The organism is Arthrobacter sp. UYNi723, from assembly GCF_054057635.1.
Genome location: NZ_JBSRZM010000002.1, coordinates 1 through 228,681, shown reverse-complemented (window position 1 = coordinate 228,681; position 228,681 = coordinate 1). Strand labels below are relative to the sequence as shown.

General features: G+C 64.5%; 220 protein-coding genes and 4 tRNA genes. 143 read left to right on the top strand and 81 right to left on the bottom strand.

Annotated elements, in window-relative coordinates:
* Positions 1-100: 100 nt before the first annotated feature.
* The 7 genes from ACVWY0_RS02980 to ACVWY0_RS02950 all read left to right on the top strand — a co-directional run bounded on the left by ACVWY0_RS02980 (position 101) and on the right by ACVWY0_RS02950 (position 6,142).
* Complete coding sequence (locus ACVWY0_RS02980; protein WP_485835347.1) at positions 101-757, top strand: MOSC domain-containing protein; 657 nt, start codon at positions 101-103, stop codon at positions 755-757.
* Between the two features lie 404 nt (positions 758-1,161).
* A complete protein-coding gene (locus ACVWY0_RS02975) occupies positions 1,162-3,423 on the top strand; it encodes a DEAD/DEAH box helicase (protein WP_485835346.1) in 2,262 nt (753 codons plus the stop codon).
* 235 nt (positions 3,424-3,658) lie between these two features.
* A tRNA-Thr gene (locus ACVWY0_RS02970) sits at positions 3,659-3,730 on the top strand.
* A gap of 62 nt (positions 3,731-3,792) precedes the next feature.
* Positions 3,793-3,866 (top strand) — tRNA-Met (locus ACVWY0_RS02965).
* A gap of 138 nt (positions 3,867-4,004) precedes the next feature.
* Entirely contained in the window at positions 4,005-4,787 is a 783-nt protein-coding gene (gene yidC, locus ACVWY0_RS02960; protein WP_485835345.1) for a membrane protein insertase YidC, read from the top strand.
* Positions 4,788-4,911: 124 nt separating this feature from the next.
* Positions 4,912-5,469: a dihydrofolate reductase family protein gene (locus ACVWY0_RS02955; RefSeq protein ID WP_485835344.1), complete on the top strand. Its 558-nt coding sequence runs from the start codon at positions 4,912-4,914 to the stop codon at positions 5,467-5,469.
* A gap of 16 nt (positions 5,470-5,485) precedes the next feature.
* Entirely contained in the window at positions 5,486-6,142 is a 657-nt protein-coding gene (locus ACVWY0_RS02950; RefSeq protein ID WP_485835343.1) for an SDR family oxidoreductase, read from the top strand.
* Positions 6,143-6,176: 34 nt separating this feature from the next.
* Here the strand turns inward: ACVWY0_RS02950 and ACVWY0_RS02945 are convergent, their stop codons facing one another.
* Positions 6,177-7,379, bottom strand: a complete 1,203-nt coding sequence (locus tag ACVWY0_RS02945) for an ROK family transcriptional regulator (RefSeq protein WP_485835342.1) — start codon at positions 7,377-7,379, stop codon at positions 6,177-6,179.
* 237 nt (positions 7,380-7,616) lie between these two features.
* On the opposite strand from ACVWY0_RS02945, the gene ACVWY0_RS02940 reads away from it, so the two are divergent.
* From ACVWY0_RS02940 to ACVWY0_RS02920, 5 genes are read left to right on the top strand one after another with little or no spacing between them, the layout of a single operon-like run.
* Positions 7,617-8,903 (top strand): ABC transporter substrate-binding protein, encoded by a 1,287-nt coding sequence (locus ACVWY0_RS02940; RefSeq protein ID WP_485835341.1) that lies wholly within the window; start codon positions 7,617-7,619, stop codon positions 8,901-8,903.
* 26 nt (positions 8,904-8,929) lie between these two features.
* Positions 8,930-9,868 (top strand): carbohydrate ABC transporter permease, encoded by a 939-nt coding sequence (locus tag ACVWY0_RS02935; RefSeq protein WP_485835340.1) that lies wholly within the window; start codon positions 8,930-8,932, stop codon positions 9,866-9,868.
* Positions 9,868-10,752, top strand: a complete 885-nt coding sequence (locus ACVWY0_RS02930) for a carbohydrate ABC transporter permease (RefSeq protein WP_485835339.1) — start codon at positions 9,868-9,870, stop codon at positions 10,750-10,752. The genes ACVWY0_RS02935 and ACVWY0_RS02930 overlap by 1 nt, the downstream gene beginning before the upstream one ends.
* 52 nt (positions 10,753-10,804) lie before the next feature.
* Positions 10,805-12,517, top strand: coding sequence for a glycoside hydrolase family 13 protein (locus tag ACVWY0_RS02925; RefSeq protein WP_485835338.1), 1,713 nt, complete (start codon positions 10,805-10,807; stop codon positions 12,515-12,517).
* Positions 12,517-13,458 carry an aldo/keto reductase gene (locus ACVWY0_RS02920; protein WP_485835337.1) on the top strand — a complete coding sequence of 314 codons (942 nt, stop codon included), beginning with the start codon at positions 12,517-12,519 and terminating at the stop codon, positions 13,456-13,458. The genes ACVWY0_RS02925 and ACVWY0_RS02920 overlap by 1 nt, the downstream gene beginning before the upstream one ends.
* A 6-nt stretch (positions 13,459-13,464) precedes the next feature.
* Here ACVWY0_RS02920 and ACVWY0_RS02915 read toward each other — a convergent pair whose 3' ends face one another.
* The gene (locus tag ACVWY0_RS02915; RefSeq protein ID WP_485835336.1) at positions 13,465-13,815 is read right to left on the bottom strand and encodes an ArsR/SmtB family transcription factor; all 351 of its coding nucleotides are present in this window, start codon (positions 13,813-13,815) and stop codon (positions 13,465-13,467) included.
* 98 nt (positions 13,816-13,913) lie between these two features.
* Positions 13,914-14,654 carry an aquaporin gene (locus ACVWY0_RS02910; RefSeq protein ID WP_485835335.1) on the bottom strand — a complete coding sequence of 247 codons (741 nt, stop codon included), beginning with the start codon at positions 14,652-14,654 and terminating at the stop codon, positions 13,914-13,916.
* A 45-nt stretch (positions 14,655-14,699) separates the two neighbouring features.
* On the opposite strand from ACVWY0_RS02910, the gene ACVWY0_RS02905 reads away from it, so the two are divergent.
* The 9 genes from ACVWY0_RS02905 to ACVWY0_RS02865 all read left to right on the top strand — a co-directional run bounded on the left by ACVWY0_RS02905 (position 14,700) and on the right by ACVWY0_RS02865 (position 21,661).
* Positions 14,700-15,374, top strand: a complete 675-nt coding sequence (locus tag ACVWY0_RS02905; protein WP_485835334.1) for an arsenate reductase/protein-tyrosine-phosphatase family protein — start codon at positions 14,700-14,702, stop codon at positions 15,372-15,374.
* A 94-nt stretch (positions 15,375-15,468) separates the two neighbouring features.
* On the top strand, positions 15,469-15,891 hold the full coding sequence (locus ACVWY0_RS02900; protein WP_485835333.1) for an arsenate reductase ArsC: 423 nt from the start codon (positions 15,469-15,471) through the stop codon (positions 15,889-15,891).
* 39 nt (positions 15,892-15,930) lie between these two features.
* On the top strand, positions 15,931-16,908 hold the full coding sequence (gene trxB, locus ACVWY0_RS02895) for a thioredoxin-disulfide reductase (protein WP_485835332.1): 978 nt from the start codon (positions 15,931-15,933) through the stop codon (positions 16,906-16,908).
* Between the two features lie 49 nt (positions 16,909-16,957).
* Positions 16,958-18,343, top strand: a complete 1,386-nt coding sequence (locus tag ACVWY0_RS02890) for an FAD-dependent oxidoreductase (protein ID WP_485835331.1) — start codon at positions 16,958-16,960, stop codon at positions 18,341-18,343.
* 52 nt (positions 18,344-18,395) lie between these two features.
* The gene (locus ACVWY0_RS02885; RefSeq protein WP_485835330.1) at positions 18,396-19,067 is read left to right on the top strand and encodes an arsenate reductase ArsC; all 672 of its coding nucleotides are present in this window, start codon (positions 18,396-18,398) and stop codon (positions 19,065-19,067) included.
* Positions 19,064-19,486: an arsenate-mycothiol transferase ArsC gene (locus ACVWY0_RS02880; protein ID WP_485835329.1), complete on the top strand. Its 423-nt coding sequence runs from the start codon at positions 19,064-19,066 to the stop codon at positions 19,484-19,486. The genes ACVWY0_RS02885 and ACVWY0_RS02880 overlap by 4 nt, the downstream gene beginning before the upstream one ends.
* A 90-nt stretch (positions 19,487-19,576) precedes the next feature.
* Positions 19,577-20,440 (top strand): HpcH/HpaI aldolase/citrate lyase family protein, encoded by an 864-nt coding sequence (locus tag ACVWY0_RS02875; RefSeq protein WP_254746946.1) that lies wholly within the window; start codon positions 19,577-19,579, stop codon positions 20,438-20,440.
* 32 nt (positions 20,441-20,472) lie between these two features.
* Positions 20,473-21,414: a DUF2797 domain-containing protein gene (locus ACVWY0_RS02870; RefSeq protein ID WP_485835328.1), complete on the top strand. Its 942-nt coding sequence runs from the start codon at positions 20,473-20,475 to the stop codon at positions 21,412-21,414.
* Between the two features lie 22 nt (positions 21,415-21,436).
* Positions 21,437-21,661, top strand: coding sequence for a DUF3188 domain-containing protein (locus tag ACVWY0_RS02865; RefSeq protein WP_111906679.1), 225 nt, complete (start codon positions 21,437-21,439; stop codon positions 21,659-21,661).
* On the opposite strand, the gene ACVWY0_RS02860 is transcribed toward ACVWY0_RS02865, so the two are convergent.
* Positions 21,651-23,312 (bottom strand): SulP family inorganic anion transporter, encoded by a 1,662-nt coding sequence (locus ACVWY0_RS02860; RefSeq protein ID WP_485835327.1) that lies wholly within the window; start codon positions 23,310-23,312, stop codon positions 21,651-21,653. The genes ACVWY0_RS02865 and ACVWY0_RS02860 overlap by 11 nt on opposite strands.
* Positions 23,309-23,686, bottom strand: a complete 378-nt coding sequence (locus ACVWY0_RS02855) for an ArsR/SmtB family transcription factor (protein ID WP_485835326.1) — start codon at positions 23,684-23,686, stop codon at positions 23,309-23,311. The genes ACVWY0_RS02860 and ACVWY0_RS02855 overlap by 4 nt, the downstream gene beginning before the upstream one ends.
* Positions 23,687-23,818: 132 nt before the next feature.
* Between ACVWY0_RS02855 and ACVWY0_RS02850 the strand changes: the two genes are divergently transcribed.
* From ACVWY0_RS02850 to ACVWY0_RS02835, 4 genes are read left to right on the top strand one after another with little or no spacing between them, the layout of a single operon-like run.
* Positions 23,819-24,286: an FAS1-like dehydratase domain-containing protein gene (locus ACVWY0_RS02850; RefSeq protein WP_485835325.1), complete on the top strand. Its 468-nt coding sequence runs from the start codon at positions 23,819-23,821 to the stop codon at positions 24,284-24,286.
* A 2-nt stretch (positions 24,287-24,288) separates the two neighbouring features.
* Positions 24,289-24,726: a MaoC family dehydratase gene (locus ACVWY0_RS02845; RefSeq protein WP_254746956.1), complete on the top strand. Its 438-nt coding sequence runs from the start codon at positions 24,289-24,291 to the stop codon at positions 24,724-24,726.
* Positions 24,727-24,730: 4 nt separating this feature from the next.
* The gene (locus ACVWY0_RS02840; protein ID WP_485835324.1) at positions 24,731-26,005 is read left to right on the top strand and encodes an MFS transporter; all 1,275 of its coding nucleotides are present in this window, start codon (positions 24,731-24,733) and stop codon (positions 26,003-26,005) included.
* 25 nt (positions 26,006-26,030) lie between these two features.
* On the top strand, positions 26,031-27,098 hold the full coding sequence (locus ACVWY0_RS02835) for a UDP-N-acetylmuramate dehydrogenase (RefSeq protein ID WP_485835323.1): 1,068 nt from the start codon (positions 26,031-26,033) through the stop codon (positions 27,096-27,098).
* 18 nt (positions 27,099-27,116) lie between these two features.
* Here ACVWY0_RS02835 and ACVWY0_RS02830 read toward each other — a convergent pair whose 3' ends face one another.
* A complete protein-coding gene (locus ACVWY0_RS02830; RefSeq protein ID WP_485835322.1) occupies positions 27,117-27,626 on the bottom strand; it encodes a hypothetical protein in 510 nt (169 codons plus the stop codon).
* Positions 27,627-27,663: 37 nt separating this feature from the next.
* Between ACVWY0_RS02830 and ACVWY0_RS02825 the strand changes: the two genes are divergently transcribed.
* Entirely contained in the window at positions 27,664-28,761 is a 1,098-nt protein-coding gene (locus ACVWY0_RS02825) for a winged helix DNA-binding domain-containing protein (protein WP_485835392.1), read from the top strand.
* A gap of 285 nt (positions 28,762-29,046) precedes the next feature.
* The gene (locus ACVWY0_RS02820) at positions 29,047-30,024 is read left to right on the top strand and encodes a type IV toxin-antitoxin system AbiEi family antitoxin domain-containing protein (RefSeq protein ID WP_485835321.1); all 978 of its coding nucleotides are present in this window, start codon (positions 29,047-29,049) and stop codon (positions 30,022-30,024) included.
* A gap of 92 nt (positions 30,025-30,116) precedes the next feature.
* On the opposite strand, the gene asd is transcribed toward ACVWY0_RS02820, so the two are convergent.
* The 10 genes from asd to ACVWY0_RS02770 form a co-directional block, all read right to left on the bottom strand.
* Positions 30,117-31,259 (bottom strand): aspartate-semialdehyde dehydrogenase, encoded by a 1,143-nt coding sequence (gene asd / locus ACVWY0_RS02815; protein WP_485835320.1) that lies wholly within the window; start codon positions 31,257-31,259, stop codon positions 30,117-30,119.
* Positions 31,260-31,352: 93 nt separating this feature from the next.
* Positions 31,353-31,571 (bottom strand): NF038396 family protein, encoded by a 219-nt coding sequence (locus ACVWY0_RS02810; protein ID WP_056344500.1) that lies wholly within the window; start codon positions 31,569-31,571, stop codon positions 31,353-31,355.
* A 1-nt stretch (position 31,572) separates the two neighbouring features.
* The gene (locus ACVWY0_RS02805) at positions 31,573-32,157 is read right to left on the bottom strand and encodes a dihydrofolate reductase (RefSeq protein ID WP_252598430.1); all 585 of its coding nucleotides are present in this window, start codon (positions 32,155-32,157) and stop codon (positions 31,573-31,575) included.
* The gene (locus tag ACVWY0_RS02800; RefSeq protein WP_485835319.1) at positions 32,154-32,957 is read right to left on the bottom strand and encodes a thymidylate synthase; all 804 of its coding nucleotides are present in this window, start codon (positions 32,955-32,957) and stop codon (positions 32,154-32,156) included. Before ACVWY0_RS02800 ends, ACVWY0_RS02805 begins: the two co-directional genes overlap by 4 nt.
* A gap of 85 nt (positions 32,958-33,042) precedes the next feature.
* On the bottom strand, positions 33,043-33,432 hold the full coding sequence (locus ACVWY0_RS02795; protein ID WP_485835318.1) for a GntR family transcriptional regulator: 390 nt from the start codon (positions 33,430-33,432) through the stop codon (positions 33,043-33,045).
* Positions 33,429-35,093, bottom strand: a complete 1,665-nt coding sequence (locus tag ACVWY0_RS02790; RefSeq protein ID WP_485835317.1) for a hypothetical protein — start codon at positions 35,091-35,093, stop codon at positions 33,429-33,431. Before ACVWY0_RS02790 ends, ACVWY0_RS02795 begins: the two co-directional genes overlap by 4 nt.
* 145 nt (positions 35,094-35,238) lie before the next feature.
* The gene (locus ACVWY0_RS02785; RefSeq protein WP_485835316.1) at positions 35,239-36,207 is read right to left on the bottom strand and encodes an NUDIX hydrolase; all 969 of its coding nucleotides are present in this window, start codon (positions 36,205-36,207) and stop codon (positions 35,239-35,241) included.
* Between the two features lie 10 nt (positions 36,208-36,217).
* Positions 36,218-38,467, bottom strand: coding sequence for an RNA degradosome polyphosphate kinase (locus ACVWY0_RS02780; RefSeq protein ID WP_485835315.1), 2,250 nt, complete (start codon positions 38,465-38,467; stop codon positions 36,218-36,220).
* A gap of 148 nt (positions 38,468-38,615) precedes the next feature.
* Positions 38,616-39,587, bottom strand: coding sequence for a mycothiol synthase (gene mshD / locus ACVWY0_RS02775; protein ID WP_485835314.1), 972 nt, complete (start codon positions 39,585-39,587; stop codon positions 38,616-38,618).
* 224 nt (positions 39,588-39,811) lie between these two features.
* Positions 39,812-40,510 (bottom strand): winged helix-turn-helix transcriptional regulator, encoded by a 699-nt coding sequence (locus tag ACVWY0_RS02770; protein ID WP_485835313.1) that lies wholly within the window; start codon positions 40,508-40,510, stop codon positions 39,812-39,814.
* A gap of 348 nt (positions 40,511-40,858) precedes the next feature.
* On the opposite strand from ACVWY0_RS02770, the gene ACVWY0_RS02765 reads away from it, so the two are divergent.
* From ACVWY0_RS02765 to ACVWY0_RS02740, 6 genes are all read left to right on the top strand, one after another.
* Complete coding sequence (locus tag ACVWY0_RS02765) at positions 40,859-41,626, top strand: hypothetical protein (RefSeq protein WP_058931689.1); 768 nt, start codon at positions 40,859-40,861, stop codon at positions 41,624-41,626.
* Positions 41,627-41,796: 170 nt separating this feature from the next.
* Positions 41,797-42,411 (top strand): nitrobindin family protein, encoded by a 615-nt coding sequence (locus ACVWY0_RS02760; RefSeq protein ID WP_056344475.1) that lies wholly within the window; start codon positions 41,797-41,799, stop codon positions 42,409-42,411.
* 73 nt (positions 42,412-42,484) lie between these two features.
* Positions 42,485-43,207: a flavodoxin family protein gene (locus tag ACVWY0_RS02755; protein ID WP_485835312.1), complete on the top strand. Its 723-nt coding sequence runs from the start codon at positions 42,485-42,487 to the stop codon at positions 43,205-43,207.
* Positions 43,208-43,302: 95 nt separating this feature from the next.
* Complete coding sequence (gene ygfZ, locus ACVWY0_RS02750; RefSeq protein ID WP_485835311.1) at positions 43,303-44,388, top strand: CAF17-like 4Fe-4S cluster assembly/insertion protein YgfZ; 1,086 nt, start codon at positions 43,303-43,305, stop codon at positions 44,386-44,388.
* On the top strand, positions 44,385-44,837 hold the full coding sequence (locus ACVWY0_RS02745) for an ankyrin repeat domain-containing protein (RefSeq protein WP_485835310.1): 453 nt from the start codon (positions 44,385-44,387) through the stop codon (positions 44,835-44,837). The genes ygfZ and ACVWY0_RS02745 overlap by 4 nt, the downstream gene beginning before the upstream one ends.
* Before the next feature lie 3 nt (positions 44,838-44,840).
* Positions 44,841-46,343, top strand: coding sequence for a DHA2 family efflux MFS transporter permease subunit (locus ACVWY0_RS02740; RefSeq protein WP_485835309.1), 1,503 nt, complete (start codon positions 44,841-44,843; stop codon positions 46,341-46,343).
* Between the two features lie 38 nt (positions 46,344-46,381).
* Here ACVWY0_RS02740 and ACVWY0_RS02735 read toward each other — a convergent pair whose 3' ends face one another.
* From ACVWY0_RS02735 to ACVWY0_RS02700, 8 genes are all read right to left on the bottom strand, one after another.
* A complete protein-coding gene (locus tag ACVWY0_RS02735; protein ID WP_485835308.1) occupies positions 46,382-47,098 on the bottom strand; it encodes a GNAT family N-acetyltransferase in 717 nt (238 codons plus the stop codon).
* A 90-nt stretch (positions 47,099-47,188) separates the two neighbouring features.
* Positions 47,189-48,214: an ATP-dependent 6-phosphofructokinase gene (locus tag ACVWY0_RS02730; protein ID WP_058931694.1), complete on the bottom strand. Its 1,026-nt coding sequence runs from the start codon at positions 48,212-48,214 to the stop codon at positions 47,189-47,191.
* A gap of 97 nt (positions 48,215-48,311) precedes the next feature.
* Positions 48,312-48,944, bottom strand: a complete 633-nt coding sequence (locus tag ACVWY0_RS02725; protein ID WP_485835307.1) for a response regulator — start codon at positions 48,942-48,944, stop codon at positions 48,312-48,314.
* Positions 48,941-50,227, bottom strand: coding sequence for a sensor histidine kinase (locus tag ACVWY0_RS02720; RefSeq protein WP_485835306.1), 1,287 nt, complete (start codon positions 50,225-50,227; stop codon positions 48,941-48,943). Before ACVWY0_RS02720 ends, ACVWY0_RS02725 begins: the two co-directional genes overlap by 4 nt.
* 9 nt (positions 50,228-50,236) lie before the next feature.
* Entirely contained in the window at positions 50,237-50,383 is a 147-nt protein-coding gene (locus tag ACVWY0_RS02715; protein ID WP_485835305.1) for a hypothetical protein, read from the bottom strand.
* Positions 50,384-50,533: 150 nt separating this feature from the next.
* Complete coding sequence (locus ACVWY0_RS02710) at positions 50,534-50,785, bottom strand: PspC domain-containing protein (RefSeq protein ID WP_056344450.1); 252 nt, start codon at positions 50,783-50,785, stop codon at positions 50,534-50,536.
* 3 nt (positions 50,786-50,788) lie between these two features.
* Positions 50,789-51,067 carry a hypothetical protein gene (locus ACVWY0_RS02705; protein ID WP_485835304.1) on the bottom strand — a complete coding sequence of 93 codons (279 nt, stop codon included), beginning with the start codon at positions 51,065-51,067 and terminating at the stop codon, positions 50,789-50,791.
* A gap of 1 nt (position 51,068) precedes the next feature.
* A complete protein-coding gene (locus ACVWY0_RS02700; RefSeq protein WP_485835303.1) occupies positions 51,069-52,658 on the bottom strand; it encodes a PspC domain-containing protein in 1,590 nt (529 codons plus the stop codon).
* Positions 52,659-52,782: 124 nt separating this feature from the next.
* On the opposite strand from ACVWY0_RS02700, the gene ACVWY0_RS02695 reads away from it, so the two are divergent.
* Together ACVWY0_RS02695 and ACVWY0_RS02690 are read left to right on the top strand one after the other, a co-directional pair.
* Positions 52,783-54,201, top strand: a complete 1,419-nt coding sequence (locus ACVWY0_RS02695) for an ATP-binding protein (protein WP_485835302.1) — start codon at positions 52,783-52,785, stop codon at positions 54,199-54,201.
* Positions 54,198-54,881 carry a LuxR C-terminal-related transcriptional regulator gene (locus ACVWY0_RS02690; RefSeq protein WP_485835301.1) on the top strand — a complete coding sequence of 228 codons (684 nt, stop codon included), beginning with the start codon at positions 54,198-54,200 and terminating at the stop codon, positions 54,879-54,881. Before ACVWY0_RS02695 ends, ACVWY0_RS02690 begins: the two co-directional genes overlap by 4 nt.
* Positions 54,882-55,032: 151 nt before the next feature.
* Here the strand turns inward: ACVWY0_RS02690 and ACVWY0_RS02685 are convergent, their stop codons facing one another.
* Entirely contained in the window at positions 55,033-56,250 is a 1,218-nt protein-coding gene (locus ACVWY0_RS02685; RefSeq protein WP_485835300.1) for a pyridoxal phosphate-dependent aminotransferase, read from the bottom strand.
* Between the two features lie 274 nt (positions 56,251-56,524).
* Here ACVWY0_RS02685 and ACVWY0_RS02680 point away from each other — a divergent pair.
* From ACVWY0_RS02680 to rplL, 9 genes are all read left to right on the top strand, one after another.
* Positions 56,525-56,597, top strand: a tRNA-Trp gene (locus ACVWY0_RS02680).
* A gap of 81 nt (positions 56,598-56,678) precedes the next feature.
* Positions 56,679-56,963, top strand: a complete 285-nt coding sequence (secE, locus tag ACVWY0_RS02675) for a preprotein translocase subunit SecE (protein WP_111906645.1) — start codon at positions 56,679-56,681, stop codon at positions 56,961-56,963.
* A gap of 116 nt (positions 56,964-57,079) precedes the next feature.
* Entirely contained in the window at positions 57,080-57,946 is an 867-nt protein-coding gene (nusG, locus tag ACVWY0_RS02670; RefSeq protein ID WP_058931707.1) for a transcription termination/antitermination protein NusG, read from the top strand.
* Between the two features lie 130 nt (positions 57,947-58,076).
* On the top strand, positions 58,077-58,508 hold the full coding sequence (gene rplK, locus ACVWY0_RS02665) for a 50S ribosomal protein L11 (protein ID WP_024365990.1): 432 nt from the start codon (positions 58,077-58,079) through the stop codon (positions 58,506-58,508).
* A 142-nt stretch (positions 58,509-58,650) separates the two neighbouring features.
* Positions 58,651-59,358, top strand: coding sequence for a 50S ribosomal protein L1 (gene rplA / locus ACVWY0_RS02660; RefSeq protein WP_058931708.1), 708 nt, complete (start codon positions 58,651-58,653; stop codon positions 59,356-59,358).
* 151 nt (positions 59,359-59,509) lie between these two features.
* The gene (locus ACVWY0_RS02655; protein WP_485835299.1) at positions 59,510-60,658 is read left to right on the top strand and encodes a GNAT family N-acetyltransferase; all 1,149 of its coding nucleotides are present in this window, start codon (positions 59,510-59,512) and stop codon (positions 60,656-60,658) included.
* Complete coding sequence (locus ACVWY0_RS02650) at positions 60,637-61,755, top strand: GNAT family N-acetyltransferase (protein WP_485835298.1); 1,119 nt, start codon at positions 60,637-60,639, stop codon at positions 61,753-61,755. The genes ACVWY0_RS02655 and ACVWY0_RS02650 overlap by 22 nt, the downstream gene beginning before the upstream one ends.
* Before the next feature lie 297 nt (positions 61,756-62,052).
* The gene (rplJ, locus tag ACVWY0_RS02645) at positions 62,053-62,652 is read left to right on the top strand and encodes a 50S ribosomal protein L10 (RefSeq protein ID WP_160673150.1); all 600 of its coding nucleotides are present in this window, start codon (positions 62,053-62,055) and stop codon (positions 62,650-62,652) included.
* A gap of 80 nt (positions 62,653-62,732) precedes the next feature.
* Positions 62,733-63,110 carry a 50S ribosomal protein L7/L12 gene (rplL, locus tag ACVWY0_RS02640; RefSeq protein WP_056344416.1) on the top strand — a complete coding sequence of 126 codons (378 nt, stop codon included), beginning with the start codon at positions 62,733-62,735 and terminating at the stop codon, positions 63,108-63,110.
* 134 nt (positions 63,111-63,244) lie between these two features.
* Here rplL and ACVWY0_RS02635 read toward each other — a convergent pair whose 3' ends face one another.
* Positions 63,245-63,742 carry an aminoacyl-tRNA deacylase gene (locus tag ACVWY0_RS02635; protein ID WP_485835297.1) on the bottom strand — a complete coding sequence of 166 codons (498 nt, stop codon included), beginning with the start codon at positions 63,740-63,742 and terminating at the stop codon, positions 63,245-63,247.
* 33 nt (positions 63,743-63,775) lie between these two features.
* On the bottom strand, positions 63,776-64,975 hold the full coding sequence (locus ACVWY0_RS02630; protein ID WP_485835296.1) for an acetyl-CoA C-acetyltransferase: 1,200 nt from the start codon (positions 64,973-64,975) through the stop codon (positions 63,776-63,778).
* Positions 64,976-65,199: 224 nt separating this feature from the next.
* On the opposite strand from ACVWY0_RS02630, the gene ACVWY0_RS02625 reads away from it, so the two are divergent.
* The 9 genes from ACVWY0_RS02625 to ACVWY0_RS02585 all read left to right on the top strand — a co-directional run bounded on the left by ACVWY0_RS02625 (position 65,200) and on the right by ACVWY0_RS02585 (position 82,892).
* On the top strand, positions 65,200-65,670 hold the full coding sequence (locus ACVWY0_RS02625) for a hypothetical protein (RefSeq protein WP_485835295.1): 471 nt from the start codon (positions 65,200-65,202) through the stop codon (positions 65,668-65,670).
* Between the two features lie 297 nt (positions 65,671-65,967).
* A complete protein-coding gene (rpoB, locus tag ACVWY0_RS02620; protein WP_058931713.1) occupies positions 65,968-69,477 on the top strand; it encodes a DNA-directed RNA polymerase subunit beta in 3,510 nt (1,169 codons plus the stop codon).
* Positions 69,478-69,582: 105 nt separating this feature from the next.
* Positions 69,583-73,482, top strand: coding sequence for a DNA-directed RNA polymerase subunit beta' (locus tag ACVWY0_RS02615; RefSeq protein ID WP_485835294.1), 3,900 nt, complete (start codon positions 69,583-69,585; stop codon positions 73,480-73,482).
* 334 nt (positions 73,483-73,816) lie between these two features.
* Entirely contained in the window at positions 73,817-74,191 is a 375-nt protein-coding gene (gene rpsL, locus ACVWY0_RS02610; RefSeq protein WP_011692814.1) for a 30S ribosomal protein S12, read from the top strand.
* Between the two features lies 1 nt (position 74,192).
* A complete protein-coding gene (gene rpsG, locus ACVWY0_RS02605) occupies positions 74,193-74,663 on the top strand; it encodes a 30S ribosomal protein S7 (protein WP_011692813.1) in 471 nt (156 codons plus the stop codon).
* A 69-nt stretch (positions 74,664-74,732) separates the two neighbouring features.
* Positions 74,733-76,847 carry an elongation factor G gene (fusA, locus tag ACVWY0_RS02600; protein WP_485835293.1) on the top strand — a complete coding sequence of 705 codons (2,115 nt, stop codon included), beginning with the start codon at positions 74,733-74,735 and terminating at the stop codon, positions 76,845-76,847.
* A gap of 261 nt (positions 76,848-77,108) precedes the next feature.
* On the top strand, positions 77,109-78,299 hold the full coding sequence (gene tuf / locus ACVWY0_RS02595) for an elongation factor Tu (protein ID WP_485835292.1): 1,191 nt from the start codon (positions 77,109-77,111) through the stop codon (positions 78,297-78,299).
* Positions 78,300-78,455: 156 nt separating this feature from the next.
* Entirely contained in the window at positions 78,456-82,736 is a 4,281-nt protein-coding gene (locus ACVWY0_RS02590; protein WP_485835291.1) for a hypothetical protein, read from the top strand.
* Between the two features lie 30 nt (positions 82,737-82,766).
* On the top strand, positions 82,767-82,892 hold the full coding sequence (locus tag ACVWY0_RS02585; RefSeq protein WP_256468624.1) for a hypothetical protein: 126 nt from the start codon (positions 82,767-82,769) through the stop codon (positions 82,890-82,892).
* A gap of 6 nt (positions 82,893-82,898) precedes the next feature.
* On the opposite strand, the gene ACVWY0_RS02580 is transcribed toward ACVWY0_RS02585, so the two are convergent.
* A complete protein-coding gene (locus ACVWY0_RS02580) occupies positions 82,899-84,350 on the bottom strand; it encodes a GH1 family beta-glucosidase (RefSeq protein ID WP_485835290.1) in 1,452 nt (483 codons plus the stop codon).
* A gap of 476 nt (positions 84,351-84,826) precedes the next feature.
* Between ACVWY0_RS02580 and rpsJ the strand changes: the two genes are divergently transcribed.
* The 23 genes from rpsJ (at position 84,827) to map (ending at position 97,897) form a co-directional block, all read left to right on the top strand.
* The gene (gene rpsJ / locus ACVWY0_RS02575; RefSeq protein ID WP_038464699.1) at positions 84,827-85,135 is read left to right on the top strand and encodes a 30S ribosomal protein S10; all 309 of its coding nucleotides are present in this window, start codon (positions 84,827-84,829) and stop codon (positions 85,133-85,135) included.
* Between the two features lie 17 nt (positions 85,136-85,152).
* Positions 85,153-85,803: a 50S ribosomal protein L3 gene (gene rplC, locus ACVWY0_RS02570; protein WP_056344391.1), complete on the top strand. Its 651-nt coding sequence runs from the start codon at positions 85,153-85,155 to the stop codon at positions 85,801-85,803.
* Positions 85,804-85,807: 4 nt separating this feature from the next.
* A complete protein-coding gene (rplD, locus tag ACVWY0_RS02565) occupies positions 85,808-86,431 on the top strand; it encodes a 50S ribosomal protein L4 (protein WP_056344389.1) in 624 nt (207 codons plus the stop codon).
* Positions 86,428-86,733: a 50S ribosomal protein L23 gene (rplW, locus tag ACVWY0_RS02560; RefSeq protein WP_018773664.1), complete on the top strand. Its 306-nt coding sequence runs from the start codon at positions 86,428-86,430 to the stop codon at positions 86,731-86,733. The genes rplD and rplW overlap by 4 nt, the downstream gene beginning before the upstream one ends.
* 29 nt (positions 86,734-86,762) lie before the next feature.
* The gene (gene rplB, locus ACVWY0_RS02555) at positions 86,763-87,602 is read left to right on the top strand and encodes a 50S ribosomal protein L2 (protein ID WP_056344386.1); all 840 of its coding nucleotides are present in this window, start codon (positions 86,763-86,765) and stop codon (positions 87,600-87,602) included.
* A 12-nt stretch (positions 87,603-87,614) separates the two neighbouring features.
* Positions 87,615-87,896, top strand: a complete 282-nt coding sequence (gene rpsS / locus ACVWY0_RS02550) for a 30S ribosomal protein S19 (RefSeq protein ID WP_056344384.1) — start codon at positions 87,615-87,617, stop codon at positions 87,894-87,896.
* 38 nt (positions 87,897-87,934) lie between these two features.
* Positions 87,935-88,300: a 50S ribosomal protein L22 gene (rplV, locus tag ACVWY0_RS02545; protein ID WP_056344381.1), complete on the top strand. Its 366-nt coding sequence runs from the start codon at positions 87,935-87,937 to the stop codon at positions 88,298-88,300.
* Positions 88,301-89,143, top strand: a complete 843-nt coding sequence (gene rpsC, locus ACVWY0_RS02540; protein ID WP_056344378.1) for a 30S ribosomal protein S3 — start codon at positions 88,301-88,303, stop codon at positions 89,141-89,143. It abuts the gene before it with no gap.
* Positions 89,144-89,560 (top strand): 50S ribosomal protein L16, encoded by a 417-nt coding sequence (gene rplP / locus ACVWY0_RS02535; protein ID WP_056344375.1) that lies wholly within the window; start codon positions 89,144-89,146, stop codon positions 89,558-89,560.
* 2 nt (positions 89,561-89,562) lie between these two features.
* Positions 89,563-89,892: a 50S ribosomal protein L29 gene (rpmC, locus tag ACVWY0_RS02530; RefSeq protein ID WP_252569497.1), complete on the top strand. Its 330-nt coding sequence runs from the start codon at positions 89,563-89,565 to the stop codon at positions 89,890-89,892.
* Positions 89,889-90,197 carry a 30S ribosomal protein S17 gene (gene rpsQ / locus ACVWY0_RS02525; RefSeq protein WP_056344371.1) on the top strand — a complete coding sequence of 103 codons (309 nt, stop codon included), beginning with the start codon at positions 89,889-89,891 and terminating at the stop codon, positions 90,195-90,197. Before rpmC ends, rpsQ begins: the two co-directional genes overlap by 4 nt.
* 537 nt (positions 90,198-90,734) lie before the next feature.
* Positions 90,735-91,103, top strand: a complete 369-nt coding sequence (gene rplN, locus ACVWY0_RS02520) for a 50S ribosomal protein L14 (RefSeq protein WP_024366126.1) — start codon at positions 90,735-90,737, stop codon at positions 91,101-91,103.
* Between the two features lie 3 nt (positions 91,104-91,106).
* A complete protein-coding gene (rplX, locus tag ACVWY0_RS02515; protein WP_056344369.1) occupies positions 91,107-91,466 on the top strand; it encodes a 50S ribosomal protein L24 in 360 nt (119 codons plus the stop codon).
* The gene (gene rplE / locus ACVWY0_RS02510) at positions 91,466-92,047 is read left to right on the top strand and encodes a 50S ribosomal protein L5 (RefSeq protein ID WP_056344366.1); all 582 of its coding nucleotides are present in this window, start codon (positions 91,466-91,468) and stop codon (positions 92,045-92,047) included. Before rplX ends, rplE begins: the two co-directional genes overlap by 1 nt.
* A gap of 78 nt (positions 92,048-92,125) precedes the next feature.
* Entirely contained in the window at positions 92,126-92,524 is a 399-nt protein-coding gene (rpsH, locus tag ACVWY0_RS02505) for a 30S ribosomal protein S8 (RefSeq protein WP_056344363.1), read from the top strand.
* Positions 92,525-92,542: 18 nt separating this feature from the next.
* Positions 92,543-93,079, top strand: a complete 537-nt coding sequence (gene rplF, locus ACVWY0_RS02500) for a 50S ribosomal protein L6 (protein WP_056344361.1) — start codon at positions 92,543-92,545, stop codon at positions 93,077-93,079.
* A 2-nt stretch (positions 93,080-93,081) separates the two neighbouring features.
* Complete coding sequence (gene rplR / locus ACVWY0_RS02495) at positions 93,082-93,465, top strand: 50S ribosomal protein L18 (RefSeq protein WP_056344358.1); 384 nt, start codon at positions 93,082-93,084, stop codon at positions 93,463-93,465.
* On the top strand, positions 93,462-94,199 hold the full coding sequence (rpsE, locus tag ACVWY0_RS02490; RefSeq protein WP_160673099.1) for a 30S ribosomal protein S5: 738 nt from the start codon (positions 93,462-93,464) through the stop codon (positions 94,197-94,199). The genes rplR and rpsE overlap by 4 nt, the downstream gene beginning before the upstream one ends.
* A gap of 3 nt (positions 94,200-94,202) precedes the next feature.
* Complete coding sequence (gene rpmD / locus ACVWY0_RS02485; RefSeq protein WP_056344352.1) at positions 94,203-94,409, top strand: 50S ribosomal protein L30; 207 nt, start codon at positions 94,203-94,205, stop codon at positions 94,407-94,409.
* Positions 94,410-94,892: a 50S ribosomal protein L15 gene (gene rplO, locus ACVWY0_RS02480; protein WP_426987228.1), complete on the top strand. Its 483-nt coding sequence runs from the start codon at positions 94,410-94,412 to the stop codon at positions 94,890-94,892.
* 219 nt (positions 94,893-95,111) lie between these two features.
* A complete protein-coding gene (secY, locus tag ACVWY0_RS02475) occupies positions 95,112-96,422 on the top strand; it encodes a preprotein translocase subunit SecY (protein ID WP_485835289.1) in 1,311 nt (436 codons plus the stop codon).
* Positions 96,423-96,427: 5 nt separating this feature from the next.
* Positions 96,428-96,997, top strand: coding sequence for an adenylate kinase (locus tag ACVWY0_RS02470; RefSeq protein WP_485835391.1), 570 nt, complete (start codon positions 96,428-96,430; stop codon positions 96,995-96,997).
* A gap of 72 nt (positions 96,998-97,069) precedes the next feature.
* Entirely contained in the window at positions 97,070-97,897 is an 828-nt protein-coding gene (map, locus tag ACVWY0_RS02465) for a type I methionyl aminopeptidase (protein WP_485835390.1), read from the top strand.
* Positions 97,898-98,015: 118 nt separating this feature from the next.
* On the opposite strand, the gene ACVWY0_RS02460 is transcribed toward map, so the two are convergent.
* From ACVWY0_RS02460 to ACVWY0_RS02450, 3 genes are all read right to left on the bottom strand, one after another.
* Positions 98,016-99,362 (bottom strand): ABC transporter substrate-binding protein, encoded by a 1,347-nt coding sequence (locus tag ACVWY0_RS02460; RefSeq protein WP_485835288.1) that lies wholly within the window; start codon positions 99,360-99,362, stop codon positions 98,016-98,018.
* A 122-nt stretch (positions 99,363-99,484) separates the two neighbouring features.
* A complete protein-coding gene (locus ACVWY0_RS02455; protein ID WP_485835287.1) occupies positions 99,485-100,390 on the bottom strand; it encodes a carbohydrate ABC transporter permease in 906 nt (301 codons plus the stop codon).
* Positions 100,387-101,367, bottom strand: a complete 981-nt coding sequence (locus ACVWY0_RS02450; protein WP_485835286.1) for a carbohydrate ABC transporter permease — start codon at positions 101,365-101,367, stop codon at positions 100,387-100,389. Before ACVWY0_RS02450 ends, ACVWY0_RS02455 begins: the two co-directional genes overlap by 4 nt.
* A 201-nt stretch (positions 101,368-101,568) precedes the next feature.
* Here ACVWY0_RS02450 and ACVWY0_RS02445 point away from each other — a divergent pair, with 201 nt between their 5' ends.
* The 9 genes from ACVWY0_RS02445 (at position 101,569) to ACVWY0_RS02405 (ending at position 107,498) form a co-directional block, all read left to right on the top strand.
* Entirely contained in the window at positions 101,569-102,588 is a 1,020-nt protein-coding gene (locus tag ACVWY0_RS02445) for a P1 family peptidase (protein ID WP_485835285.1), read from the top strand.
* Positions 102,589-102,767: 179 nt separating this feature from the next.
* Positions 102,768-102,989 carry a translation initiation factor IF-1 gene (gene infA, locus ACVWY0_RS02440; protein ID WP_009358723.1) on the top strand — a complete coding sequence of 74 codons (222 nt, stop codon included), beginning with the start codon at positions 102,768-102,770 and terminating at the stop codon, positions 102,987-102,989.
* A gap of 69 nt (positions 102,990-103,058) precedes the next feature.
* Positions 103,059-103,172, top strand: coding sequence for a 50S ribosomal protein L36 (gene rpmJ / locus ACVWY0_RS02435; RefSeq protein ID WP_009358722.1), 114 nt, complete (start codon positions 103,059-103,061; stop codon positions 103,170-103,172).
* A 175-nt stretch (positions 103,173-103,347) separates the two neighbouring features.
* A complete protein-coding gene (rpsM, locus tag ACVWY0_RS02430) occupies positions 103,348-103,722 on the top strand; it encodes a 30S ribosomal protein S13 (protein WP_028275004.1) in 375 nt (124 codons plus the stop codon).
* A 51-nt stretch (positions 103,723-103,773) separates the two neighbouring features.
* The gene (gene rpsK, locus ACVWY0_RS02425; protein ID WP_018769149.1) at positions 103,774-104,175 is read left to right on the top strand and encodes a 30S ribosomal protein S11; all 402 of its coding nucleotides are present in this window, start codon (positions 103,774-103,776) and stop codon (positions 104,173-104,175) included.
* A 132-nt stretch (positions 104,176-104,307) separates the two neighbouring features.
* On the top strand, positions 104,308-105,318 hold the full coding sequence (locus ACVWY0_RS02420) for a DNA-directed RNA polymerase subunit alpha (protein ID WP_056344331.1): 1,011 nt from the start codon (positions 104,308-104,310) through the stop codon (positions 105,316-105,318).
* 77 nt (positions 105,319-105,395) lie between these two features.
* Entirely contained in the window at positions 105,396-106,094 is a 699-nt protein-coding gene (gene rplQ, locus ACVWY0_RS02415) for a 50S ribosomal protein L17, sunset domain variant (protein WP_485835284.1), read from the top strand.
* A gap of 32 nt (positions 106,095-106,126) precedes the next feature.
* Positions 106,127-107,020: a tRNA pseudouridine synthase A gene (locus tag ACVWY0_RS02410; protein WP_354153323.1), complete on the top strand. Its 894-nt coding sequence runs from the start codon at positions 106,127-106,129 to the stop codon at positions 107,018-107,020.
* A gap of 184 nt (positions 107,021-107,204) precedes the next feature.
* Positions 107,205-107,498, top strand: coding sequence for a GIY-YIG nuclease family protein (locus ACVWY0_RS02405; protein ID WP_485835389.1), 294 nt, complete (start codon positions 107,205-107,207; stop codon positions 107,496-107,498).
* A gap of 70 nt (positions 107,499-107,568) precedes the next feature.
* Here the strand turns inward: ACVWY0_RS02405 and ACVWY0_RS02400 are convergent, their stop codons facing one another.
* A complete protein-coding gene (locus ACVWY0_RS02400) occupies positions 107,569-109,230 on the bottom strand; it encodes a sensor histidine kinase (protein WP_485835283.1) in 1,662 nt (553 codons plus the stop codon).
* 254 nt (positions 109,231-109,484) lie between these two features.
* Here ACVWY0_RS02400 and ACVWY0_RS02395 point away from each other — a divergent pair, with 254 nt between their 5' ends.
* On the top strand, positions 109,485-110,288 hold the full coding sequence (locus ACVWY0_RS02395) for a response regulator transcription factor (RefSeq protein ID WP_485835282.1): 804 nt from the start codon (positions 109,485-109,487) through the stop codon (positions 110,286-110,288).
* Here ACVWY0_RS02395 and ACVWY0_RS02390 read toward each other — a convergent pair.
* From ACVWY0_RS02390 to ACVWY0_RS02300, 19 genes are all read right to left on the bottom strand, one after another.
* Entirely contained in the window at positions 110,285-110,749 is a 465-nt protein-coding gene (locus ACVWY0_RS02390) for an Hpt domain-containing protein (RefSeq protein ID WP_485835281.1), read from the bottom strand. The genes ACVWY0_RS02395 and ACVWY0_RS02390 overlap by 4 nt on opposite strands.
* 92 nt (positions 110,750-110,841) lie before the next feature.
* Positions 110,842-111,726: a type II secretion system F family protein gene (locus tag ACVWY0_RS02385; protein WP_485835280.1), complete on the bottom strand. Its 885-nt coding sequence runs from the start codon at positions 111,724-111,726 to the stop codon at positions 110,842-110,844.
* 7 nt (positions 111,727-111,733) lie between these two features.
* Entirely contained in the window at positions 111,734-112,666 is a 933-nt protein-coding gene (locus tag ACVWY0_RS02380; protein ID WP_485835279.1) for a type II secretion system F family protein, read from the bottom strand.
* Between the two features lie 3 nt (positions 112,667-112,669).
* Entirely contained in the window at positions 112,670-114,079 is a 1,410-nt protein-coding gene (locus ACVWY0_RS02375; RefSeq protein ID WP_485835388.1) for a TadA family conjugal transfer-associated ATPase, read from the bottom strand.
* A gap of 123 nt (positions 114,080-114,202) precedes the next feature.
* Complete coding sequence (locus ACVWY0_RS02370) at positions 114,203-115,405, bottom strand: CpaE/TadZ family protein (RefSeq protein ID WP_485835278.1); 1,203 nt, start codon at positions 115,403-115,405, stop codon at positions 114,203-114,205.
* The gene (gene cpaB, locus ACVWY0_RS02365) at positions 115,402-116,172 is read right to left on the bottom strand and encodes a Flp pilus assembly protein CpaB (protein ID WP_485835277.1); all 771 of its coding nucleotides are present in this window, start codon (positions 116,170-116,172) and stop codon (positions 115,402-115,404) included. Before cpaB (ACVWY0_RS02365) ends, ACVWY0_RS02370 begins: the two co-directional genes overlap by 4 nt.
* Before the next feature lie 42 nt (positions 116,173-116,214).
* On the bottom strand, positions 116,215-117,240 hold the full coding sequence (locus tag ACVWY0_RS02360; protein ID WP_485835276.1) for a pilus assembly protein TadG-related protein: 1,026 nt from the start codon (positions 117,238-117,240) through the stop codon (positions 116,215-116,217).
* Complete coding sequence (locus tag ACVWY0_RS02355) at positions 117,228-117,602, bottom strand: TadE/TadG family type IV pilus assembly protein (protein WP_354157915.1); 375 nt, start codon at positions 117,600-117,602, stop codon at positions 117,228-117,230. The genes ACVWY0_RS02360 and ACVWY0_RS02355 overlap by 13 nt, the downstream gene beginning before the upstream one ends.
* Before the next feature lie 117 nt (positions 117,603-117,719).
* The gene (locus ACVWY0_RS02350) at positions 117,720-117,950 is read right to left on the bottom strand and encodes a Flp family type IVb pilin (RefSeq protein ID WP_485835275.1); all 231 of its coding nucleotides are present in this window, start codon (positions 117,948-117,950) and stop codon (positions 117,720-117,722) included.
* A gap of 483 nt (positions 117,951-118,433) precedes the next feature.
* Entirely contained in the window at positions 118,434-119,309 is an 876-nt protein-coding gene (locus ACVWY0_RS02345) for a type II secretion system F family protein (RefSeq protein ID WP_485835274.1), read from the bottom strand.
* Between the two features lie 12 nt (positions 119,310-119,321).
* A complete protein-coding gene (locus ACVWY0_RS02340) occupies positions 119,322-120,272 on the bottom strand; it encodes a type II secretion system F family protein (protein WP_485835273.1) in 951 nt (316 codons plus the stop codon).
* A 2-nt stretch (positions 120,273-120,274) separates the two neighbouring features.
* The gene (locus tag ACVWY0_RS02335) at positions 120,275-121,759 is read right to left on the bottom strand and encodes a TadA family conjugal transfer-associated ATPase (protein WP_463915358.1); all 1,485 of its coding nucleotides are present in this window, start codon (positions 121,757-121,759) and stop codon (positions 120,275-120,277) included.
* Positions 121,756-122,961: a CpaE/TadZ family protein gene (locus ACVWY0_RS02330; RefSeq protein ID WP_485835272.1), complete on the bottom strand. Its 1,206-nt coding sequence runs from the start codon at positions 122,959-122,961 to the stop codon at positions 121,756-121,758. The genes ACVWY0_RS02335 and ACVWY0_RS02330 overlap by 4 nt, the downstream gene beginning before the upstream one ends.
* Positions 122,958-123,743 carry a Flp pilus assembly protein CpaB gene (gene cpaB, locus ACVWY0_RS02325; protein WP_485835271.1) on the bottom strand — a complete coding sequence of 262 codons (786 nt, stop codon included), beginning with the start codon at positions 123,741-123,743 and terminating at the stop codon, positions 122,958-122,960. Before cpaB (ACVWY0_RS02325) ends, ACVWY0_RS02330 begins: the two co-directional genes overlap by 4 nt.
* A gap of 20 nt (positions 123,744-123,763) precedes the next feature.
* The gene (locus tag ACVWY0_RS02320; RefSeq protein WP_485835270.1) at positions 123,764-124,780 is read right to left on the bottom strand and encodes a pilus assembly protein TadG-related protein; all 1,017 of its coding nucleotides are present in this window, start codon (positions 124,778-124,780) and stop codon (positions 123,764-123,766) included.
* On the bottom strand, positions 124,768-125,157 hold the full coding sequence (locus ACVWY0_RS02315; RefSeq protein ID WP_485835269.1) for a TadE family protein: 390 nt from the start codon (positions 125,155-125,157) through the stop codon (positions 124,768-124,770). Before ACVWY0_RS02315 ends, ACVWY0_RS02320 begins: the two co-directional genes overlap by 13 nt.
* Positions 125,158-125,234: 77 nt before the next feature.
* Positions 125,235-125,435, bottom strand: coding sequence for a Flp family type IVb pilin (locus ACVWY0_RS02310; protein WP_485835268.1), 201 nt, complete (start codon positions 125,433-125,435; stop codon positions 125,235-125,237).
* Between the two features lie 167 nt (positions 125,436-125,602).
* Positions 125,603-125,803, bottom strand: a complete 201-nt coding sequence (locus ACVWY0_RS02305) for a Flp family type IVb pilin (protein ID WP_252614161.1) — start codon at positions 125,801-125,803, stop codon at positions 125,603-125,605.
* Positions 125,804-126,070: 267 nt separating this feature from the next.
* Positions 126,071-126,736: a prepilin peptidase gene (locus ACVWY0_RS02300; protein WP_485835267.1), complete on the bottom strand. Its 666-nt coding sequence runs from the start codon at positions 126,734-126,736 to the stop codon at positions 126,071-126,073.
* A gap of 297 nt (positions 126,737-127,033) precedes the next feature.
* Between ACVWY0_RS02300 and rplM the strand changes: the two genes are divergently transcribed.
* Both rplM and rpsI read left to right on the top strand, forming a co-directional pair.
* The gene (rplM, locus tag ACVWY0_RS02295; protein ID WP_058931751.1) at positions 127,034-127,477 is read left to right on the top strand and encodes a 50S ribosomal protein L13; all 444 of its coding nucleotides are present in this window, start codon (positions 127,034-127,036) and stop codon (positions 127,475-127,477) included.
* Positions 127,478-127,515: 38 nt separating this feature from the next.
* Positions 127,516-128,022, top strand: a complete 507-nt coding sequence (rpsI, locus tag ACVWY0_RS02290; RefSeq protein WP_056344277.1) for a 30S ribosomal protein S9 — start codon at positions 127,516-127,518, stop codon at positions 128,020-128,022.
* 61 nt (positions 128,023-128,083) lie between these two features.
* Here rpsI and ACVWY0_RS02285 read toward each other — a convergent pair whose 3' ends face one another.
* The 3 genes from ACVWY0_RS02285 to ACVWY0_RS02275 all read right to left on the bottom strand — a co-directional run bounded on the left by ACVWY0_RS02285 (position 128,084) and on the right by ACVWY0_RS02275 (position 133,102).
* Complete coding sequence (locus ACVWY0_RS02285; protein ID WP_485835266.1) at positions 128,084-129,883, bottom strand: glycosyltransferase family 39 protein; 1,800 nt, start codon at positions 129,881-129,883, stop codon at positions 128,084-128,086.
* Positions 129,884-129,983: 100 nt separating this feature from the next.
* Complete coding sequence (locus ACVWY0_RS02280; protein ID WP_485835265.1) at positions 129,984-131,867, bottom strand: ArnT family glycosyltransferase; 1,884 nt, start codon at positions 131,865-131,867, stop codon at positions 129,984-129,986.
* Positions 131,864-133,102: a bifunctional glycosyltransferase family 2/GtrA family protein gene (locus ACVWY0_RS02275; RefSeq protein WP_485835264.1), complete on the bottom strand. Its 1,239-nt coding sequence runs from the start codon at positions 133,100-133,102 to the stop codon at positions 131,864-131,866. Before ACVWY0_RS02275 ends, ACVWY0_RS02280 begins: the two co-directional genes overlap by 4 nt.
* A 194-nt stretch (positions 133,103-133,296) precedes the next feature.
* Between ACVWY0_RS02275 and glmM the strand changes: the two genes are divergently transcribed.
* Complete coding sequence (gene glmM, locus ACVWY0_RS02270; RefSeq protein ID WP_485835263.1) at positions 133,297-134,658, top strand: phosphoglucosamine mutase; 1,362 nt, start codon at positions 133,297-133,299, stop codon at positions 134,656-134,658.
* 60 nt (positions 134,659-134,718) lie between these two features.
* Here glmM and mscL read toward each other — a convergent pair whose 3' ends face one another.
* From mscL to coaA, 3 genes are all read right to left on the bottom strand, one after another.
* Positions 134,719-135,108 (bottom strand): large conductance mechanosensitive channel protein MscL, encoded by a 390-nt coding sequence (gene mscL, locus ACVWY0_RS02265; RefSeq protein WP_104062597.1) that lies wholly within the window; start codon positions 135,106-135,108, stop codon positions 134,719-134,721.
* 65 nt (positions 135,109-135,173) lie between these two features.
* On the bottom strand, positions 135,174-136,031 hold the full coding sequence (locus ACVWY0_RS02260; protein WP_485835262.1) for a M15 family metallopeptidase: 858 nt from the start codon (positions 136,029-136,031) through the stop codon (positions 135,174-135,176).
* 20 nt (positions 136,032-136,051) lie between these two features.
* Positions 136,052-137,017, bottom strand: a complete 966-nt coding sequence (gene coaA, locus ACVWY0_RS02255) for a type I pantothenate kinase (RefSeq protein ID WP_485835261.1) — start codon at positions 137,015-137,017, stop codon at positions 136,052-136,054.
* A 36-nt stretch (positions 137,018-137,053) separates the two neighbouring features.
* Here coaA and ACVWY0_RS02250 point away from each other — a divergent pair, with 36 nt between their 5' ends.
* From ACVWY0_RS02250 to ACVWY0_RS02240, 3 genes are read left to right on the top strand one after another with little or no spacing between them, the layout of a single operon-like run.
* Entirely contained in the window at positions 137,054-138,409 is a 1,356-nt protein-coding gene (locus tag ACVWY0_RS02250; protein WP_485835260.1) for an ATP-binding protein, read from the top strand.
* Between the two features lie 32 nt (positions 138,410-138,441).
* A complete protein-coding gene (gene glmS / locus ACVWY0_RS02245) occupies positions 138,442-140,331 on the top strand; it encodes a glutamine--fructose-6-phosphate transaminase (isomerizing) (RefSeq protein ID WP_485835259.1) in 1,890 nt (629 codons plus the stop codon).
* 10 nt (positions 140,332-140,341) lie between these two features.
* On the top strand, positions 140,342-141,496 hold the full coding sequence (locus ACVWY0_RS02240; protein WP_282329433.1) for a hypothetical protein: 1,155 nt from the start codon (positions 140,342-140,344) through the stop codon (positions 141,494-141,496).
* On the opposite strand, the gene ACVWY0_RS02235 is transcribed toward ACVWY0_RS02240, so the two are convergent.
* Together ACVWY0_RS02235 and ACVWY0_RS02230 are read right to left on the bottom strand one after the other, a co-directional pair.
* Positions 141,489-142,784: a type II toxin-antitoxin system HipA family toxin gene (locus tag ACVWY0_RS02235; RefSeq protein ID WP_485835258.1), complete on the bottom strand. Its 1,296-nt coding sequence runs from the start codon at positions 142,782-142,784 to the stop codon at positions 141,489-141,491. The two genes, ACVWY0_RS02240 and ACVWY0_RS02235, sit on opposite strands and share 8 nt — an antisense overlap.
* Positions 142,777-143,004 (bottom strand): helix-turn-helix domain-containing protein, encoded by a 228-nt coding sequence (locus ACVWY0_RS02230; RefSeq protein ID WP_485835257.1) that lies wholly within the window; start codon positions 143,002-143,004, stop codon positions 142,777-142,779. The genes ACVWY0_RS02235 and ACVWY0_RS02230 overlap by 8 nt, the downstream gene beginning before the upstream one ends.
* Before the next feature lie 136 nt (positions 143,005-143,140).
* Here ACVWY0_RS02230 and ACVWY0_RS02225 point away from each other — a divergent pair, with 136 nt between their 5' ends.
* The 5 genes from ACVWY0_RS02225 to treZ all read left to right on the top strand — a co-directional run bounded on the left by ACVWY0_RS02225 (position 143,141) and on the right by treZ (position 151,614).
* On the top strand, positions 143,141-143,488 hold the full coding sequence (locus ACVWY0_RS02225) for a holo-ACP synthase (RefSeq protein ID WP_056344245.1): 348 nt from the start codon (positions 143,141-143,143) through the stop codon (positions 143,486-143,488).
* A 37-nt stretch (positions 143,489-143,525) separates the two neighbouring features.
* Positions 143,526-145,145: an NAD(P)H-hydrate epimerase gene (locus tag ACVWY0_RS02220; protein WP_485835256.1), complete on the top strand. Its 1,620-nt coding sequence runs from the start codon at positions 143,526-143,528 to the stop codon at positions 145,143-145,145.
* Positions 145,146-145,211: 66 nt separating this feature from the next.
* Positions 145,212-147,467 carry a glycogen debranching protein GlgX gene (glgX, locus tag ACVWY0_RS02215; RefSeq protein ID WP_485835255.1) on the top strand — a complete coding sequence of 752 codons (2,256 nt, stop codon included), beginning with the start codon at positions 145,212-145,214 and terminating at the stop codon, positions 147,465-147,467.
* Positions 147,464-149,803, top strand: a complete 2,340-nt coding sequence (gene treY, locus ACVWY0_RS02210; protein WP_485835254.1) for a malto-oligosyltrehalose synthase — start codon at positions 147,464-147,466, stop codon at positions 149,801-149,803. Before glgX ends, treY begins: the two co-directional genes overlap by 4 nt.
* The gene (treZ, locus tag ACVWY0_RS02205; RefSeq protein WP_485835253.1) at positions 149,800-151,614 is read left to right on the top strand and encodes a malto-oligosyltrehalose trehalohydrolase; all 1,815 of its coding nucleotides are present in this window, start codon (positions 149,800-149,802) and stop codon (positions 151,612-151,614) included. Before treY ends, treZ begins: the two co-directional genes overlap by 4 nt.
* A gap of 128 nt (positions 151,615-151,742) precedes the next feature.
* On the opposite strand, the gene ACVWY0_RS02200 is transcribed toward treZ, so the two are convergent.
* Both ACVWY0_RS02200 and ACVWY0_RS02195 read right to left on the bottom strand, forming a co-directional pair.
* Positions 151,743-152,156 carry a hypothetical protein gene (locus ACVWY0_RS02200; RefSeq protein ID WP_485835252.1) on the bottom strand — a complete coding sequence of 138 codons (414 nt, stop codon included), beginning with the start codon at positions 152,154-152,156 and terminating at the stop codon, positions 151,743-151,745.
* Positions 152,157-152,347: 191 nt separating this feature from the next.
* Entirely contained in the window at positions 152,348-152,524 is a 177-nt protein-coding gene (locus ACVWY0_RS02195) for a CsbD family protein (protein ID WP_485835251.1), read from the bottom strand.
* A 280-nt stretch (positions 152,525-152,804) separates the two neighbouring features.
* On the opposite strand from ACVWY0_RS02195, the gene ACVWY0_RS02190 reads away from it, so the two are divergent.
* The 3 genes from ACVWY0_RS02190 to ACVWY0_RS02180 all read left to right on the top strand — a co-directional run bounded on the left by ACVWY0_RS02190 (position 152,805) and on the right by ACVWY0_RS02180 (position 156,841).
* Positions 152,805-154,295, top strand: coding sequence for an NCS1 family nucleobase:cation symporter-1 (locus ACVWY0_RS02190; protein WP_485835250.1), 1,491 nt, complete (start codon positions 152,805-152,807; stop codon positions 154,293-154,295).
* Positions 154,296-154,559: 264 nt separating this feature from the next.
* Complete coding sequence (mgrA, locus tag ACVWY0_RS02185) at positions 154,560-155,597, top strand: L-glyceraldehyde 3-phosphate reductase (RefSeq protein WP_485835249.1); 1,038 nt, start codon at positions 154,560-154,562, stop codon at positions 155,595-155,597.
* A 158-nt stretch (positions 155,598-155,755) separates the two neighbouring features.
* Complete coding sequence (locus ACVWY0_RS02180) at positions 155,756-156,841, top strand: inositol-3-phosphate synthase (RefSeq protein WP_056344223.1); 1,086 nt, start codon at positions 155,756-155,758, stop codon at positions 156,839-156,841.
* Positions 156,842-156,925: 84 nt separating this feature from the next.
* Here the strand turns inward: ACVWY0_RS02180 and ACVWY0_RS02175 are convergent, their stop codons facing one another.
* From ACVWY0_RS02175 to mshA, 3 genes are all read right to left on the bottom strand, one after another.
* Complete coding sequence (locus tag ACVWY0_RS02175) at positions 156,926-157,564, bottom strand: endonuclease domain-containing protein (protein ID WP_485835248.1); 639 nt, start codon at positions 157,562-157,564, stop codon at positions 156,926-156,928.
* Positions 157,565-157,963: 399 nt separating this feature from the next.
* Entirely contained in the window at positions 157,964-159,652 is a 1,689-nt protein-coding gene (locus ACVWY0_RS02170; protein ID WP_485835247.1) for a formate--tetrahydrofolate ligase, read from the bottom strand.
* Between the two features lie 118 nt (positions 159,653-159,770).
* Positions 159,771-161,045 (bottom strand): D-inositol-3-phosphate glycosyltransferase, encoded by a 1,275-nt coding sequence (mshA, locus tag ACVWY0_RS02165; RefSeq protein ID WP_485835246.1) that lies wholly within the window; start codon positions 161,043-161,045, stop codon positions 159,771-159,773.
* Positions 161,046-161,239: 194 nt separating this feature from the next.
* Between mshA and ACVWY0_RS02160 the strand changes: the two genes are divergently transcribed.
* Positions 161,240-161,689: a GNAT family N-acetyltransferase gene (locus tag ACVWY0_RS02160; protein WP_485835387.1), complete on the top strand. Its 450-nt coding sequence runs from the start codon at positions 161,240-161,242 to the stop codon at positions 161,687-161,689.
* Here the strand turns inward: ACVWY0_RS02160 and ACVWY0_RS02155 are convergent.
* A complete protein-coding gene (locus ACVWY0_RS02155) occupies positions 161,686-163,116 on the bottom strand; it encodes a family 4 glycosyl hydrolase (protein WP_485835245.1) in 1,431 nt (476 codons plus the stop codon). The two genes, ACVWY0_RS02160 and ACVWY0_RS02155, sit on opposite strands and share 4 nt — an antisense overlap.
* Positions 163,117-163,186: 70 nt before the next feature.
* Here ACVWY0_RS02155 and ACVWY0_RS02150 point away from each other — a divergent pair, with 70 nt between their 5' ends.
* The 6 genes from ACVWY0_RS02150 (at position 163,187) to tsaD (ending at position 168,580) form a co-directional block, all read left to right on the top strand.
* Positions 163,187-164,278 carry a carbohydrate kinase family protein gene (locus tag ACVWY0_RS02150; protein ID WP_485835244.1) on the top strand — a complete coding sequence of 364 codons (1,092 nt, stop codon included), beginning with the start codon at positions 163,187-163,189 and terminating at the stop codon, positions 164,276-164,278.
* Positions 164,279-164,360: 82 nt separating this feature from the next.
* Positions 164,361-165,641 (top strand): alanine racemase, encoded by a 1,281-nt coding sequence (gene alr / locus ACVWY0_RS02145; protein WP_485835243.1) that lies wholly within the window; start codon positions 164,361-164,363, stop codon positions 165,639-165,641.
* A 17-nt stretch (positions 165,642-165,658) separates the two neighbouring features.
* The gene (gene tsaE / locus ACVWY0_RS02140; RefSeq protein ID WP_485835386.1) at positions 165,659-166,237 is read left to right on the top strand and encodes a tRNA (adenosine(37)-N6)-threonylcarbamoyltransferase complex ATPase subunit type 1 TsaE; all 579 of its coding nucleotides are present in this window, start codon (positions 165,659-165,661) and stop codon (positions 166,235-166,237) included.
* Positions 166,237-166,908, top strand: a complete 672-nt coding sequence (tsaB, locus tag ACVWY0_RS02135) for a tRNA (adenosine(37)-N6)-threonylcarbamoyltransferase complex dimerization subunit type 1 TsaB (RefSeq protein WP_485835242.1) — start codon at positions 166,237-166,239, stop codon at positions 166,906-166,908. Before tsaE ends, tsaB begins: the two co-directional genes overlap by 1 nt.
* Before the next feature lie 2 nt (positions 166,909-166,910).
* Entirely contained in the window at positions 166,911-167,441 is a 531-nt protein-coding gene (gene rimI, locus ACVWY0_RS02130; RefSeq protein ID WP_485835385.1) for a ribosomal protein S18-alanine N-acetyltransferase, read from the top strand.
* Positions 167,438-168,580, top strand: coding sequence for a tRNA (adenosine(37)-N6)-threonylcarbamoyltransferase complex transferase subunit TsaD (tsaD, locus tag ACVWY0_RS02125; RefSeq protein ID WP_485835241.1), 1,143 nt, complete (start codon positions 167,438-167,440; stop codon positions 168,578-168,580). The genes rimI and tsaD overlap by 4 nt, the downstream gene beginning before the upstream one ends.
* A 100-nt stretch (positions 168,581-168,680) precedes the next feature.
* Here the strand turns inward: tsaD and ACVWY0_RS02120 are convergent, their stop codons facing one another.
* The gene (locus ACVWY0_RS02120) at positions 168,681-169,832 is read right to left on the bottom strand and encodes a glutamate--cysteine ligase (RefSeq protein WP_485835240.1); all 1,152 of its coding nucleotides are present in this window, start codon (positions 169,830-169,832) and stop codon (positions 168,681-168,683) included.
* Between the two features lie 341 nt (positions 169,833-170,173).
* Here ACVWY0_RS02120 and ACVWY0_RS02115 point away from each other — a divergent pair, with 341 nt between their 5' ends.
* Together ACVWY0_RS02115 and ACVWY0_RS02110 are read left to right on the top strand one after the other, a co-directional pair.
* Complete coding sequence (locus ACVWY0_RS02115) at positions 170,174-171,625, top strand: glycoside hydrolase family 3 N-terminal domain-containing protein (RefSeq protein WP_485835384.1); 1,452 nt, start codon at positions 170,174-170,176, stop codon at positions 171,623-171,625.
* 100 nt (positions 171,626-171,725) lie between these two features.
* Positions 171,726-172,544 (top strand): shikimate 5-dehydrogenase, encoded by an 819-nt coding sequence (locus ACVWY0_RS02110; protein ID WP_485835239.1) that lies wholly within the window; start codon positions 171,726-171,728, stop codon positions 172,542-172,544.
* A 21-nt stretch (positions 172,545-172,565) separates the two neighbouring features.
* Here the strand turns inward: ACVWY0_RS02110 and ACVWY0_RS02105 are convergent, their stop codons facing one another.
* Positions 172,566-173,795: a class I SAM-dependent methyltransferase gene (locus tag ACVWY0_RS02105; protein WP_485835238.1), complete on the bottom strand. Its 1,230-nt coding sequence runs from the start codon at positions 173,793-173,795 to the stop codon at positions 172,566-172,568.
* Between the two features lie 55 nt (positions 173,796-173,850).
* On the opposite strand from ACVWY0_RS02105, the gene ACVWY0_RS02100 reads away from it, so the two are divergent.
* From ACVWY0_RS02100 to ACVWY0_RS02070, 7 genes are all read left to right on the top strand, one after another.
* On the top strand, positions 173,851-174,234 hold the full coding sequence (locus ACVWY0_RS02100; protein ID WP_485835237.1) for a hypothetical protein: 384 nt from the start codon (positions 173,851-173,853) through the stop codon (positions 174,232-174,234).
* Between the two features lie 209 nt (positions 174,235-174,443).
* Positions 174,444-174,740 carry a co-chaperone GroES gene (gene groES / locus ACVWY0_RS02095; protein WP_018773735.1) on the top strand — a complete coding sequence of 99 codons (297 nt, stop codon included), beginning with the start codon at positions 174,444-174,446 and terminating at the stop codon, positions 174,738-174,740.
* A 77-nt stretch (positions 174,741-174,817) separates the two neighbouring features.
* Complete coding sequence (gene groL, locus ACVWY0_RS02090; RefSeq protein ID WP_485835236.1) at positions 174,818-176,428, top strand: chaperonin GroEL; 1,611 nt, start codon at positions 174,818-174,820, stop codon at positions 176,426-176,428.
* 194 nt (positions 176,429-176,622) lie between these two features.
* Positions 176,623-178,146, top strand: coding sequence for an ATP-dependent DNA ligase (locus ACVWY0_RS02085; protein WP_485835235.1), 1,524 nt, complete (start codon positions 176,623-176,625; stop codon positions 178,144-178,146).
* Between the two features lie 102 nt (positions 178,147-178,248).
* Positions 178,249-179,901, top strand: a complete 1,653-nt coding sequence (locus ACVWY0_RS02080) for a helix-turn-helix transcriptional regulator (protein ID WP_485835234.1) — start codon at positions 178,249-178,251, stop codon at positions 179,899-179,901.
* Between the two features lie 111 nt (positions 179,902-180,012).
* Positions 180,013-180,351 carry a hypothetical protein gene (locus tag ACVWY0_RS02075; protein WP_485835233.1) on the top strand — a complete coding sequence of 113 codons (339 nt, stop codon included), beginning with the start codon at positions 180,013-180,015 and terminating at the stop codon, positions 180,349-180,351.
* Complete coding sequence (locus ACVWY0_RS02070; protein ID WP_485835232.1) at positions 180,348-181,466, top strand: flavin-containing monooxygenase; 1,119 nt, start codon at positions 180,348-180,350, stop codon at positions 181,464-181,466. Before ACVWY0_RS02075 ends, ACVWY0_RS02070 begins: the two co-directional genes overlap by 4 nt.
* On the opposite strand, the gene ACVWY0_RS02065 is transcribed toward ACVWY0_RS02070, so the two are convergent.
* Entirely contained in the window at positions 181,435-182,403 is a 969-nt protein-coding gene (locus ACVWY0_RS02065) for a DUF389 domain-containing protein (RefSeq protein ID WP_485835231.1), read from the bottom strand. The two genes, ACVWY0_RS02070 and ACVWY0_RS02065, sit on opposite strands and share 32 nt — an antisense overlap.
* 171 nt (positions 182,404-182,574) lie before the next feature.
* Here ACVWY0_RS02065 and ACVWY0_RS02060 point away from each other — a divergent pair, with 171 nt between their 5' ends.
* The 3 genes from ACVWY0_RS02060 to ACVWY0_RS02050 all read left to right on the top strand — a co-directional run bounded on the left by ACVWY0_RS02060 (position 182,575) and on the right by ACVWY0_RS02050 (position 188,233).
* Positions 182,575-184,623 carry an acyltransferase family protein gene (locus ACVWY0_RS02060; RefSeq protein ID WP_485835383.1) on the top strand — a complete coding sequence of 683 codons (2,049 nt, stop codon included), beginning with the start codon at positions 182,575-182,577 and terminating at the stop codon, positions 184,621-184,623.
* Between the two features lie 220 nt (positions 184,624-184,843).
* Positions 184,844-186,355: an IMP dehydrogenase gene (gene guaB, locus ACVWY0_RS02055; protein WP_252576141.1), complete on the top strand. Its 1,512-nt coding sequence runs from the start codon at positions 184,844-184,846 to the stop codon at positions 186,353-186,355.
* Between the two features lie 18 nt (positions 186,356-186,373).
* Positions 186,374-188,233: an ABC transporter ATP-binding protein gene (locus ACVWY0_RS02050; RefSeq protein ID WP_485835230.1), complete on the top strand. Its 1,860-nt coding sequence runs from the start codon at positions 186,374-186,376 to the stop codon at positions 188,231-188,233.
* 94 nt (positions 188,234-188,327) lie between these two features.
* Here ACVWY0_RS02050 and ACVWY0_RS02045 read toward each other — a convergent pair whose 3' ends face one another.
* On the bottom strand, positions 188,328-190,247 hold the full coding sequence (locus tag ACVWY0_RS02045; protein ID WP_485835229.1) for a S8 family peptidase: 1,920 nt from the start codon (positions 190,245-190,247) through the stop codon (positions 188,328-188,330).
* A 223-nt stretch (positions 190,248-190,470) separates the two neighbouring features.
* On the opposite strand from ACVWY0_RS02045, the gene ACVWY0_RS02040 reads away from it, so the two are divergent.
* The 7 genes from ACVWY0_RS02040 (at position 190,471) to ACVWY0_RS02010 (ending at position 201,421) form a co-directional block, all read left to right on the top strand.
* Positions 190,471-191,607, top strand: a complete 1,137-nt coding sequence (locus ACVWY0_RS02040) for a GuaB3 family IMP dehydrogenase-related protein (RefSeq protein WP_111908417.1) — start codon at positions 190,471-190,473, stop codon at positions 191,605-191,607.
* Positions 191,608-191,743: 136 nt separating this feature from the next.
* Complete coding sequence (locus ACVWY0_RS02035) at positions 191,744-193,483, top strand: glycerol-3-phosphate dehydrogenase/oxidase (RefSeq protein ID WP_485835228.1); 1,740 nt, start codon at positions 191,744-191,746, stop codon at positions 193,481-193,483.
* 45 nt (positions 193,484-193,528) lie between these two features.
* Complete coding sequence (locus tag ACVWY0_RS02030; RefSeq protein WP_058931803.1) at positions 193,529-194,017, top strand: PTS sugar transporter subunit IIA; 489 nt, start codon at positions 193,529-193,531, stop codon at positions 194,015-194,017.
* Between the two features lie 120 nt (positions 194,018-194,137).
* Entirely contained in the window at positions 194,138-194,992 is an 855-nt protein-coding gene (locus tag ACVWY0_RS02025) for an SURF1 family protein (RefSeq protein ID WP_485835227.1), read from the top strand.
* Entirely contained in the window at positions 194,989-195,495 is a 507-nt protein-coding gene (locus ACVWY0_RS02020; protein ID WP_485835226.1) for a DUF3817 domain-containing protein, read from the top strand. The genes ACVWY0_RS02025 and ACVWY0_RS02020 overlap by 4 nt, the downstream gene beginning before the upstream one ends.
* Positions 195,496-195,595: 100 nt before the next feature.
* Positions 195,596-197,185, top strand: coding sequence for a glutamine-hydrolyzing GMP synthase (gene guaA, locus ACVWY0_RS02015; RefSeq protein ID WP_056344133.1), 1,590 nt, complete (start codon positions 195,596-195,598; stop codon positions 197,183-197,185).
* 129 nt (positions 197,186-197,314) lie between these two features.
* Positions 197,315-201,421 carry an AAA family ATPase gene (locus tag ACVWY0_RS02010; RefSeq protein ID WP_485835225.1) on the top strand — a complete coding sequence of 1,369 codons (4,107 nt, stop codon included), beginning with the start codon at positions 197,315-197,317 and terminating at the stop codon, positions 201,419-201,421.
* A 19-nt stretch (positions 201,422-201,440) separates the two neighbouring features.
* On the opposite strand, the gene cpaB (ACVWY0_RS02005) is transcribed toward ACVWY0_RS02010, so the two are convergent.
* From cpaB (ACVWY0_RS02005) to ACVWY0_RS01995, 3 genes are all read right to left on the bottom strand, one after another.
* Complete coding sequence (cpaB, locus tag ACVWY0_RS02005) at positions 201,441-202,187, bottom strand: Flp pilus assembly protein CpaB (protein WP_485835224.1); 747 nt, start codon at positions 202,185-202,187, stop codon at positions 201,441-201,443.
* A 99-nt stretch (positions 202,188-202,286) separates the two neighbouring features.
* A complete protein-coding gene (locus ACVWY0_RS02000; protein WP_485835223.1) occupies positions 202,287-202,550 on the bottom strand; it encodes an FmdB family zinc ribbon protein in 264 nt (87 codons plus the stop codon).
* Positions 202,551-202,666: 116 nt separating this feature from the next.
* Positions 202,667-203,287 carry a 5-formyltetrahydrofolate cyclo-ligase gene (locus ACVWY0_RS01995; protein ID WP_485835222.1) on the bottom strand — a complete coding sequence of 207 codons (621 nt, stop codon included), beginning with the start codon at positions 203,285-203,287 and terminating at the stop codon, positions 202,667-202,669.
* 107 nt (positions 203,288-203,394) lie between these two features.
* On the opposite strand from ACVWY0_RS01995, the gene galU reads away from it, so the two are divergent.
* From galU to ACVWY0_RS01970, 5 genes are all read left to right on the top strand, one after another.
* Positions 203,395-204,300: a UTP--glucose-1-phosphate uridylyltransferase GalU gene (gene galU / locus ACVWY0_RS01990; RefSeq protein WP_485835221.1), complete on the top strand. Its 906-nt coding sequence runs from the start codon at positions 203,395-203,397 to the stop codon at positions 204,298-204,300.
* 5 nt (positions 204,301-204,305) lie between these two features.
* A complete protein-coding gene (locus ACVWY0_RS01985) occupies positions 204,306-204,923 on the top strand; it encodes a GNAT family N-acetyltransferase (RefSeq protein WP_485835220.1) in 618 nt (205 codons plus the stop codon).
* A 148-nt stretch (positions 204,924-205,071) separates the two neighbouring features.
* On the top strand, positions 205,072-205,977 hold the full coding sequence (locus ACVWY0_RS01980; protein WP_485835382.1) for a hypothetical protein: 906 nt from the start codon (positions 205,072-205,074) through the stop codon (positions 205,975-205,977).
* Positions 205,978-206,110: 133 nt separating this feature from the next.
* A tRNA-Ala gene (locus tag ACVWY0_RS01975) sits at positions 206,111-206,183 on the top strand.
* A gap of 40 nt (positions 206,184-206,223) precedes the next feature.
* Entirely contained in the window at positions 206,224-207,819 is a 1,596-nt protein-coding gene (locus ACVWY0_RS01970; protein ID WP_485835219.1) for an ABC-F family ATP-binding cassette domain-containing protein, read from the top strand.
* Positions 207,820-207,866: 47 nt separating this feature from the next.
* Here the strand turns inward: ACVWY0_RS01970 and corA are convergent, their stop codons facing one another.
* The 3 genes from corA to ACVWY0_RS01955 are packed head-to-tail and all read right to left on the bottom strand — an operon-like array spanning position 207,867 to position 209,835.
* On the bottom strand, positions 207,867-208,862 hold the full coding sequence (corA, locus tag ACVWY0_RS01965; RefSeq protein WP_485835218.1) for a magnesium/cobalt transporter CorA: 996 nt from the start codon (positions 208,860-208,862) through the stop codon (positions 207,867-207,869).
* Between the two features lies 1 nt (position 208,863).
* Positions 208,864-209,289, bottom strand: coding sequence for a DUF1761 domain-containing protein (locus ACVWY0_RS01960; RefSeq protein ID WP_485835217.1), 426 nt, complete (start codon positions 209,287-209,289; stop codon positions 208,864-208,866).
* Positions 209,290-209,298: 9 nt separating this feature from the next.
* Entirely contained in the window at positions 209,299-209,835 is a 537-nt protein-coding gene (locus ACVWY0_RS01955) for an Lrp/AsnC family transcriptional regulator (protein ID WP_485835216.1), read from the bottom strand.
* A 168-nt stretch (positions 209,836-210,003) separates the two neighbouring features.
* Here ACVWY0_RS01955 and ACVWY0_RS01950 point away from each other — a divergent pair, with 168 nt between their 5' ends.
* Complete coding sequence (locus ACVWY0_RS01950; RefSeq protein WP_485835215.1) at positions 210,004-211,245, top strand: MFS transporter; 1,242 nt, start codon at positions 210,004-210,006, stop codon at positions 211,243-211,245.
* Here the strand turns inward: ACVWY0_RS01950 and ACVWY0_RS01945 are convergent.
* Together ACVWY0_RS01945 and ACVWY0_RS01940 are read right to left on the bottom strand one after the other, a co-directional pair.
* Positions 211,242-211,745: an Lrp/AsnC family transcriptional regulator gene (locus tag ACVWY0_RS01945; protein WP_056344094.1), complete on the bottom strand. Its 504-nt coding sequence runs from the start codon at positions 211,743-211,745 to the stop codon at positions 211,242-211,244. The two genes, ACVWY0_RS01950 and ACVWY0_RS01945, sit on opposite strands and share 4 nt — an antisense overlap.
* A gap of 121 nt (positions 211,746-211,866) precedes the next feature.
* On the bottom strand, positions 211,867-213,153 hold the full coding sequence (locus ACVWY0_RS01940) for an MFS transporter (RefSeq protein WP_485835214.1): 1,287 nt from the start codon (positions 213,151-213,153) through the stop codon (positions 211,867-211,869).
* A gap of 92 nt (positions 213,154-213,245) precedes the next feature.
* Between ACVWY0_RS01940 and ACVWY0_RS01935 the strand changes: the two genes are divergently transcribed.
* Both ACVWY0_RS01935 and ACVWY0_RS01930 read left to right on the top strand, forming a co-directional pair.
* Positions 213,246-214,232 carry a LysR substrate-binding domain-containing protein gene (locus ACVWY0_RS01935; RefSeq protein WP_485835213.1) on the top strand — a complete coding sequence of 329 codons (987 nt, stop codon included), beginning with the start codon at positions 213,246-213,248 and terminating at the stop codon, positions 214,230-214,232.
* Between the two features lie 127 nt (positions 214,233-214,359).
* Positions 214,360-215,289: an N-acetylglucosamine kinase gene (locus ACVWY0_RS01930; RefSeq protein ID WP_485835381.1), complete on the top strand. Its 930-nt coding sequence runs from the start codon at positions 214,360-214,362 to the stop codon at positions 215,287-215,289.
* Here the strand turns inward: ACVWY0_RS01930 and ACVWY0_RS01925 are convergent.
* Positions 215,275-216,303, bottom strand: coding sequence for a pirin family protein (locus tag ACVWY0_RS01925; protein ID WP_485835212.1), 1,029 nt, complete (start codon positions 216,301-216,303; stop codon positions 215,275-215,277). The genes ACVWY0_RS01930 and ACVWY0_RS01925 overlap by 15 nt on opposite strands.
* A 230-nt stretch (positions 216,304-216,533) precedes the next feature.
* Here ACVWY0_RS01925 and ACVWY0_RS01920 point away from each other — a divergent pair, with 230 nt between their 5' ends.
* The 6 genes from ACVWY0_RS01920 (at position 216,534) to ACVWY0_RS01895 (ending at position 222,289) form a co-directional block, all read left to right on the top strand.
* The gene (locus ACVWY0_RS01920; protein WP_485835211.1) at positions 216,534-217,634 is read left to right on the top strand and encodes an ABC transporter ATP-binding protein; all 1,101 of its coding nucleotides are present in this window, start codon (positions 216,534-216,536) and stop codon (positions 217,632-217,634) included.
* A complete protein-coding gene (locus ACVWY0_RS01915) occupies positions 217,634-218,344 on the top strand; it encodes an ABC transporter permease (protein ID WP_485835210.1) in 711 nt (236 codons plus the stop codon). The genes ACVWY0_RS01920 and ACVWY0_RS01915 overlap by 1 nt, the downstream gene beginning before the upstream one ends.
* A complete protein-coding gene (locus ACVWY0_RS01910) occupies positions 218,341-219,087 on the top strand; it encodes an ABC transporter permease (RefSeq protein ID WP_485835209.1) in 747 nt (248 codons plus the stop codon). The genes ACVWY0_RS01915 and ACVWY0_RS01910 overlap by 4 nt, the downstream gene beginning before the upstream one ends.
* A complete protein-coding gene (locus tag ACVWY0_RS01905; RefSeq protein ID WP_485835208.1) occupies positions 219,084-220,043 on the top strand; it encodes an ABC transporter substrate-binding protein in 960 nt (319 codons plus the stop codon). The genes ACVWY0_RS01910 and ACVWY0_RS01905 overlap by 4 nt, the downstream gene beginning before the upstream one ends.
* A 122-nt stretch (positions 220,044-220,165) precedes the next feature.
* Entirely contained in the window at positions 220,166-221,386 is a 1,221-nt protein-coding gene (locus ACVWY0_RS01900) for a pyridoxal phosphate-dependent aminotransferase (protein ID WP_058931824.1), read from the top strand.
* A gap of 48 nt (positions 221,387-221,434) precedes the next feature.
* Complete coding sequence (locus ACVWY0_RS01895; RefSeq protein WP_485835207.1) at positions 221,435-222,289, top strand: polyphosphate kinase 2 family protein; 855 nt, start codon at positions 221,435-221,437, stop codon at positions 222,287-222,289.
* A 58-nt stretch (positions 222,290-222,347) separates the two neighbouring features.
* Here the strand turns inward: ACVWY0_RS01895 and ACVWY0_RS01890 are convergent, their stop codons facing one another.
* Together ACVWY0_RS01890 and xseA are read right to left on the bottom strand one after the other, a co-directional pair.
* Positions 222,348-222,566, bottom strand: a complete 219-nt coding sequence (locus tag ACVWY0_RS01890; protein ID WP_058931826.1) for an exodeoxyribonuclease VII small subunit — start codon at positions 222,564-222,566, stop codon at positions 222,348-222,350.
* Positions 222,547-223,872: an exodeoxyribonuclease VII large subunit gene (gene xseA / locus ACVWY0_RS01885; protein WP_485835206.1), complete on the bottom strand. Its 1,326-nt coding sequence runs from the start codon at positions 223,870-223,872 to the stop codon at positions 222,547-222,549. The genes ACVWY0_RS01890 and xseA overlap by 20 nt, the downstream gene beginning before the upstream one ends.
* A 221-nt stretch (positions 223,873-224,093) precedes the next feature.
* Here xseA and ACVWY0_RS01880 point away from each other — a divergent pair, with 221 nt between their 5' ends.
* Together ACVWY0_RS01880 and ACVWY0_RS01875 are read left to right on the top strand one after the other, a co-directional pair.
* Positions 224,094-224,957, top strand: coding sequence for a hypothetical protein (locus ACVWY0_RS01880; protein WP_485835205.1), 864 nt, complete (start codon positions 224,094-224,096; stop codon positions 224,955-224,957).
* Complete coding sequence (locus tag ACVWY0_RS01875) at positions 224,954-226,033, top strand: 4-hydroxy-3-methylbut-2-enyl diphosphate reductase (protein WP_485835204.1); 1,080 nt, start codon at positions 224,954-224,956, stop codon at positions 226,031-226,033. The genes ACVWY0_RS01880 and ACVWY0_RS01875 overlap by 4 nt, the downstream gene beginning before the upstream one ends.
* Before the next feature lie 21 nt (positions 226,034-226,054).
* Here ACVWY0_RS01875 and ACVWY0_RS01870 read toward each other — a convergent pair whose 3' ends face one another.
* Positions 226,055-227,263 (bottom strand): DNA recombination protein RmuC, encoded by a 1,209-nt coding sequence (locus ACVWY0_RS01870; RefSeq protein WP_485835203.1) that lies wholly within the window; start codon positions 227,261-227,263, stop codon positions 226,055-226,057.
* A 131-nt stretch (positions 227,264-227,394) separates the two neighbouring features.
* Here ACVWY0_RS01870 and ychF point away from each other — a divergent pair, with 131 nt between their 5' ends.
* The gene (ychF, locus tag ACVWY0_RS01865) at positions 227,395-228,480 is read left to right on the top strand and encodes a redox-regulated ATPase YchF (protein ID WP_485835202.1); all 1,086 of its coding nucleotides are present in this window, start codon (positions 227,395-227,397) and stop codon (positions 228,478-228,480) included.
* Positions 228,481-228,681: the final 201 nt, after the last annotated feature.

Sequence of the window (228,681 nt, the reverse complement as noted above, 5' to 3'; positions counted from 1 at the left end):
GTAGTCTCTGCCCGGTCCGGCTGCGAGCACGAAACGGGTGAGAACTGCCCATCTCCGGTTCCAACGGTGGCTGTAACGCCGGGAACCCTACACTGGAGCCATGGAAACCGCATCAGTGCTAGCCGTCTGCCGTGTCCACCAGCTCCTTCCCGATGAAGGCAGCGTGGGAGTGACCGCCATCGATAAGCGGCCGGTGGAAGGTCCCGTCAAAGTCCACAAACTCGGCCTCCACGGTGACGTCCAGGCGGACCGGATCAACCATGGCGGGGAGGACCAAGCGATCTACGCCTACTCCCAGGAGGACGCGGACTATTGGGCCGGCGAGCTCCAGCGTGACCTTCCGCCGGGCATCTTTGGCGAAAACCTTCGCGTGGCCGGTATCGAAACCACCGGCGCCATCATCGGGGAGCGCTGGAAGATCGGGCTGGACGTGGAGCTGGAAGTCACGTCCCCGCGCACGCCCTGCGCTGCCTTCCAGCGGCGCATGGGCGAGCCCCGCTTCGTCAAGCGATTTACGGAGGCAGGGCGCGTGGGCGCCTACCTCAGGGTGATCCACACCGGCAGCATCCAGGCCGGCGACCACATCCACCGCATTTTTGTGCCCAAGCATGGAATCACCGTGGGCAAGTGGTTCACCGAGCCTGACCTGGAGTCCATGGAGGCATTGCGGGATGCCGACGCCGACCGCGAGATCCGCCTGCAGCAGCCCGAATTCAACCAAAAGTTCGAAGCCCTGATACGGCAATCAGGCCGATAACGGCCCGCTGGAGTGGCTGGCAGGGGAGCCATGTGCGCAAGCTCACCGCCGTCGTCGTCCGTTCAATTAGCCGCAAAGCGGATCTGTACCTTACACTTGAAATATCCCCCACTCCGGAAATCCCTTATTCCTGCCCAATTTTTGAGGCAGGACTGGCAAGTGTTGGGGCCCGCTATTGTGATGCGGGCATTTTCATAGGGAGAGCCGGCTAAAGAAAACGCTGTACAGACTGCTGGGATAGCAGCCAAGAGATGCAGCGGGAAGTCCTGCCACGGGATTGCGAAAGCGCCGGACTTCTAAGTGACCGGCCGGTCAATGTATGCCCGGCACCCACGGCACACGTACTGCGGCTCCGCTCACCTCGGGTTGTGCCGCCTGGCCCCCTATGGATGAGGAAATTTCCTATGCCTGAAAATCAGACCAACGACGAGACAGCTTTCACCGCCGAAGCAGTAACTGCCGAAACCGTCGCCGTCGAATTCACCGAGGCCGTTGCCCCCGCAGCAGAGCCCGCCGCCACTGAAGCTGAAGCCCCTGCCGCTCCCGCTGAAGAAGCCCCCGCCAAGGTCGAAGAAGCGCCTGCCGCTCAGACCGAGGCTCCTGCTGCCAAGGTCGAAGAAGCGCCCGTAGCGAAGACCGAAGACGCACCCGCCAAGGCTGAGGAAGCCGAAGAAGAAGACGAGGGCGTCAAGTTCGCCGATCTCGGCATCGACGGCCGCGTCCTCGCCGCCCTGATGGACGTCGGCTACGAAAAGCCTTCCCCCATCCAGGCAGCAACCATCCCGCTGCTGCTTGAAGGCCGCGACGTTGTGGGCCTCGCCCAGACCGGTACCGGTAAGACTGCAGCATTCGCAGTACCGGCACTGTCCCGCCTGGCCGAGCTCCACGACCTCAACGGCCCGTCCCGCAAGACGCAGGCCCTGGTCCTGGCCCCCACCCGCGAGCTCGCGCTCCAGGTTGCCGAGGCCTTCACCTCGTACGCCAAGCACATCGATGACTTCACCGTCCTCCCCGTCTACGGCGGCTCCGCTTACGGCCCCCAGCTCGCCGGCCTGCGCCGCGGTGCCCAGGTTGTTGTCGGTACTCCCGGCCGTGTGATCGACCACATCTCCAAGGGTTCCCTGGACCTGTCCGAGCTCCAGTACCTGGTGCTGGACGAGGCTGACGAAATGCTGCGCATGGGCTTCGCCGAAGACGTGGAGCAGATCTTCCAGCAGACCCCGTCGGACCGCCAGGTTGCACTGTTCTCGGCCACCATGCCGAGCCAGATCCGCCGCATGTCCAAGCAGTACCTGAACAACCCGGCCGAGATCTCGGTCAAGTCCAAGACCACCACCGGCGCCAACACCCGCCAGCGGTACCTGCAGGTTATGGGCCCGCACAAGCTTGACGCCCTGACCCGCATCCTCGAGGTTGAAGAGTTCGACGGCGTTATCGCCTTCGTGCGCACCAAGATGGCTACCGAGGACCTTGCTGACAAGCTGAAATCCCGCGGCTTCCAGGCTGCCGCCATCAACGGCGACATTCCGCAGCAGCAGCGCGAACGCACTGTCGAGGCGCTGAAGGAAGGCCGCATCGATATTCTGGTGGCCACCGACGTCGCGGCCCGTGGCCTTGACGTTGAGCGAATCAGCCACGTGGTCAACTACGACATCCCGCACGACACCGAGTCCTACGTCCACCGCATCGGCCGCACCGGCCGTGCTGGCCGTTCCGGCGACGCCATCCTGTTCATGACGCCGCGGGAGAAGTACCTGCTGCGTTCCATCGAAAAGGCAACCCGCCAGCCGGTGGAGCAGATGCACCTGCCCACGGCCGAGACCGTGAACACGCTCCGCCTGGGCAAGTTCGCCGAGCGCATCACGGAGACCCTCGAGTCCGAGGACGTTGCCGCGTTCCGCGACCTCATCTCCTCCTACGAGGAAGAGCACAACGTGCCGGCCTCGGAGATCGCTGCTGCTCTGGCCGTGATGGCCCAGGGCGGTCAGCCTCTGCTCGTCAAGGAACTGGCCGCAGCTCCCGATTTCCAGAAGCGCGAGCGCTCCAAGGACGGCTTCGGCTCACGTGGCCCGACCCGTACGCTCACCGAGGGCAACGCCACCTACCGGATCGCCGTCGGACGCCGCCAGCGCGTTATGCCGGGTTCCATCGTGGGCGCCATTGCCAACGAAGGCGGCATTTCCTCGGCCAACATCGGCGGCATCGACATCCGCGCCGACCACTCCCTCGTGGAGCTCCCGGCGGACCTCAGCGCCGACCAGCTGAAGGCACTGTCCCGCACCCGGATCGGCGGCGAGCTGATCCACCTCGAGCTGGACAACGGCCGCAAGCCCTCCGGCGACGGCGAGCGTGGCGGCTACCAGGGCAATCGTGGCGGTGGCGATCGCGGCGGCTACCAGGGCAACCGCGGCGGCGACCGTGGTGGTTACTCCGGCGGTGGCGACCGTGGTGGTTACTCCGGCGGCGGCGCCGGTGGCGGCGACCGTGGCGGCAACTTCAAGGGCAACGGCGGGTTCAAGAAGGAATTCCGCAAGACCGACGGCGAGCGTAGCTCCGCTGACCGCGGCGGCCGCTCCTTCAGCGACCGCAACGAGCGCAGCGTGGGCACCGACGCGGCACGCAAGCCGCGCACCGAAGGCGGCTTCAAGCCCCGCAACAAGTGGTAACCACCGCTTATTAAAGTGAACTGAGAACGGGCCGGCTTTCTGCCGGCCCGTTCTGCTTTAACTTTGCTGCTTAAGTTGGCTTCGTCACATCCCCGCCGGGATCCGTCCCCGAGCCGATTTATGGGCCGTCCAGAGGGCCTCGGAAGCCCGAATTTCCGGCACTTTTGGCGCCGCGGGCGTCGTTCTGGAGCCGATTTGTTGGTGACCAAATCTTCCGGTAGAGTATTTACTCGTTGCCCCCCTAGCTCAGTGGTAGAGCGCGTTCTTGGTAAGAACGAGGTCACCGGATCGATTCCGGTGGGGGGCTCTGGATGAGGGCCTGTGTCAAGGCGGTTTTTGACCGGCTTGGCGCAGGTTTTTCTCATTCGTGGCGGTGTAGCTCAGTTGGTTAGAGCGCACGACTCATAATCGTGAGGTCGGGAGATCGAGCCTCCCCACCGCTACAGGCTAAGCCCCCGGAATCCACGGATTCCGGGGGCTTTTCTGTTCCCCCGCACGACGGTGTGTTTGCGGCGGTGCGAGGCCGTGACAAGCGCTCCTTTTCGCCGTAGCTTTGCTGCACATGGCGATGGGGGATATCAGTGGACTTCTTCGGAACAATCATGGGTCCGTTCAATTGGATTGTGTCCGCCATCATGGTCGGAATCCATGACGTCCTGAGCACCATGGGCATGCCTGCGGCAAGCGGCTGGACGTGGACTTTGTCCATCATCGGCCTCGTGCTGATCATCCGTGCCGCCCTGATTCCGGTGTTCCTGCAGCAGGTCAAGGCCCAACGCCGGATGCGGCTCCTGCAGCCGGACCTGAAGAGGCTGCAGGAAAAGTACAAGGGCAAAAACGATCAGCTGTCCCGGCAGGCCATGGCCCAGGAACAGATGGCCCTCTACAAGGAACACGGGACCAACCCTCTGTCCGCCTGCCTGCCGATGCTCATCCAGGTGCCGTTCTTCTTCGCGCTCTTCCAAGTACTCTCCGGCATCCCAGCCGCAGCCAGGGAAGCCCACGGGATCGGAGCGATGACCCACGAACAGGCTGTGCAGTTCGACGAATCAAGTATTTTCCGCGCCCCGCTGTCAGCGTCCGTGCTGCACGGCAGTGGTGGCGACCCCGTGGCGGTCACATTGCTGACCATCCTGATGATCCTAGCCATGACGGCCGCACAGTTCATCACGCAACGACGGATTGTGGCCCGGACCGTGCCTGACGAAGCCGCAGACAATCCCCTCGCGCGCCAGCAGAAGGTGATCATGTATATCCTGCCGCTCGTCTTCGGTGTGGGCGGCGTCCTCTTCCCGATCGGCGTCCTGATCTACTGGACCACCACCAACCTCTGGACCATGGCGCAGCAGTTCACCATCAAATGAAAGGTGAGGTTTCGACGCTAACGGCCGCCCGAAGCACTGAAACCTCACCCCTCACCGCAGGGCAGGCACCGCGCGGCCGCTACAGCCTACCCATCCGGCCCCGCCCAGGGGCACAATGGGCCGCATGGGCCAGCTCATCTACTCAGCAATCGCGTCACTGGACGGATACGTCGCGGACCGCAACGGAAACTTCAGCTGGAGCGAGCCGGACGCGGAAGTCCATACGTTCGTCAATGATCTCGAACGCGATGTGGGCACCTACCTTTTCGGCCGCCGCATGTACCAGGTCATGTCTGCGTGGGAAACCTTCGATACGCCCGATCAGCCGGACTACATCCGGGACTTCGCGCGGATCTGGCAAGAGGCAGACAAAGTTGTCTACTCCACCACTCTCAACGCCGTATCCACGGCCAAGACCAGGATCGAGCGGACCTTTGTTCCCGACGCCGTCCGGGACCTCAAGAACGCCACGGACGCGCACATCAGCATCAGTGGCCCCACGCTGGCCGCTGCCGCGCTCCGGGCCGGGCTGGTGGAGGAATGCCGCGTGTTCCTCAATCCGGTGGCCGTGGGAGGAGGCCTGCGCTTCCTGCCGGACGGGCTGGGCCTGCGGCTGGAACTCCTCGAAGAGCACACCTTTGGAAACGGCGTGGCCTACCTCCGCTACCGCACACGGGCATAAGGAGCAGAATGGGGGCATGACCAGCATCGTTATCATTGGCGGCCACGGCAAAGTGGCCCTCCACCTGTCCACGCTTCTTACAACCGAAGGTCACAGTGTCACGTCGATCATCCGCAACCCGGACCATGCCGCTGACGTCGCGGCTACCGGTGCTACGCCGTCGGTCCTGGACGTTGAGAATTCGACGACGGCGGCAATTGCCGACGCACTCAGGGGCCATGACGCCGTGGTCTGGTCCGCCGGGGCCGGGGGAGGAAGCCCGGAACGCACTTATGCGGTGGACCGGGACGCGGCCATCCGGTCGATGGACGCGGCGGCGGAGGCCGGCGTCGGGCGTTATGTGATGGTGTCCTACTTGGGCGCGGGGCCGGACCATGGCGTCCCGGCGGAGAACAGCTTCTTTGCCTATGCGGACGCAAAAGCGGCGGCGGATGAGTACCTGCGCGGCACTTCACTGGCCTGGTCCATCCTGGGTCCGGGGACGCTGACGGATCAGCCGGGGACAGGGCTGATCGAAGTGGACCCCGGAACGGACGGCAGCGGGGCAACCTCCCGCAGCAACACGGCTAGTGTGGCCGCCGCGGTGCTTGACCTGCCCGAAACGGCGGGGAGGACCATCGAATTCCGTGACGGCACACTCCCGATTGCCGCCGCCCTGGAGCCGCAGCCGTAGCCGAGGGGCAGGCCGCGCCGTTGGAGCACGCAGCTTAGTCCGGAACCGCGAGCTCCAGGTCCAGGGTGTTCTTTTCCACGTAGTCGAGGGCGCACCGCACGGCTCCCACGGTCACGATTGAATCGCCCAAGGGCGAGACCGCCACCCGCGGGGGAGTGACGGTGTACTTGGTCAGGTGCCTGGCGATCGGCTCGAGCAGCACGCCGGCGGAGTTCGCTACGGCCCCGCCAATGACCACGAGTTCGGGGTTGATGATGGTGGCCACGGCCCCGATCACCCGGGCCATCCTGTCGGCCAGCCGTTCCAGGATCTTCAGCGCCACTGCATCGCCGTCCGCGGCGGCCGCGAAGACGTGCTCTGCTTCCGCGCCGCTGGCGGCGTAGTCCCGGAGCGACGTCTTGGCCTTGCCCGCGAGCGCCTCTGCGGCCCATCTCCTGGCCAGTGCGGCGATACCGTACGTATCTCCCACGCCCTCCAGCATGTCGAGGAAGGCAAGCTCGCCGGCGCCTCCGCCGCCGCCGTGCAGCAGGCGTCCGCCGTCGATCACGCCCGACCCGAGGCGCTCACTCGCGAGGATGACCACGACGTCGTCCACGCCGGCAGCGGCGCCGCGCCAGCGGTCGCCCAGGGCGGCCAGGTTCGCATCGTTTTCCAGCAGCACGGTCCAGCCCCGCCGGTCCCGCAGCGCGGCCTTCAGGCCGACGTCGAACAGTCCCCAGAAGTGCTGCGTCACCAGCACCTCGCCGTTACGGTCCACTGGCGCCGCAATGCCGGCGCAGACCGCCAGAACGGAATCGGGGGAGGCTCCCACGCTGTGGAGGGCCATCATGGCGGTGCGGTCAATGACGGCGATGCGTTCCTCGGCCGGGATGTCTGCTTCCGAGAAGGGCTGGCTGGACCTGCCGAGGGCCTTTCCGCGAAGGTCGGACACCACCACGGTGGCCTTCGAGACACCCACGTCCATGCCCAGAACGTAGCCTGCGCGCTCGTTGAGTTCGAACCGACGTGCCGGCCGGCCTTTCTGGTAGCCGCCGAAGGCCCGCTGGTTTTCCAGCTCCCGGATCCAGCCTCGGTGCATGAGGTCCTCGCACACGGATATGGCCGTGGCCCGGGTCAGTCCGGTGGCTTCCATAACGTCGGTGACCGTTACGGCCTGCGACGCGCGCATAAAATCCAGGACGGCTCCGGCACTCACGCGCCTGAGTAGCTGGGGCGTTGCGACGGAAATTTCGGACATGGTGTTGACCCCCTGTGTTCTACACCACATAATACTTGAGAAACTAAATTTAGATTCCAAATAAACAATGCTTAGCCAGGTGGGCCGGACGGCCGCCGACCACCGGCCTTCTCCAAGTCCTTCATTCAGCCTTTGCAAAGGAGCAACCATGAACCGCATCCCGAAGCACTGCCCGCCTTCACCACAGACCCCTCCCCGCCACTCCCGTACGTCGGCCCAGGCGCTGTGAACGGCGTCATGGCCGCAACACTGCCCAGCAGGCGCTCGCTGTTCCGGGCGGCCGGCCTGGCCGGCGCAGCCGCCTTCCTTCCCCTCACCGGCTGCGCCGCCGGCACAGGGCAACAGTCCGGCGTCACCACCCTGCGGTTTATGCAGAACAAGCCCGAGGTGGTGGACTACTTCAACCAGGTGATCAAGGACTTCGAAGCACTGAACCCGGATCTCCGGGTCATCCAGGACTTCAACGAGGGCAACTTCGTCCCCGGCCTGGTCCGCAACGATCCGCCCGACGTCGTGACCCGGGGATTCGCGACCGAAACGGCTGAGTTCGTCCGGAAGGGAATCTTCGCCGACCTGTCCGGCCTTCCCGTGGCCGAGACCATCGATCCGAAGTTCCAGGACCTGATCAATTCCTGGGGTCAGTACGGGAACGAAACCAGCGCCCTGCCGTTCTCCATTGCCGCGGCCGGGGTCATCTACAACCGGGACATCTTCACAGCCCACGGTGTGGCTGTTCCAACCACATGGGACGCCTTCATAGCCGCCTGCGAGACCTTCAAGGCAGCAGGAATCACGCCGATCTACGGGACGTTCAAGGACGCCTGGACCCTCCGCCAGGGTGCCTTCGACTACGTCACCGGCGGAATGCTGGACGTCGGCGGGTTCTTCAAGGACCTGATGGCCAAGGGGGCCAACATCCCGCAGTCCGCCCCCGAGTCATTCGGCAATCACTACCGCTCCTCGCTGCCAAAAATCCTGCAGCTTGCGTCCTACTCACAGAACGGGGCGGCCAGCAAGAACTACTCTGACGGAAATGCCGCCTTCGGCAAGGGCCAGGCCGCCATGTATCTGCAGGGGCCGTGGGCGCTCTCCCAGCTGGTTCAGGCCAACAAGGACATCAAGCTGGGCACCTTTCCGCTGCCGGTCACCAACGACCCGGACCAGACCAAGGTGCGCGTCAACGTGGACATGGCGCTCTCCATCACGCGCAACACGCGTAAGCGGGCCGCTGCGGAGAGATTCCTCAACTACCTGCTGGAACCGTCCGTGGTGAACACGTACAACGGGAAGAACGCAGCCTTCTCGCCACTGATAGGCGCCCCTGCCGTGAGCAATCCCCATCTCAGCGGAGTTGCCACCCACGTGGGCGAAGGCCGCTACTACCAAGGCGCCGGAACGTATTTCCCGCCGTCGGTCCCCATGAACAACTACATTCAGTCCTTCGTCTTCAACAAGAACGGTGAACAGTTCCTGACCACCGTCGACGCCGAATGGCGCCGCGTCGCAGAGCGGACCGCGGTCTGATGCCCACCACGATTCCAGGAGCCCCCATGTCCGCAACGTCCCTGGCGGCCGAGACAGCCCCGTCCCCGAGAAAGGACCCGTCCCCCGCGCCAGCTGTCCCGTCCAAGCGCCGGATCGACCCCACCTACTACTGGATGGTGGTGCCGGTCCTGGCACTCTTCGCCTTCTTCATCACCCTGCCAGCGCTGGTTGGTGTGTTCTTCAGCCTCACCAACTACGCAGGCTACGGTGACTGGAAGTTCATCGGCCTGTCCAACTACGTCAACATCTTCAAGGACCCGGCAATCCTGCAGTCCTACATCTTCACGTTCGTCTTTGCCCTGACCACCACCGCGGTGGTAAATATCGTGGCACTGGCCATCGCCCTTGGACTGAATGCGAAAATCAAGTGGCGCACCGGTATCCGTACCGTGTTCTTCATCCCCATGGTGCTCTCAGCCCTGGTGGTGTCGTTTGTCTTCAACTACCTGTTCTCCAACACCCTGCCGGTGCTCGCTGAACGGTTCGGCTTAACGCCGTTTGCCACCAGCATCCTGGCCAACGAAAACCTCGCCTGGCTGGCCATTGTCCTGGTCACGGTGTGGCAGGCCGCGCCCGGGGCGACCATCATTTACCTCGCGGGTCTCCAGAGCGTGCCCGCCGAAGTCTACGAAGCCGCGGACCTGGACGGAGCAAGCAGTTTCCGGCAGTTCCTCAGCCTCACCCTGCCCCTCATCCTCGGTTATCTCGTCATCAATGTGATCCTCGGCTTCAAGGGATTCCTGGGGACCTACGAGATCATCGTGGGCCTCACAGGCGGCGGACCCGGCATGGCGACGCAGTCAGTGGCGATGCGTATCTTCTCCGGCTTCACCGGCGGGGACTACTCCTACCAGATGGCCAACGCGGTCATCTACTTCCTGATCACCTTGCTGATCTCCGTCATCCAGCTCCGCCTCATCCAGCGCCGGGGGGTATCCCTGTAATGACCTCATCACTACTTCCGCAGCGCGGAGTCCGAGTTCTCACAAAGCGAGTCTCCAGCCGCGAAGGCTTCAGGATTAACTGGTGGCTCACCGCCCTGATGCTGGTGGCCTCGCTGACTGTCCTGCTGCCGCTGTACTTCACCGTGGCCATGGCGCTGAAAACGCCGGACCAGATCGGCACCGGGACCGGTCTTGCCTGGCCGAACCCGCTGAACTGGGAGAACTTCGCAGACGCATATGTTGCCACGAACTTCCCCCGGGCCTTTATGTCCACGGCATTCGTCACCGTCTTCAGCGTCCTGGGCTCGTTGGCCTGCAGCTCGCTGGTGGCCTACGCCATCGCGCGGAACTGGAACCACCGCTTCTTCCGCGGTTCCTTTGTGTACCTCCTGTCCGCCATGTTCATCCCGTTTCCGGTGATCATCCTTCCCCTGATCAAGCAGACAGCACTCCTTGGCCTGGACAACCCGGCCGGCGTCGTTTTCCTGCACGTGCTGGGCGGAATCTCGTTCAACGCGCTGCTGTACATCGCCTTCGTCCGCTCCATTCCAGTGGAACTGGAGGAATCGGCCCGGATGGACGGTGCCACCACCTGGCAGGTGTTCCGCAAGATCATCTTTCCGCTGCTGGCTCCGATGAACGCCACAGTAGGCATCTTCGCGTTCCTGGGTTCGTGGAACGACTTCCTGCTGCCGCAGATGATGATCGCCGACCCGGCCCTGCAGACCCTCCCCGTGGTCCAAATGCTGTTCCAGGGCGAGTTCAACACCAACTACAGCCTCGCGTTCGCGTCCTACCTGATGGCCATGGCACCCACATTGGTGGTTTACATCCTGGCCCAACGTTGGGTACTGTCCGGAGTCATGCGCGGGGCCGTTAAATAGCCAACCTGTCCACCCAGCAAGAACAACCCAAACAAGAGAAAAGGATCATCCTTTGCCCACCACTGCCACGCTGGCAACCCTGTCCGATTCCGACCGTCTGGCCGATCCCAACTGGTGGCGCCAGGCCGCGGTCTACCAGATCTATCCGCGCAGCTTCGCCGATTCAAACGGTGACGGCATGGGTGACATCAAAGGCATTACGGCCAAGGTCCCGTACCTCACGGAACTGGGGATCGACGCCGTATGGCTCAGCCCGTTCTACCCGTCGGCCCTGGCCGACGGCGGCTACGATGTGGACGACTACCGCGACGTGGACCCCAAGCTGGGCACGCTGGCGGACTTCGACGAGATGGCCAAGGCGCTGCACGCCGCCGGCATCAAGCTGATCGCCGACATCGTCCCCAACCACTCCTCGAACCGGCACGAATGGTTCAAGGAGGCGCTCGCCTCGCCGAAGGGTTCCGCCGCGCGTGAGCGCTACATCTTCCGTGACGGCAAAGGACTCAACGGCGAATTCCCGCCGTCGGACTGGGACTCCGTCTTCGGCGGACCGGCCTGGGAACGCATCACCGAGCCGGACGGCACCCCCGGCCAGTGGTACATGCACATCTTCGCCAAGGAGCAGCCGGACCTGAACTGGTCCAGCCGGGAGGTCCGCGATGACTTCCTCAAGACCCTGCGCTTCTGGTCCGACCGCGGCGTGGATGGCTTTCGTGTGGACGTGGCCCATGCCCTCACCAAGGATCTCACCGAGCCGCTGCTCTCCAAGCTGGAGCTGACCGAGGCCAACTCGGGGACGGACGGGTTCGACGACGGTTCGCACCCCTTCTGGGACCGGGACGACGTCCACGACATCTACCTCGAATGGCGCGAAGTCTTCAACGAGTACAACCCGCCCCGCACCGCCGTCGCCGAAGCATGGGTGCACGCTACCCGCCGTGCCCGCTACGCCAGCCCGGAGGGCCTGGGCCAGGCCTTCAACTTCGACCTGCTGCAGGCCGACTTCGGTGCCGAGGATTTCCGCGAAATCATCACCCGCAACCTCGCCGAAGCAGCCGCGACCGGCGCGTCCTCCACCTGGGTTTTCTCCAACCACGACGTCGTCCGGCATGCCACGCGCTATGGCCTGCCCAAGGCGTCCAAGGGCAAGAAGCACGCCAAGGGCCAGGACGGGAAGGGCTGGCTGCTGGCCGGCGGCCCCAAGGAGGAACTCGACGTGGACCTTGGCGAGCGCCGTGCCCGCGCCGCCACCCTGCTGATGCTCGCTGTGCCCGGCTCGGCCTACCTGTACCAGGGCGAGGAACTGGGCCTGCAGGAAGTGGCGGAGATTCCGGACTCCGAGCGCCAGGATCCCGCGTTCTTCCGGAACAGGGGCGTTGAGGTGGGCCGTGATGGCTGCCGGGTGCCCCTGCCCTGGAAGGTTGAAGGGACCTCCTTCGGCTTTGGCGACGGCGGCGCGCACCTGCCGCAGCCGGACTGGTTCAGCAAGTACGCGGTGGAGGCGCAGGACGGCGCCGAAAACTCGACCCTGGAGCTGTACCGCACGGCCCTGAAGCTGCGCCGCGAACTGCAGGCCGGCGAGGAGCTGGAGTGGGTGGAGACCGGCAACCCGGAGGTCCTGCACTTCCGCCGCCCCGGTAGCTGGCAGTCCGTTACCAACTTCGGGGACGCCGCCGTCGAACTGCCGGCAGGAACGCTGCTGGTGAGCAGCTCTCCGCTGGAGGAGGGCAAGCTGCCGGCGAACAGTACCGCCTGGCTGCGCTGATGCAGGAACTCATTTACGGCTGCATGGGCCTGGGCGGCAGCTGGTCCGACGAGCCGCACGGAACCGACCATGTGGACGAGGCCGCCGCCGCCGTCGAGGCCGCGCTGGACGCAGGCATCACGCTGTTCGATCACGCGGACATTTACCGCAGCGGCAAGTCAGAAGCGGTGTTCGGCGAAGTCCTCTCGGCAACGCCCGGGCTGCGTGACCGGGTCCGGCTGCAGACCAAGTGCGGGATCCGGCTCAACGAACGCGGGCTGGCCACGCACTATGACCTCAGCCGGGAATCCATCCTGGAACGGGTCGACGGCAGCCTGAAGAGGCTGCAGACGGACTTCGTGGACGTGCTCCTGTTGCACCGCCCCGATCCGCTGACGGACGTTGCGGAGGTGGCGGCTGCCGTCGGGCAGTTGCTGGCCGAAGGCAAGGTGCGGCAGATTGGCGTGTCCAACATGTCCGGCGCGCAGATCGAGGCGTTGCAGGAGCGGCTTGAGGTGACGGTGGTGGCGAACCAGCTGGAGATGAGCTTGCTGAAGCGGGCCTGGCTGGAGAGCCAGGTCCTGGTGAACCATCCGGAGTCGCTGGACTACAGCTTCCCGCACGGGACCTTGGAGTACTGCAGCAGCAATGGCGTTACCGTCCAGGCTTACGGTGCGCTCGCGCAGGGGCTGTACACCGGGGCAGTTCCGGAAAGTCCGACGGCGGCGGAGACTGCCGCGGCCGCGATGGTTGCGGAGCTTGCCAGTGAGTACGGCACCACGGGGGAGGCCGTCCTCCTGGGGTGGCTGATGAAGCATCCGGCTGGCATTGCGCCCGTGATCGGCACCGTGAATCCGGCGAGAATCGCGGCCTGCGCGGACGCCGCCCGCGTGGCGGAGGCCATGACCCGGGCCGACTGGTACGGGCTGTGGATTGCGGCACGGGGCAGCAACCTCCCCTGAGGGAGGTCAGAGGGTTGCCAGAAGCCCGGCCACGTAATCAAGTGCACCCGGAACCAGGGAGTAATAGGCCCAGGTTCCGCGTTTTTCGCGGTGCAGGAGCCCGGCGTCCACCAGGATTTTTAGGTGGTGGGAGACTGTGGGCTGGCCCAGGTCCAGGGGATCGGTCAGGTCGCATACGCAGGATTCGCCGGAGGACTCGGCCTTAACGATGGACAGCAGCCGCAGCCGGTTCGGGTCGGCCAGGGCTTTGAAGACCAGGGACTTCTGCTTGGCCTCATCCGCGCCCAAGGAGGGTTGTCCTGCCGGTGTACAGCAGGCTTCTTCCGTACTCGGCTCAAGGGTGGGGAGCGCGTTCATGTACCCATTATGCCTGAATATTGACCAGCATCAATGTATAAATCCTGCCGTTCGACCCGGAAGTGGCCACACTCCGGAGACTGACCTGCCGGCCTGGTCTAGGCGCTGGTCTTTTCCGACGGGCGCGGAAGAACGACGTCGTCCGCGTTGCGCGCCGCGGAGGGGAACAGGATGACGAGGAGCCCCAGGCCTACTGCCGCTCCCGTCAGCTGCGCCAGGAAGAATCCGGGAACGGAGCCTGGTGCGATGCCGGCGAAGGTGTCGCTGAAGATGCGGCCGACCGTCACGGCGGGGTTCGCAAACGACGTCGAGGACGTGAACCAGTACGCGGCGCCAATGTAGGCGCCCACGGCCGGAGCCGCGAGGACGCCCCGTTTCGTGGCGGCCAGGGCGAAGATCAGCAGGACGAGTCCTGCGGTGGCGACGACTTCACCCAGCAGGTGCCCGGTGGTGGCACGGTCCTTGACCGAGATGGAGGTTCCCACCTCAAACATGGCGTTCGCGAGCACACTGCCGCCGATTGCACCAACGGTTTGGGCAACCACGTATGTGCCGAGGTCCGGCAGGGGCAGTCCGGTTCCGCTGCGCCTGCCCAGGGCCCAGTCCACGAGCGAGACCACAGGATTGAAGTGCGCGCCGCTGACGGGTCCGAGTATGAGGATCAGTACGGTCAAACCCAGGACGGTGGCGGTGCTGTTCTGGAGCAACTGCAGGCCGACGTCGTTCGGAGAGAGTTGCTGTGCCGCGATCCCGGAGCCGACGACGATGGATACGAGCAGGCCGGTGCCGAGGAGTTCGGCGACGGCGCGGCGCCACAGCGGCGGCTGATGTGAAGTCATACCAACAGCTTGACGCAAGAAATTAACTCAGTCAAAATTGAACCAATGAATACTGACCCAGTTGAGGACTTTCAGGCGCGGGTCGCAAAACATGCCGCCCTCGCAGATCCCGCGCGGCTACGCATTGTGGACTTGCTGACGCTGGGGGATCTTGCCCCTATAGAGCTTCAAGCTGAGCTCGGGATGCCCTCTAATCTGCTGTCCCACCACCTGCGCGCGTTGGAGGGTGCCGGCCTGACGACCCGTCACCGCTCAGAAGCGGACAGGCGGCGCAGCTACTTCCGGCTTGCCGCCGGGGCGCTCGAAGGGCTGGTGCCGGGAGCTGAGTATGGGGCCAGTCGTGTCCTCTTCGTGTGCACACGGAACAGCGCCCGGTCGCAACTGGCCGCCGCGCTCTGGAACCAGATCAGCGGAATCCCCTCGATCTCGGCCGGAACTCATCCCGCGGACAGTATTGCCCGGGGGGCCATTGATGTAGCCCGCCGCCACGGCGTCGCTCTCGCGGATGTTTCCCCGCGCCGGCTGGATGAAGTGGGGCGCGATGAAGACTTCGTCGTGACTGTGTGCGACAACGCCCACGAGGAACTCCCCGGCCTTCGGGGTATCCACTGGTCTGTCCCGGATCCGCTGCGACTGAACACCAGGGACGCCTTTGAGGGCGCCTTTACTGACATCTTCCATCGCGTCCAAGACCTCGCGCCCCGCCTGCGCGCTGCCTGATATTCCACCGGATCCAAATATTGACAATCATCAATATACTGCCTGATACTGCATACATCGACACATATCAATGTTCTGATTCCAGGAGAAACACGTGAGCACCGAAACCGCCAAGAAGCCCTCCGTCCTTTTTGTCTGCGTCCACAATGCCGGCCGTTCCCAGATGGCCGCTGCCTTCCTCACCACGCTGTCCAAGGGCGGGATCGAGGTCCGTTCCGCCGGTTCCCAGCCTGCGGATAAGGTCAACCCGGCCGCCGTCGAGGCCATGGCCGAGCTCGGCATTGACATGTCTGCCGAGATCCCCAAGGTCCTCACCACCGAGGCCGTCAAAGAGTCCGACGTCGTGATCACGATGGGTTGCGGCGACGAATGCCCTTACTTCCCCGGCAAGCGCTACGAGGACTGGGTCCTGGAGGATCCGGCTGGCCAGGGCGTCGACTCCGTCCGCCCTATCCGTGACGAGATCAAGACCCGCATCGAAGGACTCATCGAGTCCCTGATCCCGGCCGCCAAGTAACCCCCAAATCCGCATTTTCGAATCCCAGGAGAGACCTTCGTGAGCACCGAACAGTTGATCATCATCGGCTCCGGCCCTGCCGGCTACACGGCCGCCATTTACGCCGCCCGCGCCGGACTCACTCCGCTGGTCCTGGCCGGCTCGGTCACCGCCGGCGGTGCTTTGATGAACACCACCGAGGTGGAGAACTTCCCGGGCTTCCCGGGCGGTATCCAGGGCCCCGAGCTGATGGACGGGCTGCAGGAACAGGCCGAAAAGTTCGGCGCCCGCATAGTGTTCGACGACGTCACAGAAGTCACGCTGGCAGGCCACCTCAAGCGCGTGGTCACCGGATCCGGCGGAACCCATGAAGCACCCGCCGTCATCCTGGCCACCGGCTCCGCGTACAAGGAGCTGGGCCTGCCCGAGGAGAAGAAGTTCAGCGGCCACGGCGTGTCGTGGTGCGCCACCTGCGACGGCTTCTTCTTCCGCGAACAGGACATCATCGTGGTCGGCGGCGGCGACTCCGCGATGGAGGAAGCGACCTTCCTGACGCGGTTCGGGAAGTCCGTGACCGTCGTCGTCCGCAAAGGCGAACTCCGGGCCTCCCGCATCATGGCCCAGCGAGCCAAGGACAACCCCAAGATCAGCTTCGCGTGGAACTCCGCCATCACGGCAATCCACGGTGATGCCAAAGTCACCGGCGTCACCCTCACCGATACCCGCACCGGGGAGACCCGCGAACAGTCCGCCACCGGGATCTTCGTGGCCATCGGTCACCTGCCGCGAACCGAACTCGTCGCCGGACAGGTTGACCTGGATGCCGAGGGCTACATCAAGGTCGACTCGCCCACCACCGTCACCAACCTCACCGGCGTCTTCGCCTGCGGGGACGCCGTGGACCACCGCTACCGCCAGGCGATCACGGCAGCCGGCACCGGCTGCGCCGCGGCCCTCGACGCCGAACGCTACCTCGCCGCACTGGACGACGCGGACAGTATCGCCACAGCACTGGTCGAAGAGCCGATCCACGCCTGACCACCGGGAAACCCGGACCGCCACCCCAACGGATGAAACAGAGGCCAGCATGGATCCAGTGAAGAACTTTCCCGTCGCAGTCATCGGCGCAGGCCCCATTGGACTCGCCACCGCGGCCCACCTGCTCGAACGTGGCCTCGAACCGCTGATCTTCGAAGCAGGCCCGACGGCGGGATCCGCCATCGAACAGTGGCGCCACATCCGGCTGTTCTCACCCTGGCGGTTCAACCTCGACGCCGCGGCCGTGCGTTTGCTGGACGACACCGGCTGGGAAACCCCTCGACTGACAGCACTGCCGTACGGCGGGGAACTGATCGACAATTACCTCGCCCCGCTGGCTGCGATCCCCGCGGTCGCCTCCCGGCTCCTGACCGGCGCCCGTGTCCTGTCAGTGACCCGGCAGGGCATGGACAAGACCCACACGCGTAACCGCGAGACCACACCCTTTACGGTCCGGGTCGAACACGAGCACGGCGAGGTCCGCGACCACACGGTGGCCGCCGTCATTGACGCTTCCGGCACCTGGTCCACCCGCAACCCGCTTGGAACCTCCGGTCTGCCCGCCATCGGCGAAAATACGGCCGACGACCGGATCTCGTCTCCGCTGCCGGACGTCACAGGGCGGGACCGTGCCACCTTCGCGAATCGTCGCGTCCTGGTCGTGGGGGCCGGGCACTCGGCCGCGAACACACTGATCAATCTGGCAGACCTCGCCAAGGAAGAGCCCGGAACCACCATCCTGTGGGCCGTGCGCGGAGGATCCGCCGAAAGGGTCTACGGCGGCGGAGACGCTGACGGCCTGCCCGCCCGCGGCCAACTGGGATCCCGGCTCCGCCGACTCGTTGAGGCGGGAACCATCGAACTGCGCACAGGCTTCGGGATCGCCTCCCTCAAAACACTGGATTCCGGGGTCACCGTCGAAGCCGTCGACGGACGCACCCTGGACGCCGACGTCATCATCCCTTGCACAGGCTTCCGGCCGGACTTGGACATCCTGCGCGAGCTCCGGCTCAACCTTGATGCCGCCGTCGAGGCCCCGGTCGAGCTCGGTCCGCTGATCGACCCCGAATTCCATTCCTGCGGCACGGTCCAGCCGCATGGCGCCAAGCTTCTCGCCCACCCGGAAAAGGACTTCTACATCGTCGGCATGAAGTCCTATGGCCGTGCCCCGACCTTCCTGCTGGCTACCGGCTACGAACAGGTCCGATCCGTCGCCGCAGCGCTCGCCGGCGACCAGGCCTCAGCGGATACTGTCCACCTGGAACTGCCCGAAACCGGGGTCTGCTCCACCGACGGCGGCACCAGCTGCGACGTCCCCGCGGCTTCAACAGCAGACACTGACGGATCGGCGGAGGGCGGCTGTTGCGCCGCCCCGGAGCCGGTCCTCGTTGGATTCCCCACCGGGCTGGCTCACGGCCGCTCCGGGGAACACTGACCACAACCAACCACGACGCACCGTTCCGGACGCACGCCAAGGGAGTATTGCCATGACCGAATACCAGAAAACGACGCTGGGATTGCAGGACAATACTGAAATTCTGCACCGGATCAGCGAACGCCTCGCCGAGCGTTTCACCGGGGTCTTCGCCGTCGAGACGGTCGAACGATACGTCTTCGAGTCCTACACAGCCTTGGCCCGGACAGCGAAAATCAGCGCTTACCTGCCTGCCACCACGGAACACTTCGCCAACGACCGGCTGGCCGCCCTGGCCAAATCCAAAGGATCGGTGGTCTCCGAGGTCCCGGAGGTCCTGTTCGTTTGCGTGCAGAACGCCGGCAGGTCACAGATGGCTGCCGCGCTGCTCAACGTTGAAGCCAAGGGCAGGATCCGCGTCCGGTCGGCAGGCTCCATGCCGGCAGCTGAGCTGGATCCAACCGTTGTGACTGTAATGTCCGAAATGGGCTTGGACCAGGGCAAGGACTATCCGAAGCCGCTCACGGACGACGTCGTGCGGGCATCTGACGTCGTCATCACCATGGGCTGCGGGGATTCCTGCCCGATCTACCCCGGGAAACGCTACGAAGACTGGGACCTCACCGACCCCGCCGGTCAGTCCCTGGAGACGGTCCGGGTCATTCGCGACGAAATCCAGGCGCGCATCGAAACCCTCGTCGGCTCACTCCTGGCCGCAGAACAGAAAGAAGACACCAACTCATGACCGAAAGCACCAAGACTCCGCGCATCCTGTTCGTTTGCAGCAAGAACGGCGGCAAATCCCAACTGGCGGCCGGTCTCATGCGGGATCTCGCCGGGGACGACGTCACCGTTTACTCGGCAGGCACCAAGCCGGGCAGCACGCTGAACAACGAGGCCGTGGAATCCCTGAACGAACTCGGCATCAACATCACGGGGGAGTACCCCAAGGCCGTCACTGATGAGGTGCTTGACGCCGTCGACGTCGTTATTGTGCTGGGCACCGAAGCCAAGCTCGAAGCCCGCGAAGGCACCCGCTTCGAAACCTGGGAAACCGACGAACCTTCCACCCGGGGCATCGAAGGCACCGAACGCATGCGTCTCGTCCGCGACGACATCAACACCCGCGTCCGGAAGCTGTACGCGGAACTCACAGGCAACTGAGCCTGCCGGATCCCGGTCGTATCTGTATTGTTCGGCACGTCCGGCGCCATGGCTTAGCGCTGGCGGTGCCCGGACAGATACGGTAGTAGCATGACGTCACCCACCGCCACCGAGACATTACGCCCCAAGCGCAACATCCCAGCAGAAATCGCCCGTTCGTGGCTTCTGGTCAACGCGATGAAAACCGACCTGTTTGACCAGTCGGCTGTTTCGCGCGCTGACTCGATCATCCTGGACATCGAGGACGCCGTGGACCCGTCGCAAAAGGACGAGGCGCGCGGACACGTGATTGACTGGCTCAGCGGCGGCGGCCAGGCCTGGGTCCGCATCAACGATGCCACCAGCCCGTTCTGGGCCGATGACCTTGCAGGGCTGCGCGGTACGCCCGGCCTGCTCGGCGTAATGCTCGCCAAGACCGAATCAGCTGACCAGGTGACCGAAAGTTTCCACCGGATGGACGGCAAAACGCCCGTCATCCCGCTCGTGGAATCCGCTCTGGGCATCGAGGAAGCCAACAACATCGCCAAGGCCCAAGGTGCTTTCCGCCTGGCCTTCGGCTCCGGCGACTTCCGCCGCGACACCGGCATGGCGGCCACTCCCGAGGCCATGGCCTATCCGCGCGCGAAACTGGTGGTTGCCAGCCGCGTCGGCAACCTGCCCGGCCCCATCGACGGCCCCACCGTCGGCACCAACCACCCCATCCTGCGCGAGCAGACCGGCATCACCGTGATGATGGGGATGACCGGCAAGCTGTGCCTGGCCATCGACCAGACGAACGTCATCAACGAGGTCATCAGCCCCACCCCGTCGGACGTCGCCTGGGCCACGGACTTTATGTCCGACTTCGAGGCCAACGGCCGCGTCATCCGTGACGGCTCGGACCTGCCCCGCTTGGGCCGCGCCGAAAAGATCATGAAGCTCGCGGTAGCGTTCGGCGTGCAGCCGGCGCTGTAGCGCCACCCGTACACACAAGCACAGGAGACCCCGTGACCGATACCCGCTATCTGGTTCACGGGGTCTTTTGGGATGGCGCCCCGGCGCAGACGGTAAGGCACGACGGCGGCAGCCCGGTTCTGCGCCTCCAGTCACCGTCCGGGGATCTCCGTGAGGTCAGCCTCGGGGCGGGCGCCAGGCTCGGTTTCGCGGTGGCCGATCACGGCAGGTTCTGCCTAGGGCATTACAAGGTCCACTCAGCCAGCAGCCGAGACCTCATCCTGTGCCCGGCCAGCGCCCCCGCCGTGAAGGGCAAGCAGTGCGAACGCTGCTTTGTGCTGGACGATTCCCGCCTCATCCACGATTTCCACCGGGGCGGCCGTGTTCCGGACGGGCTGCGCACGTACCTCCTGCAGGATCACTGGCTCTACGTGGCCACGTTCGCCGGCGGCGCCAGCAAGGTGGGCACGGCGTCCCACCTGAGGAAATGGAACCGGCTCGCGGAACAGGGAGCGGTGGTGGCACGGTACGTTGCCAGGGCGGAGGACGGCCGGGTGGTTCGGCTCCTCGAGGACATGGTGACGCGCGAGGCCGGCCTGGCGCAGCAGGTCCGCTCCGCCGCCAAAGCCGAGGCCCTGGCGGGGCCATTGCCTGCGGCCGCCCTGGACGGCATCAATGAACGGCACGCGGCGGCGGTCCGCACGCTGCTGGGCCAGGCCGCCGTCGAAGGTTTCAGCACTGTGGACGAACTGTGGGTGCGGCCGGCGCAGGCTGCAGGGCTCTGTGCCCCAACGGCGCGCCACGCCTACCCGCATCCGTTGGAGCAGGGAAAGCACGGCTTCGGCATCACCGCGCTGAGCGGGACCAACGCCCTCGCCAGCGTGGCCGGAACGGACGCGGCATTTGTGGTGAACCTTGGCCGGCTGGCTGCCCGGACCATCGTCCTGGGGGACTTCGCCTCGGAGGTGCCGGCCGTGCAGGAATCGCTGTTCTGAACGTGCTCGGTAGACTGTCACGGTGCTCAAAGAATTCTGGGAGTCAGCGCCCACCTCGTACAAAGTCCTGGTCTTCGGCGCCATGGGCCTCATCGCCGTCGGGATCATCCTGAACCTGGTGGGCAACAACACCAACAACCGTGACCTCGCCATGGCGTCCCTTGCGGTCATCGGCCTAGGCCTGGTCCTGCACATTGCCGGGATTGTGGTCCGCGGCCAGACGATCCGGAAGAACCTCAAGCGTTAGCGGCAGCGTGCCGGAGCACGTGGCTGCGGGCGTGCTCCACAGCCTCGGGCAGGGACGTGAACAGGTGCTTGTGATGCCGCAGCGAGCGGATTACCCCGACGTTGGTCACGAGCTCGAGGTGTTGCGGCTGGACGCCCTTCAGCAGGACTGTCACGCCGCGCAGCTCCAGCGCCGAGATGACCTCCACCAGCGTGTGGGCCCCGGTGGCGTCGAGCATCCGCACCTGTGACAGCCGGATGATTGCCACCTGGATGTCCCGGACCTGGCTGATTTCCTGCAGGACGCGTTCCGCGGCGCCGAAGAACATGGCCCCGTCCAGCCTGAAGACCGCGATGTGCTCGTCCCCCTCCTCGCGCGGTCCCGGAATCTCCTCACGCTTCACGCCGCTGAGCGAGGCGAACTTCCGCAGCGTGAAGAGGGCCGCGGCGACAAGCCCGATCTCGATGGCCACGATCAGGTCGAAGGCCACGGTGATGAGCGCCGTCAGGACGAACACGAAGGCGTCGGCGCGGGTGGAACGCATGATGGCGGTGACCGTGTGCCTTGAAACCATGCGGGTTGCCGTGACCATCAGGATCCCGGCCAGGACCGCCAGCGGGATCTTCCCGACCAGACCGGCCGCCAGGTAGATGATGGCCAGCAGCACGAGCGCGTGAACAATCGCGGAGAGCCTGGTCTTGGCGCCGGAGCGTACGTTGACCGCGGTCCGGGCGATGGCACCCGTGGCCGGCATGCCGCCGAAGAACCCCGCCGCAACGGAGGCCAGTCCCTGCCCCATGAGCTCCCGGTCCGGGCTGTAAGCCCCGGAGGGCCTCCCGTCAGGGCCAACCATGCCGGCTGCCACCCGAGCGGACAGCAGGGACTCGATAGCGGCCAGCATCGCGATGGACACCGCGGGTATCAGCAGCCCGCTCAGCGCTGCCGGATCAAGGGACGGCATCGACGGTGCGGACAGGGAATGCGGCAGGGCGCCGATCCGTGGAATGTCCAGCTGCAGCAGCTCGGCCGCCACGGTGGCCAGCAGCACTGCGATCAGGCTCGCGGGCAGGGCTTTGCTCAGCTTCGGGAGCAGGAGCATCACGGCGGCCACACCCACCACGACGCCGAGCGTCTGAAGTACGGCGGGCAAGGTGGCCTGGGAGGCGCTCTCGAAGGCGGCCAGCAGGGTGTTGTGGCCCGGTATCGCCGCGGTGCCGGTGGCCATGGGGACCTGCTGCAGGAAGATGATCGCGGCGATGCCGAGCGTGAAGCCCTCCACCACCGGCCACGGGATGAAGGCCACCGCCCGGCCCAGCCCGCTGATGCCCAGGATGGCCACGAGCAGCCCTGCGATCAGGGAGACCAACGCGATGCTGCCGACGCCGTGCGTGGCGACGACCGGGGCCAGTACCACGACCATCGCGCCGGTGGGGCCGGAGACCTGGACGTGCGAGCCGCCCATGACCGCAGCCACCAGGCCGGCCACGACGGCGGTGATGAGTCCGGCTTCGGCGCCGACGCCGGAACTCACTCCGAAGGCCAGGGCCAGCGGCAGGGCCACAATCCCCACGGTGATGCCGGCCAGCAGATCCGTCTTCCAGGACGAGCGTAGCCCGTCATAGTCGCGGCGGGACGGCAGGAACCGGCTGAGATGCGCCAGGCCGGCACTCATGAATCGGAACCCTTCAGATGCTCGCTGGGCAGTCCCTGCGCGAGTTTGAGCTGTTCGTTGGAATCGGCCAGGCTGTCGAGGAGGAAGGTCCGGGCGATGGCCAGCAATTCGGCGATCTTCGGATGGGCCAGCCGGTAAGTCACGGTGTTTGCGGAACGGACCGAGGTCACCACCCCGTGCCGGCGCAGGGTGGCGAGATGCTGGGAAAGGTGGGAGGCCTCAAGTCCGGTTTCGGCAAGCAGGTAGCTCACAGCAGCCGTTTTCTCCGGAGCGGCAGCCAACAGTTCCAGGATCCGGATCCGTGCCGGGTGGGCAAGGGCTTTGAACAGGTTGGCTTTGATCTCGTAGAGCGGAGCCTGGGCGGAAGACAACATGGGCGGCGCTCCTGTGTGGAATAGCGGACCAGGCAAGCACCGCTAAACGGGCGACTTGATGGAATGATAAATTCATCATATCAAGATGTGGCAAGACTCTCCCGGTCGCCTGGCAACGATAGGCTTGAGGCCATGACTATCAATCCGGACCTGCAGGGCCGCAGCTACCCTGCCGCAGAGGTTTACGACGTCGGCCGCGAGAAGATCCGCGAGTTCGCCCGCGCGGTCAAGGCCACGCACCCAGCCCATTTTGACGTCGAGGCCGCGAAGGCCCTCGGACACAAGGATTTGGTGGCACCACCCACGTTCGCCATCATCATCGCCCAGCGCGCCGATGCCCAGCTGATCGAGGATCCGGACGCCGGCATCGACTTCTCCCGCGTGGTCCACGCCGACCAGCGCTTTATCCACCACCGCCCCATCTTTGCCGGCGACCGACTGGTTGCCGAACTGCACGTTGACGGTGTCCGGGCCATGGGCGGCGGGGCCATGATCACCACCCGCCAGGAAATTTTCGCCCTGGCCGACGGCGGCAACGGGTCGCGCGAGGCAGTCGCCACCACCACGTCATCCATCCTCGTCCGCGGAGAGGGACAGTAACCATGAGCCCCAGCTTCCACGAACTCAGCGCCGGCCAGGACATCGGCAGCCGCACCATCGAGGTCACCCGCACCGACCTGGTCAAGTACGCCGGCGCCTCCGGCGACTTCAACCCCATCCACTGGAACGAAGCCTTCGCCACCGGCGTGGAATTGCCCGGCGTCATTGCCCACGGCATGTTCACCATGGGTGCCGCCGTGCAGCTGGTGACCGACTGGGCAGGCGACCCCGCCGCCGTCGTCGACTTCCAGACCCGCTTCACCAAGCCGGTCCTGGTTACTGACACCACCGGAACCACGGACGCCGGGGCCACCATCGAGGTCAGCGGCGCCATTGGAAAGCTCGACGCCGAGGCGGGCACCGCCCGCGTTGACCTCACCGTGGTTGCTGCCGGCCAGAAAGTGCTGATGAAGGCCCAGGCCGTCGTCAGGCTTTCATGATCCTTTGACCGTCAACACAACTGCCGCTGCCGAGGTCACTGCCTGGCGCAATGCCGTGGTGGTTGCCTATGCCGGCAGTGGGCTGGCCTTCGCGTCCTGGGTTTCCCGGCTTCCGGCGATCCGCGACGGGCTGGACCTGACCCCCGGCACTGTCGGTTTACTGTTGCTGTGCATGACCCTGGGATCGTTCGTCTCGGTGTCCGCATCGGGGCTGATTGTGCTCCGCCTGGGCTCCAAGCGGACCATCCGCACCGGCGCCATCATGGTGGCCTGCGGCATGGCCATCGCCGGATTTGGAACGTCGGTCCTGGCCACGCCGGTCGCGGTGGCCGTGGGACTTGCCGTCATCGGACTCGGCTCCGCCAGCTGGAGTACGGCCTCCAACGTCGAGGGCGCCTCGGTGGAACGGGCGGTGGGCCGGCACATCATGCCCAGGCTCCACGGCGCGTTCAGCCTCGGCACCGTGGCAGGTGCAGGCCTTGGCGCGTGGGCCGCAGCTGCCTCCGTCCCGGTGTTTTGGCACCTGGCCGCGGCCGGCGTCGTGGTTGCCGTCTCGGTGACGACGGCGGCAGCCTGGTTCCGTGCAGATGTCACCCCGGTCGCGGGGGAGCGGAAGTATGTACCGGACAACTTCGAGGACCCGTTCACGGGCCCGATCCCCATTGTCACCGCCGGGGCGCCGGCTGACGGCTCCGGTGCACCACTGGACAACAAGCGCAAAATCGCGGAGGCCTGGCGCGACCGGCGCACCTTGCTGCTCGGAGTCATGGTCCTTGGGCTTGCTTTGGCCGAAGGTGCAGCAGGGGACTGGGTGGCCCTGGCCCTCGCCGACGGGCACGGCCAGACCGACGCCGCCGGAGCCGCCGGCTACGGGCTCTTCGTGACCTTTATGACCATCGGACGCTTCGCCGGCACAGTGGTCCTGGACCGCTTCGGCCGGATCCCCGTAATGCGCTGCTGCGCCGCGCTGGCGGTCTTCGGGCTCGGTCTTTTTGTCTTTGCCCCCGTTCCCTGGCTCGCCTTTGTTGCCCTGGCCATCTGGGGACTCGGCGCCTCGCTGGGCTTCCCGGTGGGCATGTCCGCCGCCGCGGATGATCCCGCCAAGGCTGCGGCCCGCGTCTCAGTGGTCTCTACCATCGGCTACGGCGCGTTCCTGTGCGGGCCGCCGCTGTTGGGACTGTTGGCTGAACACGTGGGCATCCTGCACTCGCTGCTGGCCGTGATGGTCATGCTGGTGGCCACCTTCCTGCTCTCGCCGGTGGCCGGGAAAGTTACCTAGTGTTGGTCTAAGTTAGTGTGGTCTGGTGACTTCCACTTTGCTTTCTGCCCTGACCACGGCCGCCGTCGGGGGCCCCGCCGGCAAATATGTTGAGGCCAGCACCGAGGCGGAGATCATCGACGCCGTCCGCACAGCTGACGCCGCGGGGGAGCAGGTCCTCATCATCGGCGGCGGCTCCAACCTCCTGATTTCCGACGACGGGTTCCCCGGCACCGTGATCAGGATCGCCTCGGAAGGGTTCACCGTCAACGCCGAGGATTCCTGCGGCGGCGTGGCGGTGGTGGTCCAGGCGGGCCACAACTGGGACGCCTTGGTGGAGCACGCCGTGTTGCACGCGTGGTCCGGCATTGAAGCACTCTCAGGCATCCCGGGCGCCACCGGCGCCACGCCGGTGCAGAACGTCGGGGCCTACGGCTCTGACGTATCCCAGACCATCGCGGCGGTGCGCACCTGGGACCGGACCAGAAACGCGGTCCAGAGCTTCACCAACTCCGAGCTGAAGTTCGGCTACCGCGATTCCATCCTCAAGCAGACCACGGTAGACGGCTCACCCCGCTACGTGGTGCTGACCGTGGAATTCCAGCTGCCGCTGGGCCGGATGAGTGCGCCCATCCGCTACGCCGAACTGGCCCGCTCACTGGGCGTTGAGCCAGGCAAACGGGCGTACTCCAACGATGTCCGCCGGGAAGTTCTGCGGTTGCGGGCTTCCAAGGGCATGGTCCTCGACCCGGACGATCGGGACACGTATTCCACCGGGTCCTTCTTCACCAACCCGATAGTCCCCGTGGACGTGGCGGCAACGCTGCCGGAGTCCGCACCGCAGTACCCCGCGGGGGCGGACGGTCTGGTGAAGTTGTCCGCCGCGTGGCTCATAGACCAGGCAGGGTTCGGCAAAGGCTATGGCCTGGAGGAGGGCAGCGCCTCCGGCGGGCGGGCGTCACTGTCCACAAAACACACGCTGGCCATCACCAACCGCGGCTCGGCCAGCGCCAAGGACATGCTGGCCATCGCGCGCGCGGTGCGTGCCGGCGTCGTAGAACGTTTTGGCATTGAACTCCACCCGGAACCGTTGCTCATCGGCCTGGCGCTCTAGGTCAGCTCGTTGAAGGCATCAGCCTGCTTGCATGACCGGCGCCAGGCGCCCGTCAACGGCGCCGATCAGCCGGACGTTCGTGGCCATGCCCAGCAGGGCGGCGGCCCAACCGGTCAGCGCCAAATATGGCCCCATAAACAGCCAGACCATAAGTCCCGGAACCGCCGGGTGGGTCGCGGCTGCAAGAATGCAAACCACCAAACCGATCAGGGCGGTGGCATGGGCGAGGATCCAGAGCAGCCGGCCGCTGACGGGATAGAGCTTCCAGTCACGGACAATGCGGACCTTGCCGCGGCCCACCCGGATACCGGGAAAAAGCACGGCGTACCCTCCGCCGAGCGACAGGAACAGGGAAGGCAATAAGAGTTCCAGGGGTGCCTCGCCGCCGCCTCCCGGGAATCCCAGGGGCTGGAAACCAATGGCCGGGGCCAGCCCGGTGGCCACGCCGGCCAGGACCGATACGGTCCCTGCCACCAGCCATGCCTGTGTTCCGCGCGCGAACAATTGCCACAAACTCCCCAAAGTCATGCTTACACCCTATCGGGCCAGGTCCTACGATGAGGACATGGCAGTGAACCGTGTAAGCCCCAAGATGATGGGCAGGTTACGCCTTGCCTCTCAAGGACTCCTCGGTCCCGGACTCGGCTCCGTAGAAGGCGCGGTCCGCTGGATGACGGCCACGCAGGCTCAGGACCTGCAGGCCGCGCTCTGGGCCATCGGCCTCCGCGTTCCGGGCGCAGGGTTGACTGACGTGCGCGCCGCGTTGGACAGCGGAAGGGTGGTCCGGTCCTGGCCGATGCGCGGCACCCTGCACCTGGTGGCTCCAGAGGATCTGCGCTGGATGCTGGACCTCACCACCGAGCGTCTTAGCCTCATCATTGCCGGCCGGCATCGGGAACTGGACATCACATGGGCGGACATCGAGAAGTGCCGCGACGTTGCCCTGGAGCGGATTGCGGCCGGCGGTCCCGTGAGCCGGACCGAACTCTTCGAGGTGTTTGAGGCGGCCGGGCAGCCCACCACCGGACAGCGGGGGATCCATATCCTGGGGACCCTCTGCCGGCACGCCTGGTTGGTTCAAGGGCCGTTGGCCGGGAACCAGCAGCTGCTGGTGGCCTTCGATGACTGGATTCCGGTGTCGCGCGAGCTGGAGCGGCAGGAAGCGATCGCCGAGTTCATGCTGCGCTATTTCCGCAGCCACGGCCCTGCCACCGTCCGCGACTTCGCCTGGTGGACGCAGATTCCCCTGACCGACGTTCGGGCAGCGTTTGAGCTGGTCAGTGGGCAACTGGTGGAGCTGGAATTCGGGGGCGTCCACTACTGGATGTCACCGGAGACTGCATCAATGCTCGACGACGGCGTGCCCGGGCAGCGGTCCGTCCTCCTCTTGCCGGGCTTCGACGAGTTTGTGCTGGGCTACATGGACCGGAGCCTTGTGCTGGCCCCTGAGCACGCCAACAAGATCGTCCCGGGCGGTAACGGAGTGTTCAAGAAGTCCGTCGTGGCCCGGGGAGAGGTGATCGGCACGTGGGCGCGGGCCGGCACGACACGGAGCGCCGCCGTCGTGCCTGAGCTGTTTGACGACTTGAAGCCACTCGGACCCGCTGCGCAGGCGGCGTTCAACAGGGCCGCCGAACAGTATCTCGCATTCCTGGCCAGCTAGCCGGGCCAACCCGCGCGGCCCAGGACGCCGACGCAAGCGGCCTTGCCAAGCACGCGCTGCCCTGCCAAGCACGCGCTGCCCTGCCCAGCACTCGCTGCCCTGCCCCGCAAAAGCGGTGCGGGGCAGCACCGTTCCTGCGGGGCACGGCCGTTCAAGCGGCGGGTGGCAAGCGGGGAAGCAGCGCAGGATACCGGAAGAATCGGATGCGGGTATTCCTGCCGAGGGTTGTCCACATAACGTGGCCGCCACCTACCCGGGCCATTCATGGTCCGAGAACCTTGGACCATGAATGGCGACAAAGTCCGTGTGCTCCTGGATGGGCGCTGGCCAGCCTTCCCCGTTGACTCCACGCAACAGTTGGACGCGGCAGGGCTGGACGAGCGGGTCCTGACGGCGGCGGTCCGCAGCGGAATCCTCCTGCGCCTTCGACGCGGAGCTTACGTCCGGAGTGCTGACTGGAAGGGAGCGGAGCCGTGGACCAGGGACGCCCTGCGGATCCAGGCGCACTTCCTGTCCACCGCCGGGGCCTGCCGCTACAGCCATATCAGTGCCGCCAGACTGCACGAGTGTCACGTCTGGGATGCCGGGGCCATGGTCCACGTCACCACGGACTACGCCAACTCGACGAAAAGTGCCGGCACGGACGTCCGCACCCACCGGATGGACCTGCAACCCGTAGATATGACAACGCTGTGGAGCATGGATGGCAAAGAGATTCTGACTACCGGCATTGAACGGACCGTCCTGGACTGCGCCCGTATCCTGCCACTGGAGCAGGCAGCCGTGATCGGCGACCACGCGCTGCGCAAGGGAGCCGGGATCGACAGTATGCGGCAACTTCTGGACGTGGGACCGGTCAAACGCGGGAACCGGCGGGCGCTGGATCTGCTGGCGGCCCTGGATGGGCGATCGGAATCGGTGGGGGAGACGCGCACCAGGCTGCTGCTGCGATCATTCGATCTGCACATGTTCATTCCGCAGTTCGAGATTCAGGCGCCAAGTGGTCAATTCAGGGCAGACTTCGCGGATCCGATAACCCGCATAGTGATTGAGTTTGATGGCAGCGGCAAATACACCGACTACAGGCCCACGGAGGAGGTGCTGCTCGCAGAGCGTCGCCGGGAGAACGCACTGATCGAAGAAGGCTGGCTGGTCCTTCGACTTGAGTGGAAGCACTTGGCGTATCCCGCAGAAGTGCGGCGCCGGCTGTTGGCCATGATGGACCGGTCCAGGATCTTGCGTGCGTCAGGCTTGGCGTGCTGAACGCAAAGACGGCCCTGCCCCGCACGAGCGGTGCAGGGCAGCACCGTTCCTGCGGGGCAGGGCCGTTCAAGTGGCAGGGGATCCGCGCGAGGTTACAGGTTCCCGGTGGCGATGTTGAGCATGCGGCGCAGCGGCTCGGCGGCGCCCCAGAGCAGCTGGTCACCCACGGTGAAGGCGCTGATGTATTCCGGGCCCATTTCCATCTTGCGTATGCGGCCCACGGGGATGTCCAGCGTGCCGGACGCGGCAACGGGGGTCAGCCCGGCCATGGAGTCTTCCTTGGTATTCGGGATGACCTTGGCCCACTTGTTGTCCTCGGCCAGGAGCTTTTCGATCTCGGCCACGGAGAGGTCCTCGCGGAGCTTGAGCGTCAGCGCCTGCGAGTGCGAACGCATCGCGCCGATCCGGATGCACAGGCCGTCCATGATGATCCGGTTTTCGTCCGAGGTGCCCAGGATCTTGTTGGTTTCAACGCCGGCCTTCCACTCTTCCTTGGACTGTCCGTTGCCGAGGTCCGCGTCGATCCACGGGATGAGGGAACCGGCCAGCGGCACGCCGAACTGGGTGGCGTCGATGTCGGAGCGCTGATGGGCCAGGACCTTGCGGTCAATTTCGAGGATGGCCGACGCCGGGTCGTCCAGTTCCGAGCTGACCTCGGCATTCAGCGTGCCGAACTGGCTGAGCAGTTCGCGCATGTGCCGGGCGCCGCCGCCGGAGGCCGCCTGGTAGGTCATGGATGTGCCCCACTCGACCAGGCCGTTCTTGAACAGCCCGCCGAGGCCCATGAGCATGCAGGAAACGGTGCAGTTGCCGCCGATGAAGTCCTTCGTGCCGTTGACCAGGCCCTTGTCGATGACGTCGCGGTTGATCGGGTCCAGCACGATGATCGAGTCGTCGTTCATGCGCAGCGTGGAGGCGGCGTCGATCCAGAGGCCGTCCCAGCCGCGGCCACGCAGCTCGGTGTGCACGCGCTTGGTGTAGTCCCCGCCCTGGGCGGTGACAATAATGGGCAGCTTAGCCAGCGTGTCGACGTCAAACGCGTCCTCAAGCTTGCCGGCGGCGCCAGCGGCAGCGCCGGCAATCGACGGGGCGGCACCTCCCGCGTTTGACGTGGAGAAGAACACCGGGTTGATGTTGGCGAAGTCGCCCTCGTCCTGCATGCGCTGCATCAGGACGGAGCCGACCATGCCGCGCCATCCGACCAGGCCGACGGAGGGGGTAGCTGCTGTAGTCATTCGTCCAGTTTAGACGCCGGATCGCGCAGGGCGCAGTCGGTTACGTCACTCCCGTAGGGATGGGGTACGTCGGCGTGCAGGGAAAAATTGGCGTCAGCTGCGGTTGGTTTCCTCCAGCACCGCGGCTTTGCGGAGTCGCAACGCGTAGAAGGCGCCGAAGGCAAACACCTGCGTTACCACCACTAGCACGATGGCTCCGGCGATCTTGTTGCCGCCCAGGATCATGGTCAGGCCAACGATCGCAGACAGCAGCGCGAGCAGCGGCAGCAGCATGTAGCCCAGCACAAACAGTGTTTCCGGTTTTTTCAACATCTCAGCCCTGCGTCCTAATCCATTTGGTAAACCTGTAGCGCGTTCCGTTGGCTGCCGTCAGCCATCCGTCTGGCGGGACGGACGCCGCCGCCTCCCAGGTCTCATCGAGCTCGGGAGCGAACGTGTCGCCGTCGGCCTCCACATCGATGGTGGTGACTACCGCGACGTTGGCGAGTTCGGTGGACTGGCGGAAGACTTCGCCGCCGCCCAGGATCCACACGGTCCCGCCGCCGTCGACGAACTGCGACTCAAGGAGGGCATCATCCAGGGAGGGGACCACGACGGCGCCCTCCGCCTCGGGCGATTCGCCCCAGTTTTTCTGCCGGGTGATCACAATGTTCGTCCGGCCGGGCAGGGGACGGTACTTGTCCGCGAAGGACAGCCACGTCTTGCGCCCCATGATCACGGGGTGCCCCATGGTGAGCCGGTTGAAGTGCTTCAGATCCTCAGGGAGGTGCCAGGGCATATCGCCGTCCTTGCCGATCACACCGCCGGACGTCTGCGCCCAGACAAGGCCGACGCCGGTCACGGAACCGGCGAGTTCCTGCGTAAAGTCCTGGGGGTCTGCTGCGTTCTCGGTGCTCATACGGCGATCGGGGCCTTGATCGTGGGGTGGTGCTGGTAGCCCACCACTTCGAAATCCTCGAGCGTGTAGTCGAAGATCGACGCCGGCTTCCGGGTGATCAACAGCAGCGGGTATTCATACGGTTCCCGGTCCAGCTGCTTCAGGACCTGGTCCATGTGGTTCTCGTAGATGTGGACGTCGCCGCCCGTCCATACAAACTCGCCAGGCTCCAGCCCCACCTGCTGCGCGATCATGCACGTGAGCAGGGCGTAGGAGGCGATGTTGAAGGGCACGCCCAGGAACATGTCCGCCGAGCGCTGGTATAGCTGGCAGGACAGTTTGCCATCAGCCACATAGAACTGGAAGAACGCGTGGCACGGGGGCAGCGCCATGTCCTTGAGCTCGGAGACGTTCCAGGCAGAGACGATGTGCCGGCGCGAGTCCGGGTTGGTCTTGAGGTTCTCCACCAGCTCGGCGATCTGGTCAACATGGCCGCCGTCAGGGGTGGGCCAGCTGCGCCACTGGACGCCATAGACCGGGCCGAGTTCGCCTTCCGCGTCGGCCCACTCGTTCCAGATGCTGACGCCCTGGTCCTGCATCCATTTGACGTTCGATTCGCCGCGCAGGAACCACAGCAGCTCCACCGCTACGGACTTGAAATGCACGCGTTTGGTGGTGATCAGCGGGAAGCTCCGGCCAAGGTCAAAGCGCAGTTGACGGCCGAAAACGCTGGTGGTTCCGGTGCCCGTGCGGTCGGATTTGTGCGTGCCATGGGCCAGGACATCGCGCAGGAGGTCTTCATAAGGCGTCGGGATGCTCACGGCTAAAGTCTACCGGGCCAAGTCCTGCCGACCCCGCAAGGGTCCCGCGGCCGGCCTCAGCGTTGGCCGCCGGCCGCGCATCGGATCAGCCCTTCCTCAGCTTGCCGCGGACCAGATCCAACAGGAGTTCATCGGTGAGCCGGGCGTCGCGCCCGGCATTGACCAGAAGGTCGACGGCGGCAGTCACCGCTTCCGGAACCGGCCCGCCTGCCTGCTGGGCGCCGCCCGGTGCCGGCTGCGCGACGACGGTGCCGTTCCGCCGTCGGGATTCAATGAATCCGGCAGCCTCAAGTTCTTTGTATGCCCGCGCGACCGTTCCGGCGGCGATGCCCAGATCGGCGGCCAGGCTGCGGACAGTGGGCAGCCTGCTTCCGGCGGTGAGTGTTCCGGTGGCGATCAGGGAGCTGATCTGCGAGCGGATCTGTTCATACGGTGGGGTTGCCGAGCGCAGGTCCACGGAGATGCCGGCGTTCACGGCACCACTTCCCGGACAGGCTTCACCGATGTGGCCGGAGTCCGGGCGAAACCCTTGACCGGGATGACGGCGATCACCACGCCGGCGGCCACGAGCAGCACCCTGGCAATGATGGCCGGTTGCCACGGGGCTGCCCAGGTTGTTGCCGGCAGGCCTAGCAACGGCGGCCAGGCCTGGCTTGCCGTCATCAGCAGCACGCCTGCTTGGGCTGTGCAGTACGCGGCAAAGGTCCGCACCACACGATGGACCGTGATGGCCCGCAGCGCGGCGTCCAGGCCGTGGATGTCGGTGGATATGCTGCGACGCCTCCGGGCCGCAACAACCGGCAGGCTGGCGATGGCCGCGACGGCCGCCGTCGCCACCGCGGCGATCACCCAGCCGGGAGAACCATCGGGGGGCGTGCCGCCCGGGCGCAGGAAACCGTCCAGCCCGGCCTCACGCAGTTCCCATTCCCCCGCAGCAGTCAGCACCGTGATCGCGACGAAGAGTGCGAAGGCGACGATCGCCGTGGTGAGCAAGGCCGGGCTCACCACCTGCCGCGGCCATGTCCGCGGTATCCCGTGGGTGCCATAGTTGCGCTGGAGCAGCAGTTCGCCGGCCCCAGCCACCAGCAGAACCGCTGCCGCCATCAGCGCGACAAATGGCACCGGCAGCCCCGGAACGCCGGCGCCGGGGAAATAGAGACCGGGCACGAACAACCCCAGTACGGCGGCTGCTACCGGAGTGAACCCCATGGCTGCCCCAAGGGACACTACAAGACGGGTTGCCGGATGCGCGGCGGCCGAAGTTTGTGGGAACGCCTGCCTGCTGCCGTTGCCGTTGACCTGGACGCTGGGCAGCTTGGGTGGCGCCCACCCCCACATGACCAGCAGCACCACGAACGCCGCGAATCCGGCCGGGTTGGTCCAGCTGGTTACATTGGCGGCCGGATCGGGCCGGGCAGCAAAGTTGCCCGCCACCGCGGCAAGCCCGGCGGCGATGGTTGCGACGGTCCTCAAGAGCCTGTTCATGGCGATGGTCCGCAGCAGGTCGTTTTCCGGTGCATCCAGGGCCTCGAGCTGCCTCCGGTGGCTGGTGAGTTTGAGCACCAGCGCGGTTCCCAACGCCAGGGTCAGCCAGGCGGTGCCCAGGCAGGCGGCCAAAACGTAGCCCTGGATCCGGCCGTCCCCACCGGTGCGCCTGAAACTGCTGGGGCCTTCCTGCAAAGCGCCATACGGGATGGCGTCGTAGGCGGGAAGGCCAGCCATAAACCCGATCTGCAGCGCCGAACCGACAAAGATCGCAGCGACAGTCCAGGCGAGGGTACGGGGCAGGTAGTCCCGGACGCGGCGGATCTCCAACGAGGCCAGCCGGCGGGGGAGCCGGGGTCCGGGGTAGCTCAGCTGCCCGACGGCATGGACCGCGAGGCAGCCCAGGACCGGCCACGCCAAAGCTCCAAGGATGCTTGTTGGCGTGGCCAGGGTGGGCGATGTGTTGCCCGCCGGAAGGATGCCCGCAGTCCCCGCGTCCTGCAGGGAGCTAGCCAACCATCCGATCACGCCGATCCACAGCGCATGCTGGGAAACCGTCACGGCGGTGGTCCCGCCGCCCGGGGCCCTGATCACCCACCGCAGCAGCAGGTACAGGCCGGCGGCCAACAGGAACGGCCACAACAGGACCATGGGGGGCACGTTGTGAACCGCTATTTCGAGACCGTCGACGCCCGGCACATCATCCCCCAGATTTTGCGCATCAATGTACTAAGTATTTGATACAAACATCTCGGGGTCAACAGGCTGTGGCGTCGCGGCCGGGCGTGCCGAAAACCTAGTCGTCGAAGGGCTTGAACTGCTCCACTGCCACGATGCGGCGCCTGTTGTCGATGGCCACGTGGCACACCACCAGCTCACCAGGGGACAGGTACGGGTCAGCGTCCGGCAGGAGCGCGCGCACGCGGCCTGGCATGTGCTTGCCCAGCTGGCCCAGGATGGTGGGCAGTGCGGGACGGTGCGTGCAGACGGCGACGGGCCGTGCCTTCTCCAGGAGCGACTCAACGGCGGCAGCGGTTTTTTTGGGGGTCCTGGCGTGCCGGTGTTCCGTCAGCGCTTCCACCAGTTTGACCTTGGCCCCTGTTGCCCTCAGGTATGGCGACACGGTTGAAACGCAGCGCTGCCAGGGACTCGTCACCACGCGCGGTGGCTTCCAGACCTGCAGCAGCCGGCCCACGGCCTGCGCCTGCCTGATTCCCGTCGCGGCCAGGGGCCGTTCACCCTCGGCTTTGGACCAGGACGAGCGGGGCTTGGCCTTTGCATGCCGCACCACAATCAGCGGCCACGTGTTGAGGTCACCCCTGCCATGGGCTGCCCGCAGATACTCCAAGGGAACGACGTCGGTCGGATTGGACAGCAGCCCCGCGGCCGTTTCAGGGGCGCACCACACCACGCGGTCCACCTCCTTGCCGTCGGGAACGAGGTGGGCGCCGTTGACGTGGACCGCCCAATAGTGGACCACTTTCAGTCCGGTCGCCACCCGGTAGTGGATGGGTGGCAGCGGAATGCCCAGGGGCGCATCAAGTCCGATCTCCTCCTGCACCTCACGGGCCGCGCATTCGGGAAGGGTCTCGCCGGCGTCGATCTTGCCTTTGGGCCAGGACCAGTCGTCATATCGCGGACGATGGATCAGCAGGACTTCGAGACCTTCGGAGTTGATACGCCAGGGCAGCGCCCCCGCGGCGACGACGGCGACTGCCTCGCCGGGATGGTCTGTTTGGTCTGCTACGAGGATGTCGCTCGCCAACGCCGTAGCCCTACCGCCGGCTCAGGCTGCGCTGGCGGGTGCGCGACGCCAGCAGCCAGGACTGGATGTCGTCGAGGTGGCTGCCGTCGTCGGCAATGTGCTGCCGGTTCCACAGGCCCTGGCTATCCAGATGCCAGCTGGCTGTCTCCGGATCCATGTAGCGGCGCAGCAGGTTAAGGACGTAGCTGATGTCGTCGGGATTGGACAGCTGGACCAGGGCCTCGACCCTGCGGTCCAGGTTCCGGTGCATCATGTCGGCGGAGCCGATGTAAACCACAGGATCGCCGCCGTTTGCGAAGGCGAACACCCGGGAGTGTTCCAGGAATCGGCCCAGCACGGAGCGCACGGTGATGTTGTCGCTGAGGCCCGGAACGCCGGGACGCAGCGAGCAGATGCCGCGCACAATGACGTCCACCATCACGCCGGCCTGGGACGCGCGGTAGAGGGAGTCGATGATGGCTTCGTCCACCATGGAGTTGACCTTGATCTGCACCCTGGCGGCCAGTCCGGCCCGGGCGTTGCGGATCTCGGTCTCGATGCGGTCGATCAGCCCGGAGCGGACGGAGCGGGGAGCAACCAGGAGCCGCTTGAACGTGGACTTCGGCGCATAGCCGGAGAGCTGGTTGAACAGTTTGGAAAGGTCCTCGCCCACCTGGTCGTTGGCGGTCAGCAGGCCAAGGTCCTCGTAGTAGCGGGCCGTGCGGGGGTGGTAGTTGCCGGTGCCGATGTGGCAGTAGCGGCGCAGTCCGTCCACTTCCTGGCGGACCACCAGCGACAGCTTGCAGTGGGTTTTCAGGCCCACGATGCCGTAGACCACATGCACGCCGGCCTGTTCCAGCTTGCGGGCCCAGGAGATGTTGGCCTGCTCGTCGAACCGGGCCTTGATCTCCACGAGGGCCAGCACCTGCTTGCCGGCCTCGGCGGCATCGATCAGGGCGTCAACGATGGGGGAGTCGCCGGAGGTCCGGTACAGGGTCTGCTTGATGGCCTGGACCTTGGGGTCCGCGGCCGCCTGTTCCAGGAACGCCTGCACGGAGGTGGAGAAGGAGTCGTACGGGTGGTGGAGCAGGATGTCGCGGCGGCGCATGGCCGAGAAAACGTTGGCGGCCTTGGACGTCTCGGACTCGTTGAGGAACCGGGACGTGTGCGGCATGTGCTTGGGGTAGTGAAGGTCGGCACGGTCAATTCCGGCAATGACGGACAGGCCGCGGAGGTCCAACGGAGCCGGGAGCGAGTACACCTCGGACTCTTCCACTCCGAGCTCACGGATGAGCAGGGCCCGGATGTTCGGGTTGATGTCGTGGGTGACCTCGAGACGGACGGGCGGGCCGAACCGGCGGCGCAGCAGTTCCTTCTCCAGCGCCTGCAGGAGGTTCTCGGCGTCGTCCTCTTCCACCTCGAGGTCCTCGTTGCGGGTGACGCGGAAGATGTGGTGTTCCAGGACTTCCATGCCGGCGAAGAGCTTGTCCAGGTGGACGGCGATGACTTCCTCAAGCGCGATGAAACGCGCCACGCGTCCCGCCACGGCCCCGGCCCGCGGACCGTCGATGGAGATCAGGCGGGGAAGCTGGTCCGGAACCTTGAGGCGGGCGAAAAGTTCCTTGTCACTCACGGGGTTGCGGACCACCACGGCCAGGTTGAGGGAGAGGCCCGAAATGTAGGGGAACGGGTGTGCCGGGTCCACGGCCAGCGGTGTCAGGATCGGGAAGACCTTTTCGGCGAACATGGCGCTGAGCTGCTGCTTGGCGGTGTCGTCCAGTTCGTCCCAGTGCATCAGGTGGATGTGCTCATAGGCCAGGGCGGGGCGGATCTGTTCGGCGTAGACCTGGGCATGGCGCTGCTGGAGTCGGTGGGCTTCGTCCCCGATCTTCTCCAGCACCTCCACCGGGCTAAGGCCGGCAGGGGAGGGCACGGCGAGGTTGGTGGCGATGCGCCGCTTCAGGCCCGCCACCCGGACCATAAAGAACTCGTCCAGGTTGGACGCGAAGATGGACAGGAAGGCCACGCGTTCCAGGAGGTGGAGCGTAGGATCTTCGGCGAGCTCGAGGACACGGGAGTTGAAAGCCAGCCAGCTGAGCTCGCGGTCCAGGAAACGGTCCGGCCGGATGTCCCCTTCGGGCACAAGGTTGGGTGCAAACTCGGGGATGTCGATCCGGTCCTGCGTTGCGCGCGAGGCAGGGACTTCAGATGAGCCGAAGCGCGCGCGCACCGGCGCTGAAGCGCCCTCGGACGTGACTGTTCCGGCGGGTTCCGGTTTCATGGTCTCTCCTCTTACCTGGCGCTTGATGTTGGCCTTCGGCCGGCGCGGTTCTTTACCAACCTTACAATCAATCAGCGTCCACAAGCCCTAGATTTCGGGCCACCCGAAGTCGTTAGTCACACGAGTGGGATAACTCACCCGGGCGCCACTAAACGGAGGCCAGCGGTCCGTACATCACGTCCATATCCCAGCGTGTGAAGCCCAGGCCCCGGTAGAGGGAAACGGCAGCGGTGTTGTCGGCATCCGTGTAGAGCATGACGGCGTGAAGCCCCAGGCCCTGCAGATGCCTGATGCCAGCCACTGTGAGTGCTTTGCCCAGGCCAATACCTTGCGCGGCCGGTGTGACGCCCACCGCGTAGACCTCGCCAATCGCCGGGTGGGCGCCGTGGCGCGGATGCACCTTGGTCCAGTGGAATCCCAGCAACCGGTCCTCGGCGTCCACGGCCAACAGGAAGCCGGCGGGATCAAACCAGTCCTCGGCCATGCGGGCATCCAGGTCCGCGCGGGACATCGAGCCCTGCTCGGGGTGGTGGGCAAATGCGGCGCGGTTCGCAGCCAGCCAGCGGTCCTCGTCCTTGCCCGGCACAAAGGCGCGGAGTGTGACGCCATCCGGCAGGCCGACGTCGGGCAGTTCTGCCGTGGCGGTGGTCAGCCTCATCTTCCAGAGTTCGCGCACCGGACCGTAGCCGTAGCGGGCGGCGAGGTCCGCGGCTGCCTCGTGGTTGCCGTGGGACCAGGCCTTCAGTCCATCCAGGCCTCGCCCCGACTGGAGTGCGCCGACAAGCCGGTCCGCCACGCCCTGGTTGCGGTAGCTGGGGTGGACGGCAATTTCCAGCACTCCGCTGCCGTCCGGCTCCTCCACAACAACGGCAAACCCGGCCAGGTCCTGGCCGGAGGAGGGATCGGAGTCCTCGTCCGGCGCGTAGAGCGCCAGGGTCAGGAGGGAGTGCTCGGCAGAGTCCCCGGCGCGGAGCGTCACCACCGTTTGCTCGGAAAGCGAGGGGTTGCCGTCAGACTCCTCGGCAGCTGCGAGGAGCGCCACGCAGTCCTTCAGCAGCTGTTGTTCCAGACCGCCGTGGACAATAAGGACGGGCCATTTTTCCGGGTGCGCAGGACTCATGAGGCTAGGCTATACGCCCCGGCCGGACGGCGCTCCGATTTGATGGCCTCGGGGCAGGCACGTATAGTCAATATCTCACCCGCCGGTAACGGTGGGAAACGAGGGGGATCCACCAGTGGGGTGGCCTCGATACGTTCGACCCGTATGTCCTCCACAAATACAGCCTGACTAAGACAGCAACAGCCCCGGACCACTGGTCCGGGGCTGTTGCTGTCTGAACGGTGTCAGGCTTCCGTCAGTTCGTCTTCCTGCTGCCGCACCAGGGTCAGGCGGTAGCCGACGTTCCGGACCGTGCTGATCAGGTTTTCGTGGTCCGCGCCGAGTTTGGCACGCAGCCGCCGGACGTGGACATCCACGGTGCGCGTGCCGCCGTAGTAGTCATAGCCCCACACTTCGGTGAGCAGTTGCTGGCGGGTGAAGACGCGGCCGGGGTGCTGGGCCAGGTATTTGAGGAGTTCGAATTCCTTGAACGTCAGGTTCAGCGGGGCGCCGTTGACGCGGGCAGTGTAGCTCGCTTCATCGATGACCACGCCTGCCGCCCGGATCTCCGTGGGGGCGTCATCCTTGTCCGGAACTGCCCGCGCCACGGAGAGCCTGATTCGGGCTTCCACTTCGGCGGGACCGGCTGAATCGAGCACGATGTCATCCACGGCCCAGGCCGAAGAAACAGCGGCCATACCGCCCTCGGTCAGGATCAGGACCAGAGGTGCGCTCAAACCTGTGGCCTTGAGCAGCTGGGTGAGGGAGCGGGCGCCCACCAGGTCCTTGCGGGCGTCGAGGAGCACAATATCGCAGGGATCGGTGTCCAGCAGGGCTGTGGGTTCCGCGGCGAGGATGTGCACGCGGTGGTTCAGCAATTCCAGGGCAGGCAGAATGTCTACCGAAGAACCGGTGCTGTTCGTCAATAGCAGGATGTGCGACATTGTTCCTCCAAGGGGCGTCCGCGCATCTTCGGGCGACTGAACCGGGTTTTCACCGGCCGGTACTATCTCACTGCAGCGGACTTGGCCGACTAAGAATCTATCCGGCCGGCATCCGTAGCAGGAAGCGTAGCTGAACTCTGAGTATACCCACCGGCCTGCACGACAGCACGGATTCCGCCCCCTCAAACGTTCGTTTTGCGACATATCCGGGTCACATAAGGCAGGATTGAACCGTCGGGCAGAACGCCCTGACACCGAAGGCCGAGCCGCCGGGTCCACAGCCAGAATGGGATGCCACGAATTGAGTGCAGAGTCGAAGCCGAAGCGAACCGGCCGGCCGGGTTCCCGATGACCGCCGAGGTGCAGGCTCCGGCAAAGTCACTGGGCTCGTGGGTCATCGGTGTTGTCGGGGTGGCGGGGCTCGTAGCGATCATCGCCGGCGTCTACATCTCACGCGAGGCACTCATCGGCGTCGCCGCGGTGATTGCTGTGGCGGTAGGCATCGGCTGGCCCCACTTTCTCCGCATCCCCGCGAAAAAGACCCTTGCAGCCGTCATTGCGCTGCCCGGCGTCGGATCGGCGCTCGCTGCCGGTTTTGTCCCCGCCCCGGGTTTCCTGGACTGGACGCCTGCATTTATGGCGTTGGGAATGATGGCCGTGTTTGTGGTGCAGCTCATCCGAGGCACGGGCCAGGCCCAGCGGCTTGAATCCACCCTGGGCTGCTGCGCCGGTGTGCTCCTCTCGTGCCTGGGGGCAGGCTGGGTAGCCGGCGCGCGCTTCAACGGCGTGCGGGAGATGCTCCTGGTGGCAGCCATCAGCGCTGCCGTGGCTCTGCTGGCCGGCCTGATCCGCTGGCCGGACAGCATCGTGGCCCCCCTCGGCATCGTGATGGCAGGACTTGCCGGGCCGCTCGCCGGCCTGGTCTTCTCCGATATTGCCGTTCTGCCGGCGGCGATCTTCGGTGTTGTGGTGGGCGCCGTACTGGTCAGCTTCCGCCGACTCGTAACACTCCGCGGCGGTCCGCTGAATCTTTTGGCTGCGGTTAGCATGGGCCTTGCGCCGGTTTCGGCCGTGGGCTCCCTGGCTTACTTCATAGACAAACTACTCATCTACTAACCGGTTAGGATGGCATCATGTCCGTACTTGCATTTGAAATCTTCTTCCTCGTCCTGCTCGGCATCGCCAGCCTGTCCATGGCCTGGTTCGCCGGCTTTGTGGTTTACCGCCTCTTCAAAGGCCAGAAGTAAACCCGTTCAACGAGCTAGCATTTTCCTGAGGTAATTGCCGTGCCGATAGAAATTCCTACAGACCTGACACCGGAACTTGTTCCGCTTTCCTGGCTCATTGGTGAGTGGGAAGGCAGCGGCCGTCTCGGCAGCGGGGACGAGGACTCGGAGCACTTCCTCCAGCATGTCTCCTTCACGCACAACGGCCTGCCGTATCTTCAGTACCGCGCGGAGAGCTGGTTAACCGACGACGACGGCACGCGCCTGCGGCCGCTGACAGTTGAGACCGGTTTTTGGGCGCTGGAGCGCAAACAGCTTGATGCCGACGGCGGACCGGGCCTGATTCCGGCCGATATTGTTCCCGCGCTCAAGAGCGCCGATGAGGTCGAAGCGCTGCGCAATAAAGACGGCGGCTTCGATATCTCGGTGTCCATCTCACATCCCGGCGGGATCTCCGAGCTCTACTACGGGCAGATCAAGGGCCCGCAGATCCAGCTCACCACCGACATGGTGATGCGCGGCAGCCATTCCAAGGACTACAGCGCGGCCACCCGGATCTTCGGCCTGGTGGACGGCAACCTGCTCTGGCGCTGGGACGTGGCTACAGGCGGAACATCGCAGCCCGGCAAGGGTCTCGAAGCGCACGCCTCGGCTTTCCTGAAAAAGGTTTCCTGACTCCCTGCCGCGTCACCGATTCTCAGTAGACTTGGCATCCTGGGCTTCACCCACGAGTGAATCGAGGAGCGTCATGGCTGCACCGCAGGACTCCACTGATTACAGCGACCTGAAGGCTGTGTTCTTCAACGGCACCCTGAAACGGTCGCCGGAGACCAGCAACACCGAGGGCCTGATCAACGTCAGCCGCCTCATCATGGAGAAGCAGGGCGTCAGCACCCGCGTGATCAGGACTGTCGATCACGACATCGCCAGCGGTGTTTACCCGGACATGACCGAGCACGGCTGGCCGTCCGATGAGTGGCCGGAACTGTACCCTGCTGTTGAAGAGGCCGACATTGTGGTGGTGGCCGGTCCCATCTGGCTGGGTGACAACTCCTCCCAGACCAAGAAGCTGATCGAACGGCTCTACGCCCACTCGGGGGAACTCAACCCCAAGGGCCAGTGGGTGTTCTACCCCAAGGTTGGCGGCTGCCTGATCACGGGCAACGAAGACGGCATCAAGCACTGTTCCATGAACGTCCTGTACAGCCTGCAGCACGTCGGCTTCACCATCCCGCCGCAGGCCGACGCCGGGTGGATCGGCCCGGTGGGCCCCGGCCCGAGCTATCTCGACGAAGGCTCCGGCGGCCCCGAATCCGATTTCACCAACCGCAACACCACATTTATGACCTGGAACCTGCTGCATTTCGCCCGGATGCTCAAGGACGCCGGCGGGATTCCCGCCTACGGCAATCTTCCTGAAGAATGGAAAGCCGGAACACGCTTCGACTTCGAGAACCCGGAATACCGCTAACGCCGGCCACGGTGGTTGACCCACCGGTGGTCGAGCTTGTCAGGACCCGCTGCCCGAGACCGGAATACCCACAGACCTAAGGACGTTCCCCCAGTATGACTACTCCCAGCCCCCTACTGTCGCGCCCCGGCGCCGTCGAGGCCACCGGCGCGGACGCCGGCGTCGCATCCCACTACGGTGAGCCGCTGCGTGAGCAGCGCGCCCTCGCGGCCGGTACCGCCGTCGTCGACCTCTCCCACCGCGGCGTGGTGACGGTCAGCGGTCCGGACCGGCTGACCTGGCTGAACACCCTGTCTTCCCAGCAGGTCACCGGCCTGCAGCCGGGGGAGTCAAGTGAGTTGCTGCTGTTGAGTGTCCAGGGCCGGATCGAGTTTGACGCCCGTGTAGTGGACGACGGCGGGACCACCTGGCTGATTGTTGAGGCCGCCGAGGCTGCACCGCTGGCTGAGTGGCTGAACAAAATGAAGTTCATGCTGCGCGTCGAGGTCACCGACGTCTCCGCCGAGTGGGCAGTTCTCGGGTCCACCAAGACTGTGGAGGAATGGTCCGGACTGCTGGCCTGGCGGGACCCCTGGCCGCACGTCGGCGCCGGCGGCTACTCCTACGCTGTGGTTCCGGAGGAAGGGCACCCGGGGCTGGAGCGGCCCTGGATCGAGTATCTCGTGCATGCCGCTGAACTTGAGGACACTTTGGCGGACCGCCCGCTCGCCGGTGTTATGGCGGCCGAAGCCCTCCGCATTGCCGCGTGGCGCCCCAGGCTGGGCGCCGAAACCGACGACAAAACCATTCCGCACGAACTGGACCTCCTCCGCACCGCTGTGCACTTGTCGAAGGGCTGCTACAAAGGCCAGGAGACCATCGCCCGGGTGCACAACCTGGGCCATCCGCCGCGGCGCCTGGTGTTCCTGCAGCTGGACGGATCGCAGCACACCATGCCCGCGCCCGGCAGCCAGGTCATGCTGGGCGAGCGGAAGGTCGGAACGGTGACCTCCGTTGCCCAGCACTATGAAATGGGCCCGGTGGCGCTGGCCGTTATCAAACGGTCCGTCGCACCGGACGAAATGCTGACCGTGCTGGACGGCGAGGAGCCTTACATCGCTGCCCAGGAAGTAATTGTTGCTCCCGACGCCGGCCAGGTAGTGGGACGCCAGACTGGATTCCTGAGGGGGACCCGCCCATGACCGAGAACACCGCACCCGACGCCGCTACGCCCGACGCCGCTACGCCCGGCGCCGCCAAACCCGAGGCCACCACCAACGACGAAGCGGTGGCGTTGGCGCACCGGCTCTTCCAGGCTGCCCGGGAGGGGGACACCGGTCTGCTGCGGACCTATCTCGAGGCCGGGGCGCCCGCCACCATGACCAACACCGCGGGCGATTCGCTGCTGATGCTGGCCGCCTACCACGGCCACGCTGAGACGGTACAGCTGATCCTTGAGCACGGCGGAGAGGCCAACACGGCCAACGACCGCGGCCAGACCCCCTTGGCCGGTGCAGCATTCAAGGGGTATACGGACGTGTCCCGCGTGTTGCTGGACGCCGGTGCAGATCCCGACGCCGGCAGCCCCTCCGCCCGGGCTGCCGCGCAGATGTTCGCCCGCACGGACATCCTCGATCTGCTGGGCAACTGAGGCTTGGAAAATGTAGCGCGGCCTTGGCCAGCCCTCTGGTCCCTGGTCATCGGGTTCTTTATGATCCTGATCGACACCACCATCGTTTCGGTGGCCAACCCCAGCATCATGGAGGGACTGGGAACGGACATCAACGCCGTGATTTGGGTGACCAGCGCCTACCTGCTGGCCTACGCCGTGCCGCTGCTGATCACTGGCCGGCTCGGCGACCGCTTCGGACCCAAGAAGCTCTACCTCTCCGGCCTCGTGGTCTTCACGCTCGCCTCCCTCTGGTGCGGGCTGGCCGGTGACGTCCAGACGCTGATCACGGCACGGATCTTCCAGGGTCTGGGCGCCGCCATCATGACGCCGCAGACCATGGCGGTGATCACCAGGATCTTCCCGCCGGACCGCAGGGGCGCCGCCATGGGCCTGTGGGGCGCCACCGCGGGCCTGGCAACGCTGGTGGGACCAATCCTGGGCGGCCTGCTCGTGGACAGCCTCGGCTGGGAATGGATCTTCTTCATCAACGTGCCGGTCGGCATCGTTGGATTTATCCTCGCCTGGCGGTTCGTCCCCACCCTCAGCACGCACCCCCATAAGTTCGACATCCCGGGCGTGCTGCTCAGCGCCGTCGGGCTGTTCCTCCTGGTGTTCGGCATCCAGGAAGGCGAGACGTACAACTGGGGGACCATCGTGGGCCCCGTCAGCGTCTGGGGTCTCATCATCACGGGCATGGTGGTGCTTGGGGCGTTCATTCTCTGGCAGCGCTTCAACAAGGGCGAGCCGCTCCTGCCGCTGGGCCTGTTCCGGGACCGCAATTTCTCCTTGGCAAACATCGGGATCACCACCGTTGGCTTCACCGTGACCGCCTTCGCGCTGCCGCTCATTTTCTACTACCAGCTGGTGCGGGGCATGACGCCCACCGAATCGGCGCTCATGATGGTTCCCATGGCCCTCATATCCGGTGGCCTGGCGCCTGTGGTGGGCAAAATCATCGACCGGGTCGATCCGAAGTACATCACTGCCGGCGGGCTGGTCCTGATGGCTGTGGCGCTGTTCTGGAACTCGGCTCTGATGCACCCGGATACCCCCATCCTGCTCTTCCTCCTGCCCAGTGCTGTCCTGGGGTTCGCGAATGCCGGCATCTGGGCGCCCCTGAGTTCCACGGCCACGCGCAATCTGCCCCCACGTCAGGCCGGGGCAGGTTCCGGGGTCTACAACACCACCCGCCAGATCGGCGCGGTACTGGGCAGCGCGGCCATCGCCGTGCTCATCCAGGCGCGCCTGGCCGCGGAGCTTCCCGCCCAAGGTCCCGGGGCGGGCGGAATGGAATTCTCCGGGCTGTTGCCTGAGGCGCTCCATGAGGGATTCTCGACGGCGATGGGACAGTCCATCCTGCTTCCTGCCGGTGTGATCCTGGTGGGCGCAGCCGTGGCACTGTTCTTCGCCAAGCCTAATTTAGTAGCGGGCTGGGGCGGTCAGCCGGCGGCTCCGGCCGTAGAGGACGCCACCCGGGCGTCCTAGGCGGCGTCGTCCCAAGTAGGCAGGCGTTCTAAGCGGCGTCAGCCCAGGTGCACGCTGGTCTGGATGCCGCCGGCGGACAGGCCCAGCTGACGTGCCAGGGCCACGGCGCCGGTGTTGCTGACTTCGGCACGCCACTGGACGGTGAGGCCCGCCGCGAGGGCCTCGTGGGCGGCGATCGATGCGGCCACGGATCCCAGTCCGCGGCGCCGCCACTCGGGGTCCACCAAGACCCCCATCTGCGCGAGAAGTCCTTCCCATTCCCCGTAGGCGCCGCAGGCCACCGGAACACGCCGTCCGTCCATTTCGTGGAGGATCGTGTAGCGGTTCTCAAGTTCTGACAGGTGCACTTCGTTGACGTCGTCCGGCGGGCACAGGCCTTCGAGCTCGATCGCTTCCGGATTTCCATGGGACACGGTGAGCTCTTCGGAGGGCTGGCGCAGGGGCATGTCGTCGGCGAAGAACAACGCCGCCGAGCCCAGGCCGTGGCCTCCGTGGGACCGGGTAAGGGTCAGGAGGGTCACATGATGCGCCATCTCCTCGTCCGGAATTCCTGCCGCGGCGTCAATGACCCATTGCGGCCCCACCAGTGCCGAGCTGCCGAACAGCCTGACGAACTCAACAGTCTCTGCAGCGTCGTCGGCCCTGACCATCCGCTCGCTGGAAGTCAGCGACGCAGCGAAAGCGCCGTCGTCGAGCCCCAAATGCCGGGCCCAAGCGAGCTGGATGATGGCGGCGGAACCGGGGTCAAGAGTCATATCCCCAGCCTACCCAGCACAGGGAAGCGCGAACGGACACTTGAGGCCCCACAGGTGAGGGCCTCAAGTGTCCGTTCGCGCAGATCGGGCTTAGCCGAACAGGACCGCAGCCTCGTCGTAGCGGTTCTGCGGTACGGTCTTCAGCTGGCCCAGGGCCTTGTCGAAGCTCACGTGTTCAATGTCGGTACCCTTGAGCGCCACCATGGTGCCCCAGTAGCCCTCCACCACGGAGTCGATGGCGGCCATGCCCAGGCGGGTGGCGAGCACGCGGTCGAACGCGGACGGGACGCCGCCGCGCTGGATGTGGCCCAGGATGGTGGCACGGGTCTCGATGCCGGTGCGGGCTTCGATCTCGGGGGCGAGCCGGTCCGCGATGCCGCCCAGCCGGGGCCGGCCGAACGTGTCCAGGCCGCGCTCGGAGTGCGGGGATTCCATGTGGTCCGGAACAAAGCCCTCGGCCACAACAATCAGCGGCGCGCGGCCACGGTCGTGGGCTTCCTGGACCCATTCGGTGATCTGCTCGATGCTGACCTTCTGCTCCGGGATCAGGATGGCGTGCGCACCGGCGGCCATGCCGGCATGCAGGGCGATCCAGCCCACGTGGCGGCCCATGACCTCGGCGATCATGCAGCGGTGGTGGGACTCGCCCGTGGTCCGGAGCCGGTCGATGGCCTCGGTGGCGATCTGTACGGCCGTGTCGAAACCGAAGGTGTAGTCGGTGGCGTCAAGATCGTTGTCCACGGTCTTGGGGACACCCACGATCTTGAGACCGACGTCGGTAAGGCGTTTCGCGGCCGCGAGGGTCCCTTCGCCGCCGATCGCGATGATGGCGTCAATGCCCAGACGGTCCATGTGGGCCTTGATGACCTCCGGCCCGCCGCCGTTTTCAAAAGGGTTGGTGCGGGAGGTGCCAAGGATGGTGCCACCTTGCTTGGCGATGCCGCGGACCATGCTGCGGGGGATGTCGATGATGTCGCCTTCGACGACGCCGCGCCAGCCGTCCAGGAACCCCACGAATTCGTGGCCGTGGATGGCGATGCCCTTGAGGACGGCTCCGCGGATGACAGCGTTCAGTCCGGGGCAGTCGCCGCCGCTGGTAAGAATTCCAATTTTCATGTCTCGGCTCAAATCCTGGTGTGAAGGTGTACAGGCAGAGCGCCACGCTGAGCTCATCTAGATTGTAGTCGGCGGTGTGCGTTACGACACAAACTGGTTACAAAAGCCCCCGTTCCATGGCAAGGACCACTGCGCGGGTCCTGTCGTCCACGTCCAGCTTGTTGAAGACCCGCAGCAGGTGCGTCTTGACCGTCGCCTCGGCGATGTGGAGCGCCGTGGCCACCTCGGGATTGCTCAATCCCTGCGCCACGCAGCGAAGGACCTCCACCTCCCGGGCCGTCAGCCGCGGCAGTTCAGGCGCGCGCATCCGCGAGACCAGGCGTGCCGCCACCGGCGGAGCGAGAACCGTCTCACCGCGCGCTGCAGCGCGCACGGCCTCGATGATGCGGTCCCCGGCCGTGTCCTTCAGGAGATAGCCCACCGCCCCTGACTCCACGGCGCGCATGATGTCGGAGTCGTCGTCGTAGGTGGTCAGCACCAGCACCTTGGTGTCAGGAAACCGGTCCCGGATCTGCGCGGTGGCGCTGGCGCCGTCAAGGACGGGCATCCGCAGGTCCATCAGGACGACGGCGGGGTGCAGCCGGCTGACAGCGTCCACCGCCTCCTCGCCGTTGGCCGCGGCGGCCACCACATCGATGCCGTCCGCGGTGTCCAGCAGCGCAGCCAGGCCGCTCCGGACCACGGGGTGGTCATCGGCGAGGACAACTGTCACAGTTTCCGGGAGGCTCATGTCACGGCTCCGGGCAGGGGTGCGTCCGTACCGCGGGTCCCTGGCTCGGCGTCCGTGCCGCCGGGCCCGAGGGCCTCGGTGGGGACCACCGCCACCAGCCGGGTGGCGCCCGGCGCGGAAGTGACCTGGAGCCGGCCACCGATTTCGTCCAGCCGGGCAGCCATCGACTTCAGGCCGAATCCCTGGTGATCCGCCGAGACGTCAAAGCCCTGCCCGTTGTCCGTGACGGTCAGCCGGAGCAGCGGCGGGCCGCCGGCAGGGATATCCATCAGTACCTCCGCGGCCGTGGCTCCGGAATGCCTGCGGACGTTGTTGAGTGCCTCCTGGGCCGTCCGGAGCAGTGCCACCTGCTGTGTGGACGGCAGCGGGGGCAGGTTGTCGGGTAGCTCCACGGTCAGCCGGATGCTGTCCAGGTGCAGGGTATCCGGCAGCCGCTTCAGTGCCGCCAGGAGGTCGCCGCCCTGGACATCGGACGGGACGCCGGAGGCCACCAGGGCACGGGCTTCGGCCAGGTTCTCCCGGGCGGTCCGCGTGATGGCGGTGAGGCTGCGCACCAGCCCGGAGGGGGCCTCGGGTTGCGCCCTGAGTTGGGCCTGCGCCGCTTCGGAGAGCATGGCGATGGAGGTGAACCCCTGGGCCAGGGTGTCGTGGATTTCCCGTGCCATCCGCTCACGCTCAGCCAATGCACCGCGGGCCTGTTCCGCATTGTTCAGTTCGTGGCGGGTGGCCTCGAGCTCGGCCAGCAGTTCGGCACGCTGTTCGCTCTGCTCAATGACTTTCGAGATCCAGAGCCCGATCATGCAGCTGGCCACGAACGACGTCACCAGCTGGGCCGTGATGCCGTAGACCTCCGTGCCGGCAAGTCCCCAGCGGCTGATCTGGCCAACGGCCACGCCGACGCACAGCACGGCGGTGGCTGCTACGCCCTGGCGCTGTGAGGATGTGAACATCCAGACCTGCGGGAAGGCCACAAACAGCAGGACCCCGGCGCCGTCGTACACAAAGGACAGGAACACCACCACCGCCACCAGCAGTGCTACGTAGATGGTGGGCCGCAGTGTCCGGAGATCCTTGGTCCGGGTCAGGAACGGATACGCGGTCCCGAGGAGCACTAGCGCCCCAACGACCAGGGGCGTCCCGGCCTCGCGCTCGTGGCCGAAGAGGGCGAAATAGGAGACACTGGCCAACGCAGCGTAGAAACCGGCGTGCCACCAGACCATGGAGGTGGCCCACACGGACCGTGCCGGCAGCAGCCGCTCGGTCCGTCCGCTCATATAGCTCATGGGTGCACCCTAGGTTTCGCCGGCATGGATGGTGAGGTCCAGCTGGTCCACGGCCGTGAGGGTCCCGCCTTTGGGCAGGCCATACGTTTTGTTGAGGCCGCGCACGATGATGGCATCAGGGGATTGCCGCTGCCCGGGGATGAGGGAAGTGTTCATGCTTCCAGCGTTGCAGTCCCGGGGTGCCGGTCAACAGGCCCGGCCGGTTGAATCTGTTGTCCACCGGCCGGTGGACAAGGACAGCAGAAAGGCCCCCGCTCCTGGAAGGAATTCTCCGGGGAGCGGGGGCCTTGCGGTTCTGACCTGTGGTCAGCTGATGGAGCGGCGGTCCAGGAATTTCTGCAGCGGGATGGAGTTCTGCTGGTCAGGAAGGACCAGCCACGCTGCGATGTAGAGGACGACCGCGGGGCCGGGGAGGAGGCAGAAGACCAGGAAAGCGATCCGGACGAATGCCACATCCACGTTGAGCTTTGCTGCAATGCCGCCGCACACACCTCCCAGCCAGCGTTGGGGTCCACGTTTCAGGCCGAAGCCCCTGACGATGCTGAAGAACTTGTCCATGGTTCAAGACTTCCCTGTTGTGGGTTCGTTGTCACGTTTCCGGGCCGAGAGCAGCCCGCCGATCACCAGCGCGGCGCCGGCGCCGATCATCAGGCCGATCAGCACGTAGGTGCCGTTCAGGGTCACCACATGGGCGATGATGATCAGGGCGGCCAGCGCCATCACGATGAGGCCCCAGACTACCGTTCCCACCCGTGTGGGTGTGGGTCCGGCCGCGTCGGTGTGCACCGTCGTCGGGGTTTGCGGGGTAGACGAATCCGGTGCCGGATCGAAGCTGCTCATGTCAGTTTCCTTCCTGGATGGTGACGTTGCTGAGGGTGCCGTCGATCCGGATGATCAGGTGGCCGCCTGGCTTGTCGGTGTTGTAGCTGGTTTCCTGGGAGGTAATGCCGCCCCGGTGGTTGGTGCCTTCGTTGAGGTTCCCCAGCGTCATGTCTGCCCTCACGTCCACGGGAATGTTGCTGGGGAGGATCACGGTGACGTTGCTTGCCGTGATGTCCAGGGGAACCACGACGTCTGAGTCCAGCGGGGCTTGCGCGGCCAATTGGGTGAGGTCAACGGTTCCCCGGCCTCCGGTGACGCTGAAGCCATCGGCCGCCTGCTGCTGGCTCGCCGGTGCCCAGTCGACCTGGGTGAAGCGGACCCTGTCGCCGTTGCCCACAACGTTGAAGATGCCGCCAATCACCAGGGCAACAACGGCGAAGAAACCGAGGATTCCGGACGTCCTGCCGCGCAGGCCCGCGATCAGGATGCCCAGGCCCAGGACGGCTGCACCGCTGGCCCAGACGATCGCGTTGGCGGCGTCACCGAGGTTGATCACGTTGCCGGCGTCCAGGGCTTTGAGCCCGCCACCCACCAGGAGTGCTGTTCCGGCTGTAATGGCTACTGCCGGGGCGCCGGGGCCGGAGGGGCGGACCCTGGGTGCGCGTGCCGGGCCCTGCGGTGGCTGGTAGCCGCCGTAGGCACCGCCGTCGCTGCCGCCCCCGCCGTAGCTGCCGCCGCCGTAGCTGCCCCCACCATAGGGCGGGCTGACGCTCGACGGCGGGACCGGAAGGTAAGGTGCGCTGCCGGTCGCGCCGGTCGCGCCGGACGTGCTCGACGTGCGGGTAGAGGCGGAATCCGTGGCCGCAAACGGCGAGGCATAGGGGGTTGTGGGATAGGCGGTTGTGGGGTGGTCGGCCGAGTAACCGGAGTTTGCGCCGGCCGGCTGCGGTGTCGCGTTCATGGGAGCTCCGTTCCGGGCCTTGTTGCGTTGGGTCAGGTAATAGATGAAGTAGATGGCGCCGCCCACCCAGAAGACGGTCCAGAGTAATCCGCCGAAGCCGTTGCGGCTCCAGCCCCAGAATCCGCCGCCCAGCCCGGTGAGCCCCACCACGGTGGTGATCAGGGCGCCTGTCATGCCGCTGGACCAGCGGCCGGCGCCGGCTTCCTGGACGTGGATGCGCCCGTCGGGTTCGGGAAGGAATGCCCAGGCCAGGCCGTAGAGCAGGACGCCGATTCCGGCGAAGAGGGTGAGGACAATGAAGATGCCGCGGACAATCAGCGGATCGATGCCCATCCGGTGCGCGATGCCGCTGGAGACACCGCCGATCCACCGGTCGCGTCCGCGCTGGATGCCGTGGCTCCGGACCCAGGTGAAGAAGTCACCGGACTGCCCCGGCGCTTTGGCGCTGGAGTACGGGCCTGCGGACGGGCCGGAATACGGGCTTGCGTACGGGCCCGAATAAGGGCCGGCATAGGGACCGGCGGCCGGGGGTGTGTCCTGCGAAGCAGCCGGGGGTGGCAGCAGGGGTTCGGTTGGCTGGTCCGGGTCGCGTGGGGGGAGCGGTTCCGTGGGCTGGCCGTCATCGGGGGTGGGGGTCTGGGAGTTCATACTTCGATCCTGCCGTCCGGGGCGGCGCAGCTCTACTGGGGAACACCCTGACTCGCCCCTGAGTTACCCCCGGTTCAGGCCGGAATCGGGTCCGGGGAACCCTGATCCGTGCTTGGATTGACACATGACCACCGCCCTCACCCGCCCACCGCTGGTCCGCAGCAGCGACCGCGTCATCGCGGGCGTATGTGCCGGCCTCGCGGCGCATCTGGGCTGGCCGGTGAAAAGCGTGCGGATCGGAATGGCGCTCGCAACCCTCGCCGGTGGTGCCGGGCTGGCCTTCTATGCGTGGCTGTGGATCATGGTCCCCACCGCCGACGAAAGTGCCCGGCGCAATGCCAGGCGTCCGGCGTCGCCCATTGCCCCGGCCGTCAGCCTTGACCCGGCATTCAGCGCTGGGCCGCCCTCGGCGGCGCCGTCGCAGGGTCTGCCCGCGGCCGCTCCCTGGTGGGGAAATCCCGACGCCGGCACTAACGTCCCAGGGGTTTCCCCCGGCGGGCCCGCTGGGGGAAACGGGTCGAACTACGGGGCCGCCGTGCGGCCGCCGTGGTTCCGGGTCCGCAGCATGCGCTATGGCAAGGAGATTCTGCTGGGCACCGGCCTCCTCCTCGTGGCGGGCATCATGATTGCCCGGCTCCTGGGCGTGGACGTGCCCCTGGAGACCCTTATCCCCGCGGCTGCCGTGCTGGGCGGTGCAGCCATCGCCTGGATGCAGCTCGACGAAACCCGCCGCGCGGGGCTCGTGGACAAAACCAAGGCCGGTCAGGCAGGCGGCTGGGCGCGCCTGGCCGCCGGATTGGCGCTGGTGGTTGCCGGCGTGCTGGTGATGGTGTCCGGTTCCGGATCCTGGGAACAGACCTGGCTGGCGCTGCTGGCATCGGTGGCGGTGCTGGGCGGCGTGGTGCTGGTACTCCTTCCGTGGGCCCTCAAATTCTGGCGGGACCTGGAAACTGAGCGGGCGGGCCGTATCCGTGAAACGGAGCGCGCCGAGATCGCTGCCCACCTGCACGATTCCGTCCTCCAGACCCTCGCCCTGATCCAGCGGCGGGCGGGAAACGAGCACGACGTTGTCCGGCTCGCCCGGGCGCAGGAACGTGAGCTCAGGAGCTGGCTGTTCCAGGACCCGGGTAAGGAGGCGGGCCAGCTTTCGGACCGCATCAAGGCCGTGGGTGCCGAGGTGGAAGACTCGCTCGGCAACGCCGTGGAGGTGGTGAGCGTCGGGGACACGGCCATGACCGAATCCCATGAAGCCCTGGTCCAGGCCAGCCGTGAGGCGATGCTCAATGCCTCCCGGCACGGCGGCGGGACCGTCTCTGTCTACCTCGAAGTTTCCGATGGTCGGACGGAAATCTTCATCAAGGACAGGGGGCCGGGCTTCGACCTGCAGGATGTGCCCGAAGACCGTCTCGGTGTCCGCGAATCGATCATCGGACGCATGAAACGCCACGGCGGGTCCGCCTCCATCACCAGCACGCCGGACGGCACTGAGGTGCGGCTGGGAATGCCGGCACTCCAAACGGAAAACGCGGAAGGGAAATCATGAACAACGTACAGGGGACCGGGCCCATCCGCCCCGCAACGCCGGTCAGGGTGGTCATCGTGGACGACCACGCCATCTTCCGCTCGGGACTCAAGGCCGACCTCTCTGAGAGCATCCAGGTAGTGGGGGAAGCGGCAACGGTTGAGCAGGCCATCGCCGTGATCGCGCAGGAGCGTCCGGAAGTGGTGCTCCTGGACGTGCACCTGCCCGGTGGTCTGGGTGGTGGCGGCCGGGAAGTCATCGCGGGTTCCGCGTCGCTGCTGGCCACCACCAAGTTCCTGGCCCTGAGCGTCTCCGACGCCGCCGAGGACGTGGTGTCAGTCATCCGCGCCGGTGCCCGGGGATATGTCACCAAGACGATTTCCGGGGCCGAGATCACCGACGCCGTGTTCCGAGTCGCCGGCGGCGACGCTGTGTTCTCACCCCGGCTGGCCGGCTTCGTGCTGGATGCCTTCGGCACCGCTCCGGCCGATATTGCCGACGACGAGCTGGACAGGCTTTCCGCGCGCGAGCTTAAAGTGATGCGTCTGATCGCCCGGGGCTACAGCTACAAGGAGGTGGCCAAGGAGTTGTTCATCAGCATCAAAACCGTGGAAACCCACGTGTCGGCTGTGCTGCGCAAGCTCCAGCTCTCCAGCCGGCACGAGCTGACCAAGTGGGCCGCCGAACGCCGCCTCCTCTAGCTAACCGGCCCCACCCGGACGCTCTCTCACATAATGTGCCCTTTTCCCCAACGCTCTCCCACTTGATGCGGCTTAAGCGCAAACGCTCTATCACTCTCCTAAAGAAAGTGATAGAGCGTTTGAGTTTTTCCTGCAGGAAGTGAGAGCGTGCCTACTTGGCCTGGCCAAGGAAGTCCTGGAGCCGGGCGACGCCGGTGGCCAGGTCCTCGTCGCCCAGGGCGTAAGAGAGCCGCAGGTAGCCTGAGGGGCCGAACGCCTCACCCGGCACCACGGCTACTTCAACCTCATCCAGGATCAAAGCAGCCAGTTCGGCTGAGGTCGACGGCGTTGCGGTGCCTGCCGCCGTCGGGAATTCCTTCCCCAGCAGCGCACGGACGTCCGCGTAGACGTAGAACGCACCCTTCGGCGTCGGGCATTCAACACCGTCGATCGCGTTCAGGCCGGCAACGATCGCCTTGCGGCGGCGGTCAAACGCCACCTTCATTTCGTCGACGGCGGTCAGCGGTCCGGAGACAGCGGCGAGGGCTGCGATCTGCATGATGTTCGAAACGTTGGAGGTGGCGTGTGACTGCAGGTTGGTGGCCGCCTTGATGACGTCGGCCGGGCCGATCATCCAGCCGACCCGCCAGCCGGTCATCGCATAGGTCTTGGCGACACCGTTGAGGATGACCACTTTGTCGCCGAGTTCCGGGGCTGCCGTGGCGATGGAGGTGAACGGGACGCCGTCGTACGTCAGGTGCTCGTAGATCTCGTCGGTGACCACCCAGAGCCCCTTGGCGGCGGCCCACTTGCCGATCTCGGCCACCTGCTCCGGGCTGTACACGGAGCCCGTGGGGTTGGACGGCGAAACAAACAGCAGGATCTTGCTCTTGTCCGTCAACGCGGCCTCAAGCTGCTCAACGGTGACCAGGTAGTCCTGCTCAGGACCGGCGAACACCTCAACAGGGACACCGCCGGCGAGCCTGATGGCCTCCGGGTAGGTGGTCCAGAACGGCGTGGGAACAATCACTTCGTCGCCCGGATCCACCAGCGTGGCGAAGGTGTTGTACACGGCCTGCTTGCCGCCGTTCGTCACCAGGACTTGGGCAGGATCCACGGCGTAGCCGGAGTCGCGCAGGGTCTTCTCCGCGATGGCTTTTTTGAGCTCCGGCAGGCCGGCGGCGGGGGAGTAGCGGTGGTACTTGGGCTGGCTGGCGGCCTCAATGGATGCCTTGACGATGTAGTCCGGAGTGGGGAAATCCGGTTCCCCCGCCCCGAAGCCAATAACCGGCCGGCCAGCTGCCTTCAGCGCCTTGGCCTTGGCATCAACAGCCAGGGTTGCGGATTCGGCAATTGCGGAAATGCGCTGGGAAACGCGGGCGGCAGACATGGCAGGGTCCGTTCTTCGCTTGCAGCCAGGAGGCTGAATGGTGGAATTCGACGTGATCTACTCTATGCTGTTCAGCGGATCGTTCGGGCTGCCGGCGTGGATGTGACTGCAGGTCAACTCACCCACGAGGGCGGATTGGACGGTCCGGAATGAGGCTGGTTCGACGTAGACGAAGTTGTTGCGTAGACTGGTTCTCCGGTGTTGAAAACACGGATGATGACGTGCGCCCCAGTGCAAACTGCGGAAGTTTGTCAGGATGCTGTTTTCGATCCATAGGGTAGTGGCGCAATTGGTAGCGCAGCGGTCTCCAAAACCGCAGGTTGCAGGTTCGAGTCCTGTCTGCCCTGCGCAAGCTGTTCCGGCGGAATGCCGGAGCAAGCGCAGCAACCATGGTTCTGATCAGAACCGGGTAATCCAACATTGCAAAGATGAGCGAGGACCAGGTGACCGAAACAGCTGCCAGCAGCTCCAAGGGCCGCCCAGCTAAGAAGGACGCCAAGGCAAACTTCTTCGCTCGTATTGCACTCTTCATTCGCCAGGTCATCGGCGAACTGAAGAAGGTTGTTGCACCAACCCGCAAGGAACTGATCAATTACACGCTCGTGGTGCTGGTGTTCGTGGCCATCATGATGGTGATCGTCAGCCTGCTGGACATCGGTTTTGGAACCGCGGTCAGCTGGGTCTTTGGCGGGATCGCTCCCACGGACCGCTAAGGCATATCGTCCGCAGGCCGCGTGGCCTTGTCCGGGTAAACCGGAAGAATCCACGCGGTGTGCGGAATTGAGCCATTTAAATAGGCATGTTAGGCAATGAGGAAGCAGGAGACCAAGTGTCTGAGCAGGAGCTCGAGGTAACCGAGACTGAGCTGGAAGAGTCCACGGACAACACGGCGGCCCCCACGGCTGAAGCCGGTGAAGAGTCCGAGGTTGAGTCCGCTGCGCCCGAATCCGCCGACGCCGATTCCGCCGACGATTCAGACGATTCAGAGGATGCCGATTCAGAGGATGACGCCGTAGAAGGCGAACCTGCTGAAGGCGACTCAGAGGGCGACGACGCTGATGCAGACGCCCTGGCAGCCGCGGCCGCCAAGGCCGAGGTTGACCCCGCCGACGAATTCAAAGCCAAGCTGCGCCGCCAGGAGGGTGACTGGTACGTCATCCACTCCTACGCCGGCTACGAAAACCGCGTCAAGGCCAACCTTGAGACCCGCATCCAGACCCTGGACATGGAAGATTACATCTTCGAAATCCAGGTGCCCATGGAAGAGGTCGTTGAGATCAAGAACGCTCAGCGCAAGGTCATCAACCGCGTCCGGATCCCCGGCTACGTCCTGGTCCGCATGGACCTGACAGATGCCTCCTGGGGCGCCGTCCGCCACACTCCCGGTGTTACCGGCTTCGTGGGCAACGCCCACAACCCGGTGCCGCTGCGCCTCGACGAAGTCTTCTCCATGCTCGCGCCGGTCTTCGAAGAAGAGCAGGCCGAAAAGGGCAAGCCCGTCAAGCACGCTGCCGCCCAGATCGACGTCGACTTCGAGGTCGGCGAATCGGTCATCGTCAAGGAAGGTCCGTTCGAGACCCTCCCCGCCACGATCTCCGAGATCAAGGTGGAATCCCAGACCCTCGTGGTGCTCGTATCGATCTTCGAACGCGAAACCCCGGTCACGCTGGCATTCAACCAGGTCAGCAAGATCTAGTTACCCGCACAGAATTCGTTCCGGACTGCCCGCTTAGCAGCCCCGGAACGGCCGGTCGCCTCGCCATGGCGGCCAAAAACCTGAGGCACGCTCCTGTGTCCCAGGAAGATATTGAGAGAAGGACCTTACATTGGCTCCCAAGAAGAAGGTCACCGGCCTCATCAAGCTGCAGATCCAGGCAGGCGCCGCTAACCCGGCCCCGCCGATCGGTCCTGCGCTTGGCCAGCACGGTGTCAACATCATGGAATTCTGCAAGGCGTACAACGCTGCCACAGAAGCCCAGCGCGGAAACGTTATCCCCGTGGAAATCACGGTCTACGAAGACCGTTCCTTCACGTTCATCACCAAGACCCCGCCGGCTGCAGAGCTCATCAAGAAGGCTGCAGGCGTTGCCAAGGGTTCACCCACGCCGCACACCGTCAAGGTTGCCAAGCTGACTCAGGCCCAGGTCAACGAGATCGCCACCACCAAGATGGAAGATCTCAACGCCACCAGCCTCGAAGGCGCAGCGAAGATCATCGCCGGTACCGCCCGCTCCATGGGTATCACCGTAGAAGGCTAATAGCCTTCACCGTCGGGAAACCGGCACCACTGCCGGACAACCGGCACAAACCGTAATGCCGCAGGGTCCTTGCAGGATCCTCGGCTGTGGCAGGGCCCAGCGCGGTCCGCAGACCACAACTGCACAAGGAGAAATAAGCAGCATGGCAAAGCGCAGCAAAGCATATGAGGCAGCAGCCGCCAAGATCGACGCGGAGAACTTCTACGCGCCGTTCGAGGCAGTAACGCTCGCCAAGGACACCAACCCGTCCAAGTTCGACGCCACCGTTGAGGTTGCCTTCCGCCTGGGCGTTGACCCTCGCAAGGCTGACCAGATGGTCCGCGGCACCGTTATCCTGCCCCACGGCACCGGTAAGGTCTCCCGCGTCCTGGTCTTCGCAACGGGAGACAAGGCTGAGGCAGCAATCGCTGCCGGCGCCGACTTCGTTGGTTCCGATGACCTGATCGAAAAGATCGCAGCCGGCTGGACCGACTTCGATGCAGCCGTAGCCACCCCTGACCTCATGGGCAAGGTTGGCCGTCTTGGTAAGGTCCTGGGTCCCCGTAACCTGATGCCGAACCCGAAGACGGGCACCGTGACCGCAGACGTGGCCAAGGCTGTCAACGACATCAAGGGTGGCAAGATCGACTTCCGCGTCGACAAGCACTCGAACCTGCACTTCATCATCGGCAAGGTTTCCTTCGACGCCATCAAGCTGGCCGAGAACTACGCAGCAGCACTGGAAGAGGTGCTTCGTTTGAAGCCGTCCGCTTCCAAGGGCCGCTACATTCAGAAGGCCACCGTGGCCACCACGTTCGGTCCCGGCATCTCCGTCGACCCCAACGTCACGAAGGTCCTGACCGAGGTCTAGTCCTCAACAGCGCTTCGGCCGGGTTATTCCGGCACACCAATGGACCGTCCGGCACTGCGCCGGGCGGTCCTTTGGTTTAACCCCAACAGCCCTGGACCAAACGGCCTCCGCCCTACCCTCGACCAAATCGAACGGATGGTTAGGATGGGGCATGGCCGGTCAGCAGCTGATGATCACCGCAGTCGCCATTCCTTCAGCGCTCGACGCCGGGACAGACCACAGTGCCGGCGGCACCGGCGGCGTGATGGACTTCCACGAGTGCCACGCCTTGCGCGAGAAGCATGAACTGGAGAAATGGGGCGACCTGGACCGCTGCCCCACGGCCATGGAGAGCCTGGAATACTGGCGCGGCAATGAGTATGAGGAACGCCGGCTGTTCATAGCACGGCTGGGCCAGCACACCGTGGGAACCTGCTCCGTAACCATGCCCCTGCGTGAGAACACGTCCGCGGCAGGGATCATGGTGGACGTGGCGGCAGCCTTCCGGCGCCAGGGTTGGGGCCACCGGCTGCTGGAGCACGCCGAGGCTGTGGCCGCGGAAAGCGGACGCACTTCCTTGGATGCCTACTGTGAGCTGCCCGCCGGGCCGGTGGAGAACGCGGCCCGGTTGATTCCCGCCAAATCCGGCGCGGGCGGGCTCCCTGCAGATGACCCTGCCGTGGCCTTTGCAGCACGCGCGGGCTACGAACTCGAGCAGGTGGAGAGGGCCAGCCGGCTCACGCTGCCGGTACCGGCGAATCAACTCGACGCCCTGGAGATGGAGGCGTCTGCACGGGCAACCGGCTACGTCCTGGTGGGCTGGTCTGATACGTGTCCTGACGAACTCGTGGCTGAATACGCAGTCCTCAAGAACCGGATGAGCAAGGATGTCCCCATTGCCGGACTGGACTGGGAAGCCGAGGACTGGGACCCTGCCAGGGTCCGGCAGGAGGAGCAGTCGAACAGCCGCAGCGGCGTGCAGTGCCAGGTCGCGGCGGCGCTGCACAGGTCTACCGGCAAGCTCGTCGCCTACACGGTCCTGAACTGGCGGCCGGGCATTCCTGCAAGCATTGCCCAGCAGGACACCCTGGTTTCTTCCGGGCACCGCGGGAAGAGGCTGGGATTGCTGATCAAGGCAGCGAACCTCCGAGCCGCCCAGCATCGATGGCCGGCGGCGCGGTCGGTGCTGACATGGAACGCCGTGGAAAACCGGCATATGCTGGCGATAAATAATTTGCTTGGATTCAAACCTGCTGGTTATGAGGGCGAATGGCAGAAACGGCTGGGAAGACGCACCTTATGGCAGAAGACGTACGGATAGAGCAGCTGTGGATCCCGGACACCCTGGACGCACCTGACGCGGTGGATTTCCTGGCTGCCGTAGAGGTGGGCCGCAAAGTCCGGATGCAGACCTGGGGCAGCGACGACCTCGCGTACACGCCGCTGGAGAAGCTCCTGGAGCTGGCCGATCCCTATGAGCGCCAGGTCATCCTGGTGGCCAAGGCCGGGGAGCAGATCATCGGTACGGTTGACATTGCCTTGCCGCTGACCGACAACCTGGACATGGCGGAGTTCACCCTGGACATCCTGCCGGAATTCCAGCGCCAGGGAGTTGGCCGCAAGCTGCTCCTCGCGGCTGAACACCTGGCACGCAGCGAGGGCCGCACGCTGATCCTCGTTGACACCAACCATCCCGGCGCGTCCCTGCACGAGTTCGAGACGGCCCAGCTGGTGCCGGGTTCAGGCCAGGGCTTTGTGCCGTTGGACAGCCGGGAAGTCGAATTCGCGCGCCGGACCGGCTACACCCTTCAGCACATCGAGCAGTTCAGTTCCTGTGCACTGCCGCTGGACACCAAACTCGTGGCGGATCTGCAGGCCGAGGCGCATGAAGCCAATAGCGGGCGGTACCGGCTCCATCACTGGACGGACCGCTGCCCGGATGAGTGGCTGGAAGCCGTGGCCGTCCTCGAGAACCAGGCGGGCGCCGACGTCGATCCTTCCCTTGAGACTCCCGTTGAGCAGGACATGGTGTTCGACGGCGGCATCCTCCGCGAGGCCGAAGAGGTCACCATCGCGCAGGGGCGGCGGACGGTGGTCACCGCCGTCGAGCATCTGGCCACCGGGGCCCTGGTGGGCCTGACCACCATCAGCGTCCTGGCCCACCGGCCCGATGTGGTGTTCCAGGACGACACCCTGGTCCTGCAGGAGCACCGGGGGAACAAGCTGGGGCTGCTGATCAAGGTGGCCAACATGGAGCGGCTTACCGAGCAGTTCCCCGATGCCCGGGTCATCTACACTTGGAACGCGCCCGAGAACAGGTACTTGCTGACGGTCAACCAGCAGCTCGGCTTCACCACCGCCGGCGTGACTGGCATCTGGCAGAAGGAACTCCCGTACCTAGGGACCAGCAAGAGCTAAGGCCGATTTGGTGGTCCGGCGGCCGGTCCCGTAAGCTTGAAGTACCAAAGACCGTCGGTTGTTGGAAATCCATTCTCCTGAACGCAGCTCAACTCTGCAGTTGCGTGCGGGAGGCCAAAATGTATTTCTGGACGAAGGACCCTGAACATAGGGCGGCCGGCGCAGGTGAACGAAGCAACGCTCCACAGTGAAAGCCGTGTTGAGCCAAGCCCCGTGCATCTGCGCGGGGCGTTTTTTAGTTTTAGCTCATCTGAGCGGGGACCGTCGCATACCGGCACTATCCCCGGAAGGAGGGTTATGGCAACGCCTACAAAGGTTTCAGCAGTAGCTGAGATCACTAACGATTTCAAGGAATCGAACGCCGCTGTCCTGACCGAATACCGCGGGCTCACCGTTGCACAGCTCAAGCAGCTGCGTGTTTCTCTCGGCCAGGACACCAAGTTCTCGGTCGTCAAGAACACCCTGACCGCTATTGCAGCCAAGGAAGCTGGTGTCGAAGCATTCAACGACCAGCTCTCCGGCCCTACTGCGATCGCGTTCATCAAGGGTGACGCAGTTGCTGCTGCCAAGAGCCTGACGGATTTTGCCAAGGCCAACAAGCAGCTGGTCATCAAGACCGGTTACTTCGAGGGCAAGGCACTGAACGCGAGCGAAGTCGCTGCCCTGGCAGCACTCGAGTCCCGCGAGCTGCAGCTCGCCAAGGTTGCAGGCATCCTCAAGGCTCCTGCTGCCGCCGCTGCACGCACCATTGACGCACTGCGCCTCAAGCTCGAAGAAGCGAACGGTTCACCGGCAGCTGCCGAGGCTCCTGCCGCGGAAGAAGCTCCGGCCGCAGACGAAGCCCCCGAAGCAGCTGCAGAGGCTCCCGCCGAAGCACCCGCTGCCGAAGAGAACTAGTTTCTCTTCACCCACCAGACTCCGGTGTGAAGGCAATGGCCCAGGCCGCCAAGCACCACCTATAGGAAGGACGCCACACCATGGCGAAGCTCACCAACGAAGAGCTCATTGAAGCTTTCAAGGAACTGACCATCATCGAGCTCTCCGAGTTCGTCAAGCTCTTCGAAGAGACCTTCGAAGTTACTGCAGCTGCAGTTGCTGTTGCTGGCCCCGCCGGTGGCGGCGCCGCTGAAGAAGCTGAAGAGCAGACTGAATTCGACGTTATCCTCGAATCAGCTGGCGAAAAGAAGATCGCAGTGATCAAGGAAGTTCGCGCAATCACTTCCCTGGGTCTGAAGGAAGCTAAGGACGTTGTTGACAGCGCCCCCAAGGCTGTCCTCGAAGGCGTCACCAAGGAAGCTGCCGAAAAGGCAGTGGAGCAGCTCCAGGCTGCCGGCGCAACCGTTACCCTCAAGTAACTCACGCCGCTTCACGGAAAACCCCGTCCACTTCGGTGGGCGGGGTTTTCCTGCATTTAACCCAAGTAGGTCGAACTAACTGTCGTTTTGAGCGCTCATAACGACAGTTAGTGCGACCTACTTGGGTGTGGTGCCTAGTTCGGTTCGGAGATATCGGCGACGAGGGCGCCCAGTGCTGCGGTGAGCGCATCGGCGTCCACAAACGCGCTGTAGCCGTGTTCGCCGGCGCCCATGGAGATCCGGCGGCCGGCAATGGTGGCGTCCGCGTACACCGGCCAGGCGGTGGTGCTGCCGAGTGGGGTGATGGTCCCGCGTTCGTAGCCGGTCGCACCAAGCGCCACGTCCGCGGGCGGCAACGAGAGTTTGTTGACGCCCACCAGGGTCCGCAGTTTTGGCCAGGAGATCTGCCGGTCGCCCGGAATCAGCGCGAACAGGAACGTCCCGTCCTTGTGCTTGACCACCAGGGACTTCACGATGTCCGCGGGCGTGATGCCCAGGATCCCGGCAGCCTCCTCGAGGCTCCGCGCGGCCAGCCGCTCCACCAGCTGCACGTCCAGCCCGCGCGCGGCGGCGTCGGCAAGGAAACGCTGACGTCCGACGGCGGCGCTCGTGTTGTGGACCTGCCCCACCATCAGTTCCTGCCCACCATTATTCCGTGCCCACTATCAGTCCCGGTACAGCAGGAGCGCTTCGCCCTGGCCGCCGCCGCCACACAGGGAGACCGCGGCCTTACCGCTGCCGCGCCGTTTGAGTTCATGGGCCGCGTGCAGCGCCAAGCGCGCACCGGATGCACCGATCGGGTGGCCGAGGGCAATGGCGCCGCCGTGGATGTTGCACTTCTCCAGCGGGTAGTCCAGGTCCTTCAGCGACTGCACCGCGACCGAACCGAACGCTTCGTTGATTTCGATGAAGTCCAGGTCCGCGGTGCTCCATTCCGCCCGCTGCAGTGCGTTCATGATCGCGTGGGACGGCTGCGAATGCAGGGAATTGTCCGGACCGGCAACCTGTCCGGGCTTCCCCACCACAGCCAGGTATTCCAGACCGTTCTCCTCCGCGAACCGGCGCGATGCCAGCACCAGTGCGGAGGCGCCGTCGGACAGGGGGGAGGAGTTGCCTGCGGTGATGGTTCCGTCGCTGACAAAGGCTGCCCGCAGCCCGGCCAGGGACTGGATGGACGTGTTGGGCCGTACGCCTTCATCGGTGGCGACAACGACGGGATCGCCCTTGCGCTGCTTGACGCTGATGGGTGCGATCTCGTCGTCGAAGACGCCGTTCTTCGCCGCCAGCGCCGCACGTTGGTGCGAGTGGGCGGCCACGTTGTCCTGCGAGGTCCGGTCGATGCCCAGCGTCAGGTTCTTGGCTTCGGTGGACAGGCCCATGGACTGGCCGTCGAACGCATCCGTGAGGCCGTCGTGCGCCGCGACATCCAGCGCCTGGATGGCGCCATAGGTCCAGCCCTGGCGGGAACCCGGCAGCAGGTGGGGCGCACGGGTCATTGATTCCTGGCCGCCGGCCACCACCACCGTGGCGTCGCCGCTGCGGATCATCCTGGCGGCGTCGATCACCGCGGTCAGCCCGGACAGGCACACCTTGTTGATAGTGACCGTGGGAACGTTCCAGCCGATTCCAGCTCCGATGGCGCTCTGGCGCGCGGGGTTCTGCCCGGCACCGGCCTGCAGTACCTGGCCCATGATGACGGCGTCCACCTGGCCGGCCTCCACGCCGCTCGCGGCAATCGCGGACCTGATCGCGTGGGCTCCGAGTTCGACGGCGGTGAAGCTCGCCAGTTGCCCGTTGAGCCGGCCCTGCGGTGTACGCGCACCGGCCAGGATGACCACGTCATTGTTGTCGTTGGAGTTGCCCATTGTGATCTCTTCCGCTCTGAATCGATGTACTTCCAAGGCTACCGTGAGGCCTGTCACCTATTTATCCAAACGCCTCAGAGGCGCCGATGATTCCATTCGTGCGGGCCGTGGCCACTAGGGGAGAACTACCCATCCGCCGGATGTGCGCGTGCTCGCGGCAGTGCGTAGGGTGGACGGCGAAGACGAAAGCAACAGAGCAACGCAAAACAGGGAGCAGCAGCATCTTGAAGAAAATCCTCGCCGCGGCAGCCATGGGCAGCCTCGCCGGACTCACCGCCTGCAGCGTTGCCACTCCTGCGCCGGACAGCACTTCATCAGCAGCAGCCCCTACTGCGTCCACCTCCGCACCTTCCACCGCGTCGCCGTCGCGCTCTTCCAGTCCGTCAGCAGCGCCCCAGGCCGGTGGTGTTAAGGGAGCCTGCGAGACGTTCAACTCGCTCTACGCCGACTACAAGGCCATCCAGGATGATTCCAACGCCTACGAGGACATCTACTTTGCCGCGCAGGACGCCAAGGACACGGTGTCGGGGAACCTGGTGGGACTGTTTACCTCGCTCAGCGTCCTCGCTCTTGACCACTCCACGGCCGCGAAAAGCGGCGGCGATCCCGAGCAGGCTTCCAAGGATGGTGTGCGTGATGCTGTCTTCGCCAACGCCCAGGCCTGCACGGCTGAGGACGTTACGCTCCGGCTCTGATGCCGCTTCCGGTACCAAAAAAATCAGTGCTTGCAATAAGTCCGGTTGTGGGGTAGACACGTAATTGGTTTTGCCGTATCGTAGATATTTGCGTCTTCCCTGTTTACCTTCAGCCTTCATATAGCGGTGGGCTTTGCCTGGCAGCTGACCATCAACGTGCCGTCAACAACGTCATTGGATGGAAAGCCCCGGCCCGGGTCATATAGCGGAACCGGATGGTAGCACTGCGGAGTCATTCCGCAGGGTGCACAGCGGGGGAGATCTGAAAACGCCTGAAGGTCTGTGGAAGGATCCCTCTTGGTCGCCTCGAGCACCTCTAATAACGAAACCGCTAACACCGCCGACAGCACTGATGGTGCCACTCGCCGGCTCTCATTCGCAAAGATTCACGAACCGCTGGACGTTCCGAATCTCCTTGCCCTGCAGACGGACAGCTTCGACTGGCTGGTCGGAAACGAACGCTGGCAGGCGCGCGTAGCGAAGGCCGTCGAAGAAAACGATCTCAGCGTCGCCACCTCGTCCGGACTGTCGGACATCTTTGAAGAGATCTCCCCGATCGAGGACTTCCAGGGCACCATGTCCCTGAGCTTCTCCGATCCGGAGTTCGCTGACCCGAAGTACACCATGGCCGAGTGCAAGGACCGGGACGCAACGTACTCGGCACCGCTGTACGTCAAGGCCGAGTTCATGAACAACAACACGGGCGAAATCAAGCAGCAGACCGTGTTCATGGGCGACTTCCCCCTCATGACGGAGAAGGGCACCTTCGTCGTCAACGGCACCGAGCGTGTGGTCGTCTCCCAGCTGGTCCGTTCACCGGGCGCCTACTTTGAGCGCACCGCCGACAAGACCAGTGACAAGGACATCTTCACTGCCAAGATCATCCCGTCCCGCGGTGCATGGTTTGAACTCGAGATCGACAAGCGCGACCAGGTCGGCGTTCGCCTCGACCGCAAGCGCAAGCAGTCCGTCACCGTTCTGCTGAAGGCCCTCGGCTGGACCGAAGGCCAGATCCTCGAAGAGTTCGGCCAGTACGACTCCATGCGCGCAACGCTGGAGAAGGACGCCACCGAGACCCGCGAAGACGCGTTGCTGGACATCTACCGGAAGCTGCGACCGGGCGAGCCGCCCACAGTCGAGGCTGCCCAGTCCCTCCTGGACAACCTGTACTTCAACTCCAAGCGCTACGATCTGGCCAAGGTTGGCCGTTACAAGATCAACCGCAAGCTTGGCATTGACCGCTCCCTTGGCGACAAGGAAGCTTCGGTCCTGCACGTTGAAGACATCGTGGCCATGATCAAGTTCCTGGTTGCCCTGCACGCCGGCGAGAAGACCCTCACGGGCAAGCGCGACGGCCAGGACCACGAGCTGCGCGTTGAGATCGATGACATCGACCACTTCGGCAACCGTCGTATCCGCGCCGTCGGCGAGCTCATCGAGAACCAGGTCCGCACCGGCCTGTCCCGTATGGAGCGCGTTGTCCGCGAGCGGATGACCACCCAGGACGTCGAGGCCATCACGCCGCAGACACTGATCAACATCCGCCCTGTCGTTGCAGCCATCAAGGAGTTCTTCGGAACTTCCCAGCTGTCACAGTTCATGGACCAGAACAACCCGCTGTCGGGTCTGACCCACAAGCGCCGTCTGTCCGCGCTTGGCCCGGGTGGTCTGTCCCGTGACCGCGCAGGCATGGAAGTTCGAGACGTTCACCCGTCCCACTACGGACGTATGTGCCCCATCGAAACCCCTGAAGGCCCGAACATTGGTCTGATCGGTTCGCTGGCATCCTACGGCCGCATCAACCCGTTCGGCTTCATCGAGACCCCTTACCGTCTCGTCGCTGAAGGCGTTGTCTCCGATGAGGTCCAGTACCTCACGGCCGACGACGAGGCAGAGGTCCTGATCGCACAGGCCAACGCTCCGCTGGATGAGAACAAGAAGTTCGCCGAAGAGACCGTCCTGGTCCGCGCCCGTGGTGGTGGAGGCGAGCCTGTGCTCGTTCCCGCCGGCGAGGTCGAGTTCATGGACGTTTCCCCGCGCCAGATGGTGTCCGTGGCTACGGCCCTGATCCCGTTCCTCGAGCATGACGATGCTAACCGCGCACTCATGGGTGCCAACATGCAGCGCCAGGCCGTGCCGCTGGTCCGTTCCGAGGCCCCGTTCGTGGGCACCGGCATGGAGCGCGCCGCCGCCGTCGACGCCGGTGATGTCACCATCGCGAAGAAGGCCGGTGTGGTTACCGAGGTCTCCGCTGAGCTCGTCATCATGCTCAACGACGACGGTACGGAAACCAACTACCGCATCAACAAGTTCGCACGCTCCAACCAGGGCAACTGCTACAACAACCGTGTCCTGGTGAACGAAGGCCAGCGCCTCGAGGTCGGCGGCATCATCGCCGACGGTCCGGCAACGGACCAGGGCGAACTCGCCCTCGGTAAGAACCTGCTCGTGGCATTCATGTCATGGGAAGGCCACAACTTCGAGGACGCCATCATCCTCTCGCAGCGCATTGTTGCCGAGGACGTTCTTTCCTCCATCCACATCGAGGAGCACGAGATCGATGCCCGCGACACCAAGCTTGGCGCCGAGGAAATCACCCGTGACATCCCCAACGTGTCCGAGGAAGTCCTGGCAGGTCTGGACGAGCGCGGCATCATCCACATCGGTGCCGAAGTTGAAGCCGGCGACATCCTGGTCGGAAAGGTCACCCCGAAGGGTGAAACCGAACTGACCCCGGAAGAGCGCCTGCTGCGCGCCATCTTCGGTGAGAAGTCCCGCGAAGTGCGCGACACCTCCCTGAAGGTTCCGCACGGCGAGTCCGGCACCGTCATCGGCGTCCGCGTCTTCGACCGCGACAATGACGACGAACTGCCCCCGGGCGTGAACCAGCTGGTGCGTGTCTACGTGGCCGCCAAGCGCAAGATCACCGACGGCGACAAGCTCGCCGGCCGTCACGGCAACAAGGGCGTTATTTCCAAGATCCTCCCGATCGAGGACATGCCCTTCCTTGCCGACGGTACCCCCGTTGATATCGTCCTGAACCCGCTGGGTGTTCCGGGCCGTATGAACGTCGGCCAGGTGCTCGAAACGCACCTCGGCTGGGTTGCCAAGACCGGTTGGAAGATCGAAGGCGAGCCCGAGTGGATGAAGCAGCTGCCGAACCTGCCGCGCGAGAGTGGCCAGACCACTGTTGCAACGCCGGTGTTCGATGGCGCCCGTGAAGAGGAAATCACGGGTCTGCTGGACTCCACCAACGTCACCCGCGACGGCGACCGCCTGATCAACTCCTCAGGCAAGACCCGCCTCTTCGACGGCCGCTCCGGCGAGCCGTTCCCGGATCCGATCTCGGTCGGCTACATGTACATCCTGAAGCTCCACCACCTGGTGGACGACAAGATCCACGCCCGTTCCACTGGCCCGTACTCCATGATCACGCAGCAGCCGCTGGGTGGTAAGGCACAGTTCGGTGGCCAGCGCTTCGGTGAGATGGAAGTGTGGGCGCTGGAAGCTTATGGCGCCGCGTACACGCTCCAGGAACTCCTCACCATCAAGTCGGATGATATCCACGGTCGTGTCAAGGTCTACGAAGCAATCGTCAAGGGCGAGAACATCCCCGAGCCGGGCGTTCCTGAGTCCTTCAAGGTCTTGATCAAGGAAATGCAGTCGCTGTGCCTGAACGTGGAAGTACTCTCCACGGACGGAACCACAATTGAAATGCGTGACTCTGATGACGCAGTCTTCACGGCTGCGGAAGAACTGGGCATCGATCTGTCTCGTGCAGAGCCCAGTTCCGTAGAAGAGGTTTAGCAGGTTGATGTCCGACGGCGGGTGACCACCCGCCGTCGGACATCACCTCCCTCTTCCCGTAACCAAGACTTCAGAATTTAGAGAACAAGAGAGAACAGGGACCATATGTCCAGCGAATCCTCCTTCGGCCTCATGCAGATCGGCCTCGCCACCGCGGATGACATCCGTGGCTGGTCTTACGGCGAGGTTAAGAAGCCGGAAACCATCAACTACCGCACGCTCAAGCCCGAGAAGGACGGCCTCTTCTGCGAGAAGATCTTCGGCCCTTCCCGCGACTGGGAATGCTACTGCGGTAAGTACAAGCGCGTGCGCTTCAAGGGCATCATCTGCGAGCGGTGTGGCGTTGAAGTCACCCGTGCAAAGGTGCGCCGTGAGCGCATGGGCCACATCGAGCTGGCCGCCCCCGTCACGCACATCTGGTACTTCAAGGGTGTTCCGTCACGTCTGGGCTACCTCCTTGACCTGGCACCGAAGGACCTCGAAAAGGTCATCTACTTCGCTGCCTACATGATCACCAGCGTCGACGCCGACAGCCGCCACGAGGAACTGCCCAACCTGCAGGTTGAGCACGACATCGAGAAGAAGCAGCTGATCGACAACCGTGACTCCGACATCGCCACGATCGCCCGTGACCTCGAAAACGAGATCGCGCGCCTCGAAGGTGAAGGTGCCAAGGCTGCCGATAAGAAGAAGGCCCGCGACTCCGCGGACCGTCAGATGGCCAACGTGCGTAAGCGTGCCGACGCCGAGATCGAGCGCCTCGAGCAGGTCTGGGACCGTTTCAAGAACCTGAAGGTCGCAGACCTCGAAGGCGACGAAGGCCTCTACCGCGAGCTGCGCGACCGCTACGGCATGTACTTCGAAGGCTCCATGGGTGCCGAAGCCATCAAGAAGCGTCTTGAGAACTTCGACATGCAGGCCGAGTCTGACCTCCTGCGCGACATCATTGCCAACGGCAAGGGCCAGCGCAAGACCCGTGCCCTGAAGCGCCTGAAGGTGGTCAACGCGTTCCTGACCACCAACAACAGCCCGCTCGGCATGGTGCTGGACGCTGTCCCGGTGATCCCGCCGGAACTGCGCCCGATGGTCCAGCTGGACGGTGGCCGCTTCGCGACCTCCGACCTCAACGACCTCTACCGTCGTGTGATCAACCGCAACAACCGCCTCAAGCGCCTGCTTGACCTCGGTGCCCCGGAGATCATCGTCAACAACGAGAAGCGCATGCTTCAGGAAGCTGTTGACAGCCTCTTCGACAACGGCCGTCGCGGCCGTCCGGTCACCGGTCCTGGCAACCGTCCGCTGAAGTCCCTGAGCGACATGCTCAAGGGCAAGCAGGGTCGTTTCCGCCAGAACCTCCTCGGCAAGCGCGTTGACTACTCCGGCCGTTCGGTCATCGTCGTCGGCCCGCAGCTGAAGCTGCACCAGTGTGGTCTGCCCAAGCAGATGGCGCTGGAGCTCTTCAAGCCGTTCGTGATGAAGCGCCTGGTTGACCTCAACCACGCCCAGAACATCAAGTCGGCCAAGCGTATGGTTGAGCGTTACCGTCCGCAGGTCTGGGACGTGCTGGAAGAGATCATCACCGAACACCCGGTGCTGCTCAACCGTGCACCTACCCTGCACCGTCTTGGCATCCAGGCGTTCGAACCGCAGCTTGTTGAAGGTAAGGCAATCCAGCTCCACCCGCTGGTTTGTGGCGCCTTCAACGCTGACTTCGACGGCGACCAGATGGCAGTCCACCTGCCGCTGAGCCCCGAGGCCCAGGCTGAGGCACGCATCCTGATGCTGTCCTCGAACAACATCCTGAAGCCGTCCGACGGCCGTCCGGTCACCCTGCCTTCGCAGGATATGATCATCGGTCTTTACCACCTGACCACCAAGCGTGTCGGTTCAGCTGGCGAAGGACGCGTCTTCTCCTCGGTTGCCGAAGCCATCATGGCCTACGACCTCCGCGAGCTGCACTTGAACTCGCAGGTCAGGATCCGTCTCGAAGGCTTCGTTCCGTACGCGGGCTGGGAAGCTCCGGAAGGCTGGGAAGCCGGCCAGCCGGTGATCGTCCAGACCTCCCTGGGACAGGTCATCTTCAACCAGACGCTGCCGGCGGATTACCCGTGGGTTGAGAACGTTGCGGACAAGGGCGAACTGTCCACGATCGTCAACGATCTCGCCGAGCGCTACCCGAAGGTGGTCACGGCGGCAACGCTGGACAACCTGAAGGATGCCGGTTTCTACTGGGCCACCCGCTCGGGCGTTACCGTCGCCATCTCGGACATCGAGGTACCCAAGGACAAGCCGAAGATCCTCGCCGGTTACGAAATCATGGCTGCCAAGATCCAGGGCCAGTACGACAAGGGCCTGATCGACGACGACGAGCGTCGCCAGGAACTGATCGAGATCTGGAACAAGGCAACGAACGAGATTGCCCAGGTGATGCGTGACAACCTGTCGCCGATGAACACCATCAACCGTATGGTGTCCTCCGGTGCACGTGGTAACTGGATGCAGGTTCGTCAGATCGCGGGTATCCGTGGCCTGGTGGCCAACCCCAAGGGTGAAATCATCCCGCGTCCCATCAAGTCCTCCTACCGCGAGGGCCTGTCGGTGCTGGAATACTTCATCGCCACGCACGGTGCCCGTAAGGGTCTGGCTGACACCGCGCTGCGTACCGCCAACTCGGGTTACCTGACCCGTCGGCTGGTGGACGTGTCGCAGGACGTCATCGTCCGCGAAGAGGACTGCGGCACCGAGCGCGGCCTGGTTACGCCAATCGCCGTGCCGGACGCCAACGGCGAGCTGGTCCTGGACGAGAACGTCGAGAACAGCGCCTACGCTCGTACGCTCGCTGTTGACGTTGTGGACTCCAAGGGCAATGTCCTTGCAGCCGGCGGCACCGACTGCGGCGACGTCGTTATAGCTGAGCTGTTCGCAGCCGGCATCACCGAGGTCAAGGTCCGCTCTGTACTCACCTGTGAGTCCAGCGTCGGCACCTGCGCCCTGTGCTACGGCCGTTCGCTGGCAACCGGCAAGACCGTGGACATCGGCGAGGCTGTCGGCATCATCGCCGCACAGTCCATCGGTGAGCCCGGTACCCAGCTGACCATGCGTACGTTCCACACCGGTGGTGCTGTTTCCGCTACCGGTGGAGAAGACATCACCCAGGGTCTGCCGCGTATCCAGGAGCTCTTCGAAGCCCGTACTCCGAAGGGTGTCGCACCGATTGCTGAAGCAGCCGGCCGCATCGCCATCGAAGAGTCCGAGCGTCAGATGCGCCTGGTCATCACCCCGGATGACGGCTCTGAAGAGATCGCCTACCCGGTACTGCGCCGTTCACGCCTCCTCATCGAGGATGGCGAGCACGTCACAGTAGGCCAGAAGCTCATCAACGGTCCGGTGGACCCCAAGCAGGTTCTGCGCATCATGGGTCCCCGTGCCGCGCAGAAGTTCCTGGTGGACGAGGTTCAGGGTGTGTACCGCAGCCAGGGCATCGGTATCCACGACAAGCACGTCGAGGTTATCGTCCGCCAGATGCTGCGCCGCGTCACGGTCATCGAATCCGGCGAATCGGATCTGCTCCCCGGCGAGCTCGCCGAGCGCAGCCGCTTCGAGGAGGCCAACCGCCGCGTTGTGTCCGAGGGCAAGACTCCGGCTTCCGGACGTCCTGAGCTCATGGGCATCACCAAGGCGTCCCTGGCCACCGAGTCCTGGCTGTCCGCAGCTTCCTTCCAGGAGACCACCCGCGTCCTGACGCAGGCGGCCATGGAAGGCAAGAGCGACCCGCTGCTCGGCCTCAAGGAGAACGTCATCATCGGTAAGCTGATCCCGGCCGGCACGGGTCTCCCGCGCTATACCGAGGTCACCGTGGAGCCCACTGAGGAAGCAAAGGCCAACCTGTTCACCGGCCCCAGCGCATTCAGTGACTTCTCGTACGACTCCCTGGGCGGCGACGGAGCTCCTGAGTTCCACGCCATCCCGCTGGATGACTACGATCTCGGCAACGATTTCCGCTAGTCGATTGCGTTGAAGGGCCCCGTTTCCACTTGGTGGAGGCGGGGCCCTTCGTCTACACCCGATTAAGGGCCCGGGTCCAGCCGTGCTAAACTTTGTCTAATTGTTCTGTGTGGCAGTGGATGAAGGCCGCCGCAGCATCATTTTGGTTTTGTTCTCATGATGCTGGGTGGAGCTTGTTTCCGGGTTGCGGGTAAGGTGCGCAACGAATGCCACGCTTTTGCACGCCTACGCAAGTTTCCAGAGGCCGCAGCTGCAAGGAACAACGCCAAAACCATTGTGTTCAGGCTGGCGCCTGAGCGTGAAGGTAGAGATCAAACCAACGGAGAACACGAGAGTGCCTACGATTAACCAGCTGGTCCGCAAGGGCCGCACGCCTAAGGTCAAAAAGACCAAGGCTCCCGCGCTTAACGGCAGCCCGATGCGCCGCGGTGTCTGCACCCGCGTTTACACCACCACCCCCAAGAAGCCGAACTCGGCTCTTCGTAAGGTTGCACGTGTGCGCCTCAACGGTGGCGTTGAAGTTACCGCTTACATCCCCGGTGTCGGCCACAACCTGCAGGAGCACTCCATTGTGCTCGTTCGCGGCGGTCGCGTGAAGGACCTCCCCGGTGTCCGTTACAAGATCGTCCGTGGCGCCCTCGATACCCAGGGTGTGAAGAACCGTAAGCAGGCACGCAGCCGTTACGGCGCAAAGATGGAGAAGAAGTAATATGCCTCGCAAGGGTCCGGCCCCCAAGCGGCCGCTCGTACTAGATCCCGTTTACGGCTCCCCGCTGGTTACCCAGCTGATCAACAAGGTGCTGGTTGACGGTAAGAAGTCCACCGCAGAGCGCATTGTTTACGGTGCCCTCGAAGGCGCCCGCGCCAAGTCCGGCGGCGACCCCGTAGCAGCCCTCAAGAAGGCCATGGAGAACGTCAAGCCTTCCCTCGAGGTCCGCTCACGCCGCGTTGGTGGCGCTACCTACCAGGTTCCGGTTGAGGTCAAGCCGGGCCGCTCCACCGCCCTCGCCCTGCGTTGGCTGGTTGGCTACTCCAAGGCCCGCCGTGAAAAGACCATGACCGAGCGCCTCCAGAACGAAATCCTGGATGCCTCCAACGGTCTCGGTGCCGCTGTGAAGCGTCGCGAAGACACCCACAAGATGGCCGAGTCCAACAAGGCCTTCGCACACTACCGCTGGTAATACTTCCCGGACGCCGCCGGCTCGACTGAGCCGGCGGCGAACGCGTAGTCCATCCGAAAGGGAGACACCGTGGCACAGGACGTGCTTACAGACCTTAGTAAGGTCCGCAACATCGGCATCATGGCTCACATCGATGCTGGCAAGACCACCACCACCGAGCGCATTCTGTTCTACACAGGTGTGAACCACAAGATCGGCGAAACGCACGACGGCGCTTCGACGACTGACTGGATGGAACAGGAAAAGGAACGCGGCATCACCATCACGTCTGCCGCCGTGACCTGCTTCTGGGACAACAACCAGATCAACATCATTGACACCCCCGGCCACGTTGACTTCACCGTCGAGGTTGAGCGCTCACTGCGCGTCCTCGACGGCGCCGTTGCCGTGTTCGATGGTAAAGAAGGTGTCGAGCCCCAGTCTGAGACCGTTTGGCGCCAGGCTGACAAGTACAACGTTCCGCGTATCTGCTTCGTCAACAAGATGGACAAGCTCGGCGCTGACTTCTACTACACGGTAGACACCATCATCAGCCGCCTCGGTGCCAAGCCGCTCGTTATGCAGCTGCCGATCGGTGCCGAGAACGACTTCGTCGGCGTCGTCGACATCCTGGAAATGCGTGCGCTGGTCTGGCCGGGCGACTCCAAGGGTGACGTCACCATGGGTGCCAAGTACGAGGTCCAGGAGATCCCCGCGGATCTGCTGGAGAAGGCCAAGGAATACCGGGCTGCCCTCGTTGAGACGGTGGCTGACGCTACCGAAGAGCTCATGGAGAAGTACCTCGAGGGTGAAGAACTCACCGTCGATGAGCTCAAGGCCGGCATCCGCAAGATGACGATCAACTCTGAGCTCTACCCGGTCTTCTGTGGCTCCGCGTTCAAGAACCGCGGCGTTCAGCCGATGCTTGACGCCGTGGTTGACTACCTGCCCAACCCGCTCGACGTCCCGCCGATGATCGGTCACGATCCTCGCGACGAAGAGAAGGAACTCACGCGCGCGCCTTCCTCCGAGGAGCCGTTCTCGGCTCTGGCGTTCAAGATTGCTGCGCACCCCTTCTTCGGCCAGCTCACCTTCATCCGCGTGTACTCCGGTCACGTCGAAGCTGGTGCTCAGGTGGTCAACTCCACCAAGGGCAAGAAGGAGCGCATCGGCAAGCTGTTCCAGATGCACGCCAACAAGGAAATGCCTGTTGAAGGCGCTACCGCCGGCCACATCTACGCAGCGATCGGGTTGAAGGACACCACCACGGGTGACACCCTGTGCGATTCCAGCAACCAGATCGTCCTCGAGTCCATGAGCTTCCCGGAGCCCGTGATCTCGGTTGCCATCGAACCGAACACCAAGGGTGACCAGGAGAAGCTCTCACTGGCTATCCAGAAGCTCTCCGCTGAGGACCCGACCTTCCAGGTCTCCCTCAACGAGGACACCGGACAGACCATCATCGCCGGCATGGGCGAGCTCCACCTGGATATCCTGGTGGACCGCATGCGCCGCGAATTCAAGGTCGAGGCCAACGTCGGCAAGCCGCAGGTCGCTTACCGCGAAACCATCAAGAATGTTGTTGCGCGTCACGACTACACGCACAAGAAGCAGACCGGTGGTTCGGGTCAGTTCGCAAAGATCCAGATTGCCATCGGGCCGCTGGACACTTCCGAAGGCGAGCTGTACGAGTTCGAGAACAAGGTCACCGGTGGCCGTATTCCGCGCGAATACATCCCGTCGGTTGACGCCGGCATCCAGGATGCACTGAACGACGGCGTCCTGGCCGGTTACCCGGTTGTTGGCATCAAGGCGACGCTGATTGACGGCGCATACCACGATGTTGACTCTTCGGAAATGGCGTTCAAGATCGCCGGCCGTATGGCTTTCAAGGAAGCCGCACGCAAGGCGAACCCCATCCTGCTCGAACCGCTGATGGATGTAGAGGTCCGCACCCCTGAGGAATACATGGGTGAAGTAATCGGTGACCTCAACTCCCGCCGTGGCCAGATGCAGTCCATGGAAGATGCACAGGGTGTCAAGGTCATCCGTGCGCACGTCCCGCTGTCCGGCATGTTCGGCTACATCGGTGACCTGCGTTCCAAGACCCAGGGCCGCGCTGTGTATTCCATGACGTTCCACAGCTACGCCGAGGTCCCGAAGGCATTTGCCGACGAGATCATCCAGAAGAACCGCGGCGAGTAGTCTTCCGACTTTCGCAGCAAAAACTCGGGTGCGTTTCCGGTTGACGGAAGCTCACCTGGTGCAGGTGGCCGGGTCCCGGTCGGATGCAGTCCGGTCAAGCCGGGCCCCGGCCATCTGCACGAACAGGCTCGAGGGACTAGTATTAGTTCCTGAATCTGCAATTTCACCAATCCAAAGCCCCCCAAGTAGACTTGCCTGAGTTTCTGCCGCGATAAGCGCGGTTGAAGGGTAAGTCATTTGAAAACGTTCTAGGAGGAACCTGTGGCAAAGGCAAAGTTCGAGCGGACTAAGCCGCACGTCAACATCGGCACCATTGGTCACGTTGACCACGGTAAGACGACGCTGACTGCCGCCATTTCCAAGGTGCTGTACGACAAGTACCCGACTCTCAACGAGCAGCGCGACTTCGCGTCGATTGACTCTGCTCCGGAAGAGCGCCAGCGTGGCATCACGATCAACATTTCCCACGTTGAGTACCAGACCGAGAAGCGCCACTACGCACACGTAGACGCTCCGGGTCACGCTGACTACATCAAGAACATGATCACCGGTGCCGCACAGATGGACGGTGCAATCCTCGTGGTTGCCGCCACTGACGGCCCGATGGCTCAGACCCGCGAGCACGTTCTGCTTGCCCGCCAGGTTGGCGTTCCCTACCTGCTGGTTGCGCTGAACAAGTCGGACATGGTTGACGACGAAGAGCTGCTGGACCTCGTTGAAATGGAAGTTCGTGAGCTGCTTTCGGCTCAGGGCTTCGATGGCGACGAAGCTCCCGTTGTTCGCGTTTCCGGCCTGAAGGCCCTCGAAGGCGACCCCATCTGGGTCAAGTCCGTCGAGGACCTCATGGCAGCCGTTGACGAGTCCGTTCCGGACCCCGTACGTGACCGTGACAAGCCGTTCCTGATGCCGATCGAAGACGTCTTCACGATCACCGGCCGTGGCACCGTTGTAACGGGCCGCGCCGAGCGTGGAACCCTCGCCATCAACTCCGAGGTTGAGATCGTCGGCATCCGCCCGGTCCAGAAGACCACGGTTACCGGTATCGAGATGTTCCACAAGCAGCTCGACGAAGCATGGGCCGGCGAGAACTGTGGCCTCCTGCTCCGCGGTCTGAAGCGCGATGACGTAGAGCGTGGCCAGGTTGTCGTCAAGCCGGGTTCCATCACCCCGCACACCGACTTCGAGGCTAACGTCTACATCCTCTCCAAGGACGAAGGCGGACGTCACAACCCGTTCTACTCGAACTACCGCCCGCAGTTCTACTTCCGCACCACGGACGTAACCGGCGTTATCACCCTGCCGGAAGGCACGGAAATGGTTATGCCTGGCGACAACACTGAGATGACCGTTGCGCTCATCCAGCCCATCGCCATGGAAGAGGGCCTCGGCTTCGCCATCCGCGAAGGCGGCCGCACCGTTGGTTCAGGACGCGTTACCAAGATCAATAAGTAATTTACTTGTTGATTACGGAGCTGATCGCCGTCTGACGGCCTGACGCGAAGTTTGGAACAGCCCCGCTGCTAGTGCAGCGGGGCTGTTCTTTGCTACAATTAATCCAATCAATGGATTAATTGTGCAGGCAGGCCTGCCCTTTGGAAAGGGATCGCCGTGAGGGACGAATCATATGAAGCGGGGTACCGCGCCGGTCACCTTCAGGGGTGGCTTGACGCCGTGGCCAAGCTTCAGGCGTCCGGCCAGCTGAGTCCGGGGGCCACGCAATCGCCAAGTTCTGCCGACGCCGACTCACGGCTGGGGGAGGGCCCGCCCCTGGGGCAGCGTACGACGGCGGCGGTCACCAGTGTGCCCACGCCGGCCACGCCAGTGCCCGCCGACGTCAGCATCTCCCTGGTGCCGGCGTCGCCTTCGGCGCCCTTATCGTCGCCGTCGCCCACCGCGTCGGTGCCACCGAGGATTCCGCCGCAGTCTCCGGCCGCCTCGTTCCAGACATATCCGGAGACACCGGCTGAGCGCCAGGCCCGACGTGAAAAGCGGGACCGGCAGAACATCAACATCACGCTGTACGTGGCCAGCCTGCTGCTGGTGGCTGCCGCAGCACTCTTCATCGGCACCAGCCTTCCGCCCATGTTGCGCTTTGCCGGCGTCTGCGCAGTCACGGCGCTTTTCTATGGCGCGGGATTTGTACTGCACGCCCGGGTCCCGCGGCTGAAGCCTGCTGCCGTGGCGTTCACCGGCACCGGGCTTGCCCTGGTTCCTGTGACCGGCCTGGCACTGTACAACTTCGCATTGCAGCACGGCCCGTCTGCCTGGCTGATCACGTCGCTGATCGGTACCGCGGCTTATGTTGCGGCGGCGGTCCGGCTGGAGAGCAGGGTTCTCGTGTACCTTTCCTTCACGTTTGTGGCTTCCACAGCGTTCTCCGGCGTTTCAATCCTGGGTGGCGCGCTCGTCTGGTATTTCGCTGCGCTCATAGCCGTCGCCGTGCTGCTAACTGGCATTGCCCTTGCCCGGCCGCGTTGGCTGCCGCCGGTCTATGTCAGGCCGCTGATGGTCCTGCACCCGTTGGTGGTTCCGGCCGTTGCCGTCGCCGCGACCTGCGTGCCGTTGCACTTGGACAAAGCTGAGTACGCGCTGGTCATCGGGATGTGCGGAGTCTATTTTGCCCTTATGGCCGCTGTTCCGGGGCGGGTCCGGCTGATCAACTTCTATGCGGCACGGGCCGCCCTGACTGTAGCTGCCGCCGTCGAGATCTGGCACCTGACCGGCCGGGGGACCGATGCCCTGCTCGCCGCCGGCGTACTGTTCGCCGCCCAGGCAGTGGGGCTGGCGTTCGTGTCGGCCAGGCTGACGGGCTGGTTTCCTCAGCAGCAGGCAGGCTCGTCCGCCGCCGGCAACAGCCCAAACGCCGCTGGAGAACGCTGGCAGGTTGATGCCCGGGCGACGTTTGCTCTGCAACTCGCTGCCACCACGGCGTTCAGCGTTCACGCGACCGCTGTCGGCTTCTTCCGCGCTCTGGACGGCTACGGTTCAGTCGCAGCGGGTACTACGGTGCCGCTGTGGGTGCCGGTGGCCTTATCGTTGGCCACGGGCATGGTGCTGGCAGCCAAGTGGGCTGGCCGGGCCGAATGGGCGCCAGTGGCCGCACTGGTCTTGGCCGGCATAGTTTCGCCTTCGATGGGCGCGTGGCCGCTCGCCGGGATGCTGCTCGCCGCGGCCGGCTTCTGGGCGATCCGTGGGGTTTTGTCGGCAGGTGATTTCGGCGGCCGGTTGGTTCTGGGGTCCCGGTTGGCCCTCACCTGTGCGGTCCCCGTAACTGTCGCGGCCGTGATGGATGACGGTCCCGGGCGGGCCGAGGCGTCAGTGTTCGCGCTGTTGCTGGCACTCGTGGGCCAGCAACTCCTTACGGCGCTCCTGGAACGCGCGGGCGCGCCGACGTTGGCGCCGGAGGCAACCTTGGGCGTCTTCGGTGCCGGGGGTGCACTGGTTCTGGTCGGGCTGCCGTTCATTGAGACCTCGCCGAACCACGCCCTGACAGCCGTTTGCGTGATCATCCAGCTTGCTGCCGCTTTTGTCATCGGAACCCTGGTGGTTCCACGGCCGGCTACGGAACCGGACTGGGTTGCAACGGTGTGGGAGGCCTTGCCGCTGGGTATGTGCGTGGTCGCCGCGACGGTCGCGTTCCAAGCCGTTTCACAAGGCGCCGGGAACGCGGCGTTGTTGTTGGTGGTTGCATATCTGCTCATCACTGCGGTTCGCCTGCCCCTGCGCCAACACCGCTGGGCCTACTGGTGGTTCGCCAGGGCGGCAGCCACCGTACTTGCCCTGACAGTTTTTCACCAGCTGCAGCGGGACGGCGGCCCGGTGGTCATCGCGGACGAAGTGGTCCACCCGGCAACGGTCCTGGTGACCGTGCTGGCACTCCAGCTGTGCCTTCCGCCGGTTGCTGCGGAGCGCCGTCGTGCTCCCCGCGGGATTCTTGCTGACGCGGGCGCAGTGCTCCTTCTCCAGTTGGCCGGCATTACCAGCCTCTTGCAGTCAGGTTCCGCAGACTGGCAGGAAACCTCCGCTGCAGGACTCGTGGCCCTAGGCGCTGCGGCCTCGGGGTACTTCCTTCGCAGAGTGGCGCGTGCAGTCTGGTTGGCCCCGTTTGCATTTGTTGTGCTGCTGGTCTTCAGCGATGGAGATCTACTTCGGGTGGAACTGATCCTGGGTATCTTCGCGGTCTACTCCACGCTGATGGTGGTGGCCGAGCAACAGCGTGCCAGGAAGGGCTGGTACTTTGTGGCGGCCCGCGTGCTGACGGCAGGCCTCGCACTGGTCCTCAGCTACGACATCACCGCCTCGCCCACTGTGGTTTCGGTGACCTTTGCCCTGGCGCTCGCGGCCCAGCATGCCGTCCGCTGGATGATGCGCTCACGGCTGGCTGACATCCCCTTCCAGCAGGCTGCAGTCTGGATCACGCTGGCCGGGCAAGCATTGCTGCCGCTGGTCTACGTGACGAGGCCGGGTGGCGTCGGGCTGCTGGCGCAGGACGACGGCGGCCGCTGGGTGGTGTTGCTGGAACTGCTGTTGCTGCTGGTCTCTGCCGTGGTGGCGAGGAGACTCTTCAGTGCCAACGGAGCCCGCTACTTCGCTGTGTATGCGGCGCTGTTCGGCGTGCTCGCCCTGGGCCAGCTGTTCACGTTTGGCGGGACGTACCTTGTGACCGCGGTCCTGAGCCACACCGGCACAGCCCTGACTCTGCTGGGTGGTGCGCTGCTTGCTACCGCTGCCGGCATCCTGCGATACCGGCAGAACGCGGGCCGGCAGAACGGGCTCACTCAGAACGGGCGCGAGCAGAATGGTCACCAACAGACCGCCGGCGACGCGGACGTCGAGCACTGGCTCTGGCTGGTTACCGCCGGCTCGTTTGCCGGTGTTGGGCTGCTGATCTCGCCGTTGGCGGCCGACTGGGTGACGGGAGCGGCTGTCCTGGTCCTGTCAGCCGTGTGCTTTACCGCGTCGCATATCGAGGATCTGCCGGTCCTGTATCCGCCGGCAGCCGTGGCCGCGCTCGGCGGGTCCGTCGCCTTGGCGTCGGAGGCGTATCAGGATGTCCCCGGCGTCTGGGACGGATTCCTGCCATGGCTGACCGGCGCGGGCGTGGCTTCGGCCGCCCTCTATGCTGTGCGGCTCATGCGCAGCGGCCCGTTGCAGGCCGAGCCGGTGCGTCGTTGGTCGCTTGCCGGTGCGGCCTTCCTCGGCCTCGTGCTGGTGGTCTTCGTCGGAATCCGGCACGATGCAACGTCCTGGACGGCGGCCGCCGTGCTGGCCGCCGCCGTCGGTGTGTCCTACAGGGAGGCACCCGCAAGGGCGCGACGGATCGCCCTCGAAGTGGGTGCGTTGCTCCTCACAGTAGCCATCCAGCGTGCTGCCATCTTCGAACTGGACGCGCCTGAAGGTCGCACAGGCCGGCTATTGACCGACCTTCCCAGTCCGTTCTGGGTTGTCCAGGGGTACGTGGTCCTGGCCGCTGTCCTCGGTGGCTTGCGCTACTTCGCCGGCAACCAAACTGCCGGCCGGTTCCTGGTGGGCGCGGCCTCTGTTTTGCTCTCGCTGAGCGGCCTGGGCATAGTGTTCGGCGGGAACGGTGGGGAGCACCTGTGGGTCCTGGTGCTCCTCGCCCTGCTGCTCGTGGCAGGCCTTGGACTGGGGGAACGGCTCTTCGTCTGGTGGGGCGCGGCAGGGGTGGCCGCCTGCATTCTGTGGGCCATGCGGCAGTACACGTTCCTGCTGTTGGCGTTCATCGCTGTGGGGCTGATCGTCTTTGCCGTCTGGCGGCTGAACCGTGGAACGGCCGGTCAGGCGGCGGAGGCGGGACCAGAGGTGACCCGGGGTCCTGAGTCCAACCCGCCGTTCCGCGACGGCAGGGAACCTTCCCGGCGGCACTGATACTGTTGCTGACAGCGAGAGGAGTACATCATGGAATGGCTGATTTTTCTGATCATCGTGGTCGCCGTGGTCGCCGGAGTTTTCTGGGCCAAGAAGCATTTCCGCACCGAGATTGACCGCGCCAAGCGCATCAACCGGGCAAACAAGGACAAATAGCAGGCCTCAGCCGGGCGGGCCTTCGCCGGCCAGTGATTTCCGGGCCTGGCTGAGCGCCCGGTACCAGTAGAACGATTCCTTGGGTGTGCGCTCCAGGGTATCGAAATCCACGTGCACCAGGCCGAAGCGCTGAGAGTACCCCGCGGCCCATTCAAAGTTGTCCATCAGCGTCCAGACATAATAGCCGCGGAGGTCCACGTCGTGGGCGATTCCGCCCGGTGCCGTCGCCTCCAGCGCGTGCCGCAGGTGGTCCGCGATGTAATTGATCCGCTCCAGGTCCTGGATGGGGCCGCTCACATGGTCGGGCTCCGGGAAGCTGGCGCCGCTTTCGGTGATGTACAGCGGGGGCAGGTCCCCTTTATAGCGGTCCTTTAGTTCGCGCAGCAGGATGCCCAGATGCTCCGGTGCTACCGGCCAGCCGAAACCCGTGGTGCCGTACTCGTCGAACGGCACCTGGTGGGCAGGTATCCGGACCATGGCTTCCGCTGGCACCGTAAAGTCTTCGCCGGTGCCCTGCCCGGCTGCTACTTTCACGGGCTGGTAGTAGTTCACGCCGTAGAAGTCCACGGGCTGATGGATGGTGCGCAGATCGGAGTCGGAAATCTTGCCGAACGACCGCAGCCACGGCTTGGCATACCGCAAGGAGCGGGGGTACCGGCCCAGGAGGACAGGATCGGCGTAGATCCGGTTCAGCATAATGTCGAAGACTTTCGCAGCGGCCCTGTCGGCAATTTTCCGCGTTGCCGGCTGGACGGGGGAATGCAGGTTGGTCACGCCAATTCCGCCGCGGACCCCTTCCGCCCGCAGTGCCTGGGTGGCCATGCCATGCGCCAGCAGTTGATGGTGGACAGCGGGAAAGGCGTCAAAGAGGAGGTATCGCCCGGGCGCGTGGACGCCCAGGGCATAGCCGTTCAGCACCACCGAGGCTGGTTCGTTGAGGGTTACCCACTGGTCTACGCGATCACCAAAACGCCGGCCGGCCTCGCCTGCGTACTCAGCGAAGCGTTCGGCGGTGGCCCTGTTCATCCAGCCGCCGCGGTGCTCCAAGGGCAGGGGCGTATCCCAGTGGTAGAGAGTGGCCATGGGGGATATGCCGGCCTCGAGCAGTTGGTCGATCAGGCGGTCGTAGAAGTCCAGGCCCTGCTTGTTGAACGCGCCGCGGCCGTCCGGCTGGATCCGCGGCCAGGAGATGGAAAAGCGGTAGGAATCCACGCCGAGGTCCCGCATCAGGGCCACATCTTCGGGCGAGCGGTTGTAGTGGTCGCAGGCCACCGCGGGGGAGTGTCCGTCGATGATGGCGCCGGGTTTCTCCGCGAAGGCATCCCAGCCGGAGGGACCACGCCCGTCCGCGGACAGGGCGCCCTCGATCTGAAAGGCCGCTGAAGCAACTCCCAGCGTGAACGAACTAGGCAGTCGGCCGGCCAGATCCTGGACGGAAACGTCATCTTCGACGGTCATTCCCCCATCATCCATTCGGATGTTGCCGAAGGCAATGACCAGCAACTGAGTAGCCGTAACTGTCGTTATGACGGCTCAGAACGACAGTTAGCGCTACCTGGTTGGGTGCATCGGGGCCCGATGCCCGCAGATTAGGGCAGATTCGCTTCTGGGCATAATATCCGGCATACTAGATGAGTTGTTCAAGCGCTTCTTCGTGTCCCGATCCGGATAATGCCGGGTGTCAGGGTCCAAGTGGAAGCCCAAACATAACCCACTCCCCATGGAACTGCGGATTTGTATGCGTGCTAAGCGCGACACGCCCGACCGCGGGGGTCGGTTACGTCGGCAGGTTGAGGAACCCGGATTCATCCGGATTCAGCTTGTGCGGCGGGTGGTAGTTCAGACTTCAAATGCTTCGGCAGCCACATGCAACAAGAAAGTGAACAGAGCAGCCCTCACCGGGAGCAGCACTAACTGAAAGAGAGTCAGGCGACATGGCGGGACAAAAAATCCGCATCCGGCTGAAGTCATATGACCATGAGGTCATTGACGTTTCAGCACGGAAGATCGTTGAGACGGTCACGCGCGCAGGCGCAACGGTAGTTGGCCCCGTGCCGCTGCCGACGGAGAAGAACATTTACTGTGTTATCCGCTCTCCGCATAAGTACAAGGACAGCCGCGAGCACTTTGAAATGCGCACGCACAAGCGTCTTATCGACATCATCGATCCCACGCCGAAGGCTGTTGATTCGCTTATGCGTCTCGACCTGCCGGCCGACGTGAACATCGAAATCAAGCTGTAGGGAGGTGCTGAGAGACTATGACCGCAACCCGTAACGTAAAGGGCCTGCTGGGCACGAAGCTCGGCATGACCCAGGTCTGGGACGAGAACAACAAGCTCATCCCCGTCACTGTGGTCCAGGCAGATTCGAACGTCATCACCCAGCTGCGCAACGCAGACACTGATGGCTACGTAGCTGTTCAGATCGGCTACGGCCAGATCGATCCCCGCAAGGTCACCAAGCCGCTGGCTGGTCACTTTGAAAAGGCAGGCGTCACGCCTCGCCGCCACGTCGTCGAACTGCGCACTGCAGATGCTGACACTTACGAGCTGGGCCAGGAGCTTTCTGTTGAGCTCTTCGAAGCCGGCCAGAAGATCGACGTTATCGGCACCACCAAGGGTAAGGGCTTCGCCGGTGTTATGAAGCGTCACGGCTTCCACGGTGCTCCCGCCTCACACGGTGCTCACAAGAACCACCGTAAGCCCGGTTCAATCGGTGGCGCATCCACCCCGAGCCGCGTCTTCAAGGGCATGAAAATGGCCGGCCGCATGGGCGCCGTTCGTCACACCACGCTGAACCTCACGGTTCACGCAGTTGACGTCGAGAAGTCGCTGCTCCTGATCAAGGGTGCCGTCCCCGGCGCCCGCGGCCAGGTCGTACTCGTACGCACCGCCGTGAAGGGAGCCTAGTTCAATGACTAGCACTGTCAAGGTTGACCTGCCTGCAGAGATCTTCGACGTTCAGACCAACGTGCCGCTGCTGCACCAGGTCGTCGTAGCCCAGCTCGCTGCTGCTCGCCAGGGTACCCACAAAACCAAGACCCGCGCCGAAGTTTCCGGTGCAGGTCGCAAGCCGTTCAAGCAGAAGGGCACCGGCCGCGCCCGTCAGGGTTCAATCCGTGCTCCTCACATGACCGGTGGTGGCGTAGTCCACGGTCCCACACCGCGTGACTACAGCCAGCGCACCCCCAAGAAGATGATTGCTGCTGCACTGCGCGGCGCACTCTCTGACCGGGCACGCAACGGACGCATCCACGTTGTTGCTGAACTGGTGGAGGGCACCAAGCCGTCCGTCAAGAACGCACTGGCAACGCTGCGCGGAGTTTCCGAGCGCAAGAACCTGCTGGTTGTCATCGAGCGCGCCAACGATGTTGCAGCACTTTCCGTGCGCAACCTCGCCGGTGTTCACGTTCTGTACGCAGACCAGCTGAACACCTACGACGTACTCGTCTCTGACGACGTTGTCTTCACCAAGGCTGCCTACGAAGCATTCGTTGCTGACCGGGCAGTAGCAAAGAACGAGGAGGATGCCAAGTGAGTGCAGCCACCATCAAAGACCCGCGCGACGTCGTGCTTGCACCCGTCGTATCGGAAAAAAGCTACGGCCTGATCGATGAGGGCAAGTACACCTTCCTGGTGGACCCCCGCTCGAACAAGACCGAGATCAAGCTGGCCGTGGAGAAGATTTTCTCCGTCAAGGTCGAATCGATCAACACCATCAACCGTGCCGGTAAGCGCAAGCGCACCAAATTCGGATGGGGTACCCGCAAGAACACCAAGCGTGCAATTGTGAGCCTCAAAGAAGGCACCATCGACATCTTCGGCGGTCCGCTCTCGTAGCGGAGACCACTTTAACGAGGAAATAAATTATGGGAATCCGTAAGTACAAGCCGACTACCCCGGGCCGTCGTGGCTCGAGCGTAGCGGACTTCACCGAAATCACGCGGTCGACGCCGGAAAAGTCGTTGGTACGTCCGCTGCCCAAAAAGGGCGGCCGTAACAACTCCGGTAAGATCACGACCCGTCACAAGGGTGGTGGCCACAAGCGCCAGTACCGTCTGATCGACTTCCGTCGCCACGACAAAGACGGCGTCAACGCCCGCGTTGCCGAAATCGAGTACGATCCGAACCGTACGGCTCGCATCGCCCTCCTGCACTACGTTGATGGCACCAAGCGTTACATCATCGCCCCGAACAAGCTCTCCCAGGGTGACGTCGTAGAGGCAGGTTCCGGTGCTGACATCAAACCCGGTAACAACCTGCCGCTGCTCAACATCCCGGTTGGTACCGTAATCCACGCAGTTGAACTGCGTCCGGGTGGCGGCGCCAAGATGGGCCGCTCCGCCGGCGCATCGATCCAGCTTGTTGCCAAGGAAGGCCGCTTCGCCCAGCTGCGTCTGCCTTCCGGCGAAATCCGCAACGTTGACGTGCGCTGCCGCGCAACCGTCGGCGAGGTCGGCAACGCCGAGCAGTCGAACATCAACTGGGGTAAGGCCGGCCGCATGCGCTGGAAGGGCGTTCGCCCGACCGTCCGTGGTGTCGCGATGAACCCGGTTGACCACCCGCACGGTGGTGGCGAGGGTAAGACGTCCGGTGGACGTCACCCCGTCAACCCGAACGGTAAGCGGGAAGGCCGCACCCGGCGTCCCAACAAAGAGAGCGACAAGCTTATTGTTCGTCGCCGTCGTACTGGCAAGAACAAGCGATAGGAGCCTGGACACATGCCACGCAGCCTGAAAAAAGGTCCTTTCGTTGACCAGCACCTCTTTGTAAAGGTGGACAGGGAAAACGAAAAGGGCACCAAGAACGTCATCAAGACCTGGTCCCGCCGTTCGATGATCATCCCCAACATGCTTGGGCACACGATCGCCGTACACGACGGACGCAAGCACATTCCGGTGTTTGTCACTGAGTCGATGGTCGGGCACAAGCTCGGCGAATTCGCTCCCACGCGGACATTCCGCGGCCATGTCAAGGACGACCGTAAGGGCAAGCGCCGCTAGGCGCCTGCACTTACGTCAAAGACGAGAGAAGGAAAGCAATGGAAGCCAAGGCAATTGCGCGTCACATCCGCGTAACGCCTATGAAGGCCCGGCGCGTCGTCAACCTTGTTCGTGGTAAGCAAGCGAATGAGGCTCTGGCAATTCTGAAGTTTGCCCCCCAGGCAGCTTCGGAGCCGGTATTCAAGGTAGTACAGTCGGCAATCGCAAACGCCCGGTCCCTCGCGGACCGCGACGGTGTTTCGTTTGACGAAAGCGACCTCATCATCAGCGAAATGTTCGTTGATGAAGGCCCGACCATGAAGCGGTTCCAGCCGCGTGCTCAGGGTCGTGCATTTCAGATCAAGAAGCGCACCAGCCACATCACTGTGGTAGTCGCTACACCTGAGAAAGAGGAGGCTCGCTAAGTGGGACAGAAAGTTAACCCGCACGGGTTCCGACTCGGCATCACCACCGATCACGTATCGCACTGGTTCGCTGACAGCACCAAGCCCGGACAGCGGTACAAGGACTTCGTTCGCGAAGACATCCGTATCCGCCAGCTCATGTCAGTTGGCATGGAGCGCGCCGGTATCGCCAAGGTTGAGATCGAGCGCACCCGTGACCGTGTCCGCGTGGATATCCACACGGCACGTCCCGGCATCGTTATCGGCCGCCGCGGCGCTGAAGCAGACCGCATCCGCGGCGAGCTTGAGAAGCTGACGGGCAAGCAGGTCCAGCTGAACATCCTTGAGGTCAAGAACCCCGAGATGGAAGCACAGCTTGTTGCCCAGGGCGTTGCTGAGCAGCTGACTTCCCGCGTGGCTTTCCGCCGTGCGATGAAGAAGGCCATGCAGTCCGCTCAGCGTGCAGGTGCCAAGGGCATCCGTATCGCCTGCTCCGGTCGACTGGGTGGCGCAGAAATGTCCCGCTCGGAGTTCTACCGCGAAGGCCGTGTGCCCCTGCACACCCTCCGTGCGAACATCGATTACGGCTTCTACGAGGCCAAGACCACCTTCGGCCGCATCGGCGTGAAGGTCTGGATCTACAAGGGTGACGTCACCGCGAAGGAACTGGCTCAGCAGGCAGCTGCTGCTCCGTCCCGTGGCCGCGGTCCCAGCGACCGTCCGGGCCGCCCGGGTGGCGCCGGCGGCGCTGACCGTGGTGACCGCCGCCGTCGTACCGACCGTCCGGCAGCAGAGGCAGCTCCGGCTGCCGAAGCTCCGGCAGTTGAGGCTGCACCTGCTGCAGTAGAAGGAGGACAGGCTTAAATGCTTATCCCACGTCGAGTCAAGCACCGTAAGCAGCACCACCCGGGTCGTTCCGGCGCTGCTACGGGCGGCACCAAGGTCTCCTTCGGTGAGTGGGGTATCCAGGCACTGAGCCCGGCATACGTCACCAACCGTCAGATCGAGTCTGCCCGTATCGCGATGACCCGCCACATCAAGCGTGGCGGTAAGGTCTGGATCAACATTTACCCGGACCGTCCGATCACCAAGAAGCCTGCCGAAACCCGCATGGGTTCCGGCAAGGGTTCGCCGGAATGGTGGGTCTCAAACGTCAAGCCGGGCCGGGTTCTCTTTGAGATCTCCGGCGTCGAGGAATCGGTAGCTCGCGAGGCCCTGCGCCTGGCAATCCACAAGCTCCCGTTGAAGGCACGCATTTTGCGTCGCGAAGGTGGTGAATAGAAATGTCAGTAGGATCCAAGGAACTTGCATCCGCACAGTTGGACACGTTCGACAACGAGCGCCTCGTTGAAGAGCTCCGGAAGGCTAAGGAAGAGCTGTTCAACCTGCGTTTCCAGTCCGCCACCGGTCAGCTGGAGAACCACGGTCGTCTGCGCGCGGTAAAGAAGGACATCGCACGCATCTACACCGTTCTCCGTGAGCGCGAGCTGGGCATTCGTGCCGAGGTTGCCGCACCGGTTGTGGAAGCCAAGGAAGAGAAGAAGTCCAAGAAGGCTGCAACCAAGAAGGCCGAAACGGCTGAAACGGTTGAGGCCGAGGAGGATGCCAAGTGAGTGAAAAGGACGAGAACGTGACGGAAACTGTTTCCGCAGCAGCTACGGCTGGCGAACGCGGTGACCGTAAGACGAAGCGTGGCTACGTAGTCTCGGACAAGATGGAAAAGACCATCGTTGTCCAGGTAGAAGACCGCGTAAAGCACGCTTTGTACGGCAAAGTCATCCGCCGCAACACGAAGATCAAGGCTCACGACGAAGAGAACAGCGCCGGCATCGGCGACCTCGTTCTCCTCGCCGAGACCCGCCCGCTGTCCGCTACCAAGCGGTGGCGTCTGGTCGAGATCCTCGAAAAGGCCAAGTAACACCCCGCAGCCTGCTTGCAGGTACTGCACCGGAAACCCCCGTTCCCTTTTTGGGAGCGGGGGTTTTCCGCATTTGGTGGCGGGTGGGCTGGCTGGGTGTGTCACTCGGAGCAGGTTTTTGGGGGACGGCCGACGGCGGGAGGCCGGGTTTCCGGGGGAGTGGCACCGCCGGTGGGCCGAAAGCGTGCCGTGCGTGACGCCGTCGTGCGTTGCCGGCTCTGGAGGGCGGCGGTTGTGCTGTGGCTGCCGCCGTGTGATATGGGAGATGCCCCCCAACTGTGCTAGGATATTGAGTTTGTATGGCGCCCTCTGTGCGCCGTTATCAACCTCGTAAACAATCGTGCCACGGCATAGTGCCCCCTCGTGCTTCGGACCTGTCCGGATCCGCCTGGGAAGCAAATGTTTTTGGCACCGGCGTTTAGGCCTGGTCTGGCAAAATCCAGGCAGGTCAAGAGACACCCCGATCAACCGTTCCGCAAGGCTCATTCCGTAGGAAGATTTTCGGTCTGAGAACCGGCGCGACGCAAGGAGTAAATAGTGATTCAGCAGGAGTCGCGACTCAAGGTCGCCGACAACACGGGTGCTAAGGAAATCCTTACCATTCGCGTTCTCGGTGGATCTGGCCGTCGCTACGCAGGCATTGGCGACGTCATCGTCGCTACCGTCAAGGATGCAATTCCGGGCGGCAACGTAAAGAAGGGCGATGTTGTTAAGGCAGTCATCGTCCGTACCAAGAAGGAACGCCGCCGTGCGGATGGTTCCTATATCAAGTTTGATGAGAACGCAGCTGTGATCCTGAAGGCTGACGGTGACCCCCGCGGTACCCGTATCTTCGGACCGGTTGGTCGTGAACTTCGTGACAAGAAGTTCATGAAGATCGTTTCTCTGGCTCCGGAGGTGCTCTAGTCCATGGCTAAGATCAAAAAGGGTGACCTCGTTCAGGTCATCACTGGCGCCAAGGCTGAGCGCGGCGGCGACAAAGGCAAGCAGGGCAAGGTTCTGCGCGTATTCCCGGAGACCAACCGCGTGTTGGTCGAAGGCATTAACCGCGTAACCAAGCACACCAAGGCCGGTCAGTCGCAGCGCGGCACCAAGACTGGTGGCATCGAGGTCGTAGAAGCTTCGGTCCACATCTCCAACGTGGCTCTGGTTGACCCGTCCACCAAGAAGCCCACCCGCGTTGGTTTCCGTACCGAGACCGTGGAGCGCAATGGCGTGAAGCGCGACGTGCGTGTCCGCGTGGCCAAGAGCTCCGGGAAGGACATCTAATGACTGAGACTCTCGAGACTCCGGCAGCGAAGATCGTTCCTCGTCTGAAGACCAAGTACGCCGATTCCATCAAGAGCACGCTCGTTGAGGAATTCAAGTACAGCAACGTTAACCAGGTTCCCCGCCTGGTGAAGGTCGTTGTGAACATGGGTGTTGGAGATGCCGCCAAGGACTCCAAGCTGATCGACGGCGCTGTCCGCGATCTGACCCTGATCACCGGCCAGAAGCCGCAGGTAACCAAGGCCCGCAAGTCGATCGCACAGTTCAAGCTGCGCGAAGGCATGCCCATCGGTGCACACGCAACTCTGCGTGGAGACCGCATGTGGGAATTCCTGGATCGTCTGGTCACGCTGGCTCTGCCCCGTATCCGCGACTTCCGCGGCCTCAGTGGCAAGCAGTTCGACGGCAACGGCAACTACACCTTCGGTCTGACCGAACAGGTTATGTTCCACGAAATCGACCAGGATTCCATTGACCGCGTACGCGGCATGGACATCACGGTTGTAACCACCGCCAAGACCGATGACGAAGGCCGCGCGCTGCTCAAGGCGCTTGGTTTCCCGTTCAAGGCCGAAGACTAATCTAACTACGTAACAGGTCCTTCGCTGATGCTTCATGCAGCAGCGAGGAAACCGTTATGAGGAAGGGCAAGAGCCCAAATGACAATGACTGATCCGGTCGCAGACATGCTTACGCGTCTGCGCAATGCAAACTCGGCGTACCACGATTCCGTGTCCATGCCGTACAGCAAGCTCAAGGCACGCGTTGCCGACATCCTGAAGGCTGAAGGTTACATCGCCTCCTGGAAAGAAGAAGACGCAGAGGTTGGCAAGAAGCTGACCCTCGACCTTAAGTTCGGACCGAACCGCGAGCGTTCAATCGCTGGCGTTCGCCGTATTTCCAAGCCGGGCCTGCGTGTTTACGCAAAGTCCACCAACCTCCCGCACGTGCTCGGTGGCCTGGGTGTCGCAATCCTGTCCACCTCTTCCGGCCTCTTGACTGATAAGCAAGCCGGCAAGAAGGGCGTGGGCGGCGAAGTCCTCGCCTACGTCTGGTAACGGGAAAGGAAGAGAATAATGTCACGTATTGGACGTCTCCCCATCACCGTTCCTGCCGGCGTTGAGGTCAAGGTTGACGGCTCTGTCGTCAGCGTCAAGGGTGCCAAAGGCGAGCTGAACCACACTGTGGCCAGCCCGATCGAGGTTTCCCTGGAAGCAGAGACCCTGACTGTCGCCCGCCCGAACGACGAGCGCGCCTCCCGTTCACTCCACGGCCTGACCCGCACCCTGATCTCCAACATGATCGAGGGCGTTACCAAGGGCTACGAGAAGAAGCTTGAAATCGTTGGTACTGGTTACCGCGTTCAGGCCAAGGGATCTGACCTTGAGTTCGCTCTCGGCTACAGCCACCCGGTAAATGTCACCGCACCGGACGGCATCACCTTTGCAGTTGAGACCCCGACCAAGCTCTCTGTTTCAGGTATCAACAAGCAGCAGGTCGGCGAGGTTGCTGCCAACATTCGCAAGCTGCGGAAGCCGGACCCCTACAAGGGCAAGGGCATTCGCTACGCAGGCGAAGTCATCCGCCGCAAGGTCGGAAAGGCTGGTAAGTAACCATGGCCATCTCAATTAACAAGAAGCGTACGAACAAGAGCAAGTCTGCTTCGCGCAGCCGCCGCCAGCTTCGTATCCGCAAGCGCATCTCCGGCACGGCTGTACGTCCTCGTCTGGTCGTCAACCGCTCCGCACGCCACGTATTCGTCCAGGTTGTCGATGACACCAAGGGCCTGACCGTAGCAAGCGCCTCCACGCTGGAAGCTGACCTTCGTGCATTCGAAGGCGACAAGACCGCCAAGGCCAAGCGCGTTGGCGAGCTCGTTGCCGCTCGTGCCAAGGCTGCCGGTATCGAAGCTGTTGTCTTCGACCGCGGTGGTAACAAGTACCACGGCCGGATCGCCGCCGTCGCTGACGGTGCACGTGAAGGTGGGCTGTCACTGTGACGGAAGCAAACAAGGAAAAGGACACTGTGTCTGCAGATCAGAAGGCGACTGAAGCAGTAGCTGCTCCGGCCACTGAGACCACTGCGCCCGCAGCTGCTGCCGATGACCGCCGTGGTGGCGCTCGTCGTGGCGAGCGTGGCGACAAGGGCCAGGGCGGTCGCGAAGGCGGCCGTGGCGGCCGTGGTGGCCGTGACGGCGGCCGTGAAGCCGAGAAGAGCCAGTTCATTGAACGCGTTGTTACCATCAACCGCGTTTCCAAGGTGGTCAAGGGTGGTCGTCGCTTCAGCTTCACCGCTCTGGTCGTCGTTGGTGACGGTAACGGCATGGTCGGCGTGGGCTACGGCAAGGCTAAGGAAGTTCCTGCCGCTATCGCGAAGGGCGTTGAAGAGGCCAAGAAGTCCTTCTTCCGCGTTCCCCGCATTGGCAACACCATCCCGCACCGCGTTCAGGGTGAGGCCGCTGCAGGCGTCGTAATGCTGCGTCCGGCCTCCGCCGGTACCGGTGTTATTGCCGGTGGTCCGGTCCGCGCCATCTTGGAGTGCGTGGGCATCCACGACATCCTCTCCAAGTCGCTGGGTTCCTCCAACGCCATCAACATCGTTCACGCGACGGTTGCTGCGCTGAAGCAGCTCGAAGAGCCGGCAGCAGTGGCAGCACGCCGCGGCCTGCCGCTGGACGAGGTTGCTCCGCCGGCAATGGTGAAGGCAATCCTGAACCAGAAGGCGGGTGTCTAAGCCATGGCTAAGAACCTGATTCCCTCCGACCTGCAGTTGGAGATCACTCAGATCAAGTCCGCCATTGGCGGCAAGCAGAACCAGCGCGACACCCTTCGGTCCCTCGGCCTGAAGCGGATCGGACACACCGTTGTCCGCACCGCCGACGCCGTGACTGTTGGAATGCTCAACACGGTTCCGCACCTGGTAAAGGTAGAGGAGGCGAAGTAAATGGCAGAGAAAAAGATCGCCGCAGAGACTGCTGAGAAGCAGAACACACTGAAGGTTCACCACCTGCGTCCCGCCCCGGGTGCCAAGACCGCCAAGACCCGCGTTGGTCGTGGTGAAGGTTCCAAGGGTAAGACCGCTGGTCGTGGTACCAAGGGTACGAAGGCCCGCTACCAGATCAAGGCTGGCTTTGCCGGCGGCCAGCTGCCGCTGCACATGCGCCTGCCGAAGCTGCGCGGCTTCAAGAACCCGTTCCGGGTTGAGTTCCAGGTTGTAAACCTGGACAAGCTCAACGAGCTGTTCCCGGAAGGTGGCGCAGTCACCGTGGAGAACCTGGTCGAAAAGGGTGCCGTTCGCAAGAACCAGCCCGTCAAGGTGCTTGGCACCGGCGACATCACCGTCAAGGTTGATGTCACCGTCCACGCATTCTCGGCCAGCGCCGCAGAAAAGATTGCAGCAGCAGGCGGAAGCACCACCGCTCTCTAGTAGACGGTGGGCGAACGCCCGTTGTGAACTCCCGGTGTGCAAGGCCCCCAGGGCCCTGCACGCCGGGAGTTTTTTCGCATCCGCCCGCCGACTATTTCCGCCCGTTCGCCGCAAGCGCGGGTTCGCGGATTATTCGCATGGCCGATCCACCCGTTAGACTCGGTTGTTGGGATTATTGTCCCCCATCACACCACGCTTATAAACAACACAGGAGGACGCTTGCTTAGCGCATTTGGCCGGGCCTTTCGCACGCCTGATCTGCGACGCAAGTTGTTGTTCACGCTGGCAATCATCACAATCTTCCGCTTGGGTGCATTCATCCCCTCGCCTGGTGTGAACTACCAGAATGTCCAGCAATGCTTGCAGAACGGTCAGACCGCAGGCGGGCTCTATCAGCTCGTCAACCTGTTCAGCGGCGGTGCCTTGCTTCAGGTGTCCATCTTCGCGCTGGGCATCATGCCGTACATCACGGCCAGCATCATCGTGCAGCTGCTCCGGGTGGTCATTCCCCGGTTCCAGGAGCTGTATGAAGAGGGTGCCTCCGGGCAGTCCAAGCTCACGCAGTACACGCGGTACCTCACCATTGCCCTGGGCCTGCTGAACGCCACGACGCTGGTGTCGCTGGCACGTTCAGGCCAGTTGCTTCCGGGCTGTGCGCTGCCGATCATTCCTGACAACAGCATCATCACCACGATCCTGCTGATCATCACGCTGACCGCAGGCACCGGGCTCATCATGTGGATGGGCGAGCTCGTCACCGAAAAGGGTGTGGGCAACGGCATGTCGCTGCTCATCTTCACGTCCATCGCGGCGACCTTCCCCACGTCCCTGGGCGCCATCTGGAGCTCACAGGGCCCGGGTACGTTCTTTATGGTCCTGGTGATCGGCCTGGTTACGGTTGCCCTGGTGGTCTTCGTGGAGCAGTCCCAGCGCCGCGTCCCGGTGCAGTATGCCAAGCGGATGATCGGCCGCCGGACCGTCGGCGGCACCAGCACCTACATCCCCATCAAGGTGAACATGGCAGGCGTGATCCCCGTGATCTTCGCATCGTCCATGCTCTACCTGCCGGGACTCATCTCACAGTTCAACCAGCCCAAAGCGGGCGAGGCGCTCGCGCCGTGGGTTGAGTGGATCAACAACAACCTGACCCGAGGAGACCACCCGATCTACATGGCGCTGTACTTCGCCATGATCGTGTTCTTCACCTACTTCTACGTCGCGATCACCTTCAACCCTGAAGAGGTCTCGGACAACATGAAGAAGTACGGCGGTTTCATCCCGGGTATCCGTGCCGGAAAACCGACCGCGGACTACCTGCAGTACGTGCTCTCCCGGATCACGCTGCCCGGCGCCCTGTACTTGGGCTTCGTGGCACTGATTCCGCTGGTGGCGCTGGTACTGATCAACGCGAACCAGAACTTCCCGTTCGGTGGCACCTCGATCCTGATCATGGTGGGCGTTGGCCTTGAAACCGTCAAGCAAATAGATGCGCAGCTACAGCAACGTCACTACGAAGGGCTTTTGCGATGACGAAAATGTTGATTATTGGACCCCCCGGTTCCGGAAAAGGAACGCAAGCGGAACGCATTTCCGAGCGCCTCGGCGTCGTGGCGATTTCCACCGGTGATATCTTCCGCGCCAACGTAAAAGGCGAAACGCCCCTTGGCATCGAGGCCAAGACGTACATGGACGCCGGGGACTTCGTTCCGGACAGCGTCACCAACAAGATGGTGCGCGACCGCCTCAGCGAGGACGACGTCGAAAACGGCTTCCTCCTGGACGGCTACCCGCGCACCACGGCGCAGGTGGACTACCTTGACGGGATCCTCGCGAACAGCGAAGAAAAGCTCGACGTCGTCCTGCAGCTCACAGCCGACGACGAGGAACTCGTCTCCCGCCTGTTGGGCCGTGCCAAGGAAACCGGCCGGAGCGACGACAACGAAGCCGTGATCCGCCACCGCCTTGACCTGTACCACGAGCAGACCGAGGCCGTTGTGGCCAAATATGCCGAACGCGGCATCCTGACCCAGGTTGACGGCATCGGCGGCATCGACGAGGTCACCGACCGCGTTATGCAGGCCATCAAGGCAGCCCAGGCCGCCTAAGCCCCCGCAACATGCTTTTCCGAGGCTCCTCCCGGCATCCGGGAGGAGCCTCAGCCATTGAGAGGACACACCATGGCCTTCGGCCAGCCCCGTATCGAATACAAGACCAACGCCCAGATGCGCATCATGCACGACGCCGGGCTGGTGCTGAGCCGTGCGTTGGACGCGGCAGTGGCCGCAGCCGCTCCCGGGGTCACCACCAAGCAGCTGGACGACGTCTTCGCCGCGGTGCTCAATGAGGCCGGCGCCAAGTCGAACTTCCTCGGCTACCACGGCTTCCCCGCCACCATCTGCACCTCCGTGAACGAGGAAGTGGTGCACGGCATCCCCGGCGGCAAGGTCCTCAACGACGGCGACATCGTCTCGATCGACGGCGGAGCGATAGTCGACGGCTGGCATTCCGACTCTGCACGGACCGTAATTGTGGGCGAGGTTGACCCCGAGGACCAGCGGCTCTCCGACGTCACCCAGGCCGCGATGTGGCGCGGCATCGCCGCCCTGGCCACAGGAAGCCACGTGGGCGACATCGGCGCAGCCATCGACGACTACGTCTCCTCCGTGCCGGGCAAACCGCTTGGCATCCTGGAGGACTACGTGGGCCACGGCATCGGCTCCGAGATGCACATGGCCCCGGATGTCCTGAACTACCGCACCAGCCACCGCGGTCCCAAGATCAAGCCCGGACTGTGCCTGGCCATCGAGCCCATGCTGGTCCGCGGCAGCATCGACACCGCCGTGCTGGAGGACGACTGGACAGTGGTGACCACCGACGGCAAGCGCTCCTGCCAATGGGAGCACTCGGTTGCCGTCCACGAAAAGGGGATCTGGGTACTCTCAGCCCCCGACGGTGGAGCGGAGCACCTGGTGCCGCTCGGCGTCGTACCGGTCCCGATCCCGTAGCTTTCGAGGCGCCAAAACGCTGCCGAGGCGCCAAAACGCTGCCGACGCGCAAAATCCCTGTCGCTACCTGAATACCGGTAGCGGCAGGGATTTTGCGTGTCGCAGGTGGTGGGGAGCGTCAGGCCTTGAGCTTGGGCTTGACGTCCCTGGTGTAGATGCCCTCGAGGGTCGCCTTCAGCTCGGTCATGGTGGCCTTCACGTCGCCCTCCTGGGTCAGGATCTTGGCGGCAGCCTTGGCCATCTCCTGGTCGGCTCCCGGCAGGAACGCGCGGGCGTTGTCCTGGACCTTGGTCACGGCCAGCTGGTCCATGGCGATCTTGATCTGCGGCGTCTTGGCCAGAACGGCGGTCATGTCGGCGGACGTGCGCGTGGGCATGTAGCCGGTCGCGGCCGAGAATGCGGCAGTGTTCTCCGGCTCGGTCATGAACTGCAGGAACATGGCTGCTGCCAGCTGCTCTTCCTTGGTGACACCGCTGGGGATGCCCAGGCCGGCGCCGCCGGTGGGGCACACACCTGAGGTGACCTTTGAGCCGCCCGGCAGGAAGCCGACGCCCACGTTGAACTTGGCGGACTTCAGGATGCCGATCAGCGATCCCGTCGAGGACAGAGTGGCCGAGGCGAGGCCGGCGGCAAAGTCGTCGGCGGATTCCTTGGAGGAGACACCAGCCCAGGCGTCCTTGTATACGGAATCCTGGGCCGCCTGCAGTGCCGCCACGGACTCGGCTGAATCACAGGTGATGTCCCATTCCTTGGACCAGCCGCCGCCTTCGCCCCACAGATTGTTCTGCAGGGTCCAGCCCGCGTAGCCGGCCAGGGCGGGGTGCATAAAGGCGTACTGGGCACCGGAGGCTGCCTTGAGCTTGGGGGCCCAGCCGGCGAATTCCTGCCAGGTGGCGGGGGCGCGGTCCGGCAGGCCGGCTGCGGCGAAGTGGTCCTTGTTGTAGTAGAACAGGGGCGTGGACCGGCCGTAGGGGAGTGCCCACTGCTTGCCGTCGTACTTGTAGTCGTCCACCAGTGAGGTGCGGAAGTCGTCCAGCTTGACGTCCAGCTGCTTGACCAGGGAGTCGAGCGGGATGATGCTCTCGTTCAGGTAGTAGCGGAACCACCAGACGTCGGAGAGGACCACAAGGGACGGCAGGCCTGACTTGGCGGCCTGAGCTGTCTGAAACTTCTGGGCGATTTCCTCGTAGTTGGCGCCGGCCGTCACCAGGTTCACCTTGATGTCCGGGTACTTGGCGTGGAACTTCTCGATGATGCTCTTTTCCACGTCCTGTGACTTGCCCGGGTGGTTGGACCAGAAGTCGACGGATGCGGCCGGCTTGACGCCGCTGAAGTCGATATCGGCAACGGTAGTCACCGCGGCTCCGGGTGTTGTTGACGGGCCGCCGCAGGCGGAAAGAGCTGCTGCGCCTGCCCCGGCGCCTGCCAGGGTGAGGAAGAACCGTCGATCAAGGGTAAAGGACATGGTGCTGCCTTTCGTTGTGGGCCTCGGTAGTGCTGGACGCGGTGGATGGATGGTTTGGGTGGCCTACGGCAATGCCCGACGGCGGTGCTCGGGCAATACCCGACGGCGGTGCTCGCCGGAGGTTAGCCCGTCACGCTGCCCTGGGTCAGGCCCGCGACGATGTAGCGCTGGAGCATGGCGAAGATGACCAGGATGGGGACGATCACGAGGACGGCGCCGGCCATCATGATTCCCCAACCTGCGCCGTTGCTCTCGGAGTTCTGTAGGAGTGTCAGCCCGACAGGCAGCGTCATGCTTTCGGGTTTGTCCGTAATGATCAGCGGCCAGATGTATTCGTTCCATTCGCTCACTACGGTGACCAGGGCAACCGTGGCGATGGACGGAACGGAGACCGGAACCACGATCTGCCAGAGCCGCCGCCAGTGGCCGGCGCCGTCGATCTCTGCGGATTCCAGGATGGAACCGGGCAGGGTGAGGAAGTGCTGGCGCAGCAGGAACGTGCCGAAGGCAGTGCCCAGGCCAGGCAGGATGATGCCCCACAGGGTGTTCTTCCCACCCATTCCGGCGATCAGGATGTAGTTCGGCAGGATGGACACCTGCGCGGGAACCATCAGGGCCACAAGGATCAGGACGAAGATCAGGTTCTTGAACGGAAAGCGCACGAACACCAGGGCATAGGCGGTCAGCAGGGCAAGGATCACTTTGATGCCGCCGCCCACCACGGTGACGATGGTGCTGTTCAGGAAGAACTGACCGAACGGGACCGTGGTCATGGCCACCCGATAGTTCTCCGGGTCCAGGGCTGCCGGGAGCACCTGCAGATCCAGTGTGACGATTTCGCCGGGCTGTTTGAACGAGCTCAGCACCATCCACAGCAGCGGCAGGAACACCACCAGGACGGCGACAGCCAGCGGCGCATACCCGGCAGCGACTGTCCTGACCAGGTTGGCGCGGGAGAACGGCCGCTCGAGGGGAGGGACGGCGTCGGGCGTTGAAGAGGCTGAATGGAGGGCGGCGGGAGCGCTCACGAGTAGTGCACCTTCTTTTCGACGAACCGCAGCTGCAGCACTGTGATGACCAGCAGGATGACAAACAGGACCACCGAGATGGCGGCGGAATAGCCGGCGCGGTTGTAGGCACCGAAGGCTTGGAGGTACGCCTCGTAGATGAGGGTGCTGGTGCCGCTGCCCAGGGGCGTCATGATCCGGATGAGGTCGAAGGCCTGGAGGGAGCTGAGCATGGTGGTGATCAGCAGGAAGAAGGTAGTGGGGGAGAGCAGCGGCAGCGACATGCTGACGAAGCGCCGGAAACTGCTGGCCCCATCCAGCGACGCCGCCTCCATCACGTCCTGCGGCAGGGACTGCAGCCCGGCGAGGAACACCACGGCGCAGTAGCCCAGGTTCTTCCAGACGTACACGATGATGACCATCACCAGGGAGAGCTCCGGATCGTTGATCCATTGCGGGCTCTGCTGTCCAAGGCCCCGCAGGATCCAGGCCAGCACGCCGTAGCCGGGATCAAAGATGAACAGCCACACGAGGCCAACGCCAACCCCGGACAGCACATACGGTGCGAAGACGGCCGACCGGGCAAAGGTGGTGCCGCGGACTTTCGAGTTCAGGGCCAGTGCCACCAGCAGGCCCAGCACCATGGAGCCGCCCACGGTTGCGGCAGTGAATACGGCGGTGGTGCCAAGGACCCGGCCGGCGTCCGCGCTGGTGAAGAACGTGACGTAGTTTTCCAGCCCGACGACGGTGGCCGACGCGGAGCCGAGCGTCCAGTTCAGCGTGGAGTAGTAGAGGTTGTTGAACAGCGGGACGTAGGTGAAGACCGCGATGAGCAGCAGGTTCGGCAGGGCCAGCGCGAGAAAGACGAAGAAGTCCTGGCGTTTCCGGCGCGACCAGCGATTGCGCTTCCGGGGCAGGGCGCCGGCCTGGTCCTTTGCTCTGACGGTGGCCGACTGCGCCGGGGAACTGCCCGGCTTGGCGGTGAGCTGTGGTGTCATGGATCTCAATCGGAAAGCCTGCGGCAGCAGGGCTGTGGAACGGATGTGAGATCACTCCATCACATCGTGGGAGCCGGACCGGACCAGATGCGGCCACCCAGCGAATTGTTGTCCCAGGCTTAGGAACCCGTTCACGGAACGTTTGGCTTCCCGGGTGAGCGAGCCCACAGTCTGCCGGTGAACGCAGGGCAGAATGGAGCCATGGGAGCAATCACAGATGTGCCTGGGATCAGGGTTGGCCATGAGCAGAAGTCCGGCGACGGCTGGCTGACGGGAGTCACCGTGGTGCTGCCGCCGCGGGGCACTGTCGGGTCGGTGGACGTCCGTGGCGGTGGCCCGGGCACGCATGAGACTGACGCGCTGGATCCCACCACGCTGGTGTCCACGGTGGACGCCGTGGTCCTCACCGGCGGCAGCGCCTACGGTCTCGTCTCGGCCCACGGTGCACAGCGCTGGTGCGAAGAGAACGGCCGGGGCTTCGCCGTCACCGGGGGAGTGGTGCCCATCGTTCCCGCCGCCGCCATCTTCGATCTGGGCCGGGGAGGCGACTTTTCAGCGCGCCCGACGGCGGACATGGGGTACGCGGCCACCGTCGCCGCTGCTGCCGAAAAGGACGGGCACGACGTCGGACGCGGCAGTGTGGGTGCCGGCACCGGAGCGATGATCGGACGCGGACAGTTCAAAGGGGGAGTGGGGACGGCTTCCGTCACGCTCGAGAACGGCGTGGTCGTGGGGGCGCTTGCCGTGGTCAACGCCCTTGGCTTTCCGGTCTCGGACGGGCGGCAGGAGCCGCAACCCTCCGCGCGCTCGGTCGTTCCGCCCCACGAGCTCCCTAACCTCGCAAGCTCGGCCAGGGAACCCGGCTCGCGTGGGCCCACCTTAGACGCGCGCTTCCGGGTTCCGGAACCTGCCGTCCGGGATGGTTCGCCGCCTGCTTTGAATACGACGCTGGTTGTTGTTGCTACTAATGCTGTCTTGGACCCCGCCGAGTGTTCTCGGACTGCTTCTGCTGCACATGCTGGGCTGGCTCGCGCGCTCAATCCGTCGCACACGTTGGCGGACGGGGATACTGTCTTTTGCCTTGCGACTGGTGCCGTGGCACTGGACCGGAGTAGTGATACTGCCCGGCAGGTGAGTCTCATTACCCTGCAGAGTGCGGCAGCCGACGTCGTACGCTTGGCGATCCTCGATGGGATTTCGGCAAGCTCAATTACCGGGTAGGGTGTGTACTTTCATTTTTGGTTTGGACTTTCTACCCACTTACAGTAAAGTGGTTTGTTGGTTGTCTGCCCAGCTGTGCCCTGTTTGGGGCCGGAGGCGATAACCGATCCAACAAAAACGTTCGTGGTCATGTCCGGTGCAATCCGGCAGGGCTGCGGCAACAACAGTTAGCGGAGGGTATGGCCAAGAAGGACGGGGTCATTGAGATCGAAGGCGTTGTGACTGAGGCGCTGCCTAACGCGATGTTTCGCGTTGAGCTGACCAACAAGCACATCGTACTCGCGCACATCTCAGGCAAGATGCGCCAGCACTACATCAGGATTCTCCCTGAGGACCGGGTAGTGGTGGAACTGAGCCCTTATGACCTCACTCGGGGTCGTATCGTCTACCGCTACAAGTAAATTCTGGGCGGCCTCAGCATGAGCTGACGGCTGCTCCAGTTGACCAACTGCCACACGCAAAGGAATGCCATGAAGGTCAAGCCGAGCGTCAAGCAGATCTGCGAAAAGTGCAAAGTGATCCGCCGTAATGGCCGGGTCATGGTGATCTGCGAGAACCCGCGCCACAAGCAGCGCCAGGGCTAATTTCCCTCCCGAGGGAAATCCTGGGTTGCTAACCCACGCAAGTAAATAAAGGCAGCACAAGCTGAATTGGGACGTATGGGCCCGGACAGCTAACCCCCGGTCGGAGGCTGGGGCCGCACAGAACGTGCGGGTGTACTGCCTACGACCTCCGGTTTATTCAAGGAGTACTGCCAATATGGCTCGTCTCGCTGGCGTAGACATTCCCCGCGAAAAGCGGTTGGAAATTGCGCTTACTTACATCTACGGCGTGGGCAAGACCCGTGCACACGAAACCCTGGCTGCCACTGGCATCAGCGCTGACGTCCGCGTAAAGGACCTCACCGATGCCCAGCTGGTAGAGCTTCGTGACTACATTGAAGGCAACTACAAGGTTGAGGGTGACCTTCGCCGCGAAGTAGCAGCTGATATCCGCCGCAAGGTTGAAATCGGCAGCTACGAAGGTATTCGCCACCGCAAGGGCCTGCCAGTGCGCGGACAGCGTACGAAGACGAACGCACGTACCCGTAAGGGTCCGAAGCGCACCGTTGCAGGCAAGAAGAAGGCTCGTTAAATCCCTCGGGATTGACTCGTCTTCCCCCAATAACTTTCTGTAGGAGAAAAAATGCCCCCGAAGACTCGTGGCGCGGTTCGCAAGCCGCGTAAGAAGGACAAAAAGAATATCGCGCTGGGCCAGGCGCACATCAAGAGCACTTTTAACAACACCATCGTGTCCATCACGGACCCGAACGGCGCTGTTATCTCTTGGGCTTCCTCAGGTGAGGTTGGCTTCAAGGGCTCACGCAAGTCCACCCCGTTCGCAGCCCAGATGGCTGCCGAAGCTGCTGCCAAGCGTGCGCAGGAGCACGGCATGCGCAAGGTTGACGTTTTCGTCAAGGGACCCGGTTCAGGCCGCGAAACCGCAATCCGCTCGCTGCAGGCCGCTGGCCTGGAGGTTGGCTCCATCCAGGACGTCACCCCCGCAGCGCACAACGGCTGCCGTCCGCCGAAGCGCCGCCGCGTCTAAGGCTTTTCCAGCAGCTTGAGCTTGCCCGGACCGTCAATGGTCCGGGCAAGCCCAGCCGCGTTAAGTCTTCAGACCGAATTTCCACCACCTGTGTTGCGTCATATAGCGGATGCTCGCCGAAAGGAAACCTAAGTGCTCATTGCACAGCGCCCCACCCTCTCCGAAGAGGTCGTCTCCGATAACCGCTCGCGTTTCATCATTGAACCGCTGGAACCGGGCTTCGGCTACACCCTAGGAAACTCCCTCCGCCGTACCCTGCTCTCCTCCATTCCCGGTGCCGCTGTAACCAGCATCCGGATCGATGGCGTGCTGCACGAGTTCACCACGGTTCCGGGTGTCAAGGAAGATGTCACTGAGATCATCCTGAACATCAAGAGCCTCTCGGTTTCCTCCGAGCACGACGAGCCGGTTGTGGCTTACCTGCGCAAGCAGGGCCCCGGAGTCGTCACCGCCGCGGACATCGCTCCGCCGGCCGGCGTCGAATTCCACAACCCGGATCTGCACATTGCCACGCTGAACTCGAAGGGCAAGTTCGAACTCGAACTGACCATCGAGCGCGGCCGCGGCTACGTTTCGGCAGCTCAGAACAAGTCCGGCGACTCCGAGATCGGCCGTATCCCGGTCGACTCGATCTACTCGCCGGTCCTGAAGGTTACTTTCCGCGTGGAAGCAACCCGTGTTGAGCAGCGCACCGACTTCGACAAGCTCATTGTCGACGTCGAGACCAAGCAGGCCATCGCCCCGCGCGATGCTGTTGCTTCCGCAGGTACCACCCTGGTGGAACTCTTCGGTCTGGCCCGCGAGCTGAACACCGCAGCTGAAGGTATCGAGATTGGCCCGTCGCCGACGGATGCTGCCCTGGCAGCAGACATGGCACTGCCGATCGAGGATCTGGACCTCACCGTCCGTTCCTACAACTGCCTCAAGCGTGAGGGCATCCACACCGTGGGTGAACTCGTTGCACGCTCCGAGGCTGACCTCATGGACATCCGTAACTTCGGTGCGAAGTCCATTGACGAGGTCAAGGCAAAGCTGGTTGAACTGGGCCTGTCCCTCAAGGACTCGCCTCCCGGTTTTGACCTCGCAGCACGCGCCGCAGCAATTGAAGAGGACGACGCCGCCTTCGGCGACGACGAACTCTAACAAACAGATCTTGGCCGGCTGGCTGGATGCACCACGGTGTGCGCAGACAACTGGCTTCCATATGAGGAGAAACTATTATGCCTACCCCCGCTAAGGGTCCGCGCCTCGGAGGCGGAGCGGCTCACGAGCGTCTTATGCTCGCGAACCTGTCCGCCGCACTGTTCGAGCACAAGCGGATCACCACCACGGTGACCAAGGCCAAGCGACTGAAGCCCTACGCCGAGCGTCTGGTGACTTTCGCCAAGCGTGGCGACCTGGCTTCCCGCCGCCGTGTACTCGGCCTGATCAGCAACAAGGGCATCGTCCACGAGCTGTTCACCGACATTGCACAGGCAGTGGAGAACCGCAACGGCGGCTACACCCGCATCACCAAGATCGGCAACCGTAAGGGCGACAACGCTCCCATGGCTGTCATCGAACTGGTTCTCGAGCCGGTTTCCGCCAAGCAGGCCGTTGTGGCCGAGGCTACCCAGGCCGCCGCTAAGGCTGCTCCGGTTGCTGAGCCTGTCGAAACCGAGCCTGTCGAAACCGAAGCTGCCGAGACCGAAGCTGCTGAAGCCAAGTACGCCGGCTCCAAGCCTGCTACGGCTGACAACGTTGCCCCTGAGGGCTTCGAGGTCAAGGGCAACGAGGACTCCATGAAGTACCACGTTCCCGGCTCACGCTGGTACGACGCCACGGTTGCTGAAGTCTGGTTCGACTCTGCTGAGTCCGCCGCAGCCGCAGGTTTCGTGCCTGCCGGTGGCGACGCTGCACAGGCCGTCGAAGCTGAGTAATCAGGCTCTGACGCTCCAGTAGACTTATGTCTATGAACGACCAAAAACCCGCTGCCCCCGTTTTGGGGGGCGGCGGGTTTTTGCGTGTCCGGTTTGATTTATCGTACGACGGCGGCCCCTTCAACGGGTGGGCAGTGCAGCCGGGATTGCGGACAGTCCAGGGCATCCTGGAAGAGGCCCTGGCGTTGTTGATCCGCCGGCCGATCCGGGTCACCGTGGCGGGACGTACCGACGCCGGTGTGCACGCCCGCGGCCAGGTGGTCCACCTGGACCTGACCGAGGCAGAGTGGCTGAAACTGCCGCGCGGGCACGAACTGGATCCCGCCGTCGCATTCCTTCGGCGGATTCGTGGCGCCCTCAGCAGGGGGTTGGGGGACCTGAGCGGGGCTATCGAGGTCCACCTGGTGTCCCTGGCGCCCGTGGGTTTCGATGCCAGGTTCTCTGCACTCTGGCGGCGCTACAGCTACCGCATCGCGGACGGACCTGCACTGTGGGATCCGCTCGAACGGTACTTCACGCTCTGGCACCAAAGCCCGCTGGACGTAGACCTGCTGAACGTGGGTGCCATGCAGCTGCTGGGGCTGCAGAACTTCCTGTCCTACTGCAAGCCGCGGGAGGGTGCCACCACCGTCCGTGAGCTGCAGCGCTTCGAGTTCCATCGCAGTGAAGACGGCGTCATTGTGGCCACCGTCCAGGCCGACGCGTTCTGCCACAACATGGTTCGCTCGCTGGTTGGCTCAGCCCTGTTCGTGGGCGAGGGCATCGAGGAGCCGGGCTGGCTGCATGAGCGGCTGCTGGCAAAGAAGCGGGACGCCAAGTCCGTCCTGGCCGCCCCGCACCCGCTGGTCTTGGAAGAAGTGGCCTACCCGTCCGACGACGAGATGCTGGCCCGCGCCGAGCTGACAAGGGCAGTCCGCAAGCATTGAGCTCCGGTGGTTGAGCCTGTCGAAACCGAGTGGCGGTCCGGTGGTAGAGCCTGTCGAAACCGAGCTCGGTGGTTGAGCCTGTCGAAACCCCGCGCCGGTGGTTGAGCCTGTCGAAACCCCACTAGTTTTCCACATAGGCGTTCTCCCACTCTTGAAACCTGAGAATGCCGTGCAGAGTATTCACATGCCATTCGCGTATATGCTTCGCTGCTCTGACGGCTCCTACTACGTGGGCAGCACGGTGAATATGGAGATGCGCTTCGCGCAGCACCAATCGGGTGAAGGGGCCGCCTACACGCGACGCCGAAGGCCGGTGGAGCTCGTTTGGATTGAAGAGTTCAGCCGTGTTGACCAGGCGTTTGCGCGGGAGAAGCAGGTTCAGGGTTGGAGCCGTGCCAAAAGGGAAGCCCTTGTAAGCGGGCGATACAGCGACTTGCCGGGACTATCGGCCGCTCCCGGAAAGCGAACGATTCCGTAGGATTTCGACGGGCTCAACCGCCGGGCTTGGGTTTCGACAGGCTCAACCACCGGGCTCGGTTTCGACAGGCTCAACCACCGGATTCGACGGGCAGGGTCATGGTGAACGTGCTTCCGCCGCCCAGGGCACTGGCGCAGGCGATGGCCCCGCCGTGGCGTTCCAGGATGGTCTTGGTGATGGAGAGGCCCAGCCCGGCGCCCGGAATGGCTGCGTCCCGGGCCGACTCGGCGCGGAAGAACCGGCTGAAAACCTTGGCCGCATCCTCCGGCGCCATGCCCATCCCGGTGTCCTGAACGACAAGCTTGACCCAGTCCTCGGTGTCGGCCGCGCTGATGGTCACTGTGCCGCCGTCGGGCGAGTATTTGATGGCGTTCGACACCAGGTTGTCCAGTGCCTGGCCGATCCGCAGCGGGTCGGCATAGGCCCAGAGCGGTGAGGGCACGTCGGCCACCAGGGCTACGGCTGACCGCTCCGCGTGTGCCTGGGCTGAGCCGATGCTGGTCTCCACCAGGCCGGAAATGTCGGTCCGTTTCGGGTGGACGTTCAGGGCGGCGGACGCTTCGAGCGTCAGGTCCGAGACCAGGGCAAGCAGCCGTTCGGAGTTTCGCTGGACCACCTCCAGCCGCTGGACCGTAACGTCGGGAAGTCCGTCGCTGTCCTCGAGCACCAGGTCGATGTTACCCAGGATGGAATTCAGCGGCGACCGGAATTCGTGGGAGACGTTCGAGACCAGTTCCTCGTTCGCGGCCATGGCTTCAACCAGCCCCGTGACGTCGCTGTAGACGACCACCGCTCCGGTGAGGCGGCCGCCGTCGTCCATTAACGGCCTGGCGGCGGTGGACACCGCGCGCTGCTGCGGGACATCGCCGATCCAGACGAGATAGTCCGCGAAAGATTCACCCTCAATGGCGCGCCGGAGGGGACGCTTGTCCGGCGGGAGGGGAGTCACTTTGTCCCGGGCGAAGACCCGCTGTTCGCTGTGGTCGGCAGGCTCGACGCCGGCGGGTGCGGCGGTCTGCTGCCAACGCCGCATCATGTTGTTGGCCAGCAGCTGGTCACCGTGCGAATCGACGGCAACAATGCCGACGTCGGTGGCGTCCAGGATGGTCATCAGGAGTTCCTCGCGTTCCCGACTCGCGGCGAGCAGTTCCCGCAGTTCCTCGCCCATGGTCTGCAGCTGCCGCTGCTGGATACGCATGTTGACGCTGGCGAAGCGGATCGCGAGTGAAACAGCAAGCATCACCAGCGGGAAAAGCACGAGTGCCGTGATGTCGGCAGCCGTGAGGTTGGGCAATTTCGGGGCTGTTGAGGGAACCATGATCAGGAGCGGTCCCAGAGCGCTCAGTACAAGGCTGGTACGGACCAGCATCCCGGAAGCGGCGAGCCAGATAACCGGAAACACCACCAGGATTGCCAGTCCCGGCAGGAGCGGCGCGGCGCCGTTGCGTAGGAGTCCCACTGCGAGAAGGTCCAGCACTGGAATGATCAGATAGGCACTATGGCGCATGCGCTCCCAGGGCATCAGGAAACATGCCAGAAAGAGGACGGCGTGCAGTCCGAGTCCGGCCAGGTAGAGGGGGCTGGACAGCAGCGATGGCCATGTGAAGGGCGTCATCACGCCGAGGATGGCGACAATCAGCGACAGCGGAAGCTGGCACAGTGCCACCTGGGTGCGAGGGCCGAGCTTCCTGAAATAGAGGGCAACTCCCCGCGGCGAGGGACGTCGAGCCATACGGAGTCTCCAACTTTCCTGACGGTCCCCATTCCGTCCCCAATGATTTGATGCAGCCGAATATCTGAACGCTGAGGTAATCAGCCCTCCGAATCCTAATCTGCTGCGTTGTCATGGTAATTGACTTTCCAAAACTAAACGCCGGAACGCGTGTCATCCGCCGTTCATACTTGTACCGTATAGAGAGTTGGAGTGGATGAGGGGATTAGCGCTGGGCTGATGGGGACCTCTTCCACCTGGCAACAGGGATAGACATGGACGATCTTGGGGTAGCTGTAGTAATTGAAGACGACGCCGATGTGCGGAACCTCCTTGAGGGAGTGCTGCGCCAGGCAGGCTTTGAGGTCCATACTGCCGCCGAGGGGCGGGAGGGCGTAGAAGTGGTACGACATAACAAGGCCCAGGTGGTCACGCTGGACATCGGTCTCCCGGACATTGACGGTTTTGAGGTTCTGCGGCGAATCCGCTCCTTCAGCGATGCCTATGTAGTTATGCTGACGGGCCGAACCGAGGAACCAGACCTACTCTCAGCCCTGAACGCCGGGGCAGATGACTACATCGCCAAACCCTTCAGGCCGCGTGAACTCCGGGCCAGGGTGGCGGCCATGATGCGCAGGCCGCGCCATGAGGTCACCAGTCCACCCCAGGCGGCTTCATGGGCTTCACCTCCGGCCGCGCCGGCAACCTTCACCCACACGGGAGTTCTCCAGCACAACGGGCTCATTCTGAACTACCGGACCCGCACGGTGGTGATTGGCGAGGTCAACCTCGGGCTCACGCGCAGCGAGTTCGACCTCCTGCACACTTTGCTCAGCGGCGAGGGGATGGTGTGTACGCGGTCCGATCTGGTGCGAGCGGTCCGGGGTGACCTTTATGAGCCCGATGCGTATATCAGTGAGGCTGACGAGCGGGCCGTGGAAGTCCACGTCGGGAACCTTCGCCGCAAGCTTCGGGAGGATCCGCTGTCACCGCGCTGGCTTCAGACGGTGCGCGGAGTGGGCTACCGACTCGCACCTACAAGGACCGACCTGCAGGGCTGGCCGGGGGCTGGACACTAGTCATTCTTGAGGATGTAGTTCGCCTGGAGCTCTGAGACTGTACGCACGCCGTGCTCTGCCACGGTGGCCAGCAGTGCCTGGCCTTGGACGAAGTCGCTGCGGCGGATGGCGTCCTCCAGACCTTGGGCCAGAACAGACAACCGGATCCCGCCCACCATGGCGGAGGCGATCCGCAGGCTGACGACAGCGTCCAAGGCTGCGGGGCGGTCCTCCGTGTGGACCGCTGCGGCCAGCCGGCCAAAGCGCTGGTCCCACAAAGACGCGTAGTCGCGGGCGAATCCAAGGGCAAGTTCGGGGCCGTCCAGATCTGCCTCCAGTTCCGCCAGGATGTACGGTTCGACCCAGCGCAGGGGTTCGTCGCCCGCCTGCGGCTGTCCGGAACGCACGTCCGCAACGGACCCCGCGGCGGACGACTCGGCAGGGACACCCCCGCTGCTGGAGGTGAGATGTGGACTATCCATGCTTCAAGGCTACTTCCTGTAGTTATGTGAGAGCCCATGTTCAGTAGATCCTGTGGAAACCTTGAGTCATCCTTGACTTGAGGTATCTGGCGTCATTGCCCGCTGAATGTGACAACCGTGTTGATAACCGCTGGCCCCAGAATGGCAATGAAGAGCACGGGAAAAATAAAGAACAGCAGGGGAAAGAGGATCATCACGGGGAGTTTCATGGCCTTTTCCTCGGCACGTTGGCGGCGTTTTACGCGCATCACCTTGGCCTGGATCCGCAGGACCCGGCTGATGGCGATGCCATAGGTGTCGGCCTGGACCACAGCCTGGACGAAGCTCCGAAGTTCCGGGATGCTGGTCCTCTCGGCCAGTGCCTGATATGACTCACGCCGGCTGCGGCCCACCTGCATGTCCTGCAGCGTGCGGACCAGTTCGTCGGCCAAGGGCCCCTTGCCGTTTTCGCCGGCGCGGGACATGGCCCCTTCGAAGCCAAGGCCGGCTTCCACCGAGATCAGCATCTGGTCCAGGGTGTTGGCCAGTTCCAGCTGCATGGCCTTCTGGCGCTCCATGCCTTTGCTGTAGAGCATCAGGTCCGGGATGAAATAGCCGAGGAACAGGAGGAAGATGCCCGCGAGTTTCATCATGGGCGTGCTTCCGACGGCGGCCAGGTAGATCCCGAGGGACGCACCCGCGAGGCCTATGGCGAGCTTGGCACCAAGGACCTTTTCCAAAGGCATGGCCGGAGGCCTGCCTGCGAGCGATAGCAAGCGGTCGAGTTTGCGGACGTAGGCGGGTGGCGTCAGGTGGTAGCCGACCCCGGCCAGCAGGCTGGTGGATTTCGTTTCGGGCACTTCGGCAGAACGCCGGCCCCGGTTCAGGATGGCCACCGTGGCAGTCCGGCCCTTCCGGTCCACGGTAAGGACAGCCCATGCCAGGTAGCCGATGGGCAGGGAGACCAGCAGGAGCGAGGAAATGACGAGAGGGCTCATGGTCGCCTCAGAACTTCAGATCGATGATTTTGCGCATCCACAGGCTGCCAAGCGTCATCATGACGGCCGAAGCGCCCATCATGACCCACCCCAGCGGGTTTGTGAACATCGGGTTCATGTAGCCGGGGTTCACCATCATCAGCATCACGACAATTCCGAAGGGCATGGCGATGAGGATGTAGGCGGAAAATTTACCCTCCGCGGCAAGGGACTTGATGTGCCCCTTGATCTCGCTGCGCTCGCGGATGGTTTCGTTCACCTGGTCCAGGACTTCAGCCAGGTTTCCGCCCACTTCGCGGTTGATCTGGATGGCCTGGGCGATCCAGACGAAGTCCTCGTTGTGCATGCGTTCGGATGTGTCAGTCAAGGAAGCAAGCAGGTCCCGGCCCAGGCTGGTCTCCGTGATGACGCGGCGCATCTCTTCTGAGGTGGGGCTCTGCGACTCGGCGGCGGCCGCGTCGATGGCCCGCAGAATGCTGTGGCCGGCCCGCAACCCGCCGGACAGCAGCTGCAGCGTGTCACCTAGTTGCTGGTCGAACTTGGCACGGCGTTTGCCCGCGAGGAATCCCAGCAGCAGATGGCCGGCGAAGGGCGCCAGGAAGACCAGCAGGAAGGAAACGAACGGTGCCCCGATCACGAGCCCCACCAGGGCCCCCATGATGGCGCCGGCAATGACCAGCACTATGAACTCAGCCTGGCTGAGGCGGACCCCGGCGTTCTCCAGTGCGTCGCGGTTATAGAGTCGGACATTCCGGGTTACCAGGAACCGGTCGAGGCTTCCCACGGTTGCGCTGGCCAGCCGAGTAAGGCCCGACGGCGGGTCCGCCTCATACGGGCGGCGCCGGTCCAGCGCAATGTCAGGGGTTCGTGGCAGCACCAGCGCCACGCCCACCAGAATAGGGGCAATGAAAAGGAGCGCGGCTCCCAGAATGATGAGCATCGCCTAACCCCTACCGTCGGCGGATGTGGCCGTAGCCGCGGGAGTGGCGAAGACCGCAGGCGAAACGTGGATCCCCAGGTCCTCGAAACGGTCGATGAACCGCGGCCGGATTCCGGTGGCCACGGGCTTGCCAAGGAAGCGCCCGTGGGCGTCCACCCCGGCGGAGTAGTCGAAGACAAAGGCATCTTGAAGCGTCACAATGTCGCCTTCCATGCCCTGGACCTCGGTCACATGGGTGATCCGGCGGGACCCGTCGCGAAGGCGGGAGATCTGGACGATCAGGTTCACAGCCGAGGCGATTTGTTCACGGATGGCCCGCAGCGGCAGGTCCATGCCAGCCATCAGAACCAGCGTTTCCAAACGGGCAACGGCGTCTCGCGGCGAGTTGGAGTGCACCGTGGAGAGGGACCCGTCATGGCCGGTGTTCATGGCCTGGAGCATGTCCAGCGATTCGCCGCCACGGACCTCGCCCACCACAATGCGGTCAGGGCGCATACGCAGCGAGTTCCGGAGGAGTTCGCGGATGGTCACCTCGCCTTTGCCCTCGGTGTTGGGCGGGCGGCTTTCGAGCCGGACCACGTGGTCCTGCTGGATCTGGAGTTCCACGGCATCCTCGATGGTCACGATGCGTTCGTTTGCCGGCAGGAAGGAGGACAGGACGTTCAGCAGCGTGGTTTTGCCGGTGCCCGTTCCGCCGGACACGATGATGTTGAGCTTGGCTTTGACGCAGGCGTTGAGCAGTTCAGCCATTTCCGGCGTCAGGGTGCCGAAATCGATGAGGTTCCGGACGGTGAGCGGGACCTTGCTGAACTTACGGATGGTCAGCGATGATCCGCCCACGGCCAGCGGAGGGATCACGGCGTTAACGCGGGAACCGTCTTCAAGCCGGGCGTCCACCAGCGGCGAGGACTCATCGATGCGGCGTCCCACCTTGGACACGATGCGTTCAATGACCTTGCGCAGGTGCTCCTCGGAGCTGAACCGCGAATCCGCGAGGGTGAGGTGCCCTTTGCGCTCCACGTAGATCTGGTCCATGCGGTTGACCATGATTTCGGTGACCGCGGGGTCATCCAGCAGCCGCTGCAACGGACCGTAGCCCAGAACGTCATCGGCAACGTCCTGGACCAGGCGGCTGCGCTCATCGGCAGACAGCGGCACCTGCTCGGCATCAATGAAGCGGGTCAGTTCTTCCCGCGCCGAGGTTTTCAGTTCGTGTTCGGTTATGCCGGAGTCGTTGAACCGGGCACCCAGACGCTCGAACAGTGCGGTGGCGGCCCTTTGTTTTAAGGTGGCGAAGACATCCACCGGCTGCTGGAGCTTGGGTTTTATGGCTTCCGGGGGATCAGGGAGGACGACGGCGGCAGGTGCCGCCGTCGTCGTCCGTTGTTCGCGGGTCTGGTCAAACCAATGCATCCGCTGGGCAGGGATTTCCGGACGGGGCAGTTCGAGCATGGGGGTGGATGCACGCGCTGGGGCCGGTGGGGGGGGAGCCGCGGATTTCGACTGAGCCGCGCTGATGCGCTCTGAAAGTTTCATCTAGACCACTACCCTTCGGTGCAGTTTGCGCTGGGACTTGGCCCGCCACGCAGGGTTGAAGCGTTCAACGAGCTGATTGAGCCCCTTGGTCGCGGGGTCTTTGACCGGTTCCTGAAGGACAGGGATTCCGCGGTTGGTGGACAGGGCCACGGCGCGGGACCGCGGGATGCTCACATCAACCGGCGCGCCCATAGTCGATTCCAGGTCCTGGACGGTGAGGCCGTTCTTGGCATCAGCCATGTTCAGCACCACGTGCCGGGTCTCGGGAAGGATGTCCAGCTGGCGCAGGATATCCAGCCCGGAGCGCAGGCCACGCACGCTGGGGATGTCCATGCCGCTGACCCAGACCACATCGGTGCACTTTTCCATGGCCGCGAGCCCGATCTCCGGCAGCCCCGGTGCGGTGTCCACGACAACGTATTGGAACTGCTCGGACAGCTGTTCCAAGAGACGGCTGACCTGTTCAGGGGTGATCTCGTCGGCGTCAATGGGGGTGACTGGGGCACAGAGGGCGTAGATGCTGCCCGGGTGGACGGTAAGAAAGGCCTTGAGTACCAGGGAGTCCTGGCTGGCGGCGGGGGAGACCGCGTCCGTGACAGTGTGCTCGGGGTCAAGGTATAGCCCCGACGCGACGTCCCCGAACTGGAGGTCCAGGTCCACGATGACCACACTCATGGGTGCCACTTTGCCCAGTCCGATGGCGATGTTGGTGGCAATGGTGGTTTTGCCCACGCCGCCCTTGGGGGAGAAGACGCCGATGACCAGGCCCTTATTGGTTTCCGTTGCTTGCTGGGGCACTTGGGTGCGGTGTCGGCTGGCGAAGGACTGGCTGGCGCGCTCCAGGAGTACACGGATCTGTGCCGCATCGGAGTCCGGCGGGACGATGTCCCGGATGCCTGCACGCATGGCATGCAGGAGGAAGCTGGGATCAGGACCGGGTTCGGCGGCCAGAATGACACCGAGTTCGGGGAAGCTGACGTTCAGCACCGTGGCGAGCCGGAGGGCGTCATCGACCGGCACCTCCGGTCCCAGGACCAGGACCTCGGGCTGCTCCTGGTTCATGTGCGCAAACAGTTCGTTCGGATCCTGGGGCAGCCGGTCGGTAAAGAAGGTCTGCACGCCGCCCTGGAGTCCGCCGGCAACGGCCTGGCGGAGGCGGGCGTCGAAGTCGAGGTCAGGGGTGATGAGGACGAAGCGGCTCATTTGTAGAGGTCCGGCCGGGTGATGGTGCGCGGTCCGCTGTCCTGGGCGTCCAAGGGTTCCCTGCTGAGCCAGATGGAAGCGTACTCTGCGGCGAAGACGATCTTGCCTGCATTGATGTCATTCACTGCAACGGTGACCATCAGGGATCCGGTGGGGAGGTTCACGTCACGGGGGTCCGGCGCAGGCGCGTCGGTTGCTGACGGCGTTGGCTTTGCGGCAGCGCCTTCCGGCGCTCGCTGGACCGCGGTCACAATTGCCTTGTGGATGGATAGCTGGACGGTTTCCTTGTCGGATTTCGCTTCGATACCGCCACTGGGCATCGAGATGAAGATGCCAACATGGTCGCCGGGCGTCACACGGCCGCCGACGACGCGCTGCGGCTCCAGCTGGAAGGAGACTTCCTGCAGGCCTGCCGGCACCGGCACAGAGCCGGAAGACTTCAGTTCCTCCGGGGAGACAAGGCGTTCGGCCAGCAGCTGCTCGCCGGGGACAAGATCCGCGGAGGTGACCTTGCCGCCCGAGCCGTCCAGGGTGTTCAGGGCGGTTTTTGCGACGGCGGTGCCCGGCAGTTGCTGGAGGGTGACTGCCGCCTTTAGCGTATCTGCCGAAGAGCCAGCCGGCACGGCTTTGGTGACCACCAGGACGCCTACAGGATCAAGGTTCCGAACGGCCCGCTGGTCCGCGCCCTGGGCGTAGGTGACAACGATCACCGCCCCGACGATGGCCAGCAGGACCGCTACCACTCCTGCCAACAAACGTGATTTCACTGACTGCTCCTGGTTTTTTGAAAAATCATGGTGCTATAAGGTCTAACTGCTAAGCGCGACAACGGTCGCGCCGTCGGGGTTCACTGGCCCCAAGGTGTAGCCGTTTGCCAGGGAAACGTATTTGACGAATGTGCCGATGATTCCGCGGCATGGCTCTTTGCATTCAAGGGCAGCCGGGACATCAGGCGATCTGTTGCGAAAGGTGTAGGGAAGTCCGGTGGGGCCGACCTTCCAGCCGGCCACCTTGAACGCAGCGAAGGTGGTAAGTCCGAAGACTGCATTTGTTCCTGTGCCGGTCACTTTATTGAAAATGGGCAGCAAGACAATGACGTCCTTGCCTGCATTCATGTCCGCCGCCCAAGAGTTCAGTGTGGTCTCACAGTTGGGCGGGGGGTTGTTGCCCGTGTCGCCGTTGGCCATGCTCTTCGCGATGTCAATAAAGGCTCCGCAGGAATTGGGGTCCTGCGTGAGACCACCGAACCCGCCTTCGACTGCGGCGCCGGACGGTCCGTAGAAGCAGCTTGGATTGGCCCCGGTCCCGTGCAGGCGCAGAAGCTGCATCACGCCAGTCTGGCCGCGGACCTGGCAGATGGAAACGGTGATGGGAAATGCGGTGGTGCCCTTCACCGGACTGCCCCATTTGACCGTTGCCGGGGCGTTGACCTCGGTGGTGTTGAGGCCGAAGACGCGGGCGAAGAACAGGGACACTTGGTTGGGTGTATGCCCTGCCTCCTGGGAGCCGACTGTGACGGTCACGGTGCCACCCGTCTTGTCCAGCACAATTGACTTGATGTTGCTGAGGCCGTCGTTGGCATTGCTGTTGGCATAGGCAGCAGCCATGGACGAAGGGGTGGAGCAATCCGGATCTGTGGCGCTCTTGGCACACTTTTGTGCGATGGCAAGTGCTGCGGCGTCGGCTCCGTTCCGCAACTGCGTGCGTTCCGAGTAGAGCATGCTCACGTCCACAGCCATTGCTCCGAAGCCCAGAAACGCGACCAGCATCAGGGCGACGATTACACTAACGGCGCCGCGCTCGCCGTCGTGCTTTCTGCGTGTCAGCCGCCGCACAACATGGCCCCTTTGCCCGTCATGGCGAACGGGCCTGCAATGCCTGTCATGGTGGACAGGGTGTAGGTGATAGTGATGGTCATCTGGGCGTTGGGGGTGCATGTCGCGCTGCCGAAACTGATGTTGGCGTCGGTCAACGCAGGGTTCAGGGACACCGCCGCGTTCTTGGCCGCAGTGCGGGCTGCCGTTACGTTGCTGGAGATGGCCATGACCCGGACCCCTTCACGAGCGGCGGCCGAGAGCGAGGCCTGCGCATTGTACGCACGGCTGAATTCCATGATGCCCAGAAGGAGCATGACGAGGAGGGGCGCCACGATCGCAAACTCGACCGCGACGGCTCCACGCTCGGATGCCCTGGACATGATGGCGCCTTTCGGTATGGCCAATCTGCTGTGGAAAGCGGAGTGGCGGCGGCTTGAATGCCGCCGCCACTCGCGTTGTGCCGGTGCGCTGGGCAGGTCTAGAGGTGCGCAGGTACCTTACTTAGCGCAGGCACCTGCTGCGCCCGCGACTCCGGGAACCCAGTTCCCCTTGCCCGAAACGTTGCACTGGATGTTGCTGAACGTGTCGCTAAGGGTCGTCCCGAGGAGGGTGACGGCGACGATGATGACGACGGCGATGAGCGCGACCATGATGCCGTATTCGACGGCGGTGGCGCCCTTTTCTTCACTGCGAAGGCGGATCATGAGGTTGGTGTGGAGAGAAAGCATGGGGACTCCTGAGCGAGTTTTGGGTGGCTGGTCCTGCACCAGCTCAACCACGAAACTAGCAACTCTTGATGCAATGTTGATGAGAACTTGCAACATCCTGTGCCAAGACTTCCCTGGCTGCGCGCTTCCTGCGCTTTGCCTTCGGAAATCCTGCGTTGGCGCTGCGAAATGATGATTGCCCAGGCACACAAAACGGACCCCCTCGGTTCTGGGTTCCGAGGGGGTCCGGCATTTGGGCGCCGAATGGCGCGGTGGGACGGTTAGGGGAGTCCGAGTGCCGTCTTGAGCGTGGTGGTCAGGCCGAGGTAGTGGAGGTTCAAGGCTTGGCCGAACGCGGTTACTCCCAGAACAATGGCTAGCGCCAAGAACGAAAGCAGGATTCCATACTCGGTTGCGTGGCGCCGCGTTGGTCGTGAACCATTGTTTCGACGGTTTCGGCCAAATGCGTCACAAGCTTTTGGAATCGATTGAACATCGTTCCCCCTAAGAAAATACGGCCATGATCTGAAGCACTGCCGGCCCCAGCAGTACGATGAAGAGCGTCGGTAAGATGAAGAAGATGAGGGGGAAAAGCATCTTTACGGGCATCTTCATTGCATGCTCTTCCGCCCGCTGCCGCCGCTTGATTCTCATGTCCTTGGCTTGAATCTTCAGCACACCTGCAATCGCAATGCCGTAAGTGTCAGCCTGAACAACTGCCCGGATGAAGCTGCGCACGTCAGGAACATCGACGCGCTCGGCGAGCGATAAGTAGGCTTCCTTCCGGGACCGGCCCACCTGGATGTCCTGCAGTGTCCTAATGAGTTCGTCTGCAAGTGGACCCCGCCCGTTCTCACCAGCCCGACCCATGGCGGTCTCGAAGCCCAATCCCGCCTGAACCGAGATCAGCATCTGGTCCAGCGCGTTAGGAAGTTCGAGCCGGATCTCCTCGCGACGCTTCTGGGCCCGGTTTCGTAACAGGATGTCAGGCACGAAGTACGCCAACGCCACGATCACGACGCCTATTGCGACTCGTCCAGCGGACGGAGCGCCAAGGAAGACGAGGAGCCCCAGAATTGCTCCGCCGAAAGCCAGCATCGGCTTCACCATGATGATGCGTGCCAGCGGCCATTGCTTGGGCCTGCCCGCTCCCGCCAACTGCTTGTCCAGCCATGCTTCGTAGCTGCGGGGTGTGAGCCGCTTGGAGAGGGCGGCGATTTGCTCATTGACATTCAACGACTGGGCAACTTGGCTGGGCCGGCGTCCAAGATTGGTTTGGATGTTACGAATTCCGGCGAGATCGCCCGTGAACGCCAGCCAGATCATGCCCGAAATCGGAAGAATGATGGCCAGGATTGCTGCTAATGCGATGGGTTGCATTTCGTCCGCCTCCTAGTACTTCGGCTTAATGATTCGGCTGAGCCAAAACCCGCCGGTGGACAGCAGGACAATGGCCGCACCCACCATAAGGAATCCAACAACCGTGGTGGTGAAAACCTTGGAGTAAGTGGGATTGAAGATCAGCAGACCGAAGAACATCAGGATCGGCAGTGCCATCAGGACGACGGCCGAAACCCTGCCTTCCGCACTCAAGGCCCGTACCTGGCCCCGAACCTGGTTTCGATCCCTGATTGTTTCGCCGACGTGGTCAAGGACTTCAGCGAGATCGCCGCCCACCTCTCGGTGGATCTCAATGGCTTGGGCAATCCAGTAGAAGTCTTCGCTGGCCGTTCTCCGGGAAACGTCAGCCAAGGACTCGCCCAGGTCGCGTCCAATCCGCGTCTCGTTGATGACGCGACTGAGCTCTTCGGCCATCGGCCCGTCGTTTTCCTGAGCAGCCGCATCGATGGCCCTCAAGAGGCTGTGCCCTGCGCGAAGACCACCGGCGAACATCTGGAGTGTGTCCGGCACCTGCGTGTCAAACTTCCGCCGGCGCCGCGAGATGAGCATGTTCAGGAGTACCAGGAGCAGAAACGGGGAGAGCAAAACGGAGAGGATGCTGATCCCGAGTCCCGCGAGGAGGAACCCGAGCACTCCCGCCACCAGGGTTATTGCTCCCGCCATCAGAAGATAGTCGCCCGGCTCTTTGTGGAGGCCTGCCTGCTCCAGCTTCTCGCGGTTGAATAAGCCGCTGGGCCGCTTCTTCAGGCTGCGGTTCAGAATCCCCGCGGCATGGTCCGTCAGCTTCGTCAGGCTTGAGGAATATTGAACAGCATCAGGACGCCTTCGCGAAAGGGCGACTCCCGCCCGACCCCTTACGACCACTCCGAAGATGAGCCCGAGGGACACGTAGACCAGGAATAGCCCACCGATGAAGATGCCCACTGGCAACTCGGCTCCCATGGCTATCGGCCCCTGACGGGCTGAGCACCAAAGACTTGGGGCGAGATGTGGATACCGAGCTCAACGAACCTGTCGGTAAACCGCGGCCGCACACCCGTCGGAATAGGCTTGCCCAGGAATCGGCCGCTTGCATCAACACCGGCAGAATAGTCGAAGACGAATGCATCCTGAAGCGTGACGATGTCGCCCTCCATTCCCTGGACCTCCGTAATGTGCGTAACCCTTCGGGTTCCGTCTCGGAGCCTGGATATATGGACGATGAGGTTGACGGCGGATGCCACCTGCTCCCTCACTGCCCTGAGTGGTAGATCCATGCCGGCCATCAGGACAAGGGTCTCAAGACGGGCGATAGCGTCCCGCGGTGAGTTTGCGTGGACTGTCGACAAGGATCCGTCGTGTCCTGTGTTCATGGCTTGCAACATGTCTAGACATTCGCCGCCGCGGACCTCACCGACGACAATACGGTCGGGTCGCATACGGAGAGAGTTTCGCACGAGGTCGCGGATGGCAACCTCACCCTTGCCTTCGATGTTGGCCGGCCGGCTTTCCAACCTGACCACGTGATCCTGCTGCAGTTGCAGTTCAACCGCATCCTCGATGGTGACGATGCGGTCGGAAGACGGAATGAACGACGAAAGGGCATTCAGCAGTGTGGTCTTGCCTGTGCCGGTACCCCCCGAGACGATGATGTTCATGCGGGCCAGGACACATGCCTGAAGCAGTTCAGCCATCTCCGGCGAAAGGCTGCCGTAACCGATCAGCTTCTGGACAGTCAGGGCGCTTCCTCCAAACTTTCGGATGGTTAGTGCGGGCCCATTGACAGCCAGCGGCGGAATGATTGCATTCACTCGGGAACCGTCTGCAAGACGCGCGTCCACGAGGGGCGACGATTCGTCGATGCGGCGGCCGACCTTTGACACAATCCTTTCGATGACGCGCCGGAGGGCATCATCGGAAGCGAACTTCGTGTCTGTCAGGGTCAGTTTGCCATCGCGCTCCACGTAAACTTGGTCGTATCGGTTGACCATGACCTCAGTCACGGTCGGATCGTCCAGGAATCGCTGGATTGGCCCGTGACCAAGGACGTCATCGATGATCTCGCGGATCAGCCGCTGGCGCTCAGTCCCTGTCAGCGGCACTTGTTCCTCATCGACGACAATCTTGAGTTCGTCTTTGACGTACTGATGCAGCTCGGCTTCTTCGAGCGAGGAGTCGGTGATGCGTGCGCCCAACCGTTCGTAGAGTGCCTGGCTGGCACGCTCCTTGAGGGCTCCAAGGGCGCCGCTTGCGACGGCCGCCGTCTGTGTGAGCTCCACAACGTCCGCGGCGTAGGCCGTTTCTGCTGTCTTGGCCTCGTGAATTCGGCCCAAGGTTGCCGGCTCTGCCGGTCCAGCCTGTGCCGCAAACGGGTTCGCCGGTACGGCTTCGACCAGCGCCGTCGGTGACTCCGTACCGCGCACTTTTTCTAGTCTGCGTGAGAGGTTCACTGGACTACCGCCCTTCTGTGCAGTTTCTTATGAGGTCTGGCTTCCCAATTCGGCTTGAACCGGTCGACCAGCTGGCGCAGTCCTTTGGTGGCGGGGTCCCGGCTACCGTCTTGAAGCAGGGGGACGCCTTTGTTGGTGGAGAACGGAACTGTCCTGGACCGAGGCAAGACAACGTCGACCGGTGCGCCGATGGTGGCTTCCACGTCTTGCAGCGTCAGGCCGGTCCTCCGGTCGGCCATATTCAGGACCACGTGGCGCCTGTCGGGCAGGAGATTCAGTTCCGCGAGGATCTGGCTGCCTGTCCGCAGGCCCCTGATGCTGGGAATATCCATACCGCAGATCCAGACGGCATCCGAAGCGAGATCTAGAGTAGCCAGGACATGTTCACCTAGTCCCGGGGCCGTATCAACCACCACGTATTGGAACTCCTTCTGCAACTGCTTGAGAAGGTGGGTGACGTTGTCGCCGCTGATGCGGTCCATTTCCACAGGGTTCCGTGGCGCGCACAAGGCGTAAATTCCTGCCGGATGCACGCTGAGGTACGTCTTGAGGACCATGGAATCCTGGCTGGCGGCGCCCACTACGGCATCAGTGATGGTGTGCTCGGGGTCCAGCATTAGCCCGCTGGCAACATCGCCGAACTGCAGGTCAAGATCCACGATTACAACCCCCATCGGAGCCAGTTGGCCCAGACCAACAGCAAGGTTGGTCGCCACAGTGGTCTTGCCCACTCCGCCCTTCGGGGAGATGACGGCGATGATGCGTCCGCCTTCAGCATGCTCATGGTGTTCGGAGCTACTCGGTGCGAGGCCTCGACGACGACCCGCCGCCGCCAGGCTGGCCCGTTCCACGATGATCCTGATGTGGTCCGCTTCAGCCGCAGGGTCGAGAAGATCCCTCACACCGGCCCGCATCGCCTGGATGGCGACCTCTGAGGACTCCCCGGCCACCAGGATCATGCTGATCTCTGGATACTGCAAATCCATGACCGACGCGAACTTCAGCGCGTCGTCTTCTGGAAGTCCCGGGCCGAGGATGAAGACCTCGGGCGGTTCACCGAGGAGCTGTTTGAGTACTTCCGCCGGGCCTTCCGGAAGGTAGTCGGCCTGGAAATACTGCAGGGACCCAGGCATGCCGGCGGTGGCCATCCGAACGCGGCGTTCGAAATCTGTGTTGGGCGTAATGAGAACGAAGCGGCTCATCGGAATACCTTGGTCTTATCAACCACACCGGTGTTTCCTTCGGTGGCTTCGGCCGGCTCCTTGGACAAGTAGATCTTGCCGTATTCGACCGCGTAGACGAGGCGTTCTGCTTCGACTGAGTTGCGTGCCACTGTGATCAGGTACGTGCCGTCACTTTGATTGCTGTTTCCCGAACTCAGCGCGCCGTCAGATTCGCCTTTCTGGGCGGCATCAGGCTGGGCAGCGCTGCCGTTACTGAACTGCGAAGCGGTAACCAGTACCTTGTGGAAGGTAAGTTGGGTGCCGGAGGACTGAGTTGCAGTTTCTCCTGCGCCGTTGGTCGATGTCTCCTGAAGCGAAATGAAGATGCCGACAGTGTCCCCTGCTGTGATCTTTCCACCCACTACCCTTTCGATGGGCAGCTTGATGGTGACTTCCTGCATGCCGTCCGGCACCGCAACCCTTGACGGCCCTAGGAACGAGTCGGGGTCAACCATACGGCTTGTCAGCAGTTGTTCGCCCGGAACCAGAGAGACTGCGGTGACTTTGCTGCCGAGCTCCGAAAGTTGCGTAACAGTCCCCTCGGTGAGGCTGGACTTCTGAATGGGCTTCAGGGCGACGGATCCGCCGATTTCGCTCGCGGGAGTCCCTGCCGGAATGGCTTTCTGAACAACGAGAACATCGGACGTTTCCGTTCCTGCCATAGCCCGTTGATCTGCGCTTTGAACATATGTGATGAGAAGGACTGTGCCGATGATTGCAACGAGTAGCGCGGCGATGCCTCCCAGTAGGCGTGTTTTCAATTTCTCCCCTTAGTTGGTGCTTACTTGATCAGCCCGATGACAATGACGTTGCCATTGGGTGTGGTGGAGCCTCCGGTGAAGAGGTTCGGATCTGCGGAATACCCCACGAAAGTGCCGTATAGCCCCTTCTCGCTCCCGCTGAATACGTTGGTCGGGTCATACTTGGCCTGGCCGGTAAAGTTCCATGCCTGTAGCTTGAAGCCTGCCCATTTCTCGATGTAGTACTGCACGTTGCTGCCGAGGCAGGTTCCGAATTGCGCCGCGGGCATTCCCTTGCAGGTGTACTTGTACACAGGGAGGGCGACGGTCGAGTTGGCAAGCGTGGGGTTAATGGACGGGTTGAAGAGGTCCATGCAATCGTTGGGAACTGCCCCGCCTGCACTGGTGTAGCTCCACTTCCCAACTTCGGCGGTGACCTTGCAACCAACGCCTCCATCAGGGTTCAGCCAGGCGAAACCGCCGGGAATGATCTGGTTCGATGGGTTGAGTCCATTGCAGTCCTGGGCGCCACCGCCACCCCCCTGGGTGAGGATTTTGTGGGGCATGCCGTCGTCATCGAATTCGCACGTAGCGAAGGTCAACGGGAGGATGGATATGCCTTTTGTAGGGTAGAGCCACTTTGCTGTTGCTGTGGCGCCCACTGTCACTGGGGGAGCGTTGAGTACGCTCGCGAACATCTTGGTGAGGAAGCCTGCGTTAGTAGTGCCGTCCTTGGTTGAAGTGGTGACCGAAACCTGGCCAGCAACTGAGAGGTCCACGGACTGAACTGTCGACTTTGAGTCAAGGGAGTTGCTGTTGGCCAAGGCGGCCGCCAGAGCATCAGCGTCAGCCTGTGCGCAACCCGATTCCGCGCACAGATCCACCCCTGCCAGAGCGCCGGCGTCAGCCCCGTTTTGCAGCTGGGCGCGCTCGGCATAGATCTGGCCTGCATCCACGGCGAGTGCGCCTGCACCGATCAGTGCCAGCATCATTACTGCTACTAGTGCACCGGCGGCCCCACGCTCTCGGGATTCAGGGTTACGAGTCAACCGCCGCATCGCATTGCTCCTACTCCGGTCAGGGTTACGGAACTTCCAAACAACCCGGTCATTGTTGGCGAACTGTAAGTAATGGTGACTTTCATTGTGGTATTCGGAGTGCAGGCGGTAGGTGCGAACGTGTACCCGAAGGTCCCTGTAAGTCCAGGGGCTCCAGCGACTGCCGCAGCTTTGGCGTCGGTTTGGTTGTTCTTGACCGCCATCGTTCGTGCTGCTTCGCGGGCCGCCTGCGTTACTGAAATTTGGGCGTTGTAGGCGTGAGCGAATTCGACGATTCCGGTGATAAGAGCCAGCAGCAGCGGCGCGACCAAGGCGAACTCGACAGCTACGGCGCCACGGCTCTTGTGGTCCGTGCTTTCCTTGCAGGTCTTCTTCAACGGATCCCCCGAGGATGGTTGGAAAGTTTCGAAGTGTGCCGTGCACTCAGGCACGGCACACTTGCGGAAGGTTTCGACTACCAGGTACCGACTGTGGAGCCAAGAGTCGAGAACCAGTTGTTCAGAGCGGTACCGAAGGCGGTCACGCCAATAATGATGAGCAATGCAATGAACGCAACGAGAAGTGAATATTCAGTGGCGGTAGCGCCCTTTTCAGATGCGGTACGTTCCTTGATGCCGGCAACGAAAGCGAGCAAGGAGACCATTAGTGCAGTCATTTGAGTTCCTTTTTCAGTGAAATTGGTGCCGATGCGTAGTGTCGGTCAATCGCCCCAGTCGATCGATTGGTTGCAGCGCGGGGTTTGATTCTGGGCACTGCGTGAGCCGAAGTGTGCCGTGCCTTATCCCAAGTGAACTGACCCGGCACACTTCGGGTGTGTGTTTTTTACCAGGTTCCGACTCGAGATCCGAGGGTTGAGAACCAGTTGTTGAGCGCGGTGCCGAAGGCGGTAACGCCAATGATGATGAGCAAGGCGATGAACGCAACGAGGAGCGAGTACTCCGTCGCAGTTGCGCCTTTTTCTGAGCTGAAGCGGTCCTTGACTCCGGAAACAAAGGCAAGAACGGAGACCATGAGTGCAGTCATTTTGGATTCCTTAATTCGGTGAAATTGATGTGGATTATTTCAACGAATTTCCAGCGGCCCCCATGATTCCTTAGCTGCTGGACTTTCGCTAGCTAAAGAATTGCACCGCGGCACAGGGCCAACAATGCGTAGTGGTACTCGACTTTTTGCTGGCTATTGTTCGGGCGTACGCGACGACCGATTTCGAGTACTCAGTTTTTGGCTTGTGTCAGTACTTGGGGCGGTCCGTTGTGGTCCGCCCGGGAGCATCCCGGAGTCCGGGTCAGCTCAACCTGAGACGAGGGAGAGTGCAACTGTCGTTGCAAGCATTGATGGGCCGAAGGCCACTTCTGTCGGCTTATTGGCCCGCTTCAACCTCAGCATCAGGGCGGACGCAATTCCTCCAAGAATGAAGCCAAGCAGGCCGCCGTAGAGCAAGTGGCTCCAGCCCAAGTACCCCAAGTAGAGGCCGACCGGGCCCGCCAGCTTTACGTCTCCCATTCCGATGCCCTGAGGAGAGATTAGGCCCAGAATCAGGTAGATGACGAACAGGATTGCACCGCCAGCTACGGCTCGAACGACGTCGCTCCAGGGTTCCCCAGCAATCGTAGATGCCGAAAGGAGAATGAGGCCGCCGAATAGAAGGGCCAATACCAGCTGATTCGGCAGCAGATGAAGTGAAATATCAATTCGTGCCAGCTGGATTCCCAGTATGGCGAGAAGCATAAATGCCGGCAGCTGCGCGTCATTCCCGAACCGGAGCGCAAAGGCGATGCAGACCGCTGCGGTGACAGCCGCCGTCGTAACCCGGACCCGGGTAGCAGGCAGTCCGCCAAGCCGGGGGAGGAGCCTGGCAATGGCCAGCTCTGCAAGGGGTGCAAGGATGAATCCCAGGAGTCCGATGACCGCCACAAACAGTGGCTCGGAGGTGCCGGCATTGCCCAAAGAAATCACTGAGTCCCCTTGCGTGCATAAGGCCGGCGGGTGGCGACGGAGCGTCCGGCTACCCCATTTTGACCCTGAGGCCCGGTTCAAGCTAACATTGGTAGTCGTTGTGCGTGTCCTTTCTCGATGATGCGTGCCCGCTTGAGAATCCGGTTGCAGGATAACTACTCAACGAGCACATTCGGGACCTCAGGATGACTGGTTACATGGAGCCCTCACCTCTGTTCCGGTAGCGCATAGATAGTAGGTGCACACGCTTGAGTGACACCTAAACAAGAACGCCAGAACAAGAACGAGGCAAAAACCGTGCGTACGTACACCCCGAAGCCCGGCGATATCAACCGCCAGTGGCACGTCATTGACGCCACAGACGTTGTCCTTGGTCGTCTCGCGAGCCAGACCGCAATCCTGCTGCGCGGCAAGCACAAGGCCACCTTTGCGTCCCACATGGACATGGGCGACTTCGTCATCATCATCAACGCTGAGAAGGTAGCCCTGACCGGCGCCAAGCTGGAGCAGAAGCGCGCATACCGCCACTCCGGCTACCCGGGCGGCCTGACCTCCGTCAACTACGCGGAACTCCTGGAGTCAAACCCGGTCCGCGCCGTTGAGAAGGCCATCAAGGGCATGCTCCCCAAGAACTCCCTCGCTGCACAGCAGCTGGGCAAGCTGAAGGTGTACCGCGGTGCAGAGCACCCGCACGCTGCCCAGCAGCCCAAGACGTTCGAAATTTCCCAGGTCGCCCAGTAGTCCTGGCCACCAAACAACTTATCTATACAAGGAGAATCGTGGCTCAGAACGAAGAGACCACCGAGGCCGTTGTGGCTGAGGAAAACCCGACCAGCTACACCTCGGAGAGCGGTCCTGCAGAAGCAGAAGCGCCGAAGAAGGAACGCCCGGCACTGACCGTAGCCGGCGCCGCAGTTGGCCGCCGCAAGGAAGCTGTTGCCCGCGTGCGCATCGTCCCCGGCACAGGCAAGTGGACCATCAACGGCCGCGCGCTGGACAACTACTTCCCGAACAAGCTGCACCAGCAGGACGTCAACGAGCCCTTCAAGATCCTCGATCTTGACGGCGCCTACGACGTCATCGCCCGCATCCACGGTGGCGGCATCTCCGGCCAGGCTGGGGCCCTGCGCCTCGGCATCGCCCGTTCACTGAACGAGATCGACACCGAGAACAACCGCGCCACCCTGAAGAAGGCCGGTTACCTGCGCCGTGACGCACGCGTCATCGAGCGTAAGAAGGCTGGTCTCAAGAAGGCCCGTAAGGCTCAGCAGTACTCGAAGCGCTAATCCGCTTGCACGGAAGCCCGTCCCGCCATTGGCGGGGCGGGCTTTCTGTCGTACTGCGTCATTACCTGGCCGGCGCCTTGTTCCGGAGATCGAAGACTTCGGCTCCATCAACGATTTCAGACTCGAACGTGTGCTCGACCCAAACTGAGATTTCTTTCAATGTTGAGCTTCGGCCAGGAACGTCCAAGTGGCTTTGCTGCGCCACGAGGTAGCAAATATTCCCTGACTCCACATCTTCCTGGAACTGCTGCAGCGTCGGGCTGGGATCCACTCCCATGAACCCCGATATCGACATGATGGGCTTGCCGACAGCCAATTGATATTTGGCCGCAGTCTGCCCTGGATACGTAGCTGCAGCCCAATGGCAGTTGGTGGCCCCGCTCAGACGTGCGATCAACGCTTCACCGGGCTCAAGCCCAAATCCCAGTTCCTGCGCCCACAATGGGTCCCCTTTTGACGCGCCTTCAAGAAAGCGGCTGATGGTGACCTCGCTTTTTGTCACCGGGCCGGAGAGTGGATTGGATCCCGCATGCGGCGAAGCCGCGTTGTACACCGATACAACGGACGGCGCCGCCAAAAGCGCCAAGACAAGTAGACCAACTGCAACCTTATCGATCCACCCAAAGGGTGGCTTGATGGCGATCAACACCGAGCCGACGCACCCGACAATCACAATGGCGGGTCCAATAAAGTTGGGCCAACCGCTTCCAGCGTTTAAGATGGCTGCAGCAAAAGCCGAGCCTAGGAACCCTGTTACGCAAATGGACAGACGTGCGGCGACGGTAATCCGACAACTGATAAGCACGTCGACGGCCACGCCAATGACTAAGGTCAGTGGCGGCACCATAGCTGCGGTGTAATACGTATGTATCTCATTACCCATAAAGCTCAGCAAAACGTAGGTAGTCAGAAACCAGCCCACGCCTGCGACTGCAGTCGCCAACTTGCCAGGCTCGGCCATCAACTGCCGCCAATTCATGGCTATGATGAGGCACGCAAGCAGCGCGACGATGAGTAGCCACGATCCCTCTTGGGCGAAATTCGCGTTGAACAGCCGGAACAGCCCGGCATCACTTTTCTCTGAACGAAAGCCTTCGGGAATCAGTTGGATTACTGGATCCTCCTGAGTGCTGATTATGCGCTCTATGCCGTTGTAACCGACGGTCAACTGAATAATGCTGTTGCTCGGTGATCCGCCGACATACGGGCGGCCCGAAGGTGGAATTAGCTCCACGATGATCATCCAAGCCGCGCCGGAGACCAGCAGGGCTGCGAGGCACGCGAACCCTACACGAAGTCGATGCCACAGGGGCGATCTGCTGGCAAGCAAAAAAGCAGCGCCCAGAGCCGGGACACAGAGCAAGGCCTGAAGTTGCTTAGTCATGAAAGCCAGTCCGAGCAATGTTCCTGCCCACACTATGGTTCGTATGCTGCCGGAGTCCACTGCGCGCACCACCAGGTAGGCTGCAGCGACCATCAGAAGCAGCATCAAAGGATCAGGGTTGTTGTATCTGGAGAGAAGCGTGATTATTGGCGTGGTGAAGAATACTGCCGCAGCGCCGATGGCCGCGGGGGCGGAAAAGTTCCGACGCAGCAACGCATAAATAAGGAATGTAGTCAACACTCCCGTCGCAGCCTGAGGTGCCATCATACTTTCGGGGGAGAACCCGAAGATCCGGGCTGACAGGCCCATGATCCAAAGGCTCAGGGGCGGCTTATCAACAGTTATTGAATTGCCCCAGTCCAGGGACCCGAAGAAGTAGGCCTTCCAGTCAATGGAGCCAGCTTGGACTGCTGCGCTGTAGTAGGCGTTGGCCCAGCCGTTGATGCCAAGATTCCAAAAGTTCAGCGTTGCGTTCACCGCCAGAACGATGAGCAGGACAGGCCGTTCCCACGCCGGATCCCGAGGGCGCCCGGTCCAGAGCCTGTTCCACCCGCGTCGGGGCCTGCTCTGCCGTTCCTCAGTCTCGAAGGTCGTAGATTCTGACACCGTCAATGTGCTCCCCCTCGAAGTTTGACTGAACCCAATCCGTGATGGCAACAGCATCCCGTCCCAGCGGGATTTCGTCCACTATCGGCTGTTGCCAAATGAAGTACGCGATTTTCCGGTCTTCAACGAATGCCTTGAACTGAGCGAACGTCGGAGCCGGGTCGTCTCCGAGCCACCCTCCGAGTGCTATTACCGGCCGCTGGGATGCGAGCTGGTACTGCGCTGCGTTCTGCGCGGTGTATGTTGCCGCAGCCCATTCTGATCCGCTGGACTCCTTGAGCAGGGCTGTCACATCCGTGGACGGCTGGACTCCGAATCCAAGCTGTCGGGCCAATGGGGGGTCACCGCGCCGGGCGGCATCTAGGTGGGCGGACAGCGCACCAGGGCTGTTCCCTACCGGACCGGACAATGGGTTGGTCCCTGAGTGTGAATTGGACAAGGTGACGACGTCGGTTGCCACCGGGGCCAGCACCATCGTCAGCGTGACCAGCGCGAGGGTTGCGAGCCGTTGGAAGTTCGTCGAGGCACACATCCAGCCCGCCACTGCGGGGACGGTTGCTATCGCCACTGCCAACGGCCAGAAGCCCCAGTCATTGCTGTACTCGAAGATCCGGATAGCGGTGTAACCCGTCCCGATCAATAGGACTGCGCCAATCAACTGCGGTACCAGCCGCTGCCGTTGCTTCCAGAGCAGGTGAAGGCCCAAAGGCACCACAATTGCCACAGGAGCCGCGATGGAAAAAACGTAGTAAGTGTGCGTCATCGTGCCCATGAAACTCAAGACAGCGGCTACGGAAATCAGCCACGCGACCCCCCCGGTCATGAGGCCTGATGCGGGTCTGGTCCCCTCCGCCTGCCGCCACAGCAAAACCAGGGCGAGGGCGCATGTCAGGGCAGTAAAGAGCAGCCAGGCCCCCTCCGGGGCAAAGTTTGCATTGAACAACCTGCTTAGGCCGCCGTCAAACTCGACCGTTGGATCATCAGGGGCGGCTGCCAGGCCGGACTGGGGATCTGTGCTTAACCGGAGGAAGCGCGCCAGGCCGTTGTAATCCAGGGTGAGCTCAATGACACTGTTCAACGCAGATCCTCCGACATACGGGCGGTTCCCAGTTGGAGTCAGTTCCACCACGGCCATCCACCAGCCGCCGCTGACCACCAATGCAGTGAGTGCGCCCAGCAGCCTGACGAGGCGTGAACGCAAGGGGCCGGCCCCAAAAAGGAGTATAGCCAGCACAAGCGCCGGGATGGGGAGGAATGCCTGGATCTGCTTTGCCATGAAGCCCAGACCGAGCGCTGTTCCTGCGAGCAGGTACCAGGACCAGCGGTTGTCTTCCACTGCACGAATAACGAAGTAGGCGGCGGCCACGGTCAGGAGCCCCATGAGAGGCTCTGGGTTGTTGAACCGTGACATGAGCACCACAACGGGGGTTGTCGCATAGATCAGGCCACCCAGCAGTGCCGGAGCGGCTGGGTGGCTGCGCCGGATGATCTTGTAGATGAGCCAGGAGGTGGCTATGCCCATGAGCGCCTGTGGCACCAAAATTGCCCAGGAGTTAAGCCCGAAGAGCCGCACAGAGAGTGACATGATCCAGACGCTGAGCGGCGGCTTGTCGATGGTGATCAGGTTGCCGGCGTCGAGGGATCCGAAGAAGAGGGCCTTCCAGTCCTGGGATCCGGCCTGGGCGGCAGCCGAGTAGTAGGGGTTTGCCCAACCGTTGCGGTCGAGGCCCCACAGGAATGACGCGGCGGTACCCGCGAGGAGGACAATTAGTCCGATTCTTTCCCACGGCAATTGCCTGCGAGCAGCATGGACGCCGTGGGGAGCCGTGGTCCGGCTCGCCGCCGCGACACTCAACGGACGGACTCTCCAGCGGGCCGCAGCGCAAGCACGGCGGACCGTTCGTCACTGCTGCGGACCCTGAAGACCCAGATCCGGAGAAGTACGAACCGCATCAACGTTGCGAAGATGTTGGCCGCACTCAGCGTAAGAAGTTCCATGCTAGGCGTAGCATCCAGGTTTACGGAATGAAGCACCAACAGCGACGAGGACGTAATGGCCCAGGCCAGCAGGAAGAGGATCAAACCTTGGAATTGCTGAGTGAAGAGTTTCGCCGGGCCGCTGATACCAAAGGTGAACCTACGGTTGGCCGCAGTGTTACCGACGGCCGTCAGCAGGAGTGCCAGGAAATTCGCCTGCTGCGCCCCGAACGGGCCCTGGAGAACCAGGTAGAGCAGTGCGAAAGCGAGGGTTGAAACGGCTCCCACCAGGCCGAAGCGGATTACCTGGCCAAAGAAGCTGGGCCGGCCGGGCGGGACGACTGGGCGCCGTCCAAGCTCGGCATAGATGGCCTGAACCGGAATCGAACCCTTGACCAGAGAACCTGCCACACGGACCATGCCGCGGATGTCGTCCAGGGCCGTCTGCCTGATGTCCACTCGGCTGTCGGGGTCATCCACCCAATCGACCGGAATTTCGTGAATGCGCAGCCCGGAACGCTCGGCAATAATCAGCAGTTCGGTATCAAAGAACCAGCCATTATCTTCAACATGCGGAAGCAAGCGCCTTGCGACGTCCGCCCGAATTGCCTTGAATCCGCACTGAGCGTCGGAAAATCGCACCTGCATTGTCCGGCGAAGCAGGAAATTGTAGGAACGGGAAATGAATTCCCGCTTGGGGCCGCGGCTGATGCGGGAGCTTTGTCCGAGTCGTGTGCCGATGGAAATATCCGAGTGCCTTGACAATAGCGGTGCCACCAATGGCGGCAGCGCAGCGAGGTCAGTGGACAGATCAACATCCAAGTACGCGAGGACTTTCGCCTCCGAAGCTCCCCAAGCATCCCGGAGAGCGTACCCCCGTCCCTTTACTTCCAGACGGCGGTACTCCACGTTGGGCAGATGCTCGCTGAGCCGAGCTGCAATCACCGGAGTCCTGTCAGTGCTTGCATTGTCCGCAATGGTGATTTTCCACGTCGAAGGCATTTCGAGCGTCAGATATTCGGCGAGCCTTATGATGCTGTTCTCGAGTACCGCTTCCTCATTGAAAACCGGTACCACAATTTCGAGCGCCAAGCCCCCATAGCTAGGTGTCATGCATCGAATAGTAGGGGCCGGCTAAGACCAGTGGCGAGGCTTTTTGGCAAAGACAGGTACCACCCTAAAAAACCAAGTAGTCCGCGTGATCAGTCCGCTTCGAGGACAGGTAATGGGGTCAGGAGAACAGGTAGGCGCGGCCGTTGACGACGGGCCAGGAGGCCTTTTGGCCCCCATCCTTTAGACTTGACCCGATGTCTAGATTATTTGGAACAGATGGTGTCCGGGGCCTGGCTAACGGCCTGTTGACTGCCGAGCTGGCGATGAACCTGGCCCAGGCGGCCGCCGTCGTGCTTGGTCATGACCGCAATACCAACGGCACCCGGCCCCGCGCCGTGGTGGCGCGGGATCCCCGCGCCAGCGGGGAATTCATCGCCGCCGCCGTGGAGGCAGGGCTGTCCAGCTCTGGTATCGACGTCTACGACGCCGGAGTTCTCCCGACGCCGGCCGCGGCCTACCTCGTGGCAGACCTCGACGCCGACTTCGGCGTCATGATCTCGGCCTCCCACAATCCGGCCCCTGATAACGGCATCAAGTTCTTCGCGCGCGGCGGCCAGAAGCTTCCCGATGACGTGGAGAACGCCATCGAGGAGCAGATGGGTAAGGAGCCGCAGCGACCCGTCGGCAGCGATGTTGGACGGATCCAGCGCTTCTCCGATGCTGAGGACCGCTACATCGTCCACCTCCTGCAGACGCTCCCGCACCGACTCGACGGCCTGAAGGTTGTGCTGGACTGCGCGCACGGGGCCGCCAGCGGCTGCTCACCCCAGGTCTTCAAGGACGCCGGCGCTGACGTCATCGTCATCGGCGCCGAGCCGGACGGCCACAACATCAACGACGGTGTGGGCTCCACACACCTGGGTCCGCTCAAGGCCGCCGTGCTGAAGCACCGAGCCGACCTCGGCATCGCCCACGACGGCGACGCCGACCGCTGCCTCGCCGTGGACCACGAAGGCACAGAGGTGGACGGTGACCAGATCATGGCGATCCTGGCCGTCGCCCTCAAAGCCTCAGGCAAGCTCATCGACGATGTCCTGGTGGCTACTGTGATGAGCAACCTCGGTCTCAAGATCGCACTGCGCCAAGCAGGCATCACGATCCGCGAAACAGGTGTCGGGGACCGCTATGTCCTTGAGGAGATGCGCGACGGCGGATACAACCTCGGCGGCGAGCAGTCCGGCCACGTGATCTTCGCTGACTACGCCACCACAGGCGACGGCGTCCTCACCGGGCTACAGCTGGCCGCGCAGGTCGCCCTGACGGGACGGACGCTCAAGCAGCTCGCCACTGTGATGACCAAGCTCCCGCAGGTACTCATCAACGTCAAGGGCGTTGACCGCACCCGCGTGGGTAGTTCCGACGCGCTGGCGCAGGCCGTGGTCCTGGCCGAAGCCGAGCTGGGCGATAACGGACGTGTCCTGCTCCGCCCCTCAGGCACCGAGCCCGTAGTGCGGGTCATGGTGGAAGCCGGCGACGAAGCCACGGCCCAGTCCGTCGCCGAGCGCCTTGCCCAGGTTGTCCGCACCGAGCTCGCGCTGGAGCTGGTGGCGGACTGACCCGGAAAGCACCAAAAAAGAATGGCCGGCCTCCGCAGGGAGACTGGCCATTCTCCTTTGTCAGCGGTCGCTGACCTTCAGCGCATCCCGGATTTCGGTAAGCAGGGCGATCTGCGGGTCTTCCGCAGCCTCTTCCTTGACGTCCTTGTTGATTCCCAGCTTGCGGTTACGGAGCTCGATCATGTGGTTCATGGGAAGTACCACCACGAAGTAGATGGAGGCGGCCACCAGCACGAAAGAAATGATGGAGGAGATGACGGACCCATACATGAATCCCTCCCACTGCATCTCTTCAACGCCCTTGGCACTGAACAGACGTCCGATCAGGGGCGTCAGCAGGCCCTGGACGATAGAGGTCACGACGGAGCTGAATGCGGCACCCATCACAACGGCTACGGCAAGGTCAACGACATTGCCCTTCATAATGAAATTCTTGAATCCTGTCAGCATGAGTACCAAGCTAGCGCATCGCCGTTAACAGGGGATGACGCCCCTGCAACACATCAGCACGGTGTTCAGGCGTACCCCGGCGCCGCGTCCACGCCGAAGTACTCCTCCACAGTGCTGATGCCGCGGTTCACCATGTCCGTGGCCGCCTCCACACCGACGTACCGAAGGTGCCAGGGCTCGTAGAAGTAGCCGGTAATCGGGTGGAACATCCACGGATACCGCACCACAAAGCCAAACCGGTGAGCGTTCGCCTTCGCCCACACTGCCGCGGGCTGATCCGCGAAGCAGGGCTGGAAGCCGCACGCTCCGCCGCCGTCGCCGATGTCGAAGGACCAGCCGGTCTGGTGTTCCGAGTAGCCGGGCCGGGCGCTGGCGGTGTCGGCATCGGCCTGGCCGCGGGCCGCCACATAGCCGTTGTACGTGGCCACCTGCGTGCCGTGGGACCGGTATCCGCTCGCCAGCGTCATGGCGACGCCGTCCTGCGCGGCCGCGGCGAACATCGCTTCCGCGGCAACCGCCGTTGTGCTGTTCAGCAGGGCCGCTTCGCCGGAAACGGCCAGCCGGACGTTGGGCTGGACCAGATCTGCCGGAACGTAGTCCGCCGGCGCCAGCGGACGGTGTTTGTTGACCACCAGCCACGGGCTGGCCGGATCCGTCAGCGAGAACTGACGGGGGAGCGCTGCCGACGGCGGCACGGGAGCCTGCGCAGGCGGCTCAGCTGCCGCCGTCGTGCTTTCCACAGCTTGGGCCGCCACGGGGGAGGGGGACGCGGAGGCCACTGCAGGTGCAGGGGAGGACGACGACGGCGCCACCGCGGCGGGTGCCTCCGGCGTGCACGCTGCCAGCACGGTCAGCCCGGCACCGGCGGCGAGGAACCGCGCGAAGGACCGCCGGCTGGCCCCCGAAGGGACGCTGCCTGCCACGCAGCCGTGGCACACCTGTGTTAAACCTTCCGCAGGAGCATGCGGCGGATGGAGTGGTCCGCGTCCTTGGACAGAACCAGCTGGGCGCGGCCACGGGTGGGGAGGACGTTTTCCTCCAGGTTGGGCTCGTTGATGCGCTTCCAGATGTCCCGGGCGGTGGTCTCCGCTTCGGCGTCGGAAAGCGTCGCATAGCGGTGGAAGTAGGACTCCGGCTGCGCGAACGCGGTGCTCTGGAGCTTGCGGAACCGCTCCACGTACCACTCCTCGATGTAGGAGGTCTTGGCGTCCACATAGATGGAGAAGTCGAAGAAGTCACTCAGCGCCAGGCCCTGCTTGCCGTCATGGCGCGGGCGGGCGGGGGCCAGCACGTTCAGGCCCTCCACGATCAGCACGTCCGGGCGGCGGACCACCACTTCCTTATCCGGAACGATGTCGTATGTGACGTGGGAGTACCAGGGCGCCCGGACTTCCTCGGCGCCGCCCTTGATCTCGCTCACAAAGCGCAGCAGGGCGCGGCGGTCGTAGGACTCGGGGAAGCCTTTGCGTTCCAGCAGTTGGCGGCGCTTGAGCTCGGCCAGGGGATAGAGGAAGCCGTCCGTGGTGATCAGCTCAACGTTGGGGGTGCCGGGCCAGCGCCGCAGCATCTCCCGGAGCACGCGGGCGATGGTGGATTTGCCCACGGCCACCGAGCCGGCCACACCGATGACAAACGGAGTGCGCTGGGTCTGCTCACCCAGGAAGGTGGTGGTGGCCGCATGAAGCTGGCCCGCGGCCTCCACATAAAGGTGCAAGAGCCGGGACAGGGGCAGGTAGACCTCGCGGATCTCCTTCATGTCCAGGGGATCGCCGAGGCCACGCAGACGGACAATGTCCTCTTCGTTAAGGGGCTGCTCCATCTGGGCGGCGAGCCGGGACCAGGTCTGGCGGTCCAGCTCAACGAACGGGGAGACACCCTCACCGTTCGCTTCGTTGCGTTGCAAAGTCACCTTAGAGATTCTGCCCCTCGCGCGGCTGAGAGCGAAATGGAGCACCCTGTTGTAACGACTTACCGTCAGGATGATCGGATTCGTGTTGCGCTGACCTCAGGTATTTTTGCTCGCGCGGATGGCGCTACTTTATGCCAAATAATCCATAATTATCTTGATCTCAAAATAATTGCAGATAGGATTGGATTCATGATTCTGAATACCCCTAACCCATTCCGGCCCGGCGCGGGTCGGGTACCTCCTGAACTCGCTGGCCGCTCTGCAGTACTGGCTGACTTCATGGACACGCTCGTAGCCGTAGCCGCCGACGGTGAGGGGGAGCGGCCATGGATCATCTCCGGCCTTCGGGGTGTTGGTAAGACTGTGCTGCTGAACCAATGCGCTCGAAACGCCGTTGATGCAGGCTGGGTCGTCGTCAAGCTTGAAGCATCCGGCAGCCAGCCGCTGGCGGTTCAGCTGGCCAAAGAAATCTACGTCGCCCTACGCAAAGCGGCCACGGTCTCCGAGAAGGTCAAGCGGTCATTCCGTGAGGCCTTCGCCGTCTTCCGCTCGTTTCAGCTCAAAGTCGACCCGGCCGGCACGTACGGTTTCGGGTTCGACATCCAGGCCGCGGCAGGGAAGGCTGACAGCGGCCAGCTCTCAACAGACCTTGCCGAAATGCTGGAATCGCTGGGCCTCGCCGCTCGTGCCGCCGGAACGGGAGTTCTGCTGGCTGTCGATGAGCTGCAGGAAGCACCAAAGGAGGACCTGGAGGCGCTCAACGTCGCCTTGCACCAGCTCGGCCAAGATCCGCGTCCCGCGCCGCTCATGTTCCTCGGCACGGGCCTCCCGTCGCTGCCTTCCGTCCTTTCCAAAGCTTCCACCTACGCAGAGCGCATGTATCTATACCGAACTGTGGGGCTCCTAAGCGACGAGGACACCAAGGACGCCCTCGTAACACCATCGCAGCGGGAGCGCGTGACCTGGAGCGAAAATGCCTTGGTTGTTGTCCTGAAAGCATCCGGCGGGTACCCATATTTCGTCCAGGCCTGCGGCAAGCACATCTGGGATGTTGCGGCTTCCCGGACAATCGACGCAGATGATGCACGCATAGGGATCGGCAGGGCCCGCGACGAAGTGGACGCCGGACTCTACAACTCACGCTGGGAAAGGGCGACCACTGCCCAGCAGGAGTTTATGGCTGCCATGGCCCAGGACAACGACGCCCCTTCACTGGTCAGCGACATCGCTACACGGCTGGGCAGGGTTCAAACCGCGGTGTCCGCAGCGAGGCATTCACTAATCCACGCGGGTCTCATCTACGCCCCACGCCGCGGCTATCTCGCCTTCACCGTTCCTGGGATGGCGGATTACATCAGCAGGTTTGGGCGTGAGCCTCGTCACGCGGTTTAGATCTCAGCGCAGCTGCCGATAAGCTGGGGCCCATGTGTGGAATCGTTGGATATGTGGGCCATTCTGACCGTGGGAATTCCGGTCACAGCGCGTTGGATGTAGTCCTTGAAGGATTGCGCCGCCTTGAGTACCGGGGTTACGACTCCGCGGGCGTGGCGGTGGTCTCTCACGGGTCCATCGAGTCCCGGAAGAAGTCCGGCAAGCTGAGCAACCTCCTCGCCGAGCTGGAGGAACACCCGCTGCCGGAGACGTTCACCGGTATCGGCCACACCCGCTGGGCCACGCACGGAGGCCCCACTGACCAGAACGCGCACCCGCACCTGGCCGACGGCGGCAAGCTGGCCCTGATCCACAACGGCATCATCGAAAACTTTGCCGAGCTGAAGCTGGAGCTCGTGGCCAAGGGCTACGCGTTCGAGTCCGAGACGGACACCGAGGTCGCGGCCGTGCTGCTGGGTGATATTTTCCGCAACAAGCTGGGTGGTGTTGCGTCCGGCGGCGGCCTGACGCTGGCGATGCAGCTCGCCTGCCAGCGCCTTGAGGGTGCTTTCACGCTGCTTGCCGTGCACGCGGACCAGCCCGACGTTGTGGTGGCTGCACGCCGTAACTCACCCCTGGTGGTGGGCCTGGGCGAGGGCGAGAACTTCCTGGGCTCGGACGTGTCCGGGTTCATCGATTACACCCGCCGTGCGGTGGAGCTGGGCCAGGACCAGATTGTCACCATCACCGCGGACACGGTGGAGATCACCGATTTCTATGGCGCCCCGGCCGAGGGCAAGGAATACCACGTGGACTGGGATCCGGAATCGGCGGAAAAGGGCGGGTTCCCGTCCTTCATGGAGAAGGAAATCCATGACCAGCCCAATGCCGTGCTGCAGACCCTGCTGGGCCGCTCGGACGTCAACGGCAAGCTGACCCTCGATGAGCTCCGCATTGACCCGCAGCTGCTGAAGAACATCGACAAGATCATTGTGCTGGCCTGCGGCACGTCCGCGTACGCCGGGCAGGTGGCCAAGTACGCCATCGAGCGCTGGTGCCGGATCGCCACCGAGGTGGAACTCTCCCACGAGTTCCGCTACCGGGACCCGATCGTGGACGCGAACACTCTGATCGTCTCGATCTCCCAGTCCGGCGAGACCATGGACACCCTGATGGCCGTCCGCTACGCCAAGGAACAGGGCGCCAAGACAGTCTCGATCTGCAACACCAACGGCTCCACGATCCCGCGTGAATCCGACGCCGTGCTCTACACGCACGCCGGCCCGGAAATCGCGGTGGCCTCCACCAAGGCATTCCTGGCCCAGATCACCGCCGCCTACCTGCTGGGCCTGTACCTGGCGCAGCTGCGCGGGAACAAGTTCCAGGGCGAGATCAAGGACATCCTGGCGGACCTGAACAAGATCCCGGCCAAGATCCAGCGGATCCTGGACAACGAGGCGCAGATCAAGGAACTCGGCACGTCCATGAAGGATGCGAAGTCCGTGCTGTTCCTGGGCCGCCACGTTGGCTTCCCGGTGGCCATGGAAGGTGCGCTGAAGCTCAAGGAGCTCGCGTACATCCACGCCGAAGGGTTCGCCGCCGGCGAGCTCAAACACGGCCCGATCGCGCTGATCGAGGAAGGCCAGCCCGTGTTTGTGGTGGTCCCGTCCCCGCGCGGCCGCGACTCGCTGCACGCCAAGGTGGTCTCGAACATCCAGGAAGTCCGGGCCCGCGGCGCCAAGACCATCGTGATCGCCGAAGAGGGCGACGAGGCCGTGAAGGCCTACGCCGAGCACGTTTTCTACGTCCCGGCGACGGACACGCTGCTGGCACCGCTGCTCAGCACGGTCCCGCTGCAGATCTTCGCCCTGGCCCTCGCCTCGGCCAAGGGCTACGACGTGGACCAGCCCCGCAACCTCGCCAAGAGCGTCACCGTAGAGTAACCGCAGGCTGATGAACACCGACGAACTGTTGGACCGGGCGGGGAACCTCAAGGAAGCCCTGGTCGCCTACGCATCCTCCCCGGGGTTCGCCCGGCGTCTTTCGCAGGCCATGTCAGACTTCTCCGGGCTTGGGGGTGGGGAACAGAATCAGTGGGCGGAGGCCGTCGAGTCGCTGCTCTATGACCCGGACCAGGGCGGACGCGAGCCGCTACTCGACCGCTATCTGCGCACCAACAAGAATATTGAGCCTGACGAGCGACTCGTCTACGAGGGTTGGCGGGAGCGTAATGTTATCGGCGTCTTCCGCGTCGATGCCCGCAAAGGTGCCCGGCTTAGCCTGCATAACCTCATCGATCAGATGGATTACGATTCCTACGCCACCGCCGGGGCGGAGGCAATCAGCTTCGTCCAGCGAGGCGGCTACGTCATGACGCGTCTGGTGCCCATCGGGGATCTCTGGACGATCAGCGGGACCATGCGCCTGTTCGGCCCGCGGGACCTCCCCGGCGTCCAGACCCTGGCCGCGTCCCTGCTCAAACGCTTTCCCACCTTGGTATTCAATAATCCGGCGAATGTCGAGCAGGGACGCAGGATCGTCGGAGAGCACCACACCACGTTCCTGGACCTCTTTGGCGCGCATATCGTGAGCGGTACCGGGGGTGACATCATTGCGGCGTACCGCAGTTTCCTGAATGCCTGCAGCGAGGCGTCCGTCGCTGCAAATCCCAAGGCTTCCGCGCTGGTGACCGCCGCCGAACAGATCGCGCCGGATGATTCCTTCCCGCCGGAACTGGCAGAGTCCGACGACGTAGCGCTCTACCATCATCCGCTGATGGGTGTCTCCTTCCTGGTCTGCTACGGGCAGGTCGAGGCGGCATGCCGGACGCCTCCGGCCAATGCGGAGGACCCCGCTGCGGAAGTCCTGCGTGGCTATGTGGAGGACAAGACGGTTCCCGGTTACGTCCTTGAGGACCTTGCAGCGAAATACCCGGACACGGTCGACGCCGCCTACCGGGCTGCCTTGTCCAGCCCCGGATTCCGCTGGGAGCACGACGGCGTGGCCCTGCTCCGCCTGCACAAGCCGAACTTCACCCGGGACAAAGAACTTCCTGGCGTCACGCCGGTGCCTTCATCACTGATCGATGAATACCGCCGGCTCAGCTAGGGCCCGGAACTGGGCCCAGTGCGGCAAGGGACGGGTGTACGCCGCCGATCCCGGCGGCCTTGCCGTCCAGAAGATTCCTCGTCCCGTGGCCGATGTACCGTGCCACTTTTTCCCCGACGGCGGATCCGTCGACCTGTTCGAGGGCGTGCGCCAGCTCTTCGAGCGTTCCGGTGACGGCGTGCCATGCATGCCGTTCATCGAGTCCCCAGGAGACGCCTTCTGCAACCAGGTCCTCCATTGTCAACGACGGCTGATAGGCGCGGGAGTTGATCCGGAGGGACATGTTCAGCTGGCCGTTGGGCGACAGGGCTTGCGTTGACACGTCGTAGAGCGGCGCCAGCCTGACGGCACCGTCGGGGCTTCGGAGGGTGGAAAAGTTCTTGGCGTGGGCGTCGGTGTTGCCGACGGCGGTGTTGAAGGCAGTGTGCGCGAGCAGCGTCTCGCGGTCGTCGGGCCCCGCACCGAGGACGTCACGGCGTCGTCGCAGAAGTCCAGCGAGGTTCTTCAGGTTTGCGGCGGCATTGACACCTTCGAACTTGCTGTCCGTGTCCCAAGGCAGGCCAAGGGCTTGGGCGCCGTCCTCTTGGTGGATACGCTCCACCCTCCGGCCAGAGACTCGGCGGTCGTAGCGTTCCAGGACGAGGACGGTCCGGCCTGCAAAGGTGCGCACGTCGCTGGCGAATGTGCTCAGCCCGATCCGCCGCGAAAGCTCCAGGCAGTACGCCTCGGCGTGCAGGGCGTGCTCGTTCCCCGCGGCCACGGGCTTGATGATGTGCGTGGATGCGGCGCCGTCGATGCCCGCGTGCCACACCCCGTCCAGCAGGGCAAGCGTGGTCTTGGGCTGGTAGCCAGCAAGGGAGCCGCCGCCGCCGACGGCGCCAAGCGCGTAGTCGTTGATGAGGATTAACCGCTCCGCGATCTGCTCATCCGTTAGTGCTTCATAGGATTCGGCCGGTTCCCCAGGTTTCCCCCCTATGCGAATGGCACCGGCGACGTCGCGGCCGGCATATGACACCAGTGCGAAGACATCATCGCGGCTGGCCTGCGCCTGTTTGGCAAGGTTCGACCTGCCAGATCCTTCCGGCAGCAGTCCACCGAAGAACGCAGTGGCCGCCTCCGGGGTCGAGGGGCGGGGTCCAAGTGGCAGGTTGGCGGACAGGATCCGCGAGCCGATCCCAAACCGGGCCATCCCGGCGTCGGAGGATTCGAACGTCACGGTGGCGGCGCCGTTGCGGACCATGCGGCCGATGACAGTGCCGTAGAGGTGGACCTCCTGCGCTTCAGCCACGGTCGGGGCCTTCCCTGAAGGTCAGTTCGATGCCGAGTTTTTCCATGACGGCGAAGAACTGGTCGTTGAGCACCTTGGGCTTGCCGGTCTCCAGTTCGGAGAGGTACCGCTGGCTGACGCCGAGCCGGCCGGCAAGGTCGCGCTGGGAGAGCCCGCTACGCTGTCGGATGCCGTAGACCATCAGGCCCAGATCGGCCACTGACTTCATGACGCCGTGCACACGGCCTCCCTGATGAGCTATTCGTAATAGGTGAGGATCGATTACCTTTTCGTAATCATATCAGCGTGATTACGAAAACGTAATGGCGTCGCCGCGTGTGCGCGGCCGGCCCGGAGCGTCCCCGTAGAATAGCGCCATGATCGTTGGCATTGGCGTAGACGTTGTAGACATCGAGCGGTTCGGCCGCCAGCTTGAGCGCACCCCGGGGCTCCGCGACCGGCTGTTCGTGCCCGCGGAACGCGAGCTGAACACCCGCTCGCTGGCCGCGCGGTTCGCCGCCAAGGAGGCCGTGGCCAAGGTCCTCGGCGCGCCGGCCGGCATGAACTGGCAGGACTGCTGGATTGGCCTGGACCAGCACGGCCCCACCATCCAGGTCAAAGGAACTGTGCTGGCGGTGGCCGAGTCCAAGGGCGTCAAACGCTGGCACGTCTCCATGAGCCACGACGGCGGCATCGCCACCGCCACGGTCCTGGCCGAAGGCTGAGCCACTTACAGCTCCGCCCAACGACGGACCTCACACCATGATCAGCGCCTATACCGGAACCCAGATCAGGGCGGCAGAACAGCCGTTCCTGGCTGCCGGGATGGGCGCTGTTCTGATGCAGAGAGCCTCCCACGGGCTTGCCAACGCGGTGGTGCACGAGCTGAAGGCAGGCCGCCGGCGGCTTTACGGCGCCAGCGTGGCCGTCCTCGCTGGCAAAGGCAACAACGGGGGAGACGGCCTCTTCGCCGCCTCGTTCCTGGCCGCCAGGGGAATGCGTACGACGGCGGTGCTCACCGCCGGAGCGGCGCACCCCGAGGCGCTGGCTGCTTTTGAGCGCGCCGGCGGGCGCGTGCACCTCCTCACTGAATTCAACGCCAGCCAGCTGGCCGCACACGTGGCGGGTGCCGACGTCGTAATTGACGCAATCCTGGGGACGGGCGCCCGCGGCGGCCTTAGGGGCGCGGAAGCCGATCTCGTGAGCGGCCTTTCGGATTTGCGGCTGTCGGCCGGGGATCCGGGGATTGTGGTTGCCTGCGATACCCCCAGCGGCGTTGATGCCGACACCGGGGAAGCCCATGCGCCGGTGCTGTCCGCGGATGTGACGGTCACTTTCGCCGCAGCCAAAGTGGGGCTGCTGGCGGACCCGGGCGCCGATCACGCCGGCCGCATCCACGTGGTGCCTATCGGCATCGAAGAGGAGCTGCCCTGGCCGGCGCTGCGCAGGTTTGAGCCGGTGGACCTGGCCCGGCTCCTGCCCCAGCCCGGGAGGCGCTCGCACAAGTATTCCCGCGGCGTCCTGGGCGTCGTGGCCGGATCCGCCGACTATCCGGGCGCCGCCGTGCTGGCCTGCCGGGGTGCGCTGGCTGCCGGCGCGGGGATGGTCCGCTACCTGGGCCCGCCCGAGGTGGCCGACCTGGTGCGGCAGGCGTGCCCGGAAGTGGTGTGCAGTACGGGCTCTGTCGCGGAGACGCACGTCCAGGCGTGGCTGGTGGGTTCGGGCATGGGTCCTGGCGACACCGAACAGCTCCGGCGCGCCCGTGACGCCGTGGAATCCGGCCTGCCCGTGATCGCCGACGCCGGGGCGCTACCCGCCCTGCCTGCGGTCCTGGCGCCGCAGGTGATTCTCACGCCGCACGCCGGCGAGCTGGCGGCCCTCCTCCAGCGGCTCGCCTCGTCCCCCGACAGCCCGGACTTTGATCCCGCCCCCGACCGCACCGCCGTCGAGGCTTCCACCCTTGGTGCTGCCCGGCACGCCGCCGTGCTGACCGAGGCCACCGTCCTGCTGAAGGGTGCCACCACCCTGGTCGCGTCGCCTTTCCAGGATTTCTACAGCCAGGCGGACGGCACGGCGTGGCTCGCCACCGCCGGAAGCGGCGACGTCCTGGCCGGGATCATCGGTGCGCTGCTCGCCCAACTGGGGTCCGACGTCGGGCGCTTCCGTGATGCGGGCATCGATCCGGACGAGCGCTGGGCGGCGATTGCCGCCCTCGGGGCCAGCCTCCACGGCCGCGCGGGAGCGGCCGCCTCCGGCAGCGGGCCGCTGACGGCCGGCCGGATTGCGGACGCAATACCAGACGTTTGGTATAAAGTCAGCCTGCTTAGTAAACCGGCGGGCCGGAAACGTAATAGTCACACCCACCCGCTACCGTGGGCATAGGTTTTGTACCGGCAGGGGCGGTTTTGTGTCCACACACCCGCGGTCGAACAACGATGAGGAGCACGCATGGAAATCTGGCCCGGAACGGCATATCCGCTTGGCGCCACTTTTGACGGGACCGGCACGAACTTCGCTTTGTTCAGCGAACGCGCCGAAAAGGTGGAGCTGTGCCTCTTCGATGACGACGGCGTGGAAACCCGGTTCAGGCTCGATGAGGTGGACGGCTATGTGTGGCACGGCTACGTCCCGCAGGTCCAGCCCGGCCAGAAATACGGCTACCGCGTCCACGGGCCCTACGACCCGGACTCCGGCAACCGCTTCAACCCCAACAAACTGCTCCTGGACCCGTACGCCAAGGCCGTGCACGGGCAGATGGACTGGGAGCCGGCACTTTTCTCCTACAACCTGGGCGAGCCGGACTCTATCAACAATGAGGACTCCGCGCCGCACATGATGATGGGCGTGGTGATCAACCCGTTCTTCGACTGGGACGGCGACCATAACCTGCGCATTCCGTATCACAAGTCGGTCATTTACGAGGCCCACGTCAAGGGCCTGACCCAACTCCACCCGGAGATCCCCGAGGAGCAGCGCGGCACCTACGCCGGCGTGGCACACCCGTCCGTCATCGCGCACCTGCAGAAGCTGGGCATCACCGCCATCGAGCTGATGCCGGTGCACCAGTTCGTCAACGAGGGCACCCTGAAGGACAAGGGCCTGAACAACTACTGGGGCTACAACACCATCGGCTTCTTCGCGCCGCAGAACACCTACAGCTCCACCGGCGACACCGGCCAGCAGGTCCAGGACTTCAAAGCCATGGTCCGCACGCTGCACCGCGCCGGCATCGAAGTGATCCTGGACGTGGTCTACAACCACACCGCCGAAGGCAACCACTTGGGCCCCACGCTTTCCTTCAAGGGCATCGACAACGCCTCCTACTACCGGCTCATGGAGGGCGACGAGAAGCACTACATGGACTACACGGGCACCGGCAACTCGCTCAATGTCCGCCAGCCGCACTCGCTGCAGCTGCTCATGGATTCCTTGCGGTACTGGGTCACCGAAATGCACGTGGACGGCTTCCGCTTCGACCTCGCATCCACTTTGGCCCGCGAGTTCTACGACGTGGACAAGCTCTCCACCTTCTTCGAGCTCATCCAGCAGGATCCGGTGGTGTCCCAGGTCAAGCTCATCGCCGAGCCCTGGGACGTGGGTCCCGGCGGCTACCAGGTGGGCAACTTCCCGCCGCAGTGGACGGAGTGGAACGGCCAGTACCGCGACACGGTCCGGGACTTCTGGCGCGGCGAACCGGCCACACTGGGCGAATTCGCGTCCCGCCTCACCGGCTCCGCCGACCTGTACGAGCACTCGGGCCGCCGGCCCGTGGCGTCCATCAACTTTGTCACCGCCCATGATGGCTTCACGCTTGCCGACCTCGTGTCCTACAACGAGAAGCACAACGACGCCAACGGTGAGAACAACAACGACGGTGAATCCCACAACCGGTCCTGGAACTGCGGGGCGGAAGGTCCCACCGACGATCCCGCCGTCCTCGGGCTGCGCGCCCGCCAGCAACGGAACTTCATCGCCTCGCTGCTCCTGTCCCAGGGTGTGCCCATGCTGCTGCACGGTGACGAAATGGGACGCACCCAGCAGGGCAACAACAACGGCTACTGCCAGGATTCGGAACTGACCTGGATCAACTGGGAGAACATCGACCAGCCCCTCGTCGAATTCACCGCCGCCGTAAACGCGCTCCGCGCCAAGCACCCCACGTTCCGCCGGAGCAGGTTCTTCGACGGCCGCCCCGTCCGCAGAGGCGAAGGCGAACGGCTGCCGGACATCGTATGGCTTGACGTTGACGGCGACACCATGAAGCCGGAGGACTGGGACAGCGGCTTCGGCCGCTCGGTAGGGGTGTTCCTCAACGGCGACGGCATCCAGGGCAAGGATGTCCGCGGCCGCCGGATCACGGACGTGAACTTCCTGCTGTACTTCAACGCCCACGATGACATGGTGAATTTCACGCTGCCGGCCGACGAATACGCACCGGCCTGGGACATCATCATCGATACCGCCGGCCACAATGCGGACACCGAACCGGTCCAGGCCGGTGACGCTCTGCCGGTGGACGCAAAGTCGCTGGTGGTCCTCCGGGCCCACACCGTTCCCGATGTTGAACCGGACCATTCCGTAGCCGCGTCGCTTGCCGCGCTGTCGCAGACCGCCACCAGCGAGACCGAGTCCCTCAGCACACCCATGGTGGCCGAGCCCGGGAAGACCACGAAAGTGGGGGACCGGAAGGGCGGCGCCAAGTGAAGGCTCCGGCGTCCACCTACCGGCTCCAGATCCGCAGCAGCTTCACACTCTTTGATGCGGCCGCGACCGTTCCGTACCTGAAATCACTGGGCGTGGATTGGGTCTACCTGTCTCCGATCCTGACGGCGGAACATGGTTCCGATCACGGCTATGACGTGACGGACCCGTCGTCGGTGGACCCGGAGCGGGGCGGCCCGGAAGGCCTGTTGGCACTCTCTTCAGCCGCACGGGAGCATGGCATGGGGGTGCTCGTGGACATCGTCCCCAACCATGTGGGCGTGGCCTCGCCGGCGCAGAACCCGTGGTGGTGGTCGCTGCTGCAGGAAGGGCGCGGCTCGCCTTACGCGGGAGCGTTCGACGTCGACTGGGACTTTGGTGCCGGCCGGATCCGGATCCCCGTCCTGGGCAGCGATGACGACCTTGGGCTTCTGGAGGTTGCCGATGGTGAGCTCCGCTATTACGGCCACCGCTTTCCGTTGGCCGCAGGTTCATACTCCGACGGCGACTCTCCGCGGGCTGTGCATGACCGGCAGCATTACGAACTCGTCTCCTGGCGCCGGGCAGACAGCGAGCTGAACTACCGGCGGTTCTTCGCGGTCAACACCCTGGCGGGCATCCGGGTTGAGGAGCCTTGGGTTTTTGACCAGGCCCACGCCGAGGTGAAGCGCTGGTTCGACGCCGGCCTGGTTGACGGGCTGCGTGTGGACCACCCGGACGGCCTCGCGGATCCTGCCGGATATCTTCGCTGGCTCAAGGACCTCAGCGGCGGCGCCTACGTCCTGGTGGAGAAGATCCTGGAGCCGGGGGAGGAGTTGCCGGCGGAAGTCGCCTGCGAAGGCACCACCGGCTACGACGCCCTGGCCGACCTGGACCGCCTGCTGGTGGACCCGGCCGGCGAGGCTGCGTTGGACGCACTTGATGCACGGCTGCGTTCCGGCGAGCCTGCGGACTATGCGGCCATGATCCTGGGGACCAAGCGTGCCGTGGCGGACGGCATGCTGCGGTCCGAGATCCTGCGGCTGGCACGCCTTGTTCCCGCTTCCGCGAGTCTGTCCGGGGACGTCGCGGCCGATGCCCTGGCCCAGGTCATCGCGGCCTTCCCCGTGTACCGGACCTACCTTCCCACGGGTGAGGACGTGCTGCGCGAGGCCTGCGCGGCTGCAGCCCGCCAGCGCCCTGACCTGGCCGAGGTGCTGGACGTGCTGCTGCCCCTGCTGCTGGAGCCCGAAACTGAACTGGGCCGACGTTTCCAGCAGACGTCCGGCATGGTGATGGCCAAGGGCGTGGAGGACACGGCCTTCTACCGTTACACCCGCCTGGGGACACTGACGGAAGTGGGAGCGGACCCGTCCCACTTCTCGCTGGCCCCGGAAGAGTTCCACAGGCGGATGGCCGAGCGCCAGGAGTCCCTGCCGCTGTCCATGACCACGCTGACCACACACGACACCAAGCGCAGCGAGGACACCCGGGCACGGATTTCCGTGATCGCCGAGCTGCCAGACGAGTGGGCCGCAACCCTGGACACGCTTCGCGGGCTCGCCCCGGTGCCCGACGGCCCGTTCGAGAACCTGCTGTGGCAGGCGGTCATCGGTGCGTGGCCGGCGTCGCGGGAGCGGCTGCAGGCCTATGCGGAGAAGGCGGCCCGGGAAGCAGCCAATTCCACCACCTGGACGGATCCGGACGAAAAGTTCGAAGCACGGGTTAAGGCAGCGGTGGATGCAGTGTTCGACGACGCCCGGGTCACCACGGCGATCGAGGTCTTCGTCGCCAGAACGGATGCCTTTGCCGCCGCCAACTCGCTGTCCCTGAAGCTGCTCCAGCTGACCATGCCGGGGGTACCGGATGTGTATCAGGGCACCGAATTCTGGGACCGCTCGCTGGCCGACCCTGACAATAGGCGGGCTGTCGACTTCAAACGCCGCGAAACCGCCCTTGCCGCACTGGATGCCGGCACGAGCCCGGGGGACTTCCGGGACGAGGCCGCGAAAATGCTGCTGACCTCCCGGGCGCTGCGCCTCCGCCGGGACCGGCCTGAACTGTTCCAGGGCTACCGGCCCGTTGTTGCTTCCGGCGCAGCGGCGGACCACCTGGTGGCGTTCGACCGCGGGGCGGATAGCAGCACTGGTGGCGCACCCGGCGCCTTGACCCTTGCGACGAGGCTTCCCTCCGGACTGGAACGCACCGGCGGGTGGCAGGACGCCGCCGTCGCACTTTCCACTGCCATGCGGGACGAACTCACGGGACGGACGCACGGCCCCGGCCCGGTGCCGGTGGCCGGCATCCTCCAGCAGTACCCTGTGGCGCTGCTCGCGCCCGTGAACGGAGATAACGCATGAGCCTGACGCACCACGGTTCCGGCCGGTTCGATCTCTGGGCCCCGGGCGCCTCGGCCGTCTCGCTGCTCGCCAACGGGCAGCAATACCCCATGAAACAGTCGGCGGGAGCCCCCGGCGCAGATGGCTGGTGGTCCGCGCCGGACGCGCCGGCGGACGCAGACGTCGATTACGGCTACTTGCTCGACGGCGACGACCACCCGTTGCCCGACCCCCGGTCCCGCCGCCTCCCGGACGGCGTCCACGCAATGTCCCGCACCTACGATCCCGCCGTCTACGCCTGGCAGGACGCCGGCTGGCAGGGGAAGGAACTGCGCGGCTCGGTCATCTACGAACTCCACGTGGGAACCTTTACGCCCGCAGGAACCCTTGATGCTGCTGCCGACAAGCTAGGCTACCTCGCTGACCTCGGCATCGATTTTGTGGAGCTGCTGCCGGTCAACGGATTCAACGGCACCCACAACTGGGGCTACGACGGCGTCCAATGGTTCGCGGTCCACGAAGGGTACGGCGGGCCGTCGGCCTACCAGCGTTTTGTGGACGCCGCCCACGCCGCCGGCCTGGGAGTCATCCAGGACGTGGTCTACAACCACCTGGGACCCAGCGGCAACTACCTGCCCAAATTCGGCCCGTACCTCAAGCATGGCGACGCCAACACATGGGGCGATTCGGTCAACCTCGACGGCCCGGGGTCCGACGTCGTGCGTGAATACATCCTGGACAATGCCGCGCTGTGGCTGCGCGACTATCACGTGGACGGGCTGCGCCTGGATGCCGTCCATGCACTCCGTGACGAGCGGGCCGTGCACCTGCTGGAAGAGTTCGGCGCGCTGGGCGATGCGATCTCCGCGGAGACGGGGCTTCCCAAGACCCTCATCGCGGAATCGGACCTCAACAATCCGCGGCTGATCTACCCCCGCGACGCCAACGGCTACGGCCTCGCCGGGCAGTGGAGCGACGACTTCCACCACGCGGTGCACGTCAACGTCAGCGGCGAGACCGCGGGGTATTACGGCGACTTCGCGTCCCTCGGTGTGCTGGCCAAGGTTCTCAAGGACGGCTTCCTGCACGACGGCAGCTACTCCAGCTTCCGCGGACGCCATCACGGCCGGCCCATCAACACTTCGCTGGTCCACCCCACGGCCCTGGTGGTGTGCAGCCAGAACCACGACCAGATCGGCAACCGGGCCATCGGGGACAGGCTGTCCCAGTCCCTTCCGTACGGTCCGTTGGCTGTGGCCGCAGTGCTGACGCTGACCTCGCCGTTTACGCCCATGCTGTTTATGGGCGAGGAATTCGGTGCCTCCACGCCCTGGCAGTTTTTCACGTCGCACCCCGAGCCGGAGCTGGGCAAGGCGACGGCGGAGGGCAGGATCCGCGAATTCGAGCGCATGGGGTGGGACCCCGCCGTCGTCCCCGATCCGCAGGATCCCGAAACGTTCCGGCGCTCCAAGCTCAACTGGGCGGAGGCTGCTGACGGTGACCACGCCCGGCTCTTGTCGCTGTACCGCTCGTTGACCGCGCTGCGGCGCGCTTACCCCGAACTGGCCGGCCTCGGGTTCGCGGAAACGGACGTGACGTTCGACGACGACGCCGGCTGGTTGCGTTTCCGGCGCGGGTCCATGGAGGTGCTGCTGAACTTCTCCGCGTCGCCGGTGCGCCTGGTCGGTGTGCGGGGGGCGGTGCTGCTTTCGACGGACGAGGACTCATCGCTGGACGCGGACGCGTTCTTGCTTTCGGCACACAGTGGGGCGGTACTGACTATTGGGGCAGAAGTAGCCTCCAGCCCTCCCCTGACGCGGAAATTAGGGTGACGTTGTCCCGTTGACTGGAAGTTAGGATGGGAATTTGTGTCGCTGGGGAATCAGGACGGGCGGCGCACCCTGTGACGCTCCGCTCTCTTCTGCACGCGGGCTGCCTGGCTGGCGTCGCTTCCGGGCAGTTATCCGGATTTGGTGTCAGATGCGTCCGTGGGCCACTCCCCGGCCTGGGCTGCTTCGGGCTCTCCGCTTCCGGGCAGGCCCCGCCAGATGAGTACCCCTGCGGCCGCGGCCGCCGCGAGAAGGCCCGCGGTCAGCCATGTCTTGGCGTGGCCGTGGTGTGTGCGGTTGAGCTTCCGCTCTGCCCGGCGTACCGCCGTTTCGGCAGCCTTCCGTGCCTGTTTTGCGGACTTCTGATTGCCTGTGAGTGTGAGGACCACCGCGTGGAGTACCTCGGGCACATTGGCTTCCTCAAGCCGGGACAGCGCCCACCGCACAGCGGCTTCGGCCTGGGGTGAGCGGTCCTGCGCGGCGTGTTTGATCCAGCCCGCAACGCGGGGCTGAACGTCGTGGCCGGGTTTCTTCCGTCCGTCCATGGTGATCTCCTTAGCGGCCGATGGTTCCGGGACCTGAGTTGGATGATTTTTACCGCACCGGCAACGGCGACCAACACGCCTCCGCCCACGGAGACCCGGACCATCACGGCGCGGGTGACCCCACCGGGCGCCTGTCGGCGGCCGGTGGGGCCCGGGTGCCCCGGTCCGCGGCAGCCTGCGGGCCGTGCGCCTCAGTGTTTCTTGAGGGCGTCCTTGACTTTTTCTGCGGCCTGCTTCAGGTTTGCCTTGCTCTGGTCGGTTTTGCCTTCGGCCTTCAGGCTTTCATTCCCGGTCGCTTCGCCGGCTGTTTCTTTGCCTTTGCCCGCGGCCTTCTCGGCGGCGTGCTTGAACTTGTCACCCAAACCCATGATCTTTTCCCCTATCGAGCGGATGGTCCGCCGGGTGGTCCCGGCAGGACATCTTCATCGTCGCCCCGGGTGCCCTCACGGGATCCTTATCCTGCGCCGTTCATTAGCGCCAAAGAATCAGGTGCAGGGAAACTGTATACGGGTCCTCTGCAGCCCGCCGGACTTCGGGGGTCAGGTATCGCCCATTGACTCTTTGTGATCCAGGTCATATTCTAGCGGCGGAAGAAAGTTTCCACGATACGTAATTTCTCCTACGTTTTGAGTGCGGATTGAGGCTGTCGTGACCATTCGTAACAATGACCTTGAGGACGCCGACCTGACGGTAACTGGTGCGGATCCGTCCCTGTATAACGAGGATCTCGCCCCGCTGCCGGCGTCGAGACGTACCTGGGGCTGGTTCGCCATCTTCAACGTCTGGTCAAACGACATTCAAAGCCTGGCCGGTTACACCCTGGCCGCCAGCCTGTTCATTACCGCAGGGATCAACGGCTGGTTCGTCTTTGCCGCCATCCTGCTCTCCGGATTCATCATCAAGGTCCTCGTCGATCTGAGCGGGCGGCCAAGTGTCAAGTATGGGTTTCCGTTCCCGGTGCTTGCCCGGGCTTCAATGGGAGTGCGGGGAGCCCAGTTCCCGGCCATTGTCCGTGCCGTGGTCGCCATTTTCTGGTACGGCGCCCAGACATATTTCGCTTCGACGGCAATCTCACTGGCCTTGAACGCTCTGTTGGGGAGTCCGGGAGGCGCCGAGTTCCTCGGGATGGACTGGGTGTCCTGGGTTTCCTATGTGCTCGCATCTGCCCTGCAGGTTGCGCTCTTCCTTGGCGGTATCGAACGGATTGCACGCTTCCTCAACATCGCAGGGCCAGCCGTTTACCTGGTGATGATCGCCCTGCTCGTGGCGATCTGGGCTCAGGTCGGCACTGAACTGCCCCAAGCCGTCGGGACCATCTTCTCCCGCGCCGATGTGACGGGTTGGGCTGCCTTCTCCGCGTTCGCAGGAGTCACTGGCACCATGGTGGCCTACTTCGCCGCCGTCGTGATCAACTTCGGTGACTTCGCACGCAACGTTCGCACGGAGCGGGCCATGCGCTTCGGCAACCTTACCGGCCTGCCGATCAGTTTGGCTCTGTTCACCTTTCTTTCAGTATTCATCACGGCGGGCGCCTATCTCCTGTACCAGGACGGGCAGGGAGAGCCTCTGACCAATCCGGCCGACATTGTCGGTCTCGTGGACAGCGTTCCTCTCACCGTCCTGGCAGCCGTGACCTTCCTGGTCGCGACCCTTGGCATCAATGTCGTGGCCAACTTCATCCCCCCGTCCTATTCTCTGTCGAATATCAGCCCGGCCAGGATCTCCTTCCGCAAGGCGGGCATGATCACAGCGGTTGCTGGATTCATCATCGGGGCGCTGTGGGTTGCGGTCATCTCAAGCATCGGGCTGCCCAAGTTCGTTGACACGCTGGGCGCTGTGCTGGCCCCGCTGTACGGCATCATCATTGCCGACTACTACTTTGTCCGGAAGCAACGCCTTAATCTTCACGACCTGTACTCGACCGACCCCCAAGGCGCCTACCACTTCACCGGCGGATGGAACCGCAGGGCGCTCATGGCCTTCGGCCTGGCTGCCGTCTTCTCGGTCCTGGCCGTGTGGCTGCCGCAGATGGCCCAGCTCAGCGGTTTCGCCTGGATCCTCGGTGCTGCGCTCGGCGGGCTCTTCCACTGGATGGCGATGCGGAAGTTTGTCGTCCACACGTCCCATCTCGACCGCTGATATGTAGGTCATCACCGGCTTTCCATCCAGGTCACGTCGCGACAGTGGAGTCCGATCTCGATGGCCCAGTGGCCACGGATGAACGCACCGATCCGGGCAGGTTTGCCCTCGGTGGTCGCATGCGGGGTCGGTGCCGATGCCCAGCCCGGCACTTTTGGTTCGGTATGTCGGTCAGGTGGGTACCAATCGGGCCGTCCTAGGGGGCACCGTTCAGGCTGACCCTTGCGGTCTGTAGTGCGCGTCACAGATGGCAGGATGGTATGTATGACTTATTCAGCCACGGAAGACCGCTATGAATCCATGCCCTACCGCCGCGTCGGACGCAGCGGACTGAAACTGCCGGCCATTTCCCTGGGACTCTGGCACAACTTCGGCGACGACAAGCCCTTCGAAGTGCAGCGCGCCATCCTGCGCCGCGCCTTCGACCTGGGCGTCACCCACTTCGACCTCGCGAACAACTACGGACCGCCCTACGGCGCCGCCGAGACCAACTTCGGCCGCCACTTCAAGGACGACTTCAAGCCGTACCGCGACGAACTCATCATCTCCAGCAAGGCCGGCTACGACATGTGGCCGGGCCCGTACGGCAACTTTGGCTCCCGCAAGTACCTGCTGGCCAGCCTGGACCAGTCCCTGGAGCGCATGGGCCTGGACTACGTGGACATCTTCTACAGCCACCGCCCGGACCCGGAAACGCCGATGGAAGAGACCATGGGCGCGCTGGACCACGCAGTCCGCTCGGGCAGGGCCTTGTACGCCGGCATCTCGTCCTACACCCCGGCCCAGACCCTCGAGGCCGCGCGGATCCTGAAGGAACTGGGCACACCGCTGCTGATCCACCAGCCGAGCTACTCCATGCTGAACCGCTGGACTGAGAACGGCAGCCCCAACCTCTACGAGGCCTTGGAGCAGGTGGGCGCCGGCTGCATCGCCTTCTCGCCGCTGGCCCAGGGAATGCTTACGGGCCGCTACCTCAACGGCGTGCCCGCGGATTCCCGGGCAGCGCAGCAAAAGTCACTGGACGAAGCCATGATCACTCCCGAGAACCTGGACCGCGTCCGCGGGCTCCACCGGATCGCCGAGGGCCGGGGCCAGACCCTCGCGCAAATGGCGATCGCCTGGATCCTCCGTGAGCAGGGCAAGGGCTCCTCCGTGACATCCGCACTCGTCGGCGCTTCCAGCGTCCGGCAACTGGAAGACACCCTGTCCGCCATCAACAACCTGGACTTCACCGCAGACGAGGTCAATGCCATCGACGAGTTCGCCGTCGAGTCGGACATCAACCTATGGAAGCAGAAGTAACAACGTAACGCTTCAACTGACGGGGGCCGGGAACAATCCCGGCCCCCGCTTGGTTGGGTAAGATGAAAAGGCGCCGAATGGCGCACTGCCAGCGTGCCGCCGTCGTACTTTCCGGTACTGACCGTTCTGGCGGCTGAAGTTGTCTTCAAAGGAGTTCCGTGTCTGCAAATCCGATTCGTGTTGCCATCGTTGGTGTGGGTAACTGCGCCGCCTCGCTCGTCCAGGGCGTGCAGTATTACCGTGATGCCGATCCCCAGGCCACGATCCCGGGTCTGATGCACGTGGAGTTCGGCAAGTACCACGTCAACGATGTCCAGTTTGTTGCCGCTTTTGATGTTGACGGCAAGAAGGTGGGCGTGGACCTCGCCGACGCCATCCTGGCCAGCGAGAACAACACCATCAAGATCGCCGACGTGCCCCCGACCGGCGTGACCGTCCAGCGCGGCCACACCCTGGACGGCCTCGGCAAGTACTACCTCGAGACCATCGAACAGTCCGCCGAAGAGCCCGTTGACATTGTCGCTGCGCTCCGCGAATCCAAGGCCGACGTTATGGTCTGCTACCTCCCGGTTGGTTCCGAGGATGCAGCGCACTTCTACGCGCAGGCTGCCATCGACGCCGGCGTGGCGTTCGTCAACGCCCTCCCCGTGTTCATCGCCGGCACCAAGGAATGGGCCGACAAGTTCACCGCCGCCGGCGTCCCGATCGTGGGCGACGACATCAAGAGCCAGATCGGTGCCACCATCACGCACCGCGTTATGGCCAAGCTCTTCGAAGACCGCGGCGTCACCCTGGATCGCACATACCAGCTGAACGTCGGCGGCAACATGGACTTCAAGAACATGCTGGAGCGCGACCGCCTGGAGTCCAAGAAGATCTCCAAGACCCAGGCCGTGACCTCCAACGTTGAGGCCGACATTGCACCGCGCAATGTGCACATCGGCCCGTCCGACTACGTCCAGTGGCTCGACGACCGCAAGTGGGCCTTCGTCCGCCTCGAAGGCCGCAACTTCGGTGACGCCCCCGTGTCGCTGGAATACAAGCTCGAAGTCTGGGACTCACCGAACTCCGCCGGCGTGATCATCGACGCCATCCGCGCAGCCAAGATCGGCCTGGACCGCGGCATCGGCGGCCCGCTGCTCTCCGCCTCGAGCTACTTCATGAAGTCCCCGCCGGAGCAGTTCAACGACGACCTCGCCCGTGAAAAGGTCGAGGCCTTCATCCGCGGCGACCTCGAGCGCTAAACGCTCTCCACCCCCTCGTTGCTCTATCAGTTGTGGTCCCCAAATCTATGGTTTGGGGACCACAACTGATAGGGCAACAGGCGTTTAAGGGGACGTGAGTGCAAGCCGGACCTGATCGACCGCGCGGTGGAAGTCGTGAGCCAGATCGTCCGCGTTGAATTTGAAGTACCTCCAGCCAGCGGCATTGAATGTTTCGTCGCGGCGATTGTCGCGCGACTGCTGCTCGCGGGTCAAGTGATGGCCGCCGTCGTACTGTATGGCGATCCGCTGGGCGCGGTAGCCCAAGTCTGCCGCCGGCGAGTAGGGGGCGGACTCCACAATTCGCAGTTGCAGTTCCGGTTCCGGCAGGCCTGCGGAAGTCAGAGCGAGGCGTAGGAACGTCTCAGGGGCGGAATCGGCTCCTGAACGGATGAGCTCGGTGGCCTCCCTGGCCTTCACGATACCTTTGAGCTTCGGGTGCCGCTTCAGCATTTCGTGCAGCTCGGTAAGCGTTGACCAAGGCGCCAGCCGGGCTTCGAGGCCGGGCCGGGGCTGACGGATCAGCTGGTCACCCACAGCCACCAGATCCTCCAGCGGTATGAGGCTGGCAAGGTCAAGCCACGTCCGGGCCGGGGTGGAGATCCGCATCCCGTCCAGCACCATGACCTCCCCATCAAAGGCCAGGACAGTGTGGCCAACTACGCCCTCCCGCCGCACAGGCGGCAGATTCCTGGGCTTGCTCAAATGGAGTTCCTGGCAGTCGCGGAACCAGGTAGGAAGCCAGAGCCCGAGCACGACGGCGGCCGTCAGATGCGAGATCCAGGCGCCCGGTGTGGCAGCGGAGAGTGCCCTGGCAAGTCCTCGGATCTCAAAGTCCCGCCCGTGGGCAGATACAGCAACCGTCCGGCTGAGGCGAGGTCGGAGGAACGAAGTCTGCCACTGCTCAGGTTGGCAGCTCGCGCCTCATGGACGGTGAACGGACCGGACGAAAGGCTGAACGGCAGAGGTGAAAAAGGGCGCATGCGGACCATTGTCGCCCGAAGTCAATCTCTCCCGCAGAAGTTATCCACAGGTCGCGTTGCTCTATCACTTTTGGTCGCTTTGCCCCCGGAATAAGAGCTCAAAGTGATAGAGCAACGTGGGTCAGAAGAGGCCGACCGGGTTGCCGTGCGCGTCGACGTCCATGCGCATCGCGGCGGGCTCCTTGGGCAGGCCGGGCATGGTCATGACGGCACCGGTCAGGGCCACGATGAAGCCGGCGCCGGTCTTGGGAATGAGGTCGCGGACGTGGATGGTGAAGCCCTTTGGTGCGCCCAGTTGCGAGGCGTCGTCGGTGAAGGAATACTGCGTCTTCGCCATGCACACTGGCATTCCGCCCCAGCCGTTCTTCTCAATGTCGGCCAGCCTTTTGAGTGCCGGCACCGAGAATTCCACGCCGTCTGCCCCGTAGATCTCCTGCACGATCGTCCGGATCTTGTCCTCCACAGACAGGTTCAGCGGATACAGATGCCGGAAGTCCGACGGCGCTGCCACCGCGGCGGCGACCTTCGCCGCGAGCTCATCGCCGCCGTCGCCGCCTCCGCCCCGGCCCCAGACGTCGGCGACCGCGGCCTGCACACCCTCCTGGGCGCACCAGGCGAGCAGCCACTCCAGCTCCTCGGGCGTGTCTGTGGCGAACTTGTTGATGGCCACCACCGGCACGATGCCGAACTTCTCGACGTTGTGCACGTGCCGCTTCAGGTTCCCGACGCCGGCGGCGAGCGCCTCGACGTTCGGCTCCTTGAGCTGGTCCTTCGGGACGCCGCCGTGCATCTTGAGCGCCCGGACCGTTGCCACCACCACGACGGCGGACGGCGCCACGTCCGCGATGCGCGCCTTGATGTCCATGTACTTTTCGGCGCCAAGGTCCGCGCCGAAGCCGGCTTCCGTGACCACGATGTCGGCCAGCTGCTGCGCCGTGCGGGTGGCGATGAGGGAGTTGCAGCCGTGCGCGATGTTCGCGAACGGGCCGCCGTGGACCAGGGCGGGCGTTCCGGCGATGGACTGGACGAGGTTGGGCTTGAGGGCATCCTTGAGCAGCATGGTCAGCGCGCCATGGACACCCAGGTCCGCCACCGTGACCGGCTGGCGGTCGTAGCTGTAGCCCACAGTGATGCGGCCCATGCGCCCGCGCAGATCGTCCAGGTCCGTGGCCAGGCAGAAGACGGCCATGATCTCGGAGGCCGCTGTGATGTCGAAACTGTCCTGGCGCGGCACGCCCTGCGCCGGTCCGCCGAGGCCGATGATCACCTCGCGCAGCGAGCGGTCGTTCATGTCCAGGACCCGCTTGAACGTCATGCGCCGCGGATCGATGTTGAGCTCATTCCCCTGGAAAATGTGGTTGTCCACGAGGGCCATGAGCGCGTTGTTGGCCGAGGTGATCGCGTGGAAGTCACCGGTGAAGTGCAGGTTGATCTCGTCCATGGGCAGGACCTGGGAATAGCCGCCGCCCGCCGCACCGCCCTTCATGCCCAGGATGGGGCCCAGGGACGGTTCGCGCAGCGCGATCATGACCTTGTGGCCCGCCCGTGCCAGGGAATCGGCCAGACCCACCGTGGTGGTGGACTTCCCCTCGCCGGCCGGGGTGGGGGACATGGCCGAGACGAGGACCACTTTCCCGGCGGTCTTTCCCGCGGGGAGCCGCAGCCGGGCGGGGTCGATTTTCGCCTTGTACCGCCCGTACGGCTCCACGGCAGCGGCATTGATACCGGCCCGCTCCGCGATCTCCCCGATGGGCAGGATGGCGGCCTTTTGCGCGATCTCAAGATCGGTGAGGACCTTGTTTTCTGACATCGATGTCCTTTGGCTCTGTGCGGAACACTGTGCGCGACAATCTATCAGCCGACGGTTCAAAGGTGAGAGAGGGTTGGGGGAAACGGTTCAAAGGTGAGAGAGGGTTGGGGGAAACGGTTCAAAGGTGAGAGAGGGTTGGGGAAGCCGGGATCAGCCGGCTGGCCAGCTGCTGTTCGACGGCGGCGTGGTACGTTTCCAGCGTGATGGCTGCAGTGCGGTTCCACCCCAGGTTCTCCGCGCGGATGGCCGCAGCCCGCCCCATGTCGGCGCGGGTGTCCGGATCGTCGTACATGGCTTCGAGCGCGTCCGCCCAGTCCGAAGCGTGGTGCCCGTCCACCAGCAGCCCGGTCCGGCCATGGCAGATGGCGCGGGACAGCCCGCCTACCCGGGTGCCCACCACGGGCGTCCCGCAGGCCTGCGCTTCGATGGCCACCAGCCCGAACGATTCGCTGTAGGAAGGCATCACCACAACGTCGGCCGCCCGGAACCAGGACGCCAGGTCAGCCGCGCTGACCGGGGGAAGGTGCGTGACGACGTCGTCCATCCCAGACTCCGCGATCAGGTGCCGGAGATTGAAGTCCTTGTTCCCGCTGAGGGCACCCAGGATGGTGAGCCGGAGATCGATCTCGGGCCGCCGGGTCCGCAGCAATGCGGCGGCCTTGAGCAGGACCTGCGGGCCCTTCAGCCGCTGGATCCGGCCGGCGAAGACCAGGTGGAACGTCTCCGGCGAAACACCCCGTTCCGCCCGGGACCGTGCCCGGAACGCGGGTGTAAAGGTGCTCAGGTCCACGCCCGGCGGCGCCACATCGATCCGGTCGTAATCGGCACCGTAGTGGGACACCAGCTCTCCGGCTTCGGCGATGGTGTTGGCGATCAGGCGGGCGGCGCCGTCGACGATCCGGTGCTCGCCCTCCTCGCGCCGCCGCGGCTCGGGCTGTTCGCCGGACTCCAGCAGGAGATTTTTGACCTTGGCCATGGTGTGCATGGTGTGGACCAGCGGCACGCCCCAGAGCTCCGAGAGCTCCAGGCCGGCGATCCCGGACACCCAATAATGCGAATGGATGACGTCGTAGCGGCCGTGCGGCTGGCGCTGGCGGATCTGCTCGATCTCGGCCACCATGTGGTGCAGCAGCCCCGGCAGTTCTTCCTTCGGGATCTTCCGCGGCGGCCCGGCCAGCACGTTGTGGACGCACACGCCGGGGTCCGGATGTTCGACGGCGGCCTGCTTGGCTGACGTGGAGCGCGTGAAGATCTCCACCTCCACGCCGGTCTCGGCGAGCGCGGAGGCCAGTTCCCGGATGTAGACGTTCATCCCGCCGGCGTCGCCGGAGCCTGGCTGCTCCATCGGGGAGGTGTGGAGGGAGAGTAACGCGACCCTGCGGATCAATGTCATGGCTTCCCCTTCCCACCGCTGGCGCGGCGTGGGCCCCGCTGTTGCCCACTCGGTAAAACACTACTCCTGCCGCTCCCGGGCGGCCTCCCGGCACGTGGCCGGCTGCTAACGTGGCGCGTGTGAATGCAGCCACAACTCCGCCCAGTTCCGCAGAATACTCGATCCGCCCCGCCACGGACGCCGACTGGCCCGGCATGTGGGAGGTGCTGGAGCCCGTCATCCGGTCCGGCGAGACGTTCACCTGGGACCGGGACACCACAGAAGCCGACGCCCGGGCCCGCTGGTTCAAGGACGCCCCCGGCCAGGCCTTCGTGGCCGTGACGGACGATGGCGGCGTGATCGGCACCGGCGAGCTGCACCCCAACCAAGGCGGCGCCGGGAGCCACGTGGCCAACGCCGGTTACATGGTCCACAGCGGCCAGGGCGGCAAAGGCGTGGCACGGGCTTTGTGCGCCTACTCCCTGGATGCGGCGAGGGACGCGGGCTTCCGGGCCATGCAGTTCAACGCCGTGGTGGAAAGCAATGTCCGCGCGGTGGCCGCCTGGCAGGGGATGGGCTTCGAAATCCTCGCCACCATCCCCGAGGCGTTCAAGCACCCCACGCTCGGATACGTGGGCCTGCACGTGATGTACCGGAAGCTCTAGGCGCGCCAAAGCCCGCGCAGCGCAGGGAAGGCGTGCTCGTAGCCGGCCAGCAGCTTGGCGCCAAGTGCAGTGGAGTCCACCAGGGGATGCCGGCTGAACGCGTCGACGGCGGCCGCACGGTCCCGGTGCGTCGCTGCCCGGACAGTGAGCCGCTCCACCTCCTTGACCCGTTGGAGGAGGGTGAGTTGCTCCGGTCCCGGGGCTGACTGCGGAAGCGGCACGGCGCCGTCGGGCATTACGGTGCAGGGGACCTCGACGACGGCGTCCGCCGGCAGTCCCGGAATGGCCGGTTCCGGGGCGGTGCTTCCGGGGGCGGTCGCCCCGCCAGGACCGGACGGAAGCGTGTTGGGGGTGTTGAGGATGAGCTGGGCGTCCCCGGCCCCCGCCAATGCGCGCATCACGGCCAGGGCGACGCGTTCGTAGCCGCCGCCGGCGAGGTCGTCCTCGTCGCGCTGTTCGCCGTGGGTCCGCGCCTCTGCGAGGTAGCCTTCCTCCCGCGAGCGGCGGGCGGCGTCCCACAGGCCGTAGGCGTCCTTTCCGGCTGAGGCGAGCCGCGGGTACAGCTCGGTCTGCTGGTGGTGGATGGACTCCCCACGGGTAACCGGCATGGCGCGCATGGCCGCTTCGGCGCTGTCCCGCTGGTAGTAGTAATAGAGGTATTCGTTGGGCAGGGCGCCGAGGTCATTGAGGAACGGCTGCGGGAAGAGCCGGCCCTCCTCGAAGGTACTAAGGGCGGCCGGGTCAGACAGCAGGCCTGGCAGCAGATCCTGGCCGCCGGACTCCAGCCGGTAGAGCCAGCCCAGGTGGTTCAGACCGTAGTAGCCCACGCCGTCGAGCGTCCCGTCCGGCAGAGGGATGCCGGCCGCGCGGGCGGCCCGGTGCACCAGCCCACCCGCGGAATCGCAGATCCCGATGACCCGCCGGCCAAGGACCGGTAGCAAGGCTTCGGTGACCATGCCGGCCGGGTTGGTGAAGTTGATCAGCCAGGCGTCCGGGCAGAACTCCCCCATCTGCCGCGCTAGGTGCAGCATCTCGGGGATGGTGCGCAGGGCGTAGGAAATGCCGCCCGCGCCGGTGGTTTCCTGGCCGAGCAGGCCAAGGTCTTGGGCCACCCGTTCGTCGTTGATCCGGCCGGCCGTGCCGCCGGGACGGATGGCCGCGAACACCAGGTCTGTACCCGCCAGGGCCGCCGGCAGCGACGTGGTGGTGCGCACGGCTGGCGCGTGGGCACGCTCGTTGGCGCCGGCGGCAGCACCGCCGCCGGACTCGGGCATGGCGCGCAGAACCGCGCTGATGGCGCTGAGGCGGGCGGGATCGACGTCGAACAGCACCAGTTCGCTCACCAGCCCCGCAAACGCGCCGGACGCCAGCGCCCGGTACACAAGCGGCACGCGGAATCCGCCGCCGCCGGCAATCGTAAGCCGCATAGTCAGCAGTCTAGGGCGCCGCCGGGCGTGCCCCTACCATGGGGCCGCGGCAGGGCGTAGTCTGCCGGACATGGACGCCATCCCGGACCGCCGCTTCGATCCGCTCTCAACCGTCCGCACACCGTCCGACGGCGGGTTCGACCTGCTGCTGGCCGGCACGGTTTTCCAGGACATCATCTTCACCGGGCTGCCGCACGCGCCCGAGCCGGGCACCGAAATCTGGAGCGAGGGAATGGGCAGCTGCCCCGGCGGCGTCGCGAACCAGGCCATCGCCGCGGCAAGGCTGGGACTGCGAACGGGACTCGCAGCCGCCTTCGGGGACGACGGCTACGGGGACTACAACTGGAAAATCCTGGCCGGGCAGGAACACGTGGACCTGAGCCTGTCGCGCCGCATTCCGGGGTGGCATTCACCGGTCACCGTCTCGCTCAGCGTCCACAACGACCGTTCCCTGGTGACGCATGGCCACCCGGCCCCCGTGACGTCGTCGGAACTGATCGGTTCGCCGCCCCCTGCGCTCGCCGGCATTGCCGCGTTGGATGCTGAGATCGAGCCGTGGGCGGTGGCCGCGCACCAGGCGGGGGTCAAGCTGTTCGGGGATGTGGGCTGGGATCCCAGCGGGGAGTGGGCTCCGGTGCGGCTGGAGAACCTGCAGTATTTCCATGCTTTCCTGCCCAACCAGCGTGAGGCCATGGCGTTCACGGGGAAGGATAATCCGTGGTCCGCGCTGTACGCGCTGGCGGACCGCGTGCCCGTGGCCGTGGTGACACTCGGTGCGCAGGGTGCCATGGCCGTGGACTCGGAGACGGGGGAGGAAGAGTGGGTGCCGTCGTTGCCGGTGGCCGCCTACGATCCCACCGGGGCCGGCGATTGCTTTGACGCGGCCTTCATCGTGGGCAGCCTGGCCGGCTGGCCGCTGGGCAACCGGCTCCGCTTCGCCAACCTCTGCGCCTCCCTGGCCGTGCAGGAGGTGGGCGGATCGCTGGCAGCGCCCGGCTGGGGAGATATCGCCGACTGGTGGAAGCGGGCCAACTCCCGGCCGGAACGCCAGAGCAGCCAGTGGCTTCGCCGCTTCGGTTTCCTGGAGGACATTGTCAGCGACGTCCCGCTGGCAGCGCAGCGCCGGGCCACCGCCACGATCGCGCACCTGTCCGACGCCTGAGGCCCTACGCCGGGGCGCCGCAACGAGTGTGCCCGGGCGGCGCGATTATCCCGCCCTGAGCGCCCGCACTAGAATCACTAAGGTGACTTATCCCGTAACAGCCGGCGACTTCCGCGCGGCCTCAGGACCTGATCCAGTGTATGAGCGGTCCGCCGTTATCGACCTGGACGCCATCCGCCACAACGTGCGGCGGCTGGCGGACGCGGCCTCACCCGCCAAGGTCATGGCCGTGGTCAAGGCTGACGCGTACGGACACGGCGCGGTTCCAGTGGCCCGGGCCGCCCTCGAAGCCGGCGCATCCTGGCTGGGCGTAGCGCACATCTCCGAGGCGCTGGCACTGCGGGCGGCGGGGATCGAAGCCCCACTGCTGGCTTGGCTGCACACGGCGGAAAGCAACTTTGCCGCAGCGGTGGCTGCCGGCGTCGACATCGGCTGCTCCGGGTGGGAACTGGACCGGATTGTGGCCGCCGCGCGTGACCAGGAGCGTCCTGCACGTATCCACCTGAAAGTGGACACGGGCCTGGGCCGGAACGGCGTAGCGCTCGATGCCTGGGACCAGCTGCTGGGCGAAGCCATGGAATACCAGGACGAGGGCCTCCTGCGGGTGGTGGGCATCTTCTCCCACCTGTCCGTGGCGGACGAACCCGAACGGCCGGAAACCGATGAACAGCTGGCGGCCTTCCGCGAGGTGCTGGCTGTGGCCGAGGACGCCGGCGTGGACCCCGAAGTCCGTCACCTGGCCAACACCCCGGCCACGCTGTCCCGTCCCGATACCCACTTCGACATGGTCCGCGTGGGCCTGGGCATCTACGGCCTCTCGCCCTTTGAAGGCCAGACGTCCGCCGAACTGGGCCTCCGCCCCGCGATGACGCTGCGCACCCTGGTGTCCCAGTGCAAGCAGGTCCCCGACGGGCAGGGCGTCTCCTACGGCCTGCGCTACCGCACCAGCGGCCCCAGCACCCTGGCGCTGATCCCGCTGGGCTACGCGGACGGCGTGCCCCGGATTGCCACCGGCGGTCCCGTCCGGGTGGCCGGCCGGACCTACCCCGTGGTGGGCCGGATCGCCATGGACCAGATGGTCATCGACCTCGGCAACATCGGCCGAGCCGGCGCAGACCTCTTCGGCGCCGAAGCCGTGCTGTTCGGCAACGGGGACGATGGCGGTCCCACGGCGGATGACTGGGCGGTCGCCGCGGGCACCAACAACTACGAGATCGTGACCCGGATCAGCCAGCGGGTGCCGCGCCGGTTCATCAACGACAGTCCCGCCGTCGAGCCTTCCGACAGCCGCCCAGCCGGCGCCGCGACCGACGTGGGAAATCTCGACGCCGGCAATCCCGACGCCGGGCAGGCAACGCCGTGAGCGTGCTCCCGGCAGAGATGCCCACCTGGGAACAGACGCTGAGAGTCACGACGGCGGATGAGACGCACGCGCTCGGTGCCACTTTAGGGGCGGAGCTTCAGTCCGGGGACCTGTTGGTGCTGACCGGCGAGCTGGGTGCCGGGAAAACCACCTTCACGCAGGGGCTCGGCGAAGGCCTGGGCGTGCGCGCGGGAATCATCTCGCCCACGTTTGTCCTGGTCCGCATCCATCCAAACCTGCCCGACGGCCCGCGGCCCGGTGGCCCGGACCTGGTGCACGTGGACGCGTACCGGCTGGGATCGGCGTCGGAAATTGACGATATTGACCTGGAAAACACGCTGGATTCGTCCGTGACCGTGGTGGAATGGGGGCGCGGCCGGGTGGAGCACCTGAGCGAGAGCCGGCTGGAAGTGGACCTGCACCGGGCAATCGGGCTGGACGCCATAGGCGCCGCGGAACCAATGCCCGGCCACACCGAAATCCTCGACTTTGACACCGAGGACTTCGACGAACCCCGCACCATCGTGCTGCGCGGGTTTGGTCCCCGCTGGAGCACCAAGCCTGCCCTGGGCGGCGCCATCGAAGGGACACCCTGATGCTCATTCTCGCCATCGATACCTCCGCCGTGGCCAGTGCGGCACTCGTCTCGGACGACGCCCTCGAAGGCGTGGTGGCCAGCTTCTCCACCGAGGACACGCGCAGCCACGCCGAAGTGCTGGCCCCCGGCATCGAGGACCTGCTTGCCTCTGCCAGCGTCACCGGCCGGGACATCGACGCGATCGTGACAGGTGTGGGCCCCGGCCCGTTCACCGGCCTGCGCTCAGGGATCGCGACAGCCCGGACGCTCGCGTTCGTCTGGGATAAACCGCTGTACGGGCTGATGAGCCTGGACGCCGTGGCACTGGAAGTGGCTGAGTCCACCGATGCCGCGGCCGAATTCCTGGTGGTCACGGATGCCCGGCGCAAAGAGGTCTACTGGGCGCGGTACAGCCTCGCCGACGGCCAGTTGCCGCAGCTCGAGGACGGCCCGCACGTCAGCTTCGCGGCCGACTTGCCGGACCTCCCGGCCTACGGCGCCGGCGCCGGACTCTACAGTGACGTGCTGCGCGCAGACCCGGGCTTCAGCAACGAACAACCGGACGCCCTCTACCTCGGACAGTTCGCCTTGGCCCGGCTGGCAGCCGGCGGGCAGCTGCTCGACTCCACACCCTTGTACCTCCGCGAATCCGACGCCCAGGTCCCCGGCCCACGGAAGCGGGCCCTGTGAGCATGCCGACCAGCGCTGACGGAGTGGTTTTCCGGGACATGACCCTGGAGGACGTGCCCGCCGTGAACGCCCTCGAACAGCGGCTGTTCCCGGCTGACGCATGGCCGCTGCACATGTTCCTGTCCGAACTGTCCCAGCACGAAACGCGCCGGTACCTGGTGGCGGAAAGCGGCGGGGACATTGTGGGCTACGCCGGCCTGATGTGCATCGAGCCCATCGCGGACGTCCAGACCATCGCCGTCGTGCCTGAATTCGAGGGCCTGGGCATCGGCTCAACGCTCCTGACCCGGCTGATCACGGAAGCCCGGCTCCGCGGGGCGGCGGACGTCCTCCTGGAGGTGCGCGCGGACAACCCCCGGGCCCAGCAGCTGTACGTGCGGTTCGGCTTCGAGCAGATCCACGTCCGCCGCAGGTATTACCGCGACGGCGTTGACGCCGTTATTATGCGGCTCCAGCTGGCCCCCGAAGGCACAGCGCCGGACCCCGACCCCGCACCAGCCCCCGATCCCACAACAGAAGCAGGCCAGGCATGAACCGCTCGCAGCCCCTGGTGCTGGGCATCGAATCCTCCTGCGACGAAACCGGCGTCGGCATTGTTCGCGGCACCACGCTGCTGACCAACACGGTGTCCTCCTCGATGGACGAGCACGTCCGCTTCGGCGGCGTGATCCCCGAGATCGCCTCCCGCGCACACCTTGACGCCTTTGTGCCCACCCTGCGCCAGGCTTTGGCGGACGCCGACGTAACGCTGGAGGACGTGGATGCCCTTGCCGTCACCTCCGGGCCCGGGCTTGCGGGCGCACTGATGGTGGGGGTCTGCGCCGCGAAGGCACTGGCCGTGGCCACTGGCAAGCCGCTGTATGCCATCAACCACCTGGTGGCGCATGTCGGCGTCGGACTGCTGGACGGAAACCCCGACGGCGGTGCTGCCGCCGGCCGTTCCGCCACTCTTGCGGTTGGGCTCGGCCACGGCGGCCGTCTCCCGGAGAACCTGGGCGCCCTGCTGGTCTCCGGCGGGCACACCGAAATCCTGAAGATCAACAGCATCACCAGCGACGTCCAGCTTCTCGGCTCCACTATCGACGACGCCGCCGGCGAAGCGTACGACAAAGTGGCCCGCATCCTGGGCCTCGGCTACCCGGGCGGCCCGGCCATCGACAAGCTGGCCCGCACCGGTAACCCCAAAGCCATCCGGTTCCCGCGCGGCCTCAGCCAGCCCAAGTACATGGGCACCGCCGAGGAGCCTGGAAAACACCGCTACGACTGGTCCTTCAGCGGCCTGAAGACGGCGGTGGCGCGGTGCGTCGAGCAGTTCGAGGCCCGTGGTGAGGATGTGCCGGTGGCCGACATCGCCGCAGCCTTCCAGGAAGCGGTGGTGGACGTGATCACGTCCAAGGCCGTCCTGGCCTGCCTCGAGAACGGCATCAAAGACGTTCTATTGGGCGGGGGAGTGGCGGCCAACTCCAGGCTGCGCGAACTCACCGGCCAGCGCTGTGCGTCCGCCGGAATCAGACTCCACGTGCCGCCGCTTGACCTGTGCACGGACAACGGTGCCATGGTGGCGGCCCTCGGTGCGCAGCTGGTGATGGCCGGGATCGGGCCCAGCGGTATCCGCTTCGCCCCGGACTCCTCGATGCCGGTCACCGCGGTGTCACTCCCCGCCGGTGGTTGAGCCTGTCTAAACCGAACCTGTCGAAACCCCACTTGCTCTATCAGTTGTGGTCCCTAAACCACAGGTTTAGCTACTCGAACGGATAGAGCAACGGGGGGATTTAGCCCGTCGGCCCGTTCCGCATCTGCTTGACCAGGTCCAGCACCACGGCCTGCAGGTCGCCGCCGTGCTCGGCAGCGACGCGGCGCTGCCGCTGGTACCCTGCGCCGCGGCGGATAATCTTCTCGACGTCGGCCAGTTCGTCGGGGCAGCCGAGCTTCGCTGCCACCGGCTCAAGCCGGTTCAGGGTCTCCATGACGTGGTCGGTGACCAGCTGTTCGTTGCCGGCCGCGTCGAGGATGATGATGGCCTCCATGCCGTAGCGGGCGGCACGCCACTTGTTCTCCTGGATGTGCCACGGCGGCATGGTGGGGATGGTGCCGCCGTTGTCCAGGGTGGTGGAAAATTCATCCACCAGGCACTGGGTGAGCGCGGCAATCGCGCCCACCTCCTCCAAGGTGGCCAGGCCGTCGCAGATGCGCATTTCGATGGTGCCAAGGTTGGGAACGGGCCGGATGTCCCAGCGGATCTCGGACAGGGTGTCGATCACGCCGGTGGTGAACATGTCCTGGACATAGGACTCGTATTCGTCCCAGGACGGGAACTGGAAGGGCAGGCCCGCCGTCGGCAGCTGCTGGAACATCAGGGCGCGGTGCGATGCGTAGCCGGTGTCCTCGCCGCCCCAGAACGGGCTCGACGCCGAGAGCGCCTGGAAATGCGGGAAATAATTGACCAAGCCGTCCAGCACGGGAAGTGCCTTTTCGCGCCGGTCCAGGCCTACGTGGACGTGCACGCCGTAGATGACCATCTGCCGGCCCCACCACTGGGTGCGGTCGATCAGCTTGGCATACCGGGCCTTGTCCGTCACGGGCTGCAGCTGCGGCGGGCTGAACGGGTGGCTGCCGGCGCAGAAAACCTCCACGCCCATGGGGTCGGTGATTTCGCGCACCGCGGCCAGGGACCGGCTGAGGTCTTCTTTGGCTTCGGCGGCGGTCTCGCAGATGCCGGTGACCAGTTCCACGGTGTTGAGCAGGAGTTCCTGCTTGATGTGCGGGTGTTCGTCGTCTTCGTTGAGTTCGGGGTGCTTGGCAACCACGCCGCTGAGCACTTCGTTGGCCACTGATGCCAGTTCGCCGGTCTGGCCGTCCACCAGGGCAAGCTCCCATTCCACACCAAGAGTTGATTGCTTCGATGAAGCGAAATCAATCTTCATGCGTTCCCCTAACTGTTCAGATATCCCTGGGCACGCGCCGCATTCAAGTCTAATGCAGGGGTAGCATCGTCTTGATGGCCTTGTTCCTGTGGACCCGTGACAGTATTCACAAAACCACCCTGCTTATTGCGGCCGCTGCCGTGGCCGCCCTGACTGCCTGCACGGCAGTTCCCGCCACCGCCCCGGCGACCTCCGGCCCTGCGCCGGACTCAACCCCGGAATCAGAGCGGCCAAAGACGGCACCTCCGTCCGCTTCTCCCTCACCTGACCCCAGGCTGCTGCCGCTGGGCTGGGGCCCCGAGCAGCGGGACCAGAGTGCTGCCGCAGCGGCCGTGGCGGCGATGTCGGTCGAGGAGAAGGCCGGTCAGGTGCTGATGCCCGTGTACGCCGGTACCGACGTCGAAGCCCAGGCCGCCACCATTGAACGCCTCCATCTGGCCGGGTCCATCATCATGGGCGACAACATCCCGCTTGACGCGCGGGGTCAGGCGGATCCGGCTGCCATGACTGCTGTCAACGCCCGGCTGGCCCAGGCCACCAAGGCCGACGGCAGGCCTTGGCCCGGGCTCATCGGCGTGGACCAGGAGGGCGGGATTGTGGCGCGGCTGGGTGCGCCCCTGACCGAATGGCCAACGGCCCTGAGCTACGGAGCCGCAGGCAATGTGCCGCTCACCAACGAGGCCGGCCGGGCCCTGGCGGCGGAGATCGGGTCGCTGGGCTTTACCGTGGACTTCGCGCCCGTTGCTGACGTGACCATCGGCCCCGCTGATCCAACCATCGGTGCCCGGTCCATGTCCGGCAACCCGGACGCAGCTGGAGCGCTGGCAGTGGCGTTCTCACAGGGCATGGAGGAGGCCGGCGTCCTGCCGGCCCTGAAACATTTCCCGGGTCACGGCTCCGTCACTGTTGACTCGCACCAGGACCTTCCGGTGCAGCCCGCGGGTATCGCGGAGCTCGAGGCCCGGGACTGGAAGCCGTTCCGGGCAGCCATCGCCGCCGGTGTGCCCATGGTCATGACCGGGCACATCGCCGTACCGGCCCTGGAACCAGGCGTCCCGGCGTCGTTGTCCGGCCCCACCTATGCTGCGCTGCGCGGCATGGGCTTCAAGGGTGTGGCGGTGACCGATGCCCTTAACATGGGCGCAGTCCAGCAGCAATACCCGGGCGGCTCCGCAGCAACGGCGGCGCTCGCCGCGGGCGCGGACCTGCTCCTGATGCCCACGGACGTGGGGCAGGCCCACGCAGCCATCGTTAGCGCTGTCGCGGCCGGAACACTGCCGGCGGCCCGCCTGGACGAAGCAGCTGTCCGCGTGGCCACCATGATGACCTGGCGCGGCCGCGTCACGTCGCCGCCTGCCGGGTCGGCCCCCGCCAGCGCCGCCCCCGGCAGCGGCGGGGACATCTCGGCGCGGGTCTCCGCGGCCGCCGTCACGGTGCTGTCCGGACACTGCGGCGCGCCAATCGTCGAGGGAAGCCTCCGGATCGCCGGCGGATCAGCGCAGGACCGGGCACGGTTTGAGGCTGCCGCGGCGAAGGTCGGGCTCGGCACCGGGGCGGGCCCCCTGGTCAGCCTCATCGGCTACGCCGGTCGGCCGGTTGGGGGCGATATCGCCGTGGCACTGGATGCGCCGTGGCCGCTGCAGGATTCCACTGCCCCGGTGAAGATTGCGCTGTACGGCCGCACGCCTGGCGCTTTTGACGCCCTCGTTGCCGTGCTGGCAGGGAAGGCGACTGCCCCGGGAAAGCTGCCCGCCGCCGTCGGAAGCTATCCGGCCGGGACGGGCTGCCCGTAACGAAAAGCACCCACCCCAACTAGGTAGCGCTATCTGTCGTTTTGAGGTCTCAAAACGACAGATAGCGCTACCCAGTTGGGGGAACGCGTTTAATGGACAGGTGCCCATTCTGAATAAAGACATGACCCTGTGTATTTCGCTGTCGGCCCGGCCCAGCAACAACGGGACCCGGTTCCACAACCACCTCTACGACCAGCTGGACCTGAACTGGATCTACAAGGCCTTCGCCCCCACCGACCTGGCCCAGGCGATCGCCGGCGTCAGGGGCCTGGGAATCCGCGGCTGCGCGGTGTCCATGCCGTACAAGGAGGACGTGATGGCCCTCGTGGATGAGCTGGATCCTTCCGCTAAAGCCATCGATTCGGTCAACACAATCGTGAACACCGACGGGCGTCTGTTGGCCTACAACACCGACTACACCGCCATCGAGCAGCTCCTCGCAAGCAACGCCGTGCCCACGGACTACTCGGTGCTGGTCCAAGGCGCCGGCGGCATGGCCAAGGCCACCGTCGCGGCCCTGCGGGACGCCGGCTTCACGGACGTCACCGTCATCGCCCGGAACGAAGACACGGGCCGGGCGCTCGCAGAGCAGTACGGGTTCCAGTGGCGGGCAACGCTCGACGGCGGCACAGCGGACCTGATCATCAACGTCACGCCTATCGGTATGGCAGGCGGCCCGGAAGTGGAATCGCTGTCCTTCCCGGAAGATGCGATCGCCGCAGCCAAAGTGGTGTTCGACGTCGTGGCGCTGCCTGCGGAGACGCCGCTGATCAAGGCGGCCCGCGCGGCCGGGAAACAGGTCATCACGGGCGCCGAGGTGGCCACCATTCAGGCGCTCGAGCAGTTTGTGCTTTACACCGGCGTCCGGCCCACCGACGAGCAGGTCCGGGCCGCCGAGGACTTTATGCGCGCCCAGTAGGACGCGCCAGTAGGACAACGTTTAGACAGGTTCCACCGAGATGGCCACCCGGTCCTCCCCAATGCGGGTCAGGACCAGGGTGGCTGTTTTTTGTCCGGCCTTCTTCCCGGCACCCTTGCTTCCGGCGAACAGCTGCTTGCGGAGTTCCTCCGGCGTGACCGAGGTGCCGCGCTTTTTGATGTCCAGCACCGTGATGCCGTTTTCCTTCACCCAGGCCTTGAGCGCCTTGACGTTGTACGGCATCACTTCGAGGACCTTGTAGGCGCGGGCGAACGGCGTGTCCACCAGCTCCGGAGCGCAGATGTAGGCGATGTGCTCGTCCAGCAGGTGCCCGCCCAGTTGAAGCGCGACGTCGGCCACCAGGCCGGCGCGGATCACCGCGCCATCGGGCTCATACAGATAGCCCTCTGCCGGACCCACCGGCGCGGCCGGACCGCCGTCGAAGTCTTCAGCGCTGGTCAGCTCCGCCGCACCCTGCGGTCCGAGCAGCAGCGCCGCGCGGCGGATTCCGGGCCGGCGCACGGAGTTGAACCACAGGGCCACCTCGGTGACGTCGCCGCCCACCGATACCCACTGCGCCTCGCAGCCGGCGGGAACCGACTCGTGCGGCATGCCGGGGCCCATTTTGACGCCAACGGCGCGCCCGGTGGCGGCGAGCGATTCCACAAAGGACAGCGGCGGCGAAAACGCCTCAGGATCCCAGATCCGTTTGGTACCCGAGGTGGAGGTGACCCGGCGTGCGGGATCCAGCCAGACGCCGTCGACCCCGTCCAACGGGACGGTGGTGGCGTCCGAATGCACCACGGTGGCGTTGGGGAAGGGAATCAGGTTGACCGTGGCGCAGGCGGCCGTGGTTTCGTCCATTTCCACGGCCGTGACCGTGATGTCCATCGATGCCAGAGCCAGGGAGTCCGCGGCAAGGCCGCACCCGAGGTCGGCCACGTGGCGGACGCCGGCCTGCGCAAAGCGCTCGGCATGCCGGGCGGCAACAGTGAGACGCGTGGCCTGTTCCAGCCCCGCCTGCGTGAAGAGCATGCTCCGGGCGAACTCGCCGAACTTCAGCTCGGCCTTGGTGCGCAGCCGGGACTGGGTGAGGACGGCGGAGACCAGTGCGGGGGAGTGCCCGGCCTTGCGGAGGGCCGCGTTGACCTCAAAGGCCTTGTCCTCGCGGTACGGGCCCAGGGACGCCAGGAGCTCCCAGCCTTCGCTCGTGAGCAGTGGGGCGATCTGGTCCTGCGGTGCTTGAGCCATGGGTTCAAGCCTAGTGGAGGTAGCCCGGCGGCCAGTTCCCGCTAGGGTTGAAGGCATGGAAGACAGCGCAGGCCCCCAGCCGTCCGGACTACCCCAAGCAAGAAAGCCGGACCTGGTGAAGTTTGCCCGCCCCGCGCTGATTGCAGGATCCGCAGTGGCCGTGGTCTGCGTCGCGCTGCTGGTAATCATCCTCTTCCTGGACACGTTCAACGCCACCGTCTACTCCGTGGGCGGCAAGAACATCCAGGACGCCACGGACGAGGCACAGGAGATCCGCAGCCTCTACGCCGGGGCGCGCATAGGCGGCATCATCCTGCTGGTGGTCTCGCTGCTGGCTGCCGTGGGCGGCGCCGTGGTGCTGTACCTGCGGCGGGGCACCGTTGAGGGAGGGGACGACGGCGACGAGGACGTCGATCTCGAGGACCTGACCGGCCGGTAACAGCTGTTCGCCGGAGACATAATTCTGGCACTCGCCTTGACCGAGTGCTAACCAATACATAGAGTCATCATTAGCACTCTCCCTAGGAGGGTGCTAACACATGAAGAGCTGCCAGCCAGGCTGCTGCCGGCACCGCGACGACGGTTTGCCAGCCACGGCGAAGCAGCTCAACTGTCCATGAATTTGCTGACGTAGAAGGAGAGGTCCGAGTGTCGGTCTCTATTAAGCCTCTTGAGGATCGTATTGTTGTCCGCCCGCTCGAAGCCGAGCAGACCACGGCTTCCGGCCTGGTTATCCCGGACTCCGCGCAGGAGAAGCCGCAGGAAGGCGAAGTTGTTGCAGTAGGCCCCGGCCGCTTTGACGACAACGGCAACCGCGTTCCGATCGATGTTGCCGTTGGCGACGTTGTTATCTACTCCAAGTACGGCGGAACTGAAGTCAAGACCGGTGGCACCGAGTACCTCGTGCTCTCCGCCCGCGACGTTCTGGCGATCGTCGTAAAGTAACTCTTTGGATCCCCGTGCTGCTGTTCCGTCCCTGACCGAACAACAGTGCGGGGTTCTGTCTTTGAAAGGACAAAACCATGGCAAAGCAGCTTGCGTTTAACGACGCTGCACGCCGGTCGCTTGAAGCCGGCATCGATAAGCTCGCCAACACTGTCAAGGTGACGCTCGGCCCCCGCGGCCGCAACGTTGTCCTCGACAAAAAGTGGGGGGCACCCACCATCACCAATGACGGCGTCACCATCGCCCGCGAAATTGAGCTTGATGACCCGTTTGAGAACCTTGGCGCCCAGCTGGCCAAGGAAGTAGCCACCAAGACCAACGATGTTGCCGGCGACGGTACCACCACGGCCACTGTGCTCGCCCAGGCCCTGGTCAAGGAAGGCCTGCGCAACGTTGCTGCGGGCGCTGCTCCCAGCCAGATCAAGCGCGGCATCGAGGTTTCCGTGGAAGCCATTGCAGCCCGCCTGCTCGAGAACGCACGCCCGGTTGAAGGCACCCAGGTTGCCAGCGTGGCAGCAATCTCGGCCCAGAGCGACGAAATCGGCGAGCTCCTCGCCGAGGCATTCGGCAAGGTCGGCAAGGATGGTGTGATCACCATCGAGGAGTCCTCCACCACGCAGACCGAGCTGGTCCTCACCGAAGGCATGCAGTTCGACAAGGGCTACCTGTCCCCGTACTTCGTGACCGACTCCGAACGCCAGGAAGCCGTCCTCGAAGACGCCCTCATCCTGATCAACCAGGGCAAGATCTCCTCCGTGCAGGACTTCCTGCCGCTGCTGGAGAAGGCGCTGCAGAGCTCCAAGCCGCTCTTCATCATTGCCGAAGACGTTGAGGGAGAGGCCCTGTCCACACTGATCGTCAACCGCATCCGCGGCACGCTGAACGTTGTTGCCGTGAAGGCTCCGGGCTTCGGCGACCGCCGCAAGGCCATGCTGCAGGACATCGCCACCCTCACCGGTGCGCAGGTCATCTCCGCGGAACTGGGCCTCAGCCTGGATTCGGTTGGCCTTGAGGTGCTGGGTACCGCCCGGCGCATCACGGTCACCAAAGACAACACCACCATCGTTGACGGCGCCGGTTCCGCAGAAGACGTCGCGGCCCGGGTTTCCCAGCTGCGCGCCGAGCTGACCCGCACCGACTCCGACTGGGACCGCGAAAAGCTCCAGGAGCGCCTGGCCAAGCTGGCCGGCGGCATCGGTGTCATCAAGGTCGGCGCAGCCACCGAGGTTGAGCTGAAGGAAAAGAAGCACCGCATCGAAGATGCAGTGTCCTCCACCCGCGCAGCCCTCGAAGAAGGCATCGTGGCCGGTGGCGGTTCCGCACTGATCCACGCACTGAAGGCCCTCGACGAGGACCCTGCAGTCAAGGCCCTCGAAGGCGACGCCGCCGCTGCTGTGGGCATCGTCCGCCGCGCGCTGGTCCAGCCGCTTCGCTGGATCGCCCAGAACGCCGGTTTCGACGGCTACGTTGTCACCGCCAAGGTTGCCGAGCTCGAAACCAACAACGGCTTCAACGCCAAGACGGGCGAGTACGAGGACCTGATCGCCGCCGGCGTCATCGACCCGGTCAAGGTCACCCGTGCAGCCCTGCGCAACGCGGCATCCATTGCTGCGCTGGTTCTCACCACCGAGACCCTCGTAGTGGAGAAGCCCGCAAACGAAGACGAGCACGCAGGCCACAGCCACTAGTCCCTACCGTCTCCTTCACCTCGCTTCGCTCGGTCAGGGAACCCGGACGGCGTGGGCCCACCACGGTCTCCGCATAAAGAACCGGTCCAGCCTCCGCTGGGCCGGTTTTTTTGTGCCACAAACCATTCGCGGCCCGCTTTTCCCGTCTACGCGCCCTACGCGCCCGGTGTCGTCTGGAGTGGCAGACTGGTCCCATGTTGCTCGATGAGCTCGTGAAAACCACGGATGCCGTCGCGTCGACCCGCTCCAGACTTGCGAAGGTCGACGCACTGGCCGATCTACTGCGCCGGCTGGAGCCCGTGGACATCGCGGCGGCCGTCGGCTTGCTCATCGCCAAGCCGCGACAGGGCCGGGTAGGGATCGGCTGGCGCGGCATGGCGGCTGCCATGGGGGAGCCGGCCGCCGAGCCGAGTCTTACTGTCGCCGACCTCGACGCTGCGCTGGATCGGCTGCTTGTCACCGCAGGCGCTGGATCAGCGGCGGAGCGCGCCGCGACCCTCCGGTTGCTCACCGAGGCAGCCACCGAGCGGGAGCAAGCTTTCATCGCGGGCGTGCTGCTCGGCGAACTGCGTACCGGCGCGCTTGAGGGGGTACTGACGGATGCCGTTGCCCGCGCCGCAGATCGGCCCGTCGACGCCGTGCGCCGCGCCGCGATGCTCTCCGGCGATCTCGGCGGGACCGCCCTGCTGGCGATCACGGGCACGGCGGCCCAGCTTGACGCCGTCGGCCTCGTCGTCGGCCGTCCGGTGCAGCCCATGCTCGCCGCAACCGCGGCCAGCGCCAGGGCGGCGCTGGAGGTCACGGGGGAGGCCTCCGTGGAGTACAAGCTCGACGGCGCCCGCATCCAGGTGCATCGTGTCGGCGACAATGTGCGCATCTACACCCGCACGCTGGCCGAGGTGACCCACCGGCTGCCCGAGGTGGTGGAAGTGGTGCGCGGGCTGCCGGTGCGCGATGTGATCCTCGACGGCGAAACCCTCGCCCTCGACGAGGACGGCGGCCCGCGACCGTTCCAGGAGAGCATGTCGCGGTTCGGAGCGGATGCGGCGCGCGCCACCGTGCTGCATCCGTGGTTCTTCGACGTGCTGCACATCGACGGGCGCGACCTGCTCGACGAGCCGCTGTCCACGCGCATCGGCGTGCTCGAGCGCATCGCCCCAGAGCACCGGATCCCGGGGGAGATCACGGCGGATGCAGACGTTGCTGAGAGAGTGTCGCGCGATGCGCTCACCGCGGGCCACGAGGGCGTGGTGGTGAAGGCGGTCGGATCGGCCTACGCGGCCGGGCGGCGTGGCTCCAACTGGATCAAGGTGAAGCCGGTGCTCACCTACGACCTGGTGGTGCTCGCCTGCGAGTGGGGGTCAGGCCGGCGGACAGGGCTGCTGTCGAACCTGCACCTCGGAGCCTTCGACCCGGCCGGCGAGTTCGGCGAACCCGGCGGCTACGTGATGGTGGGCAAGACATTCAAGGGCCTCACCGACGCGATGCTGCGCTGGCAGACCGAGATCTTCCAAGAGCTCGAGGTGCGGCGCACGGCGGGCACAGTATGGATCGAGCCAGTCACCGTGGTCGAGGTCGCGATCGACGGCGTGCAGCGTTCCCCGCGCTATCCCGGCGGAATCGCGCTGCGATTCGCACGCGTCAAGCGCTACCGCGAGGACAAGACGGCGTCGGAGGCCGACACCATTCAGACGCTGCGCGCGCTGCTGCGTTCGTAGCTTGTGCCGGTTCTCCAGCGGGCGTACCGTGGCGCTTAAGTACCGCCACGCCCAGCGTGCGCGGGCCAACAGGTTGGGCGGTTGGTGTCCGAAAGGGGCCAGATGTCAGCTGAAACGGGCATTGACCAGGGCAGGTCAGCCTTCCAGGAACATCGCTGGACCGAGGCCTACCAGACCTTCCGTGAAGCCGATAAGCGCGCCGGGTTAACGGCTGCCGACCTCGAACGGCTGGCTACGGCCGAGATTCTGACCGGTGAAAGCGCCACAGGGCTGGAGTCCCTCACCCGTGCCCACGAGGAGTACCTGGTGATGGGCGACGCCGAGGGTGCCGCACGGTGCGCGGGCTGGATGGGCATGCAACTGATGTTCCTGGGGGAGCCTGCCCGGGCCGGAGGGTGGTTTGCCCGCGGCCAGCGGCTCGTGGATGAACTGGCCGAGCCCAGCGCGGTCCAGGGCTTGCTGCTTGTGCCGATGGGACTGGGCAAACTTTACGGCGGTGATCCGGCGGGCGCACTGCAGGCTTTCTCCCGCGTTGCCGAATTCGGCCAGCGGTTCCACGACAAGGACCTGTCCGCGCTGGGCCTCCTCGGCACGGGACAGGCCACCCTGATGCTTGGTCACCCTGACAAGGGACTCGAGATGTTCGACGAGGTCATGGTGGCTGTCACGGCAGGTGAACTCTCCCCGATCCCGTCGGGGATTATCTACTGCGCAGTCATCGGCAACTGCCACCTGGTCTTCGATCTGGAGAGGGCCCTGGAATGGACGGCTGCCCTGGACCGCTGGTGCAGTGCACGCCCTGACATGGTGTCGTTCAGCGGCCAGTGCCAGTCGCACCGCGCCGAACTCTTCATGCTCCATGGGGCCTGGGACGAGGCGCAGATGGCGGCTGCGGCTGCCCAGGGACTTGCCGTAAGGGGTGATCCCCAGGCGCTTTACGGAGGCTACTACCAGCAGGGGGAGGTGGAACGGCTGAGTGGAAAACTGGACCACGCCGAAGCTTCCTACCGGCAGGCTGCCCAGTCCGGCTATGAGCCACAGCCTGGCCTCGCGCTGCTCTGGCTTGCCCGTGGAAATGCGCAACAGGCACAAGCGATGATCCGTAGGGCAGCTGCCGCGGCAGACGTCGCAACCCGCCGGAACATGCTGCCGGCACTGGTGGAGATCGAGCTGGTTGCCTCCGACCTGGAAGCCGCGCGGCAAGGTTTTCAGGAGCTGGAAGCCCTGGCCAGTGAATGCTCTATGCCCATGATCCGGGCCGTTGCCGGCCAGGCGGACGGCGCGGTCCGGCTGGCCGACGGCGACCCCTCCGCTGCCCTGAAACCACTCCGGGAGGCGTGGAGGCTGTGGCAGGAGCTCGGTGTTCCGTACGAGGCGGCGCGCTGCCAGGCGCTGGCCGGCAGTGCCTGCCGCGCACTTGGCGATGAGGCCTCCGCGCTGATGTACCTGGAGGCCGCCCACGCTGCGCTATTGGACCTGGGCGCGGCGCCGGCGGCAACCTGGGCGGCGTCGCTGCTGCACGAAGGCATGTTGGACAGCGGGGCCACGCCAGGCACGGCGGGTCTCCTCACCCGCCGCGAGCTTGAAGTCCTTCAGATGGTGGCAACCGGAAAGAGCAATCGGGCCATCGCCGGCGAGCTCTACCTGAGCGAAAAGACCGTAGCCCGGCACGTCAGCAACATCTTCCTGAAACTGGGCCTGTCGTCACGGTCAGCCGCCACCAGCTATGCCTATGAACACGGGCTCGCAGGCTGACGGCCCACATAGGACCGCTCTGGCCTACATAGAAATACCCAGCCGCGCCGTGGCTGAAGTTGCATGATTCGGCCGACGCGGCCACCAGCTGCGCGGCCATAGCCTCAAAGCATGAACCTTCCAGTCCTTGCCGGCACACTTTCCACGGTGCTGTTCGCCGTGGGAATGCTGCCGATGCTGGTCAAGGCGGCCCGGACGAAGAATCTGGCTTCCTACAGCCTCGGGAACCTGATGCTGACCAACGTGGCCAACGCGGTCCACTCCGTCTACGTCTTCAACCTCCCCGCCGGACCCATCTGGGCCCTGCACCTGGCCTACCTCCTGGCATCCGCGCTGATGCTGGCATGGTGGCTCCGGTACCGGGACGACGGACAGGACAGCCGGGCGGGCCAGCCTCCGGAAGGCTCAGCCATCACCATCCCCTCGGATATCAAAGGAGAACAGCCATGAATAACAATGGTGTGACCGGAACGCTGGACACCCTGATCATCGGTGGCGGGCAAGCAGGCCTTGCCCTGGGCCACTACCTGAAAGAGCAGAACCGGACGTTCCTCATCCTGGACGCACATCCAAGAACCGGCGACGCCTGGCGCCAGCGTTGGGATTCGCTCCGCGTCTTTACGCCCGCAAAATACGACGGACTGCCGGGAATGCCGTTCCCGGCGGACCCGCTGTCCTTCCCCACCAAGGATGACGTTGCCGGATACCTTGAGGGCTACGCCGCAAGGCTCCACCTGCCCGTCCTCAATGGTGTGCGGGTAGAACGCCTGTGGCGGGAGGGGGACCGCTTCGTCGCCGCTTCCAACGGCCGGCGCTGGGAGGCGCACAACGTGGTGGTGGCCACCGGCTCCAGCCAAGCGCCGAAAATACCGGACTTCGCTGCGGAACTGGACCCCGCCGTCGTCCAGTTCCATTCCAGTGAGTACCGCAACCTCGGGCAGCTGGAGGAGGGCCCAGTCCTGGTATTGGGGCTGGGGAACTCGGGAGCGGAGATTGGCCTGGAAGTGTCCCGGACGCATCCCACTATCGTGGCCGGCAAGCCCGGCGGCAAGCCCGGCGGTGAGATTCCGGTGAAGCACGGCCGCGCGGCGGCCCGTTACGTCCTGCCGGTGGTGCGGTTCGTCGGACTCCACGTCCTCACCCTCAACAACCCGATCGGCCGCAAAGCTGCACCGTCCTTCACAGCCCACGCGGCGCCCCTGATCAGGACGAAGTCCAAGGACCTGGCCGCCGCTGGCGTGAGGCTCGTGCCGCGGGTTGCCGGGGTGGAGAATGGGTTGCCGGTCCTCGCGGACGGGACCCGGCTTGAGGTCTCGAATGTGATCTGGTGCACCGGGTTCCGGGATGATTTCGGCTGGATGGATCCGGTAATGCTCGACGGCGGCGCGCTGCCCAGACAGCGGCGCGGCGTGGCACTTGATACGCCTGGGCTGTTCTTCCTGGGCCAGGAATTTATGTATGCGGCATTTTCGGCAACGTTGCCCGGGGCATGCCGCGATGCGCGCTACCTGGCCGGCAGGATCCCGGTTCCGGTCACCCGCGAGTCCGCGTCAGCTGCCATCTGAGGCGCCGGGCGGCGGCTTCGGGCAAGCGCCGGGAAACCAGCCGGTAGAAGACCAGCACCAGAACTGCCGCCGCCACGATGCCCATCAGGTTGAGCGCCAGCTGCAGGGCCGACCCCGTTGCTTTCTCAAACTCGCCCAGCACGAGTGCCACGGCCACAAACCCGGCAGCAGGAACTGTGGTCACGGAGATGAAGACACCGATGAGTGCCGCTGACCGCCGGCTGATGACGGACAGCATGCCCGCCGTGCCGGCCAGAACGGCCACGATCAGGGAATAGGGTCCCGGGTGGTAAATGAACTCCACCGCAGACCCTGTGTCCAGGGTGTTGTCCGCGAAGAGGCCCAGTGCCGCGGAGACCCACGTGGTCAAGGCCGCCAGCAGCATGGCCAGCGGGAATCCTAGACCAAGCGCCAGGGCAGCACGCCGGCCGAGTGCCCACTGGCGCCGGGCCAAGGCCACTGCCAGCGCCGCCAGGGGGCCGAACTCCGGCCCCACGGCCATCGCCCCCACGATGGCAATGGTGGAATTCGTCACGATGCCGATGGCGGCGAGCTGCGTGGCCAGTATCAGGAAGGCAAGATAGCTCCACGTGAGCCGGGAGTCCTCGCCCGTGTGGCGGGTGACCTCGTCCCAGATCAAGGCGTCTGCGCCGTCTCCGGGGGCAGACGCCTCCGCTTTGTCCGCGCGCCGGGACAGGACGAGTTCCGGCATGGAGATGGCAATGGATCCCACCTCCTGCGCCTTCAGGACGTGGAGTTTCTCAAGCAGTTTCTCCACCGCTTCCCTGGCAACCTGGACGTCGATGACATCGCCCCGCGGCGACACGGATGCTCCCGGAAAGAGCGCTACCTCGGCGGTTCCCGTGTGCTCCTTGCAAGCATCCAGCGTGACTGCCGACAGTTCACTGGGCACACAGATCCGCAGCTGGACAATCACATGGTCTCCCTTCGCTGGCCTGTGGCCAGCATAGTTTGTGGCACGCTCCGACGGGGCTCGAAGGCCGCCGCAGATTGGCCATCGGCCGTGCGGCTCCGTAAGCTTGATGCTTTGCTTACCCGCTTGGAGAGGTCCTCTGTGTCCAGTGCACCAGCCGAGGCTGCCACGCGCATTGCCCTGGACGCAAAGACCGGCCCGCGGAAGCCTGCCCGGAAACCGACCTTCCGTCCCGAAGTCCAAGGCCTCCGCGCGCTCGCCGTCCTGATGGTGGTGACCTACCATGTGTGGCTTGGCCGGGTGTCCGGCGGGGTGGATATCTTCCTCCTGATCTCGGCCTTCCTGCTGACGCTGTCCTTCGTCCGGAAGGTGGAGGCCGGCACCTCCCTCAATCTCCTTCGGCACTGGCTGCACCTCTTCAAGCGGCTGCTGCCGGCCGCCGTCGTGGTGATCCTCGGGGTCCTGGCAGGCACGTGGCTAGTCCTCCCGCAAGGCCGCTGGCCCGTCATCCTTGACCAGGCCTGGGCGGCGCTGCTGTACCGGCAGAACTGGCTGCTGGCGGACACCGCCGTGGACTACTACGCCCAGGACCACGCCGCGGCGAGCCCCCTGCAGCACTTCTGGTCCCTGTCCATCCAAGGACAGGTTTTTATCCTGTGGCCTCTTCTCTTCGCCGCTTCCGCTGTTGTGTGGCGGCTCCTCCGGCACCGGTTCAACGCCAGCTATCGGGCCGTGGTGGCAGCCGCGTTCGCCGGCATCCTGGTTGCCTCGCTCGCGTTCTCGATTGACCAGACGGCCACAAACCAGGCCTACGCCTACTTCGACACCCGGACGCGGCTCTGGGAATTTGCGCTGGGCTCGCTGCTGGCACTTGGCCTGCCGCACCTGAAGCCCGGGAAGTACCTGCGTGTGGTGCTCGGCTGGGCCGGCCTGGTGGCCATGGCCTCCTGTGGACTGCTGCTGACCGTGGACCGGGCGTTCCCCGGATTCGTGGCACTGTGGCCCACGCTGGCTGCCGCGGCGATCATTGTGGCCGGGCAGAGCGGGAGCCGGTTTGGTGTGGACCGCCTCCTGAGCTGGAAGCCGCTGGTTTCCCTGGGGGACAACTCCTACGCCCTCTATTTGTGGCACTGGCCCATCCTGGTGCTTGCGCTGGCCGCTACCGGCGTCGAGGCACCCAACCTCATCCAGGGCGCCGCGATCATCGCCGTCTCGGTGGTCCTGGCCGTCCTCACCACGCGCTTTGTGGAAAAACCGCTCCGCGAGTGGCACTGGCCGCAGGTGCGCACCTGGCGCACCGCCGTCGTCGTGGTTGCCTGCTGTGCCCTGCTGGCCGGACCGGTTGCGGTCTGGCAGACAAGCCTTACCGCGGAGGAAGCTGCCACTGCCGCCCAGCCCCGCGAGCTGTCGCCGGGAGCGGCCCTGCTGACCCCCGGTAACGCCGGAGCACCGGCACCGCAGGGCAGGATCATTCCTGGTCCCACCGCCCTGGACAACGACTGGGCCGGAATCCACCAGGCCTGTACGGGAGCGAATGCCACCGGGGACCCTGTCCTTGAAGGTTGCCGGCAGGCGCTCCCAGAAGGCGAACCCACCAAACGGATCGTTGTGCTGGGCGATTCCCATGCCCAGCAGTATCTGGCCGCCTTGGCACCCATCGCGGAAGCCCGCGGCTGGGCGCTGGTCACCCTGCTGATGCCGGCCTGCCGGTTCGGGGCCGAATCCGAGAGCCGGACTGCCGAATGCAACGCCTACAACCGGGCCAGCGCAGCGTACGTGCTGGAGCACCGGCCGGATGCCGTCTTCACCGTGGCCACCCTGACCCATGAGGAAGCCCCGTTCGAGACCGAGGTGCCGGCGTACCTCGAAGGCATCCAGCCCATCGCGGATGCCGGCATCGAGATCGTCGGCATCCGGGACAACCCGCGCTTCACCATCAACATGCCCGAGTGCGTCCAGCGCCACAGTGCGGATGCCCCGGCGTGCAACCCGCCGCTGAACGAATCCCTGGTGGAGCCGTCACCGTTGGAGAGCTACCGCGGGAAGGTGGACGGGCTGCACCTGATGGACCTGAGCGACTTCATCTGCGCCGGCGGTATCTGCCCGGCCGTGGTGGGCAACGTCTATGTGTACAAGGACGACAACCACCTGAGCCGGACGTATGTGGAAAGCATGATTCCCATGTTTGAGGAGCGGCTGCTGGCGGCGACGGGCTGGAACTGACACGCCGCCGGTTTGCCGCGTGCCGTTGCTCACAATGTGCTCCCGGAATAGGGGGATCGGCGTGGAGGTTCTAATATTTACTCAAAGCTTTCTGCGCGGTGACCGCGCATGAGGCACCCGAATGTACTAAGGCCCTGCACGGACCAGTCCCGTAATGACGGGCTGGTCATTAGCTGCAACCCCTACCCGTGAACCCGTAACCAAGGTAAGAGGCGCACTCATGACCCAGCCCGAGCACAATCCTTTCGGCTTCATCGGCCTGACCTACGACGACGTCCTGCTCCTTCCGGGTCACACGGACGTTATCCCGTCCGAGGCTGACACGTCTTCGCGGATTTCCAAGCGGATCACCGTTCACACGCCGCTGCTGTCCGCCGCCATGGACACGGTCACCGAATCCCGGATGGCGATTGCCATGGCACGCCAGGGCGGCCTGGGCGTCATCCACCGCAACCTGTCCATCCAGGACCAGGCCGACCAGGTGGACCGCGTGAAGCGCAGCGAATCCGGGATGATCACCAACCCGCTGACCATTGGCCCTGAGGCAACGCTGGCGGAACTGGACGAGATCTGCTCGCAGTACCGGGTCTCCGGCCTCCCCGTTGTGGACGAGGGCATGCGGCTCCTCGGTATTGTCACCAACCGCGACACCCGCTTTGTGCCCGAAGCCGACTTCCCGCTGCGGCTGGTCAGCGACGTGATGACCAAGATGCCGCTGATCACCGGGCATGTTGGCATCAGCCGTGAGGAAGCCTCCCACAAGCTGGCCACCAACAAGATCGAAAAGCTTCCGCTCGTTGACGAGCAGGGCCGGCTCAAGGGCCTCATCACCACAAAGGACTTCACCAAGGCCGAGCAGTACCCGCTGGCCACCAAGGACGATGAGGGCCGGCTCCGCGTCGGTGCCGCCATCGGTTTTTTCGGTGACGGCTGGGAACGCGCCATGGCACTGGTCGACGCCGGCGTGGACGCACTCTTCGTTGACACGGCCAACGGCCACTCCCAGGGTGTGCTGGACATGATCCGCCGCCTGAAATCCGATCCCGTAGCAGCGCACGTGGACATCATCGGCGGCCAGGCTGCCACCCGCGAAGGTGCCCAGGCACTGATCGACGCCGGTGCCGACGGCATCAAGGTGGGCGTGGGCCCCGGCTCCATCTGCACCACCCGCGTGGTGGCCGGCGTGGGAGTCCCGCAGATCACCGCCATTTACGAGTCCGCCAAGGCAGCCATCCCGGCCGGCGTACCGTTGATCGCTGACGGCGGCCTGCAGTACTCGGGCGACATCGGCAAGGCGCTGGTTGCCGGTGCCGACACCGTGATGCTGGGTTCCCTCCTCGCAGGTTGCGATGAGTCCCCGGGCGAGCTGATCTTCGTGAACGGCAAGCAGTTCAAGAGCTACCGCGGCATGGGTTCGCTGGGCGCCATGCAGTCCCGCGGCAAGAACACGTCCTACTCCAAGGACCGCTACTTCCAGGCAGACGTCTCCGGCGACGACAAGCTCATCCCCGAGGGCATCGAAGGCCGCGTCGCCTACCGCGGCCCGCTCGCCTCAGTGGCTTACCAGCTGGTCGGCGGTCTCCGCCAGACCATGTTCTACACCGGCGCCCCCACCATCCCGGAGCTCAAGGCCCGCGGCAAGTTCGTCCGCATCACGCCGGCCGGCCTCAAGGAATCGCACCCGCACGACATCCAGATGACCGTGGAGGCCCCGAACTACGGTTCGCGCTAATCCCCGGCGGTTGGAGCCATGTCCCAACCACGCCATCCGGCCGAACTGAACCCAAAAAAGGACCCTCAGCGGCGGTTGGCCCTGAGGCCCTACGCCCGGGCTGTGGCGCAGGTGCTGCGGGTCAGCTTCCGGGCCTCGCCGGCCGCCGTCGTGATGAAAGTAGTCGGTTCGCTCATTTCGGCGACGCTGCCTTTGGTGACCACCTACTTCGCAGCGCTGACCACGACGGCGCTGGCGGCCGCTTACTCGGGTGATTCCTCAGCAGGCCAGCAGGCCATTGTGTACGTCATCATCACGGCTGCCCTGGGGCTCTTCTGGGGTGGCTTCAGCAGCGTGGACCGCTACATCCAGCAGCTCATGAGCTTCAAGGTGGGCGCCATCGTGGGCGACCAGATGTACGAGCGCTTCCTGGCCCTGGAGTTCTGGCGCTATGACGACAAGCAAACCGTGGACCTCTACGACCGGGCCAAGCGCTTTTCCGATTCCTATGCCCGCGTGCTGGACCGGATCGCGGCCATCTTCACCCAGTTGGTCTCCGTGATCCTGGCCGTGGGAGCCCTGCTTCTGGTCAGCTGGTGGATCGCCGTGATTGTCCTGGTGGCGATCGTGCCTAGCGTCTACCTGCAGTTCAAGCTCTCGCGCGAGCAGATCGCCCACTGGAACACCCAGGTGGACTCCCGCCGGCAACGGCGGATGATCGAAACCAACCTGATCCGCCCTCAGCACATCGCCGAAATGCGGCTCTATGGGATCGTGGGCTACCTGATGGACCTCCGTTCCCGGCTGCGCGATGCTGATGAGCGGCGCCGCCTGGACTTCCAGAAGCGCTACATCCCCAAGCAGCTCGCCGCCGACGCCTTGCAGTACGGCGCCGAGGTGATCTCCCTGATCTGGGTGGTGGGCCAGATCATCGCCCGTGCCCAGCCCGTTGGCCAGTTCCTCTATGTCCAGCAGATCGTCAGCCGCGCACTTTCCACAGCCAACAGCCTGGTGTCCTCCCTCAGCTCGATCGACGAGGATCTCGCCAACCTCAAGGACTACGAGCTGTTCATGGCAATGCCGGTGCATTCGGACCATTCGCCGCCGCTGCTCCGGGCACCCAAAACCGTGGAAATGCGGGACATCCGCTTCACCTACACGGGCAGCGACACCGAGGTGATCCGCGGCATCAGCATGACCATCCGCGAAGGCCAGCACATCGCCGTCGTAGGTGAGAACGGGGCGGGGAAGTCCACGCTGATCCGGATCCTCGCCGGCCTCTACCGCCCGGATTCCGGGCAGGTAATGCTCGACGGCGTCGACCTCGCCGCCGTCGACGTTAAGTCCTGGCACCGCCACCTGGCCGTCCTGAGCCAGGAATTCCTCAAGTACGAATTCGCCACTGCCGCCGACAACATCCGCTTTGGCGACGTGGACTCGCCCCGTGACGACGAACGGATCCGCCAGGCAGCCAGCGACGCTGAAGCGTTGGAGTTCATCAACAAGCTGCCCAACGGCCTGGACAACTACGTCAGCAACTGGATGGAGGATCCGCGCGGCCGTAAGGGGAGCGGGCTCTCCGGCGGCCAGTGGCAGCGGCTCGCAATGGCCCGGAATTTCTACCGCAACGCCACCTTCATGGTGATGGACGAGCCGACGTCCGCTATCGACGCGCTGGCCGAGCACCGGATCTTCACCCGGCTTTTCGCGGACCGCAGCAGCACCATCATTGCCATCAGCCACCGGCTTGCCACCATTGAGAAGGCCGACATTGTCTACATGCTCGAGGACGGGCGGATTGTGGAACAGGGCACCCACAAGGAACTGGTGGCGCTGCGGGGCCGCTACTTCAGGATGTTCGAATCCCAGCTGACGGTGGAGGAGGCCGAGGGCGTCTGACGACGGCAGGGCCTAGTGTCACCCACTTCACGCAGGAACCGCCGGCCGCGCTGCGAGGCGTGGCCGGCGGTCCCGCATTCGTGCGGCCCCGAGGCTAAGAGGTGGTCACCGCTGTGTCGTCGAGGTAGAAGTACGTCCCCAGCGACGAGTCCTCAACACCCAGGAAGCGCAGGGTCACGCTCTTGCCCTTGTAGGCGGAGAGGTCCAGCTGCTTCTGCAGATAGCCGGCGGACTCGTCGAGATTGGAGTAAGTGGCCAGCGTGGTGGTCACACCGTTGCTGACCGCCTGAACCCTCAGGGTGTCATAGGCCGCGCTGGATGCGGTCTCGTCCGACTGCACTTTCAGGTAGAAGGACAGCGACGCGGTGGCCACCGTGGACGGGACTGCAAACGACTGGTCGAGCATGTAGGACGTTGCCTGGCCCCAGCCGTTGAGGCTGGCGAAGCCGGAACCGGTCCTGGCATTCGTTCCGGTCTCGAACGTGTCGGCGTGGTCAGCGGTCCAGGAGGCTGCGCCCGATTCGAAGCCCGGGTTCAGCAGCAGGTTGCCGGACGGCGGGGGAGTGACCCCGCCCAGCAGGCCCATGGTCTTGGTGGCGTCCGAGAGCCCTGTGCCGCAGCCCGTGGTGCAGCCGCCCGGCATTGCCCGGGTTCCCTGCTTGAGCGTGGACTCCACCTGGGCCGGGGTAAGCGTGGACGATTTGGACTTCATGATTGCGGCCAGCCCGGCCACGTGCGGAGCTGCCATGGACGTTCCCTGGTAGCTGGCGTAGCCGGCGGATCCCGGTGTGGAGGTACCGGTGTTGATAGTGGAGAGGATTCCGCCGCCTGCTACGCGGACGTCGCCGCCGGGTGCGGTCAGGTCAACCGTGGAGCCGTAGTTGGAGTAGTAGGAGAGGCTGCCGCTCGGGTTGCTGGCGGCCACGCTCACAACGCTGTTGCAGTTGGCCGGGCGGAATCCGGAAGCATCCTGGTTGCTGTTGCCGGCCGCCACAACCACGGTGGCTCCCCGCGAAACTGCGGAGTTGATGGCTGCCTGGTACGTGCTGCCGCAGGCACCGGACCCGCCCAGGCTCATGTTGATGACCGTGGCGGGATTGGCGTTGGCCGGGATGCCCGGGACGGTGCCGCCGGCTGACCAGATAATCGCATCGGCAATGTCGGACAGTGACCCCCCGCATTTGGCCAGGACGCGTACCGGCACCACTTTGGCGTTGGGTGCGACGCCCGCCACGCCGGTGGCATTGCCGGTCACGGCTGCAACGGTGCCGGCGACGTGCGTGCCGTGCCAAGAGCTGTTGCCGGCTGTCGACTGGCCGCACTCGCCGGCGGCGTACCAGTCGCCCTGGTCCTGCGCGTTCGCGTCCCGTCCGTTGCCGTCACGCGCGGCCGTGGCGTCGGAGACGAAGTCGTAGCCCGGCAGCACATTCACGTCGAGGTCCGGATGGGCCGTGATTCCGGTGTCGATCACGGCCACCGTCACGCCGGTGCCGGTGGCAACGTCCCAAGCCCCGGGGACCCGCATGCCGTTGGTGCCAGTGAAATCCCACTGCTCGCCATAGCGTGGGTCGTTGGGCGTGAGAGCCACCGTCATGCGGGCGTCAGGTTCCACGTAGTGGACCGATCCGGACGCCGCAATCTCGGCCATGAAGTCTTCGGCAGCCTGCCCGGACAGGGCCCTGTCCGCCTCGATCAGCGTTCCGCCGGTGGCCAGGGTGCGGAGTTCCTGCACCTTCACGCCCTGTGACTTGGCTGCTTTGCCCCAGGCATTGGCGCGGCCGTTCGGGGTGGCGTTCGCCGTGGTCTCCTTGTATTCGACGATGAACTTCGTGTAGGCCTCTCCGGCGGCCACGTCGTGCACCGCAGTGCCTTGGACGGCGGCCGTCCCGGCTGCAGTGCCGTCACCGTCTTCGGGGGTGGCGAAGACCGGCGAACTGGCGAAGGCCAGGGTGCCGACTGCTGCGGCGAGCGACAGGGCCAGGATGCGGTGGCGCCTGATTGATGAACGTCCCATAGGGGCTTCTTTCTCGGAACGGGCACAGGTGTGGCCCGGGTGAAGGGGAGTGATAGGTGGTCACGTGGTGGATCAGGTGGTAACCGAGAGTAAACATAAAGGTATTTTCAAAACTTGTAAATGGGTTGACAAGATGTGTCAATAAAGTGTGGACTATCAGTTTCGGGATGAACCCAAGAGGAGGCGCCCCACCGCATCCCGCGTGGTCAAGTAAAGTGGTCACGTGACTTACGAGATCGAGATTGGCCGTGGCAAGCGTGGGCGTCGTGCCTACTCCCTGGATGACATTGCGATTATCCCCAACCGTCGTACCCGCGACCCCAAGGACGTTTCCGTTTCCTGGCAGATCGATGCCTACAAGTTCGACATGCCCGTGATTGCCGCTCCGATGGATTCGGCCATGTCCCCGGAGACGGCCATCGCCTTGGGCCGGTTGGGCGGGCTCGGAGTGCTGGACCTTGAGGGACTCTGGACCCGCTACGAGGACCCGCAGCCCATCCTTGACGAGATCGGTGCCCTCCAGGATGAGGTCAACAGCCCCGCCGTGACCGGCCGTATGCAGGAGCTGTACCGCGCTCCCATCCAGCCGGAACTGATCACGTCCCGCCTGGCGGAGATCCGCGCCGCCGGCGTGACGGTGGCCGGCTCGCTGACCCCGCAGCGCACCCAGGAACACTACAAGACCGTGGTGGCTGCCGGCGTCGACATCTTTGTGATCCGCGGGACCACCGTGTCAGCCGAGCACGTCTCGAAAGACCACGAACCCCTGAACCTCAAGCAGTTCATCTACGAACTGGACGTCCCCGTGATTGTGGGCGGCGCGGCCGGCTACACGCCCGCCCTGCACCTGATGCGCACCGGAGCCGCCGGCGTTCTGGTCGGCTTCGGCGGCGGTGCCACCGCCACCACGCGGCGCGCCCTGGGCATCCACTCGCCCATGGCGTCCGCCATCTCCGACGTCGCGGCCGCCCGCCGTGACTACATGGATGAATCCGGCGGACGGTACGTCCATGTAATTGCCGACGGCGGCATGGGCACCTCGGGTGACATCGTCAAGGCAATTGCCATGGGCGCCGACGCCGTGATGCTGGGCAGCGCCCTCGCCCGGGCCGAAGAAGCACCCGGCAAGGGCTGGCACTGGGGCCAGGAGGCCCACCACCTGGAGCTTCCCCGCGGTGACCGCGCCAACGTCGGCACCGTCGGACCGCTCGAGGAGGTGCTTTTCGGGCCCGGCCACCACACCAACGGCACGTCCAACCTGATTGGCGCACTCCGCCGTTCGATGGCGACCACCGGCTATTCGGACCTGAAGGAATTCCAGCGCGTCGACGTCGTGGTTTCTCCGTACACGGGTAACTGACAGCCTCTTACTGACGAGCGGCCGACGCCGCTGACGTCATCCGGAGCGCCTCCCTCGCTGAACCTGCCCTGCCCAACCGTGCGGCAAGGAAGTAGTGTGGTTTTACTACCGGCAGCAGCGGCAAGGGAGGCGTTCAGTGAACACTGTTCCAAACGAAGGCGGGGTCCTTGGTCCCGCGGCCAGGGAAGCATCGATCGCCAGGCTCAGGGCCACCTCGGAACCCGGCAACGAACTGGACATCCTGATCGTCGGGGGCGGCATCGTAGGCGCCGGTGTGGCGCTGGATGCCGTGACCCGCGGCCTCAGCGTGGGGATCGTGGAGGCCAGCGACTGGGCGGCCGGCACGTCGTCACGCTCATCCAAGCTGATCCACGGCGGCCTGCGCTACCTGGAGATGCTGGATTTCGGGCTGGTTAAGGAAGCGCTGCACGAACGTGGCCTGATTCTTTCGGTCCTGGCCCCGCACCTGGCCCGGCCTGTGCCGTTCCTGTATCCGCTGACCAAACCGTTCTTCGAACGGCCCTATGTGGGCGCCGGGATCGCCCTGTATGACGCCATGTCCATTACCGGCGGGCACAGCCGTGGCGTGCCGTTCCACAAACACCTCACCAGGAGGGGCACCCTCAGGGCCGCCCCCAGCCTGAAAAAAGACGCCTTTGTGGGCTCCATCCGCTACTACGACGGCCAGGTGGATGACGCCAAGTACGTGGCAAACCTCGTCCGGACGGCGGTGCACTACGGCGCCCATGCGGTGAACCAGATGGCGGTGGTGGATTTCCTGCGTGAAGGCGAACGCGTGGTGGGGGCCAAAGTGGTCAACCACGAAGACGGTTCGCAATTCAACATCAAAGCCAAACAGGTCATCAACGCCACCGGCGTGTGGACCGATGAAACCCAGGCCATGGTCACCGACCGCGGGCAGCTGAAGGTCCGGGCGTCCAAGGGCATCCACCTCGTAGTGCCCCGCGACCGGTTCCAGTCCACGGTTGGGCTGATCCTGCGCACGGAAAAGTCCGTGCTGTTCGTCATTCCGTGGGGCCGGCACTGGATCATCGGCACCACAGACACCGACTGGAACCTCGACAAGGCCCACCCGGCGGCCTCCAGCAAGGACATCGACTACATCCTCGAGCACGTCAATCGGGTCCTGAAACGCCCGCTGACCAGGGAGGATGTTGAAGGCGTCTACGCCGGACTGCGCCCGCTCCTGGCAGGGGAGAACGATTCCACGGCGAAACTGTCACGTGAACACATCGTGGCCCACCCGGTACCGGGCCTGGTGGTGGTGGCAGGCGGCAAATGGACCACCTACCGGGTCATGGCCAAGGACGCCGTGGACGAGGCCACCCGCACCATGGATGAGCGGGTCCCGGCGAGCTGCACCGAAACCATCCCGCTGCTGGGCGCCAGCGGCTTCAAGGCGGCCTGGAACCGCCGGAGCCGGACCGCTGAAGAGTCCGGCGTGCACGTGGCCCGGGTAGAGCACCTGCTCAACCGTTACGGGTCCATGACTCCGGAGGTGCTGGACATCATCGCCCGGAATCCTGAATTGGCGGAACCGTTGCCCGGTGCTGACGACTACCTGCAGGCGGAAGCCGTCTACGCCGCAACCCACGAGGGCGCCCGGCATGTCCATGACGTTTTGACCCGGCGGACGCGCATCTCCATCGAGGCCTGGGACCGTGGCGTGTCGGCGGTGCCGGTTGTCGCTAAACTTATGGGCGAAGTCCTTGGCTGGAGCGATGTACAGCGCGAAAGCGAAATAAAGCACTACATAGCACGCGTTGAAGCTGAACGGCTGAGCCAGCAGCAGCCGGATGACGAATCCGCCGACGCCGCACGGCTGGGCGTGGAGGACATCGTCCCTTTGCGCTGAGGCGGCACCGCACACCAGCAATTCTCCTGACTGAAGGGACACGCCTTGGCGGAACCACTTGACCGGTACGATGCCGATCTCACCACCTCCGAATTGGTGATTCTGGAGTTGGAGGCAACGGACAAGTCGGACGCCGCGGCGCAACTCGCAGAACGCCTCTTCGCCTCCGGGCGGGTCACGGACCTGCCGCGGTTCCTGGAACACGTCAATGCCCGCGAACACCAGCTCGCCACCGGCCTGCCCGGCGGGATCGGTCTCCCGCACGCCCGCAGCGAATTCGTTTCGCGGACGTCCATCGCCGTGGGAATCACCAAGTACGGCCACTCGCTGGACTTCGGTGCCGCCGACGGTCCGGCCACCGTCATCCTGCTGATCGCCACCCCTGCAAGCTCGTTTTCCGATCACCTGGAAGTCCTGGCCACCCTGGCCCGGTCCCTGTCCAAGGAGTCCTTCCGGGAGTCGCTGCGGCGGGCCTACGATGCCGAAGTCATCGCCGAGCTCATCAACTCCAGCCTGGTGTTCTTCGACCATTGATTGGGGCAGGCCCTTTCGTATCGACTCCGTCGCCACGTAGGGACCCTGCTGCCCCACTCCAAGGCCGGGACGTACCCGGTCGTTTAGTTGTTCTACAGAGGAACGAAGTACGGTTAACACGTGTGGAAAACAGCCCTTAAGCCCCGATGGATCGCAGGCCTGGTCTTCGCGATCGTAGTCTCCGGGGTGTTTGTCCTGCTCAGCCAGTGGCAGTTCGGTCGGTCCACGAAGCCCGAGGTAGCGGTGAATCCCGCCACCGAAGAGGTCAGGGTCCTGACGGAAACGCTCGAGCCCGGAGCCTACTTTCCCGGATCAGTGTCAGACCAGATGGTCTCCGCTGACGGAACCTACGACCCCGCCAAACAGGTCCTGGTGCCAGGCCGCCTGAAGAATGGCGAGAACGGCTACTGGGTGGTTTCCGCCTTCGCCGTGAACGGAGCGCCCGCGCTCACCGGCGTCGCTGCTTCACCCGAGACCTGGATTCCAGTAGCCCGCGGCTGGGTGGCGGATCCCGACGACGCCGGCGCACCGCCGTCGGGCGTGGTGAATCTGACCGGACGGCTGCTGCCGTCAGAATCGCCGATGCCTTCCACCGCACCGGAACCCGGACGCGCCTCCGCCGTGTCTGTTGCCGAACTCATCAACTACTGGGACGTCAGCATGTACCCGGGATTCGTGGCCGCAGCTTCCGAACTGGCGGCCGGGTCCGACCTGTCCGCCGCGGCGGTTGACGGTGCCCTGAAACCCCTGGAAATCGGCCCCCAGCCGCCCGCGCAGCAGGTCAACTGGCTCAATCTCTTCTACTCGCTCGAATGGGTGGTGTTCGCCGGGTTCGCCCTGTTTATCTGGTGGCGCCTGGTCAAGGACGACTACCGGCGGGACCTCGAAGAGGAACACGACGACGACCAGGATGCTCCGCCCGCACTGCCCACCCCAGCAACTTCTGAACAGCTCCAACAAAAGGTAAAGCCATGATCGAACCGAAACCGGCCGTCCAGCAGGATTCTGCGCAGGGCAAGGGCAAGGGCAAGAAGCGCCGCTTCGGCGGTACCGAGCGGCAGATCCGTTCCGCTCTGAAGTTCTACAAGGTGCTGGCGTACCTCACAGGCGCCATGCTGCTGCTGCTCTGCGCCGAACTCATCGCACGTTACGCCTTTGGCCAGTACCTGTTTGCCGGTGGCACCAACGCCGTCACGGGCCAGCCTTTCGGCCTGGGATTCGCCGACGCCGAGCCCCAGGGCGTGGTGGGCGGCGCGAACATCTCCGTCGCCGTGCTGATCGTCCACGGCTGGATGTACGTGGTGTACCTGATCTCCAACTTCCGCCTCTGGACGCTGATGCGGTGGCCGTTCATGAAGCTCATCCTCCTGGCCCTGGGCGGCGTGGTGCCGTTCCTGTCCTTCGTGGTGGAGAAGAAGTTGCACGCCGAGGTGGAAGCCGAACTGGCCGCGAACCCGCAGGCCGCACAGCGGTACTGAACGCTGCAGCGGTGGGGGAGTCCCGCCGTCGGACGTTCACTGCGTCACACCCACGGTCCTGAATGTGCGGCGGGGCAACCGCGCAAAGTAGGCTAGTACGGTGACTACTCCCACTGCATCCCAGACTTCCCAGAAACCGGTGCTGGTTGTTGACTACGGTGCCCAGTACGCGCAGCTGATTGCCCGCCGCGTCCGGGAAGCGAATGTGTATTCGGAAGTGGTTCCGCATACCTTCACCACCGAGCAGCTCCTGGCCAAGGACCCCGCCGCCATCATCCTTTCCGGTGGCCCCTCCAGCGTTTACGCGGACGGGGCGCCCGCCGTCGGCGCCGACCTCTTTGAGGCCGGAATCCCGGTCTTCGGCATCTGCTACGGCTTCCAGGCCATGGCCAACGCCCTGGGCGGAAAGGTCGACAAGACCGGCCTGCGCGAGTACGGCTCCACCCAGACCACCATCCTCGGTGAGGGCCGCTCGGTCCTAGAGGGGATGCCGCAGCACCAGAACACCTGGATGAGCCACGGCGACTCCGTGCACGAGGCGCCCGAAGGCTTCGAAGTTCTGGCGACGACGGCTGGCGCTGAAGTGGCGGCCTTCGCCAACGAAGAGAAGGCCCTCTACGGCGTGCAGTGGCACCCCGAGGTCAAGCACTCGGCCTATGGCCAGCAGGTGCTGGAAAACTTCCTGTTCAAGGGCGCAAAGCTGGAGCCCAACTGGACCACGGGGAACATCCTCGAGGAGCAGGTGGACCGGATCCGTAAGCAGATCGGCGACGCCCGGGTTATCTGCGGGCTCTCCGGTGGCGTTGACTCGGCCGTTGCAGCGGCGCTGGTCCAGCGGGCCGTCGGCGACCAGCTGACCTGTGTGTTCGTTGACCACGGCCTGCTGCGCGAAGGCGAAGCCGAGCAGGTGGAACGCGACTTCGTTGCTGCCACCGGCGTCAAGCTTTATGTAGCCAACGAGCAGGAGCGCTTCCTGTCGGCCCTGGCCGGCGTCAGCGATCCGGAAACCAAGCGCAAGATCATCGGCCGCGAGTTCATCCGCGCGTTTGAAGAGGCTGAGCTGGCCATCATCGCCGAGGCCGCGGCCCATGGCGAGAAGATCAAATTCCTTGTCCAGGGCACGCTGTACCCGGACGTCGTCGAATCCGGCGGCGGCGAAGGTGCTGCGAACATCAAGAGCCACCACAATGTCGGTGGCCTTCCCGAGGACCTGCAGTTCGAACTGGTGGAACCGCTCCGGGCACTGTTCAAGGACGAGGTCCGCGCCGTGGGCGCCCAGCTGGGCCTGCCGCAGGAAATCGTCGGACGCCAGCCGTTCCCCGGCCCCGGACTGGGAATCCGCATCGTCGGCGACATCACCCAGGAGCGTCTGGACCTGCTCCGCAAGGCGGACGCCATCGCGCGTGCCGAGCTGACCGCGGCCGGGCTGGACAACGAGGTGTGGCAGATGCCTGTGGTCCTGCTGGCCGACGTCCGCAGTGTGGGTGTTATGGGTGACGGCCGCACCTACGGCCACCCGATTGTGCTCCGCCCCGTTTCGTCCGAGGACGCCATGACGGCGGACTGGTCCCGACTGCCGTACGATCTCCTGGCCCGGATTTCGAACCGGATCACCAACGAGGTGGAAGGTGTCAACCGGGTGGTGCTGGACGTGACCAGCAAGCCGCCGGGAACCATCGAGTGGGAATAACAGTGTGAGTGGCCGGTCTCCGTCAGCGGAGGCCGGCCATTGCTGTCATCCGTTGAAATCCGCCGCAATTTGGCCTGATCCAGTGTTGCGGTCTCTCATCCCGGCTCCTTTGCGGCTACGCTCGAAAGTATGCCGGTATGGTCCAGGGCGTCACGTGCAAACGCAGAAAAGAAGGCAGTAGTGTCAGTTGGTCAAGGCCACGCGGAGGGTTCTGAAGAGCTCGGAAAATGGCTGTCCGGGCTTAAACCCGTCACCGGGGCAGACACCATGCTGCGTTTCACCAAGACCCCCGAAGGTTCCATTGACCTGACCCATGCGCACCCGTCCGGTCTTGCCCAGCTCATGGCCGGCCGCCGCACACGGTTGTCCACACTCATCCGTGACCACCAGCAGTACGTGGTCGCGGCCCGGGCATCGCGGAACATCCGCTCGAAAATCTTCGAACTCGGAAATGACCGTGGCATAGATGCCGGTTACCTTTCAGCAGGCACCGTTGTGTGGACCTCCGCTGTTGGCGGCAAACCCCAGCGGGTCTCGGCGCCGGTGATGCTCACGGCAATCTCACTCACGGTCCGCCCGGGTGAGGACGACTACGAACTGCAGCTCACCGAGCAGGCCAACATCAACCCGGCCCTGGTCCGGCACCTGAAGACCATCCATGGCATTGTTTTTGACGTCAACGCCGTGACACGCCTCGCGTACAGCACCGCACGCTTCGATCCCCAGCCTGTCCTGGATAAGCTCGCAACCCTCATCCGGCCCATCCATGGCGCCGAAGCCCAGCACAATCTGCTGGTGTCTACTTTTGCGGACCTCTCCGGCAACCTGGACGATCCCTGGATCAATGAGGGCAACCCGCTGGTCGCCGCCCTGGCCAAGGCGGCCAGCGGTGAAGTCATTGATGTACCCGCGCCGGACCCCTCCCGCTTCCCGAGCGTGGACGCGCGCCACCCGGACGACGAACTCCTCCTCCTCGACGCCGATCCGGACCAGCAGTACGTCATTGATGCCGCCCGCGCAGGAGACTCGCTGGTGGTCAGCAGCCCGCCGGGCACGGGACAGACCCAGACGGCCATCAACACCATCGGTGCACTGGTGGACGCTGGGCGGTCAGTCCTGGTGGTGGGTGACCGCCGGGCCAGCCTGAATGAAGTATCGGCACAACTGGAATCGCTTGGACTTGAATCCATCCTGTTCCAGCTGTCCGGCACAGCCACACCACAGCAGCTCAAGGCCCAGCTGGTGCGGGCCATCGTACGGAACGAAAAGTCACTCGAACCGCAGCTGGGGAACCTCCACCGGACCCTCACCGAGCACCGGCACGCCCTGATGGACCACGTGGCGTCCTTGCATAACGTGCGCCAGCGCTGGGGCTGCTCGCCGTATCAGGCCATGCAGTCACTGGCCGAGCTGACCTCCATCCACCCCGCCCCCGCCACCACCGTACGGCTCAAGCGCAGTGTGCTGGACAGCATCCGCGACCGCAACGAGCTCGCCGGCAGGCTTCGCCGCGCTGCGGAGCTTGGCAGCTTCAGCCGCGCCTCCACTACCAGCCCGTGGCACGGCGCCCGGCTGCTCACCCGCAAGGAGACCGAGGAGGCCCAGGAACTCGCCCGGTCAGTGGCCAAGAACCTGCCTGTCCTGCGCGACCGGATGAACAGCGTGGCCGAACATGCCGAAATCCGGCTTGGCACGTCCTTCTCGGAGTGGGGGGAGCAGCTCGAGCTCCTCATGGCTGTCCGCGAAAGCCTGGACAAGTTCACACCGGACATCTTCGACAGGCCGGTCAACGATCTCATCTCCGCTACGGCGTCCTCCGCCTGGCGCCGGGAGCGGAATGTCGACATGGCCTCCATGCAGCGTTCCCGCCTGCGCCGCGTCGCCAAGGAGTACGTCCGTCCGGGCGTCCACATCACCGATCTCCACAGCTCGCTGGTGCTGGTGCAGGACCAGCGTGCCCTCTGGTCCGGCTACGCCACCTCGCAGCGCCACCCGGCCGTCCCCTCGGGCCTTGCCGAAATGAACGTGATGTACCGGTCCCTGGACCGGGAGCTGACCCAGCTGGGGGAAGCCCTCCGGCACACGCAGGCCGGCGGCTCGCTGGCAACGGCCCGCTATGAGGAACTCATGGAGCGGCTGGAGCGGCTCGTGGCCGACACCCACACGCTGAAAACGCTGCCCGAGCGTACGTTGCTCGTCGAAAACATGCGCGAGCACGGCCTGGGGGAGCTCCTGGCCGATCTTGCGGAGCGGGAGGTTCCCGCAGAGTCCGTCGCAGCCGAGCTTGAGCTGGCCTGGTGGCAGTCCGCTCTGGAAGCCATGATCAGCGGCGACGATTACCTGGCCATGTCTGACGGGGACGCACTCCGGCAGCTGGAGGCCGAATACCGGCTCGCGGACAACGCCCATATTGCCAGCGGCGCGGCGCGCCTGCGCTGGGACCTGTCCGAACGGTGGCGGGCCGCGCTTGCGGAACACCCGCGCCAGGCCCAGCTGCTCAGGAGCCTGCTCAAGGACGGCCGGGTTACCCTCGCCGCGCTGACGGCCCAGGCCGCCGAGCTGGTCCCCATGCTGGTGCCGGTCTGGTCGGTCAGCCCCTACCTCATGACCGGGCTCCTGCCGGCCGAACAGCGCTTCGACGCCGTGGTCATCCTGGACGCCGAAGCGACGTCACTTCAGGCCGTCCTGCCCGCCATCGCCCGCGCCAGGCAGGTCATAGCTTTCGGTGATGCCAAGATTGCCAGCCCCCGGACTTTCACTGTGGGTGTCGAGCGGCTGGCGGCCGGTGAAGCCGCCCACCAGCGCGTCGAAAGCGCGTATTCGGCGCTGTCTGCGATCCTGCCTGTCTGGCGGTTGAATTTTGTGTACCGCGCGGTTGACGAGGACCTGGTCCTGCAGCTGAGCAAGAACTCTTACGAAGGCTCCCTCCGCAGGCTCCCGGAGGGACAGTCGGCCACGGGGCTGGACAGGGCGCTCCTGGTTGAGTACCTTCCCGACGGCACCGGACTGCCCAGTGCCGACCACGAAGGAGTCGAATCCGTGGTGGCCGAGGTCAACCGGGTGGTGCAGCTGGTCTTTGAGCACGCCCGGACACGGCCGCGCACATCGCTGGCAGTGGTCACCGCCAGCCTTCGCCATGCTGCCCGGATCGGTGAGTCCATTCGTCTTCAGCTCCCGAACCACCCGGGCCTGGCCAGCTTCTTCAGCGCAGGGTCCGAGTCGTTCCGGGTGGTTGACCTTGAGCGGGCGCAGGGCCTGGTCCGTGACCATGTGATCTTCTCACCCGGTTTCGGCCGCACTCCGCACGGCCGGGCGCTGCACAACTTCGGACCCCTGTCCGCTGAGGGCGGGCGGGAAAAATTCGCTTTGGCCATGACACGTGCCCGCCGTTCGCTCCACGTCCTGACGTGTTTCCAGCCCGAAGACCTCGATCACACGCGGCTGTCCTACGGCGCGGTGGACTTCTACGAGCTCCTGAACCGTGAGATTGCGGGAAAGACTGATCTCGGAACTCCGGCCTCGCGTGCCGCCGCCAGTGAGCAGGCGCTTGGGGCCGATCCCCTCGTCGCCGATCTTGGTGACCGGCTGCGTGCCCGCGGCGCCCGCGTCTGGCACCAGTACGACGGCGTGATTGACGTGGTGGCCGCAGCAGACCCACTCAGCACCATGGGTCAGGACGACGCCGAGATTCCGCGGCCGGTGGCCATCGAATCGGACGGCACGGAGCAATACCGCACCATGAGTGTCCGTGAGCGGAGCCGGCTCCGTCCGCAGCTGCTGGAACGGATGGGCTGGCGGTACATGCCGCTGTGGACCATCGAAGTCTTCACGGACCCGTCCGCCTGCGCGGACCGGATCGCGGGTTACCTGGGCCTTGAGAATGTTCTGCCGCCCGGACGGGGCACGGCCTCGGGCGGATTCTTTGACGAGGACATGGACCCGCTGGCGCTTGCGAGCGAAGGAAACGACAGGAACGACGACCAGGCCGGACGCCTGGCCAGTGAGGAGGCGGTTGTTGTGACCCCACGGAACGCCGATCAGGCAGATACACACGGTAACGACCACGCGGACGACGCACGAAACGGGAACGCGGCTGTGCCGGAGCGCCAGCTGCCCGGGGCCGCGGGCATCCTGCCCAACAAGGCTGCGGAGGATGACCCGAAGCGCTGGGGCGATGGTCCCGACAACGATCACGACGCATGGCTGAAGGAAAACAAGCCGCCGCACTGGGGCTGACCTCCAGGCTGCAGCGGCGTCACCCGGCCCCGCCCTCGGGTCCCACCAGGACGAAAAACAGCTTGCCCTGTGTGGAGGCCCCCGCCAGCCGGGCAGCCTGCTCCGGGGCTGCTGCCACGACGATCAGCCCGTCGGTTTCGCCGGTGCCCAACCACTGACCCGTCTTGCCGCCCTGTCCTGACGTCCACAGGACGGGAACGGATGAAGCCAGCACCTCTGAGGGGGATTGCTGGTCGTAGCCGTTCGCCCCGGTCAGCACCACGTTGACCAGTTGCCCGGGCGATACCAGCTGGATGGAGGAAGGATCGGCCATCCTCAAGGGCACGGCTGCGGAGCCCGGCGGCGTTCCGGTCAGGAGGCCGGGTCCCAGCAGCAGGGAGTCCGTCATCAGTTGGCCCTTCCGCAACGGGGCTGCCAGTTGTTTGCCGGCGGCTTCACTGGTGTCGGACATGGATCCGGCGGTCAGCATCCCCGGCGGGATCTTCGTTGCCGTCAGGTCCGTGGCTGTCAAGGCCGTGCCTGCGGGGAGATCCCGCGCCGCCGCCAACACCGAGACCGTATCGGCGGGCGGGGGAGTGAGCTGATGGACCGTGATCCCGGCAGCAAGGCAGAGCAGGAGCGCTATCGCGAGGCGCCGGTTCCGGCCGAGCCAGGACAACAGCCTGTGGCCGCGCGCGCCCCTGGTGCTTGCTGACGGGAGCGGGCGGCGGACCGGGCGTCCCGGCGGGGCGGATCCGCGGCTGGAACGAAAGAGGGTAGCGGGCATGGGAACCACGCTACGTAGCGGCAACCAAACCCGACAGAAGCAGTGGTGCCTATGTGGACAACCGAGCTGCCGGCGTCGTACGTCTTTTTGGACCGGAGGTCAGCTGGCGGCAGCGGCGGTGGCAGGCGCCAGCGCCGGAGCGGCCACGGGCGCGGAAGGGGCAGCCGAAACGGTGCTTCCCTTGGCATCCCGGGAGTCGGTCCGATAGAAACCGGAGCCCTTGAAGACCACACCCACGCTGTTAAATTTCTTGCGCAAGGCGCCCTGGCACTCCGGGCATGAAGTCAGGGTGCTGTCGGTAAACGACTGGAAAACGTCGAAGGCGTGGCCGCAATCCTTGCAGGCGTAAGCATAAGTGGGCACTGGTGATCCTCCTCGGGGGCAAACGAGAGGTCCTGTGCTGCGCTGAGCGGAAACCGTCCATTAGCAGTCGCAGGGCCTGAGTGCCAATTCTATCACCCCCGGAAAGCAGCCCTCCGTCAGGCCGGGTCCGGCAGCCGGATCAAACCTGAGGGCGTGAGCGCAGCCGGAACCCTCCGGTCAAAGTCTTCGGCGGGAATGCTTCCGGCCGGGAGCAGTTCGGAATCGAAGACGATGGCCGCAAACGGGATCTGAAGGCCGTCCCCGGCCAGGGAGCCCAGCAGGACGTCGTAGTAGCCGCCGCCCTGGCCTATGCGGTTGCCGTCCCTGTCCACGGCCGTGGCGGGGATGAAGAGTGCAGCAACGGACGCCATGATGCCGAGGTCAAGGCGCGGTCCGGCAGGTTCCAGCACCGGGGCATAGCGGCTGCGGACAAACTCGACGCCGGGGGTCCAGTACGTCCAGCTCAGCCGGCGGGCGAGCTCGCAGACAGGGAGTAGGACGCTGTGGCCAAGCCGGTGAAGTTCGCTGATCAGGGGCAGCGTGGGCGGCTCCGGGACCACGCCCAGGTAGGCGCAAAAGGTCGACGGCGTCCCACCGGTGAGCTGTTCAGCCCAGGCAACGCCGTGGACGGCCAGGGCGGCGCCTGCCGCGTCGCGTTGTGTGGGGTCCGTCGCGGTGCGGCGCGCACGATGGCGTGCGCGGATGTCCGCCTTGGCTTCGCTGCTGCCTTGGGACATGCCGCTCCTTCTTTGCCGTTCGGGGTGGCCGTTGCCGCGTCTGCGCCGCGCTGGCCAGGAGCCACCAATAATTACTGAATGGTCAGCCCCTCCGTTAGATTAGTCCAGTGACTACCACTCAGCAGACAGTACGCAAGGCCGTTATTCCCGCTGCCGGCCTCGGCACCAGGTTCCTGCCGGCCACAAAAGCCATGCCCAAGGAAATGCTCCCGGTGGTGGACAAGCCGGCCATCCAGTACGTGGTTGAAGAGGCTGTCAACGTTGGCCTCAATGACATCCTGATGATCACGGGACGGAACAAGCGTGCCCTGGAGGACCACTTCGACAGGGTTCCTTCGTTGGAGGACACCCTGGAAGCCAAGGGCGACCTGGCCAAACTTGAGTCCATCCAGGCAGCCAGCAACCTCGGTGACATCCACTACGTCCGCCAGGGTGACCCCAACGGCCTGGGCCACGCAGTACTGCGTGCAAAGCAGCACGTCGGCAACGAACCGTTCGCAGTCCTCCTGGGCGACGACCTGATCGATGCCCGGGACGAACTCCTCAGCACCATGATCGAAGTCCAGTCCAAGACCGGCGGATCCGTGGTGGCCCTCATCGAAGTGGAACCCTCCCAGATCAGTGCCTACGGTTGTGCCGACGTGCAGGAGATCGACGGTGAAAGCTACGTCAGGATCAATAAGCTCGTCGAAAAGCCCAGCGTGGACGAGGCGCCCTCAAACCTGGCCGTCATTGGCCGCTACGTCCTCCACCCCGCAGTTTTTGACGTACTCGAGCACACGGGCCCCGGCCGGGGCGGGGAAATCCAGCTGACCGACGCCCTGCAGGAACTGGCAGCCGGCGACGGTGACGGCTACGGAGTTTACGGCGTGGTCTTCCGCGGCCGCCGCTACGACACCGGCGACAAGCTCAGCTACCTCAAGGCCTGCGTCCAGCTCGCCATTGACAGCGACGACCTCGGCCCAGGCCTGCGGGAATGGCTGCCGGGCTTCACGGCCGGCCTCGCTAAATAACTGCCGTGCGCCCCGGACCCATCTGGCCCGTAACACTCGAATGCGGCGACCTGATCCTGCGCCCCATCCGGTACCGGGATAAGAAGGAATGGACCCAGGTCCGTGGGCGCAACAGCGAGTGGCTAGCGCCCTGGGAAGCATCCAACCCGGCACCCGGCGGTGCGCTGCCTGACTACCGGCAGATGGTGCGGTCCTTGAAAATCCAGGCCGCCCAGGGGACGGCTTTGCCGTTCCTGATCACTGAGCGCACGCCCAGGTCGGCCGCCCCGGTCATCGTTGGCCAGCTGACTGTGTCCTCGATTGTGTGGGGTTCGGCCATGATGGCCACGCTGGGGTACTGGGTTGACCAGGCGCGCGCGGGTCACGGCATCGCGCCCACGGCGGTGGCAATGGCCACTGACCATTGTTTCCAGGCAATGGGCCTGCACCGGATGGAGATCAACATCCGGCCCGAGAATGGCCCCAGCCTGCGCGTGGTTGAGAAGCTGGGCTTCCGCGACGAAGGATACCGTCCACGCTTCCTTCACATCAACGGGGAGTGGGCGGACCACCGGTCCTTCGCGCTGACCGCTGACGAGGTCCCGGAGGGGCTGCTCGCCCCGTGGCTCGCGTCCCGGTCCTGACCCGCCGGACCTGAACCGGCCATGGGTACTTCCAAGGTCATAAATCCAATGAATTGCCACGTTGCCGGCGACACACCGTGGCTAATGCCGGGGCGGCTGCCCTAATGCTCATACGGTTTTGATTGTGGACTTCCCCCTAAGCAGCTCAGTGATCCTTGTGGTTGCCGTTGTGCTCTGGATCGTATGGGTTGCGCCCTACGTTCTGCGGAACCGCCGGCACCAGGCCCAGGCCGCTGGCGACTTCCTGGCGGACGTACCAGCCATTGAATCATCGGACCCGAGAGCCGGGACGGTAATGAACATCGCCGCCCAGCAGGAGAAAGCCATGGAGATCAGGAAGAGCCCCGAAACCGCCACGGAAACGTCCGGCAACGCGACGACGCGCGGCGCGTTCCGGATCCGCTATGGCAGGACAGGGATCGCCCTCGTTGGTGTCCTGGCGTTGCTGACCGCCTTTGTTTCGGGTGTTCTCCTGCCGTTCGGAATCGGAAGCGTGCTCTTGCCGGTCGCCGGCCTTGCCGTCACCGTCGCGGCTGTCTTCGTGCTGCGCTTCCTGGCCGTGCGTGACCGCAAGGCCAAAGTGAACGCCGCGTTCCGTTCCGCGATGAGCGCCCCCGTGCGGCGTCAGGGATCTGCCGCCACGGACACTGAAGCCCGTCCCGCCGCCCGGCCTGAAAGCCGGCTCTTTGACGCCGAGGCCCACCAGCCCAAGCCGAAGCCAAAGCCCCTGACCGCGATGGAGCTCCGGGAAGCCGCACTGGCTGTTGCCGTTGCCGCCGGAGATGCCAGCGCCGCCGCCGCGTCGCTGGCGCCGGCCGACACAACCTGGGAACCGGTGGACGTGCCAAAGCCGGTCTACGTTGAGGCCGCCAAGGCCGAGCGCCCGGCTCCCCAGCCGCTTGATCTTCCCGAGGCGCCCAAAGCCGTCGGCAAGCCGTCCCTGAAACAGGGCGTTCCCGCAGCCACGCCCGCCGCGCCTGCCACCAAGCCCCTCACCAAGGCGCAGAGCGCCCTGAGCAACCTCGACGACGTCCTGCAGCGCCGCCGCGCCTGATAAGTCACCAAGTCCGCCAAAGCAGAAACCAGCTGTCAGTCCGGGTGCGGAGTGTCAATTCGCAATGCGGGACGAAAATTTGTAGCCTAAGGTCACCGGTACCGCCGTTCCTCCCGGGGACGCGGACTATTCCGGGGCTATAGCTCAGTTGGTAGAGCGCTTCGTTCGCATCGAAGAGGTCAGGAGTTCGAATCTCCTTAGCTCCACCGCTTCCAAGCTTTACCATGACTGGATTGGACACCATCAATGAGTTTGATCCGGCTGAACGACGTGAACGTGAGCTTTGACAAAACCCAGGTTCTCCGCGAAGCCTTTTTCAAGCTTGAAGCCGGGGACAGGGTTGGCCTGATCGGCAAGAACGGCTCGGGCAAGTCCACTATCCTGAAGCTGATCCAGGGCCAGGTGGCTCCCGATTCCGGGACCGTCGCCGTCGAGCTCGGAACCAAGGCCGCCTACTTCTCCCAGTTCTCAGAGCTGAACGGCGGATCCACTATTGCGGAGGTCCTGGACGGGCTCTTCGCCCACGTGAAAGAGATCGAAGCCGAGCTGGCCGGCATCGATGCGGCCATCGCCGCCGATTCCTCGGACGCAGCACGGCTGGATGAACTCATCCACCGCCAGTCCGAACTCTTTGAGGCGATGGACCGGCTGGATGGCTGGGACTATCAGCGCAGCATCGATAAAGTACTCACCACCCTCGGCTTCACCGACCACCACCGCACCTGCGCCATCGACGAACTCTCCGGCGGCTGGCGGAACCGGGCCGCACTGGCAAAGATCCTGCTGGAAGCCCCGGACCTCCTCCTGCTTGATGAACCCACCAACTACCTTGACGTGGCCGGCGTCGAATGGCTCGAAGGCTGGTTCCGGACCTTCAAAGGCGCTGCGATCATCGTCTCGCACGACCGGAAGTTCCTGGACTCCGTTGTCACCCGGATCATCGAAGTGGAGAACTTCCACCTCCACGAATACCCGGGAAACTTCGCCGAATACGTGGTGGCGAAGCAGTTCAAGCTCAAGAGCCTGGAGAGCCAGTTCGTTCACGAGTCCGAGCTGCTGGCCTTCGAGGCCGAAGGCATCTCCGACCGGCGGGAAGCGGCCAAGGCGGCCGGCAAGGGACTGGCAAACCAGCTGGCCAGGATAAAGAAGTCCCGGGCGCCCCGGCCCGTGGACCAGATCATCACGGAGATATACGGCGGCCTGTACGTCAAGGATGTCCTGTGCCGGGTGGAATCCCTGAGCAAGGCCTACGGCGGCAGGACGCTGTTCAGCGGCCTCAGTTTCGAGATCGGGCGCGGCAACCGCATCGCCGTCATCGGATCCAACGGCAGCGGGAAGACGACGCTGCTCCGGGCGCTCACCGGCGAAGAGCCGGCCGATTCAGGCAGCGTGGCCTGGGCCAAGGGCGCCGGAATGGTCTCCTACAACCAGGTGCTGGAGGAACTGGACGACGACGACACGGTCACCCATGCGGTCAACGCGATGCCTGACAGCCTGGCCCTGACGGCGACGAAGAAGTCAGTGAACAGGTTCCTGGCTATGTTCCAGTTCTCCGAAGCTGATCTGAAGCAGAAGATCGGCAACCTCTCAGGCGGCCAGCGTGCCCGCGTGGCCATGGCCCAATGCCTGCTCTCGGGCGCCTCGGTGCTGCTGCTGGATGAGCCCACCAACCACCTGGACCTCTCCAGCACCCAGGTTATGGAGCGTGCCCTGCTCCATTTCCCGGGGGCAGTGGTGGTGGTCAGCCACGACCGATTCTTCACCGACAAGATTGCCAACCGCCGGCTGGTATTCAGCGCTGCAGCCTCGGGCCACGGGAGTGTGGAACTCCACGTCGCCTGAGGCTCCGGGGAGCCTGAGGGCGACGCACCGCCGCCAGCCCTAAAGCCCTACAGCCAGCCTTTCCTCTTGAAAATGGCGTACATCAGGCCTGCGGTGCCGGCCATCAGCGCGATGGCCATCGGGTAGCCAAGGGACCAGTGGAGTTCGGGCATGTGGTCGAAGTTCATTCCGTAGACGCCGGCGACGAGGGAAGGCGCAAAGAAGGTCGCCGCCCAGGAGGAGATCTTCTTGACCTGTTCGTTCTGTTCGGCGCTGGCCTCGTTCTGCCGGTTGGCGGTCAGCGTTCCGTCCAGCGTGAGGGCGTTCTGCAGTAGGTCGCGGAAAGAATCCGCTCGCGAGATGACCCGCTCCACGTGGTCCTCGACGTCCCGCAGGCTGTGCTGCAGTTCAGAGTCCACGCCGTACTTTTCAAAGCCACGCTTGAGCTGCTGCATCATGTCCGGCAGGGGATGGATGGCGCGCTGGAACTGGATGACTTCGCGGGCCAGTTCATAGATGCGGCGGGAGACGGTGGTGTCCCCGCTGAAGAGCTGGTCCTCGATCTCGTCAATGTCGTTTTCCAGCCCGGCCACCACCGGTGCGTAGTCGTCCACCACAAGGTCCAGCAGAGCGTAGAGAACGGCTTCCGGGCCGTGCCGGAGCAGGTCGGGGCGGCCTTCAAGGCGCCGCCTGACCCGGGCAACGCCGGCCATTTCGGCGTGGCGGATGGTGACCACGAAATTCCGGCCGGTGAAGATGTGCAGCTCGCCGAACTCCACGGTCTCGGTGGCGTCCAGGTACCGCGCCGGGCGCAGCACCGTAAAAAGATTGTCCTCGTAGCGTTCAAGCTTGGGCCGCTGGTGCGCCGAGATGGCGTCCTCCACCGCCAGGGCGTGCAGCCCGAATTCGGTGGCAACGGCCGTCATTTCCGCCGCCGTGGGCCGGTACAGCCCGATCCACGCCATGCCCCCGTGCTCCGAGAGCGTTTCGAAGGTCTGTTCCAGGCTCTCCGGCTCCGCGCTGCGTACGCCGTCCACGTAGACGGCATTGTCGATGATGGTCACGTCAGGACATTGCCCCGATGATCGCGCCGGCCACCGTCATGGCGAGCAGATCGTGTCCGGAATCGATCAGCGTGACAGCCGTGGGACGGCCCGCGAACCCGTCATGGATGACGTGCCCGCCGGCGCGGAACACCAGCGCGAGCACCAGGGCGAACCCGCCGCCCGCCACAGCGTTGTCGAGGCCCAGTTTGCTGATCAGGACAGCCAGCAGGACGGCGGTCAAGGCAGCGGCAACCATCATGGGAACCCAGATTCCCGCGCCGCCGCTGATGTTCTTGAGGTCCTCTTCAGTCTTTCCGATGGCGGCCATCCACCGCTTGCCCAACACGGCCGGCATGTACCAGACAAAGCCGATGGCCATGCTCGAGATGAAGGCCAGCGCCACGGCGAGCCAGTTGATCTGTGAAATATGCGAAAGCCAATCCATGCTCGAATCCTAACTGCCTACAGGGGGCCCGCCGCCGCGCTCGGTCAATTGCTTGGGCCGTGTTGGGGTGCCGGGCACGGCCTGTGCGAGGCGCCTGATCAGGGGTTCGGTCCGGTAAGGAATATGGGTGTGGAGAGCCAGGACAGTTTCGGTTCGGATGACGCCCTTGATGCGGAGGATCTGGCGGAGGGCGGACTGCAGGTTGTGCGTATCGGTGGCCACCACACGGCACCACACGTCACCTCGCCCCGAGATCTCATGCACCTCCAGGACCTGGGGGAGCAGTCGGAGGGCGCCCACAACTCCGTCCAGTTCCCGGTGCGTCACTTCGATCGTGACGAAGGCGACGACGTCGTACCCCACGGCCTCGAGGTCGATCTCGCGGCCGCCGTCGTGCAGCACTCCGGCCCGGAGCAGGCGCCGGACCCGCGACTGCGCTGTGTTGCGCGCAATCCCCAGCGCCTCGGCTAACTCGCCGATCTGGATGCGGGGATCGTGAATGAGTTCCAGGAGGACCTTCAGGTCAGTGGGATCAAGGGTAGGCAAACTGTCACTTTCAGTTATTGGCGCCGTAAAGAATTGCGTATCTTGCTCAATTGTTCCACGAACTAACGCCCGATCAGTCAGCCCTGAAGCATTCTGTAGGTATCAATTCCCACCAGGGGCGGCTTCCCACAAGGACCTCCCGCCCCGGTCGACGCCAAGGCAGCGCCAATGACAGTCTTCAGTGAACTCCGCATGCGTCCGGCCACCGCCGGGCGTCAGGGCTGGGATGCATCCACCACCGCACGGCTGGTGATGGCCGGCGCCGTCATCTTCACTTTGCTGGTCGGTGCGAACCTGGCCACGCCCCTGTATCCGCTGCTCCAGGCAAACCTTGGCCTCTCGGCACTCGGCGTCACGGCGGCCTTTGCCAGCTATGTCCTGGCCCTGGTGGCAACGCTGATGCTGGCCGGGCACTGGTCGGACCACATCGGCCGGCGGGCGGCGCTCATCCTGGCTGTACTCGCCGGACTGGCGGGCAGCTGGGTCTTCTCGCAGGCCGAAAACCTCGTGGCGCTCTCTGCCGGACGGGCCCTTCAGGGTGTGGCCGTTGCCCTGGCCACGGGTGCCAGCGCAGCCGCACTGCGGGAACTGCTCCCGACCCGGCCGGAGTGGGCCACCCGTTTCACCCTTCTGGCGACGGCGGGAGGCGTGGCAGCCGGTCCGGTCATCGGCGGCCTGCTGTCGCTGCTGCCGGGGCCCACCACCGCCCCGTACTACGTTCACTCGCTCGTCCTGGCGGCAATGCTGGTGCCGCTGTACCTGCTTCAGGCCCGGCCGGCCATCAAGCCTCCGGTTGGCCGTCGGCCCGTCCTGGTCCTGGCTCCCCGCCGGCCTTCGGTGTCCACCGAGGCGCGGGGCGCTTTCTGGCTTGCGGCCGCCGTCGGATTCCTCAGCTTCTCCGTCTTTGGATTTTGCCTGTCGCTGGCACCGGCCTATTTCGCCCCGATCATTCAGACCGATTCACGGCCGTTGATCGGCGCCCTGGCCGGGATGACGCTCGCCGCCTCCGCGCTGAGCCAGGTACTGTCCGTGCGGGGACGCTTTGTGGTGCCCGCGGGGCTGGCGGTCCTGGGAGCCTCGGTGCTGCTCTTGGCTGCAGCGGCCGCCTGGAGCAGTCCGCTGCTGCTGGCCGCCGCCAGCGTCTGCGCGGGGCTGGGCCAGGGGGTCGCCTTCCGCACGGTCTTCAATGATGTGGCCGCCAAGGTGGAATCGTCACAGCACGCCCAGGTCATCAGCACCGTTTATGTCATCACGTACCTGGGCAGCGCCGTGCCGGTCATTGGACTGGGCTGGGCCACAGCGGTGTTCGGGCTGCCGACGGCGGTCACGGGCTTCGTAGTGCTGTGCAGCGCCGCCGCACTGGCGCTGTCCGCCGTCACGCTTCGGACAGCGCTGCAGCGGACAGCCTAGTCCGGCAGCGGGCCGTGGTTCCCCTGGATGTGCTCAAAGACGAGGGTGGTCTCGGTGTGGCCCACCACGGGGTCGGTGGCGAGATTGTCCAGGACCCAGTCCCGCAGGTCCTCGGTGCTGGCAACGGCGATGTGCAGCAGGTAGTCCACGGAGCCTGACGTGTGGAAGGTGGAGAGGACCGCGGGCAGGTGCGGAACGCGGGCTGTAAAGCGGTCGATCTGGTCCCTGTCGTGGGCCCGCAACCGGACGGCCACGAGCGCCTGGACGGACCTGCCGATGGCCGAGAGGCTGAGCTTCGCCTCAAATCCCTGGACAATGCCACGTTCGGATAATGCGCGGGTCCGCATGAGCGCGGTGGACGGTGCAATGCCCACGAGTTCTGCCAACTGCTTGTTGGAGATCCGTGCATCGTCCACCAAGGCGGCCAGAAGCCGTTCATCGATGGCATCCAGCGGCTCAAAGTGGCTGGCCGGCCGGATGCTTTTTGGGTTGCTGCTCATGGAATCTCCTTGAATGTCCGTCAGTTCATCCTAGACGCCGGATTCCTGTTGATCACCCCGGAATTCAACCATCCCTGCCGAACAATCGCCAGACACACTTGCCACTTAATGGCGGATAGTTCTACGGCCGCGCGGCTTCCGCCCGCCCTTGTGTGGCGGCCCGTGCGGTTTCGTCGTTCCCCCGCGGATGTACGACGGCGACTGTCACCGCCGTGATGCACGCCAGGGCCATGATTGCCACGGCAAGCGCCGTCCAGCCCAGGGACTGGAACACCAGTCCGCCGGCCCAGCCGATGACGCTCGAGCCCAGGTAATAGGCCAGGTTGTAGAGCGACGACGCCTGGGCGCGGCCCGTGGTGGCGATGCTTCCGGTCCAGCCTGCACCGATGCTGTGGGCCGCGAAGAAGCCGCCTGTGAAGAGCACCAGGCCGGCAAGGATCAGGGCGAGCAGCTGCGTGAGCGTCAGCGCCAGCCCGGCCACCATCAGGGCGATGCCAGCTAGCAGCACATTCCTGCGGCCAAACCTGGCCGTCAACCCGCCGGCCCAGCGGGAAGAGAACGTTCCGGAAAGGTACGCCAGGAAGATCAGGCTGATCAGGGTGGCAGGCAGCGTGAAAGGCTCAGCGGACAGCCGGAAGCCGAGGTAGTTGTAGACGGCCACAAACCCGCCCATCATGAAGAAGGCCTGGATGTAGAGCGCCAGCAGCCGGGGATTGCGCACATGCCCGCCGAGCGTCGCCATGGCACCGCGCAGCCCGGCGGCCTTGGCGGCGGTGAACCCTTTCGCCTTCGGGACCAGGACCAGGAAGAGCACAGCGGCGACTGTTGCCAGCAGGGAAACCGCCAGTGCGGCTGTGCGCCAACCCCACAACTCACCTGCCGGGCCTGCCACCAGCCGGCCGGCCAGCCCGCCCAGCGTTGTGCCGGCAACGTAGCTGCCTGCGGCCATGGCCGCATGGGCCCTGTTCACTTCCTCGTTCAGGTAGGCGATGGCGATGGCCGGGATCCCGCCCAGTGCCATTCCCTCAAGCAGCCGCAAGGTAAGCAGGGCGCCGAAAGTGGGGGCGAGCGGTACCAGCAAGCCCAGGATGGTGGCGGCGGAGATTCCCCATGCCATGGCCTTGACCCTGCCGATCCTGTCCGCGAGGAAGGACCACGGAATGACGGTGATGGCCAGGCCCACGGTGGCCAGTGAAATGGTCAACGCGGCCTCTGCCGCGGTCACCTTCAGGTCTGCAGCCAGGAGCGGCAAGACCGCCTGGGTGGAGTACAGCTGGGCGAACGTTGCCACGCCCGCGAAGGCCAGGCCGGCCAGGATCTTGTTGTAGGCGGCGGAGCCTTTGGGATGTCCCGCCCAGTCACCCTGCGGTGGGCTGCAGGTTCCTGGGGCTGCGGCATTCTGTGGCATAGCTCAAGGGTAGGCTTCTGGAATATATGCTTCCAATGCATGTTTTAGCTATGATTGATATCAAGAATGCAACGTTTGGAAGAGTTGAGCCAATGCACGCCGACCACAAGCAGCTGGTGAAGCTCCTGCCGCTGCTCCCCATCCTGGCTGAACTGGGCCGGACCCAGCACGTCACGGAAACGGCCGAGCTCCTTGGAGTACCCCAGTCCACGGTGAGCCGGGCACTGTCCCGGGCCAGCGCCGTCGTCGGAACCGAACTGCTGATCCGGGACGGACGGGGCATCCGCCTCACAGCGGCCGCCAGGACGCTGCTGCCGTACATCGAGTCGGCCCTGACCGAATTCCAGGCCGGACTGGACCTGGTCCGGCACGAGTCGGACGTGGTGCGGGGAAAAGTGTCACTCTCCTTTCAGCACACGTTCGGCGAGGCCACCCTGCCCCTGCTCATCAGTGCCTTCCGCAGCCGCCACCCGGAGGCCGGTTTCATCCTCAGCCAGGGGGCGCGGGACATATGTCTCTCGGAGCTCGCCTCGGGCCAGGCGGACCTGGCACTGACCGCCCCCGTTCCGGCGGCAAGCAGCACTATCTCCTCGGCGTCGCTTTACCGTGAGCCCCTCCGGCTGGTGGTTCACCACGGCCACCCGCTGGCCGGACGGGACAGCGTCAGGATGCAGGACATCCGCCGGGACCCCTTCGTGGCGCTGGAGCCGGGGTACGGCATGCGGTCACTGACCGATGCGCTGTTCCGCGAGGCAGGCTTCCGGCCGCGGATCGCCTTCGAAAGCCAGGACACCCACACCGCCCGTGGATTGGTCGCCGCGGGCCTTGGCGTCAGCATCCTGCCGCCCGGCGGCAATGCACCGGGGCGCCACATCAGCCCGGAAACAGGCAACCTGGGCTGGGTTGAACTTGCCTTGGAATCCGGCCTGGCGTTCCGCGAAATCGGGCTGGGCTGGCGCCTGCGGAAACCCGGCCCCGACGCCGAGCCCGATCCTGTCCGCTTCTTCCGGGAGATGGTCCTGCAAGAGGGTCCCCGGTTACTGGCGGGGCTGGTGGCCGCCCGTTCAGGGAGCGGATAGGGCGCCACGGCGTTGAGACACGACGGCGTCCCGCGGCCCGGCAGCGATTCGCCGGCAGCGTTTCAGTAGGCTGGGGGACGTGACTGACAGCGAGCACCCCCAAACCACAACTTCCGGACACCACCCGTTGGGCGGCGCCGCGTCCGCGGCCGCTCCGGGTCCCCTCGCGGGGGTAATCATCGGCCTGGACATCGGCGGTACAAAGACCCGCGGCGTCAGGTTTGAGGACGGGGTTGCCGTGGCCGACGAGTCCGCCGGCAGTTCCAACGTCCAGAACGTCAGCCGCGAACAGGCGGCACTGAACCTCGCGGATCTCTTCTCCCGGATCGGCGGCGGCCAGGTGGCCCAGGTGTATGCCGGGGCCGGTGGCATAGATACCGACGACGACGCTGCGGCCCTTGCCGCGCTGATCGAACCCCATGTTCCGGGAGCCAAAGTCACGGTGGTCCACGATTCACGGCTGCTGCTGGCCGCGGGCGGCGCCACTACCGGCGTGGCCGTGATCGCAGGAACCGGCTCCGCAGCCTGGGGAAGGAACGCCGCCGGCGACGAGGCCCGGGCCGGCGGCTGGGGCTACCTGCTCGGTGACGAAGGCAGCGGCTACTGGCTCGGCCGTGAGGCGGTCCGGCACAGCCTGAGCCGGATGAACCAGGGACTCCCGGCGGACCAGCTGACTGCTGCGCTGCTCGCCGCGTGCGGAGTGGACCACCCCAACAGGCTGATTGCGCTCTTCCATTCCCCGGACACCGGCCGCCGGTTCTGGGCCCAGCAGGCACGCCTGGTGGTGGACGCGGCAGCGGCGGGCCACACGGTCAGCCAGGAGCTGCTGGACCAGGCCGGCAAGGACCTTGCCGGCCTGGCCGCGCAGGCCCTGCGGAAGCTTGGAATCGACGGCCCGGTAATTCTCGGCAGCGGGCTGGGCATGAACGTGATCCCGCTGCAGGACTCTTTCCGGAGCCACCTGGCCGCCGCCGGCGTCACCGATGTCCGTGTCCTGGACCAGGACCCTGTGTTTGGCGTCCTGAAGCTGGTCTCGGAAGCGTCAGGGGCCCACTGACCGCTTCCGGGGTGCCAGCCTGACGGCCGGCATGATGGGGGCGGGGATGCGTCCGGCTTCTGCGCCCGCATCCGGGCCGTGCCCTTCAACCAGCCCGTAGCGGGCTCCGCGGGCAGCAGCGTCAGGCAGTGCGGCCTGGGCTTCCCAGTCCGCACGGGCCTGCTCCACTTCGTCGTGCGTGCGGCCCACGAAGTTCCACCACATCAGCAGTTCCTCCTGGAAAGGCTCCCCGCCGATCAGGAGGAACCGTGTGCCGGGCAGGGCCTGGAACTCCAGCGCCGAACGCCCCGTGCCCAGGTAGCCCAGCGGCCCGGGCGGGACCTCCTGCCCGTCCAGCGTCAGCCCGCCGTCGAGCACCAGGACGGCATGCTCAAAGCGAGCGTTCAGCGGCAGGACGGCCAGGCCCTCGCAGGAGACGTCTGCTCCGATGATGGGGGAGTACATCGTGGCCGGTGACACCGCTCCGGCGAAGTCGCCCACCATCACCGTCGCCGTGAAACCCGGCCCCGTCACAGAGGGCAGTTCCCGGTGCTGCTCGAACGCGGGTTCGCGCTGGCGTTCAGCGTCCGGCAGCGCCACCCAGAGCTGCAGGCCGCGCTGCACGGGCAGCGGCGCGCCGGCGTCGGAATCCGGCAGGACGGCAAACTCGGAGTGGGACACCCCGTGCCCGGCGGTCATGATGTTCAGCTCGCCCGGCCGGACCACCACGTCGCTGCCCACGCTGTCCCGGTGCCGGACGTTCCCCGCAAGCGGCCATGTCACCGTCTGCAGGCCGGTGTGCGGGTGGGGGAGCACGGACATTGCAGTGCGGTCCGGACCGAAACTGTCCAGGAAACACCAGGCCCCGATGGTGGGCAGGCCGCGCTGCGGGAGTGTGCGCCGGACGTTCATGGCCCGCACGCCGCCCAGCGGAACCTCCCGTTCGGGCCAGAGCTGCAGGCAAGGGCCGGATGAGCTTTCAGGGCCTGCGGGCGGACAAAGTTCCTGTTGGGGAGCCACCTCCAAGTTGGTCACAGTCCAACTCTAGGCGCGGGCAGGGTCAGGCGTAAGCGCAGCACGGCACGCGGTGATCGGCGGGACCCATCCGCGCGGGGTTGTACAACGAATGATTACAGTAGGGATTCTCTTGCCCGGATTGCCTGCTGATCCGGTTACGCTGGCAACGGATTGCGTTACCGTAAATATCAGTGAGCTTATGACCCAACACTGTCCGATGCCGTCCAACAGAACAGGTAAGTCCGGGAATGGACCAAGCCATGATTGAGTTCCAGAGCGTCACCAAGCAGTATCAGGGCGGGCAGCCCGCTGTGGACCAGCTCACCATGTCCATCGAAAGGGGCTCCATCACCGTTTTTGTAGGGCCGTCCGGCTGCGGCAAGACCACCTCGCTGCGGATGATCAACCGCATGGTGGAACCGACGTCCGGCGTGATCACCGTGGACGGGCGGGACGTGACCTCGGTTCCTGCCGCGGAGCTGAGACGGTCCATGGGCTACGTTATGCAGTCCTCCGGGCTGATGCCGCACCGTTCCGTGCTGGACAACATCGCCACCGTGCCCCGGCTCAACGGCGCTTCCAAGGCTGAGGCCCGCAAGCGCGCAACGGAACTGCTCGACGTCGTCGGGCTGGCTTCCGCGCTCGGGAAGCGGTACCCGTCCCAGCTCTCCGGCGGCCAGCAGCAGCGCGTCGGTGTAGCCCGGGCGCTCGCCGCCGATCCACCTGTCCTGCTGATGGACGAACCGTTCAGCGCCGTTGACCCAGTGGTGCGTGACGAACTGCAGCAGGAACTCCTGAGGCTGCAGAAGGACCTCGCAAAAACCATCGTTTTCGTCACACACGATATCGACGAGGCGACCATCCTCGGCGACAAGGTGGCCGTTCTCGCCGTCGGCGGCAAGCTGGCCCAGTACGCCACGCCCGAGGAAATCCTCCGGGCCCCGGCCAATGATTTTGTGGCGTCCTTCGTGGGGAGGGACCGCGGCTTCCGCCACCTGGGGTTCACCACGTCCGACGCCGTGAGCATCCATCCGGTGCCGACGCTCGTCATGAGTGCCGGCCGGTTCGCCGGCGACCCCGCTGCGGTGACCGGCTGGCAGCTCGTGGTGGATCCGGACATGCGCCCCCTGGGCTGGGCAGGGCCGGGGACGGACTCAGAGCTGATCCCGGGCGGGTCACTCTTCCGGCCCGGCGAGACCCTGCGGCGGGCACTGGACTCGGCCCTTTCGTCCCCTTCCGGCCAAGGTGTGGCGGTGGACGGCGAAGGCAAGGTCCTGGGAACCGTCAGGGCACAGGACGTCCTAAGTGTCATTGAAGAAGCCCGCCAGGTCAGGCAGGCTGCGCTCTGATGGAGTGGTTCCTGGCAAACAGCGGCATGGTCATGGGACTGGCAGGCCAGCACCTGGTCCTTGCCCTCATTCCGATGGTCCTGGGGCTGCTTATTTCCATTCCGCTGGCGCACCTGGCCCGTGTCCATCCCGCGCTGCGGTCCGTGGTGGTGACCGCAAGTTCATTGCTGTACACCATCCCCTCGCTTGCACTGTTCATCATCCTGCCCTCGATTCTGGGCACGCGGATCCTGGACCCCATCAATGTCATTGTCGCGCTGAGCATCTACGCTATGGCACTGCTGGTCCGTGCAGCCCTTGACGCGTTTGATTCCGTGGAGGAGGACCTGCGGCAGGCCGCAGCCGCCATGGGCTACCAGCCCTGGCGCCGCTTTATCGAAGTCGACCTGCCGCTGTCCCTTCCGGTCCTGTTTGCCGGGCTGCGGGTGGTTTCCGTCAGCAACATCTCGCTGGTGAGCGTCGCGGCACTCCTGGGCGTGGGGAACCTGGGCATGCTGTTCACCGATGGACTCCAACGGAACTTCGTCACCGAAGTGGTGGTGGGGATCATCGCCATCCTGCTGCTCGCGCTGCTGATGGACGGTGTGCTGGTCCTCCTCGAACGGCTGCTGACGCCGTGGACCCGGGCCGCCAAGGCGTCCGGGCCGTCCGTTCCTGTTAGCGCCGGCTACCTGGCGGAGGCCAACGTCCACGCGGGGGCTGCACGATGAGTAATATTTTGACGGACACCCTGGCCTGGATTGCCGATCCCCTTCACTGGACCGGCAGTTCCGGCATCCCGGTCCGGCTGCTGGAGCACCTCCAGTACAGCGGTCTGGTGCTGGTGATTGCCGCTGCCATCGCAGTTCCTGCAGGGCTCTACATCGGGCACACGGGCCGCGGGCGCGTGGTGGCCGTTGCCGTAGCCGGGGCGCTGCGGGCCCTGCCTACCCTGGGCCTGCTGGTCCTCTTCGCCCTGCTGGCCGGAAGCAGCCTGATGCCCCCGGTCTGGGCCCTGGTGATCCTCACCGTGCCGCCGCTCCTCGCAGGAACGTACGCCGGAATTTCGAGTGTGGACAGCGCTGTGGTGGACGCTGCACGGGCAGTGGGTATGACTGAACTGCAGATCCTGTTCCGGGTGGAAGTGCCCAACGGGCTGCAGGTCATGTTCGGTGGCCTCCGCACCGCCGTCCTGCAGGTCATCGCCACGGTTTCAGTCGTTGCGTACCTGCCGCTGGGCGGACTGGGCCGCTACCTTTTTGACGGGTTGGTCCTGCAGGACTTCCCGCGGATGCTTGCCGGGTCCCTGCTGATTGCAGGGCTGGCCATCCTTGTTGACCTCATCCTGGCCGCGGTGCAAAGAGTCCTTCTTTCGCCGGGCCTTAAAACCGATCTGCGCGGTGGCCAGAAGGTCACCGCCGATCTCCCAGTTGCCGCGCCTGCGCCAGCTGCTGTTCAAGGAGGCACCCCATGAAAGAGAACACCAGGACAATCCTTACCCGCCGGACACTGGCTGGCATGGCTGCAGGCGTCGGCCTTGCCGTCGCGCTCTCGGCCTGCGGCGGCGGCGACCCGCTGGCCACCCCCAGCACCACTGCAGGAAGCGGTGGCGCGGGCGGGGGATCGCTGACCGTCGGCTCGGCTGACTTCCCGGAAAGCCAGATCGTGGCTGAGATCTACGCCGGCGCACTGACCGCCGCCGGCATCACGGCGACCACCAAGCCCAATATCGGCTCACGTGAGATCTACTTCAAGGCTGTCCAGGACGGCTCCGTGGACGTTGTGCCCGAGTACTCGGGGAACCTGCTCACCCATGTTGATCCCGAAGCTGCCGAGGTGTCGGCAGACGATGTCTATGCGGCCCTTCCGGACAAGCTCCCTGAGGGGCTGGCGGTCCTGGAGGCTTCCGAGGCTGAGAACAAGGACGCCATGGTGGTCACCAAGGCCACCGCGGAAAAGTACCAGCTGAAGACCATCGAAGACCTGGCCAAGGTATGCAAGGACCTGACCATGGCGGCGCCCGCCACGTTCGAGACTCGGCCCTACGGATTCCCCGGCCTTAAGGAAAATTACGGCTGCGAGCTCAAGGCCCTCAAACCCTTCAGCGACGGCGGCGGCAACCTGACCCTGCAGGCACTGCTGACCGACGACGTCCAGGTGGCTGACATCTACACCACCACTCCGTCCATCGCGGACAACGACCTGGTGGTGCTGGAGGACCCCAAGAACAACTTCAAGGCCCAGCAGGTCCTGCCGCTCTACAACAAGGCAAACATGACCGACCAGGCCAAGGACGCCCTGAACGCAGTATCGAAGGCCCTGACCACCGAGGATCTGGTGATCCTTAACCGGGCAGTCAGCGGCAGCCAGAAGCAGAACCCGAAGGACGCTGCCGCCACCTGGTTGAAGGACAAGGGCATCGTCAAGTAGCGACTGACCCCTTGAGGTAAATTACGACGGCGGCTGCCGGACCCACGCGGGCCGGCAGCCGCCGTCGTCCTTGTGTGCGAGGTCTCAACGGAAGTACATCCGTCATATGGCATATTTGATGGATGGCAGAATTCAAGCAGTCCACCAAGCTTCACAACGTCCTTTACGACATCCGTGGACCGATTCTTCAGGCCGCCCAGCAGATGGAGGCGGAGGGTCACCGGATCCTCAAACTGAACATCGGAAACCCTGCGCCGTTTGGATTTGAAGCCCCGGACGCGATCCTGGTGGACATGATCCGCCATCTGCCCCATGCCCAGGGTTACAGCGACTCCCGGGGCATCTTCTCGGCCCGGACCGCGGTCTCCCAGTACTACCAGACCCGCGGAATCCAGAACATCCATGTGGACGACATCTACTTGGGCAACGGCGTCAGCGAACTAATTACCATGTCCCTCATGGCGCTGCTCAACGACGGCGATGAGGTGCTGATCCCTACGCCGGACTACCCGCTGTGGACCGCTTCCGTTGCCCTTGCGAGCGGGAAGCCCGTGCACTACCTCTGCGATGAGGAATCAGGCTGGCAGCCGGACCTTGAGGATCTTGAAGCCAAGATCACGCCGCGCACCAAGGGCATCGTGGTGATCAACCCCAACAACCCCACGGGCGCGGTCTATCCGGAAGAGACGCTGAAGAAGATCGTGGCGCTGGCCGAGAAGCACGGCCTGATCCTTTTCGCCGATGAAATCTACGAAAAGATCCTGTACGAAGACGCCGTGCACATCAACATGGCCGCGCTGACGGGCGACGACGTCCTTTGCCTCACCTTCAGTGGGCTGTCCAAGGCCTACCGCGTCTGCGGCTACCGCGCCGGCTGGATGGCCATCTCGGGCCCGAAGAAGGATGCCTCGGATTATCTGGAGGGCATCAGCCTCCTGGCCAACATGCGCCTCTGTGCCAACGTGCCCGCCCAGCACGCCATCCAGACCGCGCTCGGCGGCTACCAGAGCATCAATGACCTCATCCTGCCCGGCGGCAGGCTGCTGGAACAACGGAACAAGGCCTACGACATGCTCAACGCGATCCCGGGTGTGAGCACGCAGCAGGCCCGTGGCGCGCTGTACCTGTTCCCGCGCCTGGATCCGGAAGTCTTCCACATCCGTGATGACGAGAAATTTGTCCTGGACCTGCTGAAGGAGCAGAAAATCCTGGTGTCACACGGCCGGGCGTTCAACTGGGTCCGGCCTGACCACTTCCGCATGGTCACGCTGCCGAACGTCAAGGACATTGAAGAAGCGATCGGACGCATGGGGGACTTCCTTAGCCGGTACCAGGGGAACTAGCCTGTGGTGACGCGCCTTCCGGCGCGTGGAACCTTGGGAAGGACCCCGATGGCCGACTTGGTTGAGTTCAAGCAGCACCCCGTCGATACGCTGAGGGTGGGGAAAGGCTTCTCGTTGGCCGACGCCGACCCTGACGCGACGCCCGGTTACAAGGGCAACAAAGCCGATGGCCAGACAATTCTGGCTGAACTGGACGGCGCGTTGGCCGAACTTCAGGAAAAGCTGTTCGCGGCCTCGCGCTTCGGCGGGAAAAAACGGCTTCTGCTGATCCTGCAGGCCATGGACACCGCGGGCAAGGGCGGAATTGTCAACCATGTCATGGCCACCATGGATCCGCAGGGCGTCCAGTTCAAGGCTTTCAAGGCGCCCACCGAGGAAGAGAAGTCCTATGACTTCCTCTGGCGGATCGAGAAGGAGGTGCCTGGAGCGGGCATGGTGGGCATCTTCGACCGCTCCCACTATGAGGACGTCCTGATCCACCGGGTTCATAACTGGGCGACGCCTGCCGAACTTAGGCGCCGCTACCGGGCCATCAATGAGTTCGAGGCGCGCCAGACCGATGCCGGAACCAAAATCATCAAGGTGATGCTCTATATCAGCAAGGATGAACAGAAGGCCCGGCTCCTTGCCCGGCTGGACAACCCCGCCAAGCACTGGAAATACAGCAGCAGTGACCTCAAGGAGCGGGCGTTCTGGGGCGACTACATGGGGGCCTACCAGGCTGCCTTCGACGAGACCAACACGGAAGCGGCACCCTGGCATGTGGTTCCGGCCAACAAAAAATGGTACGCGAGGATCGCGGTGCAGCAGTTGGTGCTGGGCGCGCTGTCTGACATGAAGCTGGAATGGCCCAAAGCCGAGTTCGATGTCCCCATCGAACGGGAATTGGTTGAACGGTCCTGACCTGTTTGGGGCGGGTTGTTCCGAGGGGTAGGCCCGCACTGGGTGGTCAGAGGGTCGGTCAGAGCGGCTGGTCGCGGGCGGCAGCGAGCCGCTTGCGGGCGCCTTCCAGCCACTCCTCGCAGCGTTTTGCCAGGGCTTCGCCGCGTTCCCAGAGTGCCAGGGATTCCTCGAGGCTGGCGCCGCCCGCCTCAAGCTTCCCCACCACCTGCACCAGCTGTTCGCGGGCTTCCTCATAGCTCAGTGCTTGGATTTCCGGGTCAGGCTTTGTTTCGGGCATGTGCTTCTCCTTGTTGAAGTTCCCCAGTGGACGTGGCGCCGAACAGGCCCTGTGCCACGCGTACGGACAACGCAGTTCCCGACGGCGCCTCCGAAGGGTCGCGGACCACGGCGTGCCCGGCGGCGTCAGTGGCACGGGCCGGCCGGCCGTTGGCCAGTTCGACCACGGCATAGCCGCGGTCCAGCGTCTTTTGTGGTGACAGGGCACGGACCTGGGCCTGCAGGTGAACTAGCTGGTCAGCTGCCCGTACCACCGTTGAACTGACAGCGGCCGATGATCTCCGCAGGAGGCGTTCGATTTCCTCCGCTCGTCCGGTGACCATGGCTTCCGGGGTGGCCAGAACAGGCCGGGAATGGAGTGCGGACAACCGGTCCGATTCCCTGTCCACGAGCCTGCCGATGCTCCTGCGCAGGTGCTCCCGTGCCTGGCGCACGCCCGCCAGTTCCTCGGCAACGTCAGGCACGATCCGCTTGGCCGCATCAGTGGGCGTCGACGCGCGCAGGTCCGCCACGTCGTCGAGAAGGGGACGGTCCGCCTCATGTCCGATGGCGCTGACCACCGGGGTGGCCGTGGCCGCGACAGCACGGATCAGTTCCTCGCTGTTGAAAGGCAGCAGGTCCTCCAGGGCTCCGCCGCCCCGGGCGATGACAATGACGTCCACGTCGGGGCGGTTGTCCAGTTCCTGCAGGGCGCGGATAATTTGCGAGACCGCAGTGTTGCCCTGGACCGCCACTTCCCGGATCTCGAATTCAACTGCGGGCCAGCGGAGTGCGGCGTTTTGGACGACGTCTTTCTTGGCGTCGGAGTCCCGTCCGGTGATCAGGCCGATACGGTGGGGGAGCAGCGGCAGTGGTTTCTTCCGTGAATCGGCGAACAGTCCCTCGGCGGAGAGGGCCTGGCGCAACCGTTCGATCCGCGCGAGCAGGTCGCCAAGCCCTACAGGCCTGATGTCCCTGACCTGCATGTTGAGCCGCCCGGTCTTCAGCCAGAACTCCGGCTTGAGCAGGGCCACCACGCGGGATCCGCGCTCCAGGGGCATGTTCTGCCGGTCCAGAACCTTGGTCCAGACCGACGCCGGCAGGGAAACTTCCGCGTCCACGTCCCGGAGGGTGAGGTACGCGTTACCGCCGCGGCGGTTCATTTCGATGACCTGGCCTTCGACCCATGCGGACGGTGTGCGGTCGATATGGGCTTTGAGTTTCTGGGACAGCAACTGCAGTGGCCATGGATTGTCCGGGCTGGTCTCAGCGGCCGTGGCGGGCAGCGTGGTGGCAGCTGTGCCCGGCAGCGCAGCCTGTTCAGACATGTCCGCTGCCCCGGGAAGCTGTGGGTGGCGGCATGGCGGTCCTTTGTTCGGCAGGTGGCGGTTCGTGTTTGAATGGCGGCTGTCAGTTAACGGACTGCCGTCAGTGAGCTGGCGGTTGCCATTCAACCTTATCCATAAGCTGTATCACCCGAGACTGACATTCTTTGTCCAGACACCAGCCCTATGATGGCTGTGCTGCCGCCAACCCGTGAGGACCCGTTTTGCGCACCTTCGTTTCAGCCATCGCCGTCGTCGTGGGCGTTTTGCTGTCCGCCCTGGCCGTACCCGCCATCTGGCTTGACCGCAACGTGGTTCAGGAGGATGGCTATGTGGCCCTGGCCGCTCCCCTGGGGCAGGACGCAGAATTCCAGCAGCGGCTCGCCGCGGCCGCTGTGGGCACCATCGATACAGGGGCCATCCCGGACGCCCTGGCAGGTCTGGTCACGCCAGTGCTTGAGGCGGCTGCCGGTTCCCTCACAGCCTTGCCCGGATACCCGGCGGCCTGGGAGGAAACACTACGGAAGAGCCACCGGCTCAGCTTCGCCGCACCCGCATCGGTTCCCGCCGAACCTGACTCCCCGTCGTCGCTTACGTTGGACGTGGCACCCCTGGTGGCGCTGGCGACGGAGGAGCTCGCACGCACCACCGGACTCCCGCTGACTGCGCCGGAGCAGACGCTGGTCAACGTCGGAGAGCCTGAGCAGCGCCAAATGGTCGAGAGGGTGTCCGCCTACGCGCCGCTCGGCTACTCCCTTGCCATCGGAGCGGGAATCGCCTTTGCGTTGGCCCTGGTTTCCGCCCGCCGTCGCTGGTCAGTGGTTTTCGCTGTGGGACTTGCGGCGCTGGTACTGGCCGGTCTGTGGTCTGCCGGCTCGCAACTCGCGAGGGATGCCGTTGTGGGGGCGGCGAGCGGCAATGGGCTTTCGGATATGTTCAAAGATGCGTTTGTGGAGGCCGCTTCCAGTAGCTTCCAATCCTGGGTAGGTGGTGCAGCGATAACCGGCGGTGTGCTGGTTGCGGCGGCCCTTGTGATCCGGATCGCCTCGCCGGGGCGGCGGCCCCAACCCGGTAGCATGGAGGGATGACTTCCTCAGCTGTGTCCCTCTCGATGCCAACTGTCCCGCGCAGGCGGCGCTCGCCTGAGGACGTAGCCGCCGCGGCTCCGGTGACCGGTCCCAAAAAGGTACTCTTGGCTGCGCCCCGCGGCTATTGCGCCGGTGTGGACCGAGCCGTGATCGCCGTCGAGAAGGCCTTGGAACACTACGGTCCGCCGGTTTACGTCCGGAAGCAGATCGTGCACAACGTCCACGTGGTGAGCTCGCTGGAGGCACAGGGCGCCATCTTCGTCGATGAGACGGATGAGGTCCCGGAAGGCGCCCTGGTGATCTTTTCCGCCCACGGCGTATCCCCGGCCGTCGTCCAGTCAGCCGAAGACCGCGGGCTGCGCACCATTGATGCCACCTGCCCGTTGGTGACGAAGGTTCATAAGGAAGCCGTGAGGTTCGCCAAAGACGACTTCGACATCCTGCTGATCGGCCATGACGGTCACGAAGAAGTTGAGGGCACCGCCGGCGAAGCCCCGGAACACATCCAGATCATTAACGGTCCGCATGAAGTGGACAAGGTAACCGTCAGGGATCCGGAAAAGGTCATCTGGCTGTCCCAGACCACCCTCAGCGTGGACGAGACCATGGAAACGGTCCGCCTGCTGAAGGATCGGTTCCCCACCCTGCAGGATCCGCCCAGCGACGACATCTGCTACGCCACCACCAACCGTCAGGTGGCCATCAAGAAGATCTCCCCCCAGGCTGACCTGGTCATTGTGGTGGGATCGGCCAACTCCTCGAACTCGGTCCGCCTAGTGGAAGTCGCGCTGGAGTACGGTGCCAAGGCCTCCTACCGTGTGGACTTCGCCAACGAAGTGGACGAGGCGTGGTTTGAAGGCGTGGCAACGGTCGGAGTCACGTCAGGGGCTTCTGTGCCGGAGATCCTGGTCACGGACGTCCTGCGCCTGCTGGCCGACTACGGCTATGGCTCCGTGGAAGAAGTTGTCACGGCCGAAGAAGACCTCCTTTTCTCGTTGCCCAAGGAGCTCCGCGCAACCCTGAAGGAAGCCGGAGACGTCAGCCGGGCGCTCGGGGGACGCCGGTCCCGCGACTGACAGGCCGCCGCCGGCCATGCGTCAGGCGGCGGCTTCGTCCTGCTGAAACTCCGGGGCCGCCAACGAACGCGGCGTGACCTCGAGTGCCGGCGGGGTGAGCAGCCCGGATTCATCCATGGCATTGAGCTTCCGTGCGGTGGGCAGGATCCGCGCTTCCAGGGTGCCGATCAGGGCGTTGTACCGGTCCACCGAGGACTTCAGGGACGAACCCAGCTTGCCCACGTTTTCGCCGAGCGTTCCCATGCGTTCGTACAGCTGGCGGGCGAGGTCGAACAGTTCGCGCGCACTGTCCGTCAGCACATCCTGGCGCCACGTGAAAGCCACCGATTTTAGCACTGCGAGCAGCGTACTTGGCGAGGCGAGCACCACATTCCTCGAGAGCGCATGGTCCAGCAGCGTCGCATCGGCCGTCAAAGCGGCGGCCAGGATGGATTCGGCCGGCAGGAAGCAGATCACCAGCTCGGGGGAGTTCCCGGGGATGTCCCAATACTTCTTGTTGCTGAGCGCGTCCACGTGTGCCCGCAGCGCCTTGGCGTGGGCAGCCAGCAGGGATGGCTGGCTGCCGGGGTTCCCTGCTGTGCCCGAATCCTGACGCGCACCCAGCTCCTGGGCCTCCAGGTAGGAGGACAACGGCACCTTGGCGTCCACCACCAGCTGTTTCTGGCCCGGAAGCTGGACCACGAGGTCGGGGCGGACCGCTGAATCATTTCCGGCGCTGTGGACCTGCTCCAGGAAATCCACGTGCTTGAGCATCCCCGATGCTTCAACCACGCGGCGCAATTGAACCTCGCCCCACTGTCCACGAGCACTATTGGAGCGCAGGGCAGACTCGAGGGCGTGTGTGGACCGGATCAGCTGGGCATCAGACAGCCTGGCCTCCTGCAGCTGTTGCGCCAGCTGGCCGTACTGTTCCAGGCGGTCGCGTTCCAGCAGTGCCACCTGCTGCTGCACCGCGGTCAGCTTTTCCGCCACCGGGGCAAGTGCCCGGAGCACACTCCCGTCCTGGTTGCGGGACTCGCCGAGCTCCCGGTTCTGCAGGGAAAGGAGGCGGCGCTCCGCGTCCGCGGCGGCGAACTGGGCGCTGACCTCGGAAAGGCGGGACGAGACGGCGTCGAAGTCTTCCTCCAGGGCACGACTGTGCCGGCGCAGGGAAAAGTAGGCGGCGGCGGCGCCGGCGACGGCACCCACCAGCAGCATCAACAGGGCAAGAATCAGGGCTAAAGCATCCATATCCTCACTGTGGCATGACCCTGTGACAATTTACGGAACCGACATATTCGGCCACCCCTTCCACCAAGGTGCCGACACCGCGGGGGACCGGCTGGGGCCCGTGCGTCCGGCAACCGGTAGAATCAATGCTCGTGGCTCTTACTATTGGCATCGTCGGACTGCCCAACGTCGGCAAATCAACTCTTTTCAACGCACTGACCCGGAACCAGGTGCTGGCTGCGAACTATCCGTTCGCTACCATCGAACCCAATGTCGGCGTCGTGAACCTGCCGGATCCCCGGCTCCAGCAGCTGGCTGACATCTTTGGCTCGCAGCGGCTCCTTCCCGCCCCGGTGTCCTTCGTGGACATCGCCGGCATCGTGAAAGGCGCATCGGAGGGCGAAGGCCTGGGCAACAAGTTCCTTGCCAACATCCGTGAGGCCGAGGCCATCGTCCAGGTTGTCCGGGTGTTTGATGATCCCGACGTCATCCACGTCGACGGCAAAGTGGATCCCCGCTCTGATATGGAAACCATCAACACCGAGCTGATCCTGGCTGACCTTCAGACCATTGAAAATGCCATTCCCCGGATCGAAAAAGAAGTCAAGATCAAGAAGCGGGAAGCCGCCGAGCTGGCAGCCATCAAGGCTGCACAGGCGGTCCTGGAACGCGGGGACACCATCTTCTCCTCGATCAAGAGTGACAAGCTGGAGATGGAGCACCTCAAGGAGCTCAGCCTCCTGACCGCGAAGCCGTTCATCTACGTCTTCAACGCCGACGAAGGCATCCTGGGCAGCCCGGAGAAGCAGGACGAGCTGCGGGCCATGGTGGCCCCGGCGGACGCCATCTTCCTGGATGCGAAGCTCGAATCCGACCTCGTGGAGCTGGACGAGGAGGAGGCGCGCGAAATGCTGGAAATGAACGGCCAGGATGAGTCCGGCCTCGACCAGCTGGCACGCGTGGGCTTCCACACCCTGGGCCTCCAGACCTACCTCACGGCCGGTCCGAAGGAAACACGCGCCTGGACCATCCACCAGGGCGACACCGCGCCGCAGGCAGCAGGCGTCATCCACAGCGACTTCCAGCGCGGCTTCATCAAGGCAGAAGTGGTTTCCTTCCATGACCTCATCGAGGCCGGTTCCATGGCGGAAGCCAAGTCCCGTGGCAAGGTACGCATTGAAGGCAAAGAGTACGTGATGGCTGACGGCGATGTAGTGGAGTTCCGCTTCAACGTCTAGCCCCATCTACGAGAATCGCGCCTTGGCACAGCCTGGGCGCGATTTTCGTGCACTCCTGGTGGCGTACTGGTACATAGTGCTGCCGATCGCGTTAGTCGGTTTTTGTGGCTCTCCTGACTCATCCGTGGGTGCTTTGAGCGCGCCTTAACTGACGCACGCCGCTTTCCGCCTAGGTTTCTGACTGTCTAAGGAACAGAAACT

Coding starts and splice junctions, on each gene's coding strand:
- ACVWY0_RS02980 (WP_485835347.1), top strand. CDS start 101: ATGGAAACCGCATCAGTGCTAGCCGTCTGCCGTGTCCACCAGCTCCTT.
- ACVWY0_RS02975 (WP_485835346.1), top strand. CDS start 1,162: ATGCCTGAAAATCAGACCAACGACGAGACAGCTTTCACCGCCGAAGCA.
- ACVWY0_RS02955 (WP_485835344.1), top strand. CDS start 4,912: ATGGGCCAGCTCATCTACTCAGCAATCGCGTCACTGGACGGATACGTC.
- ACVWY0_RS02950 (WP_485835343.1), top strand. CDS start 5,486: ATGACCAGCATCGTTATCATTGGCGGCCACGGCAAAGTGGCCCTCCAC.
- ACVWY0_RS02945 (WP_485835342.1), bottom strand. CDS start 7,379: ATGTCCGAAATTTCCGTCGCAACGCCCCAGCTACTCAGGCGCGTGAGT.
- ACVWY0_RS02940 (WP_485835341.1), top strand. CDS start 7,617: ATGGCCGCAACACTGCCCAGCAGGCGCTCGCTGTTCCGGGCGGCCGGC.
- ACVWY0_RS02935 (WP_485835340.1), top strand. CDS start 8,930: ATGTCCGCAACGTCCCTGGCGGCCGAGACAGCCCCGTCCCCGAGAAAG.
- ACVWY0_RS02930 (WP_485835339.1), top strand. CDS start 9,868: ATGACCTCATCACTACTTCCGCAGCGCGGAGTCCGAGTTCTCACAAAG.
- ACVWY0_RS02920 (WP_485835337.1), top strand. CDS start 12,517: ATGCAGGAACTCATTTACGGCTGCATGGGCCTGGGCGGCAGCTGGTCC.
- ACVWY0_RS02915 (WP_485835336.1), bottom strand. CDS start 13,815: ATGAACGCGCTCCCCACCCTTGAGCCGAGTACGGAAGAAGCCTGCTGT.
- ACVWY0_RS02910 (WP_485835335.1), bottom strand. CDS start 14,654: ATGACTTCACATCAGCCGCCGCTGTGGCGCCGCGCCGTCGCCGAACTC.
- ACVWY0_RS02905 (WP_485835334.1), top strand. CDS start 14,700: ATGAATACTGACCCAGTTGAGGACTTTCAGGCGCGGGTCGCAAAACAT.
- ACVWY0_RS02890 (WP_485835331.1), top strand. CDS start 16,958: ATGGATCCAGTGAAGAACTTTCCCGTCGCAGTCATCGGCGCAGGCCCC.
- ACVWY0_RS02885 (WP_485835330.1), top strand. CDS start 18,396: ATGACCGAATACCAGAAAACGACGCTGGGATTGCAGGACAATACTGAA.
- ACVWY0_RS02880 (WP_485835329.1), top strand. CDS start 19,064: ATGACCGAAAGCACCAAGACTCCGCGCATCCTGTTCGTTTGCAGCAAG.
- ACVWY0_RS02875 (WP_254746946.1), top strand. CDS start 19,577: ATGACGTCACCCACCGCCACCGAGACATTACGCCCCAAGCGCAACATC.
- ACVWY0_RS02860 (WP_485835327.1), bottom strand. CDS start 23,312: ATGAGTGCCGGCCTGGCGCATCTCAGCCGGTTCCTGCCGTCCCGCCGC.
- ACVWY0_RS02855 (WP_485835326.1), bottom strand. CDS start 23,686: ATGTTGTCTTCCGCCCAGGCTCCGCTCTACGAGATCAAAGCCAACCTG.
- ACVWY0_RS02850 (WP_485835325.1), top strand. CDS start 23,819: ATGACTATCAATCCGGACCTGCAGGGCCGCAGCTACCCTGCCGCAGAG.
- ACVWY0_RS02845 (WP_254746956.1), top strand. CDS start 24,289: ATGAGCCCCAGCTTCCACGAACTCAGCGCCGGCCAGGACATCGGCAGC.
- ACVWY0_RS02830 (WP_485835322.1), bottom strand. CDS start 27,626: ATGACTTTGGGGAGTTTGTGGCAATTGTTCGCGCGCGGAACACAGGCA.
- ACVWY0_RS02825 (WP_485835392.1), top strand. CDS start 27,664: ATGGCAGTGAACCGTGTAAGCCCCAAGATGATGGGCAGGTTACGCCTT.
- ACVWY0_RS02820 (WP_485835321.1), top strand. CDS start 29,047: ATGAATGGCGACAAAGTCCGTGTGCTCCTGGATGGGCGCTGGCCAGCC.
- asd (WP_485835320.1), bottom strand. CDS start 31,259: ATGACTACAGCAGCTACCCCCTCCGTCGGCCTGGTCGGATGGCGCGGC.
- ACVWY0_RS02810 (WP_056344500.1), bottom strand. CDS start 31,571: ATGTTGAAAAAACCGGAAACACTGTTTGTGCTGGGCTACATGCTGCTG.
- ACVWY0_RS02805 (WP_252598430.1), bottom strand. CDS start 32,157: ATGAGCACCGAGAACGCAGCAGACCCCCAGGACTTTACGCAGGAACTC.
- ACVWY0_RS02790 (WP_485835317.1), bottom strand. CDS start 35,093: ATGGTCCTGTTGTGGCCGTTCCTGTTGGCCGCCGGCCTGTACCTGCTG.
- ACVWY0_RS02780 (WP_485835315.1), bottom strand. CDS start 38,467: ATGAAACCGGAACCCGCCGGAACAGTCACGTCCGAGGGCGCTTCAGCG.
- mshD (WP_485835314.1), bottom strand. CDS start 39,587: ATGAGTCCTGCGCACCCGGAAAAATGGCCCGTCCTTATTGTCCACGGC.
- ACVWY0_RS02770 (WP_485835313.1), bottom strand. CDS start 40,510: ATGTCGCACATCCTGCTATTGACGAACAGCACCGGTTCTTCGGTAGAC.
- ACVWY0_RS02765 (WP_058931689.1), top strand. CDS start 40,859: ATGACCGCCGAGGTGCAGGCTCCGGCAAAGTCACTGGGCTCGTGGGTC.
- ACVWY0_RS02755 (WP_485835312.1), top strand. CDS start 42,485: ATGGCTGCACCGCAGGACTCCACTGATTACAGCGACCTGAAGGCTGTG.
- ygfZ (WP_485835311.1), top strand. CDS start 43,303: ATGACTACTCCCAGCCCCCTACTGTCGCGCCCCGGCGCCGTCGAGGCC.
- ACVWY0_RS02745 (WP_485835310.1), top strand. CDS start 44,385: ATGACCGAGAACACCGCACCCGACGCCGCTACGCCCGACGCCGCTACG.
- ACVWY0_RS02735 (WP_485835308.1), bottom strand. CDS start 47,098: ATGACTCTTGACCCCGGTTCCGCCGCCATCATCCAGCTCGCTTGGGCC.
- ACVWY0_RS02730 (WP_058931694.1), bottom strand. CDS start 48,214: ATGAAAATTGGAATTCTTACCAGCGGCGGCGACTGCCCCGGACTGAAC.
- ACVWY0_RS02725 (WP_485835307.1), bottom strand. CDS start 48,944: ATGAGCCTCCCGGAAACTGTGACAGTTGTCCTCGCCGATGACCACCCC.
- ACVWY0_RS02720 (WP_485835306.1), bottom strand. CDS start 50,227: ATGAGCTATATGAGCGGACGGACCGAGCGGCTGCTGCCGGCACGGTCC.
- ACVWY0_RS02715 (WP_485835305.1), bottom strand. CDS start 50,383: ATGAACACTTCCCTCATCCCCGGGCAGCGGCAATCCCCTGATGCCATC.
- ACVWY0_RS02710 (WP_056344450.1), bottom strand. CDS start 50,785: ATGGACAAGTTCTTCAGCATCGTCAGGGGCTTCGGCCTGAAACGTGGA.
- ACVWY0_RS02705 (WP_485835304.1), bottom strand. CDS start 51,067: ATGAGCAGCTTCGATCCGGCACCGGATTCGTCTACCCCGCAAACCCCG.
- ACVWY0_RS02700 (WP_485835303.1), bottom strand. CDS start 52,658: ATGAACTCCCAGACCCCCACCCCCGATGACGGCCAGCCCACGGAACCG.
- ACVWY0_RS02695 (WP_485835302.1), top strand. CDS start 52,783: ATGACCACCGCCCTCACCCGCCCACCGCTGGTCCGCAGCAGCGACCGC.
- ACVWY0_RS02690 (WP_485835301.1), top strand. CDS start 54,198: ATGAACAACGTACAGGGGACCGGGCCCATCCGCCCCGCAACGCCGGTC.
- ACVWY0_RS02685 (WP_485835300.1), bottom strand. CDS start 56,250: ATGTCTGCCGCCCGCGTTTCCCAGCGCATTTCCGCAATTGCCGAATCC.
- secE (WP_111906645.1), top strand. CDS start 56,679: ATGAGCGAGGACCAGGTGACCGAAACAGCTGCCAGCAGCTCCAAGGGC.
- rplA (WP_058931708.1), top strand. CDS start 58,651: ATGGCAAAGCGCAGCAAAGCATATGAGGCAGCAGCCGCCAAGATCGAC.
- ACVWY0_RS02655 (WP_485835299.1), top strand. CDS start 59,510: ATGGCCGGTCAGCAGCTGATGATCACCGCAGTCGCCATTCCTTCAGCG.
- ACVWY0_RS02650 (WP_485835298.1), top strand. CDS start 60,637: ATGGCAGAAGACGTACGGATAGAGCAGCTGTGGATCCCGGACACCCTG.
- rplJ (WP_160673150.1), top strand. CDS start 62,053: ATGGCAACGCCTACAAAGGTTTCAGCAGTAGCTGAGATCACTAACGAT.
- rplL (WP_056344416.1), top strand. CDS start 62,733: ATGGCGAAGCTCACCAACGAAGAGCTCATTGAAGCTTTCAAGGAACTG.
- ACVWY0_RS02635 (WP_485835297.1), bottom strand. CDS start 63,742: ATGGTGGGGCAGGTCCACAACACGAGCGCCGCCGTCGGACGTCAGCGT.
- ACVWY0_RS02630 (WP_485835296.1), bottom strand. CDS start 64,975: ATGGGCAACTCCAACGACAACAATGACGTGGTCATCCTGGCCGGTGCG.
- ACVWY0_RS02615 (WP_485835294.1), top strand. CDS start 69,583: ATGTCCAGCGAATCCTCCTTCGGCCTCATGCAGATCGGCCTCGCCACC.
- rpsG (WP_011692813.1), top strand. CDS start 74,193: ATGCCTCGCAAGGGTCCGGCCCCCAAGCGGCCGCTCGTACTAGATCCC.
- ACVWY0_RS02585 (WP_256468624.1), top strand. CDS start 82,767: ATGGAATGGCTGATTTTTCTGATCATCGTGGTCGCCGTGGTCGCCGGA.
- ACVWY0_RS02580 (WP_485835290.1), bottom strand. CDS start 84,350: ATGACCGTCGAAGATGACGTTTCCGTCCAGGATCTGGCCGGCCGACTG.
- rpsJ (WP_038464699.1), top strand. CDS start 84,827: ATGGCGGGACAAAAAATCCGCATCCGGCTGAAGTCATATGACCATGAG.
- rplC (WP_056344391.1), top strand. CDS start 85,153: ATGACCGCAACCCGTAACGTAAAGGGCCTGCTGGGCACGAAGCTCGGC.
- rplD (WP_056344389.1), top strand. CDS start 85,808: ATGACTAGCACTGTCAAGGTTGACCTGCCTGCAGAGATCTTCGACGTT.
- rplB (WP_056344386.1), top strand. CDS start 86,763: ATGGGAATCCGTAAGTACAAGCCGACTACCCCGGGCCGTCGTGGCTCG.
- rpsS (WP_056344384.1), top strand. CDS start 87,615: ATGCCACGCAGCCTGAAAAAAGGTCCTTTCGTTGACCAGCACCTCTTT.
- rplV (WP_056344381.1), top strand. CDS start 87,935: ATGGAAGCCAAGGCAATTGCGCGTCACATCCGCGTAACGCCTATGAAG.
- rplP (WP_056344375.1), top strand. CDS start 89,144: ATGCTTATCCCACGTCGAGTCAAGCACCGTAAGCAGCACCACCCGGGT.
- rpmC (WP_252569497.1), top strand. CDS start 89,563: ATGTCAGTAGGATCCAAGGAACTTGCATCCGCACAGTTGGACACGTTC.
- rplX (WP_056344369.1), top strand. CDS start 91,107: ATGGCTAAGATCAAAAAGGGTGACCTCGTTCAGGTCATCACTGGCGCC.
- rplE (WP_056344366.1), top strand. CDS start 91,466: ATGACTGAGACTCTCGAGACTCCGGCAGCGAAGATCGTTCCTCGTCTG.
- rpsH (WP_056344363.1), top strand. CDS start 92,126: ATGACAATGACTGATCCGGTCGCAGACATGCTTACGCGTCTGCGCAAT.
- rplF (WP_056344361.1), top strand. CDS start 92,543: ATGTCACGTATTGGACGTCTCCCCATCACCGTTCCTGCCGGCGTTGAG.
- rplR (WP_056344358.1), top strand. CDS start 93,082: ATGGCCATCTCAATTAACAAGAAGCGTACGAACAAGAGCAAGTCTGCT.
- rpmD (WP_056344352.1), top strand. CDS start 94,203: ATGGCTAAGAACCTGATTCCCTCCGACCTGCAGTTGGAGATCACTCAG.
- rplO (WP_426987228.1), top strand. CDS start 94,410: ATGGCAGAGAAAAAGATCGCCGCAGAGACTGCTGAGAAGCAGAACACA.
- ACVWY0_RS02470 (WP_485835391.1), top strand. CDS start 96,428: ATGTTGATTATTGGACCCCCCGGTTCCGGAAAAGGAACGCAAGCGGAA.
- map (WP_485835390.1), top strand. CDS start 97,070: ATGGCCTTCGGCCAGCCCCGTATCGAATACAAGACCAACGCCCAGATG.
- ACVWY0_RS02460 (WP_485835288.1), bottom strand. CDS start 99,362: ATGTCCTTTACCCTTGATCGACGGTTCTTCCTCACCCTGGCAGGCGCC.
- ACVWY0_RS02450 (WP_485835286.1), bottom strand. CDS start 101,367: ATGACACCACAGCTCACCGCCAAGCCGGGCAGTTCCCCGGCGCAGTCG.
- ACVWY0_RS02445 (WP_485835285.1), top strand. CDS start 101,569: ATGGGAGCAATCACAGATGTGCCTGGGATCAGGGTTGGCCATGAGCAG.
- infA (WP_009358723.1), top strand. CDS start 102,768: ATGGCCAAGAAGGACGGGGTCATTGAGATCGAAGGCGTTGTGACTGAG.
- rpmJ (WP_009358722.1), top strand. CDS start 103,059: ATGAAGGTCAAGCCGAGCGTCAAGCAGATCTGCGAAAAGTGCAAAGTG.
- rpsM (WP_028275004.1), top strand. CDS start 103,348: ATGGCTCGTCTCGCTGGCGTAGACATTCCCCGCGAAAAGCGGTTGGAA.
- rpsK (WP_018769149.1), top strand. CDS start 103,774: ATGCCCCCGAAGACTCGTGGCGCGGTTCGCAAGCCGCGTAAGAAGGAC.
- rplQ (WP_485835284.1), top strand. CDS start 105,396: ATGCCTACCCCCGCTAAGGGTCCGCGCCTCGGAGGCGGAGCGGCTCAC.
- ACVWY0_RS02410 (WP_354153323.1), top strand. CDS start 106,127: ATGAACGACCAAAAACCCGCTGCCCCCGTTTTGGGGGGCGGCGGGTTT.
- ACVWY0_RS02405 (WP_485835389.1), top strand. CDS start 107,205: ATGCCATTCGCGTATATGCTTCGCTGCTCTGACGGCTCCTACTACGTG.
- ACVWY0_RS02400 (WP_485835283.1), bottom strand. CDS start 109,230: ATGGCTCGACGTCCCTCGCCGCGGGGAGTTGCCCTCTATTTCAGGAAG.
- ACVWY0_RS02395 (WP_485835282.1), top strand. CDS start 109,485: ATGGACGATCTTGGGGTAGCTGTAGTAATTGAAGACGACGCCGATGTG.
- ACVWY0_RS02390 (WP_485835281.1), bottom strand. CDS start 110,749: ATGGATAGTCCACATCTCACCTCCAGCAGCGGGGGTGTCCCTGCCGAG.
- ACVWY0_RS02385 (WP_485835280.1), bottom strand. CDS start 111,726: ATGAGCCCTCTCGTCATTTCCTCGCTCCTGCTGGTCTCCCTGCCCATC.
- ACVWY0_RS02380 (WP_485835279.1), bottom strand. CDS start 112,666: ATGCTCATCATTCTGGGAGCCGCGCTCCTTTTCATTGCCCCTATTCTG.
- ACVWY0_RS02375 (WP_485835388.1), bottom strand. CDS start 114,079: ATGCATTGGTTTGACCAGACCCGCGAACAACGGACGACGACGGCGGCA.
- ACVWY0_RS02370 (WP_485835278.1), bottom strand. CDS start 115,405: ATGAGCCGCTTCGTCCTCATCACCCCTGACCTCGACTTCGACGCCCGC.
- ACVWY0_RS02355 (WP_354157915.1), bottom strand. CDS start 117,602: ATGTCCAGGGCATCCGAGCGTGGAGCCGTCGCGGTCGAGTTTGCGATC.
- ACVWY0_RS02350 (WP_485835275.1), bottom strand. CDS start 117,950: ATGCTTTCTCTCCACACCAACCTCATGATCCGCCTTCGCAGTGAAGAA.
- ACVWY0_RS02345 (WP_485835274.1), bottom strand. CDS start 119,309: ATGCAACCCATCGCATTAGCAGCAATCCTGGCCATCATTCTTCCGATT.
- ACVWY0_RS02340 (WP_485835273.1), bottom strand. CDS start 120,272: ATGGGAGCCGAGTTGCCAGTGGGCATCTTCATCGGTGGGCTATTCCTG.
- ACVWY0_RS02330 (WP_485835272.1), bottom strand. CDS start 122,961: ATGAGCCGCTTCGTTCTCATTACGCCCAACACAGATTTCGAACGCCGC.
- ACVWY0_RS02320 (WP_485835270.1), bottom strand. CDS start 124,780: ATGCGGCGGTTGACTCGTAACCCTGAATCCCGAGAGCGTGGGGCCGCC.
- ACVWY0_RS02310 (WP_485835268.1), bottom strand. CDS start 125,435: ATGACTGCACTAATGGTCTCCTTGCTCGCTTTCGTTGCCGGCATCAAG.
- ACVWY0_RS02305 (WP_252614161.1), bottom strand. CDS start 125,803: ATGACTGCACTCATGGTCTCCGTTCTTGCCTTTGTTTCCGGAGTCAAG.
- ACVWY0_RS02275 (WP_485835264.1), bottom strand. CDS start 133,102: ATGACACCTAGCTATGGGGGCTTGGCGCTCGAAATTGTGGTACCGGTT.
- glmM (WP_485835263.1), top strand. CDS start 133,297: ATGTCTAGATTATTTGGAACAGATGGTGTCCGGGGCCTGGCTAACGGC.
- mscL (WP_104062597.1), bottom strand. CDS start 135,108: ATGCTGACAGGATTCAAGAATTTCATTATGAAGGGCAATGTCGTTGAC.
- ACVWY0_RS02250 (WP_485835260.1), top strand. CDS start 137,054: ATGGAGCACCCTGTTGTAACGACTTACCGTCAGGATGATCGGATTCGT.
- glmS (WP_485835259.1), top strand. CDS start 138,442: ATGTGTGGAATCGTTGGATATGTGGGCCATTCTGACCGTGGGAATTCC.
- ACVWY0_RS02240 (WP_282329433.1), top strand. CDS start 140,342: ATGAACACCGACGAACTGTTGGACCGGGCGGGGAACCTCAAGGAAGCC.
- ACVWY0_RS02225 (WP_056344245.1), top strand. CDS start 143,141: ATGATCGTTGGCATTGGCGTAGACGTTGTAGACATCGAGCGGTTCGGC.
- ACVWY0_RS02220 (WP_485835256.1), top strand. CDS start 143,526: ATGATCAGCGCCTATACCGGAACCCAGATCAGGGCGGCAGAACAGCCG.
- glgX (WP_485835255.1), top strand. CDS start 145,212: ATGGAAATCTGGCCCGGAACGGCATATCCGCTTGGCGCCACTTTTGAC.
- treZ (WP_485835253.1), top strand. CDS start 149,800: ATGAGCCTGACGCACCACGGTTCCGGCCGGTTCGATCTCTGGGCCCCG.
- ACVWY0_RS02200 (WP_485835252.1), bottom strand. CDS start 152,156: ATGGACGGACGGAAGAAACCCGGCCACGACGTTCAGCCCCGCGTTGCG.
- ACVWY0_RS02195 (WP_485835251.1), bottom strand. CDS start 152,524: ATGGGTTTGGGTGACAAGTTCAAGCACGCCGCCGAGAAGGCCGCGGGC.
- mgrA (WP_485835249.1), top strand. CDS start 154,560: ATGACTTATTCAGCCACGGAAGACCGCTATGAATCCATGCCCTACCGC.
- ACVWY0_RS02170 (WP_485835247.1), bottom strand. CDS start 159,652: ATGTCAGAAAACAAGGTCCTCACCGATCTTGAGATCGCGCAAAAGGCC.
- mshA (WP_485835246.1), bottom strand. CDS start 161,045: ATGACATTGATCCGCAGGGTCGCGTTACTCTCCCTCCACACCTCCCCG.
- ACVWY0_RS02160 (WP_485835387.1), top strand. CDS start 161,240: ATGTGGGAGGTGCTGGAGCCCGTCATCCGGTCCGGCGAGACGTTCACC.
- ACVWY0_RS02155 (WP_485835245.1), bottom strand. CDS start 163,116: ATGCGGCTTACGATTGCCGGCGGCGGCGGATTCCGCGTGCCGCTTGTG.
- ACVWY0_RS02150 (WP_485835244.1), top strand. CDS start 163,187: ATGGACGCCATCCCGGACCGCCGCTTCGATCCGCTCTCAACCGTCCGC.
- tsaE (WP_485835386.1), top strand. CDS start 165,659: ATGCCCACCTGGGAACAGACGCTGAGAGTCACGACGGCGGATGAGACG.
- tsaB (WP_485835242.1), top strand. CDS start 166,237: ATGCTCATTCTCGCCATCGATACCTCCGCCGTGGCCAGTGCGGCACTC.
- rimI (WP_485835385.1), top strand. CDS start 166,911: ATGCCGACCAGCGCTGACGGAGTGGTTTTCCGGGACATGACCCTGGAG.
- tsaD (WP_485835241.1), top strand. CDS start 167,438: ATGAACCGCTCGCAGCCCCTGGTGCTGGGCATCGAATCCTCCTGCGAC.
- ACVWY0_RS02120 (WP_485835240.1), bottom strand. CDS start 169,832: ATGAAGATTGATTTCGCTTCATCGAAGCAATCAACTCTTGGTGTGGAA.
- ACVWY0_RS02115 (WP_485835384.1), top strand. CDS start 170,174: ATGTCGGTCGAGGAGAAGGCCGGTCAGGTGCTGATGCCCGTGTACGCC.
- ACVWY0_RS02105 (WP_485835238.1), bottom strand. CDS start 173,795: ATGGCTCAAGCACCGCAGGACCAGATCGCCCCACTGCTCACGAGCGAA.
- ACVWY0_RS02100 (WP_485835237.1), top strand. CDS start 173,851: ATGGAAGACAGCGCAGGCCCCCAGCCGTCCGGACTACCCCAAGCAAGA.
- groL (WP_485835236.1), top strand. CDS start 174,818: ATGGCAAAGCAGCTTGCGTTTAACGACGCTGCACGCCGGTCGCTTGAA.
- ACVWY0_RS02085 (WP_485835235.1), top strand. CDS start 176,623: ATGTTGCTCGATGAGCTCGTGAAAACCACGGATGCCGTCGCGTCGACC.
- ACVWY0_RS02080 (WP_485835234.1), top strand. CDS start 178,249: ATGTCAGCTGAAACGGGCATTGACCAGGGCAGGTCAGCCTTCCAGGAA.
- ACVWY0_RS02075 (WP_485835233.1), top strand. CDS start 180,013: ATGAACCTTCCAGTCCTTGCCGGCACACTTTCCACGGTGCTGTTCGCC.
- ACVWY0_RS02070 (WP_485835232.1), top strand. CDS start 180,348: ATGAATAACAATGGTGTGACCGGAACGCTGGACACCCTGATCATCGGT.
- guaB (WP_252576141.1), top strand. CDS start 184,844: ATGACCCAGCCCGAGCACAATCCTTTCGGCTTCATCGGCCTGACCTAC.
- ACVWY0_RS02050 (WP_485835230.1), top strand. CDS start 186,374: ATGTCCCAACCACGCCATCCGGCCGAACTGAACCCAAAAAAGGACCCT.
- ACVWY0_RS02045 (WP_485835229.1), bottom strand. CDS start 190,247: ATGGGACGTTCATCAATCAGGCGCCACCGCATCCTGGCCCTGTCGCTC.
- ACVWY0_RS02020 (WP_485835226.1), top strand. CDS start 194,989: ATGATCGAACCGAAACCGGCCGTCCAGCAGGATTCTGCGCAGGGCAAG.
- ACVWY0_RS02010 (WP_485835225.1), top strand. CDS start 197,315: ATGCCGGTATGGTCCAGGGCGTCACGTGCAAACGCAGAAAAGAAGGCA.
- cpaB (WP_485835224.1), bottom strand. CDS start 202,187: ATGCCCGCTACCCTCTTTCGTTCCAGCCGCGGATCCGCCCCGCCGGGA.
- ACVWY0_RS01995 (WP_485835222.1), bottom strand. CDS start 203,287: ATGTCCCAAGGCAGCAGCGAAGCCAAGGCGGACATCCGCGCACGCCAT.
- ACVWY0_RS01970 (WP_485835219.1), top strand. CDS start 206,224: ATGAGTTTGATCCGGCTGAACGACGTGAACGTGAGCTTTGACAAAACC.
- ACVWY0_RS01960 (WP_485835217.1), bottom strand. CDS start 209,289: ATGGATTGGCTTTCGCATATTTCACAGATCAACTGGCTCGCCGTGGCG.
- ACVWY0_RS01950 (WP_485835215.1), top strand. CDS start 210,004: ATGACAGTCTTCAGTGAACTCCGCATGCGTCCGGCCACCGCCGGGCGT.
- ACVWY0_RS01945 (WP_056344094.1), bottom strand. CDS start 211,745: ATGAGCAGCAACCCAAAAAGCATCCGGCCGGCCAGCCACTTTGAGCCG.
- ACVWY0_RS01940 (WP_485835214.1), bottom strand. CDS start 213,153: ATGCCACAGAATGCCGCAGCCCCAGGAACCTGCAGCCCACCGCAGGGT.
- ACVWY0_RS01935 (WP_485835213.1), top strand. CDS start 213,246: ATGCACGCCGACCACAAGCAGCTGGTGAAGCTCCTGCCGCTGCTCCCC.
- ACVWY0_RS01920 (WP_485835211.1), top strand. CDS start 216,534: ATGGACCAAGCCATGATTGAGTTCCAGAGCGTCACCAAGCAGTATCAG.
- ACVWY0_RS01915 (WP_485835210.1), top strand. CDS start 217,634: ATGGAGTGGTTCCTGGCAAACAGCGGCATGGTCATGGGACTGGCAGGC.
- ACVWY0_RS01910 (WP_485835209.1), top strand. CDS start 218,341: ATGAGTAATATTTTGACGGACACCCTGGCCTGGATTGCCGATCCCCTT.
- ACVWY0_RS01905 (WP_485835208.1), top strand. CDS start 219,084: ATGAAAGAGAACACCAGGACAATCCTTACCCGCCGGACACTGGCTGGC.
- ACVWY0_RS01900 (WP_058931824.1), top strand. CDS start 220,166: ATGGCAGAATTCAAGCAGTCCACCAAGCTTCACAACGTCCTTTACGAC.
- ACVWY0_RS01895 (WP_485835207.1), top strand. CDS start 221,435: ATGGCCGACTTGGTTGAGTTCAAGCAGCACCCCGTCGATACGCTGAGG.
- ACVWY0_RS01890 (WP_058931826.1), bottom strand. CDS start 222,566: ATGCCCGAAACAAAGCCTGACCCGGAAATCCAAGCACTGAGCTATGAG.
- xseA (WP_485835206.1), bottom strand. CDS start 223,872: ATGTCTGAACAGGCTGCGCTGCCGGGCACAGCTGCCACCACGCTGCCC.
- ACVWY0_RS01875 (WP_485835204.1), top strand. CDS start 224,954: ATGACTTCCTCAGCTGTGTCCCTCTCGATGCCAACTGTCCCGCGCAGG.
- ACVWY0_RS01870 (WP_485835203.1), bottom strand. CDS start 227,263: ATGGATGCTTTAGCCCTGATTCTTGCCCTGTTGATGCTGCTGGTGGGT.